Annotated in this window: 201 protein-coding genes and 10 pseudogenes (2 of these 211 cut by a window edge); 103 read left to right on the top strand and 108 right to left on the bottom strand. The window is 68.5% G+C overall.

Features of this window, described 5'->3' with window-relative positions; translation table 11 throughout:
- Positions 1-61, bottom strand: a pseudogene (locus tag ACGFZW_RS16355) (nitrilase-related carbon-nitrogen hydrolase); it reaches 690 nt to the left of the window's first position.
- An 804-nt stretch (positions 62-865) separates the two neighbouring features.
- On the opposite strand from ACGFZW_RS16355, the gene rph reads away from it, so the two are divergent.
- The 3 genes from rph (at position 866) to ACGFZW_RS16370 (ending at position 5362) form a co-directional block, all read left to right on the top strand.
- Entirely contained in the window at positions 866-3472 is a 2607-nt protein-coding gene (gene rph / locus ACGFZW_RS16360) for a rifamycin-inactivating phosphotransferase (RefSeq protein ID WP_393893788.1), read from the top strand.
- Positions 3473-3757: 285 nt separating this feature from the next.
- The gene (locus ACGFZW_RS16365; RefSeq protein WP_393893789.1) at positions 3758-3931 is read left to right on the top strand and encodes a CsbD family protein; all 174 of its coding nucleotides are present in this window, start codon (positions 3758-3760) and stop codon (positions 3929-3931) included.
- A gap of 222 nt (positions 3932-4153) precedes the next feature.
- Positions 4154-5362 carry an aromatic acid exporter family protein gene (locus ACGFZW_RS16370; RefSeq protein ID WP_393893790.1) on the top strand — a complete coding sequence of 403 codons (1209 nt, stop codon included), beginning with the start codon at positions 4154-4156 and terminating at the stop codon, positions 5360-5362.
- Between the two features lie 344 nt (positions 5363-5706).
- Here the strand turns inward: ACGFZW_RS16370 and ACGFZW_RS16375 are convergent.
- Together ACGFZW_RS16375 and ACGFZW_RS16380 are read right to left on the bottom strand one after the other, a co-directional pair.
- Positions 5707-5829: pseudogene (locus ACGFZW_RS16375) on the bottom strand (winged helix-turn-helix transcriptional regulator); the annotation flags it as partial.
- A 360-nt stretch (positions 5830-6189) separates the two neighbouring features.
- Positions 6190-6408: an EF-hand domain-containing protein gene (locus tag ACGFZW_RS16380; RefSeq protein WP_393893791.1), complete on the bottom strand. Its 219-nt coding sequence runs from the start codon at positions 6406-6408 to the stop codon at positions 6190-6192.
- Between the two features lie 468 nt (positions 6409-6876).
- On the opposite strand from ACGFZW_RS16380, the gene ACGFZW_RS16385 reads away from it, so the two are divergent.
- Positions 6877-7725 (top strand): MOSC domain-containing protein, encoded by an 849-nt coding sequence (locus ACGFZW_RS16385; protein ID WP_393893792.1) that lies wholly within the window; start codon positions 6877-6879, stop codon positions 7723-7725.
- 159 nt (positions 7726-7884) lie between these two features.
- Here ACGFZW_RS16385 and ACGFZW_RS16390 read toward each other — a convergent pair whose 3' ends face one another.
- Positions 7885-9411 (bottom strand): sugar porter family MFS transporter, encoded by a 1527-nt coding sequence (locus tag ACGFZW_RS16390; RefSeq protein ID WP_393893793.1) that lies wholly within the window; start codon positions 9409-9411, stop codon positions 7885-7887.
- A gap of 409 nt (positions 9412-9820) precedes the next feature.
- On the opposite strand from ACGFZW_RS16390, the gene ACGFZW_RS16395 reads away from it, so the two are divergent.
- Together ACGFZW_RS16395 and ACGFZW_RS16400 are read left to right on the top strand one after the other, a co-directional pair.
- Positions 9821-10840: a LacI family DNA-binding transcriptional regulator gene (locus ACGFZW_RS16395; protein ID WP_393893794.1), complete on the top strand. Its 1020-nt coding sequence runs from the start codon at positions 9821-9823 to the stop codon at positions 10838-10840.
- Positions 10841-11166: 326 nt separating this feature from the next.
- Positions 11167-12849, top strand: a complete 1683-nt coding sequence (locus ACGFZW_RS16400) for a glycoside hydrolase family 32 protein (protein ID WP_393893795.1) — start codon at positions 11167-11169, stop codon at positions 12847-12849.
- Positions 12850-13120: 271 nt separating this feature from the next.
- Here ACGFZW_RS16400 and ACGFZW_RS16405 read toward each other — a convergent pair whose 3' ends face one another.
- A complete protein-coding gene (locus ACGFZW_RS16405; RefSeq protein ID WP_393893796.1) occupies positions 13121-13930 on the bottom strand; it encodes an AraC family transcriptional regulator in 810 nt (269 codons plus the stop codon).
- 106 nt (positions 13931-14036) lie between these two features.
- Between ACGFZW_RS16405 and ACGFZW_RS16410 the strand changes: the two genes are divergently transcribed.
- On the top strand, positions 14037-14411 hold the full coding sequence (locus tag ACGFZW_RS16410; RefSeq protein ID WP_393893797.1) for a cupin domain-containing protein: 375 nt from the start codon (positions 14037-14039) through the stop codon (positions 14409-14411).
- 381 nt (positions 14412-14792) lie between these two features.
- Here the strand turns inward: ACGFZW_RS16410 and ACGFZW_RS16415 are convergent, their stop codons facing one another.
- Together ACGFZW_RS16415 and ACGFZW_RS16420 are read right to left on the bottom strand one after the other, a co-directional pair.
- On the bottom strand, positions 14793-14951 hold the full coding sequence (locus tag ACGFZW_RS16415; protein ID WP_393893798.1) for a hypothetical protein: 159 nt from the start codon (positions 14949-14951) through the stop codon (positions 14793-14795).
- Positions 14952-14981: 30 nt separating this feature from the next.
- Positions 14982-15260, bottom strand: a complete 279-nt coding sequence (locus ACGFZW_RS16420) for a hypothetical protein (protein ID WP_393893799.1) — start codon at positions 15258-15260, stop codon at positions 14982-14984.
- Between the two features lie 355 nt (positions 15261-15615).
- Here ACGFZW_RS16420 and ACGFZW_RS16425 point away from each other — a divergent pair, with 355 nt between their 5' ends.
- From ACGFZW_RS16425 to ACGFZW_RS16440, 4 genes are all read left to right on the top strand, one after another.
- Positions 15616-16173, top strand: coding sequence for a Uma2 family endonuclease (locus tag ACGFZW_RS16425; RefSeq protein ID WP_393893800.1), 558 nt, complete (start codon positions 15616-15618; stop codon positions 16171-16173).
- A gap of 97 nt (positions 16174-16270) precedes the next feature.
- Entirely contained in the window at positions 16271-16540 is a 270-nt protein-coding gene (locus ACGFZW_RS16430; protein WP_393893801.1) for a hypothetical protein, read from the top strand.
- Positions 16541-16859: 319 nt separating this feature from the next.
- Complete coding sequence (locus ACGFZW_RS16435) at positions 16860-17468, top strand: TetR/AcrR family transcriptional regulator (RefSeq protein WP_393893802.1); 609 nt, start codon at positions 16860-16862, stop codon at positions 17466-17468.
- A 50-nt stretch (positions 17469-17518) separates the two neighbouring features.
- Complete coding sequence (locus tag ACGFZW_RS16440; protein WP_393893803.1) at positions 17519-18523, top strand: DMT family transporter; 1005 nt, start codon at positions 17519-17521, stop codon at positions 18521-18523.
- 114 nt (positions 18524-18637) lie between these two features.
- Here the strand turns inward: ACGFZW_RS16440 and ACGFZW_RS16445 are convergent, their stop codons facing one another.
- Complete coding sequence (locus ACGFZW_RS16445; RefSeq protein WP_393894110.1) at positions 18638-19291, bottom strand: DNA alkylation repair protein; 654 nt, start codon at positions 19289-19291, stop codon at positions 18638-18640.
- Between the two features lie 181 nt (positions 19292-19472).
- Positions 19473-20309, bottom strand: coding sequence for an EamA family transporter (locus ACGFZW_RS16450; RefSeq protein WP_393893804.1), 837 nt, complete (start codon positions 20307-20309; stop codon positions 19473-19475).
- 122 nt (positions 20310-20431) lie between these two features.
- Here ACGFZW_RS16450 and ACGFZW_RS16455 point away from each other — a divergent pair, with 122 nt between their 5' ends.
- A complete protein-coding gene (locus ACGFZW_RS16455; RefSeq protein ID WP_393893805.1) occupies positions 20432-21010 on the top strand; it encodes a helix-turn-helix domain-containing protein in 579 nt (192 codons plus the stop codon).
- Here the strand turns inward: ACGFZW_RS16455 and ACGFZW_RS16460 are convergent.
- The 4 genes from ACGFZW_RS16460 to ACGFZW_RS16475 all read right to left on the bottom strand — a co-directional run bounded on the left by ACGFZW_RS16460 (position 21002) and on the right by ACGFZW_RS16475 (position 25841).
- The gene (locus ACGFZW_RS16460; protein WP_393893806.1) at positions 21002-22183 is read right to left on the bottom strand and encodes a PP2C family protein-serine/threonine phosphatase; all 1182 of its coding nucleotides are present in this window, start codon (positions 22181-22183) and stop codon (positions 21002-21004) included. The genes ACGFZW_RS16455 and ACGFZW_RS16460 overlap by 9 nt on opposite strands.
- Positions 22184-22467: 284 nt before the next feature.
- Positions 22468-23382 carry an RNA polymerase sigma factor SigF gene (locus ACGFZW_RS16465; protein WP_393893807.1) on the bottom strand — a complete coding sequence of 305 codons (915 nt, stop codon included), beginning with the start codon at positions 23380-23382 and terminating at the stop codon, positions 22468-22470.
- 140 nt (positions 23383-23522) lie between these two features.
- Positions 23523-24359 carry a hypothetical protein gene (locus ACGFZW_RS16470; protein WP_393893808.1) on the bottom strand — a complete coding sequence of 279 codons (837 nt, stop codon included), beginning with the start codon at positions 24357-24359 and terminating at the stop codon, positions 23523-23525.
- Positions 24360-24767: 408 nt separating this feature from the next.
- Complete coding sequence (locus tag ACGFZW_RS16475) at positions 24768-25841, bottom strand: 2-aminoethylphosphonate ABC transporter substrate-binding protein (protein ID WP_393893809.1); 1074 nt, start codon at positions 25839-25841, stop codon at positions 24768-24770.
- 379 nt (positions 25842-26220) lie between these two features.
- Here ACGFZW_RS16475 and ACGFZW_RS16480 point away from each other — a divergent pair, with 379 nt between their 5' ends.
- From ACGFZW_RS16480 to ACGFZW_RS16505, 6 genes are all read left to right on the top strand, one after another.
- On the top strand, positions 26221-28287 hold the full coding sequence (locus tag ACGFZW_RS16480; RefSeq protein WP_393893810.1) for a SpoIIE family protein phosphatase: 2067 nt from the start codon (positions 26221-26223) through the stop codon (positions 28285-28287).
- Between the two features lie 128 nt (positions 28288-28415).
- Positions 28416-28985: a glycerol-3-phosphate responsive antiterminator gene (locus tag ACGFZW_RS16485; protein WP_393893811.1), complete on the top strand. Its 570-nt coding sequence runs from the start codon at positions 28416-28418 to the stop codon at positions 28983-28985.
- Between the two features lie 289 nt (positions 28986-29274).
- Positions 29275-30582 (top strand): nitrate/nitrite transporter, encoded by a 1308-nt coding sequence (locus ACGFZW_RS16490; protein WP_393893812.1) that lies wholly within the window; start codon positions 29275-29277, stop codon positions 30580-30582.
- A gap of 74 nt (positions 30583-30656) precedes the next feature.
- The gene (locus ACGFZW_RS16495) at positions 30657-31433 is read left to right on the top strand and encodes an SDR family NAD(P)-dependent oxidoreductase (protein ID WP_393893813.1); all 777 of its coding nucleotides are present in this window, start codon (positions 30657-30659) and stop codon (positions 31431-31433) included.
- Positions 31434-31501: 68 nt separating this feature from the next.
- Entirely contained in the window at positions 31502-32965 is a 1464-nt protein-coding gene (locus ACGFZW_RS16500; protein WP_393893814.1) for an FAD-binding oxidoreductase, read from the top strand.
- Between the two features lie 141 nt (positions 32966-33106).
- Positions 33107-34540: an FGGY-family carbohydrate kinase gene (locus ACGFZW_RS16505; RefSeq protein WP_393893815.1), complete on the top strand. Its 1434-nt coding sequence runs from the start codon at positions 33107-33109 to the stop codon at positions 34538-34540.
- Positions 34541-34651: 111 nt separating this feature from the next.
- Here the strand turns inward: ACGFZW_RS16505 and ACGFZW_RS16510 are convergent, their stop codons facing one another.
- On the bottom strand, positions 34652-35386 hold the full coding sequence (locus ACGFZW_RS16510; protein ID WP_393894111.1) for an SDR family NAD(P)-dependent oxidoreductase: 735 nt from the start codon (positions 35384-35386) through the stop codon (positions 34652-34654).
- A 508-nt stretch (positions 35387-35894) separates the two neighbouring features.
- Positions 35895-36518, bottom strand: a complete 624-nt coding sequence (locus tag ACGFZW_RS16515; protein WP_393893816.1) for a TetR/AcrR family transcriptional regulator — start codon at positions 36516-36518, stop codon at positions 35895-35897.
- Between the two features lie 326 nt (positions 36519-36844).
- On the opposite strand from ACGFZW_RS16515, the gene ACGFZW_RS16520 reads away from it, so the two are divergent.
- The 3 genes from ACGFZW_RS16520 (at position 36845) to ACGFZW_RS16530 (ending at position 41281) form a co-directional block, all read left to right on the top strand.
- Entirely contained in the window at positions 36845-38158 is a 1314-nt protein-coding gene (locus ACGFZW_RS16520; RefSeq protein WP_393893817.1) for a UDP-glucose dehydrogenase family protein, read from the top strand.
- Positions 38159-38216: 58 nt separating this feature from the next.
- The gene (locus tag ACGFZW_RS16525; protein ID WP_393893818.1) at positions 38217-39434 is read left to right on the top strand and encodes a glycosyltransferase; all 1218 of its coding nucleotides are present in this window, start codon (positions 38217-38219) and stop codon (positions 39432-39434) included.
- A gap of 209 nt (positions 39435-39643) precedes the next feature.
- A complete protein-coding gene (locus ACGFZW_RS16530) occupies positions 39644-41281 on the top strand; it encodes an MDR family MFS transporter (protein ID WP_393893819.1) in 1638 nt (545 codons plus the stop codon).
- A 182-nt stretch (positions 41282-41463) separates the two neighbouring features.
- Here ACGFZW_RS16530 and ACGFZW_RS16535 read toward each other — a convergent pair whose 3' ends face one another.
- Both ACGFZW_RS16535 and ACGFZW_RS16540 read right to left on the bottom strand, forming a co-directional pair.
- Positions 41464-41730, bottom strand: a complete 267-nt coding sequence (locus ACGFZW_RS16535; RefSeq protein WP_393893820.1) for a hypothetical protein — start codon at positions 41728-41730, stop codon at positions 41464-41466.
- Between the two features lie 214 nt (positions 41731-41944).
- Positions 41945-42244 (bottom strand): hypothetical protein, encoded by a 300-nt coding sequence (locus ACGFZW_RS16540; RefSeq protein WP_393893821.1) that lies wholly within the window; start codon positions 42242-42244, stop codon positions 41945-41947.
- A gap of 218 nt (positions 42245-42462) precedes the next feature.
- Between ACGFZW_RS16540 and ACGFZW_RS16545 the strand changes: the two are divergent.
- A pseudogene (locus tag ACGFZW_RS16545) lies at positions 42463-43078 on the top strand (DUF1707 domain-containing protein).
- Between the two features lie 137 nt (positions 43079-43215).
- Here the strand turns inward: ACGFZW_RS16545 and ACGFZW_RS16550 are convergent.
- From ACGFZW_RS16550 to ACGFZW_RS16575, 6 genes are all read right to left on the bottom strand, one after another.
- Positions 43216-43449: a ferredoxin gene (locus ACGFZW_RS16550; protein ID WP_393893822.1), complete on the bottom strand. Its 234-nt coding sequence runs from the start codon at positions 43447-43449 to the stop codon at positions 43216-43218.
- Between the two features lie 4 nt (positions 43450-43453).
- A complete protein-coding gene (locus ACGFZW_RS16555) occupies positions 43454-44695 on the bottom strand; it encodes a cytochrome P450 (protein ID WP_393893823.1) in 1242 nt (413 codons plus the stop codon).
- A gap of 72 nt (positions 44696-44767) precedes the next feature.
- The gene (locus ACGFZW_RS16560; protein ID WP_393893824.1) at positions 44768-45559 is read right to left on the bottom strand and encodes an ABC transporter permease; all 792 of its coding nucleotides are present in this window, start codon (positions 45557-45559) and stop codon (positions 44768-44770) included.
- A complete protein-coding gene (locus tag ACGFZW_RS16565) occupies positions 45559-46563 on the bottom strand; it encodes an ATP-binding cassette domain-containing protein (protein WP_393893825.1) in 1005 nt (334 codons plus the stop codon). The genes ACGFZW_RS16560 and ACGFZW_RS16565 overlap by 1 nt, the downstream gene beginning before the upstream one ends.
- Before the next feature lie 41 nt (positions 46564-46604).
- Positions 46605-47495 carry a DUF4097 domain-containing protein gene (locus ACGFZW_RS16570; RefSeq protein ID WP_393893826.1) on the bottom strand — a complete coding sequence of 297 codons (891 nt, stop codon included), beginning with the start codon at positions 47493-47495 and terminating at the stop codon, positions 46605-46607.
- Positions 47496-47608: 113 nt separating this feature from the next.
- On the bottom strand, positions 47609-48139 hold the full coding sequence (locus tag ACGFZW_RS16575; RefSeq protein ID WP_393893827.1) for a hypothetical protein: 531 nt from the start codon (positions 48137-48139) through the stop codon (positions 47609-47611).
- 343 nt (positions 48140-48482) lie between these two features.
- On the opposite strand from ACGFZW_RS16575, the gene ACGFZW_RS16580 reads away from it, so the two are divergent.
- The gene (locus ACGFZW_RS16580; RefSeq protein ID WP_393894112.1) at positions 48483-49109 is read left to right on the top strand and encodes a GntR family transcriptional regulator; all 627 of its coding nucleotides are present in this window, start codon (positions 48483-48485) and stop codon (positions 49107-49109) included.
- 99 nt (positions 49110-49208) lie between these two features.
- On the opposite strand, the gene ACGFZW_RS16585 is transcribed toward ACGFZW_RS16580, so the two are convergent.
- The 3 genes from ACGFZW_RS16585 to ACGFZW_RS16595 all read right to left on the bottom strand — a co-directional run bounded on the left by ACGFZW_RS16585 (position 49209) and on the right by ACGFZW_RS16595 (position 51814).
- On the bottom strand, positions 49209-49562 hold the full coding sequence (locus tag ACGFZW_RS16585; protein ID WP_393893828.1) for a cupin domain-containing protein: 354 nt from the start codon (positions 49560-49562) through the stop codon (positions 49209-49211).
- Positions 49559-50362, bottom strand: a complete 804-nt coding sequence (locus tag ACGFZW_RS16590; protein ID WP_393893829.1) for a carbon-nitrogen hydrolase family protein — start codon at positions 50360-50362, stop codon at positions 49559-49561. The genes ACGFZW_RS16585 and ACGFZW_RS16590 overlap by 4 nt, the downstream gene beginning before the upstream one ends.
- 93 nt (positions 50363-50455) lie before the next feature.
- Complete coding sequence (locus ACGFZW_RS16595) at positions 50456-51814, bottom strand: MFS transporter (RefSeq protein ID WP_393893830.1); 1359 nt, start codon at positions 51812-51814, stop codon at positions 50456-50458.
- A gap of 119 nt (positions 51815-51933) precedes the next feature.
- On the opposite strand from ACGFZW_RS16595, the gene ACGFZW_RS16600 reads away from it, so the two are divergent.
- Positions 51934-52620, top strand: a complete 687-nt coding sequence (locus ACGFZW_RS16600) for a DUF2848 domain-containing protein (RefSeq protein WP_393893831.1) — start codon at positions 51934-51936, stop codon at positions 52618-52620.
- 442 nt (positions 52621-53062) lie between these two features.
- On the opposite strand, the gene ACGFZW_RS16605 is transcribed toward ACGFZW_RS16600, so the two are convergent.
- Entirely contained in the window at positions 53063-53341 is a 279-nt protein-coding gene (locus ACGFZW_RS16605; protein WP_393893832.1) for a hypothetical protein, read from the bottom strand.
- A 489-nt stretch (positions 53342-53830) separates the two neighbouring features.
- On the opposite strand from ACGFZW_RS16605, the gene ACGFZW_RS16610 reads away from it, so the two are divergent.
- From ACGFZW_RS16610 to ACGFZW_RS16620, 3 genes are all read left to right on the top strand, one after another.
- On the top strand, positions 53831-55234 hold the full coding sequence (locus ACGFZW_RS16610; RefSeq protein WP_393893833.1) for a DEAD/DEAH box helicase: 1404 nt from the start codon (positions 53831-53833) through the stop codon (positions 55232-55234).
- 78 nt (positions 55235-55312) lie between these two features.
- A complete protein-coding gene (locus tag ACGFZW_RS16615) occupies positions 55313-55906 on the top strand; it encodes a pyridoxamine 5'-phosphate oxidase family protein (protein WP_393893834.1) in 594 nt (197 codons plus the stop codon).
- A gap of 122 nt (positions 55907-56028) precedes the next feature.
- Complete coding sequence (locus ACGFZW_RS16620) at positions 56029-56412, top strand: VOC family protein (protein ID WP_393893835.1); 384 nt, start codon at positions 56029-56031, stop codon at positions 56410-56412.
- Between the two features lie 84 nt (positions 56413-56496).
- Here ACGFZW_RS16620 and ACGFZW_RS16625 read toward each other — a convergent pair whose 3' ends face one another.
- Both ACGFZW_RS16625 and ACGFZW_RS16630 read right to left on the bottom strand, forming a co-directional pair.
- Positions 56497-57633: a Rieske 2Fe-2S domain-containing protein gene (locus ACGFZW_RS16625; protein WP_393893836.1), complete on the bottom strand. Its 1137-nt coding sequence runs from the start codon at positions 57631-57633 to the stop codon at positions 56497-56499.
- A 662-nt stretch (positions 57634-58295) separates the two neighbouring features.
- On the bottom strand, positions 58296-58997 hold the full coding sequence (locus tag ACGFZW_RS16630; RefSeq protein WP_393893837.1) for a DUF2470 domain-containing protein: 702 nt from the start codon (positions 58995-58997) through the stop codon (positions 58296-58298).
- A 343-nt stretch (positions 58998-59340) separates the two neighbouring features.
- On the opposite strand from ACGFZW_RS16630, the gene ACGFZW_RS16635 reads away from it, so the two are divergent.
- Positions 59341-60054, top strand: coding sequence for a PepSY domain-containing protein (locus ACGFZW_RS16635; protein ID WP_393893838.1), 714 nt, complete (start codon positions 59341-59343; stop codon positions 60052-60054).
- A 332-nt stretch (positions 60055-60386) separates the two neighbouring features.
- On the opposite strand, the gene ACGFZW_RS16640 is transcribed toward ACGFZW_RS16635, so the two are convergent.
- Complete coding sequence (locus ACGFZW_RS16640) at positions 60387-61115, bottom strand: SDR family oxidoreductase (protein ID WP_393893839.1); 729 nt, start codon at positions 61113-61115, stop codon at positions 60387-60389.
- Positions 61116-61252: 137 nt separating this feature from the next.
- On the opposite strand from ACGFZW_RS16640, the pseudogene ACGFZW_RS16645 reads away from it, so the two are divergent.
- Positions 61253-61495 (top strand): annotated as a pseudogene (locus ACGFZW_RS16645) (NAD(P)H-dependent oxidoreductase); the annotation flags it as partial.
- 1199 nt (positions 61496-62694) lie between these two features.
- Here ACGFZW_RS16645 and ACGFZW_RS16650 read toward each other — a convergent pair.
- From ACGFZW_RS16650 to ACGFZW_RS16665, 4 genes are all read right to left on the bottom strand, one after another.
- A complete protein-coding gene (locus ACGFZW_RS16650) occupies positions 62695-63465 on the bottom strand; it encodes a hypothetical protein (protein WP_393893840.1) in 771 nt (256 codons plus the stop codon).
- A 480-nt stretch (positions 63466-63945) separates the two neighbouring features.
- The gene (locus tag ACGFZW_RS16655; protein WP_393893841.1) at positions 63946-64518 is read right to left on the bottom strand and encodes a GNAT family N-acetyltransferase; all 573 of its coding nucleotides are present in this window, start codon (positions 64516-64518) and stop codon (positions 63946-63948) included.
- Positions 64518-65588 carry a tRNA (adenosine(37)-N6)-threonylcarbamoyltransferase complex transferase subunit TsaD gene (gene tsaD / locus ACGFZW_RS16660; RefSeq protein WP_393893842.1) on the bottom strand — a complete coding sequence of 357 codons (1071 nt, stop codon included), beginning with the start codon at positions 65586-65588 and terminating at the stop codon, positions 64518-64520. Before tsaD ends, ACGFZW_RS16655 begins: the two co-directional genes overlap by 1 nt.
- Before the next feature lie 316 nt (positions 65589-65904).
- Positions 65905-66579 (bottom strand): adenosylcobinamide amidohydrolase, encoded by a 675-nt coding sequence (locus ACGFZW_RS16665; RefSeq protein ID WP_393893843.1) that lies wholly within the window; start codon positions 66577-66579, stop codon positions 65905-65907.
- A gap of 810 nt (positions 66580-67389) precedes the next feature.
- On the opposite strand from ACGFZW_RS16665, the gene ACGFZW_RS16670 reads away from it, so the two are divergent.
- Both ACGFZW_RS16670 and ACGFZW_RS16675 read left to right on the top strand, forming a co-directional pair.
- The gene (locus tag ACGFZW_RS16670) at positions 67390-67932 is read left to right on the top strand and encodes a dihydrofolate reductase family protein (RefSeq protein ID WP_393893844.1); all 543 of its coding nucleotides are present in this window, start codon (positions 67390-67392) and stop codon (positions 67930-67932) included.
- Positions 67933-68188: 256 nt separating this feature from the next.
- Complete coding sequence (locus ACGFZW_RS16675; RefSeq protein WP_393893845.1) at positions 68189-69094, top strand: SDR family oxidoreductase; 906 nt, start codon at positions 68189-68191, stop codon at positions 69092-69094.
- A gap of 146 nt (positions 69095-69240) precedes the next feature.
- Here ACGFZW_RS16675 and ACGFZW_RS16680 read toward each other — a convergent pair whose 3' ends face one another.
- The gene (locus tag ACGFZW_RS16680) at positions 69241-69666 is read right to left on the bottom strand and encodes a pyridoxamine 5'-phosphate oxidase family protein (RefSeq protein WP_393893846.1); all 426 of its coding nucleotides are present in this window, start codon (positions 69664-69666) and stop codon (positions 69241-69243) included.
- Between the two features lie 359 nt (positions 69667-70025).
- The gene (locus ACGFZW_RS16685; protein WP_393893847.1) at positions 70026-70496 is read right to left on the bottom strand and encodes an ArsI/CadI family heavy metal resistance metalloenzyme; all 471 of its coding nucleotides are present in this window, start codon (positions 70494-70496) and stop codon (positions 70026-70028) included.
- 80 nt (positions 70497-70576) lie between these two features.
- Between ACGFZW_RS16685 and ACGFZW_RS16690 the strand changes: the two genes are divergently transcribed.
- From ACGFZW_RS16690 to ACGFZW_RS16710, 5 genes are all read left to right on the top strand, one after another.
- Entirely contained in the window at positions 70577-70975 is a 399-nt protein-coding gene (locus ACGFZW_RS16690) for an ArsR/SmtB family transcription factor (RefSeq protein ID WP_393893848.1), read from the top strand.
- Entirely contained in the window at positions 70972-72099 is a 1128-nt protein-coding gene (arsB, locus tag ACGFZW_RS16695) for an ACR3 family arsenite efflux transporter (RefSeq protein ID WP_393893849.1), read from the top strand. The genes ACGFZW_RS16690 and arsB overlap by 4 nt, the downstream gene beginning before the upstream one ends.
- On the top strand, positions 72092-72508 hold the full coding sequence (locus ACGFZW_RS16700) for an arsenate reductase ArsC (RefSeq protein WP_393893850.1): 417 nt from the start codon (positions 72092-72094) through the stop codon (positions 72506-72508). The genes arsB and ACGFZW_RS16700 overlap by 8 nt, the downstream gene beginning before the upstream one ends.
- Before the next feature lie 522 nt (positions 72509-73030).
- The gene (locus tag ACGFZW_RS16705) at positions 73031-73399 is read left to right on the top strand and encodes a hypothetical protein (RefSeq protein ID WP_393893851.1); all 369 of its coding nucleotides are present in this window, start codon (positions 73031-73033) and stop codon (positions 73397-73399) included.
- Positions 73400-73563: 164 nt separating this feature from the next.
- Entirely contained in the window at positions 73564-74343 is a 780-nt protein-coding gene (locus tag ACGFZW_RS16710; RefSeq protein ID WP_393893852.1) for a class I SAM-dependent methyltransferase, read from the top strand.
- 112 nt (positions 74344-74455) lie between these two features.
- Here ACGFZW_RS16710 and ACGFZW_RS16715 read toward each other — a convergent pair whose 3' ends face one another.
- Positions 74456-74632 carry a hypothetical protein gene (locus ACGFZW_RS16715; RefSeq protein ID WP_393894122.1) on the bottom strand — a complete coding sequence of 59 codons (177 nt, stop codon included), beginning with the start codon at positions 74630-74632 and terminating at the stop codon, positions 74456-74458.
- A gap of 10 nt (positions 74633-74642) precedes the next feature.
- Positions 74643-75815: an epoxide hydrolase family protein gene (locus ACGFZW_RS16720; RefSeq protein WP_393893853.1), complete on the bottom strand. Its 1173-nt coding sequence runs from the start codon at positions 75813-75815 to the stop codon at positions 74643-74645.
- Positions 75816-75898: 83 nt separating this feature from the next.
- On the opposite strand from ACGFZW_RS16720, the gene ACGFZW_RS16725 reads away from it, so the two are divergent.
- Positions 75899-76474: a CGNR zinc finger domain-containing protein gene (locus ACGFZW_RS16725; protein WP_393893854.1), complete on the top strand. Its 576-nt coding sequence runs from the start codon at positions 75899-75901 to the stop codon at positions 76472-76474.
- A 115-nt stretch (positions 76475-76589) separates the two neighbouring features.
- Positions 76590-76964, top strand: coding sequence for a hypothetical protein (locus tag ACGFZW_RS16730; RefSeq protein ID WP_393893855.1), 375 nt, complete (start codon positions 76590-76592; stop codon positions 76962-76964).
- Between the two features lie 117 nt (positions 76965-77081).
- Here the strand turns inward: ACGFZW_RS16730 and ACGFZW_RS16735 are convergent, their stop codons facing one another.
- Positions 77082-77744, bottom strand: a complete 663-nt coding sequence (locus ACGFZW_RS16735; RefSeq protein ID WP_393893856.1) for an SGNH/GDSL hydrolase family protein — start codon at positions 77742-77744, stop codon at positions 77082-77084.
- 404 nt (positions 77745-78148) lie between these two features.
- Positions 78149-78508, bottom strand: coding sequence for a hypothetical protein (locus ACGFZW_RS16740; protein ID WP_393893857.1), 360 nt, complete (start codon positions 78506-78508; stop codon positions 78149-78151).
- Positions 78509-78826: 318 nt separating this feature from the next.
- Here ACGFZW_RS16740 and ACGFZW_RS16745 point away from each other — a divergent pair, with 318 nt between their 5' ends.
- Both ACGFZW_RS16745 and ACGFZW_RS16750 read left to right on the top strand, forming a co-directional pair.
- Positions 78827-79534 carry a PepSY domain-containing protein gene (locus tag ACGFZW_RS16745; protein WP_393893858.1) on the top strand — a complete coding sequence of 236 codons (708 nt, stop codon included), beginning with the start codon at positions 78827-78829 and terminating at the stop codon, positions 79532-79534.
- Between the two features lie 461 nt (positions 79535-79995).
- Positions 79996-81468 (top strand): APC family permease, encoded by a 1473-nt coding sequence (locus ACGFZW_RS16750; protein WP_393893859.1) that lies wholly within the window; start codon positions 79996-79998, stop codon positions 81466-81468.
- Between the two features lie 110 nt (positions 81469-81578).
- Here ACGFZW_RS16750 and ACGFZW_RS16755 read toward each other — a convergent pair whose 3' ends face one another.
- From ACGFZW_RS16755 to ACGFZW_RS16835, 17 genes are all read right to left on the bottom strand, one after another.
- The gene (locus tag ACGFZW_RS16755; protein WP_393893860.1) at positions 81579-83903 is read right to left on the bottom strand and encodes a collagenase; all 2325 of its coding nucleotides are present in this window, start codon (positions 83901-83903) and stop codon (positions 81579-81581) included.
- Positions 83904-84372: 469 nt separating this feature from the next.
- The gene (locus ACGFZW_RS16760; protein ID WP_393893861.1) at positions 84373-86868 is read right to left on the bottom strand and encodes an amino acid adenylation domain-containing protein; all 2496 of its coding nucleotides are present in this window, start codon (positions 86866-86868) and stop codon (positions 84373-84375) included.
- Entirely contained in the window at positions 86862-87602 is a 741-nt protein-coding gene (locus ACGFZW_RS16765; protein ID WP_393893862.1) for a hypothetical protein, read from the bottom strand. The genes ACGFZW_RS16760 and ACGFZW_RS16765 overlap by 7 nt, the downstream gene beginning before the upstream one ends.
- On the bottom strand, positions 87595-88332 hold the full coding sequence (locus ACGFZW_RS16770; protein ID WP_393893863.1) for a thioesterase II family protein: 738 nt from the start codon (positions 88330-88332) through the stop codon (positions 87595-87597). Before ACGFZW_RS16770 ends, ACGFZW_RS16765 begins: the two co-directional genes overlap by 8 nt.
- Positions 88329-89570, bottom strand: coding sequence for a cytochrome P450 (locus tag ACGFZW_RS16775; protein WP_393893864.1), 1242 nt, complete (start codon positions 89568-89570; stop codon positions 88329-88331). Before ACGFZW_RS16775 ends, ACGFZW_RS16770 begins: the two co-directional genes overlap by 4 nt.
- Positions 89567-91354 (bottom strand): amino acid adenylation domain-containing protein, encoded by a 1788-nt coding sequence (locus tag ACGFZW_RS16780; RefSeq protein WP_393893865.1) that lies wholly within the window; start codon positions 91352-91354, stop codon positions 89567-89569. Before ACGFZW_RS16780 ends, ACGFZW_RS16775 begins: the two co-directional genes overlap by 4 nt.
- Entirely contained in the window at positions 91326-91532 is a 207-nt protein-coding gene (locus ACGFZW_RS16785) for an MbtH family protein (RefSeq protein WP_393893866.1), read from the bottom strand. Before ACGFZW_RS16785 ends, ACGFZW_RS16780 begins: the two co-directional genes overlap by 29 nt.
- 85 nt (positions 91533-91617) lie before the next feature.
- Positions 91618-92826 carry an MFS transporter gene (locus ACGFZW_RS16790; protein WP_393893867.1) on the bottom strand — a complete coding sequence of 403 codons (1209 nt, stop codon included), beginning with the start codon at positions 92824-92826 and terminating at the stop codon, positions 91618-91620.
- Positions 92827-92842: 16 nt separating this feature from the next.
- Positions 92843-97666 carry an amino acid adenylation domain-containing protein gene (locus tag ACGFZW_RS16795; protein WP_393893868.1) on the bottom strand — a complete coding sequence of 1608 codons (4824 nt, stop codon included), beginning with the start codon at positions 97664-97666 and terminating at the stop codon, positions 92843-92845.
- A 150-nt stretch (positions 97667-97816) separates the two neighbouring features.
- Positions 97817-99013 carry a cytochrome P450 gene (locus ACGFZW_RS16800; protein WP_393893869.1) on the bottom strand — a complete coding sequence of 399 codons (1197 nt, stop codon included), beginning with the start codon at positions 99011-99013 and terminating at the stop codon, positions 97817-97819.
- Between the two features lie 307 nt (positions 99014-99320).
- Entirely contained in the window at positions 99321-100016 is a 696-nt protein-coding gene (locus tag ACGFZW_RS16805) for a TenA family transcriptional regulator (RefSeq protein ID WP_393893870.1), read from the bottom strand.
- A gap of 983 nt (positions 100017-100999) precedes the next feature.
- Positions 101000-101713, bottom strand: coding sequence for a GntR family transcriptional regulator (locus ACGFZW_RS16810; RefSeq protein WP_393893871.1), 714 nt, complete (start codon positions 101711-101713; stop codon positions 101000-101002).
- A gap of 94 nt (positions 101714-101807) precedes the next feature.
- The gene (locus ACGFZW_RS16815) at positions 101808-102809 is read right to left on the bottom strand and encodes a proline racemase family protein (RefSeq protein ID WP_393893872.1); all 1002 of its coding nucleotides are present in this window, start codon (positions 102807-102809) and stop codon (positions 101808-101810) included.
- Between the two features lie 11 nt (positions 102810-102820).
- Positions 102821-103726 (bottom strand): dihydrodipicolinate synthase family protein, encoded by a 906-nt coding sequence (locus ACGFZW_RS16820; RefSeq protein ID WP_393893873.1) that lies wholly within the window; start codon positions 103724-103726, stop codon positions 102821-102823.
- Between the two features lie 74 nt (positions 103727-103800).
- Complete coding sequence (locus ACGFZW_RS16825) at positions 103801-105195, bottom strand: NAD(P)/FAD-dependent oxidoreductase (protein ID WP_393893874.1); 1395 nt, start codon at positions 105193-105195, stop codon at positions 103801-103803.
- Positions 105176-105496, bottom strand: a complete 321-nt coding sequence (locus tag ACGFZW_RS16830) for a (2Fe-2S)-binding protein (protein WP_393893875.1) — start codon at positions 105494-105496, stop codon at positions 105176-105178. Before ACGFZW_RS16830 ends, ACGFZW_RS16825 begins: the two co-directional genes overlap by 20 nt.
- Positions 105497-105626: 130 nt before the next feature.
- Positions 105627-106799, bottom strand: coding sequence for an NAD(P)/FAD-dependent oxidoreductase (locus tag ACGFZW_RS16835; protein ID WP_393893876.1), 1173 nt, complete (start codon positions 106797-106799; stop codon positions 105627-105629).
- 224 nt (positions 106800-107023) lie between these two features.
- Between ACGFZW_RS16835 and ACGFZW_RS16840 the strand changes: the two genes are divergently transcribed.
- From ACGFZW_RS16840 to ACGFZW_RS16860, 5 genes are all read left to right on the top strand, one after another.
- Complete coding sequence (locus ACGFZW_RS16840; protein ID WP_393893877.1) at positions 107024-107737, top strand: DUF4232 domain-containing protein; 714 nt, start codon at positions 107024-107026, stop codon at positions 107735-107737.
- Between the two features lie 710 nt (positions 107738-108447).
- Entirely contained in the window at positions 108448-108651 is a 204-nt protein-coding gene (locus ACGFZW_RS16845) for a hypothetical protein (protein ID WP_393893878.1), read from the top strand.
- Positions 108648-109238, top strand: coding sequence for a sigma-70 family RNA polymerase sigma factor (locus tag ACGFZW_RS16850; RefSeq protein WP_393893879.1), 591 nt, complete (start codon positions 108648-108650; stop codon positions 109236-109238). The genes ACGFZW_RS16845 and ACGFZW_RS16850 overlap by 4 nt, the downstream gene beginning before the upstream one ends.
- 11 nt (positions 109239-109249) lie before the next feature.
- A complete protein-coding gene (locus ACGFZW_RS16855; protein WP_393893880.1) occupies positions 109250-110053 on the top strand; it encodes a hypothetical protein in 804 nt (267 codons plus the stop codon).
- 261 nt (positions 110054-110314) lie between these two features.
- Complete coding sequence (locus tag ACGFZW_RS16860; protein ID WP_393893881.1) at positions 110315-110977, top strand: hypothetical protein; 663 nt, start codon at positions 110315-110317, stop codon at positions 110975-110977.
- 269 nt (positions 110978-111246) lie between these two features.
- On the opposite strand, the gene ACGFZW_RS16865 is transcribed toward ACGFZW_RS16860, so the two are convergent.
- The 3 genes from ACGFZW_RS16865 to ACGFZW_RS16875 form a co-directional block, all read right to left on the bottom strand.
- On the bottom strand, positions 111247-111762 hold the full coding sequence (locus tag ACGFZW_RS16865) for a hypothetical protein (protein WP_393893882.1): 516 nt from the start codon (positions 111760-111762) through the stop codon (positions 111247-111249).
- A gap of 115 nt (positions 111763-111877) precedes the next feature.
- Positions 111878-112618, bottom strand: a complete 741-nt coding sequence (locus ACGFZW_RS16870; protein WP_393893883.1) for a MerR family transcriptional regulator — start codon at positions 112616-112618, stop codon at positions 111878-111880.
- Positions 112619-112658: 40 nt separating this feature from the next.
- On the bottom strand, positions 112659-113459 hold the full coding sequence (locus ACGFZW_RS16875) for an alpha/beta fold hydrolase (RefSeq protein ID WP_393893884.1): 801 nt from the start codon (positions 113457-113459) through the stop codon (positions 112659-112661).
- A 547-nt stretch (positions 113460-114006) separates the two neighbouring features.
- Between ACGFZW_RS16875 and ACGFZW_RS16880 the strand changes: the two genes are divergently transcribed.
- On the top strand, positions 114007-115944 hold the full coding sequence (locus ACGFZW_RS16880; RefSeq protein ID WP_393893885.1) for a protein kinase: 1938 nt from the start codon (positions 114007-114009) through the stop codon (positions 115942-115944).
- A gap of 462 nt (positions 115945-116406) precedes the next feature.
- Here ACGFZW_RS16880 and ACGFZW_RS16885 read toward each other — a convergent pair whose 3' ends face one another.
- The 11 genes from ACGFZW_RS16885 to ACGFZW_RS16935 form a co-directional block, all read right to left on the bottom strand.
- Positions 116407-116904 carry an N-acetyltransferase gene (locus tag ACGFZW_RS16885; RefSeq protein ID WP_393893886.1) on the bottom strand — a complete coding sequence of 166 codons (498 nt, stop codon included), beginning with the start codon at positions 116902-116904 and terminating at the stop codon, positions 116407-116409.
- Between the two features lie 210 nt (positions 116905-117114).
- The gene (locus ACGFZW_RS16890; RefSeq protein WP_393893887.1) at positions 117115-117945 is read right to left on the bottom strand and encodes a sugar phosphate isomerase/epimerase family protein; all 831 of its coding nucleotides are present in this window, start codon (positions 117943-117945) and stop codon (positions 117115-117117) included.
- The gene (locus tag ACGFZW_RS16895) at positions 117942-119114 is read right to left on the bottom strand and encodes a dihydrodipicolinate synthase family protein (RefSeq protein ID WP_393893888.1); all 1173 of its coding nucleotides are present in this window, start codon (positions 119112-119114) and stop codon (positions 117942-117944) included. The genes ACGFZW_RS16890 and ACGFZW_RS16895 overlap by 4 nt, the downstream gene beginning before the upstream one ends.
- A complete protein-coding gene (locus ACGFZW_RS16900; RefSeq protein WP_393893889.1) occupies positions 119111-120268 on the bottom strand; it encodes a Gfo/Idh/MocA family protein in 1158 nt (385 codons plus the stop codon). The genes ACGFZW_RS16895 and ACGFZW_RS16900 overlap by 4 nt, the downstream gene beginning before the upstream one ends.
- A gap of 233 nt (positions 120269-120501) precedes the next feature.
- Positions 120502-121140, bottom strand: a complete 639-nt coding sequence (locus ACGFZW_RS16905) for a hypothetical protein (protein WP_393893890.1) — start codon at positions 121138-121140, stop codon at positions 120502-120504.
- Complete coding sequence (locus ACGFZW_RS16910; protein ID WP_393893891.1) at positions 121137-122006, bottom strand: carbohydrate ABC transporter permease; 870 nt, start codon at positions 122004-122006, stop codon at positions 121137-121139. Before ACGFZW_RS16910 ends, ACGFZW_RS16905 begins: the two co-directional genes overlap by 4 nt.
- Positions 122003-122974 (bottom strand): carbohydrate ABC transporter permease, encoded by a 972-nt coding sequence (locus ACGFZW_RS16915; RefSeq protein ID WP_393893892.1) that lies wholly within the window; start codon positions 122972-122974, stop codon positions 122003-122005. Before ACGFZW_RS16915 ends, ACGFZW_RS16910 begins: the two co-directional genes overlap by 4 nt.
- Positions 122971-124251 carry an ABC transporter substrate-binding protein gene (locus ACGFZW_RS16920; RefSeq protein ID WP_393893893.1) on the bottom strand — a complete coding sequence of 427 codons (1281 nt, stop codon included), beginning with the start codon at positions 124249-124251 and terminating at the stop codon, positions 122971-122973. Before ACGFZW_RS16920 ends, ACGFZW_RS16915 begins: the two co-directional genes overlap by 4 nt.
- A gap of 47 nt (positions 124252-124298) precedes the next feature.
- Positions 124299-125054 (bottom strand): cupin, encoded by a 756-nt coding sequence (locus ACGFZW_RS16925; protein WP_393894113.1) that lies wholly within the window; start codon positions 125052-125054, stop codon positions 124299-124301.
- A complete protein-coding gene (locus ACGFZW_RS16930) occupies positions 125048-125983 on the bottom strand; it encodes a PmoA family protein (RefSeq protein ID WP_393893894.1) in 936 nt (311 codons plus the stop codon). The genes ACGFZW_RS16925 and ACGFZW_RS16930 overlap by 7 nt, the downstream gene beginning before the upstream one ends.
- The gene (locus ACGFZW_RS16935) at positions 125980-127119 is read right to left on the bottom strand and encodes a Gfo/Idh/MocA family protein (RefSeq protein WP_393893895.1); all 1140 of its coding nucleotides are present in this window, start codon (positions 127117-127119) and stop codon (positions 125980-125982) included. The genes ACGFZW_RS16930 and ACGFZW_RS16935 overlap by 4 nt, the downstream gene beginning before the upstream one ends.
- A gap of 882 nt (positions 127120-128001) precedes the next feature.
- On the opposite strand from ACGFZW_RS16935, the gene ACGFZW_RS16940 reads away from it, so the two are divergent.
- A complete protein-coding gene (locus tag ACGFZW_RS16940) occupies positions 128002-128289 on the top strand; it encodes a hypothetical protein (RefSeq protein WP_393893896.1) in 288 nt (95 codons plus the stop codon).
- A 308-nt stretch (positions 128290-128597) separates the two neighbouring features.
- Here ACGFZW_RS16940 and ACGFZW_RS16945 read toward each other — a convergent pair whose 3' ends face one another.
- On the bottom strand, positions 128598-129257 hold the full coding sequence (locus ACGFZW_RS16945) for a response regulator (protein ID WP_393893897.1): 660 nt from the start codon (positions 129255-129257) through the stop codon (positions 128598-128600).
- A 2-nt stretch (positions 129258-129259) separates the two neighbouring features.
- Positions 129260-130207, bottom strand: a complete 948-nt coding sequence (locus tag ACGFZW_RS16950) for a HAMP domain-containing sensor histidine kinase (RefSeq protein ID WP_393894114.1) — start codon at positions 130205-130207, stop codon at positions 129260-129262.
- A 279-nt stretch (positions 130208-130486) separates the two neighbouring features.
- On the opposite strand from ACGFZW_RS16950, the gene ACGFZW_RS16955 reads away from it, so the two are divergent.
- The 3 genes from ACGFZW_RS16955 to ACGFZW_RS16965 all read left to right on the top strand — a co-directional run bounded on the left by ACGFZW_RS16955 (position 130487) and on the right by ACGFZW_RS16965 (position 133043).
- Positions 130487-130771 carry a hypothetical protein gene (locus tag ACGFZW_RS16955; protein WP_393893898.1) on the top strand — a complete coding sequence of 95 codons (285 nt, stop codon included), beginning with the start codon at positions 130487-130489 and terminating at the stop codon, positions 130769-130771.
- A gap of 130 nt (positions 130772-130901) precedes the next feature.
- Positions 130902-132179, top strand: coding sequence for a cation:proton antiporter (locus ACGFZW_RS16960; protein WP_393893899.1), 1278 nt, complete (start codon positions 130902-130904; stop codon positions 132177-132179).
- A gap of 369 nt (positions 132180-132548) precedes the next feature.
- Positions 132549-133043: a lamin tail domain-containing protein gene (locus ACGFZW_RS16965; RefSeq protein ID WP_393893900.1), complete on the top strand. Its 495-nt coding sequence runs from the start codon at positions 132549-132551 to the stop codon at positions 133041-133043.
- A 185-nt stretch (positions 133044-133228) separates the two neighbouring features.
- Here the strand turns inward: ACGFZW_RS16965 and ACGFZW_RS16970 are convergent, their stop codons facing one another.
- The 5 genes from ACGFZW_RS16970 to ACGFZW_RS16990 all read right to left on the bottom strand — a co-directional run bounded on the left by ACGFZW_RS16970 (position 133229) and on the right by ACGFZW_RS16990 (position 138769).
- Positions 133229-134470, bottom strand: coding sequence for a hypothetical protein (locus ACGFZW_RS16970; protein WP_393893901.1), 1242 nt, complete (start codon positions 134468-134470; stop codon positions 133229-133231).
- Positions 134471-134717: 247 nt separating this feature from the next.
- Positions 134718-135197 carry a hypothetical protein gene (locus ACGFZW_RS16975; RefSeq protein WP_393893902.1) on the bottom strand — a complete coding sequence of 160 codons (480 nt, stop codon included), beginning with the start codon at positions 135195-135197 and terminating at the stop codon, positions 134718-134720.
- A 150-nt stretch (positions 135198-135347) separates the two neighbouring features.
- A complete protein-coding gene (locus ACGFZW_RS16980) occupies positions 135348-135608 on the bottom strand; it encodes a hypothetical protein (protein ID WP_393893903.1) in 261 nt (86 codons plus the stop codon).
- Positions 135609-136384: 776 nt separating this feature from the next.
- Positions 136385-137431, bottom strand: a complete 1047-nt coding sequence (locus ACGFZW_RS16985) for a TerC family protein (protein ID WP_393893904.1) — start codon at positions 137429-137431, stop codon at positions 136385-136387.
- Positions 137432-137650: 219 nt separating this feature from the next.
- The gene (locus ACGFZW_RS16990) at positions 137651-138769 is read right to left on the bottom strand and encodes an alpha/beta hydrolase family protein (protein ID WP_393893905.1); all 1119 of its coding nucleotides are present in this window, start codon (positions 138767-138769) and stop codon (positions 137651-137653) included.
- A 575-nt stretch (positions 138770-139344) separates the two neighbouring features.
- Here ACGFZW_RS16990 and ACGFZW_RS16995 point away from each other — a divergent pair.
- The gene (locus ACGFZW_RS16995) at positions 139345-140070 is read left to right on the top strand and encodes a dienelactone hydrolase family protein (protein WP_393893906.1); all 726 of its coding nucleotides are present in this window, start codon (positions 139345-139347) and stop codon (positions 140068-140070) included.
- 124 nt (positions 140071-140194) lie between these two features.
- Positions 140195-140755 carry a hypothetical protein gene (locus ACGFZW_RS17000; protein ID WP_393893907.1) on the top strand — a complete coding sequence of 187 codons (561 nt, stop codon included), beginning with the start codon at positions 140195-140197 and terminating at the stop codon, positions 140753-140755.
- A gap of 177 nt (positions 140756-140932) precedes the next feature.
- Here ACGFZW_RS17000 and ACGFZW_RS17005 read toward each other — a convergent pair whose 3' ends face one another.
- A complete protein-coding gene (locus ACGFZW_RS17005; RefSeq protein WP_393893908.1) occupies positions 140933-141964 on the bottom strand; it encodes an alpha/beta hydrolase family protein in 1032 nt (343 codons plus the stop codon).
- A gap of 646 nt (positions 141965-142610) precedes the next feature.
- Between ACGFZW_RS17005 and ACGFZW_RS17010 the strand changes: the two genes are divergently transcribed.
- The 4 genes from ACGFZW_RS17010 (at position 142611) to ACGFZW_RS17025 (ending at position 146583) form a co-directional block, all read left to right on the top strand.
- On the top strand, positions 142611-143279 hold the full coding sequence (locus ACGFZW_RS17010) for a DedA family protein (protein WP_393893909.1): 669 nt from the start codon (positions 142611-142613) through the stop codon (positions 143277-143279).
- A 99-nt stretch (positions 143280-143378) separates the two neighbouring features.
- Entirely contained in the window at positions 143379-144602 is a 1224-nt protein-coding gene (locus ACGFZW_RS17015; protein WP_393893910.1) for a sensor histidine kinase, read from the top strand.
- On the top strand, positions 144593-145237 hold the full coding sequence (locus ACGFZW_RS17020; RefSeq protein WP_393893911.1) for a response regulator: 645 nt from the start codon (positions 144593-144595) through the stop codon (positions 145235-145237). The genes ACGFZW_RS17015 and ACGFZW_RS17020 overlap by 10 nt, the downstream gene beginning before the upstream one ends.
- A gap of 998 nt (positions 145238-146235) precedes the next feature.
- Entirely contained in the window at positions 146236-146583 is a 348-nt protein-coding gene (locus ACGFZW_RS17025; protein ID WP_393893912.1) for a hypothetical protein, read from the top strand.
- A gap of 90 nt (positions 146584-146673) precedes the next feature.
- Here the strand turns inward: ACGFZW_RS17025 and ACGFZW_RS17030 are convergent, their stop codons facing one another.
- A complete protein-coding gene (locus ACGFZW_RS17030) occupies positions 146674-146967 on the bottom strand; it encodes a helix-turn-helix domain-containing protein (RefSeq protein ID WP_393893913.1) in 294 nt (97 codons plus the stop codon).
- On the bottom strand, positions 146967-147464 hold the full coding sequence (locus ACGFZW_RS17035; RefSeq protein WP_393893914.1) for a DUF2975 domain-containing protein: 498 nt from the start codon (positions 147462-147464) through the stop codon (positions 146967-146969). The genes ACGFZW_RS17030 and ACGFZW_RS17035 overlap by 1 nt, the downstream gene beginning before the upstream one ends.
- A 317-nt stretch (positions 147465-147781) precedes the next feature.
- Between ACGFZW_RS17035 and ACGFZW_RS17040 the strand changes: the two genes are divergently transcribed.
- Positions 147782-149794 (top strand): ABC transporter ATP-binding protein, encoded by a 2013-nt coding sequence (locus ACGFZW_RS17040; protein WP_393893915.1) that lies wholly within the window; start codon positions 147782-147784, stop codon positions 149792-149794.
- Positions 149795-150098: 304 nt separating this feature from the next.
- A complete protein-coding gene (locus ACGFZW_RS17045; RefSeq protein WP_393893916.1) occupies positions 150099-150269 on the top strand; it encodes a hydrophobic protein in 171 nt (56 codons plus the stop codon).
- Positions 150270-151324: 1055 nt separating this feature from the next.
- Here ACGFZW_RS17045 and ACGFZW_RS17050 read toward each other — a convergent pair.
- Together ACGFZW_RS17050 and ACGFZW_RS17055 are read right to left on the bottom strand one after the other, a co-directional pair.
- Complete coding sequence (locus ACGFZW_RS17050; RefSeq protein ID WP_393893917.1) at positions 151325-151831, bottom strand: hypothetical protein; 507 nt, start codon at positions 151829-151831, stop codon at positions 151325-151327.
- 53 nt (positions 151832-151884) lie between these two features.
- Positions 151885-152442 (bottom strand): hypothetical protein, encoded by a 558-nt coding sequence (locus ACGFZW_RS17055; protein WP_393893918.1) that lies wholly within the window; start codon positions 152440-152442, stop codon positions 151885-151887.
- Between the two features lie 1606 nt (positions 152443-154048).
- Between ACGFZW_RS17055 and ACGFZW_RS17060 the strand changes: the two genes are divergently transcribed.
- The 4 genes from ACGFZW_RS17060 (at position 154049) to ACGFZW_RS17075 (ending at position 158547) form a co-directional block, all read left to right on the top strand.
- On the top strand, positions 154049-154288 hold the full coding sequence (locus ACGFZW_RS17060; RefSeq protein WP_393893919.1) for a hypothetical protein: 240 nt from the start codon (positions 154049-154051) through the stop codon (positions 154286-154288).
- A 122-nt stretch (positions 154289-154410) separates the two neighbouring features.
- Positions 154411-156669 (top strand): catalase, encoded by a 2259-nt coding sequence (locus ACGFZW_RS17065; RefSeq protein ID WP_393893920.1) that lies wholly within the window; start codon positions 154411-154413, stop codon positions 156667-156669.
- A 224-nt stretch (positions 156670-156893) separates the two neighbouring features.
- Positions 156894-157121, top strand: a complete 228-nt coding sequence (locus ACGFZW_RS17070) for a DUF5133 domain-containing protein (RefSeq protein ID WP_393893921.1) — start codon at positions 156894-156896, stop codon at positions 157119-157121.
- Positions 157122-157386: 265 nt separating this feature from the next.
- The gene (locus ACGFZW_RS17075; RefSeq protein WP_393893922.1) at positions 157387-158547 is read left to right on the top strand and encodes an aromatic acid exporter family protein; all 1161 of its coding nucleotides are present in this window, start codon (positions 157387-157389) and stop codon (positions 158545-158547) included.
- 98 nt (positions 158548-158645) lie between these two features.
- Here ACGFZW_RS17075 and ACGFZW_RS17080 read toward each other — a convergent pair whose 3' ends face one another.
- From ACGFZW_RS17080 to ACGFZW_RS17115, 8 genes are all read right to left on the bottom strand, one after another.
- The gene (locus tag ACGFZW_RS17080; protein ID WP_393893923.1) at positions 158646-159275 is read right to left on the bottom strand and encodes an Rmf/CrpP fold protein; all 630 of its coding nucleotides are present in this window, start codon (positions 159273-159275) and stop codon (positions 158646-158648) included.
- A gap of 236 nt (positions 159276-159511) precedes the next feature.
- The gene (locus ACGFZW_RS17085) at positions 159512-160480 is read right to left on the bottom strand and encodes a phytanoyl-CoA dioxygenase family protein (protein WP_393893924.1); all 969 of its coding nucleotides are present in this window, start codon (positions 160478-160480) and stop codon (positions 159512-159514) included.
- On the bottom strand, positions 160474-161445 hold the full coding sequence (locus tag ACGFZW_RS17090) for an NAD-dependent epimerase/dehydratase family protein (RefSeq protein WP_393893925.1): 972 nt from the start codon (positions 161443-161445) through the stop codon (positions 160474-160476). Before ACGFZW_RS17090 ends, ACGFZW_RS17085 begins: the two co-directional genes overlap by 7 nt.
- Complete coding sequence (locus ACGFZW_RS17095) at positions 161445-162608, bottom strand: glycosyltransferase family 4 protein (RefSeq protein ID WP_393893926.1); 1164 nt, start codon at positions 162606-162608, stop codon at positions 161445-161447. Before ACGFZW_RS17095 ends, ACGFZW_RS17090 begins: the two co-directional genes overlap by 1 nt.
- A 68-nt stretch (positions 162609-162676) precedes the next feature.
- Positions 162677-163564 (bottom strand): class I SAM-dependent methyltransferase, encoded by an 888-nt coding sequence (locus tag ACGFZW_RS17100; protein ID WP_393893927.1) that lies wholly within the window; start codon positions 163562-163564, stop codon positions 162677-162679.
- Positions 163561-164340, bottom strand: a complete 780-nt coding sequence (locus tag ACGFZW_RS17105; RefSeq protein WP_393893928.1) for a class I SAM-dependent DNA methyltransferase — start codon at positions 164338-164340, stop codon at positions 163561-163563. The genes ACGFZW_RS17100 and ACGFZW_RS17105 overlap by 4 nt, the downstream gene beginning before the upstream one ends.
- A 67-nt stretch (positions 164341-164407) precedes the next feature.
- A complete protein-coding gene (locus ACGFZW_RS17110; RefSeq protein ID WP_393893929.1) occupies positions 164408-165667 on the bottom strand; it encodes a YcaO-like family protein in 1260 nt (419 codons plus the stop codon).
- On the bottom strand, positions 165664-166692 hold the full coding sequence (locus ACGFZW_RS17115) for an aKG-HExxH-type peptide beta-hydroxylase (RefSeq protein ID WP_393893930.1): 1029 nt from the start codon (positions 166690-166692) through the stop codon (positions 165664-165666). The genes ACGFZW_RS17110 and ACGFZW_RS17115 overlap by 4 nt, the downstream gene beginning before the upstream one ends.
- A 684-nt stretch (positions 166693-167376) precedes the next feature.
- Here ACGFZW_RS17115 and ACGFZW_RS17120 point away from each other — a divergent pair.
- A complete protein-coding gene (locus ACGFZW_RS17120; RefSeq protein ID WP_393893931.1) occupies positions 167377-168234 on the top strand; it encodes a sulfotransferase domain-containing protein in 858 nt (285 codons plus the stop codon).
- Here ACGFZW_RS17120 and ACGFZW_RS17125 read toward each other — a convergent pair.
- Positions 168218-169453: an MFS transporter gene (locus tag ACGFZW_RS17125; protein WP_393893932.1), complete on the bottom strand. Its 1236-nt coding sequence runs from the start codon at positions 169451-169453 to the stop codon at positions 168218-168220. The two genes, ACGFZW_RS17120 and ACGFZW_RS17125, sit on opposite strands and share 17 nt — an antisense overlap.
- A gap of 583 nt (positions 169454-170036) precedes the next feature.
- Between ACGFZW_RS17125 and ACGFZW_RS17130 the strand changes: the two genes are divergently transcribed.
- Positions 170037-170822 (top strand): gamma-glutamylcyclotransferase family protein, encoded by a 786-nt coding sequence (locus tag ACGFZW_RS17130; protein ID WP_393893933.1) that lies wholly within the window; start codon positions 170037-170039, stop codon positions 170820-170822.
- 259 nt (positions 170823-171081) lie between these two features.
- On the opposite strand, the gene ACGFZW_RS17135 is transcribed toward ACGFZW_RS17130, so the two are convergent.
- Together ACGFZW_RS17135 and ACGFZW_RS17140 are read right to left on the bottom strand one after the other, a co-directional pair.
- Positions 171082-171507 (bottom strand): hypothetical protein, encoded by a 426-nt coding sequence (locus ACGFZW_RS17135; protein ID WP_393893934.1) that lies wholly within the window; start codon positions 171505-171507, stop codon positions 171082-171084.
- Between the two features lie 249 nt (positions 171508-171756).
- Positions 171757-172317: a uridine kinase gene (locus ACGFZW_RS17140; RefSeq protein ID WP_393893935.1), complete on the bottom strand. Its 561-nt coding sequence runs from the start codon at positions 172315-172317 to the stop codon at positions 171757-171759.
- Positions 172318-172941: 624 nt separating this feature from the next.
- Between ACGFZW_RS17140 and ACGFZW_RS17145 the strand changes: the two genes are divergently transcribed.
- The 3 genes from ACGFZW_RS17145 (at position 172942) to ACGFZW_RS17155 (ending at position 177788) form a co-directional block, all read left to right on the top strand.
- The gene (locus ACGFZW_RS17145; protein ID WP_393893936.1) at positions 172942-173931 is read left to right on the top strand and encodes a D-alanyl-D-alanine carboxypeptidase family protein; all 990 of its coding nucleotides are present in this window, start codon (positions 172942-172944) and stop codon (positions 173929-173931) included.
- Positions 173932-176374: 2443 nt separating this feature from the next.
- Positions 176375-177181, top strand: coding sequence for an inositol monophosphatase family protein (locus ACGFZW_RS17150; RefSeq protein ID WP_393894115.1), 807 nt, complete (start codon positions 176375-176377; stop codon positions 177179-177181).
- 169 nt (positions 177182-177350) lie between these two features.
- A complete protein-coding gene (locus tag ACGFZW_RS17155) occupies positions 177351-177788 on the top strand; it encodes a MarR family winged helix-turn-helix transcriptional regulator (RefSeq protein ID WP_393893937.1) in 438 nt (145 codons plus the stop codon).
- A gap of 138 nt (positions 177789-177926) precedes the next feature.
- On the opposite strand, the gene ACGFZW_RS17160 is transcribed toward ACGFZW_RS17155, so the two are convergent.
- Entirely contained in the window at positions 177927-178574 is a 648-nt protein-coding gene (locus ACGFZW_RS17160) for a class I SAM-dependent DNA methyltransferase (RefSeq protein ID WP_393893938.1), read from the bottom strand.
- Positions 178575-179077: 503 nt separating this feature from the next.
- The gene (locus ACGFZW_RS17165; protein WP_393893939.1) at positions 179078-179464 is read right to left on the bottom strand and encodes a VOC family protein; all 387 of its coding nucleotides are present in this window, start codon (positions 179462-179464) and stop codon (positions 179078-179080) included.
- 659 nt (positions 179465-180123) lie between these two features.
- On the opposite strand from ACGFZW_RS17165, the gene ACGFZW_RS17170 reads away from it, so the two are divergent.
- Entirely contained in the window at positions 180124-182562 is a 2439-nt protein-coding gene (locus tag ACGFZW_RS17170; protein ID WP_393893940.1) for a PQQ-binding-like beta-propeller repeat protein, read from the top strand.
- Positions 182563-182992: 430 nt separating this feature from the next.
- On the opposite strand, the gene ACGFZW_RS17175 is transcribed toward ACGFZW_RS17170, so the two are convergent.
- Complete coding sequence (locus tag ACGFZW_RS17175; protein ID WP_393893941.1) at positions 182993-183709, bottom strand: TetR/AcrR family transcriptional regulator; 717 nt, start codon at positions 183707-183709, stop codon at positions 182993-182995.
- Positions 183710-183787: 78 nt separating this feature from the next.
- Between ACGFZW_RS17175 and ACGFZW_RS17180 the strand changes: the two genes are divergently transcribed.
- On the top strand, positions 183788-185431 hold the full coding sequence (locus tag ACGFZW_RS17180; RefSeq protein WP_393893942.1) for an FAD-dependent monooxygenase: 1644 nt from the start codon (positions 183788-183790) through the stop codon (positions 185429-185431).
- A gap of 157 nt (positions 185432-185588) precedes the next feature.
- Entirely contained in the window at positions 185589-185777 is a 189-nt protein-coding gene (locus ACGFZW_RS17185; RefSeq protein WP_393893943.1) for a hypothetical protein, read from the top strand.
- A 486-nt stretch (positions 185778-186263) separates the two neighbouring features.
- Here ACGFZW_RS17185 and ACGFZW_RS17190 read toward each other — a convergent pair whose 3' ends face one another.
- The gene (locus ACGFZW_RS17190; RefSeq protein ID WP_393893944.1) at positions 186264-186914 is read right to left on the bottom strand and encodes a TetR/AcrR family transcriptional regulator; all 651 of its coding nucleotides are present in this window, start codon (positions 186912-186914) and stop codon (positions 186264-186266) included.
- Between the two features lie 113 nt (positions 186915-187027).
- Here ACGFZW_RS17190 and ACGFZW_RS17195 point away from each other — a divergent pair, with 113 nt between their 5' ends.
- From ACGFZW_RS17195 to ACGFZW_RS17215, 5 genes and pseudogenes are all read left to right on the top strand, one after another.
- Positions 187028-187309: a hypothetical protein gene (locus tag ACGFZW_RS17195; protein WP_393893945.1), complete on the top strand. Its 282-nt coding sequence runs from the start codon at positions 187028-187030 to the stop codon at positions 187307-187309.
- Complete coding sequence (locus ACGFZW_RS17200; RefSeq protein WP_393893946.1) at positions 187310-187726, top strand: hypothetical protein; 417 nt, start codon at positions 187310-187312, stop codon at positions 187724-187726. It abuts the gene before it with no gap.
- A gap of 120 nt (positions 187727-187846) precedes the next feature.
- Positions 187847-188434 (top strand): annotated as a pseudogene (locus tag ACGFZW_RS17205) (transposase).
- Positions 188435-188733: 299 nt separating this feature from the next.
- Positions 188734-189639, top strand: coding sequence for an SAM-dependent methyltransferase (locus ACGFZW_RS17210; protein ID WP_393893947.1), 906 nt, complete (start codon positions 188734-188736; stop codon positions 189637-189639).
- A 3-nt stretch (positions 189640-189642) separates the two neighbouring features.
- Positions 189643-190743: a hypothetical protein gene (locus ACGFZW_RS17215; protein WP_393893948.1), complete on the top strand. Its 1101-nt coding sequence runs from the start codon at positions 189643-189645 to the stop codon at positions 190741-190743.
- A 94-nt stretch (positions 190744-190837) separates the two neighbouring features.
- Here the strand turns inward: ACGFZW_RS17215 and ACGFZW_RS17220 are convergent, their stop codons facing one another.
- Together ACGFZW_RS17220 and ACGFZW_RS17225 are read right to left on the bottom strand one after the other, a co-directional pair.
- Entirely contained in the window at positions 190838-192226 is a 1389-nt protein-coding gene (locus ACGFZW_RS17220) for a cytochrome P450 (RefSeq protein WP_393893949.1), read from the bottom strand.
- Between the two features lie 140 nt (positions 192227-192366).
- Positions 192367-192471: pseudogene (locus ACGFZW_RS17225) on the bottom strand (ATP-binding protein); the annotation flags it as partial.
- A gap of 702 nt (positions 192472-193173) precedes the next feature.
- Between ACGFZW_RS17225 and ACGFZW_RS17230 the strand changes: the two are divergent.
- From ACGFZW_RS17230 to ACGFZW_RS17295, 14 genes and pseudogenes are all read left to right on the top strand, one after another.
- Positions 193174-193455: a hypothetical protein gene (locus tag ACGFZW_RS17230; protein WP_393893950.1), complete on the top strand. Its 282-nt coding sequence runs from the start codon at positions 193174-193176 to the stop codon at positions 193453-193455.
- A gap of 472 nt (positions 193456-193927) precedes the next feature.
- Complete coding sequence (locus tag ACGFZW_RS17235; RefSeq protein ID WP_393893951.1) at positions 193928-194596, top strand: ScbR family autoregulator-binding transcription factor; 669 nt, start codon at positions 193928-193930, stop codon at positions 194594-194596.
- A 356-nt stretch (positions 194597-194952) separates the two neighbouring features.
- Positions 194953-195117, top strand: coding sequence for an SDR family NAD(P)-dependent oxidoreductase (locus ACGFZW_RS17240; RefSeq protein WP_393894116.1), 165 nt, complete (start codon positions 194953-194955; stop codon positions 195115-195117).
- Positions 195118-195271: 154 nt separating this feature from the next.
- Positions 195272-195547: pseudogene (locus tag ACGFZW_RS17245) on the top strand (SDR family oxidoreductase); the annotation flags it as partial.
- A gap of 179 nt (positions 195548-195726) precedes the next feature.
- Positions 195727-196320 (top strand): TetR family transcriptional regulator, encoded by a 594-nt coding sequence (locus tag ACGFZW_RS17250; protein WP_393893952.1) that lies wholly within the window; start codon positions 195727-195729, stop codon positions 196318-196320.
- A gap of 170 nt (positions 196321-196490) precedes the next feature.
- A complete protein-coding gene (locus tag ACGFZW_RS17255) occupies positions 196491-196883 on the top strand; it encodes a hypothetical protein (protein WP_393893953.1) in 393 nt (130 codons plus the stop codon).
- Position 196884: 1 nt separating this feature from the next.
- The gene (locus ACGFZW_RS17260; RefSeq protein WP_393893954.1) at positions 196885-197892 is read left to right on the top strand and encodes an NAD(P)/FAD-dependent oxidoreductase; all 1008 of its coding nucleotides are present in this window, start codon (positions 196885-196887) and stop codon (positions 197890-197892) included.
- Positions 197893-198031: 139 nt separating this feature from the next.
- Positions 198032-198331 (top strand): 2Fe-2S iron-sulfur cluster-binding protein, encoded by a 300-nt coding sequence (locus tag ACGFZW_RS17265; protein ID WP_393893955.1) that lies wholly within the window; start codon positions 198032-198034, stop codon positions 198329-198331.
- Positions 198332-198540: 209 nt separating this feature from the next.
- Positions 198541-199686, top strand: coding sequence for a fatty acid desaturase (locus tag ACGFZW_RS17270; protein ID WP_393893956.1), 1146 nt, complete (start codon positions 198541-198543; stop codon positions 199684-199686).
- 36 nt (positions 199687-199722) lie between these two features.
- Positions 199723-200181 (top strand): cobalamin-dependent protein, encoded by a 459-nt coding sequence (locus ACGFZW_RS17275; protein ID WP_393893957.1) that lies wholly within the window; start codon positions 199723-199725, stop codon positions 200179-200181.
- Positions 200178-201623 (top strand): methylaspartate mutase, encoded by a 1446-nt coding sequence (locus ACGFZW_RS17280; RefSeq protein ID WP_393893958.1) that lies wholly within the window; start codon positions 200178-200180, stop codon positions 201621-201623. The genes ACGFZW_RS17275 and ACGFZW_RS17280 overlap by 4 nt, the downstream gene beginning before the upstream one ends.
- Before the next feature lie 7 nt (positions 201624-201630).
- Positions 201631-202593: a quinone oxidoreductase family protein gene (locus ACGFZW_RS17285; protein WP_393893959.1), complete on the top strand. Its 963-nt coding sequence runs from the start codon at positions 201631-201633 to the stop codon at positions 202591-202593.
- A 37-nt stretch (positions 202594-202630) separates the two neighbouring features.
- Positions 202631-203545: a DMT family transporter gene (locus ACGFZW_RS17290; protein WP_393893960.1), complete on the top strand. Its 915-nt coding sequence runs from the start codon at positions 202631-202633 to the stop codon at positions 203543-203545.
- Between the two features lie 57 nt (positions 203546-203602).
- Positions 203603-205135, top strand: coding sequence for a pyridoxal phosphate-dependent decarboxylase family protein (locus ACGFZW_RS17295; protein ID WP_393893961.1), 1533 nt, complete (start codon positions 203603-203605; stop codon positions 205133-205135).
- Between the two features lie 542 nt (positions 205136-205677).
- Here ACGFZW_RS17295 and ACGFZW_RS17300 read toward each other — a convergent pair.
- Together ACGFZW_RS17300 and ACGFZW_RS17305 are read right to left on the bottom strand one after the other, a co-directional pair.
- Entirely contained in the window at positions 205678-206457 is a 780-nt protein-coding gene (locus tag ACGFZW_RS17300) for an alpha/beta fold hydrolase (RefSeq protein WP_393893962.1), read from the bottom strand.
- A gap of 446 nt (positions 206458-206903) precedes the next feature.
- Complete coding sequence (locus tag ACGFZW_RS17305; protein ID WP_393893963.1) at positions 206904-207944, bottom strand: vWA domain-containing protein; 1041 nt, start codon at positions 207942-207944, stop codon at positions 206904-206906.
- A 339-nt stretch (positions 207945-208283) separates the two neighbouring features.
- Here ACGFZW_RS17305 and ACGFZW_RS17310 point away from each other — a divergent pair, with 339 nt between their 5' ends.
- From ACGFZW_RS17310 to ACGFZW_RS17340, 7 genes are all read left to right on the top strand, one after another.
- Positions 208284-208526, top strand: a complete 243-nt coding sequence (locus ACGFZW_RS17310; protein WP_393893964.1) for a hypothetical protein — start codon at positions 208284-208286, stop codon at positions 208524-208526.
- Between the two features lie 1073 nt (positions 208527-209599).
- Positions 209600-209989 (top strand): hypothetical protein, encoded by a 390-nt coding sequence (locus tag ACGFZW_RS17315; protein WP_393893965.1) that lies wholly within the window; start codon positions 209600-209602, stop codon positions 209987-209989.
- Positions 209990-210041: 52 nt separating this feature from the next.
- A complete protein-coding gene (locus ACGFZW_RS17320) occupies positions 210042-211250 on the top strand; it encodes an acyl-CoA dehydrogenase family protein (RefSeq protein WP_393893966.1) in 1209 nt (402 codons plus the stop codon).
- A gap of 48 nt (positions 211251-211298) precedes the next feature.
- Positions 211299-212324, top strand: a complete 1026-nt coding sequence (locus ACGFZW_RS17325) for a hypothetical protein (RefSeq protein WP_393893967.1) — start codon at positions 211299-211301, stop codon at positions 212322-212324.
- Positions 212324-213238, top strand: coding sequence for a HesA/MoeB/ThiF family protein (locus tag ACGFZW_RS17330; RefSeq protein ID WP_393893968.1), 915 nt, complete (start codon positions 212324-212326; stop codon positions 213236-213238). The genes ACGFZW_RS17325 and ACGFZW_RS17330 overlap by 1 nt, the downstream gene beginning before the upstream one ends.
- Positions 213235-214146 carry a diiron oxygenase gene (locus ACGFZW_RS17335; protein WP_393893969.1) on the top strand — a complete coding sequence of 304 codons (912 nt, stop codon included), beginning with the start codon at positions 213235-213237 and terminating at the stop codon, positions 214144-214146. Before ACGFZW_RS17330 ends, ACGFZW_RS17335 begins: the two co-directional genes overlap by 4 nt.
- Entirely contained in the window at positions 214143-214484 is a 342-nt protein-coding gene (locus tag ACGFZW_RS17340) for a DUF4873 domain-containing protein (protein WP_393893970.1), read from the top strand. The genes ACGFZW_RS17335 and ACGFZW_RS17340 overlap by 4 nt, the downstream gene beginning before the upstream one ends.
- 93 nt (positions 214485-214577) lie before the next feature.
- Here the strand turns inward: ACGFZW_RS17340 and ACGFZW_RS17345 are convergent, their stop codons facing one another.
- The gene (locus ACGFZW_RS17345; RefSeq protein WP_393893971.1) at positions 214578-215195 is read right to left on the bottom strand and encodes a TetR/AcrR family transcriptional regulator; all 618 of its coding nucleotides are present in this window, start codon (positions 215193-215195) and stop codon (positions 214578-214580) included.
- A 119-nt stretch (positions 215196-215314) separates the two neighbouring features.
- On the opposite strand from ACGFZW_RS17345, the gene ACGFZW_RS17350 reads away from it, so the two are divergent.
- From ACGFZW_RS17350 to ACGFZW_RS17370, 5 genes and pseudogenes are all read left to right on the top strand, one after another.
- Entirely contained in the window at positions 215315-217663 is a 2349-nt protein-coding gene (locus ACGFZW_RS17350) for an MMPL family transporter (protein ID WP_393893972.1), read from the top strand.
- Positions 217664-217680: 17 nt separating this feature from the next.
- Positions 217681-217842, top strand: coding sequence for a hypothetical protein (locus ACGFZW_RS17355; protein WP_393893973.1), 162 nt, complete (start codon positions 217681-217683; stop codon positions 217840-217842).
- Positions 217839-218132, top strand: coding sequence for a DUF4190 domain-containing protein (locus tag ACGFZW_RS17360; RefSeq protein ID WP_393893974.1), 294 nt, complete (start codon positions 217839-217841; stop codon positions 218130-218132). The genes ACGFZW_RS17355 and ACGFZW_RS17360 overlap by 4 nt, the downstream gene beginning before the upstream one ends.
- A gap of 749 nt (positions 218133-218881) precedes the next feature.
- Positions 218882-221416 (top strand): SCO7613 C-terminal domain-containing membrane protein, encoded by a 2535-nt coding sequence (locus ACGFZW_RS17365; protein ID WP_393893975.1) that lies wholly within the window; start codon positions 218882-218884, stop codon positions 221414-221416.
- A 180-nt stretch (positions 221417-221596) separates the two neighbouring features.
- Positions 221597-222283, top strand: a pseudogene (locus ACGFZW_RS17370) (IS5 family transposase); the annotation flags it as partial.
- Between the two features lie 8 nt (positions 222284-222291).
- Here ACGFZW_RS17370 and ACGFZW_RS17375 read toward each other — a convergent pair.
- The 3 genes and pseudogenes from ACGFZW_RS17375 to ACGFZW_RS17385 form a co-directional block, all read right to left on the bottom strand.
- A complete protein-coding gene (locus ACGFZW_RS17375) occupies positions 222292-222885 on the bottom strand; it encodes a hypothetical protein (RefSeq protein ID WP_393893976.1) in 594 nt (197 codons plus the stop codon).
- Positions 222886-223272: 387 nt separating this feature from the next.
- Positions 223273-224039: pseudogene (locus tag ACGFZW_RS17380) on the bottom strand (transposase family protein).
- Between the two features lie 107 nt (positions 224040-224146).
- A complete protein-coding gene (locus tag ACGFZW_RS17385; protein WP_393893977.1) occupies positions 224147-224797 on the bottom strand; it encodes a TetR/AcrR family transcriptional regulator in 651 nt (216 codons plus the stop codon).
- Positions 224798-224860: 63 nt separating this feature from the next.
- On the opposite strand from ACGFZW_RS17385, the gene ACGFZW_RS17390 reads away from it, so the two are divergent.
- On the top strand, positions 224861-225343 hold the full coding sequence (locus tag ACGFZW_RS17390; RefSeq protein ID WP_393893978.1) for an SRPBCC family protein: 483 nt from the start codon (positions 224861-224863) through the stop codon (positions 225341-225343).
- A 382-nt stretch (positions 225344-225725) separates the two neighbouring features.
- Here the strand turns inward: ACGFZW_RS17390 and ACGFZW_RS17395 are convergent, their stop codons facing one another.
- Positions 225726-226280, bottom strand: a complete 555-nt coding sequence (locus ACGFZW_RS17395) for a DUF6328 family protein (RefSeq protein ID WP_393893979.1) — start codon at positions 226278-226280, stop codon at positions 225726-225728.
- 470 nt (positions 226281-226750) lie between these two features.
- Between ACGFZW_RS17395 and ACGFZW_RS17400 the strand changes: the two genes are divergently transcribed.
- On the top strand, positions 226751-227185 hold the full coding sequence (locus ACGFZW_RS17400; RefSeq protein WP_393893980.1) for a VOC family protein: 435 nt from the start codon (positions 226751-226753) through the stop codon (positions 227183-227185).
- Positions 227186-227254: 69 nt separating this feature from the next.
- Here the strand turns inward: ACGFZW_RS17400 and ACGFZW_RS17405 are convergent.
- Positions 227255-227446 (bottom strand): annotated as a pseudogene (locus ACGFZW_RS17405) (transposase family protein); its annotated part runs 252 nt beyond the window's last position; the annotation flags it as partial.

Genomic DNA, 227446 nt, shown 5'->3' on the forward strand with positions numbered 1-227446 from the left:
GGCCGCGGACCAGGGACGCTGCCCTGTGGCGGCGGTCCTCGGCGGAGTCCGACGAGTTCACCGACAGCTGTACAACGAGGCGCGCATGGCTGTCACCTCCGAGACCGTCGCAGCACGGTCCAAGGCACCTGTCACTACGAGCTTACGGAGGCGTGTGCGTGACCGCGCGCTCTGAGCTGGAGCCCTTCGTAGAGTCCCTCTCGACCCTCATTTTTGCTGGTCAGAGGCACTCTTAGGGTACCGGCTCATGGGCCGGAGACCAAGCCTGGCGAAAGCATGAGGCCACGAGGCGCAGGAGGAGGATCTGGTCGGTGCGGCGGGACAGCCGGGCCACGATCCGAGCTCAACACTCGCGTGGCGCGAAGGCCTAGGGGAGGTGGCTGCGCGCTCGACGTTCGGGCCTTGCCGACCGGGCGTACGCGGCGCGCCACCCGTTTCGCGAGAAGCTTGCCGGCTCCCTTGGATGCGGAAAAAAGCAAAGGCAAGGAGAGCCCTCTCCTTGCCACTATCAAGATATAGCGCACTGGGGGGCTTGCCGCAAGACCCGGGTCACGGCGCAGAATCATCGGCCGATGCCACAAGCAGCGGAAATGGGGGGGCACGACGTGCGTGTGTTGCTGTCGACGTATGAGGGACGCGGTGACGTCGAAGCAGTGGTGGGACCGGCAGTGCAGTTGCGGGTGCCAGGCGCGAAGGCGCGGGGGTGCGCGCGGCCCGACGGTGCGGAGCGACCGGCCGGCTCGTCAGAGGGAAGGCAACCAGGGATGGGGACGTGCTCGACAAGGGGTTCGAAAGAGTGGGAGGTGCCGGTGATTCGATCGGCCACCGCAGTACAACGGAGCACGGCTGCCTCGGAGGCATCGCGATGACTGAGCAGTACGTGTTGGATCTTCAAGAGGTCAACGAGACGCAGGTCGCGGTCGTCGGCGGCAAGGGTGCGCACCTGGGCGGGCTGTCGCGGATCGAAGGCGTCCGCGTGCCGGGTGGCTTTTGCGTCACGACGGACGCCTTCCGGCGGATCATGGCGGAAGCCCCGTCGATCGACGATCTGCTCGATCAGTTGTCGCGGGTGAATGCGGACGACCGGGAGGCGATCCGCACGCTCAGCGCGCAGATTCGCCAGACCATCGAGGGGATCACCATCCCGGGCGATCTCGCGGCGCCGATCACCCGCGCGCTCGTCCAGCTCGGTGAGCAAGCCGCCTACGCCGTCCGATCCAGCGCGACGGCGGAGGACCTGCCGACGGCCTCCTTCGCCGGCCAGCAGGACACGTACCTGAACGTCGTGGGGCCGGCGGCGGTCCTCCAGCACGTCAGCCGGTGCTGGGCTTCGCTGTTCACCGAGCGGGCGGTGACCTACCGCCGGCGGAACGGCATCGATCACCGTACGGTCCACATGGCCGTGGTCGTGCAGCAGATGGTGTTCCCGCATGCGGCCGGCATCCTGTTCACGGCCGACCCCGTCACGGGCAACCGGAAGGTCGCCACCGTGGACGCCGGCTTCGGCCTCGGCGAGGCCCTGGTCTCCGGCCTGGTGAACCCGGACGTCTTCAAGGTGCGCGACGGCGAAGTCGTCGCCAAGACGATCGCCGCCAAACAGCGTGCCCTGCACGCCCTGCCGGCCGGCGGTACGCAGGAAGTGGCGATCGACGCGCAGCGGCAGGAGCAGCCTGCGCTGACGGATGCGCAGGTCGTGCGGCTCGTACAGCTCGGGCGGCGGATCGAAGCGCACTTCGGCAGCCCGCAGGACATCGAATGGTGCCTGGTCGATGACGGCTTCCAGATCGTTCAGAGCCGGCCGATCACGACGCTGTTCCCCATCCCCGAGATCGGCGACCAGGAGAATCACGTCTACGTCTCCGTCGGTCATCAGCAGATGATGACCGACCCCATGAAGCCCCTGGGGTTTTCCATGTGGCAGCTGACGGCCATGGTGCCGATGCACGAGGCCGGCGGGAGGCTGTTCGTCGACGTCACCCGGCGCCTGGCCTCGCCCGCGAGCCGCGCCGGCCTCCTGGACATCATGGGGAAAGGCGATCCGCTGGTCAGGGACGCGCTGGAGACCGTCCTCGACCGCGAGGGCTTCGTCCCTTCGCTCCCGGATGCGGGTCCCGGCGGGCCGCCGGCCGGTGGTGCGTCCGCCCCGGTCGAGGCCGATCCCGCCATCGTCACCGAGCTGATCGAGCGCAGCCAGGCGTCCATCGCCGTCCTGCAGCGCGACATCCGGACGAAGACCGGAACGGCGCTGTTCGAGTTCCTGCTGGAGGCCTTCGAGGAGCACAAGCGAGTCCTCGGTGATCCGCTGAACCTTCAGGCGATCATGGCGGGGATGGAGGCCACGTGGTGGCTCAACGACAAGCTGCAGGAGTGGCTGGGCGAGAAGAACGCGGCTGACACGCTCACGCTGTCCGCCCCCGACAACATCACGTCGGAGATGGGACTGGCGCTGCTCGATGTCGCGGACGTGATCCGCCCGCGGTCGGAAGTGGTGGCGTTCCTTCAGGGCGTCGAGTCGGTCGAGGACGAAGCCCTTCTGGACGAGCTGGCGAAGCTCCCGGCCGGGGCCGAAGCGCGCGACGCGATCGAGGCCTACCTCGACCGGTACGGCATGCGCTGCGTCGGCGAGATCGACATCACGAGGCCGCGTTGGCGCGAGCGCCCCACCACGCTCGCGCCCGTGATCCTCGACAACGTCAGGAACTTCGAGCCCGGCGCCGCCGAGCGGCGCTTCGAGCAAGGGCGGCAGAGGGCGCAGAAGAAGGAACAGGACGTGCTGTCGCGCTTGCGGGCCCTGCCGGACGGTGACCGGAAAGCCGACGAGACCAAGCGGATGATCGACCAGGTCAGGAGCTTCATCGGGTACCGGGAGTACCCGAAGTACGGCATCGTCAGCCGCTATTTCGTCTACAAGCAGGCCCTGCTGGAGGAGGCCGAGCGGCTGGTGCGGGCCGACGTGCTTCCTGAGAAGGAGGACATCTTCTACCTCACGTTCCAGGAATTCCACGACGTCGTGCGCACGAGCCAGGTGGACGACCAGCTCATCCAGCGGCGCAAGGAGGCGTTCCGGGCGTACCACGCGCTCACACCGCCCCGGGTGCTCACCTCGGATGGTGAGGCCGTGACCGGGGCGTACCGGCGCGATGACGTACCGGACGGCGCTCTGATCGGCCTCCCGGTTTCCGCCGGGACGATCGAGGGAAGGGCCCGCGTCATCCTTGACATGGCGGACGCCGATCTCGAAGCGGGCGACATCCTGGTCACGACCTTCACGGACCCCAGCTGGTCGCCGCTGTTCGTCGGGATCGCGGGCCTGGTGACAGAGGTGGGCGGCCAGATGACCCATGGTGCGGTCATCGCTCGGGAGTACGGCTTGCCGGCCGTCGTGGGCGTGGAGCAGGCCACCCGGCTCATCCGGGACGGGCAGCGAATCCGCGTACACGGAACCGACGGGTACGTCGAGATCCTGCCTTGACCATCAGCTCGTGCCGCTGAGCACACCCGTGTAGCCGTCGACGACGAGGTGCTGGGTGTCCATCAGCCGCCTCACAGCCGACGAGGCGGGCGGCGCCGACCATGACACCGGCATTGCTTTTCTCATTGCGGGCACATGAACCCGTGCCCGGAGCTGCGCTGTCCCCCGGGGAAGCCACCAACCACAGCGCACTCCGGGCCACTTCCGCACCGTTCCGGATCGGGATCGGTTTTCCGGGAGGATCAGGGGGCACCTGCGGAATGTCACCTAAGAAGGGACCACATCATGAGTGCCAGTGAAAAGGCCAAGGCCAAGACCGAGCAGACCGCCGGTAAGGTCGAGAAGGAAGCAGGGCGCGCGGTCGGAAACGAAAGTGCCGCCGCTGAAGGCTCGGCGAAGGAATCCAAGGGAGACCTCCGCGAGGCCAAGGAAAAGGCCAAGGACGCCCTTAAGGATTGAGTTTCGTACACGTACCTCACAGGTGGGTCCCAGAAGAATCGCTGGGACCCACCCGTACGTAGGCACCCTGGCGACGGCCGGTGTTTCCCGTTCCGGGCTTTGCGTGCCTGTGTTCGTATGCCGTTACGTCGCTGTCTGCCGCCCGTGCTTTGTGTGCAGTGGCCGGCAAGCGTCGTACGAGGAACATTCGCGAGGTGCGGTTTCGACAGGTGGGAGAGCGATGTGAGCGGTGCAGCAGGTGAGCTGCGAGTGGATTCGGCTCAGCAGGGGCGGCTTGCCCGGGCTGCTCAGTGGTGGCGGCGGGCATGGGGCTCCGAGGGGCATGAGCGCCACACGGTGCTGCTGATCGGGAAAAGTACGGTCGCCGCCACGCTCGCCTGGGTGCTCTCCTACAACGTCCTCAATGCTCAGTCGCCGGCATTCGCACCCTTCTCCGCGGTGCTCATCATGCAGGTGACGGTTTATCAGTCGTTGCTGCAGTCCTCGCGCTATGTGGGGGCCGTTGCCGTGGGAGTGGCCGTGCAGGCCGCTCTCGGCTTTCTGGGTGGCCCTGACCTGCTGACCTTCGCTCTGGTGGCCTTGGTCGCGCTCACCATCGGACGGTGGCCGGCCCTCGGCTCGCAGGGCTCTCAGGTGGCCACTGCGGCGTTCTTCGCGTTCTCCACATATGTCTCCGCGACCTCCGACCTCGACAAGATCACCCAGCTCGGGCAGATCATCCTGCTGGTCCTCATCGGGTGCGGTGTCGGCGTTCTGGTGAACGTCACCGTCTTCCCACCGCTCAGGCTTCGCGGGGCCGAACACGGGATCCGCTCCCTCGCCCACGCGCTGTGCGACCTGGTCGGCGACATGTATCCGGCACTGCGCGAAGGCGAACTCGACGAGGACAGCACCGGGCGCTGGCGGGAGCGGGCGGACCAGACCGGAGAACTGATCACCCAGGCCCGGACCGGCCTGCGCACAGCCCAGGAAAGCATCCACTACAACCCGCGCCGCCTCCTGCGCCGACACCGCGGCCGCACCAGTTTCCAGGGGTACGGCGCCGTCCTGGAAGCATTGGAACGGACGCTGTATCAGGTGGCATCGCTCACGCGCAGTTTGGATCAATGCAGCAAGAACGAGCAGGAGGACCACCACAACTACCGCTCGTTCCTGAACTGCTATGCAGACTTCGTGGAGTCCATCTCCGAGATCACCCGGGTATTCGCCGCCCTCGACGAGGACAAGCTGAACGAGCAGGCTCCACAGCTGTGCCGGCTGGCGGACGAGGCACAGAAGTGCCGTCGCCGCGTGAGCGAACAGGCCGAGAAGGACGGCCTGCCACTTGCCGACCCGGCCCGCCCGTACGGAGTCCTCGTCATCGAGGCCACCCGCCTCATGGAGGAATTCCAGTACACCTGCGACGTACTCCAACACCACGTCGACAAGTGAGTCCCGCCCTGACCCCCGTTGTCCTTCTGGATACGGTCTCCTCTCCCTGTCCGGTGGTTGACGAATTCGGCTCCGGAACCGTTGCGAACCTGCGTGACCTGAAACGTCATAGGGGCCACTTCGAGAAGCGGCCCGGCTTCACGTTCACGGTTCTCGACGACGCCGGAGACATCATCTGCGTCTACCCATACCCGTCACATACCCATCGCGCTCGGCCAAGCGCTTGACGGATGTCGAGGGGTGACGGTGCCCGGATAGACACCGAGCGTCGTTGTGGGCCGGCCGAAGAACTGCCCGAATGAACCCTGGACGAATGATTGCTGGGAATACGAGCGAGCCTGCCGTCAGGCGTCGAAGCGGAGCCGGGCGGTCTCGAAATGGCCGAGGTACCGGTGGGTCCAGTCGCACATTCCGTCGACTGTCGCTCGCAGGGCTCGGCCCGGCTCCGTGAGGGTGTACTCGGTCCGTGCCACTTCACGCCCCAGACGTATCCGTCGAGGTCCGCACCGCTTTCGGGGTCGATGAGCCGGTCGTCCAAGGAGACCAGCCAGGTCTCCGTCGGTACTGACGTCTCACGCCTGGCGTCAACGCAGTACCGGAAGAGATACCGCAGGTAGGACGGCTTGATGCCGGTACGAGGATCAGCCGTCGCGTAGACGATGACCTCGTAGTCGCGCATGTTCTACCCACTCGGCCAGGGCTTCGGCAAGGAGATTCACGGGTGTCGGCCGCATGTCTCAGGGGTCGCCGGGACAGGTCCGCCACACCCTGGAGCCGATGTGATGACGGACCGGGTCCGGCAGGTTCATGTGCCGGACCCGGCTGTGTCAGCCATTCATGGCCGCCCAGAACTCCTCGAAGGACATCTGGCGATCGCCGTTGGTGTCGAGCGAGTCGATCAGCTCCTGGGCCTGCGCCTGGGTGATCTCCGAGCCCTCCAGCTCCGCCACGACCTTTCGGTATTCGTCCGCGGTGACCAGGCCGTCCCCGTCGACGTCGTAGCGCTCGAAGACCTTCCGCGCCGCCGTCTCCACGATGTCTGCCATGTGCTCCACCCTTCTGCGATCTTCGCTGACGGGCCCAGGCTATCCGTCCGCCCGGAGCAACGCGGACGCTGCCCCACCTGCCCAGATGCCGTGGGCCGAGCCCCTCGAAGGTCCATGGCTCCCTCTGGCCGCGACGGGGTAGCTTGCAGAGGGGGAAGGGGCGCTGAGTACCGCTCAGGGATCAATCGGCGACGAAGGGCGACACGTCGGAGGGCCCGAGGAATCCGAGCACGCCGGCAATGACAGCGCATGCCAGGACCAGGAAGCAGCCCAGACCGAATGCCAGAGTCAGCCATGTTCGCCCAACCGCGGCATGGTATTCGGCTCATCTTCTCAATCCCGCATTTGACGCCTCCTGGCGGCTTGTTGCGCGTGCCACGGTCTCCCTGCGCGAACTCCGTTTGGAGCATGGTTCGTCCAGTGGCCGAAGCGACCGTCTCTCACCGCTCGCGATCATAAGGTGTGGACATGCCCATAGTTTCCGAGCTGATGACGTACCCCGTCAAAGGGTGTGCCGGGGTCCCGCTGGCGGAGGCCGACCTCACCCCGGCCGGTCTCCCGCACGACCGAAGCTTCATGGTCGTTGACGAACGGGGGGTCTACCGCACCCAGCGCAAGGATCCGCTGCTGGCGGTGATCCGGCCCGAGGTCAGCTCCGACGGGGCCCAACTCATCCTGAGGAAGAGGGGAGTTGAGTCGGTGCACATCGAGGTGGACACCACCTCGCCCCGGAGGGACGTCGATCTGTTCGGCGCACCGTTCCTCGGCATCGACCAAGGGGACGCCGCAGCCGGCTGGCTGTCCGAGGCACTCGGGACGGACTGCCGGCTGGTGCGCGTACCACCGGAGCACAACCGAATGGTCGAGGGCCTCACTCCAGGCACCTCGGGTTACGCCGACAGCAGTCCGCTGCACGTCCTTTCCCTGGCCACCTTCAACGACCTCAACGAGCGGCTTGCGGCAGCGGGAAAGCCACCGATGCCGATGAGCCGTTTTCGGCCGAACATGGTGCTGGACGGGTGGCACGAGCCGCTCACCGAGGACCGGGTGCGTCGGGCCGAGGTGGCAGACACGGAGCTGGGGTTCGCCAAGCTCGCCATCCGCTGCGCCGTGACCATGGTCGATCAGGAGACCGGCGCCAAGGCCGGACCGGAGCCACTGCGGACATTCGCCTCCTACCGACGGGTGCCCGAGGGCGGTGTGGCCTTCGGCTCGAAATTCTCCGTCATCAGGACCGGGAAGCTGGCGGTGGGCGATGAATTCACCGTCACGGAATGGGCGGAGGACGGGGAATGGGCGGGGGACCGGGCCCGCTGACCAGACCCGGACGGGCCCGTCGCTTTGAGCGGCATGGTGGTGCACCTACCTTCGCCCGGGGGAGTGGCCCCGCCTCCCGCCCCGTGGGCGAGCGGGTGGCGGGGCGTCCCAGGTGAAACCGCGGCGCGGGTCCTTGAGTGCGCCAGGACTCGGTATCAGTCAGCGCACCGGCCCCGTCGGCGCTTCGGCCGACGCGTCAGCAGCAGCGGATGCGTCGGTTCCGGAAGTCGCCTGCTTACGGTTCCGCAGCTCGCCCGCGATGTCCTCCAGGCTGCGGCCCTTGGTCTCCGGCAGCTTGCGGTGCAGGTAGAGGAGGCCGAGGACGCCGAAGGCTGCGTAGATCCAGAAGAGCCCGGTGGGAGTGAGGGCGCTGATGGTGGTGAGGACGGTCAGGGAGATGACGAAGTCCAGGCCCCAGTGCGTGACGTTGCCGAACGAGGAGGCCTTTCCGCGCACCGCGGTCGGGAAGATCTCGCTGTTGATGAGCCAGATGGCCAGCCCCAGGCTGGGCGCGAACGCGCCGATGTAGAGGCACAGACCTGCCACCAGCATCGCGCCGGACGCGGGCCTCCCGCTGTTGCCGAGGTAGAGCGCGCCGAGCAGGACGAGGGCGAGGACGACGACGGCCGTCCCGCCGAGCAGCAGCGGACGGCGTCCGACGCGGTCGACGAGCAGCAGCGCGATCCCGGTGAGCACCATGTTCACCAGGCCGATGCCGATCGAGGAGAGGATCGCGGCCGAGCTGCCGAAGCCGGCCTGCTGGAGCATGGTCGGGGCGTAGTAGATGACGGCGTTGACGCCGACGAGCTGGTTGGTCGCCGCGACGACCACGCCGAGCAGGATCGCCGGGCGCATGGCCGGGCGCAGCAGGTCGCGGTAGCGGGTGCGGGATTCCTGCGCGGTGAGTGATTCGATCTCGCGCAGCTCTTCGTCGGCGTCCTCAGGGGTGCGGGTGCGCAGCAGAACGGCACGGGCCTCGTCGCGTCGCCCGCGGTTGAGGAGCCAGCGCGGGCTCTCGGAGAGGCGGTAGACCCCGGCGAGCATGGCGAGGGCGGGTACGCACCCCAGACCGAGCATCCAGCGCCAGCCCTGTGTGCCGTCGAAGGCGTAGCCGACGAGGTACGAGACGAAGATGCCGACCGTGATCATGAGCTGCTGGAGCGAGACGAGCCGTCCGCGACTGTGTTTCGGGGCGATCTCCGCGATGTAGGCGGGGACGGCGAGCGAGGAGGCGCCGATCGCCATACCGAGGACGAACCGGGCGCCGATGAGGGTGGCGACGTCGGGCGCGGCGGCCGATCCGGTGGCACCGAGGGTGAAGATGACGGCGGAGCCGAGCAGCGCCCCGCGGCGCCCGATCGCGTCGGTGACTGCGCCGCTGACCAGGACGCCGACGATCGCGCCGAGCAGCAACGAGGCCACCGTGACCTGCTGCATTCCGGAGGAGAGATCGAATTCCGGCGTGATGAAGAGCAGGGCGGAGGAGATGATCCCGCTGTCGTAGCCGAAGAGGAAGCCGCCGAGCGCGGCGACGGCCGAGGCGCCGAGGACGGCGCGACGGGCCGCGGCGGGGGACGGCTTCTCGGGTGGGGCGTGGCGTTCGGAGGCAGGGGGAATGTGCGGCATGGCGGCTCTTTCTGTGATGCGGCGGGAGAAGCCGGCCCGGTGCGGGGTCGATGCGCTCATCGGCGCCCTGGCTGCTGAGCGGCCCGACAGCCACCCGGCGGCCTGTGCCTGAGGGGCACCCGCCACCGCGATGCGTCGGCTCGCGCGGCGGCGGGCAGGCCCGACAGGCCCCAGAGCGCTTCTCCGGCGCTGGTCGGGTACGGGCGCCGTGCTGTACGTCGGCGTTCTTTTGCCGTGCGTGGATCGCGGCATTCACAGCCGGGCCGGGTGGCGGCGTGGCGGCGGTGCCTCAGCGGTCGCTGCGGGCTTCCGCGGCATGTGGCGCGTTGGGAGCCTGGTCGGGGAGCGACCTTCAGCCACGCATGGTGGCCCGTCGCGCGGATTTGCGCAAGCGGTTGCGCAAGCGCTTGTACGGATGGGCGGTCACGTACCATCCCGGGACGGGCGGCACAGTGAGGAGAGGCAGCGCATGGCAACCATGGCCGACGTCGCACTTCGGGCCGGGGTTTCCGTCTCGACGGTGTCCCACGTCATCAACGGCACGCGCTTCGTGAAGGAGGAGACCCGCGCCGAGGTCCTCGAAGCCATCCGCGCCACCAGCTACGCCGGCAATTCCATCGCCCGCTCCCTGGCGACCTCCAGCACCCAGACCCTGGGCCTGGCCGTCTCCACGGTCGCCAACCTCCACTTCGCCGAGCTGCTCTCCAGCATCGACGCCACCGCCCGCGCGGCCGGCTACACCCTGCTGATGGCCGACACCCACGACGACCCCGCCGAAGAACTCCGCATCGTCCAGAACCTGCACCAGCGCCGCGTCGACGGCCTGTTGCTCGCCACGGCCACGGGCGCGCGCGGTGCGGCCCTGCGCTACCTCAAGGACGCCCGACTGCCCACCGTCCTCCTCGACCGCTGCGCCAGCCCCGCCTTCGACCAGGTCGGCACCGCCAATGTCGAGGCCACGGCCCGTCTGGTCGACCACCTCGCGGACTGCGGGCACACCCGGATCGGCATGATCTCCGGGCGCAGGGGCGTGCGCACCACGTCCGAGCGCGTACGGGGATGGCGGCGCGGAATGGAGCGGCGCGGCCTGGAGGCATCGGACGAGCTGGTCGTCTCCGGGAACGCTCAGGCGCATGTCGCCCAGCAGGCCGTCGAGCAACTCCTCGCGATCGAGCGCCCCCCGACGGCCCTGGTGGTCGGCAACAACCACATGACCATCGGAGTCCTGCGCGGCCTGCGCCGGATGGGGCGAAAGGTGCCACGCGACCTGGCGCTCTGCGCGTTCGACCACTTCGCATGGGCCGACCTCATCGAGCCCGCCCTCACGGCCATCGCACAGCCTCTTGAACAGATCGGTGCGACGGCGGTGCGGCTGCTCGTCGAGCGCATAGCCGATCCGGACGGGGCGCGGCAGACCGTCCTGTTGGAGCCGACTCTCGTGCACGGGGAGTCGTGCGGCTGCGGATACGGGGCTCCGCTGCCGGGCTGACCAACCGCCGCCCTCCCGGCGGCCCCCCCATGAGTCATGCCTTCAACGACTCACGAAACCAAGCGACTTGGCTCGGGCATGACTTGTCTCTGGACACCCCGCTCACGGTCACTTACAGTCCCTCGGAGTCGTGCTCGCCCACCCCGCGGGCACCCTCCGTGTGATGCGACCGCGCTCGTCGGCAGCGGCCGCAGTTCAAGAGCGCCTTTGCCACCGTTGTCCGGTCTGTCGGGGACCGTTGATGCGGCAGGCGCTGTCACTGCCAGCACCCTGTCACCAGTGCGGTGCGCCTTGCGCGCGCCGCACCGCTCCGGAGGAGAGCCGCCTTGTCCGACGACAGCCCGCACATCGACCGCAACGCCCTCGCCCCGACCCCCGCCCCGGACCTGACGCAGGGCCGCTCGGCCCTCAGCCGCCGCCGCGTCCTCACCACCTCATGCGGCCTGATCGGCGCGGGCACACTGGGGACGTGGGGCACCGGCCCGGCACACGCGACCGCGAACGTCCCGACCGCATCCGCCACTTCGGCCGCCGCGACAGCCGCTGGGTACGACGAGCTCTACCGCCCTCAACTGCACTTCTCACCGGCACGCAACTGGATGAACGACCCCAACGGGCTGCTGTATCACGACGGCACCTACCACCTCTTCTTCCAGTACAACCCGGACGGCGACACCTGGGGCAACATGTCCTGGGGCCACGCCGTGAGCAAGGATCTGACGCACTGGCGTGAGCTGGATGTCGCCCTCCTGCACGACGACACAGAGATGATCTTCTCCGGCAGTGCCGTCTTCGACCACGACAACACCAGTGGCCTGGGCACCGCCGACAACCCTCCGCTCGTCGCCATTTACACCAGCCACCTGAAGGACGGCAGCGGCCAGCGGCAATCCCTGGCCTTCAGTACGGACGGTGGCAGAAGCTGGGCGAAGTACGACGGCAACCCCGTTCTGGACATCGCGTCGGCCAACTTCCGTGACCCGAAGGTCTTCTGGCACGCCCCCACAAGCCGCTGGGTGATGGTCCTCGCCCTTTCCACCGCGTACAAGGTCCAGCTCTACTCCTCTCCCGACCTCAAGGAATGGACCCACCTGAGCGACTTCGGCCCGACCGGCGCGACCGGTGGGATATGGGAGTGCCCCGACCTGTTCGAGCTCCCCGTCGACGGTGGCGGCAGTCGCTGGGTTCTGATCGTCAATCTCAACCCCGGGGGCCCCGCTGGGGGTTCAGCGGGCCAGTATTTCCTCGGCGACTTCGACGGCACCACCTTCACCGCCGACACCGGCGGCCCCGACGTCCGCTGGCTCGACCACGGCGCCGACTTCTACGCCGGAGTCACCTACAACGACGTCCCCGGTGGCCGCCGCGTCCTCGTCGCCTGGATGAACAACTGGCAGTACGGCGAGCGCATCCCCACCCAACCCTGGCGCAGCGCCATGAGCTTCCCGCGCGAACTCGCTCTGACCAGCGCCCCGGTCGAGGACGGGGGAGCCGTGCTCGTCCAGCGGCCGGTCGCCGAGCTGGCGGCCCTGCGGGGCCGTCCACTGGCGCGGCTGGACGGCAAGGACGTAGCGGCGGGCAGCACGCCGACCCTGGTGCGTGACACGGGACTCTGCTACGAAGTCGAGGCCGAGCTCAGCGCGGCAGGCGGCGCTCAGCGCTTCGGCCTGGAGGTCCGCGTCGGGAACGGCCACCGCACCCGCGTCGGCTACGACATGGACAGCGGCGAGCTGTACGTGGACCGCACAGCCTCCGGCGTCATCGCCTTCCACGATGACTTCCCCGGCGTCCACCGCGCACCGCTCAGCCTTCCTGAGGGCGGCAGGCTCCAACTGCACATCCTCGTGGACGCCTCGTCTGTCGAGGTCTTCGCCCAGGACGGCCGGGTCTGTCTCACCGACCAGATCTTCCCCGGCAGCGATGACACCGCCCTCCAGGCATTCGCGGACGGCGGCGCGGCTCGCATCGAGCATCTGGAGGTACGGGAGCTGCGGTCCGTATGGCGGTGACGCCAGGGACCGGCCACGTGCGGGCGGTCCCTGGACGATGAAGGGGAGGGCCACCTCCGCATCGCACCGGCGCCCTGGCCCGTCCTCGGTCAGCAGGTCCGCCGCATCCTGATGCGGCGGACCTGTCGGCGAACGGCGGGGCCGGCCGCAGGGGACGCACCAGTTCTGGATCAACTGTCTCGGCCTGCCGGCCCTTTCGGCAGTCGCACTCATAGTGTCCTACGGCCCTGGTTTGTGAGCGGGGGCGCGGTTCGCCCGACGGCTCACCTGCTCAGATGCGAGTGCGCTGGTACCGCGCGGGAGTGGTGCCCACGTGACGTGTGAAGTGCCGGTTCAGATGGGCTTGGTCGTGAAATCCCACGGCTGTGGCGACCTTGGCGGGCCGGTGGCCGTCGAGGAGAAGGCGACGTGCTCGGTCGATGCGCTTTCCGGTGAGATAGGTGTGTGGCGGAAGGCCATATGTCTGCTTGAAACAGCGGATCAAGTGGGTGGGGTGGGCATGCAGGGTGGCTGCGGCCTCCTGCAGGGAAAGGCCCGGGTGGATCCGTGAGTCCAGTAGTTCCCGCAGCTCAGTGGCGAGGCGGTTTGCCTCTCGCCCTGGTGCGCGGGGCTGGAGTGCCGCGAGGTGGAAGTGGAGCCTTTCCCGGATGAACGAGAGGCGGGACTCGGCTTCGAACTCGTCTCCGGCGTGGGCGAGCGCGGTGTGCAGCTGATCGATCCGGCAGCGCAAAAACCCATCGGTGAGGACCGGAGTGTCCACTGCGTGGCCGGCCAAATGCCGGGGGAGTACGGAGTCGTCGAGGTAGAGGTTGCGTTTGCGGAACCCGGACGCCGTGACCGTCCGACCGTCATGGGGGACGCCCGGAGGCAGCAGGAGTACTCCTGCGTTCCCCGTCGCCCCGTGACGTCGGCGATCGAGCGCGAAGTCCACCGAGCCGTCGTCGAGGATCATCAGGTCCCACGTGTCGTGGGTGTGGGCCGGGTACGTGTGGTCGGTGAAGTGCGCGTGGAAGACCTCGGCGATCCCGGGGACCGGTGGCCTCCAGGCGTTGACGGACGTTCGGGGGCGGTCAGCGGACATGCCAGGAACGTACAAGACTCACGGATCGCGAGTGCGGCAGGCTCAAAGCACCGGTTGGAGGGCCCGAGAGTCGCTCTCGGTGCCTGACCTTGAGGAAGGATTCCGTATGTCCAAGTCAGCGGCTGCTCCTGTCAACCTCGCTGAAAAGCTTTCGCAGTTCAATGAATTGTGGTCGCAGAAGAAGGTGGCTGTTCTCAACGACTACGAGGTCAAGCTGGCCAAATTGAAGGGAGAGTTCGTCTGGCACACTCACGAGGACACCGATGAATTGTTCCTGGTCATCAGTGGGCGTCTCACCCTTCAGCTCAGAGACGGCACTGTGGTGTTGGAGCCTGGCGAGCTGTTCGTGGTTCCCAGTGGAATTGAACACTGCCCCGTGGCGGACGAGGAGACCGCGATCCTGCTGTTCGAGCCGGCAGGAACGATCAACACCGGTGATGCAGGGGGGCCGATGACCAAACCGGCCGAGATCCTCAGCTGAAGGTGCGGCGCCAGGCTGTGGCATGGAGGTGGCGGCCTCCATCTCGGCGGACACCCTGCTGGCGGCGGACACCGTGCTGACGGCGGACGCGGGCACGTGTGCGACGCAGAGAAGCCAGAACGTCGGGCGTCGCGGTGTGTGGTGTGCAGGCGTCGAGTCGAGCCCGATCGGGAACACAATTGGGCCACTCGTGCTGGGGTGAGCCCGGCTTCGCCCAGCCGGCGCCTTCGTCGGTCGTCGGTCGTCGGTGCGTCAGGAGCCCATTGCACCGACGTAGCCGACAGCCCGCCGGGGCGATCGGGCACCGCGACCAGGCTGCCCGACCTCAGCCGGTGTCTTTGCCTGCTTTGACTACTGGAAAACAGGGACACGGCAGCCGGATCAGGCCGCTGCGACGAGGGCGACAGCGACAGCCAGTAGGCCGAGCCCGGCAAGCATGCAGTCAACCGCGGCCCGGATACGACGAAACTTCCGCATGGCGAGGTTGGCCATGAACTTCAGGTGCTCGACCTGGTAGCCGGAGGCGAGTTGATCGCGCAATTGGTCGGTGCTGAGCCGAGACCAGCTCGTCTATCCCTCGCCTCCGAGGTGCGGACGTATCGCGAATAACAGGATCAGCGTCGAGGTCAACAGCGCAGCGGCAGAGAGGGAGGCGGCCACGGCAGCTGGAACGGTCGGGTGGAGGTCCGATGCCGATGAGGCCAGCGCCACAAGTGCGGCTCCGGACAGAGCCAGCAGCAGGCTCGCCTTGGCATCGGTGCGAGCCAGGTCGGCTTGAAGGGATGTGACTGTCGCGACGATACGGTCCTGAGCCGCCCTTTGCTGGGGATCAGGTGCGGTGGCTGCCATCGGTGTGCCCTTCCTCGCCGGCCGACTTCAACGTGCCCAGGGGCTGCCAGCAGCCCGGAAAGGACTCTCGCAGCCATCGAGACGTAGAACGTCGTGATCGGGCACTCGGTTTCCGTGAGCTCGGGATTGGTCATCGGCGGGCGGGGCCCGCTGGTTCCCCTGACGCGGCCGCGCTGTCGTCATCTGTGCCGAAAGCGCCGCCACGGGCGAGGAGGGCTCCGGCGGCCCGGCCGTACTGGGCCGTTGTGTGTTGGTCGGGGTGACCCAACCGGTGTTCGCGCGGCTGCGCGGGCCGGACGTTGAATACTCTGTGAAGCCCCACAGCCGCGCAGCAGCGGCCCGAAGGACGGTGACGATGAGGATCGAGGCCGCCGACTACAGCGAAGGCGTCGATCCCGAACGCGCCCTCAAGTACGCGGTCCAGCACATCCGCGGCGACCGAGCCCAGATCGTCGAGGGAGTCATCGAGCCTGTGGCACCCGACTGGGGCCACGAAGCCACCGCCGAGACGATCCGGGACCAAATCCGCGCGAGGGCCCGGGAACTGGACTGCGTCACCGGCTCGGGCAATCTCGACCTGCCCGGATCGAGCAACTGGTACGTGCCGGATATCGCCGTGGTGCCGGCCTCGGCAGCGAAGGGCGCCGGGGCGCTGCTCCCGGCGGATACCCTCCTGGTCGTCGAGGTCACCTCGGAGTCCAACGGTGACACGGACCGCGTGGTGAAGCGGAAGCGGTACGCCGAGTACGGGGCGCCGCTGTATCTCCTCGTCGACCGTCAGGAGCGGTCCGTCACGCTGTACTCCGAGCCGGGTCGGCTGGGCTACACCCGTGCCGACGGCCCCCACCCCTACGGGACGTCCCTGCACTTGCCCGCGCCATTCGGGCTTGAGCTCGACACCAGCGCCCTGTAACGCCGGGGCGCAGACACAGGTTCGTTTCGCGCCCTTGCTGACCCACCCCGCGCCCCGTCACCGTCGACACACCAGTAGTCGACCAGGGGGAGTCCAGTTGGCCGGCAGCACCACACCCGCACCCCGAAACCGCCCGCTCGCCCACACCTTCAGGCACTGGCAGGGGCGGGCCCTTCTCGCCTGGGCCCTCCTCCTCCAACGCACCGTGGCCGGCCTCGACCGGAAGAAGGCCCTCACCGCCCGGCGCAACGCCGCCATGCGCGCCGCGCACCAGCGGGGGATCCCGCGCGACACCATCACCACCGCCATCGGTCTGAGCGGCGAACAGGTCCGTAAGGCGTTGCGGGGTGAGGCCACCAGGGAGTAGTCCCGCACGGCCGGAGAAGAGCAACAACAAGCCGTAGCTTGGCCAACGCTGGTGCCGTGCACCAGCGAGCATTCGTCGGCGCAAAGCGGTGCTGAGGCGGCTCATGCCGCTGAGCGACTGTCGTCGGCCGTCGTCGGTCAAACCGCACCGAGGGTCCCTCGGCCGGGCCTCGCCGCCGGAGACGGGGCGAGCGCCCTCCGGCTCTGTGTGCGGGAGGCACCTCCAGTGGCGCCGCGGGAGATGCAACGCCCCGTTCGGCGGTTGAGCGCCGCTTTCCTGCTAGGTAGACTGACCTACCTAATATGGAAGGGAGCGCGTGATGAGCGATACCAGCAAGGCGGTGGAGCAGCCCGCGAGGCGGCGGGGGAGCGCGCGCGAGCGGCTGCTCCTCGCCGCGTCGCGCCGCTTCTATGCGGACGGCGTGTCGGCGACGGGGATCGACACGATCACCGCCGAGGCCGGCGTCGCGAAGATGAGCCTGTACAACAACTTCTCCTCGAAGGCGGACCTCGTCAGGGCGTACCTCGATGCGCGCCATGAGGAGTGGATGGGCCTGTACCGGCGGCGGCTGGAAGAGGCCGATGGTGGGCGGGGTGGCGTGCTCGCCGTCTTCGACGCATACGTCGACCACGCGGCTTTCGCCTATGAGCACGGCTTTCGGGGGTGCGGTCTGCTGAATGCGGCTGCCGAGTTGCCCGCCGGGGACGAGGGCCGGGCCGTGGTGCGCCGGCACAAGGAGGAGGTCGAGTCGCTGCTCGCCGGACACCTTGAGGAACTGCTGCCCGGGCGGCCCGAGGAGACCCGTGCGGTGGCGGAGCAGCTGGCGTTCCTGTTGGAAGGCGCGATGGCGCGTGCCGGCCTGGAAGGCGCGGCTACGCGTCTGGAGCATGCGCGGACGATGGCGGCCAACCTGGTGGACGGGCTGTGACGCGGCCCGCCGGACGTGCGGCCCGATCGGTGCGCGTGGGGTCGCTTTGCGTGCTCCTGGCGTCGGTGCTGTGGGGGACCACCGGCACCGCCGCCACCTTCGCCCCATCGGTGGGCCCTCTCGCGATCGGGGCCGTCGCCATGGGCCTCGGCGGCCTGCTTCAGGCCCTGATGGCCGCGGTTCGTATCGCACGGGAAGTGTCCGGTCTGCGTGCGCAGCGTGGTGTGGTGCTGCTCGGCGCGATGGCAGTGGCGATCTACCCTCTGGCGTTCTACAGCTCCATGCACCTGGCCGGGGTCGCCGCCGGGACGGTGGTCTCGATCGGCTCGGCGCCGCTCGCCTCGGCCCTGATCGAGCGCGTCGTGGACGGGCGCCGACTGACGCGCCGCTGGATGCTCGGCGCCGCCCTCGGGCTCTCGGGGACGGTACTGCTGTGCGTGGCCGAAGCGACCAAGGCGCACGCCACTTCTGGGGCCGGGTCGGTGCGGATGACCGTGTCGGGTGTGGGGCTTGGCCTGGTGGCAGGGCTCACCTATGCCCTGTATTCCTGGGCGGCACACCGGCTGATCAACCGTGGTGTCTCCTCCGGCGCGGCGATGGGGAGCGTCTTCGGGCTGGGCGGTGTGCTGCTTCTGCCTGTGCTGCTGGCGACCGGCGCCCCGCTCGTCGCCTCCTGGCCGAACGCGGCCGTCGGCGCGTACATGGCCCTGGTGCCCATGTTCATCGGCTACGTCCTGTTCGGCTGGGGCCTGGCGCACGTCCCCGCGAGCACGGCGACCACCCTCTCCCTGCTGGAGCCCGCCGTCGCAGCCGTGCTGGCTGTGCTGGTTGTCGGGGAACGCCTACCCCTGCTGGGTTGGGGCGGCATCACCCTGGTCGTCGGCTGCCTGGCCGTCCTCACCACACCCCAGCGAAGGGCTCCGCGACCTCAGGCGGTCACCCCGCCGCTCAAGACCGGCTCCGAGGGACAAGGCGCATTTCAGCCCCCGGGCGTCGCGATCGGGGACTCCGCGCCGACTGCTCTCACCGAACCCGAACAGGTCTCCGCCAGTTGAGCGCGCCCGCCGTCGGAGACCGTTGTTGTCCAGTCGCTCGATATCTCCGCGCTCGGAGCGACGACTTGCGGCGACGGCCTGCGGCTGACGGTCCCCCTGGCGCCGGCGACCTGATCAAGCCACCGTCTTGTCGTGCTGTCGGCGCACCATCTCGGTGATCCAGGTGGGCGCGAACGGAGACGTGCAGCCCGGGGGAGTCGGGTAGTCCCTGAGGACCCCCAGGCGCTCACCGATGTCGATCGCGCGGGTGCGGTGCTCGGCGTGCTCGATCCCGATCTGAGCCAGGCAGTGGTTCATCGCCCACTGCAGGCGATCCGGGGCGTCTTTCATCTCCGCCTCGATGACGTCGAGCAGGCCCGCGAGGTCGAGGCCCTCGGGCTTCTTCGCCACGCGTTCGGTGGTCAGCGCCCAGCCCGCACTGGCGACCACCGGATCCACATCGGCGGACCAGGCCAGGCGAAGCTCTTCGGAGTGGGGGTTCTTCTTCACCACGTAGTTCACGAGCCAGTCGTGCACCTTGGGCGTGCGCGCCGCGCGCAACATGCTGTCCAGCTCGTCCCGCTCGAACGCCTTCGGGCGGCAGATCAGGATCGCCAGCAGCTTCGCCGCGGTGTCATCCGTCTCCCAGAGCCGGCACGCGAGTTCCTGCTGCGTCTTCAGCCGTTTCGCGAGCGCGCGCAGTTTGCTGAGGTTCACACCGTGATCGTCGCCGTGCTTCTCGTTCACCGCGCGTGCCTTCGGGTCCTCGAGCTCGGCCAGCTCGGCCATCACCTCGGCCACCGTCGTCCCGGCCACCTCAGCCTCCTTTCCGTCACGTGAGAGATCAGCCTACGAGGGAGGTCGACCGCCTGTCGTGCAGGAGGTCTGCCGGCCCAGGGGCTCGGGCTTGCGCGAATCCCGTCGCCCGGACCGTCGGCCGGCGCAGGGACGGGCAGGCCCGGGCGGCGGGTCAGGTGAGGGCGAGCAGGCTGACGGCGATGGCTGCGGTGCCCAGGCCGACGAGTTGGCCGCGGTGGATGCGTTCGGCCAGGACGGTGCGGGCGAGAAGGACGGTGCCGGCCGGGTAGAGCGCGGTGATCACGGCGACGACGGCGAGGTCGCCGTTGCGGGAGGCGAGCAGGAACAGCAGGTTCGCCACCGAGTCCAGGACACCGGCCGTGGCCGACATCCCGTAGGCGGGCCGCTCCGAGCCGAGCTTGCGGTACATGAGTCCGGCCGCGGCCAGGGTGACGGCAGACGAGACCGCGCGGCCGACGATCAGCGGACCCACGCCGCTGTCGGACGGCGCCTGGTGCAGGAAGACCAGCTGGAGGGCGATGGCGGCGCCGGCGCCGAAGGCCAGCAGCAGTGCGGTGCGCGAAGGGCGGGCCGCGCCGGCGCCGTGTCCGGCGCTGACGAGTACGACCGCCACCAGCGCGAGCGGCAGGCCGAGCAACCCGGCCAGGCCCAGGTGCTCGCCCTGCACCAGGCCCACACCGACCGGCAGCACGGCGGAGACCAGCGCGGTCACCGGGGAAAGCACGTTCATCGGGCCCATGGCCAGGGTCTTGTAGAGCATGGCGAAGGCGGCGGCAGACGCGACACCGGAGGCAGCGCCCCAGGCGATGGTCCGGTCGCTGAAGGAGGCGCCGAGGAACGGCCACAGCAGGAGCTCGACCGCCAGGGAGGCCGGTGCGGCGATCATCACGGTGCGCAGGACATGGGCCTTGCGGGAGCCGAGGCCGCCGAGGAAGTCGGCGCATCCGTAGGCGAGGGAGCTGCCCAGGGCCAACAGCAGAGCGATCACGGTACGTACATCCCTTACTATGCCAATGGAACGACTAGACCGTACAACCAACCGACTGAGGGGCGTCCATCGACGATCCGGCGGTGCGTTGGACGGGTTTACTCCACGAGGAGGGTTGACAGATGGCCGAGACCGAGGCAGCCCTGCGGACGCTCGCGCACAACGTCAGGGCGGCCCGCACCCGCGCCGGGCTGTCCCTGGACGAACTCGGCCGACGTGCCGGCGTCAGCAAGGGCGCCCTGGTCGCGCTGGAGAGGGCGACGGGCAACCCGAACTTCGCCACGCTGGTCCGGCTGGCCGACACCCTCGGCCTCTCGGTCTCCGCCCTGATGGAGGGGCGCCCCGAGGAGCGCGTACGCGTGGTGTCCGCCGACGCCATCACGCCCCTGTGGACCGGGCCGCACGGCAGTGAGGCCCGGCTCATGCTGACGACATCGGGTCCGGCCGCCACCGAGGTCTGGCGCTGGAAGCTGGAACCCGGTGAGGAATACCCCAGCCACCCCCATCAGGCCGGCGTCGTCGAAACCGTCAGCGTCACCGTCGGACGGATGACGCTGATCGTCGACCGCGACGAGCACTCCGTCGAAGCCGGACAGACCGCGACATTCGACGGCGACGCCCCCCATACCTACCGGGGCACCGGCACCGAGACATGCCACCTGATCATGACCGTCCACCTGCCTCCCGGCCCATCAACCTGACCCGTCGGGCGAGCTGACGCGGACCATCTTCCTGAGCTGCTGGCCGGGGGCGAGTTTGGGTGAGCGTTGAATGGCCACCGCGGCCGCGTCATCGTTCAGCTGCCCGCCGACATGGGCTATGAGGTCGGCGCGGATGTGGTGCAGCAGCGCTTCGGGACCGCTGTCGGTCCATTGGGCGACGCGCTCGGCGAGCGGGTAGAAGGCGCCGTCGGGGGAGCGGGCCTCGATGATGCCGTCGGTGTAGAGGAGCAGCGTGTCATCGTCCCCGAAAGGGAACGGATCGAGGGTGAGGCCGGTCCTCGGCAGGTCGTACATTCCCAGCGGAGGCTCGGCCTGGCTCGGGTGCAGGCCGGTCACGCGATGCTTGTGCAGTAGTAGGGGCGGGGGGTGCCCGCAATTGATCATTTGCGCCACGGGTTCTTCGTCGTGGATGTCGAGCACCAGAGCGGTGACGAATTGCTCGTACAGCTCGTCCGCCTCGGAGTGCGGGGCGTGCTCGGTCAGATGCCGGCGGATGCTTGCTTCGAGGGCGACGACCACTTCCGCGAGCGTGGCCGACCGGTGGGCGGCTTCCCGGAAAGAACCCATGATCACGGAGGCGTCGCTGATCGCGGTCATGCCTTTGCCGCGGACGTCACCGATGAGGAGCCGTGCGCCCCTCCTGGTCCGGGCCGCCGCGTACAGGTCCCCGCCGATCATCGCCTCGTCATCGGCGGCCCGGTACGCCGAGGCGATCCGCAGCGGGCCCATTCGATGGGGAAGCGGAGGGATGACCACGCGTTGCGTGGCTTCGGACACCGACCGCACGCGGTCCAGCTGACGATTGCGGCGCTCGCGCTGGCGGCTGAAGACCACGATGACGAGCGAGAGCAACGCGAGCGCCGCGATCTGCACCTGGTGGTTGGTCGAGAACAGTTCGTCCTGGTCACGCAGGACGGCGATGATCGCCTGGGCCGCCACCGCGAGCGCACCGACCAGTCCCGTCAGCCAGGGGCCGGCGAACCAGGGAGTGATTGCCGGGGCGACGATCAGCAGGGGCCCCAGGTGAATGTCCCCCGGAGCCAGAATGTCGACGACCGTGATCGCGGCGATCAGCCCGAGCGGTATCGCCAACAGTGCCTGACCCGAATGCCATGGCTGCCACAGATCCGTAAGGCGCCGTCGGAAGCCCATATCCCCACTTTGCACCGAGGGCCGTCAGGCCGCAGGACCTACCCATGACCCGCGCGTGCAGACGCGTCCGACGAGGGGGGAGTCGGCGCACGCATCCCCCTACGCTGTGGGGCCTCCACCCTCCTGGCAGCGGCCGGCGCGTGCTCCAGTTGGGGACCCCGCGCGAGCGCATGGGGGGCTGGTCAGCTTCGTGCGAGGGCCGTGGTCGCGGGCGAGGCAACTTGCCTGCCCCCGGGTCGGGGGCAGGCAAGGGCGATGCCAACTGGCGCGGGTCCTGCGGGTGGTCAGCCTTCGGCGAGGAGGCCTTCGCGCAGGGTGGCGCAAGCGCGGGTGAGGAGGCGGGAGACGTGCATCTGGGAGATGCCCATTTCCTTGCCGATCTCGGTCTGTGTCATCTCCGCGCCGAAGCGGAGCTCGATGAGGGTGCGCTCCCGCTCGTCGAGCTGGGCCAGGTGCGGCTTGAGGGCCTGGAGGTCTTCGGCCAGGGCGAGCGCGGGGTCCTCGTTGCCGACGAGATCGGCGACGAGCCCGGTCTGCTGCTTGCCACCGCCACCTGCTTCGATGGGCCGGTCGATGGAGTCGGCGTCATAGCCGTTGCAGGCCACCAGCCCTTCAATGACCTCCTCCTCCGAAAGCTCCAGATGCTCGGCGAGGTCGGCGACGGACGGTTCGGCAATGCCGCGCCCCTCCAGCTCCTCGCGGGCGCGCGCGAGGTCGACGCGCAGCTCCTGGAGCCGGCGCGGGACGTGTACCGACCAGGTCGTGTCGCGGAAGAACCGCTTGATCTCCCCGGTGATGTAGGGGATCGAGAAGGTGGTGAACTCGTTCTCCAGCGATACGTCGAAGCGGTCGATGGCCTTGATCAGACCGATCGTGCCGACCTGCACGATGTCTTCCATGTCCTGCCCGCGGCTGCGGAAGCGGCGCGCGACGTAGCGCACCAGCGACAGGTTCATCTCGATGAGCGTGTTGCGCGCGTACTGGTACTCCGCCGTGCCTTCTTCCAGGACCGACAACCGGTCGAAGAACAGCTTCGACAGGCGGCGCGCGTCCAGGGGGGCCACGCGTCGCGCATCCTCCACCAGGGGCAAGGAAGACTGAGCAGACTCAGGCGCTGTGTCCGTATCCGAGCGGGGCACCGCTATGTGGTCCTGCGTCGCTGCCGTCGCCATGGCTGCTCCTCTCTGGTTCCCCGTCATGCCGTCACACGGCCGCATACCCAAGGGTCACCCACAAAACCTCTTACACGGGAAACAATTTCCGCGAGGCAACTATGGCGACCCGAGTGACGGCGCGAGCTCCCCGGATTCTCCCGGCCGGGAGAAGCGTCCACCGACGGTCAGGGGCGCTCGAAGAACTGGAGCGCACCTCCGACGGAGAAGCACAGTGCTCCCGCGAGCGTCCCCCAGTTGGCGATGCCGACGTTCACCATGCTTCCGGTCGTGGGACGCGTGAAGGCGGCGAGGGCCGAAACCATGAAGAGGACGGATCCGAGTTGGTTGATCGCGACGATCCACCATCCCAGGTCTCGGGGACGGACGCGTGGTCGGCCGTGGCAGACCTCGACCAGCGCGAGGTGCCCCGAGATCAGGAACAGGATGCATCCGACCATGTCAGGGGCCCAGATCAGCCTGTTCACCTGCTGGACCGAAAGTCCCTGCAACAGGGAATCCAGCAGGTTGATGCCGAACACGAGCGTTCCCACGAACAGCACGCAGGTGCTGAGCCAGTCGATCCGCGCGGGCTCGTAGCTCCACCACCTCCAGCTCCCCGTCGCCAGCGCGGCGGTCCCGCTGTCCCGGCGGGGAGCGTTGACGGCCTGGAGCAGTGAGGCGTAGCCGCCGGCGTTGAAGAAGAGGCCGCCGACGAAGTAGACCCATGCGCTGGTCGCGTCGCCCGGGCCGAACTGAGCAGCCCCTGCCCCGAGAGCGAAAAGGGCACCGCCGACTGTGAACGCGGCCGAGGTAATGGCGTTCAGGCTGCGCAGTCGACTGACCGACACGCTGTCCGCTCTGCGGGAACGGGGCGCCAGCCCGCCAGGGACCCGCACGGTCAGCAGGCCACGCTTGCGTGCCGGGCGTGACTCCCAGACCGCGGTGCCCCCATCCAGAAGGCGCCAGGTCAGCCGGGTGGTGAACGGGCCCGCGCCCTCCGCGTGTTCCTCGGTTTGGCTCACCTGGCGACTTTAGCGTTCTGGTGCGATATTTCCGTTTTGCGGTTGCGGTCGATGGCGTCAGGCAGGTGTGTGGATGAGCAGGAGGCGCGGCGGTCCACTCTCGGACCGCAGTTCCTGACGGAGCGGCCAGGGGAGTGGGGTGGGCGCCATGGGATCCGTGACCATCGTGCTGCGCCCTCGGCGTGTCCGATTTCGGAGTGACCGGTGATCTGCGGTGCGGGGATGGTGGGACGGTTCGGCGGGACTGCGAGGAGTGCGGTGATCCGCTGCCGCAGACGAGGGCGGAGGCCGTTCGCGGCGACCGTGTCCGCGGTTGCCGAAGCCGCCGAGGGTCTATGGCCCCAAGGGCGGCCGACCGTCGCAGCGTGAGTTTCCTGTCACCGCACGCGGGGGCAGGAAACTCGCCCCTCAGCTCCCCGTGGCTGTCTTCCAGGCCGCTATGTAGGAGTCCAGGTTCTTCTCGATGTCGTTCCAGTTGGGCCGGAAGATCTCGACGCCTTTCATGAGGGCGGCGAGTTCGGTGGCGTGGGGGTCGGTGGCTTTGACGTCCTTGCGGGCGGGGAAGCCACCGCCGACCGAGGAGACCTCCTTCTGTACCTCTGTCGAGAGGAGGTGGTCGAGGAACTTTTCGCCGTTGGCGCGGTGCGGCGCGTTCTTGACCAGGCCGGCAGCGTAAGGCAGGGCGAAGGTGGAGGGCTTGCTGCCGGGGCTGGCGGCGGGGAAGAAGATGCCCTGGTTGGGCATCGACTTCATGTTGGCGTAGTTCATCTGGACGTCGCCGTTGGCGACCAGGAGTTCGCCCTTGTCGGTCTTGGGGGCGAGCTGGCCGGTGGAGGAGGACGGACCGACGTTGTTTGCCTGGAGCTTCTTGAGGAAGTCCATGGCGGGGCGCCGGCCGCCGAAATCATGCAGGGCCTTGATGATGACGGCCGTGCCGTCGCCGGCGACCCCAGGGGTGGAGTACTGGAGCTTGTTCTTGAACTTCGGGTCCAGCAGGTCCTGCCAGGTGGCGGGGGCCTTGCCCAGTTCCTTCTTGTTGTGGATGAAGCAGAAGTAGTTGTTGACGACCGACGTCCACTTGCCGCCCGGGTCCTTGTCGGCGGCGGCGACCCGGTCGGAGCCCTGGGGGCGGTAGGTGTCCAGCAGACCCTTGCCGTCGGCCTGCTGAATGAACGGTGGAAGGGTGACGACCACGTCCGCCTGGGCGTTGGCCCGCTCGCGGGCAAGGCGCTGGACCGCCGCGCCGGAGCCTGACTCGACGTAGTTGACCTTGATGCCGGTCTTCTTCTCGAAGTCCCGGAAGACCTTGTCGTAGAAGCCGTCGCCCTGCTCGCTCTTGAGGCCGTCGGCGCTGTAGACGGTGATCTCCTTGGCGTTCGGGTCGGCACCGGAGGTGCCCCCGCAGGCGGTGAGCGGGACGGCGAGGGCAAGGGCGCCGCAGGCGGCGGCGAGCGGCTTGGGGAAGAGGTGGGGACTGGGCATGGCGGGGAAACTCCTCAGAAGTGCACTGGCGTGGGGGGAGGGAGCGCCTCCGGCAGGGCAGCGCACCACCGTGGCCCGGCCGGTCCGGCGAGGATTCGCAGCGCTGCGGCTCATCGAGAGCTTCCAGTACATCCAGTGCATGCCCGCGCCCCGGGCCGACTGCGTGGGCAGTCGCGGCGGAGGGGAGAGACGGGGGCCACTACGGGCACGTGGGCCATTCGGGTGGCGGTGGCGGGGACCCGAGGTGCCGCCCCCACCCGGGCGCCTGGCCCGTGCGCCCGCCGAAGTGTCCCCGGATGCGGGAGGAGCGCAGAATGAAGAGAGCCGCTCTGCCGTCCGGAGGGCGGACCGGCCACGATGCGGTGCGTGCGGAGGATCGGTGCCAGCAGATCGACCGAGCGACGCGAATGCCGGTGCCTCGCTCCGGTCGGAGCCCGGCTCGCTGCTGGAACACGTGGCCGTAGCCGTATTCGGCATCGATGACGAGGACCGGATCTGCTACTGGGGGCCGGGCGCACACGACCTCTTCGGGCACCAGGCACCGGACGTGCTGGCAAAGCCCGGTGCCGTGCTCTTCGCCGAGCCCTCCGGGGACGAGCCCGGCACCTGCTCCCGCATGGCCGCGCGCGGACGGGCCCAGGGGTACTGGCGCGGCCGTCTGCTCGCCCGGCACCAGGACGGGACGGACTTCGACTGCGGATTCCGGGTCTTCCCGGTGACCGGGGTCGAAGGCCGTTCGGTGGTCATGGCGCTGGCGAGCCGCGGCGACGAGCTGGACAGGGTGAAGACCAACCTCGTCTTCCTCGACGCACTCTTCGAGCGCTGCCCCATCGGCCTGGTCATGCTCGACGAGAACCTGCGTTACCTGCACCTCAACCAGGCTCTCGCGGACATGAACGGACTCCCCATCGCGGAACACCTCGGCCGCCGCCTCACCGAGATCATGATCACCTCGGAGGGCGGCGAATACGAGCGCATGCTGCGCACCGTCGTCGCCGAGGGACGGACCGTTGTCGGGGCGCGGGTGGGGATGCGCACCCTCGGCCACCCGGACCGGGACCTGGTGCTGTCCGTGAGCTTCTTCCCGCTCACCCAGGCGGTCGGCACCCGCCAGGGAGTGGGTGGGCTGCTGGTGGACGTGACCGACCGGGAGCAGGCGATCGTGGAGGCGACCGCCACCCGTCAGCGGCTGGCGCTGCTGGACCGGGCTGCCGCCCGGATCGGCACCACCCTGGACGTCGTGACCACGGCCCAGGAGCTGGTCGATGCCACGGTTCCGGATTTCGCGGACGGAGCCGTCGTGGAACTCGTGGACTGGCTCGACGAGCGGGAGGCTTTCGACCCGGCGCTGCCGGTGATGACCCGCCGGATCGCCCACGGGACCGTCCTGCCCGCACCGGCGACGGAACTGGTGAGCGGCCTGGACGTCGTGCACTATCCACCGGGCTCGGCCGTGCACCAGATGCTGCGCACCGGCCGCCCTATCGCCGTCCCGGTGAACCAGGAATTCATCGCCCGCACCATGATGGACGAACACCGGGCCCGGCTGATGGCCGACAGCGGCCTGGCGTGTCTGCTGCTCGCCCCGCTCATCGCCCGGGGAACGGTCCAGGGAATCGCCATGTTCGGCCGGTCAGCGGCACGAGCGACCTTCACCGAGCCTGACCTCTCCCTGGCCGGCGAACTCGCCTCCCGCGCCGCGCTGTGCCTGGACAACGCGCGTCTCTACAGCCGCGAAAGAGATATCGCACTCACCCTCCAGCGGGCCCTGCTGCCCAGCTCGCTGGGGACCAGCCCGTATCTGCACATCGCGCACCGCTATCTGCCGGGCGGCCGGGTCACGGACGTCGGCGGTGACTGGTACGACGTGATCGCCCTGCCCGGCGACCAGGTCGGACTGATCGTCGGCGACGTCATGGGGCACGGCGTCTCGGCCGCCGCTTCGATGGGCAGACTGCGGATCACCGCCAAGGCCCTGGCCCGGCACCACCAGGCGCCGGACGAGCTGGTCGCCGAACTCGACCTGTGCGCCCAAGAGGCGGGCATCGAACTCGCCACCTGCCTCTACATCAGCTACGACCCCGCCAGCGGACGCGCCAGGATGGCCGGAGCAGGGCATCCGCCGCCTCTCGTCCTCCAGCCGGACGGCCGGACCGATGTCATCGACGAGGTGCTGGGGGTACCGCTCGGCGTCGGCGGCTCGCCGTTCCGGACAACCGAGGCTCAACTGCCCGACGGCGCCACCCTCGTGCTGTACACCGACGGCCTCATCGAGACACGCGACCGCGACATCGACGTGGGCCTTCAGGCACTCCGTACGGAACTGGCTCGTGTCCCGGAATCGTTGGAGGCTGCCGCAGACCAGATCCTCGAACGCCTCGTGCCGAGCTCCCCGGCCGACGACACCGTTCTGCTCCTTGCCCGGGTGCACCGAAGTCGGCAATGACTGCCGGTGGCCGGCAGTCCCGCTCCGCCCGGCCTCGTGCCGCAGGGCCCTCTGGGCAGGGGAGCGGCGCCCGGCCCACGACCGTAGGCTGGGGGCGTTCCGCTTCATCGCACTTCCCGGAGACCACCATGGACGCCACGTCACTGCCCTCGCTCCTGGAGGAGCACCCGGTCGTCGCCAGCGTGAAGGACGAGGAGGGCCTCGACGCCGTCCTGCGCTCGGAGTGCAAGATTGTCTTCCTGCTCCACGGGTCGGTGCTCGACCTTCCCTCGATCGTTCAGCGGCTGAAGGACGACGGCCGGATCGTCCTGGTGAACGTGGACCTCATCGAGGGCTTCGCGGGCAAAGAGGTCGTCGTGCGGTACGTCAAGGAGAAGACGGCCGCCGACGGCATCCTCAGCTCGAAGGCGTTCATGGTCCGTGCCGCCCGGGAGCTCGGCCTCTTCGCGGTGCACCGCTTCTTTCTCATCGACTCCCTCTCGTACCACAACCTCGCGGCGCAGGTACGGAAGTCGAACGCGGACTGCGTGGAGATCCTGCCCGGCTGTATGCCGCGGGTCATCTCCTGGGTCGTGGCCGACATCGACGTACCGCTCATCGCGGGTGGCCTCGTCTGCGACCGGGACGACGTGTTCGCGGCGCTGAAGGCAGGCGCCGCCGCCATCGCCTCGTCCAACAGGGAAGTCTGGAAGATGTGACGCGCGGCGCCGGGGGTTGACACCGGCGACACGGCCCATTTACTTTTGCGGGGCAGCCCTGGAGAAGGGCAGCGACAAACGAATATCGGCTTCCGGAGCAGCGGAGATTTTCCGTGCGCTTCGTGGCAGTTACTAGAGACCAGAGAACAGTAACTCCTCCCCTCGGAGGATTACTGTTCTTTTTTTGTGCCTTTTTTCGGGCACGTCCTCCTGCCCGGCTTTTCCACGACGAGGTGGTTAGCGTGACATCGAACCCCCAGGCCGCTCCTCCCGGTGAGCCGGTCGTCCGATGACCAGGTCACAGAGGTGGGTCAGCTTCCTGATCCTGTCGATGACCGGCGGCGTCATTTTTCAGGTCGCCTACATCCGGTTCGTTTTCCTCGGGCCGACCGCACGAGCTCTCGACCTTTCGGCGCAGGACTACGGAAACATCGTGTCGGTCTTCGGCATCGTCGCGATGGTGATGTATTTCTTCGGCGGTTGGTTCGCCGACAAATTCTCACCCAAGGCGCTGATTGTGGTCGCGCTGGCCGGTACGGGCGTCGCGGACCTGTACCTGGGTACCGTCCCCGGGTACTGGGGAACCCTGGCCGCGCATCTGCTGATGGCCGTCATGGGAATGGGCCTTTACTGGGCCGCTCTGGTGAAAGCCATCGGAATGCTGGGTGACTCCTCGGAACAGGGCCGCTTGTTCGGTTTCCTGGAGGGCGTGCGTGGTGTCACCTCAACGATCATCGGCTTCATCGGAACGGCCATCGTCGCCGCGTCCGTGGCCGAGGCGGCGGGTGTGCTGTGGCTGATCAGGATCTACGGCGTCCTCTGCTTCGTCTTCGCGGCGCTGGTGTGGCTGTTCGTGAAGGGCGACAAGGAGCGCCTGGCCGCCCTGGGATCGAGCACCGTCACCCTCAGGCAGCTGTGGCTCGCCGCGAAGAACAAGTACACGTGGCTGATCGGCGGCACGGTCATGCTGATGTACTGCTTCTACACGACCCTCGGCTACTTCTCCCCACTGCTGGAGAACCGGTACGGGATGGCGGCCGCGCTCATCGGCGTCATCGGCGTCGTACGCACCTACGTCTTCCAGTTCGTGGCCGGACCGGCCGGCGGAATGGTCGTCGACAAGGTCACCAAGTCCTCCCCCCGATTCCTGCGCTGGATGTTCGCCGGCAGCGCGGTCGTGGCCCTGGTCTTCCTCGTGCTGCCGCGCAGTTCAGCCTTCAAGTGGGTGGCGCTGGCGCTGATGTTCGCGCTGTGCCTGTGTGTGTTCGCCAGCCGCGGCGTGTATTGGGCACAGGTCGGCGAGGTCGAGGTGCCCGAGAACGAGCGGGGCGGCGTGATCGGGCTCGCCTCCGGGCTCGCGTACCTGCCCGACGCCTTCCTGCCGGCGCTGTGCGCCTGGTGGATCGGCGACCCGTCGGCCACACCCGTGGTGCCCGAGCACGGCGGCGGCTACAGCACCCTGTTCGCCTTCCTCCTCGCCATGGCGTTGCTCGGCCTGCTCCTCACCACCCTCACCGACCGAACACGGCGGCGCGAGCTGGCCGCACGCACTCACCACGCCACCCCGTCACCCGAGCCGGTGCCGTTGGGCTCCTGACGCACCTCACCCGTCCGCTCCGCAACGCCCCGTCCGGCCCACCTCGTAGCGCATCCAGAAAGAGCGAACTCCGCATGGACATCACCGAGTTCAACCTCGACTTCTTCTCCCTCGACGGCAAGAACGCCGTCGTCACCGGCGGCAACACCGGTCTCGGCCAGGCATTCTCGCTGGCCCTCGCCAAGGCGGGCGCGAACGTCTTCGTCCCGTCGGTCACCGCCGACGACGGCACCACACAGAAGCTGATCGAGGCCGAGGGGCGCCGCATGGAGTTCCTGGCGGCCGACCTGACCCGGCCGGGTGTGCCGCGGCAGATCGTCGAGGGCTGCGCCGAAGCCTTCGGCTCGGTCGACATCGTGGTGAACTCGGCCGGCATCTCGAAGCTGGCCGAGGTGGAGCAGTTCGGTCGCGCCGAGTGGGACCCGATGGTCAGCGTGAACCTCACGGCCCCCTTCGAGCTGAGCCACGAGGCGATCCGGTTCATGATTCCGCAGCGCTCCGGCAAGATCATCAACGTCGCGTCGATGTTCTCGTTCCTGGGCGGCCAGTGGTCGCCCGCGTACGCGGCCACCAAGCACGGCATCGCCGGCTTCACCAAGGCGTACTGCGATGAGCTCGCCCAGCACAACATCCAGGTCAACGCGATCGCCCCGGGCTACTTCGCCACGAAGATCACCGAGGCGACGCGGGCCGATCCGCAGACCAATCAGCGAGTGCTGGACCACATCCCGGCAGGCCGTTGGGGCGACGTGGCCGACCTGATGGGGGCCACCGTCTTTCTCGCCTCCCGCGCTTCGGACTACGTCAACGGCCACGTACTCCCCGTGGACGGGGGCTACCTGGTCCGCTGAGCCCGCCACCCGAACGCCAGCACATCCATCCAGTTACGCCCCCCCAGAACTCCACGAGGTAGATCCCGATGGCCCAGTCGCTCTCCAAGCTCACCCGCGAAGACATCGTCGCCCGTCTGACGGACGTGGTCCCCGCCGAGCGGGTGGTGACGGACGCGGAGCAGCTCAAGCATGCGAGCGTCGACCGGTTCAAGAAGTACCAGTCGGTGCACGACATCTTCGACGGCCCGCTCCCGGCCGCGATCGTCAACGCCCGTTCCACCGAGGAGATCGCGAAGGTCCTGGCCTTCGCCAACGAGCACCAGATCAACGTCGTCGCGCGCACCGGCCGGACCGGCACCGAGGGCGGCCTGGAGACGGCCGTCGAGGACACCCTCGTCCTGGACGGGTCCGGCCTCGACGAGATCATCAAGATCGACGCCGAGAACATGCAGGCCACCGTCCAGTGCGGTGTCCCGCTCCAGGTCCTTGAGGACGCACTGCGTGCACAGGGTCTGACCACCGGCCACTCGCCCCAGTCCAAGCCGCTTGCCCAGTACGGCGGTCTGGTCTCCACCCGTTCCATCGGCCAGTTCTCCACGCTCTACGGTGCGATCGAGGACATGGTCGTCGGCCTGGAGGCGGTCTTCCCCGACGGCACCGTCACACGCATCAAGAACGTGCCGCGCCGTGCGGCCGGCCCGGACATCCGGCACATCGTCATCGGCAACGAGGGCGCCCTGTGCTACATCACCGAGGTCACCGTCAAGATTTTCAAGTACCAGCCGGAGAATAACGAGTTCCACGGCTTTCTCGTGGACGACATCGCGACCGGCATCAAGGTCATCCGCGAGGTCGTCACCAACGGCTTCAAGCCTTCCGTCGTACGCGTCTACTCGCCCGAGGACGCCCGCCAGCACTTCGCGCACTTCTACGACGGCAAGGTCGTCGTGGTCTTCGTCGCCGAGGGCCCGCAGGGCATCGTGCGCGCCACCAGCGAGGAGATCGAGCGCGTCATCGGCCGGTACCCGCATGACAAGGTCGACCCGAAGCTCATCGAGAACTGGTTCGACAACCTCAACTGGGGCGTCGACAAGATCGAGGCCGAGAAGCAGGTCATGCTCGAGCAGGCCGAACTCGGCTACACCACCGAGGTCTCGGTCGACTGGTCGCGCACGGTCGAGCTGTACGAGAACGTCATCCGCCGCATCCGTACCGAGTTCCCCGCGGCCGACGACCTGGTGATGCTGGGCGCTCACTCCTCGCACAGCTACCAGACGGGAACCAACCTGTACTTCGTCTACGACTACAAGATCAACTGCGACCCGCGTGACGAGATCAACAAGTACCACATCCCGCTGAACGCGATCATCGTCGAGGAAGCGCTCAAGGCCGGCGGCTCGATGGTCCACCACCACGGCATCGGCAAGTACCGCGCGCCCTGGACGACGCAGGAGCACGGCAGCGCCTACCCGATTCTCGCCAAGCTCAAGGAGACCTTCGACCCCAACGGGATCATGAACAAGGGCACCATCTTCCCGACCGACGCCTGAACCCGGGCCCAAGCGCTCACCAACCCCCGTCGGCACGGCCCCGGTTGAGTTCTCGGCAACCGGGGCCCTGCCCGCGCCCCCTATCCTCCCTCCACCACCGTCCCGGACGCCGCCGTCCGGGCCCCGCACCCCGGAGTGGGCATGACCAGCACCCGTCCCCGCTACTTCATCGGCATCGACAACGGCTCCCAGTCCTCCAAGGTGACCGTTTTCGACGAACACGGCCATGCCGTCAGCGAGGGACGCGCCGATCTGCGCCCCTACGCCACCCCGCGCCCCGGCGTCGTGGAGCACCCGGACGACGACCTGTGGACGTCGATCGGCCGGGCGAGCCGGCAGGCGATGGAGGCGTTCACCGGGGACACGGCGGACATCATGGGCGTGGGCCTGTGCACCATCCGGTTCTGCCGAGCGGTGCTGAAGTCGGACGGCACCCTCGCCCAGCCCGTCATGAGCTGGATGGACGAGCGCGTGTCCATGCCGTACGCCCACACCGACCCCGACGCCGCGTATGTGACCACCTCATCCGGCTACATCAGCCACCGTCTGACCGGCAACTGCCGTGACACGGCGGCCAATTACGCGGGCTTGTGGCCCCTGGACCCCGACACCTGGCAATGGACGGACGACGACGCCGAACTGGCCAGGTCCGGAATTCCGCGGCGCATGCTCTTCGATCTCGTACTGCCCGGAGAGTCCCTGGGTCAGGTCACCGAAGCCGCCGCCGCCCACACCGGAATCCCGGCCGGCGTCCCCGTCATCGCCACCGCCAACGACAAGGCGGTCGAAGCACTCGGGTGTGGCCTGCGCACCCCCGAAACCCTCCTCGTTTCACTGGGCACCTACGTCGCGGGCATGGCCACCGGCCCGCGCAACATCCAGCACGCCGCCGACTTCTGGTCCAACTACGCCTCCACACCCCACGCGTACCTCTACGAGTCGCACGGCGTGCGCCGGGGCATGTGGACGGTCAGCTGGTACCGCGACCTGCTGGGCGAGGAGGCCATCGTCCACGCCCGGGAAGCGGGCCTCTCGGTCGAGGAGTACTTCAACACCGAGGCGGCGAAGGTCCCGCCGGGCTCCGACGGTCTCATGACAGTCCTCGACTGGCTCGCCCCCACGGAAGCCCCCTTCCGCAAAGGCACCATCCTTGGCTTCGACGGACGCCAGGGGCGCTTCCACATCTACCGCTCGATCCTCGAAGCGCTCGCCATGACCATCCACGACTCCGCCACCCGCATGGCAGGCGAGCTCGGCATCGAGTACCGCGAAGTGATCGTCTCGGGCGGGGGATCCCGCTCCGACCTCATGATGCAGATCCACGCCGACGTCTACGGCATCCCGACCCGTCGCGCGGAGGCCACCAGTGCGGCCGGCCTGGGCGCGGCGATCTGCGCCGCGGTAGGACTCGGCGTGTACCCCGACTTCGACCAGGCGCTGCAATCGATGGTCCGCCCCGGCAAGACCTTCCTGCCGGACCGGGCGAACCATTCCCTCTACCGGTGTATGGAGGAGGTATACCGGGACGTCCGCAGCCACACGGATGCGATCTACCGCCGTACGTACGATCGCTGACGGTGGCCGGCGGCCGGTCGTCGGTCGTCACGACTGCACCGCCGGGTGTAGGGGCGGGCCCGAGTCCACTCCTTCACCCGGCACCTCCGGTCGCCGGTTCCGAGGCAGCTGTCAGTTGGAGGTCAGTCCGCCGTCCACGGCCAGTGCCGTCCCTGTGGTGAACGAGGCGCGGTCGCTGCACAGCCACAGGGCGGCCTGGGCGATTTCGACTGGATCGGCCATGCGCTTTTGCATCTGGCGGCTGACGAAGACCTCCTCCAACTCAGGCCGCGCCTCGACAACGTGATTGATCATGTCGGTGCGCGTGGTGCCGACGACGAGTGTGTTGATGCGGATGTTGTGCGCGGCGTACTCGGCCGCGGCCGCCCTGGTCATGCCGAGCACCGCGTGCTTCGCTGCGACGTAGGGCACGGGTGCCCCGGTGGCCACCATGGCCGCGGTGCTGGACGTGTTGACGACCGCGCCGGCGCCCGCTTCGAGCATTACGGGGATCTGGGAGCGCAGACAGTTCCAGGTGCCGCGTACGTTGACGTCGATCATGCGGTCGAAGAGGGCCTGGTCGAGCTCGTGCATCGGAGACAAGTCCTCTCCGACGAAGCCCGCGTTGTTGAACGCCGCGTCCAGGGCGCCGAAATGCTCAAGTGTCGCGGCCACGGCGCGTTGCACGTCCTCAGCGACCGAGACGTCCCCCGAACTTATCGCCGCCCGGCCGCCCGAATCGTTGATTTCCTGGGCGAGTTGCTCCAGCACGTCCCCTCGGCGGGCCATCAGCAGGACCGCCGCTCCCTCGGCGGCGAACAGACGAGCAGCCGCCTCACCGATCCCGCTCGACGCACCCGTGATCATCACGGCCTTACCGGCCAGCATTCCATTCGTTTCGGTCATGCTGTGAGTAAAGCTCCAAAGTGCCCTGATCGCACCCTCAATGATCATGAGATTCTCCGCGGTGGAGGCGAACCCCTACGACACGAAAGCGGAACTCCGCGACCCGCATCGAGGAGCTCATGCCTGCGGCTGATGGCCCCGGGCCCGCAAGTCCGTGTGGTTGCCAAGAACCTGACGGCCAACCTGCTGCCACCTCGATGCTGCGTCGCGCACTGAGCGGCGCCACACAGGGAAGTGGCTACGCCGCGACGGCCACGCGCAGGCATCACCCTCCCCGCCGTAGGAGGAGGCGCCATACGCGACGCCCGGCGCGCGCGAAACCGGATCACGCGTTGGACCGGGGGCATCCATGGAGAGGTGTGCCACCCGGTCTGCGGCTGACCCACATGAGCGCCGTGCCCCCGCTCCGCGTACCCATCGTTTTTGAGTCAGTCCCCGGGGGCCGGGCCGTCCGGTAACGCCGCCGAGGTCAGTCGGTCCCGCAGGGCGGGGTGCCGCAGCAGTTCTCCCTTCCGCGGGGGGATGGGGCGACGCCGAGCAGCGGGGTGATGCCCGCGTGCAGATGCTCGCGCAGCGTGTCCTCGGAAGCGGCATCGAGGGCGGGAGTGCGGAACGCTTTGCACAGCAGGCTGGTCCCGAGCAGCCATGCGGCCAGCAACTCCGCCCGCACCTGCGCGTCGGGCCCCTTCAGCCGTGCCGCGAAGCGCTCTGTGAACACCTCGGTGACCTCGTCACGGAAGCGATCGACCGCCTCCCCACGACTCGACGAACGCAGGACGGACAGCACAGGGTGCGGAACGTCGTCGTCCTTGGGGGAGTGGGTGACAAAGTTGCAGATCCAGGCCGGAACGTCCTCCAGAGGAATCTCCAGCAGCGGGTCGAACAGCGCGATGTTGGTGGACACCAGCCGGAACAAGGCGTCCTTGGAGCCGAAGTAGCGGTAGACGAGCGCGGCGTCCACGCCGGCGTCCCGGGCGATGTCCCGAACACTGGCGCCGTCGTACCCGTACCTGCCGAACCGCACAGCCGCTGCCTCCAGGAGGGCGGATCGTGTGCCGGCCGCGCTGCTCTCGCGGGCTCGTGGGGGATGCATGACGGTCTCTTCCCGATCTGTTGACGCGTTCACCTGTCGTACCTCTGCTCGGTTGTGGTCCAACGGCTCATGGTCCTGCGTACGGACGCTGTCCGGAAGTCATCGTTCGTTGTCATCGATCGTTGACCGACTCTCGGACCGGTGCCTTATGTTCGGTGAAAGCGGGCGGCCATTCGAATGGTCACTCGTGTGATCCTCGGTCCGGACGACCGCGTCGGGCCGAAACCGTCGACGCCGGGGCAGCTCTTTCGCCACGACGCCACCAGCATCGGGGACCGACGCCCGCCGGCCCCGCAGGACCCCCACCGCAGGAATGGTGATCTCCAGTGCCCGCACGACGCATCGCCGTCATCGGAACCGGCTATGTCGGACTGACCACCGGCGCCTGTCTGGCGTCCCTCGGCCACCACGTCGTATGTGCGGACTCCGACCCGCACAAGGTCGGCCGGCTCCGGCTGGCCCAGGTCGACATTCTGGAACCCGGTCTGCCCGAACTCGTCGCGGAGGGACTGGACTCGGGAAGGCTGCGCTTCGTCCAGGACACCGCGAGAGCGGTCGCGGACGCGGACACCGTCTTCCTGTGCCTGCCGACCCCCATGGGAGCCGGAGGCGCGGCGGACCTTGCCGCCGTGGAGTCCGTCGCCGCCGAGATCCACGCGGTCCTGCCGCGCGGCTGCGCAGTGGTGAACAAGTCCACGGTGCCCGTCGGCACTGCCGAGCGCGTCGCGAAGCTGCTCGGCCGTCCGGACACGACCGTCGTCAGCAACCCCGAGTTCCTTCGTGAGGGCCGCGCCGTTCACGACTTCCTGCACCCCGACCGCATCGTGGTCGGTGCGGACGACCCGGACGCCGCCCAGCGTGTCGCGGCGCTCTACGCGGCGCTCGACTCACCGGTGGTCCTCACCGACACCGCGAGCGCGGAACTCACCAAGTACGCGGCAAACTTCTTCCTGGCCATGAAGCTGTCCTTCGCCAACAACCTGGCCACCTTGTGCGAGCGCTTCGATGCCGACATCGAAGCAGTCACTGTCGGCATCGGCCATGACCCCCGCATCGGCGGTGCGTTCCTCCAGCCAGGACCCGGCTGGGGTGGCTCCTGCCTGCCCAAGGACACCCACGCGCTGCTGACCGTCTGCGATCAGGCGGGCGTGGAATTCCCCCTGCTGCGGGCCACCATCGAGACCAACGTCGAGCACCAGCGGCACCTCGTCGAGCGGGTCGCTGCGGGCTGCGCCGGTCCGGACGGGTCGCTGCGCGGCGTGCGCCTCGCCCTGTTGGGGCTCGCGTTCAAGGCGGGCACCTCCGATCTGCGCGACTCCCCGGCTCTGGCCATTGCCCGTCAACTCCGCGCAAAAGGCGCCGAGTTGTACGCGTATGACCCGGCCCTCATCGAGACCCGGCCGGATCTCAGCGACCTGCTCACACTCGTCGACGACCCGGCCGATGCCGCTGCGGGGGCGGCCGGATGCGTCGTACTGACCGAGTGGCCCCAGTTCCACGACCTGGACTGGAACGCCATCGCCCGCCGACTGCACGGCCCCGTCGTCTACGACTTCCGAAACCTCCTCGACCCCGGCCGGCTCGCGGCCGCCGGTCTGGCCTGGCAGGGCATCGGCCGCACACTCACCATGGCCGGCTGACCCGTACCCAGCGCTGCGACACCTCTCCTGCTACGAGACTGAAGAGAAAGGCCCCTTCATGCGGGTTCTGTGCACCACCCTCGGCAGCCCTTCTCACGGGCGCGCGCAACTGCCCGTTCTCCGGGCGCTGGCCTCCGCCGGCCATGATGTCCTTGTCGCGACCACTCCGAGTCTTGCAGCGGTGTTCCAGCACGACGACGTCCGCGTCGTCCGCTGCTTGCCGGACTTCACTCCCAGCACCTTCGGGCCTGCCATGGCCGAGCTCACCGAGCGCACCGACCTCGACGACGAGCAGCGTCAGCAGCTGATGATGCGTCTGATGGCCGAGACTATATCCGGCCCGTTCGCGAGGAAGCTGCTGGAACTCCTCCTCCCCGTGGCCGAGGATTTCCGCCCCGACCTCGTACTGCGGGACGGAATGGACCTCGCCACCGTGCTGATGGCCGAGAAGCTCGGCATTCCCCAACTGCCGACCCCGTCCGGCGCCAGCAACACCGTCGACCCCGGTCACACCGTTGAGGGCCTGAACAGGCTGCGCGGGGAACTCTCCCTGCCCACCGTCGACGACCCCCTTGCCATCGCCGCGCACGGACGCATCGACTACGTACCCCCGGCCTACTCCTACGCCCACTACCTGCCCGGCTCGCTGGCTTACCGGCAGACGGTCAACGTGGACCGTACCTCCGTCCTGCCTCAGTGGGTGGCCGAGTTGCCCACCGACCGACCCCTGGTATTCGCCGCGATGGGCACCGCACTTCCCGAGATGCACAAGCGGATGGGGGACGCCGGCCAGGCGGCCAAGATGCCCGCCCACGCTCCCGATCCGACCGAGACGCTGAAGACGATCACCGAAGCCGCGGCCGTGCTCGACGAGTGCACCGTCCTCGTCGCGACCGCCGGAATGCCGGTCGACGACAGCGCCCTGCCCCCGCACGTCCACCTCACCGAAAGGCTCCCGCAGCCCATCCTGTTGGAAGCCGTCGACCTCTTCCTCACCCATGGGGGCTTCAACAGTGTGCGCGAGGCGCTGCGTACGGCCACCCCGACGGCCGTACTGCCACAGTTCGGCGATCAGTTCCTGAACGCGCGCCGCACCCAGGAGCTGGGCCTCGGCCGGGAGATCACCGACCGTTCCCCCGAGGGCATCGCCACCGTGTGCCGCGACGTGCTCGCCGACACCGCCGTTCACGCGCGGGTGCGCCGGGCGCGGCTGGCGATGCTTGCCCTTCCCGAGGTCGAGAGCGCCGTCACCGATCTGGAGAAGCTGGCGGGCTGACCGACGCCCTCCGACGAGCGGGCCGGACGTCACGTAACCGCGTCCGGCCCGCGGGAGGTCGCGGGTCCGGCCCTCCGTACTTCGACCGGGCCCTGCGCCGCCCATGACTCAACACCGCGATCAGGCGGCGGTGGTAAGCACTGCCGCCGCCCGTTGCACCGGCCCCGGACGATCCAGCGTTCCCGCCCCGGAAACCCCAAGGAACCCACGTGACATCATCCGACGCGCTCGCACGCGAGCCCGCGGACACCCCACCCGCCGAATCCGGCCACGCGGCCCGGCTCACGCACCGGCAGATCACCGTGGTGCTGTCCGGCCTGATGCTCGGCATGTTCCTCGGTGCGCTCGACCAGACCGTGGTCTCCTCGGCGCTCCGCACCATCGCCGACGACCTGCACGGTCTGACCGCGCAGGCCTGGGTGACCACCGCGTACCTGGTCACCGGCACGATCGCCACACCGCTGTACGGCAAGCTGTCCGACATCTTCGGGCGCCGCATCATCTACCTCGTCGCGATCCTCCTCTTCGCGGCGGGGTCGCTGCTGTGCGGCTTCGCCGGATCCATCCACCAGCTGGCCGCCTTCCGGGCGGTGCAGGGGCTGGGCGGCGGCGGTCTGATGTCACTGGCCATGACGATCATCGCCGACATCACCTCTCCTCGTGAACGCGGCCGCTATCAGGGCTGGTTCATGGCCGTATTCGCCGGATCCAGCATCGTGGGCCCTTTGATCGGCGGGGTGTTCGCCGGCCACGACACGCTCCTGGGCATCGACGGCTGGCGGTGGATCTTCCTGGTCAACGTGCCCATGGCGGCCGTCGCCCTCACCGTCATCATGCGGGTGCTGCGCCGCGTGCCGCACCAACCCGTGCGGCGCCGCCTCGACTACGGCGGTGCCGTCGCGCTCACCATCGGCGTCGTACCGCTGCTGACCGTCGCCGAACAGGGCCGCAGCTGGGGCTGGACCTCGCCGTCCGCGCTGACCATGTACGCCGTCGGCGCTGTCGGACTCATCGCGTTCCTCCTGGTCGAGCGCCGGATGGGGGAGGCCGCACTGCTGCCGCTGCGGTTGTTCCGCACCCGCTCGTTCCGGCTCGGCACAGTGCTTCACTTCATCGTCGGCATCGGCATGTTCGGCACCATGACGACGCTGCCGCTCTATCTCCAACTCGTGCAGGGGATGAGCCCCATGACCGCGGGGCTCGCCATGCTGCCCACCATGGCGGCGAACGTCGCGGTCACCCTGGTCGTGGGCCGCCTCATATCCCGTACCGGGAATTTCAAGGTCCATCTGGTGACCGGCGTCGTCTGCATCACGGTCGCCATGCTGGCGTATGCCACTCTGCGCGCCGACAGTCCCCTGTGGCATGTCTCGATCGGCATGCTCTTCATGGGCGCGGGGCTCGGCGCGTCGATGCAGACCATGACCACATTGGCCCAGTCGGAGATCCCCGGCCGCGACATGGGTGCCGCCACCGCCTCGGTCAACTTCTTCCGATCCAACGGCGGGACCGTCGGCGCCGCCGCCTTCCTCTCCATCCTCTTCTCCCTCGCCGGCTCACGCATCAGCGATCGCCTGGCCACCTTGTTCCAACAACCGCAGCTTCGCGCTCTCGCGGAACAGCCGCACAACGCCGCTGCGTTGAGGGGAGTGTTGGGCCCGAACGACACCGTGAACCTGGAGGACTCGGCGTTCCTCCACTCCCTCGACGCCCGTCTCGCGCAGCCCTTCCTGGAGGGCTATGTCAGCGCCATGCAGGTCGTCTTCCTCGCCGGCGCGGCCGTCACCCTGGTCGCCGTCGTGATCGCTGCCTGGCGCGTCCCGAACCTCAAGCTCTCGGACGACTGAACTCCAGCAGTCCGTCAGCGGCGGACACCAGCAGGGGCGGGTTCGGCTGCTGCACGGAGAATCTTCGACAAGCTCCGGGGCACCAGGTCGCCCCGCGTGGCGCCCGCCCCTTGCCGTCGGCGACCAGGTGCGTCTTGGACGTCAACCCGCCACGGGAGCGGCCGGTCGCGTGATCAGCGGGTTCATCTCCGAACCTCTTGTAGTTCGACCGTGCCCCCTGTGTCCCTGAGCAGGGTCGCGCCGTGCTGGTGGACAGGCACGATCGTGGAGCCGATCGACGCGATCCAGTCGACGTCGCCGCCCTGGTGAGCCATCACCTGGACCTGCTCGAGGACGCGCGCCCAGACCCCGACCTGCGACCAGCGGTCGAAGTTCTTGTAGATCGTGTTCCAGTCCCCGAACCGCTCGGGAACTGGAACACGCCACGCACCGCGGTGCGAAACCGCCACGCTGTCGCCTCGACCACCATGCGTCGGTCTACCGGCGGACGGCCCGTACCCTTCACAGCGGGAAACAGAGGCCCGAGCACGACCCACGTCTCATCAGAGATCACGTCACGCGACACAAGCACAAGACTGCGCCCGACGACTTCGAAGACCCTCCAGCAACAAGCTCCGAGCCTGACCGACTCGTTGCCCGCGCACACCACGAAGCGTCTACTGGTCAGACGGGATCGGTGAACGAGATCGGCTTGCCGGTGGCGTGGGCATACGCGATCTCCCTGTTCGTGGACTCGCCGATATACCCGCCGGGGTTGACGACCAGAATCCGGTCAGCCAGGTCGATCTTGCGCAGGTGGAGGGCGTCCAGCACGGTCTTCTGCTCGTTGGTGATCAAGTCGTCTGCTTCGCCTGGCGCGACGACGATGACACCTGCGAAGGTCAGATCGCGGTTCGCCGCACGCATCTCGTCCACGAACCGGGTAGAGCCGCAGATGCAGACAATCTCAGGTCGGTCGGGCACGGCTCACTCCTTCGGTCGAACGGGAAACCGTCAGTCTGCACGTTGACATCACGGACAGGCACACGAGCCAACAGTTTGCGCAGCGAGATGGACACCACGCGGCTGCACCGTCGCAGGCGGGAGGCGTGGCCCGTCTGGGAAGGGCGCTGCTCGACGGCGAAGTCCGGGGTGCACCCGGCTCACCAGCTTCCTTGAGCAACACGGCCGAGAGTGCATCGGTGACCTCTCTGCCGGAAGACCCGACGCGACTGGTCAGAGAAGACGACCGGGACACGGCCGTGCAGCGCCTGCAGGACGCGTACGCCGAAGGGCAGATCGCGCACGAGGAGTTGGACGAACGCCTCCACCAAGCGCTCACCGCCAGGACGCACAGCGAACTCGGGTCGACTCCGGTCTCGCTCCCGGGGGAGTGCGGGCACCACGTCCACGATTGCCGTCGCAGGCGGACGTTTCCGGCGGCGCGGCGTATGGCGGGTGCCTAGGATCCTCAAGGCCGAGTCCGCGTTCGGGAGGGTGCACTTGGACCTGTCCCGGGCGGTCATCGAGCATTCGGTGGTCGACATCGAGTTGCAACTGGGCACCGGCAGGGCCAAGATCACGGTGCCTCGTGACGCGATGGTCGACACTGAGGATCTGCGCACCGGGTGGAAGGACTCGCTCCACAAGACCCGGCGAGCCTCCCACCCCGGCGGTCCGAGGATCAGAATCACCGGAACCATGGGGTTTGGACGATTGAAGATCCGCCACGCTCGGCGTCGAGGTCCGTCCAGCACCGGCATCATCTGTCCGGCCCTTCATCGTCCTGCTCGACTGCGAGTGCACCGGCCCGCTTGAGTCGCCGGGTTGTCACGCCCGACGCGACTGCCTGCTGAGCCCGAGGGCTGCGGCGGCGTGACGGGCAGGTCCGCACGCGCGAGAGCCCCCACCGGTTGCGCGGTGTGGGGTTCTCGGCCCAGGAAGTGTCACGGTCGCTACGAGCTCGTGGAGTCCGGGGAGTTGAGGGCGATGGCTCTGGCGGGACAGAGGTCGGCGGCCATCCGGGCGGCGGTCCGGTGCTCGGGGGCCGGCGCGGGGTGCAGGAGCACCACCAGGCCTTCCTCGTCGTCCTGGTCGAAGACCGCGGGGGCCGTCAGGGCGCACATGCCGGCGCCGACGCAGACGTCACGGTCGACACCGATACGCAGCGGCTCTCGTGGGTCGCTCATGGTGCTACTCCTTGTCCCAGGTGACGGGCAGGCTCACCACACCGTAGATGTTGGTGCGGTCGCGCAGTGGCACTTCCCGCGGTGGCACCGCGAGTCGCAGGGTGGGGAAGCGGGCGAAGAGGGCCGGGAACGCGACGGCCATCTCGACGCGGGCGAGCTGCTGACCCAGGCACTGGTGGGCACCGTGGCCGAAGGCCATGTGACCGGTGGCCTTGCGGTGGATGTCGAGCCGGTCGGGGTCAGGGAACTTGTGCGGGTCGCGGTTGGCGGCCTGCACGGAAATGGTCACCGTCTCGCCCGCCCTGATGAGTTGGCCCTCCACCTCGATGTCCTCCAGGGCCGATCGCAGCAGCGGGTCGGCCACGCTGAGGTAGCGCAGCAGCTCTTCCACGGTCTGCCCGGCGAGCTCTGGGTCGGCGCGCAGGGCGTCCAGTTGGTCGGGGTTGCTGAGCAGGGCGAAGGTGCCGAGGGCAAGCATGTTCGCGGTGGTGTCGAGCCCGGCGGCGAGCAGCAGCCCGCCGATTCCGGCAAGCTCCTCGTCGGTGAGGTCGGAGGCGGTCAGATCGCTGAGCAGGTCGTCGGTGGGCTCGGCGCGCTTGGCGAGGACCAGGTCGCCCACGTACTGGAGTAGCGCCGCATAGGCCGCACCCTTCGCTTCCACATCCGCCGTCTGGTCGAAGAGGGTCGCCACCTGGCTCTGGAACCGCTCCCGGTCGGCGTACGGCACGCCCAGCAGCTCGCAGATCATGAGCGCGGGCACGGGCTGCGCGAACGCCTGCACCAGGTCGACCGTGGGCCCCGCCTGCTCCATGGCGTCCAGGCACTCGATGGTGAACTGCTCGACCCGAACGGCGAGTTGACGCATTCGGTGGACGGTGAACTTCCCCGTGAGCAGGCGCCGGTAGCGGGTGTGCTCGGGGGCGTCGAGGCCGATGATGTCGCCGATCGGCGCCGGCGCAATTTCCCCCGATACGCCCTCCATCGGAGTCGGCAGATGCAGGAGTTCGTAGCGTGAGCTGATGCGGGGGTCTGCCAGGACCGCGCGCGCCGCGGCATGCCCGGTGACAAGCCAGCCTATGTGCCCGTCGGCGTAGCGCATGCGACGCAGCGGCCTGTCGCTCAAGGCGGTGAGTTCGGCGGGCGGGTCGAAGGGGCAGCCGGTGCGACGCTCTGTGGGCAGGGTGGGTGGTTCATCGGCGGTGGTGTCGCCGGCGGTGGCGCCGACGGCCGTCGGGTCGTACGACATGGGTTCCTCCTGCGGTCTTGGGGCGAGGTGTAGCTGGTGTGCATCGGTGAAGTGGCTTGAGAGGAACGGCGATTAACGCTTGACGCCGGCCTTGAAGGTGCGGCGCGCCCATACGTAACCGACCAGGGAGAGCGCCACGCACCAGGTGAGGCCGATGACCGCGCTGGAGCCGATCTCGGTGCCGAGCCACAGCCCGCGCAGGGTTTCGATGATCGGGGTGAAGGGCTGGTACTCGGCGAACCAGCGCAGGCCGGTGGGCATGGACTCCGTCGGCACGATGGCGCTGCCGACGAACGGCAGGAACGTCAGCGGCATCGGGATGTTGCTGGCGGTCTCCACATTCTTGGCGATCAGGCCGATGCCCGCGGAGAGCCAGGTGAGCGCGAGCGTGAGCAGGGCGAGCAGGCCGATGGCGGCGATCCACTCGACGGGCGTCGCATTGGGGCGAAAGCCCATCAGAAGGGCGATGCCGATGACGAGGGTGATGCTGGTCATCGTCTGGATCACGCTTCCGACGACATGGCCGGTCAGGAACGAGGCCCGGGAGATCGGCATCGTACGGAAGCGGTTGACGATGCCCTCGGTCTTGTCGACGCACACGCTGATCGCGGTGGTCAGGGCGCCGGAGGTGGCGGCCATCAGGATGATGCCAGGTGCCAGGTAGTCGATGTAGTTGCCGCTGCCGGTGGGCGATCCGCTGATGCCGGTGCCCAGGGCGCTGCCGAAGACGTAGTTGAACAGCAGCAGCATCACCACGGGCATCGCGACGACGGTGACCGTCAGGGACGGATAGCGCAGCGCCTTCTTGAGGTTGCGCCGCAGCATCGTTCTGGAGTCTCTGGCGGCGTAGGACATGGTGGCCATCAGGCGCTCTCCTCGGTCGATGCGACGGTTTCGGCGGGGCGGGGCTGACCGGTGAGGGCCAGGAAGACGTCGTCGAGGTCGGGGGTGTGCACGGTGAGTGACTCGGCCTGGACGGCGGTGGACTCCAGGGTGTCGAGAACGGCCCGCAGGCTGGGGACGGAGCCGTCGCTGGGGATCTGCAGGGTGAGGGAGTCCTCGTCGCGCGTGGCGATGCCGAAGATTCCCGCAGCGGCGTCCAGGCGCCGGGCGTCTGCGAACCGCACTCGGATGTGGCCGCCGGGGATGCGCTGCTTCAGCTCGTCGGCGGTGCCCTCGGCGATCAGCCTGCCGTGGTCCAACACGGCGATGCGGTCGGCGAGTTGGTCGGCCTCTTCGAGGTATTGGGTGGTCAGGAAGATGGTCACGCCGTCATCGGCGACCAGACCGCGGATGATCTCCCACATGGTGCGCCGGCTGCGCGGGTCGAGCCCTGTGGTGGGCTCGTCGAGGAAGATGATCCGCGGGTCGCCGACCAGGGTCATCGCCAGGTCCAGCTTGCGCCGCATGCCACCGGAGAAGGTGACCGCGGTCTTGCCCGCCACCTCGGACAGGTCGAAGCGGCGCAGGAGGTCCTTGGCCCGGCGCTTGCCCTCGCGGCGGTCGAGGTGGTGCAGATCCGCCATGAGGAGCAGGTTCTCCTCTGCGGTCAGCAGATTGTCGACGGCCGAGAACTGGCCGGTGACGCCGATCGCGGAGCGCACCGCGTCGGCGTCCCGGGTCAGATGGCCGCCCGCGACCCATGCATCGCCCGCGTCGGCGTCGATGAGCGTGGAGAGGATCTCGACCGTGGTGGTCTTGCCGGCGCCGTTCGGCCCGAGCAGAGCGAAGACGGTGCCTTCTGCGATGCTGAGGTCGATGCCGTCGAGCACGAGCTTGTCGCCGTAGGACTTGCGCAGTCCGGTGGCAGTGATCGCCGATGCGGATCTGTTCGCGGCGGTTGGCGCGGATGCCTGGGTGAGCGTCATGTCGCTTCCTTTCGCGGGTGGGTGGTTGGGGGCACGAGCGGTCAGGCGCGGCGGATGATGATGTCGCCGACCGCGGTCCGCGCGTGCACCTCGACGGTCTCGTCGGAGTCCGCGGGCCCGGCGGAGGAGCCGAGGGCATTGCGTACCGTGCCGTACTTGGTGTTCACGTCGAGCCAGGCCGCGGTGCCCTCGTGGATGCCCACTTCGAGGTCGCCGACGGAGGTGCGCAGATCGATACGGCCGCGGGTCACGTCGCCGACGCGGATCCGGCCGTTGGAGGACATCGCGTCGACCCCGGCGTGGGCGACGGCGACCTCGATGCGGCCGTTGGCGGACTTGGCGCCGACGTTGCTGTGCGCGATGCCCACGGAGATGTCGCCGTTGGCAGCGTTGGTCTTCAGGCCGCCGGTGACCTCACCGATCTCGGTCGCGCCGTTGCCGTTCTTGACGGTGGCCGCGCCGGCGACCGTGCCGATCTCGATCCGGCCCGAGCCGATGACCTCGACGTCCCCGGTTGCACGGGCCAGGCGGATGTCGCCGTGGTCGGTCTTGAGGTCGGCGCCCGCCGCCTCGTCCACCTGGAGGTCGCCGAGCGAGGTCTTGAGCGTGACCTCCCCGAGGCGTCCCTCGCAGAAGAAGCCGCCCACGGCCGAGGTGCCCCGGACATCCGATCCGGCGGGCAGTTCGACGCTCACCTCGATGGCGCCGGGCTTGCCGAACAGGGACCGCTTCTTGGGCGTCTTGACGGTGAGCCGCCCGCCCGTGCAGGTGACCTGCGTCTGCTGCACGGCGCGTACGTCGTTGTCGTCGGACCCGCTGCGCGGCAGCACCTCCACGACGGTGTCGGTGCGCTTGCCCGCGGTGATGCGGGCGGTGCCGACCTCCAACTCGAAGGTGACGGAGATGGGTTCGGGGGTCTCGAAAGTAGGCATGGCTGTCCCGTCCTCTTGGCTTGATGGGTTGATCCCGCCGGTGAGGCGGGTGATGAGGTACGTCGGCCGGATCGGCGATCCGCCGGTGAAAGTGGTGGCCGGGGCCGGAGGCTCTAGCGAACCCAGCCGGTGAAGCCCCGACTGCTCGAGGTGCTACCGCGGCCCGGCGTGCTTGCGTGCTCTCCGCCGTCAAGGGCGGTGGACACGGCCCGCACCAGCCAGGCGTTGACCGAAAGGCCCTCCGCAGCCGCGGCGTTCTCGGCGCGGCCCTTGAGGTGGGCGGGGAGACGGAAGTTGATCCGCGCCATGGCGCCGTCGTCGGCGTCCGCGGGCGGCGGTGGCGGCGCGGGTGCGGCGGGGGCCGCGACCGGCGACTGCGTCTCCTGGAACGGCTCGGGTGCGGGCGGCGGCGTCACCACGAACTCGGGGTCGAGCCCGCGTAGCCGGACGTCGACCGAACCGGGCGCGAGTTCCCGGGTGACCTCGCCCATGGCTGCGGAGAGCGCGTTGAGCAAGGTGAGCCGGGTGGCGGACTCCAGGGGGGCGGTGAGCCGCTCGGCCAGGGCGCGGGCGTCTTCACCGCCGGCGTCCGCCGCGACCGCGAGTTCTTGCCTGAGGTTGTCGACGTAGGGCGTGAGGTCCATGACGCCATCATGGCACATCGATGGCGCCATGGCGAGCCAAGTTGGCGTTTTTTTGGCACACGGGCCTCCGGCCTGGGGTTTCTTGCCGTAATGGCGTGGCGTGGCGCCGTTCAGGTGGGAGATATGGCTTGCGATGACGCCATGGTGACGCCGTGGTGGTGCCACTTGGGTGCGGAGCCTGGCGCCACCTGGGCGCCCTGGCGCGGTTGGGGCCGCGACGCGCTGTGCTCGTTCTCGTCGCGCGCATCGGGCCAGGGCCATTCCCGAACCACCGTCAACCACTCCTGCGTTCGCTCGCCTCGTGGTAACTTCCGTATACAAGGTGTATGCGATGGGGGTAGTGGTGGCGTCCGGTCGGGAGAAGGCGTACGGGTACCTCAAGGAAACGGTGCTGACGGACCCGGCGATGCAGGGGGAGTTCCTCTCCGAGCAGGAGATCGCCGATCGGATCGGGGTCTCGCGCACCCCGATCCGGGAGGCGCTGCTGCTGCTGGCCGCGGAGGACCTGGTGGAGCTGGTGCCCAAGCGCGGGGCGCGGGTGGCGCCTCTGTCGGGCCGGGAGATCACGGAGCTCATGGAGCTGCGCGGGATCGTCGAACGGTTCGCGGCGGAACAGGTCCTGACCTCAGGACGGGCCCCGGTGCGAGAGCTCGCCGAGCTGCTGGACCGGCAGGTCGGACTGAGCGGCCCCGATCAGGCCAAAGAATTCATCGCGGTGGACCACCTCTTCCACTCGACGCTGGTGTCGGCCGTGGGCAACGCGCTGCTCGACCGGCACTACGAGGGTCTGCGCAGTCGGCAGGTCCGAGCCGGTGTGGTCGCGCTGTACAACCAGCAGGGCCGCCAGGAGGCGGTGCTCCACGAGCATCAGGCGATCCTGGACGCGCTGACAGCTGGTGACGCGGCAGCCGCGTGTCTGGCGATCGACAACCACCTGGGGTCCACGCTGAAGGTTCTGCTCACCGGTTAGCGGCTCGCCGGGTGACGAAGGTGGTAGCAGTGAAAAGGGGCGGGCCGGTGCGGCCCGCCCCTCATGGTTCACCCGGTCACTGTTGGTCCGGGGCGCCGTTCATCGCGGCGCGCTCTCCGGATAGGTGATCACCAGCATGGTGACGCCCTCCGCCGCGGTCCACGGGCCGTGCGGCATTCCCGGCGGGCGGCACGCATACGCACCCCGGACAAAGGTCTCGTCGAGGGTCAGGTCGTGCAGGGCCCCTTCGAGGATGTACACCTCCTCCCAGAACTCGTGCCGTGCGATGCCCTGTCCGGAGGTATCGGTGCCCGGCTCCCAGCGCTGGAGGACCGTGCGGCGCTCTCCGCTCGCGTCCTCGGCCAGTACGCGCTCGGCCACCCCGGGCGCGGCGCCCTCCGGCGCCGCCCACGGCCCGGTGGGAAGGTGGAACTCCAGCTCCGGCTTGCTCATCCCGGCAACTCCGAACGGCGGTTGGCGAGCACCGAGATCTTCTCCCGGACCGCCGCCACTTCGTCCACGTCCACGTCGGCCACGAGAAGCCCCGGCTCCGCGTCGAGACGATGCCGCACGGTCCCGTCCGGGCCCACCACTCTGCTGTGTCCGATCCCGGTGGGCGCGGCCCCACGGACCTCGGCTCCCGAGGCGGCGGGGTCTGCCTGGTCGACGGCCGCGACCCACACCGTCGCGTCCAGGGCCCGGGCCCGCACCAGCAGCTCCCACTGATCGAGCTTGCCCGGACCGGCGCCCCAGGAGGCCGCCAGCAGTGTGGCCACCGCCCCCGCGTCGGCATGGGCCCGGAACAGCTCGGGGAAGCGGACGTCGTAGCAGGTGGCGAGGCCGAGCCGTACGCCGTCAACGTCGATGGTGACGGTCCGCGATCCCGCGGCGACGGTCTCGGACTCGGCGTAGCCGAAGGCGTCGTAGAGGTGGATCTTGTCGTACGCGGCCTCGATGCCGTGACCCGTCGCCAGCAGGGTGTTGGTGACGCGGCGGCCGGGGGCGGGGGTGAACATGCCCGCCACCACGACGACGCCCGCCGAATCGGCGATGTTTCGCACCGCGTCTGCCCAGGGGCCGTCCAAGGGCTCGGCGACATCGGTCAAGGGGCTTCCGAAGCACGCCATGGACGCCTCGGGGAACACCACGACGCGGGCGCCGGCTTCCGCGGCACGCGACGTCCACTCCTCGATGAGGCGGAGGTTCTTCTCGGGGTCGGATCCGGTGGACAGCTGGCTCAGCGCGATACGCACGCGGTACGGCCTTTCTGTGTCGAAGTTCGTGTTCCGGAGAATCTGTCGGATTTTTGCGGCGGGCCTTCGGCGCCGCGGCTCATGTGGAAGGCGCTACAGAGTCTGAACGGCGGGTTCGTGTCGCTGAGCGGCGGCGAGCCGCGCGTCCTCCTTCTCCGCCTGGGCGGAGTCCCTGCCCAGACAGAGACCACCGATGGTCACCGCCGCTGTGACCGCGATGTAGAGCGCCAGCGGTACCCAGCTGTCATAGGAGCTCAGGAGGGCGGTGAACAGGAGCGGAGCGATCGCGCCGCCGAGCAGTCCGGCCAGTGTGTAGGCGAGGGACGAGCCCGTGTAGCGCAGCTGGGGCGAGAACTGCTCGGCGACGAAGGCCGCCTGCGGGCCGTACATGAAGGAGTGGATGGCCAGGCCCACGATCACGCCGAACACGAGCAGGAACCAGCTGCCGCCGTCGATCATCAGGAAGAACATGAAGGGCCACGCGCCTGCGGCCACGGCCGAACCGCCGTACAGCAGACGCCTGTTGACCCTGTCGGATACGGCGCCGGCCAGCGGGATGAGGAAGATCTGGAGCGTGGAGCCGACGAGGACGGCGGTCAGTGCGGAGCCGCGCGACATGCCCAGTTTGTCGGTGGCGTAGGTGAGCACGAAGACGGTGAACATCGCGTACAGCACGTCGGGGGCCACCCGGCACAGGATCGCGGCGACCAGGGCGCGTGGCTGGGTCGTGAAGACCTCGCGGATCGGCGCCTGGGGCCGGGACTGCTCGGCTTCCATGGCCTTGAAGACCGGCGTCTCCTCCAGCTTCACGCGGATCCACAGGCCGAATCCGACCAGCACCCCGGACAGCAGGAACGCCACCCGCCAGCCCCAGGACAGGAACTCGTCCTCGGTCAGCAGTACCCCGAGCGCGGCCAGCACGCCGTTCGCCAGGAGGTTGCCGGCAGGGGGGCCGACCTGGGCGGCGGAGGCGTAGAAGCCGCGGCGGCGCGGGTCGCCGAACTCGCTCGACAGCAGGACCGCCCCGCCCCACTCGCCGCCGACCCCGACGCCCTGGGCGAAGCGCAGCACGACCAGGGCGATCGAAGAGGCGATACCCACCGTGCCGTACGCCGGAAGGAGCCCGATGAGGAAGGTGGCCGCACCGATGAGGACCAGGGTGGCGATGAGGACCTTCTTGCGGCCCATCACATCGCCGAGTCGGCCGAAGACGAAGCCGCCGAGCGGGCGTGAGACGTAGCCGACGGCGTAGGTGGAGAAGGCCAGCAGGGTGCCGGTCAGAGGGTCCTGCGAGGGGAAGAAGAGATCACCGAAAACCAGCGCCGCGGCTGCGGAGTAGACGGCGAAGTCGTACCACTCCAGCGCGGTTCCGGTGAGGCTGGCGAAGAAGGCCCGACGCATGCCGGAGCGGCCGGGGAGAGCTCCGTTGTCGTCCTGCTGGGTGTGTCGCATACGTCCCAATCCTTGCATCGAGTGGACATCGACCTTTCGGCATACTTCTTGTATACAGGTCGTATGCGCAAGCCCTGCGCCGAAAATATTCGCTTCGAAACCGCCCCCAAGGAGCTCCCGTGGCTGTGCTGACCTTCGAACTGCCTGATGGCACCACCCGCGATGTCGATGTCCAGCGGGTGTTGAACGCCGGCTACGCCGGGCGCAGCCAGGGCGACGTCGCCGCGCACGTCGCTGAGCTCGCCGAGCTCGGTGTACCCGCGCCGTCCGTGACCCCGGCCCTCTACCCCGTCTCGCCCTATTTGGCCCAGCAGACGGACCGCGTTGCCGCGCAGCACGCCCGCACGTCGGGCGAGGCCGAGTGGGCCCTGGTCGTGGCCGCGGATGGCGAACTGCTCCTGACGGCGGCCTGCGACCACACCGACCGCGACCTGGAGGTCCACGGCGTGGCCTGGAGCAAGAACGCGGGCCCGGATGTGCTGGCCCGGCGCGCATGGCGCCTGGCCGACGTCGAGCATCGCCTCGACGAGCTCACCCTGCGGGCCTGGGTCAACCACGGCGGCAAGGAGAGTGAGATCCAGCACGGCACACTGGCCGAGCTGCTCACTCCCGGTTACTGGGCCGAGGTGCTTCGTTCCCGCGGCGACCTCGTCCCCGGCACGGTCCTCATCTCCGGGACCATCCCCATGGCCGGTCACGTGGACCAGTTCGCCGACGGCTGGCGCGTGGAGCTGGGCGATCCGGCCACCGGGGATGTCATCCGGCTCGGCTACGAGGTGGTGCCCATGCCCGAGCCGATCGGCTGACTCCTGCCGTGCCACCTGACTCCGCGGCGTGCGGCGCAGTCCGGCGAACGGCCTTTCTTGCGGCCCTCGGTCTGAGGCGAATGCTTGAGGGCCGCCCCATACGCATGGAGCGGCCCTCATCTCCTGTGTGCAACCACTGGTGCTTCCCCGGAGACGGAGCCCAGGAACAGGAGATCGGGGCCCCCGATCTCGGCCCGGAGGATTACCGGAATCAGGAGTCCTGAAAAATGAAACTACCGAATGGTTTTCATACAGGCGGTAACGACAGGCCGTAACGTCCAATGGTGTTCCTGGACGTCACCCATGGTCCGCAGTGTTCTGGCGGCGCCGCTGCTCGTGTCCGCGCCCGCAGTAGGTGCTCTTCCGGGGCGGCGCACCCTTCTACGTCCGCGGCGATGCCGCGAGCCACAGGTGCGACTCGCGGGCTGCGCCGGTCGGGTTCTCAGAACGGAGGCGCGCCGACTCCCGAGATGGGGAGGAAGCCCGTTCCGAGGTCGGCCGACGGCAAGAGGTCGAACTTGGCCTCGTTTCCGTTGGTCAGTCGGATGAGAAGCTCGCCCGCTTCATTGATGGGGAGCAGATCGTCCTGCGGGTCGGCGTGCAGAACGCCGCCCCAGTGCTGTTCTGCCGCTGTGCCCTGGACGCTCAGCACGGCGTCGGTGCCCGTGACCACCACACCGTCGACGAGAACCTCGGCCCTGGCTGTGTAGAACCCTGCCATGTCGCCAGTGTCCCCCCGACCTGCCGTTCGGCGCCTGTTGGGACTGTCGCGCCGCAAGCCCACACTCTCTTCCCGGGCCGGGAGTGGGGCGCCTTGGACCGCAGGCGGAGGCGGAAGACAGTGGTGGAACGGCGCCGGCTCGCCGCTCCGTCCCCGCATCGGCCTGAATGGGCCACTTGGGGGAGGCGGTCTTCGCCGGCCAGGTCGGAGGGCGAGAGTTGGATTGATGCGACGACCAGGCGCGATGGTCGGTTCTGGCTGCTCTTCCGTGACGACAACGCCCTGATGGTGAGCTCGGCCAGGCACCTCGAAAATGACTCTCCGTCTGCGCCGCGTCACCGGCTTCGGGGTGAGCTGTCACTTTGTGTTAGCATCACATGTTCGATAGCCGTGACGGCTGGCGCTTCTGCCCGTGCGGTTCGCCTTGTTCGTCGGCTGCTCGTTCCTGCCGGGCCTTCCTCGGTACGTTCCCCATGCGGAAGGCTCTTCATGAACCACCCGGACCCCTCGCACGGCGACCACGCCGAGCCGGTGACCCTCACTCCGACGGTGCCTCCGGTCGCCTCCTTCGCCGACCTGGAACTGCCGGCCGAGGTCCTGCGAACCCTCACCGAGCGCGGCGTGCGCGAGCCTTTCCCGATCCAGGCGGCCACCCTGCCCAATGCCCTCGCCGGACGCGACGTCCTGGGGCGAGGGCGCACCGGATCGGGCAAGACGCTCGCCTTCGGCCTGCCGCTGCTCGCACGGACGGCCGGGCGACGCGCGGAGCCCAAGCAGCCTCTCGCCCTGATCCTGGTGCCCACCAGGGAGCTGGCCCAGCAGGTCACCGAGGCACTCGCGCCGTACGCCGACGCACTCCGGCTGCGGATGGCCACGGTCGTCGGTGGCATGTCGATCGGCCGGCAGACCGCCGCGCTGCGTGATGGAGCCGAGGTCGTCGTCGCCACCCCCGGCCGCCTGCACGACCTCATCGAGCGCAAGGCCTGCCGCCTGGGACGGGTACGGATCACCGTCCTCGACGAGGCCGACCAGATGTGTGACATGGGCTTCCTGCCGCAAGTCACCGAGGTGCTCGACCAGGTGCACCACGACGGCCAGCGCATGCTGTTCTCCGCCACCTTGGACCGCGACGTCGACAACCTGGTCCACCGCTACCTCCACGACCCCGTCGTCCACTCGGTCGACCCGTCCGCGGGCGCGGTCACCACGATGGCTCACCATGTGCTGGTCGTCCACGGCGCCGACCGGTACGCCGTCACGACGGAGATCGCCGCCCGCGACAGCCGCGTACTGCTGTTCCTGGACACCAAGCACGCCGTCGACCAGCTCACCCGGCACCTGCGGGCCAGCGGTGTGCACGCCGCGGCCCTGCACAGCGGCAAGTCCCAGCCGCAGCGCACACGGACCCTGGCGCAGTTCAAGAACGGCCAGGTCACCGTCCTGGTGGCGACCAACGTCGCGGCTCGCGGCTTGCACGTCGACGACCTCGACCTCGTGGTCAACGTCGATCCGCCCACCGACCCCAAGGACTATTTGCACCGCGCGGGCCGCACCGCCCGGGCCGGTGAGTCCGGCAGCGTCGTCACGTTGGTCCTGTCGGGCCAGCGCCGCGACATGAGCCGGCTGATGGCCGGGGCGGGTATCGAGCCGACGGTCACCAAGGTGCGCTCCGGTGAGGCGGAGTTGAGCCGGATCACCGGGGCCAAGGCCCCCTCCGGCACCCCGCTCGACGGGCCCGCCACGCCCCGGGCCAAGAACACCAACGTCCCCTTCCGCGGCCTGGGCACCAGCAAGCAGGCCTCCCGCGAGACCGGCGGAAAGTCCCGCAAGGCCGGCGAGGCCCGCAAGCTCGCCGAGGCCCGCAAGGCGGCCCGGGTGCGCCGCGGCAACTGAGCGCCGTCGGCCTGCTGGGGCACTGCGGGTGGCCTCGTGCCCCGCGTTGACGGAGCAACGGCCCGTCATAATCGCCCTATGGGAAAGAGCTACGAGCGGATGGACGGCAGACTGCGTGCCTTCATCGAGGCGCAGCACATCTTTTTCACCGCGACGGCGCCACTGGACGGCGAGGGCACGGTCAACCTCTCGCCCAAAGGATTGAACGGCTCGTTCGCAGTGCTCGACGAACTCACCGTGGCCTACCTCGATTTCGCCGGCAGCAACGCCGAGACGATCGCCCATCTGCGCGAGAACGGCCGCATCACCCTGATGTGGTGCGCCTTCGACGGGCCGCCCAACATCGTGCGCGTGCACGGGCGCGGAGAGCCGGTCTTCCGCGACGATGCGCGATGGGGGGAGCTGATGGAGCACTTCCCGGACATCGACCCGGCCCTGCACGGTCTGCGCGCGATCATCGTCGTGGCCGCAGAGAGCATCCGCGACACCTGCGGGTACGCCGTCCCGTGGATGACCTACGAGGAGGATCGCCCGCTGCACGCGTCGCGCTTCGCGCGCGAGACCGATGAGTCGCTCGATGCGTACTTCCAGAAGAAGGAGTACATCGCGACCAGCATCGACGGCCTGCCGGGGCTGCCGCTGCCCCTGCCACCGCTTCCGTCCTCGGAGTAACCCACAACCTCTGGGGCGCGCACCAGGACGTTTATCGAAGTGTTGCCACGCACGTGAGCTGTGTGCGGTGAATGAGCGCAACTCGGTGGCGTCCGGAGTGGAAGTGAGGAAGGCTCGCGCGCATGGTTTCGGTGGTGCAGAACGTGGCGATTGACTGTGCGGATGCCTACGAGCTGGCCCGGTTCTGGGGCAAGGTGACCGGCCGTCCGCTGCATCCGGAGGACAAGCCGGGTTGCCGGGAGGCTCAGGTGCTGTTGGGGGAGGGCGCGGTGCTGTACTTCAACCAGGTGCCCGAGCCCAAGAGGATCAAGAACCGGATCCATCTGTGTTTGCGCCCTGAGACCTCGCGTGAGCAGGAGGTGGAACGGCTGCTGGGCATCGGTGCCACCTTTGTCACCGATCACCGGGATCCGGATGGCTCTGGTTGGGCAGTCCTTGCTGACCCGGAGGGCAACGAGTTCTGCGTTCTTCGCAGCGAGTCCGATCGAGCCGCGATGATTTCCTGACGCCCACGCGCTGTTCCGGCCGGTCGCGTATGACAGCTGGTCACAGCCACTCGTTGACGGCCGCGATGAGAGCGGTCACCTGGGTCAGCCCTTGCACACCACGCCGGGGCGGAGCGGGACGCCGTTGGCGCGCAGCACGTCGCGGACGTGGAGGATCAGCGGGAACACCTCGTGGTTGCGGTCCTCTCCCTGCTCGTCCCAGGCTCGCTGCTCGGCCTCGACGGCCATCCGGTCCTCGGCGAAGACCCGCTCGGTGAAGCGCCGGATGAACGGCCAAGCGAGATGCAGGGCCCCGGGGATCGGAGGTTTCGCAATCATGAGCAGACCGTAGGCATGGTTGGTGCGCTGCTCGGCGTCCTCGGGTACATAAGCCACCCAGAGGGAGAACGCGGGGAGCTCGGCATTCTCCGGGATCGCTTGCAGGGTTTGATAGGGGTACTGCGTGCGGACCGTGATGACGTCGGGCGATGAGCGGCCGCGCATCCCCTCGGCGGACAGCAGCCCGGCGCCGCGGTCCTTCTTCCCGCCGGCCGGGACGAACAGGTACCGGGCCTCCACGAAGTGCGGACCGGTGTCGTACCCGAGGAGTTTCGGCTGGATCCTGCCGAGGACCCCTCGATGCAGGAACTGATGATTCATGTCCAGCAGGTTTTCGTGCATGAACGAGTAGTGGCAGCGAACGGTACGCGAAAACGTCATCGTCTTGTGCCTTGCCGAATCGAACTCCGGCAGATCAGGCAGTGGTGTCAAGGCTGCCTTCTCCGGATCGCCCGGGAACACGAAGACAAGACCGTACGCTTCCCGGACCGGATAGGCGCGCACACCACGCGGCGGACGGTCCACGCCCTTGGGCAGATAGGGAATCTGCGAGATGCGACCGTTCCCTCGGTAGGCCCAGGCGTGATAGCAGCAGCGCAGCGCCTCACCGTCCACGACGCCTATGCTCAGCGGTACCTGACGATGGGCGCACCGATCCTCCAGCGCATAGACCGCGCCGCCCTCACCGCGATACAAAGCGATCCGCTCACCCGCGAACACAGCAGCGAAGGTCCCCTTCTTCGGCACGCTGCCTGACCGAGCTACCGGGTACCAGAAATCCGGGTTGATTCCGGTACGCCGGAGGTCAGCGCCCGCGCCGGAACGGTGGTCAGGCGACGAGTGCGGCCCTTTCGCCGCCCCCGTCGCGATCGCCGCCTCTCTTCCGGGTTGAGCATCAGTCATGTGCTGCTCCCTCGCACGCAGGTTCAGTGAGACGGGGCCCAAGGAAAGCCAGACGTCCGCCGATGTGGCAGGCGGTCACTGCCCTCTGACATCGCCGGAGGACGAGCCCGCAGCCTCACTCTCGCTCGCTCTGTGGATCTCCCCTGGATGCGCGTCAATCAGGCTCCGCCCGAAGAGTGACAAGGCGGTGCGGCGTGCGAAGGCACGATCGCGCCTGGCCAGGAGGACTGCGCCCGCATCTGTGACCGGGCCGCGACGGGCCCTCCATGGCAGGGGGCGACGCCACTGGACTGCGCCAGGCGATCGAGCAGTGCGCGGCGGCGTGAGTCCGCAGCGCGACCTCGTCACCCGAGTGCTCTCGCACGGCGAAGCTTGCTCATACGGCGCAGATACCGAAGCGCCCACCGGCGCGGCCTCCCGAACCCGCTGACGGCTCGACCGATCGGAGGCTGAGTCTGCGACTGCTCATAGCAGCGCGCGGCCCCAGGATCCCCCCGGATCCTGGGGCCGCGCGTCTGCGTGCCTCGGTTGCCACGCCTGCCGCATGCGCCGGCGGCCGGGTTCCGCTTCCGGCCGGACATGCACGAAGATGCGGCGGATCAATCTCCGTGTGCGAGAGAGCGGTTCACGCCCCGGACGTGCGTGCTGACTGGCGCATCAGGTCAGCAGATGCCCTGTGTGTGGGAGAGGTTGTGTGCCGTGGTCAGGAGGACATGGATCTGGGGGCCGGCCTGGTCGATGTCAGTCACGGGCGTCTGGAACGGAAGCCGGACGTCTTGGTGGGCACCCGGGTATTCGAGGCGCAGGGTCACGCCGTAGCGGTCGATCGCCACCGGGAGGGCCCGCAGAATGCCACTGTCCGGATGGGGGTGGACGAGGCGCAGCAGCAGGGGGATGAGTTCGCTGTGACCGTCGAGGAGGTGGGTCAGCATGCCCGCTTCGCTGGTGGCGATGGGGTCGAGTTCGGTCGCCTCCAGGTCGTGGAGGGTGACGTAGGCGGTTCCCTGGGCGTCTTCGAGGACTGCCTGCCCGAACTCCATGCAGGTGCTCTTTGTGGATTCCGTGCTGTAGGGGGCGGCCAGTAGTCCGGTCAGCGTGACGCGGGCACGAACACGGTCGCGGGCGGGTGCGGGTGTGATGTCGGTGAGCTCCAGCCGGACCGGCATGCGTGTTGCCGTCTGGGTATCGCCGTCCTCGAACGGCGCGTGCAGGTGGAAGTGGCCCGTCGCCCCCGTCCCTTCGAGGCGACGCACTTCGGTGTGGTGCCCGTCGCTCACCACTGTCACGGAATGGGCAGCGGCGAGGATCGACCGGACGCGCTCGGCGGCAGAAGGTGCGGGGGCACGGGTGGGGAAAGGAGGCATCCGGGTTCTCCAGGCGTGAGTAGGGAGACGCGAAACAAGGTTGCTTAGGTAAGGCTAATCTAATTAATGATCCTCTGTTGCTTGACGTCAGCTGGTGGCGACTGGCGAGCGGTTCACCCCCGCCGGCGTCGAGTTCGCCTCGCGCGGGGAGTCCTGCAAGGCATCCGGAGAGGGAGTCGCCGGCTGCACGGCGCCGGCTCGTTCGTTTCGGGGTGGGTTGCTGAAGGGGGTTTCAGGGTTTCAGGTTGTGTTCAGGTTGGGTTCGGCACTGTGGTGGTTGTCGGAAAGGGCGACAGGCCCGCCGGCGGAAGTGGACCGCATCACGATCTGGAGGGATGTCCTCATGAAGGCCACCGCCAAGCGCACGCTCGCCCCCCGCGCCGTTGTCCTCGCCACGGCCGCTGCCGTCGCACTTGTCGGCGGTGCCGGTGCCGCGACTGCTTTTGCGGACGATGATGGCCCGGCCCCGCAGTCCTCGGTTCAGCTGTCGAAGAGCGAGCGCACACTGGACGGCGCCGCCGAGGACGGCGCGCAGGTCAAGGGCGACAAGGTGGGTCAGTCCGAGGCGACTGCCAAGGCTTTGAAGGCTGTCGCCGGCACTGCGACGTCCGCGGAATTCGACAGCGTGGACCGTAGCGGCTCCCTCTTCTGGGAGGTCGATGTCCTGGGCAAGGATCACAAGAATCACGAGGTCACCGTCGATGCGGGCAATGGCAAGGTCCTGAGCCAGCACGCCGACCGTGACGGCGACGCCGCCTCGGACGCTGCTGAGACCCAGGCTCTGGTGAAGGCTGACAAGACCGGTCACGCCAAGGCCACCGCTACGGCCTTGAAGGCTGTGCCCGGCACTGTGGTCTCCTACAGCCTCGACGACAACGACCGCAGCGGTTCCGCCGTCTGGGAGGTCGATGTCCTGGGCAAGGACCACAAGAGCCATGACGTCACCGTCGACGCCGTCACCGGCAAGGTCCTCAACCAGCACATCGACCAGGACGACCACAACGACCAGGACAACCAGGGCGACAGCGACAGCGACAACGGCAGCGACGACGACTGACCAGGCTCCAGGCCCTACCGCCTGAAGCCCCCAGCCCGAAAGGGGCCGCACCCGCCACCCGGCGGACGCGGCCCCTTCGTCCGTTCCGGACCTGTGTCCGTCTCCCCACCTCGACGCTAGCCGCCGGCATGAGAGGGCCGCCCGCCGTGTCGCCGCTACCTCCGGTTGACGATCAGCAATCAGCGAAGTTTGGTGCTCACGCGGTCGTCCAAGTAGGTGCATGGGGGCGGGAGGAGCCGTGTCCAGCCCCGCTTCTTATCAGCCCTGGCCGCATCAAGCACGTCGGTCAGGGCTTGGCGCTCCGCGGTCCGGCGCCTGAGGGGCGTGAGGAGTCAGGCGAGCCAGTCGGTGTAGCGCGTAGGGGCGAGGTGGGCGTTCTTGTCGGTGAGGACGTCGCCCTTGATGGCCGCGAACATGCCGGCGGTGGGATCGATGACGACGGTGCGCTTGTCGCCCTTGCGGGACAGGGTGATCCGGCCCAGTTCGTCCAGACTGAAGATCTCGGGGCCGGCGATGTTGCGAATGCCTCCCAGCGGGGCGCCCGCGGCGACCTGTGTCACCTCGCTTGCCACGTCCTTGGCGGCGATCGGCTGGATCGGCGTGGCGGGCAACCGGACGGTGTCGCCGTCGGCCGTCCAGGACAGGACGGCGTCCATGAACTCCATGAACTGGGTCGCCCGGACGATGGAGTAAGGGAGCGGCCCGGCCGCGAGGAGCTCCTCCTGGAGCAGCTTGGCCCGGTAGTAGTCCAGCTCCGGCACCTGGTCGACGCCGACGATCGAGAGGATGACGAAGTGGCCGACGCCGCCCTTGTGGGCCGCGGCCAGAAGGTTGTCCATGGAGGTACGGAAGAAGGCCGGGGAGGCCTCGTCGAACGTCGGGGAGTTCGTCAGGTTGACGACGGCGTCGGCTCCCGCCACGGCTTCCTCCAGCCCCTGGCCGCTGATGACGTCGACTCCGGTGGACTGCGAGTGCGGTACCGCCTCGTGCCCGGCGGCGTTCAGATTCCTGACGACCTGCGATCCGATCAGCCCGGTCCCGCCGATGACTGCGAACTTCATGACATGCCTTTCGTTGGGGGCGTGTGCGCGACATGGCACATGAGCCACTGTGTGGGCGCGGCAGGAAACGACGCCCTGATCGGCTGAAGGTGGGCGGTGTCAGTAACCATCGACGTGACCGTGTGAGCTGGAGCCGGGACGCCATCCTGATCGGCGCCCCCATACACAACTAGATCCCGTCGACCCTCAAGGCGTGGCTCGACAGCGTGCTCATGCTCGGCCACACCGCGGGCGAGAGCCCCTCCGCCCAAGGCACCCCGGCCGTGGTCGTCGCCAGCCGCGGTGGTTCCTACGCACCGGGTACCCCGCGCGATGGATCCGACTTCGTACAGACCTACCTGAAAGCCGTCCTCAAGGACACTCTCGACCTGAAGATCGACTAGATGCTCCCGGAACGCCTCGCTCTGGGCGGCGTGGGGCGTCCTCGTCGCGCGCCTGCTGCAGGGGGCGATGCCGCCTCTCTGTCCAGGCGCAGGGGGAGGGGCGTTCGGCTCGGCGGAGGGCCGCGCATCGACACGGCGACGACCAGTACGAGGCTGACGAACGCGCCGTCAGTCCTGCATGCGGGACGCCAGCGGCGCGGGCAGCTCAGGCTCTGTCGGCGACGAAGCCCTGCCAGGCCAGTCACCGCACCCAGTGGCTATGGCCGCAGCCCGCACGGGGGAGTCCATCGCGCAAGCGAGGCGCGCCCACGTGGTAACCATCGCTGCGTGCACGGGCTTGAGCTTCGACTTCCGCGGGGGTGGGCGGCCGGCGGCAAGATCGGCCGCGCCAGGAGCCACCCCGGCCGTACGCGCGGCAAGGACGCCATCGCGGATGCGGCAAACGCGGTGCGGACAAGGTCAAATGAGCCACATGGTCTTCGAACTGGACCCACCGCACGGCATCACCGGTCTCCCCCTCGGCGCAGCTGCCGACACCGTAGGAGCGGCTGCCGCGGAACTGGGCGAGGTCAAGGTGCAGGACGATGGGTCAGCCGACCTTGTCCACTACATGAAGGTCCTTGCCCAGCTTCACACGTGTAGCCGGTCATGATGTCCCCCTCGACACCGACGGCGAGCCGCTCTATTTTCAGACCATCATGACCGGCCCCCTCGACTACTACGACTACAAGCTCGCGTAGCCCGCCGAGTGCGCAGTTGACGGGGGCAATGACCACCTTGTCCTTCAGCGGCCCGGGTGCGGGGGCCGATGTGGGACATGGCTGATGCCTCGTCAAACACGTGCCAATGTCCGGGACGCTGCAAGGTGCCAATGGCCGGGGCGCTCCTTCTCGTACCGCTTCCAGCGGGTGGAAGTCCCCACCGGTCGGTGACCAGGTGAATCTTCGACCCCAACGTGGCACGGTCGGGTCGGATCGGTCCGCGCACCTCACGATCCCCCGAGCCCGGCCACCACCCTGCGGACGTCGGGTGTTCTTCGGCGGGACCACCCGCCGAAGGAACATTCACCACTCATCCGGCACCAACCCCTCAACCGGACCCGTCATGCACCACCCAAGAACCAACACACCACAAGAAACGATGCCTTGGTGGAGCGGCCTGGTGGAGCTGGGCGTCTTCACGGCTGTGCAACCAGGTCAGTCGATCTCGCCGCTTTCGCGGAGAAGCTCAGAATCGACATGTGGCGCCCGTGAGGAGCCGGTCTTGCGCTCGACAGGGACGCAAGCCTCCCCATCGTCCTTCAAGAGCTTTTCGAGATCCTCGATCCGTAGGTAACAGTCACCATCGACGCCCCAGTCGCGTCCCCAGGAGTTGCGCAGCCGCACGACCGGCGTGGTGCCGCGGTTGCCGTTGAGCCGTGCCTTGAGCGAGACGCCACGCACGAGGATCGCATGGCCTCCGAAGTCGCCCGGGGACACCTCGAGCAACCCGTTGGGGGCCGGCTTGAACATTGAGTTGTACCACTTGATGCCGATCACGACGGGGCCGAAGTAGCCCAGTGTGCGCAGCACGTCGTCCACTCCGAAAGCCCAGCGGTACTCGTCCATGTATCCGCGTGCGGATACCGCCTTGGCTCCGGCGAGCACCGAGGTGCCGTCGTAGTCTTCACCAGGCCACTCGTCGACTTTCTGAGCTTCGCGATAGACACCGCGGGCGAAAGAGTCGTCTACTCCCTGCACCTCAACCGGGGTGGCGATCAGTTCGTGGGACCAGGCGAATCCGACGCAGGCTCCTTCGTTGCCCTGGTCCAGCCAGGAGGGACAGGCCCAGCCTGCGGAGCGTAGCGGAGCTCGCTCGGTGACCATCTCCCGGATGGGGTAATTCCTGCTGCGCTCGTCGAATTGCGGAACGCGATCGAGTCGCCGGTCGATGGTCGTGTGACCATTCTTCAAGCGGGTGCCGGCCATCGTTGCTCCTTAGTTCAGCCCCTGTCACCAGCTGACGCTGCCGCGGAGCAGGGCGCACCTCGGCAGCCGGGATTCCGGCGCAAACGGACTAACCCGTGGTGCCGCCACGTATGAGAGGGCGGAAGGGTGGGGTGGCGACCCTGAGATGTCCCACCTACCTTCCCCGTGCTCCATGGTGGCGGTCTTGTCGTAGCGGTGGCCGGCCGCGCCACCGTATGAGCTTGTCGGTCAGTGCCCGGACCGCGGGAGGCCATGGCTGACGAACAGCGGGGCGGTATCGGCCGGGGCGAGGAGGCGGGGCAACGCGTCGACGACTCGATGCCGGACAGCAAGTTGACCGGGAAGGTGGCCGACCGTCGAGCCGTACTCGCCCGGGACGGGGTGGTGCGCCCGACCAGCACCTGGGCGAACGTCGTCCTGCCCGAGGCCGGAGGGACCGAGCAGTGCGATCCTGCGGCCGGGGGCTCGGGAGGGGGCGGTTCAGTCGAGAAGGGCGGCAGGTACTTCGGCGGGGTGGTGGGGGCCGAGGAAGACGGCCGCTCCATTCCCTCCGGGGGCGGGGTGGGTGGCCTGCCGCCAGCCGAGCCGCCGGTAGAAGGCGACGGCGCTTTCGGCACGTACGGACGTGAACAGCCACGAGCGGCCGTGTGCCGCCTCGGCGGTGAGCGCACCTAGCAGGCCGGCACCCAGGCCACCGCCACGCGCCTGCGTATGCACGGCCAGTTCGTCGATCTCCTGGGCGCCGCACAGCCAGGCCATGGTGCGTTCGGCACCCAGGGCTGCGGTTGCCTGCGGGTAGCAGCGGGAAGTGGGGAAGAGGGCGGGGGTGGTCCAGGCAGTGGCGAACCCGAGCACGGTGCCCTCGTGGAGTGCGAGTGCGGCCCGGAACCCTGGGCGTCGCGCATCATCGACCAGCCGCGACAGGTACGCGTCGCCCGGCGTCGGGCCTTCCGCCCACGGAGGCCCGCCGAAGGCCTCGGTATACACAGCGCGGATGCCGTCGGCGTACGACTCCAGCTGTCGGCCGGATACAGCGCGAACTTCTCCGGCCATCAGGACACCTTCATGGCGACCTTGCGGGCGACCGGATGAAGTGCGGCGTACTCCAAGGGCGCCGACGGATCGATCGAGACATCCAGCGGTGCGGGCTCGGCGCCCGCCCGGACCAGGAGGTCCCCGATCGCGGCGATCATCGCGCCGTTGTCGGTGCACAGCTTCGACGGCGGCACGCGCAGGGTGATTCCGGCCGCCGTGCAGCGCTCCTCCGCCAGCGCCCGGACCCGGGAATTGGCTGCCACCCCGCCGACCACGACCAGGGTGCCGACGCCGTGTGCGGTGCAGGCGGCCAGTGCCTTGCGGGTCAGCACATCGGCGACCGCCTCCTGGAGCGAGGCGGCTCCGTCGGCCACCGGCAGGACCTGTCCTCGATGCCGCTCGGCCCACCGTGCGGCGGCGGTCTTCAGTCCCGAGAACGAGAAGCCGTACGGATCATCGCGCGGCCCGGTCAGCGGCCGGGGGAAAGCGACAGCGCGGGCGTCGCCCTCGCGCGCTGCCCGGTCGATGGCAGGCCCGCCGGGATAGGGCAGCCCCAAGACCCGGGCGACCTTGTCGAAGCATTCGCCCGCCGCGTCGTCGAGAGTGTCGCCGAGGTGCACGATCGGATCCCGGGCCAGGTCGCGAACGAGCAGCAGCGAGGTGTGCCCGCCGGAGACGATCAGCACCACGCAGGGGTCGGGCAGCGGACCGTGCTCCAGGGTGTCGGCGGCGACATGCCCCGCCAGATGGTGCACGCCGTACAGCGGGACGCTCAGCGCGTACGCCAACCCCTTCGCGCCGGCCAGTCCGACCTGAAGCGCGCCCGACAGACCCGGCCCGGTCGTCACCGCGACCGCCCCGATGTCGGACATCCGCAGTCCGGCCCGGTCCAGCACCTGCCGGACGACCGGATTGAGCGCGTGGAGATGGGCACGGGACGCAATCTCCGGCACCACCCCACCGAACCGGGCGTGCTCGTCCATGCTCGACGCCACCGCATGTCCCAGCAGCCGGCCGTTCTGCACGAGCCCGGCCCCCGTCTCGTCACAGGACGACTCAATGCCCAGCACCACGGGCGTTCCACGCATGCCGTTCTCCTCTCGCACAGCGCGCCAACAATAGTTGCATGATTTTAGTTATTGCGAAGCCTATGCAATAAGCGTTCGTTCCGGTGCGGCAGCCGGCTCGGACGGCTGCCGGACGGGAGCGTCGTCAGACGGACGCGGCGAGAGGCACGCCTACGAGACCGAAGATCGGGGGAGAGGCAGGACGAGTGCGTCGACCAAGGTCCGGTCGGTGCCAGCTGGTTGGTTGGCGGGGCCTCCGGAGAGACGTCAGAGTCGGCCCGCGGGAGCAGCAGCGGTCGCGGATCGTCAGCGATGCGCTGCCGGACCGCACACGTCCCTACTCGGGGAGCGCGCCGCGTACCGCGTGGTGAACAGAGCGAGCCAGGCGGGCACCCCACAGTGAGCGTGGCCCCGCGAAGGCATGGACCTCGTCTCCCGGCCCTGCGGTACGAGCGGCGATGCACACGGCATCGGTCGGCGTGCCCGAGCAGTCGTACCCCGCATCGAGCAGTGCCTGGACCTTGGCCTCGGTGGCGGTAGCGACAGCGTTGACCAGCGCCGAGTCGGAAAGCGGTACAGGCACTGCGGCGATGATGTTGATCGTGCCCGGCCCCGAAGGCGCGGGCATGCCCTGCGCCGGCGAGGCAGCCCAGCCGCGAATCCTGACTCCTGCAGTCGCAACGGCCTCGGTACCGCCGTCTTCCGCGTGGACGTACGCCTGAACGTCCGCGGCCGTCATCAGCCCGACACCGATGCCACGCGCTCCTGCCTCGCCTGCCAGCCGGGTCAGGTGCCGGCCGGGGTCGGTGCGCCGGTAGCCGTGCGTGACTTGGGCGTTGAGGACCCAGGTCCGCTCCCCGATGCCGCCGCCGAGCACCGCGCTGCTGATCATTCGCCAGCCAGGCCCCGCGGACCACATCAGCGCCTGTAGCCGTTCGCCGTGCTCGATCCGACTCAGCTGCTGCACAGGCATGAGGACGGCAGTACGCGGCGGCGGGATGGTGGCGGTCACCGGACTGAACTCCTCGGGTGCGAAGACTGCCTGATCGTACTGGGCGGACCTCACGGCACCCGCCGCCATCACCGTGCTCCGCTACGTCCCGGCCGATTGCGGGGCGACCTGAGATCGGGCGAAAGCCTGTTGGTGGGAGAGCCCAACTCCCTCCGATGCAGAACCTGGAACACCGCAGGGATCTTGGAACACCGGAGATGCGGAGCCGACAACGACCGGCCGCGCCTTGGTTGTGGCCCAGCCGTCATGTGCTGGTCAGCTCAGCGGCGGTTCCAGCCGCTGTGCTCCATGGCGTGGTGCTTGTCGTCCCACCTGTCGTCGTGGTTCTCGCCCCAGTGATGTGCGCCGAGACCTGCGTGAGGTTGCCTGGTCGACCAGGTGAGCCCGGGCCACGCGGTCGACGTGGAGGCCGGGGCCCTCGTTGGGTCCCACACCGCTGCATTGCTCGCACGGTCCGCCGCAGGCCAATCCCCACTCCGCCACCCTGCCGGCCTCCTACCTGGCCCGCCGTCACCCCCCTGGCCCGGGCGCACCACACGCATCCTCGCGGTGCGCAGCCACACGGGTAGGCGGGCCGTCGGCTGCTGGTGCGGTGACCACAAACGATCACCGGGTTGGTCACCCTCCGGGACTGAGGACGACCCCACCGGCGGTGCCGTTCACGCCGTACCCGGGCACGTTCCCGACGCTGCGCGGCCAGCACATCCGGGTTTCGGTTGTTGGCGTTTCGCCACCGCACATACCCTTGCAACTCCCCACCGGCCGAACTCCGATTCGGGCTCGGGCCTCCAAGATCCGTGGAGAAAACGCATGAGTGATGTGGGTATCGGCACCGGCAAAGTGGTCGTGAACAGGGCGATGTCGCTGGACGGTTTCATCGCCGGTCCTGGCCACGCGATGGACTGGATTGCCGAGTATGTGCCTGCGGACGCGTTCCCGGAGGTCATGGCGGCCACGGGCGCCATGCTCATTGGCCGGGGCACGTACGAGGTCGCCAAGCGTATGGCCGACCAGGACACCGCCTACGACGGGGGAGCACAGTTCGTCCTCACCCACAGGCCTCCCGACGAGCCGGACCCTACCGTCACATTCCTCACCTGTGGACTTGAGGAAGCCGTCGCCACGGCACGCAGCGCCGCGGGCGGCAAGAACCTGGAGGTCCTCGGTGCCGACGTGGCCGCCCAGTGCCTGCAGCGCGGGCTCGTCGACGAGATCCTGGTGTATGTCCTACCGGTGCTACTGGGCGACGGCGTCCGCTTCTCGCCCCCAAGCCTCGACAGGATCGACCTGGAACCTTTCAGCAACACCCAGGCGGGCGCCATCACGATGCTCCGCTTCCGTGTGCGGAAGTAGGCGCGGCCCTCCAACAGCTAGTGCGGTTGAGCAAGGAGTGCCGCTACCACCGACGCCACATGCCCGCCTCTCCTCGTCGGCCCGCGCTCGCAGGACGCGCCGCTTGTCGACGCTGCCCTGAACCTTGCTGCTCGGATCGGCGCCCAGGCCGTGGACCGGCAGGCAGCGGATCCGGTGCCTATGCTGAGAGAACGGCTCGCCGGACCATGCGGCGCGAACCGCCGCTCCGGCGCATCTTCCCATCCAGGAGGAGCACGTGACGGGCTCAGCAGGTCCCCTGCAAGGCCGCACCGTCGTCGTGACCGGCGCTGCCCGGGGTCTGGGGGCCGCGATGGCGCGGGAATTCGCCCGGCGGGGAGCTGCGGTCGCCCTCCTCGGTCGTGAGGAGTCGACCCTCGCGGAGGTCCGCAAGACGATCCCCGGAGAGGCCAGGTGCTGGGAGGTCGACGTCACCGACGACGACGCGATGCGACGGGTGGCCGCTCAGGTCCGGGACCTTCTGGGCCCCGTCTCCGTCGTCGTCGCGAACGCCGGCGTGGCTGAAGGCGGTCCCTTCGTGGAGTCCGACCCCGGACTCTGGCGCAGGGTGATCGAGGTGAACCTCGTCGGGAGCGCCGGCACCGCCCGCGTGTTCCTTCCCGACCTCCGCGCCTCCCGCGGCTACTACCTGCAGATCGCCTCGCTTGCTTCGATCGGAGCGGCGCCCATGATGAGCGCGTACTGCGCCTCCAAGGCCGGCGTGGAGTCGTTCGCCCACTCACTGCGTGCCGAGGTCGCGCACGAAGGCATCGACGTGGGCATCGCGTACCTGAACTGGACCGATACCGACATGATCCGCGATGCGGATGAGCACCCCGTGCTGCGGGAGCTGCGCGCTCACATGCCAAGGCCCGCGAGGAAGGTCTATCCGGTCGAGACGGTGGCCGGCTGCATGGTGCGGGCCGCCGAACGACGCAGCGCGGCCGTGTACGTGCCGGTCTGGCTCCGGGCCACGCAGCTCGTCCGGGGCGCGATGCCCCCGGTGGTCACCTTGCTGTCGAAGCGGGAACTCCCGCGGTTGCAGCGAAGGACCGCATTCGCGACGACGGGGCTGCTGGGAGCCGGCGGCCGGGCGGACGCCGCGGGGAGCCGGCCGAGGCCCGCGCCCTCTACCGACCGCTGACCGCCGAAGCGCGGTGTCGGGAGGTGCCTGAGATGGCGGAGGTGCGGCTTGCGGCCTTCCCGCACGGCACAGCCGGCGCTCGATCGCAGTTTTCCCAGGTGGCGGTCACATCATGGATGTACGCGCAGGACCGGCCGCCACTGTGATCAGGCGGGCCCCAGGTCGGCGGACACCCAGTGCTGCGGCTGCATGTAGATGGCGACGTGCTCACCGAGCTGGGCGTGGTCGAACTCCACGAAGTCGGCGACCTTGCCCTGTGGGAGGTACCGGGCGGCCATCTCCCAGGAGCGCTCGCGGCTGTCCGGTTCCGTCCTGGTGACCGGCCCCTCCACCGACACGTAGCGCACCGTCGGATCGGTCCGCTGCACCATGAGGCTGAAGCGTCCTGCCGTACGAATCGCTTGCGCTTTGCGTGAGTCGGGCCCGGTGCGAACCCACAGCTCGCCGCCCGGCGTGTACTGATACCAGATGGGCACTGTCAGCGGTGCGCGATCCGGCCGCTCAACCACCGACAGCGCACCGATGTGAGGCTCCGCCAGGAACCGCTCTCGTTCTCGCATCGATAGCGCCATGTGCCCGACCATAGACCGACCGACAGCTCACCGACGTGCGGAAAACACGGATTGTCGAGGCGGGACGGCCCGTCAACGAACTTGTCGTTGTACGACGCTCTTTGCGCAGGGGGCGTACTCGCCGGTGGAAGTGAACGACCCTTGCAGCAGACCCCGATCGCCTCGCCCGAGCCCCGCGAGGAAAGGGCATTGCCCCTGGTCACCAGCGGTCCGCTCAGGTGCAGTTCCAGTTCTCCGCGGTGGGTCACGGAATGCAGTCCGGCTCCTGCCGCAACAGCCCGGCTGTCACGCGCGCGTCGCCGCAGGCCTTCGGCGGCGTGCACGTTTCCCTCGTTGTGGTCGGCGGTGTGGTCGGCCCATCAGCCGCAGGCGCATCCGGTGGGAGCCTGGGCGGAATCGGCGGCTGCGGGTTGGCTGCTGCAGCAGGCGTCGCCGTCGATGGCGTCGCTCTTGCCCATTTGGTCGGCGTCGCCCTTGACGACGTACACCTCCCAGGGCTCCTTGCCGGGGCCGTGGACCCAGACCTTGTCCTGGAGGGCGTAGCAGCAGGAGGTGTCGTTCTCCTCGAAGGTCGCCAGCCCGGCGTCCCGGAGGCGGTTGGTGGCGGCGGCGACCTGGTCGCTGGAGTCGACCTCGACTCCGAGGTGGTCCAGGCGTGTCTCCTGGTCCGCCTCGCCCTCGATGAGGACGAGTTTCAGTGGCGGCTCGCTGATGGCGAAGTTGGCGTATCCGGGCCGACGCTTTGCCGGCTCGACGCCGAAGAGCTTGGAGTAGAACTCCACCGAGCCTTCGAGGTCGGCGACGTTGAGAGCGAGCTGGAGGCGAGGCATGACGGTCTCCCTGAACACATTGAATCGAAGACTTTCGATACAAGCTTGCGCCTTGAATCGAAATCCGTCAACATAGAAGGATGTCGAAACAAGAGCTTGAGGTGCTCGGTGGGGCCGAAGCCTGCTGCCCCGGCCTGCTGGCCTCCCCACTGGGCGAGGACCAGACCGCCGAGCTTGCGAAGGTGTTCAAGGCCCTGGGCGACCCGATCCGGCTGCGGCTGTTGTCGATGATCGCCTCCCGGCAGGGTGGGGAGGTCTGCGTCTGTGACCTGACCCCCGCCTTCGATCTGTCCCAGCCGACGATCTCCCACCACCTCAAGCTGCTGCGGCAGGCCGGTCTCATCGACTGCGAACGCCGCGGGACGTGGGTCTACTACTGGCTGCTGCCCGAGATGACGGACAAGCTCGCAGGGATCCTCACCCGCCCGGGGACCCCACCCGTTCAGTCCCTCGACGAGCCGGTCGGGGCCGTTTCGTGACGTCCGAAGCCACCACCGCGGCGCCCGCCGCGGGGCCGGTCGCCGCCCGGCTGTCGTTCCTGGACCGATTCCTCGCCGTCTGGATCCTGATCGCGATGGGCGCCGGCCTCGGCCTGGGACGACTCGTGCCCGGACTCGGCGACGCCCTCGCGGGAATCACCGTCACCGGTGTCTCGATGCCGATCGCGCTGGGCCTGCTCGTGATGATGTACCCGGTCCTCGCCAAGGTCCGCTATGACCGCTTGGACACCGTCACCCGCGATCAGCGTCTGCTGATCCCCTCACTGGTGGTGAACTGGATCCTCGGCCCGGCGATCATGTTCGCGCTGGCCTGGATCTTCCTGCCCGACCTGCCGGAGTACCGGACCGGCCTGATCATCGTCGGCCTCGCGCGGTGTATCGCCATGGTCATCATCTGGAACGACCTGGCCTGCGGCGATCGTGAGGCTGCTGCTGTCCTGGTCGCGCTGAACTCGGTCTTCCAGGTGATCGCGTTCAGCCTGCTGGGCTGGTTCTATCTCTCCGTCCTGCCCGGGTGGCTCGGCCTGCAGCAAACCGCCCTCAATGTCAGTGTGTGGGAGATCGCCCGCTCCGTGCTGATCTTCCTCGGCATCCCGCTGCTGGCCGGATTCCTGACCCGTCGCCTGGGCGAGAAGGCCAAGGGGCGGGCCTGGTACGAGGCCGAGCTGATCCCGCGCCTCGGGCCGTTCGCCTTGTACGGCCTGCTGTTCACGATCGTCGTGCTCTTCGCCCTCCAGGGCGACGCCATCACCTCCAAGCCCCTCGACGTCGCCAGGATCGCGCTGCCCCTGCTGGTGTATTTCGCCGTGATGTGGGCTGGCTCCATGGCCCTCGGCAAGGCAGTGGGACTCGACTATCCGAAGGCGACGACGTTGGCGTTCACCGCGGCGGGCAACAACTTCGAACTGGCCATCGCGGTGGCCATCGCGACGTTCGGCGCGACCTCCGGCCAGGCTCTGGCCGGTGTCGTCGGCCCGCTCATCGAGGTGCCGGTGCTGATCGGGCTGGTCTGTGTCGCCCTGGCTGCCCGCCGCTTCTTCCCCCCATCCACGCAGGCGGCCTCCGGTTCGGCCACCGCCGAGGAAGGTCCCGCCCGTGTCTGAGCCCAAACCGTCCGTACTCTTCGTCTGCGTGCACAACGCGGGCCGATCTCAGATGGCCGCCGCCTTCCTCGGCCACTTCGGCCGAGGCGCGGTCGAGGTCCGCTCGGCGGGATCGGCTCCGGCGGAAACGGTGAATCCCGCCGTGGTGGAGGCAATGGCCGAGGCGGGCATCAACATCGCCTCCGAGACGCCGAAGGTCCTGACCGCGGAGGTGGTGCAGGAATCCGACGTGGTGATCACCATGGGATGCGGTGACGCCTGCCCGGTCTTCCCCGGGAAGAAGTACCTGGACTGGAAGCTCGAAGACCCGGCCGGACAGGGAGTCGATGCGATCCGGCCGATCCGGGACGAGATCGAGCAGAGGGTCCGGGGTCTGCTGGCCGAACTCATGCCCAACGAAGCCTGCTAGTAGGGCATCTGACGGCCCGGCTCATTCGCGCCGCGACCCTGGTTTTGTATCTGGCGAGTGCGCGCCTGTCGACTGACCAGCGCAACGGCTTCGCTCATCCGATGGCTCGGGCCGAAACGGAGCCGATGCATTTCCCTCGGATCTCGTGGGCGAAGAATTCATGGAGCCGCGGAAATATGGCCGCTCGGCCATGGACAGCGGCCGGAACGCGGGGGCCGGACAGGACAACATTCTGAAATGCTGCTGCCCACACTTCGCGCCGGTGGCGGGGCCTGCCAGGCTCCGCCACCGGCAGTACACACACCCGGGGGCCACGTCCACATGCGTCTGCACCACATACTCCCGCTCGGCGCGGTCACCGTGCTGCTCCTTGCCGGCTGCGCCGCCGAGGCAAAGCAGGGGACGTCGGAGGGAGGCGCCACGGACCGGCCCTCCAAGACCCACAGGGAACAGACCACATCACCACCGGACACCGGCCGGCCATGGGAACCGGACGACGCAATGCAACGCGCTGATCGGGCCTTGGACGCCTACGACGGCGACGGCAGCCACCCCGAACTCGTCGACTCCGCAACCTCATACATCACAGGCAAACTACACAAGAATTTTCAGGCGCCGGGCAAGCGCTGGTACCGCCTCGACATCACCTGCGATACGCGGGGCGTCAAGGAACTGACGCTCACCCTGTCACGCGGCAGCGAGGAACAGGCATACGCAATCGGCTGCGGCGACACCGAAGCCGACCAGTTCAACATCCCACCGGGCGACACCTTCACCGCTCAGGTCGACGCGGTCAAAGATGGCACCGGCCTCGTCAAGTGGCGCCTGAACACCGTCGCACGGGAAAACGTGGACGGATGTGACGACGACATCGACGGATGCGACGGCTGAATCGCTTGCCTTCAATGTCCGGTCGGCGCAGGGACATCAGCGAAAAGAGACGTTCGACGGCCCGGCGCTGATCTTCGAATGGTCCTGACGACACGAGGCCGCAGCAACGAGGGGTGTGACGCGGACGGGTAGCAGGCCGGGTTGGTCACAGCTGCGTTGGCCGCGTGGAAAAGGACGAAAGGCTACTACACAGCTCGTCGTTCGGCGCGGCGGCGGCCGCATACGCCGAGCACCGTCCGGATTACGCGCAGGCCGCGGTGCGCTGGGCACTTGAGCCGGCGCCGGGCCCGCGGGTGCTCGACCTCGGTGCCGGAACCGGCAAGTTGACTGCCACGTTGGTCGCGCTGGGCGCCGAGGTCATCGCGGTCGAGCCCGATCCCGCGATGCTGACCGAGCTGCGACGCGCGCTGCCGACTGTCCGTGCCCTGACGGGTAGTGCCGAGGCGATACCGCTGCCGGATGGGTCCGTCGATGCCGTGCTGGCCGGCAATGCCATGCACTGGTTCGACATGGCCGCCGCGGGACCCGAGATCGCCAGGGTCCTGGCGCCCGGCGGTATCCTGGCCGGCCTGTGGAACGTCATGGACGACCGGGTCGAGTGGGTTGCCGGGCTCGCGCGGATCAGCGGGAGCGCGGCCATCGGACCGTGTGACACGCCCACCAGTTGGCGTGCCGAGACGGCAGACATGCATCTTTCGAAGACCGACGTGGCCGCCCGGTTCGGCTCGCCGAAGCAAGCCGAGTTCCCGCACGGGCAGGACCGCACCGCCGACTCCCTCCTTGCGACGATCGCGACGCGCGCGGGGATGCTGGTCATGCCGGAACAGGAACGTGAGACCGTACTCGGCCGGATCCGCGCATTCCTTGGTAGCAGACCGGAGACCGCCGACGGCGAGTTCACCCTCCCGATGCTGACCGCCGTACTGCGCGTGCGGCGGCTGTGAGAGCCATCGGCCGCCTGCTCTTCGGTCAGCGAGTCGCGGTTGGCCGCCAGCGTCCGCGCGACCGGTGCCGTCCTGATGGTCTCGGCCGGACCGGCCCTTCGCAGTTGAGGGCTTAGTCGGGGGTGTTGGCGCGGTAGCCATCGAGGCTCACCATCCGAAAGACCTCGACATGCTCCACGTCGACTTCGCTGCGCCATGTCCGACCACGTTCTGCCGTCTCGATGAAATCGGCCTGAAGGCCGTCGGGCGATGCCTTGAGCCGGATCAGGCGATGATCGAGTGCCGACACCCAGCCGCGTTCACCGATTAGCGGCCAGTACAGCCGCGATACCCTCTTGAAGGTCCTTGACGAAATACTCGGGAACCTCCAGCGCCGGAAAATGTCCCCCGTTTTCGGGCGTACTCCATCGGACGATCTGTCGGTACCGCTCTCGTGCCCAGGGGCGCGGACACTTCTCGACGTCGCGGGGATACATGGTGAGTGCTGAAGGGACGTCGACCCGAAGTTCGGGATCGAGCGAGTTGTGGCTCTCGTAGTAGATGCGGGCTGCCGATGCGCCGGTCCGCGTCAGCCAATACAGGGTGACGTCGTCAAGAATCCTGTCCATGGAAATCGTCTCGAACGGGCTGTCATCGGTGTCTGACCATTCGGCGAACTTGTCAAGGATCCAGGCAAGAAGTCCGACCGGTGAGTCGACGAGCGAGTAGCCGATGGTCTGCGGTCGGGTCGCCTGCTGCTTCGCGTACGCCGCGCGGTGGCGCCAGAAATCGCGGGTTTCCTCGGTCCACTCGCGCTCGACCGCCGTCAGCCCGTCCGTTGTCAAGCCGGGTGGTCCCTCCGCGAACGTTGTGTGGATGCCGAGAACGTGCGCCGGGAACCTGCCGCCGAGAACCGTGGTGATATTGCCTCCCCAATCGCCACCGTGGGCTGCGAACTTGCTGTAGCCGAGCCTTCCCATCAGCTCCACCCATGCGGCCGCGATCTTTTCGGTTCCCCACCCGGTGGTGACCGGCTTGTCGCTGTAACCAAAGCCTGGTAGCGACGGGATCACGACGTGGAACGCCGGGGCGTCTGCATTTTTCGGATCTGCCAGCTCGTCAATTACATCGATGAACCGAACAATGCTGTCCGGCCAACCGTGCGTCAAGATCAGAGGAGTGGCATCTGTGCGCGCGGATCGGCGGTGCAGGAAGTGAATTCCCAGATCATCAATGGTTGTTCGGAACTGGCCGATCCGGTCAAGGCGCTCTTCGAACGACCGCCATTTGTACCCGGTGCGCCAGTAGTTCACGACGTCGACGAGGTCGGCGAGAGGAACGCCTTGTTCCCATCGGCGAGGGTCGGGCGCCGCGCGGTGGACCGTCTCAGCCTCCGGCAGTCGTGCCGCGGCTAGTCGCGCGCGCAGATCGTCGAGGTCAGCGTCAGTTGCGTGGGCTTCAAATGCTTGCACGTTGCTGGTTGGACGGGGCATGAAAACCTCCTGACCATCACGGAACCGGCTAAGGCGGTTCTAGCATGTCTTCATGTCGGCCTGCAACCAGCTAAGGTGGTTCCATGCGTGCTGGATTCCCTGACTTCCGCCTCGGTAATGTGCTGGCGACCAGCTTCACGGCGACTCTGACGGAGCGTCACGGTGATGCTGTGGAGCGCATTCCCGCGCCGCACCGACTCGTCGACTGGCTGGCGGTGAACGGCCTCGCCGTGGACGCCTGCACCATCGCCCAGCTCGAACTCGCTCGGGAACTGAGGGAGTCGATTCACGCCGCCGCGACAGCGGCCGCGATCCGGGACGCTCTCCCTGCGTCTGCTGTCCAAGTCATCAATGACTGCAGCGCGCAGGGTCGGGCCGCGGCCATCCTGACGCCCGAGGGTAAGCGGCGATGGCTACTTGGCTCGGCTTCCCGCGTGGAAGATGCCCTCAGCGTGATCGCCGCCGACGCGATCAGCATCATCGCAGGCGAACGAGACGGAAAATTGGCCCTGTGTGCATCACCAACCTGCCAAGCCGCCTTCTTCGACGCCAGCCAAAGTCGAACCCGCAAATGGTGTGACATGAACACGTGTGGGAATCGTCAGAAGAAGGCGCGCTTCCATGCCAACCAGCGCAAAATCCCCAGATCAGCGGAGTGATCGTTACCTCGGTACTTCCACGTGGGCCCCACGCCAGCGACGCATCTGTGCCGTTGCTTGAGGCGCCCGTTGGCTCCAGGGGCTTCGTGTGCTTGGCTATCCGTCCGGCGTTGCCGTGTCCAGCTGTGCCCTGCGGTTCCTGTCCGGCCTGATGCGCGGCCGGCACGTGGAGCGCGAGACCCGCTGGCGGCGGCTGACCGCCGGGCGCCAGGCCCTGCCGGCTCTGGCTCACCTCCGCTACGGCGACACCTATTCCCGGCTCGCGGCCGGGCTCGGCGTCGGCACTACCGTCTACCGCTACGCCACGAAGGCCGTTGAGTTGCGGTCGTCCTCGCGTCGATCTTGGACGACGCCGTCCGGGACGCGGGCACGCACCAAGGCGTACGCAATCCTCGATGGCACTCTGCTGCCCATCGACCGGTTCGCCGCCGGCCGGTCCTTTCTGTTCCGTCCGCCGGCACGCCATCCTCGACGCCCTCGCCGAGGCTGACATCGCCTGTTGTGCGGACAAGGTCTTCCAGGGTGCCGGCGGCACAGTTCGGTGCCGTTTCACGGCAAGCACCGCGGCCGCCCGCGATTCAGCGTCGCGGGCGATCGCGAGGCTCGGTCATGCGACCAGGCGTAGCCAGGCCTCCGCGAGTGCGGCGTGACCGGCCGGCGTCGGGTGCACGCCGTCCGCGGCCCAGTACTCGGGCCCGGTCTTCGCTGCGAGCTCGGCGAACATGCCGTCGGCGTCCAGCAGATGCGCGCCGTACTTGCGGGCAAGCCTGCGCACGGCGTGGATCTTCGGGTCGAGGTCGGTGCGCCACTGCCTTCGCTCTTCCTCTCCGACGAGTGCGACTCCGGCCTCGACGACCGCGTGGATCGGTAGGAGGAACGGTTCGATGAGGATCAGCTCCGTGCCCGCTTCGGCGAGGGGAGCGAGCAGGCGGTCATAACCTGCTTCGAACTCCTCCACGGGGATGACGTACCCCTTCGGGTCCAGGGTGTGCCAGCCCATGTCGTTGACCCCGACGAGGATCGACACCACGTCCGGGCGCGCGTCGAGCACGTCTGCCTGCCAGCGGGCTTCGAGGTCCATCACCTTGTTGCCGGCAATCCCGGTGTTCAGCCAGGTCACGGGGCGGTCCGGGTGCCGGAGTCCCCACTCGCCCGCGACGCGCAGCGGATAGCCGAACCCGAGGCCGTCCTCGCTCGCCAGCCGTTGGCAGTCGGTGATCGAATCGCCGGTGAACATCACGGTGCTTCCCGGTCGGACAGTGATCGTCATGTGCGCTCCTTGAGCTCGGGTGAGGAGAGGGAACGGAAACTCACAGCCGGATGGGCACCCGGCAGGACCTCTCGAAAGGTGCCAGACCCCACCGACATCGGGCCGACAGTTCCCGATACGCCACGGACACCACGTCTCCGCCGCCCGATCACCGCTCCGGTTTGGAGTTTGGCCCGGTTACCTGACGTGCAGTCAGTGGGTGCGATTGAAGGCTGTGTTGCGGCGAGGTAGGAAGCCGGGTAGTAGCCGGCCGGTGTGGAACAGGTGGCAGATGGGGGCGACACCTGGACCGGCACGGATTGTCCTTCAGATTCACGTCAGGGCGGGTGCGAAGGGTCGTTCGCCTGGGAGGTGAGCGTCGACGCCACCGTGTGCCGAGCCCACCAGCACGCCGACGGGTGCATTCAGGAAGGGCCGGCCAAGACCTTCACGGCGAACGGTCGATGCGATTGATCGTTGCGCTCGGCTTCGTAGCCGAGCGCTCTGAGCATGCAGACGACGGCGTTCGCTGCCTGCTCGTGCACGTCGACCGAGACCTGAACAATGGACTCCTGCGGCCGGCCTCCCCGGACAGCTTCCCGTACGGTACTTCGCACGGCCGGGTGCAGCTCCCACGTGAGCCAGAGCCCGCCGAACACGTCGTCGGTGCCGTCCACCTCGACTTCGAGCCCTCCGGGCGCCGTACTCCGATCGGTCTCTTCACCGACATCGCGAACGACGAGCCCTGACCGGGCGAGGTCCCACTTCACCGCTGCGGCGAGCATTCGCAGACGACGGACCTCGTGGGCGTGGGCTGCCCTCGGATCGGACTCGCTTTCTTGATGCACGACATGCACGCTACCGGGGCGATGAAGCAAGCCCGCGTGCGCGTTGTCGAGTGGGGGAGGGCATGGGGCGAGCATCCGAGATGCCGACACCGTTCGCCGGGGCGGCTCGTTCGTTCGTTTCGGGGTGGGTTGCTGAAGGGGGTTTCAGGGTTTCAGGTTGTGTTCAGGTTGGGTTCGGCACTGTGGTGGTTGTCGGAAAGGGCGACAGGCCCGCCGGCGGAAGTGGACCGCATCACGATCTGGAGGGATGTCCTCATGAAGGCCACCGTCAAGCGCACGCTCGCCCCCCGCGCCGTTGTCCTCGCCACGGCCGCTGCCGTCGCACTTGTCGGCGGTGCCGGTGCCGCGACTGCTTTTGCGGACGATGATGGCCCGGCCCCGCAGTCCTCGGTTCAGCTGTCGAAGAGCGAGCGCACACTGGACGGCGCCGCCAAGGACGGCGCGCAGGTCAAGGGCGACAAGGTGGGTCAGTCCGAGGCGACTGCCAAGGCTTTGAAGGCTGTCGCCGGCACTGCGACGTCCGCGGAACTCGACAGCGTGGACCGTAGCGGCTCCCTCATCTGGGAGGTCGATGTCCTGGGCAAGGATCACAAGAATCACGAGGTCACCGTCGATGCGGGCAATGGCAAGGTCCTGAGCCAGCACGCCGACCGTGACGACGACGGCGCCTCGGACGCTGCTGAGACCCAGGCTCTGGTGAAGGCTGACAAGACCGGTCACGCCAAGGCCACCGCTACGGCTTTGAAGGCTGTGCCCGGCACTGTGGTCTCCTACAGCCTCGACGACAACGACCGCAGCGGTTCCGCCGTCTGGGAGGTCGATGTCCTGGGTAAGGACCACAAGAGCCATGACGTCACCGTCGACGCCGTCACCGGCAAGGTCCTCAACCAGCACATCGACCAGGACGACCACAACGACCAGGACAACCAGGGCGACAACGACAACGGCAGCGACGACGACTGACCAGGCTCCAGGCCCTACCGCCTGAAGCCCCAGCCCGAAAGGGGCCGCACCCGCCACCCGGCGGACGCGGCCCCTTCGCTGTTGCCGGGTGGGTGAGCAGCTTCCAGCCGGTCCTCCTTCGGGCCGCGAGATCTGCCGCTGGACTCACCTGACGGGCGGTGGCCGAGATGCTGTCCGACTGCGACCAGGCAGACCCGCAGCTGGTCACGGTTCTTAGCCCGCTCGGGTCATGTCCGCTCCAGGGATGGCCAGGATCCGGTGCGTACCAGGGGGAGGAGAGCCACGGAGCGTGACAATGGTGCTCGTTTCGAGGGCTGCCGGCCTGTGGGTGGATCCGTGATGGAGAGGGGATCGATGGCTGAGAGGTATGGAGGCGATGAGCCTTCCGCGCTTCAGGGCTGCGCCCGCGGGGCGAAGGCTGCGGAACACGACGCAGGCAACGGGCAGGGCAGGGGCTGCCGGTGACAGGGTCTCCCGCCCCCGCATCGGAGGGCGCCGCAGGCACCGGGCCGGAAGAGGAATCGGAGTTCCGCAAGGACATGGGACCGTGGGCCAATTTCGCCCTCGGCTTCACTTACCTCTCCCCGGTGGTCAGCACCTACACACTCTTCGCCACGGCACTGGCGACCGGCGGACCGCCGATGATCTGGGCGTTCGTCCTGGCCGGGGCCGGCCAGTTCCTGGTCGCGCTCGTCTTCGGTGAGATCGTCGCGCAATACCCCATCGCGGGCGGGGTCTACCCGTGGGCCCGCCGCCTGTGGGGCAAGCGCTGGGCGTGGATGACCGGCTGGGTCTACATGTGGGCGCTGCTGGTCACCATTACGAGCGTCGCTTACGGTGCCGGGCCGTACATCGCCATCCTCATCGGCTTCGAACCGACCGTACACACCACAGTGCTGTGCACGGTCGCGCTGATCATCGTGGCAGTCCTGATCAACTACGCAGGCACCAAAGCCCTTTCGTGGGCGGCCATGATCGGATTCAGCGCGGAGCTGATCGGCGCGCTCATCGTGGGCATCTACCTGCTGGCCACCCACCGTGCCCACGGCCTGAGCGTCATCTTCGATACCTACGGGACACAGGGGGATGGTTCGTACGCCCCGGTGTTCCTCGCCGCCGCCATCATCGGCTTCTACCAGTACTACGGCTTCGAGGCGTGTGGCGACACCGCCGAAGAGGTCGCGCACCCAGGACGGGTCATCCCCAAGGCCATGCGCCGCACCATCTACGTCGGGGGAGCGGCAGCCACCTTCACCTGCCTGTCTCTGCTCCTGTCTGTGACCGACTACCAAGCGGTGATCGCGGGGGAGGACACCGATCCTGTCGTGAACCTGCTCTACGACGCGATGGGCGAGCTGGGGGCACGACTCGTGATGGCCGTGGTGCTCATCTCGTTCCTGTCCTGCACCATCAGCCTCCAGGCAGCCGCCGGCCGACTGATCTACTCCTACGCCCGCGACAAAATGATCGTCGGTCACCAGCTGCTTCGTAAGTTCTCCCATGCCCGCGCCGTCCCCGGCTACGCGCTGCTGGCGGCAGCGGTGATCCCCGCGCTGATCGCGTTCGGCTCCCTCGTCTCGGAGGATGCCCTGACCAAGATCGTGTCTTTCGCCATCCTCGGCATCTACGGCTCGTTCCAGATGGTCGTTCTGGCCTCTCTCCGCGCACGTCTCAAGGGCTGGAAGCCCGCCGGAGAATTCGTCCTGGGCAGGTGGGGGCTAGTGGTCAACGTCGGTGCGCTGGCCTACGGCATCTTCGCCATCATCAATATCGCCTGGGCCCGCACTCCGGAGGATCCTTGGTACGACAACTACATCGTGTTGCTGTGCGGTGGGCTGGTCGTCGCGGTCGGGCTCCTCTACATGTTCACCACCCAGCACTACGGACGCAGCGACGCGCCGTCCGGTGTCGCTATTCCCGAGCGCCGGAACTGACAGACCGCAACCTGTTGGCGACCGGATGACCGGGCGGCCGGCCAACTCGCCCCGCCGGGCCGGAGCCGGGCGGGGCGAGTTGGCCAACGGAATCCTGGCGCGACGCCGTGTCACCGCCGCAGCGGGCCCTCGCAGCGGAAGTCCGCGCTGCCGGCCTTGCCCGAGGGCCAGATCTCGGTGGGTCCGAAGGAGCAGTTCATGTCGGTGAAGTTGTTCGCGGCGGGCTTGGTGCGGTCGAGGACGAAGTGGTCGACGGTTTCGGACATGTCCTTGATGACCTGGTCGGGGCTGCCGGAGTCCCCGAGATTGGCGGTGATGCGGCCGGTGCAGGTGAACCGCCCGGTGCCCGGGTCACCCTGGTCCTCGCATGCGGGCGTGTTGGCGGTGGCGGCGGCGAACGCGCTTTGCACTTCGGAGGGGGTGGCGAACTTCAGGGAACCCTGGGGCGTGAACGTGGTGTTCGGCACGAAGAGGTCGTCGACGATGGCGATCTGTGCGTCGAGGAAGGCGTCGTACCGCTGCTGCAGACCTGCGTCGGACCCCATGCGGTTGCGCCAGGAGTCGAAGGCGGCAGGGTCGTCGGCGCGCAGAAGTCGGTACATCTCCTGCAGCCGTGCCGGGTGCTCGCGCCACAGGAACTCGAAGAACGTCCCGGCGTACGAGTAGAAGCGGAAGCCGTCGTGGTCGTACGTCGCGTGCAGGAACTCGTTTACGGTCATACGAGGCTTGCCGCCCGCGGTGTCCGCGATGATGTCGCGTACGAGCGACCGGCGGACGGCGATGCCGTCGTCGCGGGTCGAGCCGTCGAAGAACTCGGCGCTTCCCTCGTCCATGGCGGTGGTGCGGTCGCCCTCGTACCAGGGGCCTTCGCCGAAGAAGCCGGGGACGGCGAAACGGCCGTTGAGGTAGTGGACGTACTCGTGCCGGAAGAGCTCTTCGAGGGTGAGACTGGAGTCCTGCGGGACGCGCCGCTGGTAGGTGTAGAAGGTCGCGCCCTGCTCGATGTAGACGCCGCCGTTGTTGGTGCCCATGCCGGTGAGCAGCGGGTGGTAGACCTCGTAGTCGGCGCGTGAGGCGTACAGGACGATGGTCAGCGTGGTGTTGGGGTCGTCGGCGAGCGGTTCTTCGGTGCCGAGCACCCGGTGGAACTGGGCCCTGACCTGCTTGGACGCGTAGTAGAGCTGGTCGACGACGGCGCGGTCGAGGGCGGTGCGGACCTTGATGGAGCCGTTGTCGTAGGAGTAGGTGCGCGGGAAGATCCGCTTTTCGATGTCCTCCTTGCACACCCCGTACGGCTTGCAGGCGTCGAAGAAGCCCAGCCAGGTGGCGACCTTGGCCCAGGGTTCGCTGCCCTCGCCGAAGTTCGCCACGGTGGTGGGAAGGAGCGCTCCGAGGTCGGCGACGATGGCGGTCTTGAGTGAGGGGATCTGCCCGAATCGGCCGTACTCCCCGAGGGCATCGCGTACGGCCCAGGCGTTGGGTGTGCCCTTGAGGTGGGTGTATCCGACGAAGGTCTTGAAGGCGGCGCGGTAGTCGGGGTCCGTGGCGACCGCGTACTGGAAGGCGGTGTCCTTGTTGCCGGGGTAGACGCCGAGGTAGTTGACGGAGAGCGCGGCGAGGGCGGCGTTGCCCCAGGCCTGGTCCTTGTGGGTGGCGGGGTGCGCCGCGTCCATGGTGGCCAGGACCCTTTGGATCAGGTCGAGTTGATGCTGCCGCAGGCCCGGTGCGCTGGCGGCGTACAGGGCTTCGCGCAGGGTGTCCGCGTTGGCCCGGGTGACGTCGAAGGTGCGGGGGGCGGAGCCGAAGGCGTCGACGGCGCGGCGAACGGAGTCGACGGTGGGGGAGTCGGTGGTGTCGATCTCGTCGTGCGAGAAGTCCTGGTAGGCCACCGAGTGGAGATATGTGAACATCTCGTACAGATGGCTGCCGTTCTTGCCGTCGTGGGCGGCGGCAAGGCTGGTGACGCGGCGGGCCACGGCCTGGACGTGGGCGTCGGACATGACGGGGATGAGCCGGGCGTCCCATGTCCAGACGAGGTTGCGCAGGCAGTCGTCGGCCGTGACGGCCGGGTCGGCGAGGAAATCCGCGAACTGCTCGGGGCTCAGGCCGGTGACTCCGTCGAGAGTGCAGGGGGCGACGCCGGGTCTCGGGCCGTGCGGCGCGGTGGAGGGCTTGGTCTGTGGGCCGGGTATGTGCCCTCTTTCCGTGAGAGTGCGCGGCGCCGGCGCCGGATCCGCATCGAACTTTGGTGTTCTGGCGAGGCGTTGGACCTGATCCAAGGGGTTGGCCGTGGGGCTCGCGGGACGGTGCCCGGCCCGTTGCGCCTGGTGCTGCACGGGGGCGGCCGACGTACGGGGCGTCGCCTTGGCCGTCTGTACGGCCGGCATGGCGAGTGTGGTGGCGAGAGTCGCGGCCAGCAGGATCCTGCGTGGCATGCGCGGGTGTAACACCTGAACCTCCGGGAGGGGGTGGGGGGTTGTGGGGTTGAGGCAGGGGCCTTTGTCCCACGAGGTGTGACCCGTAACATAGTAATGTGAAATTGCACTGACAAGACTTCAGGTGAATTTCCTTGCAGGAGGCGTCGACATGACCTTGCGGTCGCTCAACTCGGCACCGGCAGACCTGACTTGTCGGTGTCGGATTCCCTCGCCGACGTGACGGGCGGTGGGCCGCCCCCCGCTCCCCGCCGACGACTGTTCATCCCCCGCAGGTGAGTTGATAGTCCGCCCCCACGACTGCGATCACCGCTTCCGCCCGCACAGCCCCTCCGGGGTGCGTCCTGGTGCGGGAGGCGGTGCTTTACCTGGGTGGGCCGCCGTCCCGACCCGGCCGAGGCCGGGCGGCTCACCGGCCTCCGCTCGGCGCACCTGGACGGCGCGGCCCGCACCGGGCTCGGCATGACACCTACCGGTCCCCGCCGGCGAGCGCGGCTGTCAGGACAGGCCCGATCTGGGTCAACGCCGAGGGGCGCATCATCCGGAGATGTGTGGTGGCGATCTCGTGGGTCGTGATGCGGCCGCCGATGTGCGGGCGCCAGTCGTCGGCCAGCGCCTTCGGTCCAGCCGTGCACAGCAGCAGATCGCCGCCGAACCGGCCGGGGGTGAAGCGGTCACGCAGCCGGCTGGTGTGCCCAAGGGTGGCGGTGATCCGGGCGATCGTCTCCTCCGGCAGGCTGGCATCGCCGAGCTCCTCCACGAGTGCCTCGTCGCGCGTGTCGTCGACAAGGCCCTCCGCCTGCGTGCCATCAGTCTCTGCGGCCACCGGCGTCACGTCCAGAACGGCCAGCAACGCCACCTGCTGCCCCTCGCGTTCGAGTTGGACCGCGATCGCGTGGGCGACCAGACCACCGAAAGACCAGCCGAGCAACCGGTACGGTCCATTCGGTTGCACCGTGCGGATGCGGCACAGATAGTCCGCCGCCAACTGCTCGATGGTCTGCGGCAGGACGGATTCGCCGCTCAAGCTAGGTGCCTGCAGTCCGTACAGCGGCGTCTCCGGATCGAGGTGGTGCAGCAGACCTGCGTAGGACCAGCTCATGCCGCTGGACGGATGAATGCAGAACAGCGGTGGCTGACTGCCGGGCCCCCTCAGCTCGAGCAGAACGTCATGAGCTCCGCCCTCGCTGGTGTGACCCGCGATCAGCCGCGCGAGCGCGGCCGGTGTCGGTGCCTCGAACAAGGCGCTGACTCCCAGCTCCACCCCCAGCGCGGTCCGCACCCGGCTCACCAGGCTCGGCGCCATCAGAGAGTGCCCACCCAGGTCGAAGAACCCGTCGTCCGGGCCGGCTTCGTCGACGCCGAGCACGTCGGCGAACAACGTGCACAGCACCGCCTCCACCGGAGAGCGAGGGCGACTGGCCGACACGTCGAACGTCGGCGCGGGAAGCCTCTGCCGGTCGACCTTGCCGGTGGGCGACAACGGGAACTCCGCGGAGACCATGACCACCGCCGGCACCATGTGGGCGGGGAGGTACTGGGAGGCGAACTCCCGTGCGGCCACGCCCAACTGTGACGGGTTCACCGAACCGGCCGACCTGTCCGGCGTGACATGCCCGACCAGGCATCGCTCGCCCCGGCCGTTCGTGCCGGCGACGACCACCGCGTCCGCCACACCAGGGCACCGGGCCAGCGCCGACTCGACCTCGCCCAGCTCGATCCGGAACCCCCGGATCTTCACCTGGTCGTCCATCCGCCCCGAGTACTCCAAACCCCAGCGCCCCCAGCGCACGAGGTCGCCGGTCCGGTACAGCCGCTCGCCGGCACCACCGAACGGATCCGGTACGAACCGGTCGGCCGTCAACCCTCCACGACCCCAGTAACCCCATCCCACGCCCACGCCACCCACGTAAAGCTCGCCCACCACACCGGGCGGTACCAGGTTCAAACCGTCGTCCAGGACGTAGCATCGAACGCCGGGAAGCGGTCGGCCGACCAGGCCGGTCGCGGCCGTCCGGTCGCGGTCGAGAGCGGCGTGGGTGACATGCACGGTGGTCTCGGTGATCCCGTACATGTTCACCAGCTCGGGCTTGCCCGGATCGTGCCGCTCGTACCACTCCTCCAGCCTCGCCAGGTCGAGCGCCTCGCCGCCGAAGACCAGGTAGCGCAGAGCCAGCCGGCCCGAGGTGACCGGGTCCTCGGCATCGGCTCGCGCCAGCTCGTAGAACGCCGACGGGGTCTGGTTGAGGACGGTGACCTGCTGGTCGGCCAGCAGCCGCAGGAAGTCCGGCGCGGACCGGGCGGTGTCGACCGGGACCACCACCAGCGTGCCGCCGTGGAGGAGCGGGCCCCACAGCTCCCAGACCGAGAAGTCGAAAGCGTAGGAATGGAACAGCGTCCAGACGTCGTCCTGGCCGAAGTCGAACAGGTCGCGGGCGGCGGCGAACAACGCCATGACGTTGGCGTGCGCGACGACGACTCCCTTCGGCCGTCCCGTCGACCCGGAGGTGTAGATCATGTAGGCGGCGTCGCCGGGATCCCGCACGACCGGCGGAGCGCCGCCAGGGGCGTCCGCAAGCCGGGCCGCCACGGCCGGATCGTCCAGCAGGAGCGCGGGTTCCCCGGACCGGAGCACCTCCGACGTGCCGACGACCACGACCGGGTCCGTGTCCTGCACCATCCACGCGACACGTTCCTCGGGATAGCTCGGGTCCAACGGCAGATAGGCCGCGCCGGTCTTCAGCACGGCAAGCAGCGCCACCGGCAGATCCAAAGACCTCGGCAGGGACACCCCGACGAATTCGCCGGGGCGGGCGCCGGACTCGGCCAGCAGGCGGGCCAGCCGGTTCGCCCGGCTGTCGAGCTCCCGATAGGACAGGGACAGTTCACCGCACACCACCGCGACGGCGTCCGGTCGTCGGCTCGCCTGCTCCTCGAACAGGTCGACCAGGTTCGCAGTCACCATCGAAGACACTCCCTTTCCCTCGACTCCAGATCGGAAGAAGCACTGAGCCGGACCCAGGTGGCCTCCGCCCGGCCGAACTCGGTGCCGTCCGGACCGAACAGCGCGCTGGCCACCCGCGCGGTCCGTCCCACGGTCGCTATGTGCTGGGCCACAACGATCGTGGGCTCGCCGGGCGGTGGGACCGCGTGGACGCGCGCGGACATCCTGCCGAGCACGTAAGGCGAGCCGCTCTGGTCGAGGGTCCAGCCGCCGGGGCAGTCCAGCACGGCCCACATGGTGTCGAGGTCCGGATCACCAGGGGTCCAGGTGCACGCGACGACACCGGGAAGACCGTCCACACTCCCAGGAGTCAGGTGCAACGCAGCCGGGTCGGTCCTCGCGGTTCCACACACCAGGCACTCCGGGAACGGGTGTGACGCCAAACCTCCGAAGAACGCGCTCGCTCGTTCCGCGGCGGCGACGGTGACGAACGGCACCACCGCCGGCTGGTCGTGCACCGCGGCGGAAACCGTCGCGACGAGCTCGTCCTCGTGCCAGACGAGTGCTCGCCCGCGATGCGCCTGGACGGTCAGCTCGGTGTCGAGCGGTGGGGCCGCGTGCAACTGGACCACCGCGGCCGGCCCGACCATGTCGACGGCGATCCTGGCGAACATCCCGCACGCGTATCCACCGTTCGCGCTGCCGGGTGGGCCGTTGTGGGTTCGGGCGATCCGGCAGGTCCGCACCTCAGTCATCCGTGGCCATTCCGTCGACGAATTGCGTCAGCAGCGCGGCCGGGGCGTCGAGGAACGTGTGGTGCACGCCCGGCAGCACCACCCGGTGGACCCTCTTGGAGTACTGGTCCCACCCGCTCATGCGCTCGGGAGCGACCTCGTGGTCGGCCGACCAGCCGATCGTGGTGATCGGGGTGTCCAGCAGCACCGGCTCGGCCGGCTGGTAGGCCTTGTTGGCCTCGACGTCCGCCCTCAGCACCTCGGTGACGACGTCCAGGACGGTGTCGTCGAGCTCGCTGTCGCTCAGCGCGACCAGCTCCGCGCGAAGCTGTTCGTCGGTCATCGTCAAGTAGCTGCCATAGGGCCCTTCGTGGGGGGCGACCTGGGAGGAGCAGAACAACCGCCGTGGCATCGGCAACCCTTCGCGGTGCAGCACGGCGGCGATCTCGAACGCGATCAGCGCGGAACTGCAGTGCCCGAACAGTCCGAAGGGACGGTCCATGGCGGGCAGCAGCGCCTCGACCACGGCCTTCGCGAGCTGTTCGTAGGTCCCGAAGTGCGGCTCCCGCAGCCGGTTCTCCCGGCCCGGCAGCTGCACCGGGCAGAGTTCGGTATCGCCCGCGACGTCCGGCCACCGGCCGAACATGGAGGCACCGGCGCCCGAGTAGGGCAGGCAGAAGATCCGCGACGGAGCCTCCCGCAGCGGCCGGGGCAGCCACTTGCGCAGGGGAACAGTCGATCCGCTCGTCATGGCCGTACTCCTCGTGCCGTCACCGGCAGGCTGGTGTATCCCGCGATGAAGTTCGATCGCAGCCGCACGGGTTCGCCGACGACCTCGATGTCGGCGAAGCCGGTCAGCAGCTCCTGGAACAGGACCCGCAGCGCGACCCTGGCGACGGTGTGCCCGACGCAGTAGTGCGGGCCGACGCCGAAGGCGAGGTGCTTGTTGGGGCGCCTGCGGATGTCGAACGTGTCGGACCGCGAGAACACCGCCTCGTCCCGGTTGGCCGAACCCAGCCACGCGACGACCGCCTCGCCCGCGTGCACCGTGACGTCACGGATCTGCACGTCCCGCCTGGCGTAGCGCATGAAGTGCTGCGCGGGCGAGGACCAGCGCAACGCTTCTTCCACCCCGCTCACCAGCAGCTCCGGATGCGCCGCCCAGTCGGCAGGCACGTCGGTTCCGGCGAGCTCGAGCACCGCGGCGCTCGGTGGCTGGGCGGTGGTCACGTTGGCGCCGAGCAGCAGGCTGTAGCAGTTGGACACGATCTCACTCGGCGTGAGCCCGGCCCCGTCGACGCGCATGCCCAGCATGACGCCGATCAGGTCGTCGCCGGGGGCGGCGTGCCGCTCCGCGACCACGTCCTGGAAGTAGGCGAACAGCTCGCGGTGTGCCCTGACGAGTGTCTTCTCCGGACCGCCCGGGCCGGTGAAGGCCGGGTCCTCCGGCGCGATGGACGCGCCCGTCAGCCGGGTCAGCTCGGGCCAGTCCTCCCGGGGAAGCCGCATCCACGAACCGATGACCGCCATCGGCATGGCCGCCATGGCCGCGGCGAAGTCGAACACGCCGCCGTCCTTCATGGGCGCGAGCAGCTCCCGGACCAGGGACCGGATACGCGGCAGGTCGCGCTCCACCTCCTTGACCGACAGGGCGCGCTGCAACGGTTCCCGCAGCCTCGCGTGCCGGGGTGGGTCGGTGACCGCCATCTGCCGGCCGCCGGCCGGGTCGCCCTTGCCGAGGAGGGTGAGCAGCGATCCCTGCTCGGAGGTGAACGTGCCGTGGTCGCGCAGCACGTGCTGCACGTCGTCGTACCGCGTCACGGACCAGAACCCGCTGTCGCCGACCGGGTGCCAGCTGACCGGCGCCTCCCGTCGCAGGGTGCGCCAGACGGCGTGCATGTCCGTGGTGGCGAACGTGCCCGACTCGAACAGGTCGACTTTCGGGGCGGCGTGCATCGGGCATCGGCCGGCCTCTACGGTAACGGTCATCGCTGCGCTCCGCTCTGTAGGGCGGTCTCCAGTTGCTCGCCGAGCTCGCGAAGGGTCGGCTGCAGGTAGAGGACGCGCGCCGGAAACGCGACACCGAATTCCGCCCGCACCGAGCCGAGCAGGTCCGCGGCGTTCAGCGAATGGCCGCCGAGGTCGAAGAAGTCGTCGTCGGCGCCGATCGGCTCCACACCGAGCACGCGCTCCCACAGCTCGGCCAGGCGGTGCTCCACACCGGTCCGCGGGGCGACGAACTCGTTCGACACGTTGCGTGCCATCATGTCCGACACCGGCAGCGCGTCACGGTCGATCTTCCCGTTGCTGGTCAAGGGCAGGGTCTCCCGCACCAGGACGGCCCACGGGATCATCGGCGCCGGCAGGGTCGCGCGCAGCTGTTCGCGCAGTCGCTCGCCCCAGTGTGGCGGTGGCTCACCCTCCGCCACGACGTAGGCCACCAGCCGTTTCGTGCCGTCGGCTCCGGTCCGGACGACGACGGCGGTTCGGCTGACTCCTGGCAGGCGGTGCAACGCGGCTTCGACCGCACCCGGCTCGACCCGGTGGCCGAGGATCTTGACCTGGTCGTCGACCCGACCGACGAACTCGCAGGCTCCGTCGGGCCGTAGCCGGACGATGTCGCCTGTGCGGTACATCCTCGCCCCTGGTTCACGCGCGAACGGGTCGGGAACGAACCGGTCGGCCGTGGCGCCCGGCTGACCGAGATATCCGAGAGCAAGCCCGGCTCCCGACGCATACAGCTCGCCGCAGGCGCCTACCTCGACCGGCTGCAGTTCGGCGTCCAGCACCGCGATCCGAGTGCCGTTGACGGGCGTTCCGATCGGAATCGTGTCGAGTCCGTCCCCGGCGGCGGCGCTGGTCGTCCAGGTCGTGGTGAAGGTCGTGTTCTCGGTCGGGCCGTATCCGTTGGTGAACGTGATGCCCGGATGCGCCGCGAGCAGACGCGCGACCGGACCTGGCTGGATCACGTCGCCGCCCGCGACGAGGTGACGCACGCCGGCGAACGCGCCGATGTCGTGCGTGACCATCTCGTGGAACAGGCCGGCCGTCAGCCACAGCACTGTCACGCCGTGCTCACGAATGGTTTCCGCCACCACGTCCAAGGTCATCCGGCCGGACGGTGCCACCACGAGGTGGCAGCCGTGGGTCAGCGGTGCCCAGATCTCGAGGGTGGAAGCGTCGAACGCCAGTGGAGCCGCCTGCAGGAACACGTCGTCCGGGCGAACGGTCATCCAGTTCATGTCCGCGACCAGCCTGAGGACCGCCCGGTGCGGGACCATCACGCCCTTCCGCTGCCCGGTCGAGCCTGACGTGTAGCTGACGTAGGCGAGGTCATCGGCGGTGGTGCTCGCCGGAGCGTGGGAGGACCGGCTCACGGCCGACGGCGAGAGCGTGGTGAACTGGCTGGGAACACGCTCGCGCAGCTGGTCGTCCGCCACCACGAACTCCACGCCTGCGTTCGTCAGCAGGTCGTTCCGCCGCTGTGGCGGGTCGTCGGGGTCGACCCCGACGTAGGCGGCGCCTGAACGCAGAATCGCGAGCAGCGCCGAGATCATCTCGGTGGACCGCCTCATCAGGACACCGACGACGTCGCCCCGCCGGACGCCGGACGTCGTCAGCACGTCCGACAACTTCTCTGCTCGGTGGATGAGTTGGTCGTAGCTCAGGGTCTCGCCGCCGAACGTGACCGCGGGAGCCGAAGGGTTGCGAAGGGCCTGCCGGACGACGCTTTCGTAAAGCATTTTATTTACCGTCCATTCGCCTGCGGACACTCAGCGGCCGCATGTCGGTCCACACGAGATCGATGTGGTCCAGGCATTCCTGCCGAGGGCCGCGGAATCCTTCGACGACCCACCCTGCCGGAACCTCGCGGTCGGCCAGGAGGATTGAGTACTGTTCCTCGCCGTTGAGCACGACGATGTATTCGACCTTTTCGTCGACGTTCACCATGATCGACCTCCGTATTTCGTCGACAAGCAAGAACAACTGCTGCGAGACACCGTCCAATCGCACATTTCCTTGCGATCGAACCCCTTTATTTCCGCCCGGCGCGGGTGGTCATCACCACCACGACCGCGACCAGTGGTGCCAGCGCCGCCAGGAGCAGACCCGCCCCGGCGCCGAATCGCGTCACGAACCAACCGGCCACCGGGCTGGCGAGCGCTATACCCACGTAGCCGATGGCGGAGAAGTAGCCGAAGGCCTCCGCCAGCCGCGCCGCCGGAGCCTGTTCGGAGACCAGCAGAATGACCGCACTGTCGCCCGGCGCGAAGGCCAGTCCGGCGACCAGAAACAAGACAATGGCAATCCACAGCTCGGGTGCCGCGACCGCGCTTGCCATGACAATTCCGTACGCGGCGATCAGTACGCACGCCACCGTTCGGGTTTTCACCTTCCGCAACGGGTTCGTCGCCGGCAATGCGGCGTAGACCGAACCGCTGATCGCACTCGTGGCGAAGAGTCCGGCGAGCACCAGACCGCCGTTCGTCGCTGCCTTGCCGTGATCGACCATCAATGCCGGCAACGCCACGTCGAGCGCGCCGAGGTTGATCCCGATCCCCGCGTTGAGCACGAGCGGCACCCACAGCCACCCGAGCAACGCGCGCACCGAGGCGTGCTGCTGCGTCGGGTTGCCTGGTTCCCTCCTCGGCAGCGTCCAGCTGAGCAAGGCACCCCCAGCCGTCACGGCGGCCACGACGCCGACGCATGCCTGCGGTCCGACCGCGGCAGCCACCACGGCCGCCAGCGCGGGACCACCGATCCAGGCCACCTGGACCGCGACCGCGTCGACCGCATATGCCTGGGGGAGCTGTGTGGAGTGGAGGAAGTGGGGCAGGACCGACCGGTAGGCCCCGCCCACCCCGGAGCCGGCGGCCGCGGCCAGGACGACGAACACCAGCAACAGCCACAAGGGAGCACCCGCGGCCGCCGCGATCGACGTGGCGACGAGCCCGGCGGTCGCCACGAGCAGTGACCACCCGAGGGCGTTGGGCAACACGGCCCGGTCCATCTGCCGGCCTCGCCACGGGGCGCACAGCGCGTAGGTCATCGCGCTGGCGCCGCTGAGCAGTCCGCTGCCCACGAACGACCCGGTTGCCTCGTGCGCGGTGAGCACCAACGCGACCGGCAGCGAGGTCTGCGGCAGCCTTGCCAGAGACGCCGCGGCCAACCACCGCAACCAGATCGGATTGTGACGCAGCGACGTGGTCCGCACGTTCACCTGTGGACTGGCAGTGTCCTGCACGTGGTGACTCCTCATCTCAGATCGGCATCGCGCCGCTGAGCAGCGCTTCGCGCTCGCTGGGCAGCAACACGTCGGCCGTGTCGAGCCGGGCCGCCGGATCGGCCACCGCGGCACGCATCACCTGGACCAGACGCTGGGTCAGCGCGATGACCGTCTCCTGGTCGAAGATGTCGGTGGCGAACTCGACCAGGCCGGCCATACCTTCCGGGCTGCCGTCGGGGCCGCGCCGTTCGGTGAAGGAGAACGACAGGTCGAACTTGGCGGTCTGCACGTCGATCTGCCGCCTGGCCGCCGCAACGCCGGGGAGGTCGAGCGCGGCCTCGCCTGCGCTCTGCAGCGTGAGCGTCACCTGGAAGAGCGGGTTGTGGCTCAGCGAGCGTGTCGGCTTGAGCGCCTCGACCAGTCGCTCGAACGGCACGTCCTGGTTGGCGTACGCGGCCAGGTTGGTCTCGCGCACCCGCGCCAGCAGATCGGTGAACGTCGGATTGCCACTGGTGTCGGTGCGCAGTACCAGGGTGTTGACGAAGAAGCCCACCAGATCGTCGAGCGCGTCATCGTTGCGACCGGCGATCGGTGCGCCGATCGGGATGTCGGCACCCGCGCCGATCCGGGTGAGCAGACCGGCCAGGGCCGTCTGCAGGGCCATGAACAGGCTGGCGCGTCCGGCGCCGGCGAATCGCGCGAGACCGGCGTGCAGGTCGGCGTCCAGTTCGAAATGCACGGTCCCGCCCCGATGACCGCGCACGGCCGGGCGTGGCCGGTCCATCGGCAGCTCCAGTTGCTCGGGCAAGCCGGCCAGCTGCTCGGTCCAGTACTCCACCTCGTTCGTGGAGGCCCCGCCGTCGGCGCCGAGGATCTCCCGCTGCCACAGCGTGTAATCCGCGTACTGAACCGGCAACGGCGTCCACTCCGGTGCGGTGCCCGCCCGCCGGGCCGCGTATGCGGCGGACAGGTCCCGCAGCAGCGGCCGCATCGACCAGTGGTCGGTGGCGATGTGGTGCAGGCAGAACAGCAGCACATGCCGGTTCGGACCAAGGCGGAAGAGCACTGCCCGCATCGGCGGCGTGCCTGCGAGATCGAACCGACGGTCCACTTCGGACGTCATCGCGTCGGCGATCTCGGACTCCGAGGAGTCCACTGTGGTCAGCACAGGGCTTCCGGGGTCGAGGACGCGCTGCCACGGCTCGTCGCCTGACACCGGGAACGCGGTCCGCAGGCTTTCGTGTCTGGTCATCACGTCATCGATCGCCGCTCGCAGGGCGACCACATCCAGCTCACCGGTCAGCGAGAAGGCCGACGGGATGTGGTAGGCGGACCCATGCCCCGCCGACGTCTCCAGCTGTTCGACGAACCACAGCCGGCGCTGCGCGAAGGACAACGGCACCCGCTCCGGGCGGCGCATGACCCTGGCGGGCGGCCTGCTCGGCGCCAGGTCGTCGATGGCGTTGGCGATGCCTGCGACGGTCTGCCGTTCGAAGATCACTCGCACCGGCAGGGCCACGCCGAGCACCGAACGCACCCGGCTCGCCAGCCTGGCGACCTGCAATGAGTGACCACCGAGCTCGAAGAAGTCGTCGTCGACCCCGACCTCGGCGATCTTCAGCACATCGGCGACCAGTCGGCACAGCAGCTCTTCCTGTGGCGTGCGCGGGGCGCGGCCGCTGACCGTCCACTGTGGTGCCGGCAGTGCCGCGACATCCACTTTGCCGTTGGCGTTCACCGGCATCCGGTCCAGCACGACGAACGACGCCGGGACCATGAACGCGGGAAGGGTGTCGGAGAGGTACCGTCGCAACCGCGCCGGAACGAGCCGGGTGCCGTCGACCCCCACCGTGTACGCCACGAGCCGGACGTCCCCCGGCGCCGACTCGACAGCGGTCACGACCGCACGTGCCACGTCGGGGTGCTTGAGCAGTGTCGCCTCGACCTCTCCCGGTTCGACCCGGTAACCCCGGATCTTGACCTGGTGGTCGGCCCGGCCGACGAAGACCAGGGTGCCGTCGCTGGTCCACCTCGCCAGGTCGCCAGTGCGGTACATCCGCTCACCGGTGTCCACGAACGGATCGGGCAGGAATCGCTCCGCGGTGAGTCCCGGCTTGGCCAGATAGCCGCGGGCGACGCCCGCGCCGGCGACGAAGATTTCGCCAACCACTCCCGGCGGGACCGGTCGTGACTCCCCGTCCAGCAGGTAGATCCGCTGGTTCCACACCGGACGACCGATCGGAACGGCCGGGGACCGCCCCTCGGCGGCCACCTGACCGGACTGGACGAGCATGGTCGCGGCGTGCGTCTCGGTCGGACCGTAGTAGTTGAGCAGCCTGCGCTCTGCGGGGCCGCTCAGCAGCGAACGAATGTCATCGCTCAGCATCAGGGGCGATCCTGCCTGCGCGACGTCGGTGAACGCGGGCAGTTCGAGGCCCTCGGCGACCGCGGCCGAGCAGATGCTGTCGATCATCAGTGTCGGCGCGATGACCATGGTCACCCGGTGCCGGTCCATCCAGTGCACCAGCCGTACCGGATCGGTGCGCACGTCCGGTACGGGAATGGCGATCGTGCCGCCGCTGACCAGGGTGGGCAGGGTTTCCTGCAAGCACACGTCGAACCCCACGCTCGCCAGCTGCGCGGTGACGCCGCTGGAGCTCCCCGTAGCGCGGTCCGCCTGCCAGCACACCATGTTGAGCAGACCAGCGGCCGGCATGACCACACCCTTGGGCACGCCGGTCGAGCCGGAGGTGTAGATCAGGTAGGCCGCGGCGGCGGGGTCGCCGGTGCGGCATTCGTCCTCGGTGAGTGCCGTCGCCGGGTGCCGCTCGATCTGCGCCATGTCGTCAGGGGAGTCGATGACCAGCGCGCCGGGCACCCGGTCTGCGTGCTCGCGGTGGGTCACCACGACCACCGGCGCGGCGTCCCCGATCATGAAATCGAGCCGTTCGTCGGGGTAGTCGGGGTCCACCGGCAGGTAGACCGCACCGGCCTTGACCGTGGCCAGCAGCGCGACCAGGAGGTCCACGGACCGGTCCAGCAGCACCGCGACAACGCGCTCTTGGCCCGCGCCCCGGCTGATCAGCTCTCTGGCCACCTGGTTGGCCCTGGCGTGCAGCTCCGCATACGTGACGCTGGTCGTGTCCGTGACGGCGGCGATCGCTGACGGCGTTCGCGAGGCCTGGTCGTCGAGCAACGTCACCAGGTCGGCAGCCGGAAGCGACCGGCTGGAGTCGTTCCACTCGGTCAGCACCCGGTGCCTGCCGGCCGCGGACAGCAATTCGCCCTGTGACACCGGCCGGTCGGGATCGGCGACGGCCTGTGCCAGCACCAGGCAGAACTGCTCGGCCATGGCCTCGACGGTGCCCTGGTCGTACAGGTCGGCGGAATACTCGATCACGCCGTCGATTCCGCACGACGCGCCGTCGGCGGATCGCCGTTCCTGGACCGAGAAGAACAGTTCGAACCGGGACACCCCGATGTCGACGGGGTCGAACCGGGAACCGAGGCCGGGCGCGTCGAGCGCGGGATCGACGTGCGTCTGCACCGCGAGCATCACTTGGAAAAGTGGGTTCAGGCCGAGCGAACGAACCGGGTTGACCGCTTCGACCACGTGCTCGAACGGCACGTCCTGCGCGTCGAACGCGGCAAGATCGGTCGCCCGGACGCGCTCGACCAACTCACGGAAGGTCGGCTCGCCGGAGGTGTCGGTGCGCAGCACCAGCGTGTTGACGAAGAAGCCGACGAGGTCGTCGAGCGCCGCGTCCGTGCGCCCGGCGGCAGGTGCGCCGATCGGCAGGTCGGTGCCGGCGCCGAGCCGGGTCAGCAGAACACCGAGGCCCGCATGCAGGAGCATGAACAACGTCGCCTGGTGCTCCCGGCCGAGGTCGGTGAGCCGCTGGTGCAGTTCCGCGTCGATGTGGAAGGGCACTCGTCCACCGCGGTAGCTGGTGGTGGCGGAACGAGGGCGGTCGGCGGGCAAGGCGATCTGCGCAGGCAGGTCTTCGAGCGCCGTCAGCCAGTAGCCCAGCTGCTTGGCCAGCATCCCGTGGGTGTCGTTGTCGGCGAGCTCCCGCTGCCACTGGGCGTAGTCGGTGTACCGCACGGGCAGGTCCGGCCACGTCGGAGCTTCACCGGCCAGCCGGGAACGGTAGGCGGCGGACAGTTCGTGCCGCAACGGCTCGAACGACCAGCCATCGATAGCGATGTGGTGGAACGCGAGCAGGAGTACGTGTTCCTGCGGGCCGAGGACGAACAGGCACGCCCGCAGCGGCACGTCGACGGTCAGATCGAAGCCCTCGGCCGCACGCCGCTGGACCGCCTCCGGCGCCTCGCCGGGTTCGACGTGGACCACCGACATGACGGTTTCCAGGTCAGGAACCTCCAGGACCTGCTGACGCGGCGTGCCCGACTCGGCCGGGAAGACCGTCCGAAGCGCCTCCTGCCGGGAGATCACGTCGCGCACCGCGTGCCGGAGTGCGTCGCGGTCCAGCTCGCCCGACAGCCACAGCGCCACCGGGATGTTGTAGCCGGCCCCACCGCCGGCAACCTGGTTGAGGAACCACAGTCGTTGCTGCGAGTACGACAACGGGACCTGCGCGGGCCGTTGTTTCGCTACGACGGGCGGACGTGTCGTCCCGTACGAGTCGAGCTTGCCCGTCAGACCGATCGGAGTCGGCGAGGCGAAGAACTCTCGCGCGGTGACGTCAACCCCGAACGCGGCACGCAACCGGCCGAGAACGCGGGAGGCCAGCAGTGACTGACCGCCGAGTTCGAAGAAGTCGTCGTCCGGAGCCACCTCAGGGAGGCCGAGGAGCTCGGCGAAGATGGACCGGACGAGATCGGTTCTCGGGTCCATTCCCGATCGCTCCCTCTTGGACTCGTGATAAACGGACATTGACGCCCCCTTGCGCGGCAACATAGTGCTGGCTATATCCAGCAACTGTTCACGCTTCTGGCCGGTTGAACAGTGCTTGAAAAGAGACAGGTTGAGTTGGGAAATTCCGAATCACTCGGAATGGAACGCGACGGGCAGACAGTCGAGACTGTTGGTGACATAGGACGGCTTTCGTCGCGGCTCACCCACCTGCTCGATCCTCGCCACGCTGCGCATCATTTCTTCGAGGAAGACCCCGATCATGACCCTGGCCAGCGGCGCCCCGATGCAGAAATGGCGACCGCCGCCGAAGCTGACATGCCGGTTGGGGCTCCTGTCCAGCTGGAGCTCCATCGGCCGGTCGAACACGCTCTCGTCCCGGTTGAGCGACGACAACCACACGCTCACCGCCTGGCCCGCCTTGATCTCGGCGTCACCGAGAGGCGTGTCGGCGACAGCGGTGCGCATGAGGTGGTTCACCGGCGTCGTCCAGCGCACGAGCTCTTCGATGGCCGACCGGAGCGTGACAGCCCCGGAGCGCAGCGCGGCGAACTGCGCCGGGTTGGCGAGCAGCGCGAGCAGACCGACGCCCAGAACCTGGCGCGTCGTCTCCCCGGCCGCTACGGCCAGGTTGTCGCAGGTCAGGATGATCTCATCGTCGGTGATGTCCAGCCCGTCCGCCTGCGCGAGGACGAACGCCGACACCACGTCGTTCGTCGGTCGCGCCCTGCGCTCCTCGATCACCTCGGCGTAGTAGGCGAGGACCTCGAGGTGCGCCTGCTGCGCGACCGTCCCGTCCAAGTCCGCGATGTTGTCCACGGCTGCTCCGGCGTAGGCGGCGACCCGCTCCACATCCTCGCCCTCGACACCGAGCAGACCGGCGATGACCTGCAGCGGGTACGGCGCCGTGACGTCGTTGACGAAGTCGTGGGGATCGGCGTCGATGACACCACGCAACAGGGACCGCGACACCTCTGTCGCCCTGGCCCGAAACCCGGCGGCCGCCTTGGGGGTGAAGAGCGCGGCCGCCGCCTTTCGGAGCACGTCGTGCCGGGGCGGGTCGGAAAGCGTCATCATCACCCCCGCACCTGGGTACGGGTCGGAGAGGTTGGGTCGCAGGAACGTTCCCCTGGCCGAGCTGAACCGTTTCCAGTCGCTCAGTACTTCCAGGCCTTCCTCATAGGTCGTGACCGCCCAGAACGGGTCGTGATCCGGTTCGTCGTGCCAGGAGACCGGTGATTCTCTGCGTAGTCGTGCCCAGGTCGCATGCGGATCGCCGTGCGAATACAGATGGGGATCGGTCAACCTGGTCATGACGGGGGTAGCCACGTGCCAGCTCCTTCGCGTGGTGAGTGTCAGTCGCTTTCTTCGGTGGAGACCGCAGCGGTCACCGAGAACTCCCTTTGGCGGACCGGTCTGTCCGCACCAGCGCTCCACGACCATCGCCTTGGTCCGCCCGTCGCGTCGCCATCACTTGCGGGCCGAAGGTGCCGGCCGTGTCCTCGAGCGCACGCAGCATCGCGTTCATCAACCGGATGCCGGCACCGCCTGCGACGGCCGGGTGCGATCGCCCCGCACCGTGGGTTGAACCGGTCCCTGCCGGCCTGGAACCGCCGCTGCCAGGGCGATCACTTCCCTAGGATCGTCCGGAAGGCACGGCCATCCCGGTTTCGGTGACCAGCCGGTCGAAGAACGCGGTCCAGTGGCGCCACATCTCCTCGGCGGAGTCGAGGACCGCCCGCTCCTGCTCCGGGGTGAGCCCCGAGAACAGGGCGTTGGTCGCCTGGTCGACGTGGTCGGGTTCCTGTGTGACATGGATGTCGACCCACGCGTTGCGCTCCGTGCCGGACTCCCGCCTCACCGCCTCACCGATCGCAGAGACCATCAGCAGGTCCGTGACCTCGGTGGCGAAGATGCCGCCGAGCGCGGCACAGTGGTCCGCCGAGCACTTCTCGTACCAGTCCACCAGCGCGGCGGTCTCCGCGAACGGCGCGGAACCGGTCACCGTCCGGCGGTCGTAGCCCGCCTTCTCCATGCTGTCGGCATAGATCAACTCGTGGGCGGCCTTGGTCGAGCGGACACCGACCTCCTGCGAAAGAATTCGTGTGATCGCGCTCTTGGACTCGATGTCAGGCAAGACCGAGATGCAGCGCGCGAGGAAGGTCGGGAAGTAATGCAGCGGGTGCCACCACTGGCCCAGGAAGATCCCCACCTGCTCGTGCGAAAGTTCGCGAGCGTGTACCTGCGTGAAGAACTCGTGGTTGGCGAAGGCGCGGTGCGCCTCGGTTCCGACGAGCTGATCGGATATCGATTCAACGATTGCGACAGTCATGAAATTCGTCTCCTTCTCGAGGTCGGCCCGCACCGACCGAGATTCCCGGTAAAGTTCGGAACGGCTCACCCATGTGTTCTCTGACCACACAACCTCGCTGGCCGATGCATTCCATCGATGACGCGGCTGGTGGTCAGGTGCAGGGCTATCGACGGCGAGTCCGCCTCCGACAGAGCAGGGAGCTGTAGGTGCTTCACGCTCTCACCGGCCCGTTTCGGTGAGTTCGATGCAAGCAGGGAGTCGATCGGGACCCATTCCTCGGAATGGCGACGTCCCGCTTCTGCCGACTGATGGTTCGGCACCTCCGCGTCCTTCCCCTACGCTTTGACGGGGAGCTCCCCCGCACCGAGCACCAGTATTGGAGCGTCGGTTGAACCGGGGACAGAAGCATCAGGTTGATCAGATGCAATCACCTCGATTACCCGGTCCCGGGAACTGCGGCCGCGAGAGCCCTGGTCGGACCAGAGGCGCTACAGCCGCGGGAACTTGTCGCCGCCGGGCCGGCAGGACGGTGGCACCGTCACGGTCGCTCACATCGGCCGGGCTGACGCACACCGCCAGGACCGGGGCCGAGCGTGTCCACCAGGAGGTCGCGCTTGATACGCAGGACCGTCGTAGCTTGAGGTAGACGCCCTGCCGCGCGTCGAAGAGGTCTCCGAACAGCTGCTGCTCACCGATTTCGCCGATTGGCCGGGCTGCGCGAGGCCTCACGCGGATCGCACGGCGCCATGGCATCGACACGCGCTGGTGAACTGCGGACACGGCAGCACCGTCCAGCCGGTGGTCCAGGAAGGCTCTATCTCCAGCACGACAACCGGACTTGCCACCGGAACCGGGCGGGCATCGGTGTCCCTGTCGAGGACGATCCGGTGGTCACCGCGGACGGTGACCCGCTGATGTCGTCGACGCTGACGCGCACCGCCGACCAGGTGGAGGAGTGGAGGGAAGGACTCCGCGCCGGACGGCCCCGGCCGGCGGCGCGGTCAGCCCTGGCGGACGTCCAACGGGCGCTGTGGGTGCGGTACCAGCGGCTCTTCGGGGCGGGCCCACAGCGACCGGACGTGGCCGAGGTGGCGGGCCATGCAGGACTCTGCCGCCTCGGCGTCGCCCGTCAGCATCACATCGAGCAGTTCCCCGTGCTCCTCGGCGGAGGGCAGCAGTTGGTTGCGCTCGTCGAGGCGGGTGAGGCCGTAGAGCCGGGAGCGTTTGCGCAGATCGCCGACCGTCTCGACGAGGCGGTCGTTGCCGCTGAGGCCGAGCAGTTCGAGGTGGAAACGTCGGTCGGCCTCCAGATAGCCGATCAGGTCGTGCGCCCGGGCGGCCGCGACGATCTCCAGGGCGACCGGCCGGAGAGCCTCCAGCTGTGCACGATCGGCGGTGCGGGTGATCTGGCCGACCACCGGTACCTCGATCAGGGCACGGATCTCGGTGTACTGGTCCAGGTCGCGCTCACTCACCTCGGTGATCCGGAAGCCCTTGTTGCGGACCGGTTCGACCAGCCCCTCACGGGCGAGGTCGAGCATCGCCTCGCGCACCGGGGTCGCGGAGACACCGAAGTCCGCGGCGAGGCCCGGGGCCGAGTAGACCGACCCGGGGCGGAGCTCTCCCGCGATCAGCGCCGCGCGCAGCTGATGGGCGACCTGATCGCGGAGCCGCTCCTGAGCGGTGACCAGGCTGCGGTGCTTGAGTTCACCCATCGTGCTCCTCCGGGTTGACGCGGAGTGTCAGCGTACAATGTCACGTTGCGCAAACACCCTGGTGGCGGTCAACAGCCGTAGCCACGGCCGGTGTTCACAGCAGAAAACCCCCGGGAAACGGATCGGACGGGTCGAGGAAGTACTGCGCGGTCCCGGTCACCCAGGCTCGTCCGGTGACCGTGGGGACGACTGCCGGGCGCGCGGCGACCGTGGTTTCGCTGACGAGGCGGCCGGTGAACTCCGTGCCGATGAAGGACTCGTTGACGAAGTCCTGATGGAGGGGGAGCTCACCGCGTGCGTGCAGCTGCGCCATCCGCGCGGACGTACCCGTTCCGCACGGAGAGCGGTCGAACCATCCGGGATGGATGGCCATCGCATGCCGGGAGCGGGTGGCGTCCGAGCCCGGTGCGGCGAAGTAGACGTGTTTGAGGCCGCCGATGCGCTCGTCCTCGGGGTGGACCGGCCGGTCGGTGGTGTTCACGGCGTCCATGAGGGCGAGTCCGGCGGCGAGGATGTCGTTCTTACGGGCCCGTTCGAAGGGCAGTCCGACGCTGTCCAGCGGCAGGATCGCGTAAAAGTTCCCGCCGTAGGCGAGGTCGTAGCTGAGGGTGCCGAAGCCCGGGACGGTGACTTTGCGATCGAGTCCGGCGCAGAACGCGGGCACGTTGGTGAGGGTGACGGCCGTGGCCGCACCGTCCCGCACCTGTACCGCGGCGGTCACCAGCCCGGCGGGGGTGTCGAGCCGCACCGTGGTCACGGGCTCCTGGATCTCCACCATGCCGGTCTCGACCAGGACGGTGGCCACGCCGATGGTGCCGTGCCCGCACATCGGGAGGTAGCCGGAGACCTCGATGAACAGTACGCCGTAGTCGGCGTCGGGGCGGGTCGGCGGCTGGAGGATCGCACCGCTCATGGCGGCGTGGCCGCGCGGCTCGTACATCAGGAGCGTACGGATGTCGTCACGGTGGTCCGCGAAGTGCAGCCGGCGCTCGGCCATGGTGGCGCCGGGCAGGGTGCCCACGCCGCTGGTGATGACACGGGTGGGCATGCCCTCGGTGTGGGAGTCGACGGCGTGGAAGACATGACGGGTGCGCATGGGGAGCCCTCTCAGTGGTGGCCGTCGGCGAGGAGCTTTTCGGTGGCGGAGCGGAGTACGGCCGACTGCTCGGCGGTGAGTGGGGAGCGAGGTGGGCGGGTCGGGCCGCCGTGGTGTCCGGCGAGGTCCATGGAGAGCTTGATCGCCTGCACGAATTCGGGCTTGGAGTCCCAGCGCAGCAGCGGGTGCAGGGCGCGGTAGAGGGGCAGCGCGGTGTCGAAGTCGCCCGCGACCGCTGACCGGTAGAGGGTGCCGCAGGCCTCGGGCAGGGCGTTCGGGTAGCCCGCGACCCAGCCGACGGCGCCGGCCAGGGCGAGTTCGAGGAGGACGTCGTCGGCGCCGATCAACAGGTCCAAGTCCGGGGCGACTTCGGCGATCTCGTAGGCCCTGCGGACGTCGCCGCTGAACTCCTTGACGGCGACGATGCTGCCGTCTGCGTGCAGCTCGGCGAGAAGACCCGGGGTGAGGTCGACCTTGGTGTCGAAGGGGTTGTTGTAGGCGACGACGGGCAGTCCGGCCGCCGCCACCTCGGCGAAGTGGGCGCGGACCGAAGCGGGGTCGGCCCGGTAGCCGTTGGGCGGCAACAGCAGTACGGAACCGGCGCCCGCCTCGGCGGCCTGCTCGGCCCAGCGTCGCGACGCTGCGCTGCCGTAGGCGGAGACACCGGGCATCACTCGGTCGCCGTCACCTGTGGCGTCCACGGCGGTGCGGACGACCCGCGCCCGCTCGTCGTCCGTCAGCGTTTGGTACTCGCCGAGGGAGCCGTTGGGGACCACGCCGTCACAGCCGGCGGCGATGAGCCGGGCGACCTGGGTGGCGTAGGCGTCGTAGTCGACGGAGAGCTCTTTGCGGAAGGAGCGGAAGGGGAGGGTGGTGGCGACCATGATGCCGTGCCAGGGGCGGGTACGCGTGACCATGCGAAGTCTCCTTCTATGAGGTGTGACATTTTATTGAGTGCCCTGGCGGCTTGCCAAGGTTGTCGGAATCCGAACTACCCCTGTTCGCGGGCGAGTTCGGCCAGAGTGACGGGGCAGGCGAGCGGTCTGCGGTCGGCCGAGGGCCCGTCCTCGCCTGCCAGGCGAGCCACGGCGGGGGCGCACATCCGCCCCTGACACCAGCCCATTCCGGCCCGGGTGAGCAGTTTGACGGTGCGGGTGTCGCGGGCGCCGAGACCGGCGACGGCCTCCTGGATCCGCCCCGCCGTGACCTCCTCGCAGCGGCAGACGTCGGTGTCCTCACGCAGCCAGCCGGTCCAGCCGGGGCGCGGCGCATGGGCGGCGGCCATGGTCCGGGCGAATCTGCGCAGCCGGTCACGACGCCTCCGCAGCGTGCGGCCCGTGGTCTTGTGCGCAATGTCGTGGGCCGCCAACTCGCCCTCCAGGAAGGCGAGATCCGCACCTCCCACGCCGCCCGCCTCACCGGCGGCCCAGACTCCGTCGACCGTGGTCCGCTGCCGGTCGTCGAGGACCAGCGCACAGGTGCCGTCCGGGGTGCGGCGGGTGGCGCATCCCAGGCCGGTGGCCAGCTCCAGTTGCGGCACGAGACCGTGCCCGACGGCGAGCGCATCACAGGGGATGCGCAGTCCGGTTCCGGCCAGAGGGCTCCAGTTCCCGTCGAGCCGGGTCAGGGTGACGGCCTCCACCCGGTCGGTGCCGTGCACCGCGGTGATCGCACTACGGAAACGGATGCGCACACCGTGGCGGAGCAGGGTGGCCGTGTGACCGGCCCCTTCGGCGAGCTTGCGGGGGTTGGCGACCAGCGTGCGCGGGGCCCGGGCGTAGCAGGCGTAGCCGCTCGCCTCGGCGACGACCGGCACCGTGGCGCCGGCCGCCGCGAGCGATCCGGCAACGGCGAGCAGCAGCGGCCCGCTGCCCGCGACCACGATCCGCCGACCCGGCAGCACCAGTCCCGCCTTGAGCATGGCCTGCGCGCCGCCCGCTCCCACGACCCCTGGCAAGGTCCAGCCGGGGAAAGGAAGTTGACGCTCGTGGGCACCGGTGGCGAGAAGCACCGTCCGCGCGGTCACCTCGGTGCGTCCCTGCGCGCCGTCGGGCCCGGCGACCGCGTGCACGGTCCAGTGCGCATCGTCGCGGGTGACGGACCAGACATGGTGTTCGGGGAAGTGCTGGACCCGGCCTGCGGTGATCTGCTCGCCCAGCCGGGCGGCGCGCCGCGCGTACGCGCCCCAGGAGTGGTGCAGGGCTTCCGGGCGGGCCGCGCCGAGCCCGGGGGCAGGCTGCCGGTAGAACTGTCCGCCGGGCCGGGTCGCCGCGTCCACGAGCGCCACGCGCAACCCGAAGCCGGCCGCGGTGACGGCGGCGGCGAGCCCGGCCGGCCCGGCGCCGATGACGGCGAGGTCGTGGGTGTCAGACGGCGAGATCGGCACGCCCGTGTCCCTCCTGGGTGGTGATCTCATCCCCGGGCCGTGCCGGCACCAGGCAGGCCCGTTGGTTGGGTTGGCCGTTGACGGTGGCCAGACAGTCGAAGCAGGAGCCGATGCCGCAGAAGGCCCCGCGCGGCCGGCCGTCGCGCCGCGTGGTCCGCCAGGACAGCACACCGGCCGCCCAGAGCGCGGCGGCGATGCTCTGACCGGGCAGTGCGGTCAGTGACCGCCCGTCGAGACGTACCTCGAACGCCGGTCCCGGTGCGGACCGTACGAGGTCGGCGGGGGTGCGGCGAACGGTCATTGTGGGCTCCTCACTGTCGTGGCTTGGCAGTTGTGAGTGCGGTAACGGGGCTGTCACCAGGGGGGATGGCCAGGTGTCCTGGCGCTGGCCGGCTCGGTGCTGCCGCTCCCTGCCCCCGGTCCGACCCCGCTCACCCCTTCTCAGCCCCGTCGACGAAACGATCCGGACGGAACGGCCGCGCATCCAGCGGGCTGGGTGCCCCCGTCAGCGCGGCAGCGATCAGCCGGCCCGTGCCCGGGGCGAGACCGATGCCCGCGCCCTCGTGGCCGCAGGCGTGCAGCAGGCCCGGGAGGCGCGGGTCGGGGCCGATTGCCGGGAGGTGGTCCGGAAGGTAGGGGCGGAATCCTTGGTAGGTACGCATGACCCGGACTCGCGCCAGTACGGGGAACAGGGCCGCGGCCTGGGCGGCGAGCCGGCGGAGCACCTCGACCGAGAGCGTACGGTCGAAGCCGACGCGTTCACGGCTGGCACCGATCAGTACCGGCCCCGCCGCAGTGCCCTCGACGACCGCGGAGGTCTGCAGCGCGGCCGATCCGCTGGCCACATCGGCGACATAGTCCGCGGCATAGACCTTGTGGCGTACGACACGCGGCAGCGGCTCGGTGACCAGCACATATCCCCGGCGGGGCAGGACGGGGACGGTCACCCCCGCGAGTGAGGCCAGCCGACCGGCCCAGGTGCCGGTGGCGTTCACGACCGCGGGGGCCAGGAGATCGCCCCGCGGGGTGCGGACGCCCCGTACGGCTCCGTCCGGCCCTCGCAGTACGGCCGTGACCTCGGCGCCCAGGTGCAGTCGGGCTCCGGAGGCGCGCAGCAAATGGGCGGCGGCCAGAGCCGGTTGGACCTGTGCATCCTGCGGGTAGAGGACGCCTCCGGCGAGGTCCGGGGCCAGATGGGGCTCGACGTCCCGCAGCCGGTCGGCGGAGAGACAGGTGCTCCGCACGCCCACCCTGCCCTGCGCAGCGCGGAACGCGCGCAGGGACGTCATACCGGCCTCATCGGAGGCGACGACCAGGCCGCCCTTCGTCTCGTACTCGATCTCAGGCGGGAGTAAGGCGGCGAGTTCGCGCCACAGCCGGGTGGAGTACAGCGCGAGATCGAGTTCGGGGCCCGGTTCCTTGTCGGAGACGAGCAGATTCCCCTCACCGGCGCCGGTGGTGCCGCCCGCGACGGATCCGCGGTCGACGACGGCGACGGAGAGGCCGGACCGGCCGGCATAGTAGGCGCAGGCGGCTCCGACCACTCCGGCCCCGACGATGACGACATCCGGAGCATCCAGGGGCTGTCCGTGTCTCGTGGGCACGCGCAGTAATATGTCACACAACACAGGCTCTGAAAAGGGCACTTGGCGGGTCTCCATGAACGGCATAGGCACCGGAGCGCTGGGCGCTTGCACGCGCGCAGATGCAGCGCGTTAGTGATCCGTTAGCAGAACGCCAAACCGTTCTTCGAAACTTACTGCCGACAGAGCGGGTGCCTGGCGCCCTGTCCGGTTGACGCAGTCCGATCTACGGGGGAGCCCCACCAATGCGCAAGAGCCTCATCCGCACGACCACCCTGGCCGCCATGGCGGTTGCCACCGTTCTGTCGCTCAGCGCCTGCGAGGGAGGGTCCGACTCGGCCGATGCTTCGTCCTCGCCCGGCGCGGCGCAGTCCGCAGACAAGGGACAGAAGACCGACGGAGGCGCGGACAACGCCGGGGGCTCCGGCTCCAACGGCACCTCGGCAGGGGCGAAGACCGGCGGCTCGGGCGGCAGTGCGTCAGGCAAGGGCGGTAGCGGGTCCGACGCCGGTGGCGGCGGGGGCAATGACAAGGGCGGGTACGGGCAGGTCTGCGGCACCGACGACCTGACGTGGAGCACCAAGTCCGAGACTCAGGCCGGGGGCTACATCCTCATCTCGGTGAAGGCCAAGCCGGGTATCACCTGCACGCTCCCTGCTGCGCTTCCGGGCGTGGCGTTCGGGTCCGACGGCACCGAAGCGGGGCCTGCCGAGCAGGCCGTCGGTGAGCAGGTGAAGCTGAGTGGTGCCGCCACCGCCTATGCCGGGGTGAACCCCAAGACCACCAACACCGACAACGGCAAGGAGCTGACCGAGATCATCGCCTTCGTGAGCAAGGACGACCAGAGCGACCCGGTCAGTCTGAACACCGGCAGCATCACCGTCGACAAGCCGATCGTCACCAACTGGCACACCGCGCCCCAGGACGCCGTCCCCGGGGACGGCGTGGACAGCCACTGACCAACGCGGCGCCCGGAGCAGGGAAACACATGCGGGCCCTTCGCCCGCCAGGCGTGGATACCTCCGTCCCGGGCGTACGCCAACCGTACGGCCAGGTCGACGTCGACCTGGCCGTACGCCGTTACGGATCGGCGTCGGTAGGGCTGGGTCGGGCCCGGAGGCAGTGCGGCCCCGGTCGGTTGTCGAGGCGCACGATGCCTCCCGCGTCGCCGCACCACCTTCCAACGCGCCGCTGTGCCACGCCCCGATCCGGACCGCATGATGCCGCCAGGACCCGCCGGGTGAGACTGCGTTTCGGCCGGATGCGTGCTGCAGCCGGATCGCCATAACCAAGTGAGTGGCCGGGTCCCTGATGAACTCGAAGTCGGTCGACGGCTACCTCGGAGTAGCCGACAAGTTGTGATCCAGGTCACGATCCGCCCTGGCGTGGCCTGGCCCTCGATGTCCACGGAGCGTCCCGCCCCGCAAAGTCGCTGCTCACGGCCCGTATTTGACCCATCGCTTTCTGTCTACTGGCCGGTAGGGGATGCAAGGTGAGCGGACGCGCGTCGTTTCCGGTTGCGTTGGGTCGAAATTTCTCCGAGGTGACTTCCACGTTTGCCTACCCCTGACCGCTTAGCTGTTCTTCGAGGACAACGAAGTCCTCCGGCACACAACCCAGTTGGGGCCCAGGGGGTGGGGCGGTGCCGACGACGGGAAGGAATCGTCTCTTGTTCGATCTGCTGACCGGCGCGCTGGTGACAGCCACCGCTGTGCGCGTTTTCGCCCCCGACGCCGTGCGTCTGGCCAGACGAGGACTTGCTGTGGGCGTCCGAGTGGGAGCCGCCTCGCTGGCTGAACGACGTCGCACGGGTGGTCTGCCCAGCCGGCGCCTTGAGGTGGCGCCCCCGCTGACCGGCGAGGAGGAGGTATGACCGAGAACGAGGAAAGGACAGGCTGGATGGCGCCGGCGCCAGGCGTGCGCGAATCACAGCGGATCCCGGTGGCTTTCTGGGGTTTCCACGACCGCTTCAAGCGGGCCTACCGCAAATACGCAGAGCTGCATCTGGGTGACGAAAGGCTCGCCGGCCGAGTCGTTCACACCGTCTTCCTCAACCTCCTGCGGGGCTGGCCCCGCCTGATGGAAGAGGCCAGCCCCGCCGCCAGCGCCTGGGCACACCTGAAGGAGGCGGTCGACGACGTCCTCATCGCCCAGGGCCGGGACTCCGCCATGGCGGAGACGGCCGTCTTCCACCGCGTCGCCCGCGCGGTACTGGAAGACGCCAGGGACGAGTTCGCCGCCATGGAGAGCAGCGTCGGGCTGTATCCCGCGATCGCCCGCCTGCCCGGACGGCAGTTCGACGTGATGGTGCTGCACTACGTCCTCGGCTGCACCACGGCCAAAACCGCCGCCATCATGGGAATCACCGAGGCCACGGTGCGCTCCCACCGCCTCCACGCCCGCAATCGGATCGGCCGCGAACTGGGTCTTGCCCCCGAACCCGAACACCCCGAGGACTGAGGAGTATCGCCATGCAGCCGCCGCGCACTTTGGATGACCTCCTGCACGATGCCCGAATCTTCCCCGATGACGACCTCGACGACGGGGAAGAGGAAAGGGCCTCCCGTCGCCGCCTGGAGGAAGACTTCACCCACGCCGTCCGGATCGGCGCTGCCCGGGGCGGCTACCCGCAGCCCGCGGTCCTCCCGCCGACGCCTTTCGCCGCCCACGGGCACCCCGCCCCGGCATCCCGCAGGGAACGGGCGGCCCGCCAGCTGCGGGCGCTGTCGACCTGGACCATCCGCGGCCCCCACGCCGCACAGCACATCGCCGGCCTCGCCACCACGCATCAGATCGACCCCGATGGAGCCATGGCCTTCGCCTGCCTGCTGCACCTGGCCGACCGTGACGAACTGGCCGAGTTCCTCTGGCAGTTCGCCGCGGGCGCCGGCAAGCCGGCCTCCGCGGAATGCCTGTACCTGCTGCACCTCACCCGCGGTGAGCTGCGCCACGCCCGGCACTGGGAGCGCCAGGCGGCAGACCTGGAGTCGGCCGCTGCCGATCCGCACCGCCCCAGCCCCCCTCCGCCGTCAACCAGGGAGCCCGAGCCCCTGACCTCCCTCATGCTCCTGCGCGCCCTGCAGATCCTCAGACGTCAGGAACCCGCCACCGAACGCTGGACCACGGCCACCTTCCACACCCGCGCCGGGACTCTCTCCCGGTCCCTGGCCGCCGCCGTCCAGGGCCTCACCACCGAACCGAGCGCCGAGGTCGAGGCCTTGCCCTGGCCCGACCTCGCTCTCGCCGACCGGCTCCACGAGTGCCGCACCGTGTGAGTCCACTCCCGTGTCAACGGGGCACCAAGGGCCTCAGGGTGGAGGGAGTGGCCCTTGCGGAGCCTTCTGGAACTGGACCGTGGTGCCCTAGCACCGACGGCCTCAGGCGGGTGACGCTCCGGGCCGGCGGATCGTCAACTACCGGTATCCCAGAGGAGATTCGGCCATGGGAGGAGCAGGCGCATTCCGGCCGAACAAGGTATGGCGTGCACATGGCACGTATACGATCTGATGCCCCCCTAGGGAGAAGGGCACCCCCCCATGAACGCGAAATTCGCCAGAAAATCCCCCCGCCGCATCCTCCTCGTCCTCGGCAGTGTGGCGGCGATGACCGTACCCGCCGCGACCGCCGGCGCAGCCGCCGGGAAGGCACCCCACGTCGCCGGTCACGCGAGCCCGCGCGGCGGGTGCGTGGTGGCGTACTTCGACCTCGGCGAGACGTTGGTGCACACCGCTGAGGACAACAGCGTGCGCTACATGCCGCAAGCCGCAGCGCACTTGCGCGCGCTGCGTGCCCGTCACATCCCCGTCGGCCTCATCACGAACGTGCCGTCCTCCTGGGGGGCCACCGATGCCGAGCGTGCGGCGAAGCTGAAGGAGGCGGTCGATCAGGACTGGAAGGACGCGACGCCGTTCGCGTGGGCCGACTTCGGCGACCGCATCTTCACTCCCCGGACCGAGGCGGAACGCAAGCCCGCGCCCGCTCTGTGGGAGCGCGCGAAGAAGGCCGCCGGCGGCTGCCAGGTGGTGTACGAAGCGGAGACGGCTGAAGAGGTAACTGCGGGCGGCTCGCTCGGATACGTGGCCTACCGGACGGGTCGGGAGGGCTGGCCCGCCTACCTTCCCGCCCCGTTCATCGCCGCGCTCGCCCAGCTGCCCGGTACGACCGCGCCGGCCCGGCCGTCCGAGCCTCAACGACGGTAGCCAGGGCAGGTAAGGCCCTCGGGCTCAGCGATCGCAGGTCTCGCGTCATCGGGCATGTGGGGCGACGCCCGTACGGTGGGTGGGGCCGGGCGGCGAGAAGTCGTGGCCGTCCTGCCTCACCGGGCAGCGAGCTGCGGGGGTACTGAGAGTGTTCTCACCGGTCTGCCGGCGGCTGTCCGACTCGTAACCGCATCTGCCGACGGCGCCCCCCCATTCACACACGCCGGCCCCTCGTCTGCGCCGACTCGGGACCTGCGCCCTGGTGTCCTTCAGGTGACCAGGGCGCAGATGCCCCCGGTGAGCAGGCCCACGACGACGATCAGTGGGCTGCCCTTGAGGGCGGCGCTGAGGTGGAATCGCAGGTCGCGGTACTCCGCCATGCCCTCGGTGCCGGGAAGGACCAGCAGACGGGGCCGCAGCCCGGCGAAGATGATCCAGTCGAGGACGACCAGGTCCCAGACGGTCAGCGTGGCGAAGATGAGGGCCGCGCAGACGGCCGCGGGAAGGAATTCCAGGCCGTCGTGCAGTGCGCCGTCGAGGTCGATCATCGCCGCGAACATGAGGGGAATGCCGCAGACGGCCCAGATGAACACACCGAAGAGCACCGCCACCCGGCGGCCACGTGCGCTCTTGGGCCGCCCGTACCGGCGCTGGATCGCGGGCGGATAGTCGTTCAGCAAGAAGTCCCGGCTCATGGCTGCTCCGGCGAACACCGCCGCGGTGAACAGCACGCTGAACGCCAGCCCGTAGCCCACGCCGTACCCGAGGACCGCCGACCACTGCATGCCTACCTCCGAAGTCTTCCCGATTCCTGCCTGCGACTGACTGCTGAGCGGGTGTTGTGAACGCCGGCGCCGATGCGCGCGCAACGACTGTTCGGACGTGATCAGGGTGCCGGCTTCAGGTGTCGTGCCCGGCGCCGGTTCGGCGCAGCTTGGCGCGGTGGGCGAGCGCTTCGACGATGCGTTGCCATGCCGGTGATGCCTCGGAGATCCGGGAAGAGACCAGCTGCAGATACCCGGCCCGGTTGCTGTCCCGTTCGTGTTCGACCTCCCACGCGTCCAGGTCGTCGATGAGCCGGTCCAGGCGTGGATCGCGCGGATCCCAGTCAACTGATTGATCACAGGCGAGATAAAGGCGCGTCGTCTCGGGGTCGTCGAAGCCGGCGTTCTTGTCCCGTATCCGCTGCGGCATGACGTGTGGATCCAGTGCCTGCATCAGGATCCACGAGTCGCGCTCCAGCAGAACTCTCCGTTCGCTGACCCCGAGAGCGCGCATCCGGTCCAGGATGGCGACCACCTCGGGGGGCAGAACGAGCCTTTCTCCGCCGGCCAGTTCAGTGATCCGGCGGCGGTATTCGGTGAGCTCGTCGATCTTGCGCTGCAATTCGGCGTCGATGTCGGTGATGGCCGAGGCGAACTCCGCCGGCTGTGCGTGCAGCAGCGCGTCGATACGGGCCAGTGGCACTCCGGCATCGGCGAGGGTCCTGATCCGGATGAGATCCACCGCCGCTTGCGCGCTGTAGCGGCGGTAGCCGGAGGCATCGCGCTCGGGCTCGGGCAACAGGCCGACGTGGTGGTAGTGGCGAACGGTGCGCACGGTCACGCCGGCGGTCGCCGCGAGCCGGCTGATCGTGAGCACCGTCCTCCTCGGGTCTCTGTGCAAGGTGGTGGTGCCGAGTCTATGGGCGAGCCGCCCGGCCGGCGACGTCGCGGATCGCCCGGACCACGGCATCGGGGCGGTCGAAGCAGAGCCGGTGGTGGCTGGTGTCGGAGATGATGCGTTGCTCCCCGTGCGAGACCGCGCTCACCAGGGCCGCGTCCAGTCGCGTCCTGCCGTCATTCATCTCTTGCAGCGTCCGCTCAGACGTCAACGACTGCTGGGCGGGGTCGATGCCCACCACGCTGAGAGCGACCACCGGGACGTCGGGAATGTTCGGCCCGGCCCGCAGTTCGGCGGCGAGTTCGGCCAACCTGGTGCGCTCGGCCATGCCGACGTGTGTCCATTCGTCACTCGCCTTGGCGTCGACCAGCGCCCGCCGCATGTGCTCCGGGTAGTCCGCGAACAGCTCGGTGCTCATCTCGCGCAGGGCCGGGCGCATTCGTTCGAGCTGCTCCAGGTCAGGCATCATCTGCTCGAGCGCGGCCAGACTCGCCGCGGGCGGCATGAAGTCGTCCCAGTCGCGGTGGAAGGCGTCCAACCAGACGAGCCCGGCCACGTCTTGCGGGTACAGCTGTGCGAACCGGTGTGCGTAGAAGCCGCCGAGGGAGTGTGGCACGAGCACGTAGGGGGCGGCGATGTCCTGGGCGCGCAGCAGTTCGCGCAATTCCGTGGCGACCGCTGCGGCGGTGCGCGGCAGCGGGAGGGGATCGCTGTAGCCCGTTCCTCCGCGGTCGTACAGCACAGCGGTGGTGAACTGCGAAACCTGTTGCTGGACACCGAAGTAGTCCAGGCCAACCGCGCCGGCGCCCGGTAGGAACACGACGGCCGGTCCGCCGCTGCCCGACCGATGAATGAATATGCGGCGACCGTCGATTTCCTGGAGCCCTCCGATCGGCGGAGCGAGCCGAGTTGGGGAAGTGCTGTTGTCCGTCATGCGGTAAGGCTCCAACCTTGACGTAGGGTCAGGGTCAAGCCCTTCCGTTCACCACTCCGGAGAGATCGCCGGCGGGGGAGTGGAGGCGTGACGCACCCCGCCTGAGCCGGGCGGTGGTCCCGGGCGGTGGTGTCCATATGGCGACTGCGTGTAGGTGCGGCGCCGGAGTCCGGTGTGGAGGGGCGTCTGATCGTCAATCGTTTGAGCGGTCTCCCCGGTGGGGCGAAACCAGCGCGGTCGATCACTGAACACTTCGCTACTTGGTCCTTCAACACCTGTCGGTCTACGCGGTGTTGGAGTCCGTGGCGGCGGACCGCCTGGCGCGCTGTGAGGATTCCGGGGCGGTCCTCCCGAAGGCCTGTGGGGCGGATCACGGGTCGGTACACTCTGTCACTGTTCGCAACTATGTGTGAGTCGAGGGCTGGGAGTGACGGTGCTGGTGACGCCGGAGGCCGGGGACAAGATCGCTGACCGGTACCTCTTGGAGGAGCCCATCGGCAAGGGCGGGATGGGGGTCGTCTGGCGGGCCTGGGACGAGACGCTGAAGCGGCGCGTCGCGGTCAAGTGCGCGCGCCCCGACGACGGCGAGGCGGCGAAGCGGCTCAAGAAGGAGGCGCAGTACGCCGCGCGGCTGCACCATCCGAACATCGTGCCCGTCTTCGACTTCGTCGAGGAGGAGACCGCCTGCTGGATCGTCATGGAGTACGTGGCCTCGCGAAGCCTCGCGCAACTGATCGCCGAAAGCGGCCCGTTGACGCCCGAGGAAGCCGGGTCGATCGGTTGCCAGATCGCGGCGGCGCTTGCGAGGTCCCACGCCGAGGGTGTGGTGCACGGCGATGTCACCCCGGAGAACGTCCTCGTCACCAAGGAGGGCGTCGCGCGACTGATGGACTTCGGGATCGCTCGCGCCCTGTGGAGTGACACCACCCACACGCACACCCTGACGGGAGCTGTGCGGGGGAAGCCGAAGTACCTGGCGCCCGAGGTGGCCAAGGGCGGGCCCGGTGACGAGAAGGCCGACGTGTTCTCGCTGGGCGCGTCCCTGTTCGCGGCGGTCCAGGGACGGTCTCCGTACGGAGAGGCCGCGCACCCCATGGCCTACCTGGTGCGGGCGATCGAGGGGCATATCGAGACCCCGGAGGGCGCGGGCCGGCTCGACGCCCCGCTGACCGCGCTCCTCGCGGCGGAACCCCGGCATCGGCCCAACGCCGCCGAGGCGCACAAGCTGCTGACGCACGCCGCGCCGCCGCCCCCGCGCGTCCAGGAGATGCTGCACGACGGCCGCACCCTGTCGCTGTCGCTCGACCCCCTGACGTTACGACTACCGCGGCCCCTGCGTCGCCGGCGCCGCTCCCTGACCCTCGCGGCGGTGGCGCTCATCGCGGTGGCGGCGCTCACGACGGGTCTCCTCGTCCTCCTACCCGGCGGCGACGACGGCGGCATGAAGGGGCAGGGCATCACGGACGCCAAGCCCTCGACGTCGGCGCCGGTTTCGGGTCCGGGGGAGGCGGGCGCCATCGGCGCCGCCCGCACGGCCGATCCCTGCGCACTGCTCGACGCGCCATCCCTGAGCCGTTTCGGAGACACCGAACGGGATCCGGACTACGGGCGGTTCGACCGCTGTGACGTGCTGGTGAAGAACCAGAGCGGGGACGAGGTGGCCGGTGTCCAGGTGAATCTCGACAAGGACCCGGCCGAGTTCGGGGATGACGTGGCCACCAGGCGGGTCGGCAATGTCACGGTCGGGAGGATGCAGCGCGACGGGGACGACTGCGTGCGGATCATCGCGACCGCCGACAGCAAGCAGATCGTGGTGGTCGGGGAGCGGTACGAGTCGCCGTCGCCCGACCCGTGCCGGCTGGCCGACGCTGCCACCGATCACGCCGTGGGCGTACTGGACCGGGGCGCGGTCCCCCGGCGCGCCGCGGAGCCCGCCGCGAACTCCCTGGCCCGGCTGGACGCCTGTGACCTGCTGGACGCCACCGCACTCAAGCGGCTGCCGGGCGTCGATCCGCGCGATCCCGACCCGGACTTCGGTGGCTGGGGTTGTGGCTGGAGCAGCCCCGACGGCGAAGCGGGGGCGGAGCTGGTGTTCAGCCGGGACAACACCCTGGAGGATGACGGAGACCCGACCGTCCTCGCGGGGCACAGGAGTTATGTGTCGTCGCGGGAGTCCGGCGACGACGACTGCGTCGTCCGGACGCCGCACCGCTTCTACACGAACTCCGTCGGGGACGAGACCGTCGAGCACCTGATGGTGACCGTGCACGGCCCGCAGTCGGCCGGCTGGCTGTGCGACGAGGCCAAGGCGCTCGCGACCACGGCCACGAAGAACATCACGAACGAACTGAAGGACATGAAGGGGAAGTGACCGCACTGGGAATCTCAGCAGGATCGACGGGCCAGGCTGGGTCTTCCGGGCGGGCCGGACGGCCCGCGGCTGATGGGCGGGTGCTGCTTGCCAGTCACGGCAGCCTCGCCCGGGGCGCCTCCGCGCCGGTGCCGGGCACGGTCTTCGCGCTCGCGCTACCGGGGGCATGACACTTGGGCCCGGGGACGGCCGAGAGATCCTGTTCGGCCGTAACAGGCCCCGGACGCACGTATGTCTGGGCGAGGACGACCCCCAGGTCAGCCGCCACCAGGGCACCCTCACCCACCGCGGCGGCCAGTGGTGCGTGAGCAACGCAGGTCGGCTGCCGATCCGGTGCTCCGAGGGGCGGCTGTTGTTCCGGGGCGAGGAGCCGCTGTCGCTCGACACCGGGTACACACCGTTGTTCGTACGCGGTTCGCGCGGACGCGAGTACCTGATGGAGGTGTTCCGCCTCGGAGACTGTCACGGGGTGCGCGGCAGCGCGAGCCATTCCTGCCAGGTGATGTCGCGGCCCAGATAGCGGGGCTGCTCGAAGGGCCAGTCGGCGGCGATCCACTGCGGCACCAACGCGTCGAGCGCGCCCTCCGCCTCGCTGCCGACGAGGTCGTCCACCACCCACCAGGAGACCTCTCCGTCGGAGCCGGTGCGCTCGGGCGGGTCGATGTAGACGCAGCCGAGAATCGCCGTCTCCTCCTCGTCCAGCAGCGCGTAGTTGAACGACTGGTGCGCGGCTATCTCCTTCTCGTGCCGCAGCAAGTCGATGCGGTCCTCTTCATAGGTCATCGTCTCCTTGGGCCAAGCCCAGGCGGAGCCGAAGATCTCCCACAAACGCTCCCGGGAGCCCATCACGGCGGGGTGGTCGAGCGCGGTGTCCGCCTCCCGGATCGGCCGCAGATGAAGCGCGGTGTCGGGCACAGGCACACGGACGGGGTGGACGAAGTCGTTCGGCAGCCAGCTCATGGGGCCGAGGCTACAGCCCGGTCAGCTCGGGATGATCCGTCAGCTCTTCCGGTTCCGGGCGCCTGCCGGCAGGCTGGGCATCTGGTGGGGCTCAGTGATGGGTTCGGGCGTGTGTCGCGGGCCCCGTCGCCCGGTGCGACAGGGCCCGCCGGTGTTCCGCCCCCGGCTCCTCGTCGAGCTGAGGGAGGCGGACCACCCGGCTCCGGGGGGCTACAGCACGTGCGTCCGGTAGCGGTCGGCGATCTCGGTGAGGACCTCCGCACCGTCGCGCGCCCACAGCTCCGGGTTGAAGATCTCGACCTCGATCGGCCCGTCGTAGCCGGCTGCCTCGACACGTTCGCGGAACCAACGCAGGTCGACGGAGCCTTCACCCAGCTGGCCGCGGCCCAGGAGCACACCCTCGGGGAGCGGTGTGATCCAGTCGGCGAGCTGGAAGGAGGCGATCCTCCCCGCCGCGCCGGCACGTGTGATCTGGTCGCCGACCGTGTCGTCCCACCACAGGTGGTACGTGTCGACGACAACTCCCACCTCGCCCGCCGGGAAGCGCTCGGCGAGGTCGAGCGCCTGGGCGAGGGTGGAGACGACGCAGCGGTCGGAGGCGTACATCGGATGCAGCGGCTCGATCGCGAGCCGAACCCCCCGCTCGGCAGCGTAGGGGGCCAGGAGGGCCAGTGCGTCGGCCACCCGCTCCCTGGCGCCGTACAGGTCACGGCTGCCGGCCGGCAGGCCACCGGAGACCAGCACCAGTGTGTCGGTGCCGAGCGCGGCGGCCTCGTCGATGGCGGCACGGTTGTCGTTCAGCGCCCTGCGCTGCTCGGCCGGGTCGATCGCCGTGAAGAAACCGCCCCGGCAGAGGGTGGTGACCGTCAGACCGGCGTCGCGGACCAGGTGGGCCGCCGCCTCGACACCGTACGCCTGGACCGGTTCGCGCCACAGGCCCACACCCGGAACGCCGGCCTTGACGCAGCCCTCGACCAGCTCGGGCAGGGACCACTGCTTGATGGTCTCCTGATTGAGGCTCAGCCTCGCGAGATCGTTCACTGGCTTACTCCGTGAACGGTGAGCAGATGGGCCATACGTGCCTCGGCGAGTGCCGGGTCCGGGAACAGGCCGAGCCCGTCGGCGAGCTCGTACGCCCGTACCAGGTGCGGGAGCGAGCGGGCGGACTGCAGGCCGCCGACCATGGTGAAGTGGTTCTGATGCCCGGCGAGCCAGGCGAGGAACACCACACCGGTCTTGTAGAAGCGCGTGGGCGCCCGGAACAGGTGCCGGGACAGCTCGACGGTCGGGTCGAGGAGGGAGCGGAACCCCTTCGTGTCGCCGGTGTCGAGGATCCGTACGGCCTCGGCGGCCAGTGGACCCAGCGGGTCGAAGATGCCGAGCAGGGCGTGGCTGAAGCCGAACTCGTCGCCTTCGATCAGCTCCGGATAGTTGAAGTCGTCGCCGGTGTAGCAGCGCACGCCGTCCGGAAGGCGGCGGCGCAGCGCGATCTCGCGCTTGGCGTCGAGGAGGGAGACCTTCACTCCGTCGACCTTGTCGGGGTGTTCGCCGATGACCGCGAGGAAGGTTTCGGTGGCCGCGTCGAGGTCGTCGCTGCCCCAGTAGCCGGTCAGCGCCGGGTCGAACATGGGGCCCAGCCAGTGCAGGATGACGGGTTCGGACGCCTGCCGGAGCAGCCGGCCGTAGATCTCCAGATAGTCCTCGGGGCCTTTTGCGCAGGCGGCGAGCGCGCGCGAGGCCATGAGGATGGCCTGTGCCCCAGCCTCCTCCACGACCGCGAGCTGCTCCTCGTACGCGGCCCTTACGGCGGCACGGGTGACGGGGGCCTCGTCGGCCGCGAGCTGGTCGGTGCCGACGCCGCAGGCGATGCGGCCGCCGACCGCCTTCGCCTCGGCGGACGAGCGGCGGATCAGCTCGCCGGCCCCGGCCCAGTCCAGCCCCATCCCGCGCTGCGCGGTGTCCATTGCCTCGGCGACCCCGAGGCCGTGCGACCAGAGGTGGCGCCGGAAGGCGAGCGTGGCGTCCCAGTCCACGGCCGCGGGGCCGTCGGGGGTGGAGTCGGCGAAGGGGTCGGCGACGACGTGCGCGGCGGAGAAGACCGTACGGGAAGCCGGCGGGGCGCCTTCGGTGGGACGCGCGGCGAACGCGACCGGCTCCCGCCGGGGCTCGTAGGCGCGCAACGTGCCGTCCGCGCAGGGAAGCAGGATCACAGCGTCAGCTCCGGGACGTCCAGGCGGCGGCCTTCCGCCGAGGACTTCAGGCCCAGCTCTGCGAGCTGGACGCCGCGGGCCCCCGTGAGGAGGTCCCAGTGGTAGGGCGCGTCGGCGAAGACGTGCTTGAGGAACAGCTCCCACTGCGCCTTGAAGCCGTTGTCGAACTCGGTGTTGTCAGGCACCTCCTGCCACTGGTCACGGAAGGACTCGGTGGCGGGCAGGTCCGGGTTCCAGACCGGCTTCGGAGTCGCGGAGCGGTGCTGGACGCGGCAGTTGCGCAGACCGGCCACCGCGGAGCCCTCCGTGCCGTCCACCTGGAACTCGACCAGTTCGTCGCGGTTGACGCGGACCGACCAGGAGGAGTTGATCTGGGCGATCACCCCGCTTTCGAGCTCGAAGATGCCGTACGCGGCGTCGTCGGCGGTTGCGTCGTAGGGCTTGCTCTTCTCGTCCCAGCGCTGCGGGATGTGCGTAGCGGTCAGCGCCTGGACGGAGGTGACGCGGCCGAACAGTTCGTGCAGCACGTAATCCCAGTGCGGGAACATGTCCACGACGATGCCGCCGCCGTCCTCCGCACGGTAGTTCCACGACGGGCGCTGGGCCTCCTGCCAGTTGCCCTCGAAGACCCAGTAGCCGAACTCGCCGCGCACGGAGAGGATGCGGCCGAAGAAGCCACCGTCGATGAGGCGCTTCAGCTTGAGCAGGCCCGGAAGGAACAGCTTGTCCTGCACGACGCCGTGCTTGATGCCGGCGGCGTGGGCGAGCCTGGCCAGTTCGAGGGCGCCGTCCAGGCCGGCGGCGGTGGGCTTCTCGGTGTAGACGTGCTTGCCCGCGGCGATCGCCTTCTTGATGGCCTCTTCGCGGGCCGAGGTCACCTGGGCGTCGAAGTAGATGTCGATCGTCGGGTCGGCGAGGACGGCGTCCAGGTCGGTGGAGATGTTCTCGGGGTCCAGGGCGTGCTTGTCGGCGAGAGCCTTCAGGGCGTGCTCGCGTCGGCCGACGAGGACCGGCTCCGGCCACAGCGTGTCGCCGTCGCCGAGGTCGACGCCGCCCTGCTCGCGGATGGCGAGCAGGGAGCGTACGAGGTGCTGGCGGTAGCCCATGCGGCCGGTCACACCGTTCATGGCGATCCGCACCGTCTTGCGTGTCATCGGGGTGTTCCTCTCATCCGGTCCGCAGGACGGACCCGACAGTCGGCGTCGCCGTACGGCGAGCGCTTTCTCCGTTGTATGTGAATCCCCGCTGGTTCATCCCTGTTCAAGAAGCGGGGAAGAGAGTGAAGCGGTTGTCCTCAGTGCAGCCGAGGGGAGCGGAAGGGGGCTGCCGGTCCTCAGGGCGGAGCTTTGAGACGCCCCGGCCGGGACAGGAGGAGTCCTCTGCATCGTCATTGATCCTCCGTCAGGTCCCGGGCGGCGGCTCGGAGCTCGATCCCGACCAGGGCCAGGGCCAGTGGGCCGGGCACCAGGAAGAGGAGCGGCGGCAGCATCCAGGCACACACGCCCGCAGTGGAGAGGGCGAGCAGGACCAAGCCGCTGCCGGGCAGGTCGCGTACGGTCCGCGCGGCGGCCGCCCGTACGGAGACGGACCAGCCACCCCGTTGCCCGGCGGCTCCTGCTCCCGCCGGCAGGCCGTACCGGGCACATGCCCGGAGCCCGATCACCGCGCCGAGAGCAGCAGTCACGCCCAGCACGGCGGCGAAGGGCCGCGCCCCCGGCAGCCCCGCACCCGCCAGCGCCGCGTCCGCGGCCAGGACCGGAACCGTGGCGGCGAGCACGCAGCCCGCCACCCACTCGGAGCGGCGGCGCAGCCGCGACCGCAGGGCCGCGACATACCGTCCCGCGGTGGCCGGTTCGCCGTGACCCTGCCGCCGGCGCAGCAGGTCGCAGGCAGTGGACAGGGCGGCTGGGGCCGTGACCACCGGGATCGCGGCGACGGCCGTCGCCAGGCCGATACCGAGCACGTCGGCGAAGAGTTCGAAACGCGGACCGAACAGGTCCCCGCGCTCCCGCACCCCGGCGCTCATCCCTTGACTCCGGAGTGGGCCATGCCCTCGACAAGGAAGCGCTGGAAGGCGAGGAAGAACAGCACGATCGGCAGCAGCGCGAACACCGACATCGCGAACATCGGCCCGAACGCGGACTGGCTGGACGCGTCCACGAAGGACCGCAGGGCCAGGGTCAGCGTGAACTTCTCCGGCGAGAAGAGATAGATCAGCTGGGTGAAGAAGTCGTTCCAGGTCCAGATGAAGGTGAAGATCGCGGTGGTGATCAGGGCGGGCCGGGTGAGCGGCAGAATCACGCTGAAGAACGTGCGGAACGGCCCGCAGCCATCGATCCGCGCCGCCTCCTCCAGCTCCCGCGGCAGCCCGCGCATGAACTGAACGATGAGGAAGACGAAGAAGGCGTCGGTGGCCAGGAACTTAGGCAGGATCATCGGCCAGTAGGTATTCACCATGCCGAGCTCGTTGAACACGATGTACTGCGGGATCAGCACGGCGTGGTGCGGCAGCATGATCGTGGCGATCAGGAAGGCGAACAGCGGGCCGCGCATCCGGAACCGCAGCCGGGCGAAGGCGTACGCGGCGAGCGAGCAGCTGAGTACGTTGCCGAGCACCGCGCCGCCCGCGATGAGCAGCGAGTTGCCCAGCAGTCGCCAGATGCTGACGTCGTTGACCCCGGCGAGCGCCGTGGAGAAGTTGGACCACTCCAGGTGGCTCGGGAGCAGTTTGAGTCCGGCGACGACCTCGGCGGCCGGTTTGAAGGAGGTGGCCACCAGCCAGGCCAGCGGGTACAGCATCACCAGCAGGGCGGCGATCAGCCCGGTGTGCAGGGCGATCCGGCCCCAGGGGAGCGGCGTGCGGGCGGTGGACGTGGACATGGTGGAGGTCATCGGCCCTCCTCGTTGGCGTAGAAGACCCAGGTCCGTGACGTACGGAAGAGCACGGCGGTCACCAGGGCGATGGCGAGCAGCAGCACCCAGGCCATGGCCGAGGCGTAGCCCATGTGGGACGCGACAAAGCCGCGGTCGTAGAGGTAGAGCGTGTAGAAGAGCGTGGAGTCGGCCGGTCCGCCCTTGCCGCCGCTGACCGCGAAGGCGGGGGTGAAGACCTGGAACGCCTGGATGGTCTGAAGCACCAGGTTGAAGAAGAGGACCGGGGACAGCATCGGCAGCGTGATGGAGCGGAACTGCCGCCACTTCCCGGCCCCGTCGACCGACGCGGCCTCGTACAGTTCGGCGGGGATCTGTTGCAGCCCGGCCAGGAAAATCACCATGGGTGCGCCGAACTGCCATACGGTCAGCAGGGCCACGGTCAGCAGCGCCCAGCCGGGCCGGTTGACCCAGCCGCCCGTGTGGATGCCGACGGCCGACAGCAGGTTGTCGACGGTGCCGCCGTCATTGAATATCGCGCGCCACACCAGGGCGATCGACATGGACGCACCGAGCAGCGAGGGCGCGTAGAACGCCGAACGGTAGAAGCCCTTACCGGCCTTGACCGACTTCAGGGCGATTGCCACGGTGAGGGCGAGAGCCAGCTGCAGCGGCACGGCGATCACGACGTACAGCAGGGTGCTGCCGACCGATCGCCAGAAGCGCGGGTCCTCGGTGAACATCTGCGTGTAGTTGCGCAGGCCCACCCAGTGCGGTGAGTTGAACAAGTCGTAGTCCGTGAAGGACAGATAGAGCGAGATCGCCATCGGCAGCAGGGTCAGTACGGCCGCACCGATCGCCCAGGGGGACAGGAACACCCAGGCGGCGCCCTGCTGTTCACGACGGGAGCGGGCGGGCTTGTGCACCGCGGCGGTCCGAGGGTGCGCCCGGGGCGCCGTGCCGGGCGGGGTTTGTGTCGGGGTGGTCATGGCCGCAGCTCCGCCTCCGCCTCGGTGATGTAGTTCTCGGCCGCCTCGCGCGGCGTCATCCGCCCGAACGAGACCTGGTCGTAGTCGCGCTGGAAGGTGGTCTGCAGCGCGTTGTCGCCCTGGGGCGGGGCCTGTGGCGGGTCCTTGAGAGTGCCTTCGAGCGTGCTCTGGTAGCCGCCGACGGTCTTGTCGAAGTCCTCGAGCACCGGCAGCTGCTGCTTGCGAATGGCCTCGTTGACGGGGATGCCGCGGGTGGCACCGAGGATCTTGGCTGCGGCCGGGTCGTTGACCAGGAAGTCGATCAGCTGGGCTGCCCCTTCGGGGTGGGCGGTCTTCGCCGAGGCCCCGAGGAACACGGACGGCTTGAAATACTGGCCAGGGGTGCCATCGGCACCGGACGGCATCGGCGCCAGCGTCAGCCCGTCCCCGACGATCGCCGTCAAACCGCTGGACGGAGCGTCCCAGTTGATGTCGGCGATCGCCTCCCCGCGTGCCAGCGGGGTGTTCTCCACCGATCCATCGAGCTGGGTGGTCTGTACCGCGCTGCTCACCGCGCCGTCCTTCCGCAGCGCGTCGGTGAACGACCACCAGCGGGTGAGGTCCGCGGCGGTGAAGGCGAGCCGGCCATCGGTGGTGTAGAGCTTCTTGCCCTGGCCGCGCAGCCACACCTCGAAGGCGTCCTCGCTCTGGCCTGGGTCTGTGGCGCCCGCCTTGCCGGTGGCCCTGGCGAGGGCACGCATGGCATCTGCCCAGTCCTCCCAGGTCCAGCCCTTCCGGGGTGTCTTGACCCCGGCGGCCTTCCACTGCTCGGCGTCGTAGACGACGGTCTCGGTGCCGCGGCCCTGTGGGATCGCGTACTGGCGGCCGTCGACGACGCCCGTGGCGAGCAGGCCCTGGTCGATGCCGCCGGTCCGCAAGGCGTTGTGCTTGCCCAGGTCGAGCAGGACCCCGGCGCTCGCGTACTGATCGATCTGACGGTAGTCGAGCTGCATGACGTCAGGGGCGTCGCCGCCCGCGGCCTGCGTGGCGAGCTTCTGCTTGTACGCGTCGTATCCGGCGAAGGAGGTCTGTACCTCGATGTCCGGGTGCCGCTTCTCGAAGAGCGCGACTGCGTTTTCGGTGCGGACGGCCCGGTCGGGGTTGCCCCACCAGGCGTAGCGCAGCACGGTCTTGCCGCCCTTCGTGTCCGACGACCCGCTGCCGCACCCGGCCAGGGCGGCACACAGCATGAGCACTGCGGCGAGGCAGCAGGACCTCGTTGTCCTGTTTCGGGTCATGCCTCGGTCACTTCTCCTTACGTGGTGCTGTGTGAGGGCGGACGTGGTTACTCGCCGTAGTACGGGAGGGTGGTGCCCGACAGCTCGTACTCCTGGCGACGGCCGCACATTCCGTAGCCGTCGTGGCGAGTGGGTTCGGCCGTGTGGACCGCGGCCTCCGCGAGGTGGGAGGGATCTCCCGCGGCGAGGGCGGCCAGCTGCCGGCCGGTGCGCCGGGCCGTGGCGAGGGCACCGGCCTGCCAGAGCTCCTGCCACTGCGGGACGCGGCTGCGTACGAGGCGCGCGGCAGCCCGCTGGAAGTCGAGGAACGGCCCGTTGTCGCCTGCTTCGAGGGCCTCGCGCAGGGCGAGGTAGCCCTCGATGGCGAGGTCGCGACGCTCGCGGGTGGCCGCTTCGACCGCTGGGCCCTCCTTCCCTGGCAGTGCTGCGGCGGCCGCGTACCGCTCGGGGTCGGCGAGGATCTCGGTCGGGAAGGTGAAGATGGCGTCGCCGGCCTCCGGCAGTCCGCTGTTCTGCATCAGCACGGTGACCTTCAGAGCGTCGCGCTGCACCATGCGGTGCACCGTGCCGGGTGTGAACCAGGCGACCGAGCCGGCCTGGAGGTCCGTCTGCCGGTAGCCGTCGGAAGTGAGGGTCTGTACGGCTCCACGCCCGCCGGTGACGACGTAGGCCTCGGTGCAGACCGTGTGCAGGTGCGGGCTGCCGCCGCACATCCCGTCCGCGGCCTCCCAGTCGTACGCGCTCAGGTGCGACAGACCGACCGCACCGGGCAGCGGGTGCGGGAGTTGGGCCTTGCTCACCAGTCCAGTCCCTTCAGGTGGGTCGCGACGCGTTCGCTGTCCCAGGAGCCGTCGGCGACCACGACCCGGTAGCGGTAGGCGAAGCTCTGCCCCGGGGGCAGCTCGAACTCCTCGAAGAACGCCCAGGAGAAGGCGACGGTCGGGATCGGCTCGGAGCGGGCGAACCAGTGGGAGGCGTGGATCGCGTCGCCGTTCTCCGGAGCGTGGGCGAAGACGAGGGTCGAGTGGGCGTCCCTGCCGTCGTGCTCGCCGGTGAAGGCGAGCCACGGGCTCTGGGTTCCCATCAGGTGCGCGGCGCCCTCTTCGCCAGGGCCCAGCCGGCCGTCGGGACCGAGGACGTCGCCGCCGGTGAAGTCGCGCGGACCTCGCCAGTGCAGCCCCGTGTATCCGGCCGCCTCCCGGCCCGCGGTGGTCGGCGACCCGAAGTGCAGGGGCTCATCCCGCGTATTGGTGAGCTGGATCGACCAGTCCAGCGCCCAGGCGCCCGCCTCGGCGTCGACCGAGTGGACGGTGATCCCACGCACCTCGCGGGCCCACTCCTGACCGCCGTTCTCGATCCAGGTGAGCCGCTCGGTGAAGCTGAAGCGGTCCTCGTCCACCTCGAAGGTCTCGAATCCGTCGTGGCGCATCGAGCCGACCCGCTCCGGGATGGGCCGGTAACCCTCGCCGTGAATGTAGGAGTGGCCGCCCCAGAAGTTCTGGCCGGACAGATGGCTGGCCGTCATCTGCAGGCCCTTGTGCCAGCGGTGGTCGTTGGGGCGGTAGCCGGAGACCGGGCTGCCGGACAGGGTGCGCAGCGGGTGGACGTAAGGCTTGCGCGCCTCGAACGCCTCCGGGTCCGGCCGATACACATACGCCATCAGCTCGACGTCGCCGTGGGCGACCGTGATCCGCTCGCCGTGGGTGTGGGTGACGGTGATCGGCGCGCTCATCGGCTCTGCTCCTTCGTGGCGGGCCGCGGGGCCCAGTCGGGGTGATTGCCGTGCATGGCCGCGTAGTACGGGTCGCCGGGCACGATCTCGCCCGCCCGCACCGGCAGACCGGTAAAGGCCGCCTTGTAGAGCGCGGCGAGGAACTCCAGGGTCCGGCGGGCGTCGTGGCCTCCGCCGGGCGGGCGCGTCCCGGCGCGCATCGCCGCGAGGAGACCTCCGAGCTGGGCCGCGTGTGAACTGGGCAGGTCGGTGGCGGGGGACTGCCAGACCTGCGTACGGGCCGTGTCAGCGGCGGTGTGCGGTGCCGGGGTGTAGACCCAGTCGTCGTTGGAGTGCCCGTAGAGGTGGGTGAGTTCGACGGTCGCGTCCGCGCAGTCGATCCGGATGCGGCTCACCTCGTCGGGCGAGAGCACGCTGTTGACGACGGTGGCCATGGCCCCGTTCGCGAAGCGCACCAGCGCGGTGGACACGTCTTCGCTCTCGATGTCGTGCACCAGACGGCCGGCCATGGCCCGTATCTCGGTCCAGTCGCCGAGCAGGTGCAGCAGCAGATCCATCTGGTGGATGCCGTGACCCATGGCCGGGCCGCCGCCCTCGGTGGACCAGCGACCCCGCCAGGGAACGGCATAGTAAGCGCTATCTCGATACCAGGTCGTCTGACAGTGCGCCACGTGCGGGGCGCCGAGTTCGCCGGATGCGAGAAGTTCGCGGGCGTGGACGGCGCCCGAGCCGTAGCGGTGCTGGAAGACCACCGCCGCGTACGGGCCGCCGGCCGCGCCCTCCGCCTCGGCGACGGCGTCGTGCTCGGCGAGCGAGAGGCACAGCGGCTTCTCGCACAGCACCCACGCGCCGGCGCGCAGCGCGGCCACCGTCTGCTCGCGGTGGAAGGCCGGTGGTGTGCCGATCAATAGCAGGTCGGGGCGCTGTTCGGCGAGCATCTGGGCAAGGTCGGTGTAGCCGGCGACGTTCTCCCCTGCGGCCTTGCGGAAGTCGTCGAGACGCTCGGGGTCGACGTCGACGGCGGCGACCAGTTCGACATCTTCGGCGTGGGCCGCGAGGGCGGGCAGATGGCTGCCGCGGGCGATGGCGCCGGTTCCGGCGACGGCGGCCCGGAAGCGCGCGGTGGTTGGGGGCATACAGGTATGCTCCTTCAGCATCTATAGAAAGCGCTTGCTGCATGGGAACCCTAGGCAGCGGTCGCTCGCCGGGACAAGGGGCTGTGCACAACCAATCTCCGCCGCTCCCGCCGCTGGTGTCGGAGGGTCATGCGCCCGGCGGGCGACCCTGGGCGCGATCACTCATGACGCGGAGGTAGCGGTGGCGGTAACCTCGGCGCGGCCGGCGTGCTCGCCGCCGCGGTCCCGGGGCGCGGGATCCCGGCCCGCCGCGGTCCCGAGTGCGGGCCGGATGGAACCTGCCGATAGCTGCAACAGGACGACGGACCATGCCGCACCAATCCGGGCCGCTAGCGCCACGCGTCTTCCGCTCTCCCGCCGATCACCCAATGACACGTCGGCCTGATCAAGGCCCGACCGGCCATCGGCCACGCCAACATCGGCGATGGGCCCATCGGAACGGTGTCTCGGCGCTCTTGCCGAACCGGAGGAGTCCGGGGTGTGGCCTGGGCGAGCTCGCGCAGCCTTTGAGTCTCGGTCTCCTCCGTTGGGCGCCGGTCAGCCTCTACGGGACCTTCGCTCGTTGCGCTGCTGCCGTCCGCTTGCGCTCGCCGTGCTCCCCTCCGCTGCTGTCTGCAGTCGGGGGAGGGGCCTGGCGTGGAACACCGGCCGGGCGGCCTCGTGGCTCGCTCAGTTCAGACGACCGAGGCCGGGCCGGGAAGCCTGCCGGGATCACCGGGATCACCGGGACCACAGCGACTGCGCTCACCGCGCCCGCGTGTCGTTCGGATCAGCCGAGACCGCCCTTCAGGTGATTGCGGGACTCCTCACGGGCCGGACAGTCGCCGCAGGGGTACGGCGTTCCAGCAGACCACGATCCGGACCCCTGTGAGGAGATCGGCCATGTACGCAGCAGTGCGACGGTACGAAGGAGTGAGCGATCCTTCCGAGGCAGGCCGCGTCGTGGACGAGGGGTTCGTACCGCTCATGCGTCAGGTCCCTGGGTTCGTGGCCTACTACTGGGTCGACGCAGGGAACGGCGTCATGGTCTCGACCAGCGTCTTCCAAGACCAAGCCGGCGCCGACGAATCGGTCTCCAGAGCGGCGGACTTCGTGCGGGACAACCTCGCGACGCTACTCCCGAACCCACCGCAGATCATGGCCGGCGAGGTCATGGCCTCCGCACCTTGACCGAGGGCATGGGTGCTGCGGTGGCATTCGTGGATGTCGACGGTCGGCCCTAGGCACTCCTCGGTCCAGCACCAAGTGACGGCGCAAGCCACCGGTTCGGGCGCTTTCCCGTCAGGTGTGGAGCGCCGGCATCCTGCCAAGGCGCCGCTGATTTCCGCCTCTCCCGCCGCGTCGCAGTCCCCTCCCCGCAGCGGTGCGCCCCGACGGGTGCGGACGCGGTCTCCGCACACGTCTCCACTGCGGCCCGCCCGCCGACGCGTCTGATCCCGTTCCGGGGCGCCGGGCAACGCAGATATGACACCTGAGGGTTACGGCTCGATCAGTCCGACCCGGATTGCGTACCGGGTGAGCTCCAGCCGGTCCTTCATGCCGAGTTTCTCCAGCAGGTTGGCCCGGTGCCGCTCCACGGTCTTGACGCTGATGACGAGCAGGTCGGCGATGTCCTGCGAAGTGTTGCCTTCGGCCACGAGCTTGAGGATTTCCTCTTCCCGGTCGGTGATGGCCTTGGAGGGGATGGTGCCGCCTTCGCGGGCACGGTCGAGGTAGTTGCGGATGAGGGCGTTGACGGCGCCGGGGTAGAGGAAGGGCTCGCCCCGCATGGTGGCGCGGCAGGCCTCGACGAGGTCGCGGTCGGCGACGGATTTCAGGACGTAGCCGGAGGCCCCGGCGGCCAGGGCTTCGAAGAAGTACTGCTCGTTGTCGTACATGGTCAGCATCAGGATGCGGGTCCCGGGCTGTGAGCGGGAGAGTTCGCGGGCGGCCTGCAGTCCGGTCAGGCGGGGCATGGCGATGTCGAGGATGGCCAGGTCTGGGTGGTGGGTGCGGGCCGCTTCGACGGCTTCGGCTCCATCGCCGGCCTCGGCGACGACCGTGAGGTCGGCCTCGCCCTCGAGGATGAGGCGGACCCCACGGCGGACCAGGCGGTGGTCGTCGGCGAGGAGAATGCGGGTTCTTGTCGCCTGGGACATGGTCAGCGGCTCCGATGGTGGACGGGCACGATCAGGCGTACTTCGGTGCCCCTGTCGGCGCCGGGGCCAAGGGCGAGGTCGGCACCGATGAGCAGGGCGCGTTCGCGCATTCCGCTGATGCCGGCCCCTTCGGCAGCGCCGTCGATGCCGCGGCCGTCGTCGCGGACGCGCAGCTCCACCCCGCTGGGGGCGTGCCGGAGGGTGAGGTCGACGCGGTGGGCGCCGGCGTGGCGGGCGACGTTGGTCAGGCTCTCCTGGGCGACGCGATAGAGGACCAGTTCGATGTCCCTGCTCAGCGGTGGCAGGTCGGCGTCGATGTGGTGACGCACGGCCGGAGTGGGCCAGGTGAACTCGGTGGTCAGAGCCTTCAGGGCGCTGGTCAGTCCGAGTTCTTCCAGCACACCGGGGCGCAGGCGGCGGGCGATCCGGCGAATCTCGTCGAGGCTGGCGCGGGTGGTCTCCTGCACCTGATGGAGTTCCTCCCGCACGGCAGGCGTGGCGTGGTCGGCGACGCGTTTGAGTTCCAGGAGCACGGCGGTGAGGGTCTGGCCGATCTCGTCGTGGAGTTCTTGGGCGATGCGGTGGCGTTCGGCTTCCTGCGCGGACAGGGCGCGGGCCGCGCTGGTGGCGCGTTCGGCCTCCAGGCGGTCGAGCATGGTGTTGAAGGTCGTGATCAGTTCGGCGACCTCGCCGTGCCCCCCGACAGCCGGACGCCTTCCCGGTCGCAGCAGATCGGTGGTGGTCATGGCGCGGGTGAGACGTTGCAGTGGGGCGAGACCGAGCCGCAGCAGCACGCCGTTGGCGACGAGCATCGCGGCCAGTCCGGCGGTGAGGACCGCGGCCTCGGTGAGCAGCACCGGGGTGGAGACGGTGACCGGGCCCAGCAGCAGGGCAGCGGCAGCGATCAGCACCACGGCGTTGAGCAGGAAGATCCGCCAGAACAAGGGCACCGACACCGCCTCCGTCCCATCACCGTCCCTGCCGCTGTGACCTGCCTCGGCGCCACCGCCGGCGCTTGTGCCCCGGCTGCCGTCGAGTCGGTCTGTGGCCGTCATTGTCAGCCTGCGGGGCGGGTGCCCTCGTGTCCATCGGTACCGGCACCCAACTGCTCCAGGCGTTGGGTGCCGGACACCTGCGGAAATGGGTGCTGGACCCGATGGTGACACCTCCAGGCTGCGTGTGACGGTGGCATCGCACCCCTCACCTGCCGTTCCTTGGGAGGAGGAGAGATGACACAGCAGGGTGGCAATCCCCTACACGATCTTGAGGAGCAGCCACATCACAGCGACCCGCGTGGCTACCGCGGCCGGGAAACGGGGCGCCCGCGCCGGCCTCGGGGAAACCGCCGCGGCCCGGCCTGGGCGTTGCTGGTCCTCTCCGTGGCGACGCTGGTCATGGGCCTGGTGCTCCCGCACGGCCCGCTCCTCGCCGCGGGCCTGGTCATGGCCGGTGTGGCGGCGTATTTGTTCGCGCCTCCACAGGACCCGGCCGGGCAGCGCCCCCGCCTGCTCTGACGACCGCCGGCGCTTACCACCGCGGCACCGACGCTCAGATGATCATCGGTGCCCGACGGACCCGTGAACGGAGGACATTCCCGTCGCTCGCAACACGTTGAACGTTCCACGCCGCGGAGGGTGGTGACCCGTGGGACACACCGACACTCTGCTCGCCATGGGCGGCGCCTTCCTGGCCGCCGCCATTCTCGCCCGCCTCGGCAGGCGGATCGGCCTGCCGACCATCCCGCTCTTCATACTCGCCGGCATCCTGCTCGGCCCTCATACTCCAGGCCTGGTCCTGGTCCAGGACGCACACGACTTCGAAATGCTCTCCGCGCTCGGCCTGGTGCTCCTGCTGTTCTATCTCGGTCTGGAGTTCCACCTCGACGACCTCAGGAGCGGCGGCAGGCGCCTGCTCGCCGCAGGCGGAATCTACTTGCTGCTGAACGTCGGCGCTGGCCTGGGATTCGGGTTCGCCCTGGGCTGGGGTGCTCGGGAGGCCCTGGTGCTCGCCGGCGTCCTCGGCATCTCCTCCTCCGCGATCGTCACCAAGGTCCTCGTCGACCTCGGCCGCATCGCTCGCCCCGAGACCCGCCTGATCCTGGGTGTCACCGTCGTGGAGGACATCTTCCTCGCCCTGTACCTCGCCGCGCTCCAGCCCGTCATCAGCGGCGCCCAGGGTGTCGGGGAGACGATCGCCCAAGCGGGCAAGGCGTTCGGTTTCCTCATGGTGCTGGCTGTAGCCGCCCGCTACGGCACCCGTCTGATCGGGCGCCTTATCGCGGTGCGCGACAACGAGCTGCTGGTCATCAGCTTCCTCGGCGCCGCGATCCTCGTCGCCGGCGTCTCCGAGGTCCTTGGGGTCGTCGACGCCATCGGCGCGTTCATGGTCGGCATGATCCTCGCCGGAACCCCCTCCGGGCCGCGAATCCGCAAACTGGTGCATCCGCTGCGCGATGCCTTCGCCGCGATCTTCTTCTTCGCCTTCGGCCTGGCCATCAACCCTGCGGACATCGCCTCCGTCGCCGTGCCGGTCGCCGTCGCAGCAGCACTGACCATTGCCATGAACGTGGCCGCGGGACTGTTCGCCGCCCGCCTGTATCGCTACGGCCCCCAGCCCGCCGCGAACATTGCCACCACTCTCGTGGGGCGTGGCGAGTTCGCACTGATTCTGGCGGCCATGGCCACAAGCGCCGGCCTGGACAGGCGCCTCGCCCCGTTCATCGCCAGCTACGTCCTGGTCCTGGCCGTCCTCGGTCCCATCGCCGCCGGGCGCGCCCACCTGCTCGCCCGCCTCCTCCAGGCCGCGACCGGCCGCCTCCGCGGTCACCGTGCCCGCATGCCTACGGGCGTCACCCCGCAAACCGACGGCCTCACCCCTGCCCGCCACATCAAAGGCTCGGGCGCCGCACTCGACGGAGAGTAGGAACATTCATGGGTATCCGTGGAAAGCCTTTACGGCTCTGCGCATTGCCCTCTCGCGCCGCTCATCGACCGGGGTGAAGCCCTGGGCAAGTCGCTGACCATGTCGAGTGGGGCGGCCACCGCTGGTACCCATCCGCGCTCGTCGTCACCGCGGCGTCGATGCCGTCGCGCGTCACCGGGGCGTCGCGTGCGCGGGGCGGGTCGGTGACGACCTGGGGTGCACAACCTCGCCGCTGCCTCCCGTTCGGGTTCGTGCAGCAGATCCGCTGCCCGTGATGTCCGGGATCAGAAAACTTGAAACCGTAACAAGCTACTTGTGAAGTCTGTAGGGTCCTGTCTCTCATCAGCACTCTTGAGGGGGGACCTCATCATGCGTACCCGTATCGCCTTCGGTGCCACCGCTCTTGCGGCCGGAACGCTTGCCGCACTGATAGCAAGCCCTGCCCAGGCCGCCGAGTACTCCTCGGCCCTGAAGGTCCGCGGAGTTCAGTACGACGCACCGGGCCCCGACTCCAACAGCTGCTCCACCGGGAACACCCGGGACGAGTACCTGACGATCAAGAACTACTCGCGTACGGCGACGGTCAACCTCCGCGGCTACGTCGTCAAGGACGCCACGGGCAACCGTTTCACGTTCACCGCGAACCACTACTTGCAGCCCGGTGACTACATCAGGCTCCGAGGCGGCAACGGCACCGACTCCGATGGCGGCAACGTCGTCTACCGCGACAACTGCAACTTCCTCTGGAACAACGACCGCGACACCATCTACCTCTACAAGCCCGGCGGCAGCCGCGCCGACGTCCACTCCTACACAAAGAGCGCGAACGACCGCGACGGCAACGGCTACGTCACCTTCCACTGAGCGATGAGCCGGCCCCGTCGCCCGGTGCGAGACGGGGCCGGCTCGTGTTCCACCCCGGGGCTCCTGGCAGTTCTGCCGGGCCCCGTTCATGGACGTACTGACCTCATGGCGCAGTTCACCGGCATCGACTACGCGGAGCTCGGCTTCTGTTCTGAACCCTGCTCGATGCTTCCCTGGGCCGAAGGTCAGCCGCCGCGCTTCAGGCGTACGACCACGGGGGCACCGAAGGGATCGCCGGACTGGTTGACCTGGACGTGTCCGGCGCCAAGCCACTCGTCGGTGCCGGGGACCCGGTGGATCTCATCGAGCCACAGTGATTGGTTCGACCCCTTGCGCGCACCGGTCGACAGGGGCAGACGGTGCCGCTTGATCTTCACGCACCGGCCGCCGTCGGTCAGGAACCAGTTGCCGTCGAGGAACAGTCCCTTGTCGTCCTGACCCACCGGGGTCCGCAGTGCGCAGCCGCCGGACGCCTGCTCCTGCTCGACCCACTTCGAGCCGTCCCAGCGCAGCCGGATGTACTCGTCCGCCGGTTCGTTCTCGACCTCGCCGTGGTTGAAGGTGTTGCCGCCGTACGCGCGCACGTCACCGCCGTCGAGCGCGAAGACCTGGGTGAGGCCGGCGCTGGGCTCCGGCGGGATCGGCTTCTCGAAGCGGGCCTGTGGAGTCGCCACGGGCTTCCAGGACGTGCCGTCCCAGTGCATCGAGGCGGGCTGGCTGTACCGCTCGCCGTAGCCCAGCTCGGTGCCCGGCCCGGTGGAGCGGCTGCCGACCGCCCAGACGTCGTCCGGTCCCACCACCGCGAGGTCGGAGGCACCGTACGGCAGCCGGGTCGTGGTCCAGCGGGTGCCGTCCCAGTGCACGGCGGTCTGCTCGCCGCCGAGGGCCCAGATGTCGTCCGGACTCGCCGCTTCGAGGTCGCCGACACTGCTCGGCGGAGGGTTCGGCACCGTGGACCACCGGGTGCCGTCCCACATTGCCCAGGCGGCCACGCCGGCCCCCTCTTGATGGGTCTGCGGCCGCAACCACAGGGATTTGTCCCCGACTTCTTCCAGTTCGGGCGGGTAGTCGGTGGAGTCGAGAGCTTCGGGAAGGGGCTCGCGCCTCCACTGCTTACCGTCATAGTGGAGCAGGTGGGCGTTGGACTCGCCGTTGTTCTCGGTCCCGACCGCCCAGATGTCGTCCTCGGCCAGGACGGCGATATCGGTGAGCTCTCCGCTGAAGTCCGCGATGTGTTCGAACTCCCAAGTGAGGGAATCCGTCCCCGGCGAGGTGTCCTTGCCACCGTGGTCTGCCCTGTCGGCGGAGTCCGTGGCCCGGGAGCCGGTCGACTCGGAGTGCGTACCGCACCCAGCAGCAGTGAGGACAGTGGCCAGCACGGCAGCGGCCAGTATGCCCCTGCGCCTGATTCCCGCAGCTCTGTGCATGATCGCCCCCTCTTCGCTCCCCGTCGGAGCGGTTCCCGGAGAGCGGGCAGCGTACCCGGTGAGCGTATGCCGCGTGCTGCGGCGGGGTCAGGATCCGCTGCGGTCTCAGCGCTGGTGCGTGCACTGCTGCGCAGGGCGCGCACGCCTGATGGCGTCCTGCGTGACGCGCTGACGACCCGAGCTCGAATGGCAGGGAGCGCGCCCAGGGCGCTGCCCGCGCACCATTTCCTGGTGGCGTGGGGGAGCGTCAGGCCGGAGGGGGAGTGGCCCATTCTTCGGTGTGACGGTGCCGGTGCAGGCCGGCGGCTTCGAACTCGTCGTGCGCGTGGCCCGCGGAGACCCCGAGGTACCGAAGGACCTGGGAGATCGGTCCGCCGTCGGCAGGGAGCGGTTCCCCCTCGGGGAGGTGCAGTGGCCCAAGGGTGCGGGCGCCGCCTTCCCAGACCGCGGCGTGCTGCTCGCCGACTCCACCGAAGTACTCGGCCTCGACGTATGCGACGGGACCTGTTGCCGACCAGTGGGAGATGTGTGACGCAAAGCCTCCGGGCATGCCCCAGAACCCGAGTGCCCTGTCGTCAGGTCCCTCGCTGACGGCGTCGAAGTAGGCATTGGTGATCGGCAACAGCGACAGGCTTCCGTGGAGAGGAAAGAAGCGAGCCTCCGCGACTTCCTGTGCGGCCTCCAGCAGTCTGCTCTCGGCGATGACTGCCCGCAATTCGTAGGACACGTCCCTCCCCAACTCGTGACGGGACTGCGCATTTTGGCATTGCTCAGTGTGCAGCTACCCCTAGCTGCAGCCCGCGGCAGTGGAGGAGGACTCGTTGACGGCCTGGGGGAGGTCCTCCGCCTTCACGAGCCCAACTGGGTGGGCAAGGACTCAGGCGAACGGGTCGCCCGCAGTCCCGCTGAGGCGGACAAGCCCGGGGCTGCCCTCGTCGGTGACGCACACGTACAGCGTGTAGGTCGAGTCAGTCTCCTCGGCCATTGCGCGGGCCCAGGCCAGGACCTCCTCGACATCGGCGCCGGTCACCTCGTACTCGTCCGATGCCAGCGCAGGCTTGTCCCAGAAGTACGCCCGATAGGTGGCGTCATCCTGCTCCCAGGTGGTGTCTCGGGGATCCACTCCTCGTACCTGCATCAAGCAACCGTAACGGCCCAGCTCGCCGGCTGTTCGTGGGGTCAGCGGCCGGAGAGCGGCCCGTCACTACCTCGGTATGTGGTTGCGACCGTCGGCTCGGCAGCTGTTCGGGCGAGTTCAGAGGTCGGCCGCCAGGATGTCCAGGGTGTCGCCAGGCGCGGCAGCGCAGCATCTCCAGCGAGGGGTTGGCGTCGAGGTCCGCCCAGAAGCCCGCACCACCGAACTCGCGTATGTCGGCCTCCGGCACCGTAAGCGGGACCCAGGTGACTCCGTTGAATCCGGCTGCCCGCAGGCGCTTCTCGTCGACGTCGCGGCACGGGCGGTTGGCGACGAGCGAGTGACCGACATGGCGGCCGCGAGCGGGAAGCTCGCCATGAGGCCAGCGGGAGGCGGCCTGCCGGCTGTCTCGTTCCGCGGCTCAAGTGGCCGGGTTGAACAGGTTGAAGCGGTCCAGGCGGTTACGCGTGCGCCTCGCTCTTGTGGCTCAGGTTGTGTTCCTCTTGCCTGTACTTGGGGCAGCTCGGGTTCTGGCAGGGGCCCGGCCTCCACAAGGGGACGAAGATTCCCATCGCCTTGTATCGCCTGAGCGTCGCGGTCACGGGGCCGTGGCAGGCGCGGCAGACGTACCCGGCCTGCGGTGCTGTCGCATTCTCGTTTCTGCTCATACGTCCAGATTAGGATAGTTTGCACGAAAATGGGAGAGATTTTACCTTACCGGGTGCGGGAAATGCCGTGCCGGCCCGGGCGCAGCCGTGCTGGGGTTGGGACGTAGCAGGTCATCCATCCTGCGGTGGGTCACCCGTCTCCCGCGTCCTGTGCGACGGGGCTTGTTCAGCCGGACCCGAGGAGGTGTCGTCCTCCCCCGAAGCAGCAGACTCTTCCTGGGCCGTCGGGAGGGGGCGGCGAATGCTCAAGATGACGGCCGTGGCCAGGACCGCGACGATGACCGCCAGGCTGATCGGCGAGGGGATCTCCGGGATGCTGCTGCTGAACAGCTTGTGGGACGCCTGAAGGATCAGCTTCAGGCCGATGAAGGAGAGGATCAGGGCGAGGCCCTTGCTGAGGTAGTGGAATCGGTCCAGCAGTCCGGCCAGCAGAAAGTACAGGGCACGCAGGCCGAGGATGGCGAACGCGTTGCTGGTGTAGACGATGAATGCGTCGTCGCTGACCGCGAGGACGGCGGGCACGCTGTCCACGGCGAAGATCAGGTCGGCTGCCTCGATTGCGGCGACGACGGCGAGCAGCGGGGTGGCGACCCGTTTGCCGGCTTCCTTGACGAAGAACTTCATCCCGGCGTACTCGTCCCGAACGGGCATCACCCTGCGCAGCAGCCGCACGGCGATGCTCGTGCCCGGGTCGAAGCTGTCTTCTTCCTCCTTGAGGATCTTGTAGGTGCTGTAGAAGAGGACGGCCGCGAAGGCGAAGAGCACCGCGGTGAACCGGCTGACCACGGCCACCCCGGCGGCCAGGAAGACGCCTCGGAAGACCAGCGCGCCCATGACGCCGAAGAACAGCACGCGGTGCTGGTAGGCACGCGGCACCTTGAAGTAGGCGAAGATCAGCGCGAAGACGAACAGATTGTCGACCGACAGGCTCTTTTCCAGCAGCCACGCGGTGGTGTACTCCACGCCTGGCGTCGTGCCCAGTACCAGGAAGACGACCGCACCGAAGACGAGAGCGAGACCGACCCATACCCCGCTCCAGGCCGCAGCTTCCCTGAAGCCGATGACGTGGGCCTCCCGGTGCGCCAGGAGGTCCACCGCAAGCGCCACGATCACGGTGACGGCGAACGCCACCCACAGCCAGACCGGCACGTCGAGCACGAAGATCCCTCACACAGGTGGTAGAGAAAGCCTGCCCCTGGTGAAAGTCTGACTCAGCGATGCACGCTTGTCGCTCGCAGCCGCGCGACGACGATCCGGACGGGTCGGCCGTCCATCGGCGTAGGTCTCGGCACCGACAAAGGTGGCTTCCGCGGCGGGTGCCCGGCTCAGCGAGTCGAGCGCCCGGCGGCAATGCAGGACAGTCCCGGGTCGCCCCACCTACTCGACGAATCGCACGTCAGGGTAGGCCGGGGACGGACCGTCCAGCAGGTGCCGCGGCCGGTCCAGGAGATGCTGGTCGAAGAACGCGGTGATGTAGGCGCGCTGGGTGGCGGTGCTGCGCTCGGGGTCCACGGTGCCGATGTACGCCTCGCGGGTCTGTGCCGGGATGTCCAGGTGCTCGTCCAGAGCGGGCACGATGGTCTGAGCGTCGGTGTAGCTGAAATGGCCGCCCCGTTCCAGACTCAGGTCGCGCTTCCAACCGGTCGAACGGTTCCAGAAGGACTGCCAGGACGGCTTGTTCAGGTGAGTCTGGCTCGCCTTGCCCATGAGCATGAAGGGGCGATCCAGCCCCTCCAGAGCGACGGGGAGGAATTCGGTGCTGCTGTATTGGAGCGTGCCGTCCATGTCGATGCCGGCGTCGATACGGCGATCCGTGCGCATGGTCTCGGCCGCGGTGATGCCTCCGGCCGAGTGGCCGTACATTCCGATCCGGTTCAGGTCGAGCGCCTTGCTCAGTCCTTTGGGCAGACGACGCCCCTCGGCATCGGGGTTGTGGCCGGCCCGCAGCACAGCAAGCTGGTCGAGGACGAAGCGGGTGTCGCGTACCCGGGTGTCGACCGCTTTCCTGACCCCCTCGACTCCGGGCGTCAACTCCTTGCGCAGCTCGACGCGGCCGTCGGGGAATTCCACTGCTGAGGTCTCATGAGTGTGGTCAATGGTGACGACGATGTAGCCGTGGCTCGCCAGCTCCACGGCTGTCGAAGTGCCGAGGGCGCGCGGTATCTCCAGGCCCGGCGAGTACAGCACGATCGGTCGCCTGCCGTGGTTGTCGGCCGGGGCCGTGGGGGCCGCGGCCGCCCGGGTGGCCGCCCAGTCCACCTCGCCGGGCCGGGCGAGCCCGAACGAGCCCGACTCGTTCAGGAACCGCGCGACACCGGGCCGCATGTATGGCTGGCGGGGATACGAGCTCGTCGAGCGTGCCGGGTACCAGACGCTGACCATCAGCTCGCGGTCTCTGCCGGCGACCCATGGGTCCGGCCGGTCGCGGTCGACGAGATGGAGTTCGGTGCTCCCGACCGGCTGCCGCCCCGTCGGCTCGGGCAGCTGGAAACGCACCGCAGCACGCGAGGCTGAGGGTAAGGAATCGGATGGGGTGGCGGCAGAGGCAGCCGTACCCGTCCCGACGGTCAGGCAGAGGCCAAGGGCCAGTGCAGTGGTGATGGCTGTATGGATTCGCATGTCGGCCACTCTGGCCGCGGATCCCGCTTCGGCGCATCCGCCGCGAGGACGAGCGGACCCTGGCATCCCACCGACAACGCTCACCAGCGCTTTCAGGGTCCCGTCAGCGAGTGCCTGATAGCCACCGTCAAGATGTCGCGCCACGATCGATGACGCCGTGCTGCGGACGGCGGCCGGCTGGTACTCACGAACCGATCGCAGTTCTCGAAGCCGGGTAGCTGCCGCGCGCCGGGGAGACGGTCGCGGTGCGGGTACGCCCGCTGGGCGTCGACTCCCACCGCCCCCACAGACGGCGGACCTACCGTCTCGACTCCATCGTGGTGGGTGTGCGCAGGTCGGTCGCGAACAACCAGCCGGTCATCGCCGACGTGCGCCTACGGAGGCACACCCGCGCTGTTCTGCCGGGGGTGAACACGGCCCGACCGGGTTCGGCGATCCTTACAGTCGAGTCCATGACGACGGTTACCACGCGCACGGTCGAGTACCCGGCCGACGGCCTGACGATGATCGGGCATCTCGCGCTCCCGGACGGTGTCGACCGCCGGCCCGCGGTGCTGCTCGGACCAGAGGGCACGGGGCTCAGCGACGTCGAGCGCCGCAGGGCCGATGCTCTCGCCGAGCTGGGATATGTAGCGCTGGCCTTCGACCTTCACGGTGGGCGCTATTTGGGGGACCCCGAGGAGATGCTGGCCCGTTGCATGCCGCTGCTCGCCGACCCCGACCGGATGCGAGGCATCGGCCACGCGGCGCTCGACGTGTTGCGCACCGAACCGCGGACCGACCCCGACCGGATAGCCGCCGTCGGCTACGGCACCGGGGGCGCCATCGCGCTGGAACTCGGGCGCGATGGCGTCAACCTGCGCGCGATCGGGACAGTCAACGCAACTACCACGGGCCGACCGGGCGAGGCGGCGCGCATTCGCTGCCCGGTATGGGCCGGGGTCGGGTCGGAAGACCCGATCATGGCGCCCGCCCAACGGGACGCGTTCACCGCAGAGATGGAGGCTGCGGGTGTCGACTGGCGCCTCGTGGTTTACGGGGGAGCCCTTCACGCCTTCCACCATCCAACGGTCGACCACACCGTGCGTCCCGGCGTCGGCTACCACCCACGGCACGCACAGCGAGCCTGGCGTGACGTCGTCGCTCTGCTCGCCGAGTGCCTGCCCGTAAAGGAGTGAGCTGGTAGGCAGCCGCGATTCCGGGCTGAACCGGCCGGTTCACCACCTGGACCGGCTCGGGAACCGTTCCCCCGGATCCTGCGTGACCTCTTGACGACTTGTCGGCTGGTGGTGAGGGGACCTGATGAGAGCGCGGACGATGATGAGCGTGGCGGTATCGGCCTGTGTGGCGCTGGTGGCGTGCGCGTGCGGTCCGGACAAAGCGAAGGAGGACACGGACGCGAAGCCTTCGCAGCCGTCCGCTTCCCCGCGTGCCGAAGAGCCGTCGGCCACGCCGTCCGTGGGCGCTCATACCGAGAAGCCGTCGGCCGAGCCGACCGGCGACCAGCCCGCGCCCAAGACGAAGGAGGGCGCGATCCAGCGGTACGAGCAGTACCTCCACGCCCTGGGGCGTGAGGACATCGACACCGTCTGCGAAGTGGCCGGGCCCGCCGCGAAGAAGGCACAGGACCAGGGACTCGGCCCGTGCACGTCGACGTACGCCACGGTGTTCCAGATGATCTCGCCCGCGCAGAAGAAGGCGTTGAGAACCGCGACGGTCGACCCACAGCGCGTCGCCGTGCGCACGCCCGACAAGATCGAGATGCCGGTCGCAGCGGTCAGGGCCTCCGCCACCTTCTCCGAGAGCGACCTCGGCAGCTACACCCTGGAGTACCTCAAGAATGATTGGTACATCACCGACTGACCCCGACGCGCCGTAGGCGGAGCCGCCCGACGGCTGGCTCCGCGCGCACGCCACCGGCGGCCGATCGACCGGCGCACACCGACGACCTAAAGGCCCGCACCGCGCTGTCGGCTGCTCCGCCCCCGGCGGGGGCGTGCCGGGCGCTGCCGGCCACCTTCGTCGGTCGCGGGGTCGGGCTCATGGAGAGGTGGGGAAGGAGCGTGCTATCTCCGGAAGTGACCGCTGGAACGCTGCGTAATGGCTGACGGCGCCCTGGTCGACGACCCGGGCGCTGCCTCCGTGCGCCGACAACCGCTGCGCACATTGGTGGCTGTTGGCCATGGGCACGTCGTGATCGCCGGTGGCACTGTAGAGCGTGACCGGCACGTTCGGTTTCCAGTCGCAGGTGAAGTCATTGCTGCGCAACACTGCCAGAAGTCTGCCGTTGGGCCGCCGCAGCTTCGCGTACCACTGGTCGGTGAGCAGTTCCGGCAACGTTTCCGGCAGCTTTCCCGCGATCTGGTCCGCCGGGTGGTTGCTGTCGAAGAGCTCTTCCACATGATTTGCGTACGGGGCGCGAAAGACCTCGCGCGGGTCGGAGTAGAGGTGGTGCAGACGGTTCTGTGCGGTGAGGAAGTAGGCGGTGTAGAAGACGGCCGATCCTGGGCCGACCCGTCCGTCGAAAAGACCGGGTAGCTGGCTGGTCTCGAGGTCGTACGCGCCACCGACCGCCGCCACACCGCGCAGTTGGAAGCGCGGGTCGGCCCCGGAGTTCAGCGTACGGCCCAGCGCCATGGCCACCTGCCCACCCTGTGAGAAGCCCGTGGTGTGGACACGCCCGTCGAGCGACCGACCGAGTCTCGGTGCTGCCGCGCGAGCTGCGCGGAGCATGTCGAGGGAGGCATCGGCGGCGGAACGGTTGTCGAGGTAGGGGTGCGTGCCCGGGCCCGTACCGAGGCCGAGGTAGTCGGGGGAGACGGCCGCACGTCCGGCCGAGGCGTAGAGGAGGGAGACAGCACGGTCCGGCCCGTCCGCGACGGATGCCGCGTAGCCCCGGTAGGCCAACGTGCCGTGACCGTGGACGACGGTGGGGAGCAGGTGCCCTCCTCCGCGTGGCAGCGCGAGGAGACCTGACGCGGTGGTGGGTCTCCCGTCCGGGGTGACGGTGCGGTAGGTGAGACGGTACGCGGCGACGCCGTGGCGGGCGGTATCGGTTGGATAGCCCGACATCTGCGCTTCCTTGACGACGCGTCGATAGCTCCGCTCGCCGAGCGGTGTCACAGACAACAGCTCACCACGAGCATGTCCCCGCCCGGCTTCCTCCCCGGCGGCGGGTAGGGACGGGAACGTGAGAAGCGTCGCGAACGCGGCCGACGCAACCACGACCACTCTGCGGCGGCCGACATGCTGGCGCCAACGGGCCCTGCCGGTACGTGTTCTGGCTCGCCTGCTGCGCGTACTGCTGGGAAGTGATCTCATACCCCGAACGCTAGAGACCGGCACTCAAGCCCAGAATGCGGAAACCCGCACACTCCACCTGCGGAAAACCACATCTTCGGTGGCCTTCCGGTCCGAGCAGAAGGGGCGACGGGCGGAAAGCAACTCCCAGGCCAGGAGCATCGATCCCGCCCTTCTCCCGCCGCGGCTGACTCAAAGTGCGTCAGATGCCCTGAGGATGGCCCTCACCCACACCGCGCGGGGCCCAAGGACGCTGCCGACGAGACCGCGAGAGCAACGCCCCTCCCCGGGAGTATGCGGAAAACCCCACCCTGCGCGACGGTTATCCGCATACTGCCGCTGACCCGTGCTTTCTAGCGTTGCTGGTGAATCGCGGCGCTGTTACCTCAGCAGCCGCCTCAGCAGCTTGGAGAACGGCATGGATTTCGTGACTCTCGCACTGCCCCAGGAGCCCGCGAGTGGTTTCGCGGGCTGGGCGGCCGGCCTCGTGGACGCGATGGGCGCTCCGGGAGCCGGCCTCGCCATCGCTCTGGAGAACCTCTTTCCGCCCTTGCCCAGTGAGGTGATCCTGCCCCTGACCGGCTTTGCCGCAGGGCAAGGTGTGATCAGCCTGGCGTCCGCGCTGTTCTGGACGACACTCGGTTCGGTGGCCGGCGCCGCCGTCCTGTACTGGATCGGGGGGCTCTTCGGCCGCGAGCGCGTGCATGCGATCTGGGCCAAGCTACCGCTGGTCAAGAGCTCCGACCTGGAGCGCACCGAGCAGTGGTTCGTCAAGCACGGCACGAAGGCGGTGTTTCTGGGCCGCATGGTGCCGATCTTCCGCAGCCTCATATCGGTCCCGGCCGGCGTGGAACGTATGCCACTGCCGACGTTCCTGGCCCTGACCACCCTCGGCAGCCTGATCTGGAACACGGTCCTCGTGATGGCGGGCTATTGGCTGGGCGACCGGTGGGATGTGGTGGAGGGCTACGTCGGCTTCCTGTCCAAGGCCGTCCTTGTCCTGCTCGTCATGGCCATCGCCGCCTGTGTACTCGTGCGCCTCCGGTCCAGGAACCAGCCCCGGTCCCAGCACCGTCGCACCTCCTGACCCATGTCGATGAGCGGAAACGCGCACCCCGCCCACCCTCGGCCCGCCCCAGCTGAACGATCTTGCCGCAGAGGTGTCGCACCCTTAATGTCAACAGGCGTGAGGGGAGACCGGGCAGGCACAGAGACCCACCGTCCTCCGTCGACGCCCGGGTCACGGCCGGAGGGCCGCCATGCCTCGGCATCCGCGGCCAACTCGGCGCCCCGTCTCCTCAAGGTCATCGGTGTTCTGCTCGGGTGCTTCACCGCACTGCTCGGCCTGCTGTACTTCATCCTGGCCGGGGCCGTCCTCGGCGCCTTCCTTCTGTGGCCGCACACCCGCGGCCGGGCCCACACCGTGCTCGCCGCGGGGGCGCGCAGGATCACCATGGTGGATCGCTCCCGCCGCTCGGCCTTCTTCCACGACACGTTCCCCGACCACCACAGCTCCGACCGTGCGGTCCTTGGCTACCTCGCGGCCCGTACGTACAGCGGAGTGCTGTGCGGCATCGTGGTCGCACTGCTCGTCATCGGCGTCATGCTGGCCGGCCTTCTCACCGCGGGAATCGCCCGGGCCACGCTGACTTGGCAGGAGCTGCTGATCCAACTGGTGCTCGGTGGCGTCCTGCTGTTCCTGGACGTACAGGGTCTCCGCTCCCTGGCGGCTCTCGACTCCCGCCTCGCCCGGGAGTGCTTCGGGCCCTCCGAGCACGAGGTTCTCGTACGGCGCATCAACGAACTGGCCGCCAGCCGGGCCGCGGTGGTGCAGGCCGTGGATGTCGAGCGGCGCCGCATCGAGCGCGATCTGCACGACGGTGTCCAGCAGCGTCTCGTGGCACTCGCCATGCTGCTCGGCCGGGCCCGCCGCAGCAAGGTGCCGGAACAGGCGGATGACCTCCTGGAGCAGGCGCACAAGGAGTCCCGGGAAGTTCTCACCGAACTGCGTGAAGTGGCCTGGAGCATCTATCCGTCGGCTCTGGACGACCTCGGTCTGCAGGAGGCGCTCGGCGGGGTCTCCGAGCGGTGCAGCATCCCGACAAGGATCGAGTACGACGTTCCTGGGGCGCTGCCGACGCCCATCGAGACCGCCGCCTACTTCGTGGTGTCGGAGGCCGTGACCAACGCTGCCAAGCATTCGGCGGCCGAGGACGTCTTCATCAGAGTCAAGCGGTACGACGGGTTCCTCGCGGTGCTGGTGCGCGACAGCGGGACCGGCGGCGCCGACCCGGCGGGCAGCGGTCTGACCGGACTGCGCAGCCGGGTGGCCGCGCTGGACGGCAGACTGGACGTCCACAGCCCCCCGGGGGGTCCCACCACCATCACAGCGGAGCTGCCGTGCGCGTAATTCTCGCCGAGGACTCGACCCTGCTGCGAGAAGGGCTTGTCCGGCTCCTCGTCGAGGAGGGGCACGACGTCCTCGCCGCGGTGGGGGAAGCGGTCTCCTTGCTACGGGAGGTGGAGACGCAGACACCGGACATCGTGGTCACCGACATCCGGATGCCGCCGACCCACACCGATGAGGGGCTGCGTGCCGCGGTGGAGATCCGCGACCGCTGGCCGGAAGTCGGCGTACTCGTGCTCTCCCAGCACGTGGAGCGCAACTACGCGGCACAGCTCCTCACGTCGAACGCCGAGCGGGTCGGCTACCTTCTCAAGGACCGGGTCGCGCAGGTCGAGGAGTTCCTCGACTCGATGGAGCGCGTCCACGCAGGCGGCGCCGCCATCGACCCGGAAATCGTAAGGCAGTTGGTCATTCGCTCCCCACACAGCGACCCCCTCGGGCGGCTCACCCCACGCGAGCGCAGCGTCCTGGAGGTGCTGGCCCAGGGCCATACCAACGCAGCCATCGCGCAGAAACTGCATATATCGCTGAGTGCGGTGGAAAAGAACCTCAATATGATCTTCGACAAACTGGAGCTGTCACACACCACCGGCTACAGCCGCCGGGTGCTCGCGGTGCTGCGCTATCTGGAGTCCTGACACCTGAGGCAGCGAGGGGCCCGGGCCCCGTGCCGGGGGCCCGGTGCTTCGACGGCATACGGTACGGCGACCTGTCCCGTGCTCGCGAGGGGACGGGACGCCGTGCCGGAGCGGCTGTTGGAGGGGTGACCGTGGTCGACTACGAAGATCGCGCTCACGGGGTGGTGACCATGGACGCGAGCGGCGGGGGAGGCCGGATAACCGAGGTCATGCTCCGTCCCGAGGTGACCGTCGCCGATGCCTCGACGATGATCAAGATAAGTGCGGTCTGGTCGAGGCCACCCTCCCCGACCCACAGCTGGCCGTGTGCCTACGAATCTCTGCTGCGCACCGTTCGTGGCCGCGATCGGGCTGTGCGCGGACCGCGTGGTCACTCTGTGGCGAGGGTCGGCCCTCCGACCCTGGCCTCGGAGGTCGCCAGGGTCAGGAGGGCCCGCTCGGAGAACCTATCGAATGCTTTCCATATAAGTCGGTATCGACAGGCTGCGGTCCAATGGATCCGCCCTTTGGCTCAGCGAGCCAAGCAAGACGAAGCCGCCGCAGCGCGATGGGCGTGCGACTCGGCCGGGCGAGCCGGCTGGACCGGCTCTGATGGCTGGGGAACGGCGTAGGGGAAGCTGCGGGAGCATGGTCATCGGTGGAGGACCGAGGCGATATACGGGGCCCGCGCGTTCCGTGGGGGAGTGGGGCTGTGTCGGAGCGGAAGGCTGCTTACCTGGACGGCGGCGAGTCGGGTGAGGCCGGCGACCTCGCGGAGTATGTCGCGGTGTGCCCGCTCGCTCCCCGACCAGCCGGACAAATCATCAGCCTCGCGGACCTTCGCTGGGACGGGGAGGGCTGGTGGGAGGCCACGGATGAGGCGATGCGCGCGCTGGGATGGCGGGACGACGCCGAGACGGAGCCGGCGTTCATGGCCCGTTTCGTCACCGATCAAGGGCAGCACGTCCACGAAGGGGACGCCCGGTTCTTGATGCCGTTCTGCGAGCAGTACCACGTGGGTGAAGACCTGGCGTTCACGGAGGACGAGTGGGGCCCGCCTGCCGGGCTGGACCAGCTTCCGGGGCGCCGGCAGGGAAGACTTCAACGCTCACCTCGGGGCCGCTGTCGACCAGTTCACCCAGCTGCTCGGGCCTCCCGAGCTGGATGTCCTGGTGGACGCGCCTGACGTGCCAGGCAAGCGGCGTTACGCAGGCTGGCGCCGTGCGGGCAACGCTCTCGTCGTCGGGCAGGGGCCGGAGCCTCTCTCCTTCTTCTCGGGCGAGGAAGCGCGGGTATGTATCGGCCCGCTCGGCGTGGACGAAGGGTTCCCGCCCGCGGCTGAGCTGGGTGCCTTCCTACAGTTTTGAAGTGGCGCCGAAATTGATCGATGGACCCGCAAGGCGCTCGGCCATCGGCGCCGAGAGGCACAATGTGAGAACCACGACGGTGATGAGACGTCAGATCGGCTTGCTTGAGCAACCCTTCGAAATGCCGTGTGCCGCAGGGCTGGGGAGCTGCTCCGAAACTCCCTGGCCCTCCTCGACGTCGTCGGGCATCCAGCGCAGTACGTCACCAGGCTGGCAGCCGAGGGCGTCGCAGATGGCGTCGAGCGTGGTGAAACGCACCGCCTTCGCCCGGCCGTTCTTGAGTACGGCGATGTTGGCGGGCGTGATGCCGACGGTGGCGGCGAACTCGCCGACCGACAGATTGCGTTCGGCGAGCAGGCGATCGAGGTCGACAACGATCGCCATCAGATGACCCCGGCCATCTCCGTCCGGAGCGCCGTCGCCCTGCGCACGAGACTTCGCATGATCAGGGTGAGCATGGCGAACGAGGCTCCCACGCCGGCAGCCGCGATCGCGGCTGCCAGGCCGCTCAGGGCGTCCATACCGTCGTCCGGAGAGGGGATCTCGGCCAGCGTCAGGTGCGCGGCGGCCCCGACCGCCAGGGTCGTCGCCACCACCGAGGAACCGATGATGATGTCGACCCACCGGAAGGCCCGCGGGGAGAAGATCGCCCCTTGTCGGACCATGCCGAGCAGTCTCCACAGGGCCGCGAGGGCGACCTGGACGCAGGCGACGCCGAGGATCGCCGTCGCTGAGTAAGGCGCCGCGAAGGGGGCGTAGGCGGGGAAGAGGTCGACCTCGTCGGCCGCCGTGGTCGGGATGACCACGATCTGACCGAAGAGGCCGAGCGCGATTGCCACGGCGATACCGGCCCGGAGCACGCCTGTGATGAGGTGATGCATCTATCGATTGTCGATCGAGGCCTATCGAAAATCAATGGACCTAGTCAGGTTTCGGTCATTCGCGTACGTCGCGCGCGACAGGTTGGCAAGGGCTCATGCGGCACACAGGCTGAGGGTCCGTCATTTGCCGAGGCCGAAGAGCGACCGAAACACGTGTGTTCGAACCGTCGGCCCTCTCGTTAAGCCGGACGTCCAGCCGGGACGACCGCCAGGGAGACCACGTTGACCTTGACCGAATCGCCACCACGGCAAGACGCCGAGCCGCCTCCGCCTCCCATGGCGTCAGACCCTCACAGGGCCGACCCTGAGAAGGGAGGATGCTCGTGAAACCGCGGAAGAAGCGTGCGCTTGCCCCGAGCGGTATCTCGGACGCGGAGCGGGAGCTGTACGGGGGACGGTTGCGCTGGGACCAGTCCTTCGTCCGCCACGAGGGTGCGCTGACCCGGTTGGGGTTCGGGCAAATGGCCGCAGCCCTGCCACGCATGGCGGGAACCGTGCTGCGCACCGCCTGGGAAGTGGACAGACGAGCGCTGGCCGGGGTTGTGACGGCACAGCTCGGGCAGGGAGTGACGGCTGCGTGTGGTCTGGTGGCCGTCAATCGCGTACTCACGCAACTGTTCGCTGACGGTCCGACCGCGGACAAGCTCCGAGACGCTCTGCCCTCGCTGCTGATGCTTGCCGTGGTGTCGGTGGGCTCGGGGATCTTGGCGGCGTGGTCGACAGCCATGTCCGGCCGACTGGAACCACAGGTGGAGCGAGCGGTCTCCGTCCGCTATTACGAGGCCATCACCCGGGTCGAGGTGGAGGCGACCGAACGCCCGGAAATCCAACGTGTTCTGGAGGCAGGCAGATTCGGCACCGACTCGGCACGCAGCATGCTCCGGCTGTCGGTCGGCGTGGGCAACGTGTTGATCGGCATGGTCGCAGCCGCCGTCGTGCTGGTCTCGCTGCACTGGATCTTGCTGCCGATGCTGCTGACCATCGCCCTTCCCAAGGGGTGGGGCGCGGTGCGCTCGGCTCGCCGCGAATACACCTCGCGCCTGAACTGGGTCGATCACAGGCGCGCGATCGCCTCCCTGCTTGCTTACCTGACCCGGCCCCACGCCGCCGGCGAGATCCGCGCCCACGCTGCCGGGGAGAGGCTGCTCGCCGGCTATGAGGAGATGTCTCAGCAGTCGGAGTCGGAGCAACGACGTCTGGCACGGGCGCAGGCGAGCACCGATCTGGTCGCCGGCGGGTTCTCGGGCCTGGCGTCGCTTGCCTGTTACGGGGTGTTGTGGTGGCTGCTCACAAACGGCGGCCTGCCGCTGGCGGTCGGTGGGACAGCGGTCATCGCCATCCGCAACTGCACCGGGCAGCTCACATCCCTGGTCCAGCAGGTCAACCGCCTGTACGAGCAGATGCTGTTCCTCACCGACACCAAGAACGCCACCGAACTGGCTGCCGAGCACGCCATCCCGCGCACCGGCACCCCCCTGCCCCTCTCAGTGCTCGCCGTGCATGTGGAGGACGTGTCGTTCAGCTATCCCGGTGCAAGCTCTCCGGCGCTGAAGGGTGTGAGCCTGTCGGTCCGCAGGGGGGAGGTGACGGCGCTGGTGGGCGCGAACGGCTCGGGCAAGACCACGTTGACCAGGCTCCTTGCCGGGCTTTTGCTGCCCACTGGTGGGGATGTGTGGTGGGAAGGGGAGTCCGGCGAGCGGGTCGGGCTCCGTGAGGCCGACCGCGCGCAGGTTTTCTCCCACGTGGGACTGCTCGCGCAGGACTTCCCGCATTGGGAGATGACGGCCGCGACGAACGTGGCCATCGGCGCCGGCGACCGCCCTCGTGACATGGACCGGGTCAAGGAGGCCACACAGGCCGCCGGCGTGTACGACCTCATCGAGGGACTACCGCACGGCATGGACTCGATTGTCTTCAAGGGGTATGAGCGCGGCGTCCAGCTCTCGGGAGGGCAGTGGCAGAAGTTGGGCACCGCCCGCAGCCGGTACCGGAACGCGCCCTTCTTCCTGGTCGACGAGCCCACATCGGCGCTCGATCCCCACGCGGAGATTGCCGCGTTCGAGGGATTGTGGTCGCTGGCCGACCGCGACCACGCGGTCGTGCTGGTAACCCACCGGCTCGCCGCGACCGCGAAGGCCGACCGCATCTACGTTCTCGACCAGGGGCGCATCGCCGAAGAAGGCACCCATGACCAGCTCATGGCACGCCAGGACGGCCTCTACCGAGAGATGTACGTGGCCCAGGCCGCCCAGTACGGGCTCGGACTGCCGGCGGGCCACGCGCTTCCAGCTCCCCGCGGCGACGCTGACCGGCACGAGGAGATTTTGTGACGCTGCGGAAGCTCACGCCCGCAGCGACCGAACCGTTCCGAGGCCTCGTATCGATGTCGTCCCGTTGACCATGAACGACGCCCCGACCACATCCCCCACATGAAGTGGGCGACCTCCCGTACGGCGGAAGCATTTCCCGGGCTTCCCCGGACCCGGGGGAGCGGCCGTGATCCATTTCTGTGTTTCTCGGAGGTAATCCCAGGAGGAGCCGGCGTTATGCCCTGCATTTGAATGGAGAAACCTTGCCGACCCGCTGTGTAGGAGGTCGTTGCCGGGGCACATGATGGCTCGGAGGTTGATAGATATGGTTCCCCTGCTTCTCGTTCTTCTTCTCGCGCTGCTTCTTTTCGGTGCGGGATTCGCTCTCAAGGCTCTTTGGATCGTCGCAGTCGTCGTGCTGGCATTTTGGCTGCTGGGATTCGTCATGCGTTCTGCCGGTGCCGGTGGTAAGCGCGGTAGGTGGTATCGCTGGTAGCCACCCGAGCCTGACCACGTGCCTCTGGGTGGGGCGGACAACGCCATGTTGTCCGCCCCACCCAGAGGCTTTGTCGGCTGATGCATCATCAGCGCAGGAGCGGGCAAAAGGGACATGTGGTCCGGTGCGGGCGCTGGTTCCGCAGGGAACATCACCTCCAAAACAGCGCCCCGCCGGGCCACTTGCTCCCACCCTCCCTCCTATGGGCCAGCGGGTGCACCGTCTGCGTGTGTCCACATCGTCCGCCTAACGGCGAAGGCCGGCGGCCGCCCGTCAAAGGCGCCCGCAGCGGAGACCCGCACCGCCGGACGTCCTGGTGCCTACCCCGGCCAGCCATTGTGGTGCAGCCACCGCCACCGGGAGACCGGCGCCGGCCGAAGGCAACGAGCCCTCTATTCAGAGCCGGCTACCTCGCCGACAGCCACCGCTACATCGCTCGGGCCCGTGGGGGTGCTGACCAGATGGCGCCAACTGTCCGCGCCGTTCGGGAGATCGCCGACGTGATCGCTCTGTCCGCCGCGACGTTCGACTGCTACCAAGGGGGCACTGGGCACGAACGTTCAGCTGCTGCCCCTGCCTGGCGGGGCGTACGACTGATCGCCTTTCCGCAGGTCAGGCCAGTGTGGGGTGACCTGCGCGATGGTTATCGCGCCACGCGATCTGCTGGGCCGCGGTCAGCCTGCTCCGCTCCTTGGCGCCGGGGCCTACTTCCTGCCGGTCGCCGGGCCGGTCACCGCAACCCGGCCCGGGGCTGGATGAGTTGGTGGTGGGCCGCCTTCGTGGCCGGGCGAGGGCAGCTGGCGCTCGCATTGCTGTATGCGCCTCTCGGGCTCGTGCTCGCCGCGCGGGTCACGCTGCTGCTGCGTACCCTGCCTCTCCCGGGCCCGAAGGCGACCGGGCTGCTGCGTGGTTGTGCGGGTTGCCTGTCGCGCATACCCGCGACCGCGAAAGCCTCGCCCCCCACTTGAGCCAGGAGGTGGAGGACGAGGCCCGTGTGTTCCACAGGACCGACGGCCTGGTGCCGCGCACTGCGACGCCGGCGCCGTCGGCGGGCGTCAGGTGTTGAGCAGGCGGTTGAAGAACGAGCGGTATTGCTGGAGGGCGACTCGGAGTTCCTCTGTCGCCACTTCCTCGCCACGGTGCCACTGACCTTCGAGTCCTTGTTTGTGCTGGGAGAAGGTTGCCGCAAGCGCCTGCATTACCTCGGCGACCAGGGTGTCCGCCGCACCGACCGCCTCACGCGGATCATCGACGAACTCGCTCTGGATCCGCTGCCATCGGCTGTGGAACTCCTCCTGCTCCGGTCCGAGCAGCGGCGCCTCCGTCTCCCGGGTCTCCGGCTCTTGGGCCTTCGGGTGGCGGTTTCTTTCCGGCGCGGGGGCCCGGACTTCGTCTCCGGGCGTAGCGACTCCCCGGTCCGCCGCCGTGGCTTCCCCAGGAAACACCGGCGGTGTCTCGGCGTGGGCGCCGTGAGCCCCGCTCCCTACGTCCTGCGGGGTGCCTGCCAGATCTTCGGTGGACAGGCCGTTCGCTCCGGGCTTTGGTACATCTCGCCGTTCCATTCCGCCTCCTTCTTCGTCGGGGCCGCGCCTTGTCTTACGGGTGCCGTGCAGGCTCATACCCGGTCCTCCGACGGGCGGTGGCCGTCGCGCAGCAGTTCCGTGAACAGGGCGCGGTAGTGCACCATCGCCCCCCGCAGTTCCTCCGTCGTTGCTTCGCGCCGAGCGCTGCGGCCGTTCACCTCGTGGGCGGCGCGGTAGTGCTCCAAGGTGCGCCCGTGCTCCACCGACAGGTCGCTCAGCTGCTGTTCAAGTCCCTCGGTGGGGTAGCCGCGCTCTCTCATGAGCGAGGTCACCAGTCGGTCGGCCTCACGGACCGCGCCGTCGGGCTGGTCCACGAAGCGTTCCTGCACCCGGTCCCATTCGTGGGCGTATCGGTCCCGGGCCGAGGCCGGCAGCTGCTTGATGTGCAGCGCGTCGTGGCGCTCCTCGCGCTCACGCAGATCGCGCTCGGCCGCCCTGCGGCTGCCCTTGGCCTCCACGGCCCGCTCGTACTCCGGTCCGAACCGTGCTTGCAGCCGGCGGCGACGCATGATCATCCATGCGGCCAGCGCACACACCAGGATCACGACCACGACAAGCACAATGATCGTTATGAGCGTTCCAGGGGACATTCGGTCCTCCGCATTCATTTGCTGACACGAAAAGTGAGATGACTTCAGATCGGAACGTGAATTCCAGGCGCGCGGCCCGTACGCTCCGGCTGATTTTTTTTACAGGGCCCGCCACGACGGCCACCGCAAGCGGCAAGACGCTGCCGCTACCAGTGGTGCTTTCGTCTCGCGACGGCGCGCCCATCGTGCCGAGGAGCCACCGAGTGTTCTCTTGGGTACTCCTCCTCGATACCGTGGAATGGAGAGCGAGTGCCCGGTGCAGGGGCGTCGAAACAGCCCGCCCAACTCCTGATTGGCCAATCTCCTGGAGGGATGTCGTACGGTGCCGCGCCCATTTCTGTTGCGGCCGCGCTGATGCGGGTGAGTGCCTGTGTTGGTGGTGCGACGTATGGCCGGAGCCCGCCCTCCTGTGGCTCTGGGTAGCTTCTGTACGGGCGGGGCGTGCATGCGATTCGTTGGCGCGACGCGGATGTGGTTCCCGTCGCGCCGTCGCCCGAGAGGCTCACAGTTGTGATCACCAGCGGCTCACGAGGGGTCGGCTGCTCGCTCACCAGCTCAAGACCCGGGGTATGAAGTGATGCCGGGGGAGAGGACGAACGGCGCCGGTGCCGCGGCCAAGTTCGTTGTTCGGCCGGCGGGTCGATGCCCTGTGTGAGTGCGATGTGCGGGACAGCACCAGGCAAGCGCCTTCGCCGCGTGACTCTCGGAGATCGGCGCCCCGCAGCCGTCGTCGACGGTCTCACCTTCAGCGGCGAAATCATCGGGACGGGCGCAGGCTCTTACGGCCTGGCCGGCACCGGAGCCCGGGCAGAAGCACCAGGAAGCCAGCTGACCAGGCTGGTTGCTCATCCGCCGCAGATAGCCCGATCAGAAGTCGTCAGGTTCCTCCTCGGGCGCCGACCGGAGCCGGCCCCGGCGTTTCTTCAGTGACAAGGCATTGCTCCTTCCTCGGCTGCCAATTGGGCCAGGTGGTCACCGAAGCCGCCGACAGCCCGGGGCCGCAGTCGGCTTGAGGTCTCCACCGGACAGTCCGGGGTGCGCAGTACCCGATGCCGCCAGCCCGTCTTGGTGCGGGTCGCTGCGACACCTTCGCCAGGGGGTTCCGCCGCCCATACGCCCCATCGCTCGGTCGGGCCAGGAGTGGGCCCCTGGAGTTCCGCGAGGATTGCGGTGGCGTCGACATGGCCCTCGACGAGCCGCGCCAAGCAGAGGTCACGCTGAGCGATGGCCCGGAGGGCGGCGAATCGTTGCGCAGTGCGCCCGGAGCCGGGCGGCGGCCTCCAGGGCACCGGAGGCAATGTCCGAGACAACGGAGGCGAACCGTTGTGCTACCTCCTGTCGTGCCGGCCCGGGTCTGAGGCCTGTATCCCCGTCCAGGCCACCGGGCCCTGTGAGGTCGGCGGACAGCCGAGTCGTTCGGGCCAGGGCGTGGCAGTGTCGGGGTACGAGCACGCTCATCATGCCCAGGTGTACCGACGCTGCCCGGCGGGCCCCCGCCCACATGGGCTCGCCGATCGCCCGGCCGTCGGTGCAGCCTGCTCTGAAGTACGCATATTTCCGACTCAGGGAGGTCGCAGCAGCCGTCAGCGCCCAGGGGAGAGGGCCGGTGAGCAGGGAGACGGTTCGTCGTATGCTGCTGGGTCTTTCCCTGCCGAAGTGGTCAGCCGTGCAATGGGTGCTGGAAGTTCTCTACGCCGTGGAAACCGGCGGTCACTCGTTCGGGGCGGAGTTTGAGTCTTCGCGAGATGCGCTGCACAGAGCGTGGGATGAAGCCCAACGGGCTGCCCGGATCGATAAGCGGCAGCAAGCCAATGCTGATACGCCGAGGGCTGACGAGTCGCCGTAGCCCGTCGAGGGAGCCGCACCGCTTTCGACGGGCACACGATGAGAGGAGCCGGTCGGCACGATCAGTTGGGCTGCCCAAGTGGTTACTCATGCGTGAGCTGCACATGGACGAGGTGGAGAGTCATGGCTGGTAAGGGCAGAGAGCACGCTGCGGCCCAGCGGGCTGCCGATCCCGGAAACGAAATCCCGGGCAAGCCGACACCGCAGGCGCCGTCGGTGGAGGAGCCCACCGAAGCGCACGGGCCGCTGCCGCCCAAGCCGGACCAGGACGCGCCGGAGACCGTGAGCCCCACCGGCCAGGGCACCGGCGCGGACCGGAACACGATGGCCCAGGCCGGCCCCTTCCTGACCACCGCTCAGGGCAACCGCCTCCACGACACCAACCACTCCCTCAAGGCGGGGCCCCGAGGCCCCGTACTGCTGCAGGACCACCATCTGCGGGAGAAGATCACCCATTTTGACCACGAACGGATCCCCGAGCGGGTCGTGCATGCCCGCGGGGCGGCCGCGCACGGCGTCTTCCGCGGCTACGGCACCGCGGCGAAGATCACCAAGGCGACGTTCCTGGGGGCGGACGTCGAGACACCGGTGTTCGTACGGTTCTCCACGGTTCTGGGGTCGAGGGGCTCCGCTGACACGGTCCGCGACACCCGCGGCTTCGCCACGAAGTTCTACACGACCGAGGGCACCTTCGACCTGGTCGGCAACAACATCCCGGTGTTCTTCATCCAGGACGCCATCAAGTTCCCCGACGTCATCCACGCCGGCAAGCCCCACCCTGATCGGGAGATCCCGCAGGCCCAGAGTGCCCACGACACCTTCTGGGACTTCGTCACCCTGCACACCGAGGCCACCCACCACACGCTGTGGAACATGTCCGACCGCGGTATCCCGCGCTCCTTCCGGATGATGGAGGGATTCGGCGTCCACACCTTCCGGCTGGTCAACGCCCAGGGCGAAACCACTCTGGTGAAGTTCCACTGGAAGCCGCGGCTGGGAGTCCACTCCCTGGTCTGGGAGGAAGCTCAGCTCACCAACGGCATGGACCCCGACTTCCACCGTCGCGACCTGGCCGACGCCATCGAAGCAGGCGCGCTCCCGCAGTGGGAGCTGGCCGTCCAGACCTTCCCGGACACCCCTGAGCAGACCTTCGAGGGCATCGACCTGCTCGACCCGACCAATATCGTTCCCGAGGAGCTGGCACCCGTTCAGCCGATCGGCCTGCTCACCCTCAACGCGAACCCGACGAACTTCTTCGCGGAAACGGAACAGGTCGCCTTCCACCCCGGCCATCTCGTGCCCGGCATCGACATCACCGATGACCCGCTGCTGGCCGGCCGGCTGTTCTCCTACCTCGACACCCAGATCACCCGGCTCGCCGGCCCCAACTTCGCCCAGATCCCGATCAACCGCACCCACGCCCCCGTCAACGACATGCTGCGCGACGGATTCCACCAAGACGCGGTCCACAGCGGCGTGGCGCCCTACCGGCCGAACTCCCTCGACGGCGGCTGCCCCTTCCTTGCCGGAGCGGACACCGGCGCCTACATCGAGGTACCCCTCGAACTGCCCGCCGCGAAGAAGGTCCGGGAAGCACCAGCGAGCTTCGATGACCACTTCAGCCAGCCCCGCCGCTTCTGGCTCAGCATGACCCCGGTCGAACGCGAGCACATCATCGCCGCGTACACCTTCGAGCTCAACAAGTGCTACGAGCAAGCGATCAAGGAGAGGGCCCTGCGGGTCCTCGCCAACATCGACCCCGAACTCTGCCAAGGCGTCGCCGCGGGACTCGGACTGCCGGCCCCCGAAGCCGACCGGCCCCTCGCCTCCGTCGACCCGAGCCCCGCCCTGTCCCAGATCGGCCAGAGCTGGCCCCTGGACGGACGCATCATCGGCATCGTCGCCGACCACAACGGTGACCTCGCCGCGGTCCGCACCCTGCGCCAAGCCGTACTCGACGCCGACATGGTCCCCCTGGTCATCGCCCCCGCCGGCGGAAAGCTGGACCCCAACGGCGAACCAGTCACCGTCCAGCGCACCTTCGCCACAGCCCGTTCCACCGAATTCGACGCCATCCTGCTCGCCGGAACCCCCGGCCCCGGCAAGGACGCCTACGGCGCGCGCGATGCCAAGGCCGGCGCCCCCGACCCGGCCGAGCAGGCCGAGACCGACCCCCGTGTCCTATTGATGCTCTCCGAGGCATACCGCCACGGCAAGGCACTCGGCGGCTGGGCCAACGCCGAGAACGCCTTCCGGGCCGCAGGAGTGCCCACAGACGCCCCCGGAGTGGTGATCGCAAGCAACGGCACCGAAACCCTGGACGAGATCACCCAGTTGCTCGGCAAGCACCGAGTCTGGGAGCGATTCGCCGCGAACGCCTAGATGTGCTGTCCCGGCACGTTGGTGACACATCAGGTGCGGATCGATCCCTTACTCCGGGCGGGACGCCGCTGACAGGTCGCAGCCGTTGCCGGAGAGCGGCCCTGCCCGGGCGACGCCCCTCTCGACGGCTGACACTTCCGCTGAGGGCCGGGACAGCTCGCATGCAGAACTGCAGGTCGGGCACACGCTGCACAGACCTCGTTGGCGACAGAAGGAGCCGGACAATGCTCATCGCCCACCCCGCGGTGTTGCGTGATCTCGTTGAGCAGTACGAGACTCTCCGGCTGCTCCACGCCCAGGAAGGCAGCAGCACCGTACGCCGGCAATTGGAAGACGTCACCTACACCCTGTGCGTCTCGACCGGAACGCGCGACGGAGACGCAGCCCTGGCCGCCGCACGCCGCCAGCTACCGGGCCCTGCTGCGGAGGACGATGCCGTCCTCGCACGCTGACAGGCTCTCCTCCTTCAGGATGCCGCTGCGGACGAACGCAGCGTGCTCGGCCCGAGAGGTACTGCCTGCCGGGCGAGCAGCGATCCACCCATGTAAGAGGTGACCGGTGGCGGCAGGACGGGGCCAGCTGGCCCTCAGACGATGCCCTTTCGGCGCCCTCTGTTGTCCGGCACGCATGAGCAGGTGTACCGGTTCCAGTACGGGCCCGGCCGGAAATCGGAGGACGTGTATGGCCCCTGGTGGACGTCGGGCTGAACCGGCTGAGATGGGCAGGCTTGCCCGTATCGGGCAGTGGTGTGGGCGAGCGCTGGGATCGGACGGTCCCGAGCGTCATACGGCGCTCCTCGTCAGCAAGAGTGCGCTGGCCGCGACGATTTCCTGGGTCGTCGCCGACAACCTCCTGAATGCGCAGTCCCCGGCCTTCGCACCGTTCTCCGCGGTGCTGATCATGCAGGTCACCGTCTATCAGTCGGTGGTGCAATCGCTGCGTTACGTCGGCGCGGTGGCCGCCGGGGTGGCTGTGCAGGCTGCCCTGGGTTTCCTGGCGGGTCCGGAAGTGGTGACATTCGCGCTGGTGACCGTGGCTGCCCTCGTCATCGGCCGCTGGCCGGCCCTGGGGGCGCAACGCGGTCAGGTGGCCACGGCGGCGTTCTTCGCGTTCTCCACCTACGCCTCCGCGGCGGGGAATTTCGAAAAGCTCGCCCAGCTCGGTCAGATCGTCCTTCTCGTCGTCATCGGCTCGGTCGTCGCCTTGGCCGTGAACCTGGCCGTCTTTCCGCCCATGCGTTTTCGTAGCGCGGAGTTCAGCATCCGCACCCTCGCCCACGCCTTGGGCGACCTGCTCAACGACATCCACCCCGCTCTGGCCGCAGGAGAAGTCGAGGAGGAGCGCACCGAGCAGTGGCGCACCCGCGCCGCGCAGACCGGCGAGCTGATCACCCAGGCCCGGGCCGGTATGCGCACGGCGGAGGAGAGCCTGTACTACAACCCGCGCCGCCTCTTGCGCCGTCACCGTGAACGCACCGGCTTCGAGAACTACGGCGCGGTGCTGGACGCGCTGGAACGCACGCTGTACCAGATGGCCTCTCTCACCCGCAGCCTCGACCAGTGGCGCGACACCGAGACCACCTACCGCTACGTCGCTTTCCTGCAGTCCTACGCCACGTTCCTGGAAGCCATCGCCGACATCGCCCGGCTTCTGACCACCTTGGATGAGGACCATCTGGTGGACCAAACGGCCGAACTGTGCCGACTGGCAGACCAAGCGCAGCAATACCGGGACCAGGTGGCCACGCAAGCCAAGGACGACGGCCTGCCCCTCGCCGACCCGACCCGCCCCTATGGGGTGCTGGTGGTGGAGGCCACCCGCCTGATGGAGGAGTTCCAGCACACCAGCGACGTACTCCGGCGCTACACCTCCACATGAGCCATCGCCATGTGTGCCCTGGCCAGGCGGGCAGCCCATCCGAGCACGCACGCGCGAGCCGGCCGAAGTCCGAGTCGCCGGCGGCGCGGCCCTCCAGCTCACGGAGGCCCGTGGGCCGCGCCCCAGCTGTGGTGGCGGAAGAGATGGTCACCTGCCAGCGAGACACGGCGAATCTTTGAAATCGCCCTGATCAGTGGTTTTCTGACGGTACAGATATCAAACACTTGCGCGATCTCTTTTGGGCACCCTTCAGCCTGCTTCGACCCGAAAGGCTTGAGGGGATGACGTACTGGTCCGCGAGCCCCCTCGCGAGGCCGTGACGCCGGAAACGAACGCGTCGGGACTTCACGAGGCCGAGTAGATCGCAACGCTCGGACCCTGAAACCGGCCGCCGTGCCGCCCTTGACCGGAAGGCCGCCCTTGCGGCTGCATGACCGTCGCGGCTTTGAACATGCCTTGGTCGGTCGACTCCGGCTGAGCGGACACGGGGCGCCTCTCTCGGCGTAGCCGCGAATCCACGCGGTGCGCAGCGTCCATGCGTACGGATTTGGGAAGACGGTCGGCTCCTCGCCGCGCTCGCCAGCCTCTCGGCCTGCTGTGGCTGCCTTGATGATGTCTCGCGCGTGCCCAAGCTGCGCCCCCTTCCTTACCTCTGATCGAACTGCTCGCGTACCGGTCGATGTGCCAGTCAGGGTCGTCGTGGAGCGCGGAGGAGGAGATCCAGTCACCGAGACCCTCCTCGTAGGTCCGCAGGGCGAACAAGGCGTAGTCGTCGAGCGTGAAGTCGCCGTCCGCCATGGCCTGGTCGAGATGGTCCAGATTGGCCTACAGGGTCGCGACGTCGGCGTCCGGAGCGGCGGTCCGGACGGCGGAGGCCAGGATGCCAAGGGCCGGCGAGGGCACCTCGACCAGTGCCCATGGCATGTTGACCAGCAGGACGCGCATGGCCTCTCCCTTCGGGGAATCAGCGATGACCGGTCACGGTGCGCAGGGCGTGCCGCAGTCCCGCGGCGGTGAGTCGGGAGCGCCAGGACGCGAGGGGTTCCCAGGGCGTGCCGGAGAGTCGGGGATCGTCGTACGGCACCCATCCGGTGCCGTGCCGCGGGTAGCGCGGAGGCCCCAGGCACAGCCGCTTGGTGAGCACGATGCGGGTCGCATCGGTGTCGTTCGGCTGTGAGGCGTGCAGATGGTCACCGGCGAACAGCAGGACGTCCTGGGCGTCCATCGCCACGTCCACGGGGTCGCCGACGTCCTGACCGGGCAACAGGTCCCAGCCGTCGTGGCGCAGCGTGCTCCGGTATGCGTCCGGGTGGAACAGCAGTCCGTTGCCCCGTTCCACACGGGTCAGGGCGATCCACAGGTTGATGGAGTTGACGGGTGTGTTGAACCACGAGTCGACATGCGCGTCGCGCGGGGTGAGGAATCCGGCCAGGCCGTCCGGTGCGGAGCCGGGGGCGATGGAGGAGCGCGGCGGCATGATGCGCACCCCGAAGTGGTCGCTCAGATACATCCGCCCGGGCTGCGGCGTCAGCGCGGCCGTGAAGTCCCGCAGCATGGCGCGGGCGAGGGGGCGGATCCGGGTCTCCAGGTCGGTGCGGAGGCGGACGGTCAGCGCGGTGTCCGCGTGGCGGTGCAGCTCTTCGAGAGGGCGGCCCGCCGCCGGGCCGTGCGGCAGATGCTCGTCGAGGGCCGCGCGAACCTGTCGTTGCAGCGGCTCCCATGCGCCGAGGTGCGCCATCCCCCCTTTGAGCAGCACCAGACGGCCGTCGAGTACAGCGCGCAGCGGGACTGGGAGCGTGCCCGCCCGCGCCGGGACGCGGTGCTCCCGCGGATCGTCGGCCGTGCGCCCGGAAGGCTCGACGACATGCAGGTCGGCGGCGCGCGGCGAGGGTGTGGCCGGGTGCTGCTCTGTCGACTCGGACCGGTTCACCACGGCTCGCCTCCGGTGGGCGCCATCCGGTGACGGTGGTCGGACGACGCGTGCTCCATGGCCATCTCCGCCAGACCCTCGTGCAGGCCGACCGAGGGCCTGAAGCCGAACGCCGCCTGTGCCCGCCGGATGTCGGCGCCGGTGTGCCGGGCGTCCCCTGCCGAGGCGGGATGACGGTTCAGCAGCACCGGGCCGACGAGGCGCTCGACGACGGCGACTGCCTGTTGCATGGACACCGGGCCGGCACCGCCCAGGTTCGCGACCCCGGTGAAGGAACTGCGTGCGGCGGCACGCATCGCGGACACCACGTCGGTGACGTAGGTGAAGTCGCGGGTCTGCCCGCCGTCGCCGTACAGGGGGAACGCCGGCCCTCCGCTCGCGGCGGCGAGCAGCCGGGCGAAGGCCATGTCGGGCCGCTGCCGGGGACCGTAGACGGTGAACAGCCGCAGCGCGACGGTGGGCAGCCCGTGAGCCGCGCGATAGAGCTCGCACAGTTGCTCGCCGGCGAGCTTGGTGACGCCGTACGGCGAGACCGGCCGCGGGTGCGCGGATTCCGGCGTGGGTCGACAGAGTGCTTCGCCGTAGACGGAGGAGCTGGAGGCGTAGACGAACTTGGCGGGCGGATGGGCGCGGGCCGCCTCCAGCAGCCGCTGCGTGGCCAGCACGTTGCGGTCGGTGTAGAGCGCGAAGTCCTCGCCCCAGGAGAGCCGGACCCCGGGCTGGCCGGCCAGGTGGTAGACGGCGTCGGCACCGGCGAGGAGCGCGCTCGCATCGGTGCGCAGCAGGTCGGCGTGACGGAAGGTGAAGCGTGGACTGCCCAGCGCGGTTCGCAGGTTGCGGCGTTTGACGGCCGGGTCGTAGGTGTCGGTCAGGCAGTCGACGCCGACGACCTCGTCCCCGGCGGCCAGCAGGTGTTCGCACAGGTGGGACCCGATGAAGCCGGCCGCGCCGGTGACCACGGCGCGCATCAGCGGTCCGCCCGGTCGGTCGCAGCCGGTCCGGCCGGGCGGGTCGGCTCGGTGACCGGGGTCAGGACCCGGTCGGCGCGTCTGCGCCAGGTGTACTCGGTGAGCAACTGGTCGCGGGCCTCGCCGCCCAGGCGGGCTCGCAGGGCGGGCTCGGCGGCCAGACGGCGGACGGCGCGTTCCCAGGCGTCGAGGTCGGCCGGCGGCACCAGCAGGCAGTTGACGTCGTCGGCCATGACCTCCCTGAGGACGGGAAGATCCGAGGCGACCACCGCGAGCCCGTGCGACATGTACTCGAACAGTTTCATCGGCGAGACCCAGCGGCTGATGTCGCCGACACCCCCCGCGCAGGCCACCTGCTGCTGGTACGGGGCGAGGACGATGTCGAACGCCCGGTAGTAGGGGTGGAGGGAGCCGGGCGGTCGATGGCCGTGGAAGTGCAGATGGGGGTGGTCAGCTCGCATCCTCCAGTGCGCCAGATCGGATGCGGTCCCTCCGACGACGTGGAAGTCGGCCTCCGGAACGCGGTCGGCGAGGCCGAGGATGACCTCGATCCCGCGACCCGGGTAGAGATGCCCGACGTAGCCCACCTTGAGCGCGCCCGGTCGCCCGGGCAACTGGGCGGCCGGGCCCGGCGGGGGAGGATTGGCGCAGTCGTGGGCGGTGACCAGTGCCGGCCCGTCGGCACCGTCGAGTCCGTGGAAGGCACCCGCGTAGTCGTCGGCGAGCGCCTGCGAGACGAACACCACGCCGCGCACCGACCGGCTGCCCAGCAGCACCCTTTCGATCGCCCGCATCATCCGGCTGTCCCACAGCAGATGGGTCTCGTAGATGCGGGGCGCCAGGCCGCGGGCGGCCACCAGCGCGTGCGGATCGCGCCCGTAGAGGAGGTCGGGGACGCCGTCGCGGCGTATCGCGCGGCGTACCCCCCAGGCACGCAGCCAGCTGCCGAGCAGTACGGGTGCGCGCATCGGGAAGGTCCGCACGGGGAAGCGGTTGCGCGTCCCGTAGTAGGCGTGCACGTCCTCTGAGGTCATCTCGCCGCGCAGGGCGTAGAGGCGGACGTCGTGGCCGGCGTCGGTCAGCGCGTCGCACATGCGCATGACGTGGACTCCGTTGGCGTAGACCGAGGGAATGCTGCCGGAGTGCAGATAGGCGATGCGCATGCGGCTCCTCCGTACGACGGGGTGACGGCAGGGGTGACGGCGGAAGGCGGGTGGGGGCGTCGAGAGGATCAAGGCCCCGCGGGCTCTGCGGATGCTGCGGGCTTTGCGGGCTCCCAAGGCTCTGCCGGCTTCGCGGCGCGCAGTGAGAACGACAGCGGAAGTGCCGGCAGCGTGTCCGGCAGCCGCCACCAGCCGTCCCGGCCCTCCTCCATGAATGGCAGCATCCGCCAGCCCACGAACGGCCATTCATGCAGGAATTCCACCCGCAGACCGGCCTCGGCCAGCGCGGTGACCAGGTCGCCCAGGGTGTGCCCCCACACGTACTCGACGTCCGGGATGCGCGCCTCCGGCACCGAGGTCGGGCTGTGGTATTCGAAGGAGAGCGGTTCCGGCTCGCCGAAGTAGGAGTAGCGCAGCCGCAGTTCCGGCTCCAGCAGGGTGTTGTCGAGCATCCAGGCGGCGGGGTGGCCCTCGAAGAGGTAGAGGAAGCCGCCGGGCGCCAGGAAGTGCGCCACCACCCGTGCCCACCCGCGCAGGTCGGGCAGCCAGCCGAGGACTCCGTTGGAGGTGTAGACGATGTCCCAGGTCCCGGTCAGCACCTCCGGCAGCCGCAGGACGTCGGACTCGACGAAGCGCGCGTCCGGCGCGACGTCGGCGGCCAGCGAGGTGGCGATCTCCACCGCCCTTGAGGAGAAATCGACCCCGGTCACGCGCGCGCCCAACCGGGCCCACGAGAGGGTGTCGAGTCCGACATGGCTCTGCAGATGCAGCAGGGTCCGGCCTTCGACGGGGCCGACCTCGTCCTGTTCCAGCTGCCGCATCCGGTTGCCACCGGCCCGGAACCCGTCAAGGTCGTAGTGGGCCGAGGCGGCCTTGAGCGGCGTCCACTGCTGCCAGAGGCGGTGGTTGTCGGTGAGGTAGCGCTCCGGATCGCGCGGCGCGCTCGCGGCGCTCACGCGGGCAGCTCGTAAACGGAGACGTGATGGGTACTCGTGTCGGTCAGGGGACGGCCCGACCAGCCGCCGGTACGCCGCACCAGGCGCAGGCCCGCGAACTCGGCCAGCAGGTCGAGTTCACCCGGTGAGGAGTAGCGGAAGGAGACCCGCACGTGCCGCATCCTGCCGTCGTCGAGCACCAGGTAGTCGGAGGTGTAGCGCTGGTGGGCGGGGTGGAGGATCCGGGTGCGCAGCACGAAGCCGTCACCGGGTGTCGGGACCGGCTGGGTACCCTTGCCGACGGTGGCGAGCGCTTCGGGAAGATGTGAGTCGAGCACGAACGTCCCGCCGGGCCGCAGCCGTTGGGCGACCGAGGCGAAGCAGCGGCGCTGGGCGGCCTGGGTGTCCAGCTCGGCGAACGTGCCGCCGGCCGCATAGACGAGAGCGTGGCGGCCGACATCGGGCGGCTGTGGCGGGGCGGAGAAGTCGCCCAGAGTGACGCGGACGTTGTCGCCGCCGGGCTTGGCGCGCAGCCGGGCGGTCATCTCCGGCGAGGCGTCGAGGCCCTCCACGGTCAGTCCGCGCGCGGCCAGTGGCAACACCACTCGGCCGGTGCCGCTGCCCAGCTCCAGCAGCGGCCCCGGCGGCCCCTGCTCGGCGATCGAGGCCAGGAACTCCACGGTCGCGTCGCTGTTCGGCGCCGCCAACCAGTCGTCGTAGCGGGCGGCGAACAGAGCGGCGTAGGCCGGCTCGGCGCACGCGGGCTCGCTAGGTGCGTCGTCGGGGAGCGCGGACATCGGTCCTCCTGGGAGCCGGGGCGAGGTGTGTGGTGGACGCGGAGTAACGACGAGGTCTTCGCGCCGGTCAGCCGAACGGGTGCGGAGGCGCGCCGGGGCGGGGCCCGGCCGGCAGGGGCTGCGATCCGGGGGCGACCAGCCGGACGACCGCCAGCCCCTCCTCCGCCGGTGGCCCCACCGCACGTTCCACCGCGATGACGTCCTCGCCGGTGTGGTCGGCCAACAGCGCGGTCGGCGGTGGCACGGCAGTGGCTTCGACGCGGGCGAGCTGGTCGGGTCCGGGCGGCGGGACGGCCGGACCCGGAGAGTGCCCCGGTGCGCAGGAGCCGGTCCAGTACGCGAGCGCATCCTGAGCGTGGTACGCCCACAGCGCGTGATCCAGTCCGCTACGCGGGACCCGGGTGCGGGCCAGTCGATCCCAGCCGCGGCGGGCCACCGGTGTCGCCATGCTCCAACGGACCATCAGCGCTTCCCAGCAGGCACGCACGACGGCGTTCTGCCCCTCGCCGGCCGGTGCGCAGCGTGCGCCGAAGGTCTGATGGGCGCCGTCCGACTCGTGCAGGCAGACGGCGACCGCCACGACACCCGCCGGCGCCGGCAGCGCCAGTACGACGGCCGTCAGCGCCTCGCGGTCGAGCAGCCCGCGCACCACGTCGGCTTCCTTGTCCGCGGGCAGTGCGGCCCGTGCATCGAAGGACACCGGCGGCCGGCGGTGCGGAGCGCACCAGCTGCGGCGGACCAGGTCGCGCTCCAGGATCTCCCACGCCGCGTGCGCAGCCGCCGAGGCCGGATCCGGATGCGCGGCCACGCCGGTCGAGCCCGCGCGATGCGTGACCGTACAGCCCGGCGGCGGGCGGTGCTGGAGGAACGCCGTACCGGCCGGCACCCACACCTCCTCACCGGTGCCCGTCGAGCGGCCCCGACACCACAGCTGTCGCACGTCACGGGAGTCGCCGCGACCGCTCCAGGCGGCGGGGTCGACGGCGGGAACGCCGTGCCTGCGCAGCGCACCCCAGTCGCCGATGTGGACGAACGAGCCGATGCCGGGCCTGCCGCCCGGCCGGGCCCGGGCCGCCTCGGCCTCCGCCGACCGGCCGGCGAGCACGCTGCCCATCCGCTCCATCAACTCGCCCCGGGCGCGCCGCCGTACGTCGCCGGGGTCGGCGCCTGCCGCACTGCCGATCAGGACGGGGGCACCGCCCGCCGCGCCGGCACCGGCGAAGGCTGCGGACCGCGCGGCGACGCGGGCCAGCAGCGCGCCGGGAGAGTGCGGCCAGGGACCGAAGACCTCGGGAGTCCAGCGGGCCGCCGATACGGAGACCGTCACCCGCGACCCCCGGGCGTGCCGGCGTGTGTCCCCGTCGGCGCGCTCTCCCGCGCCAGCAGCTCGTCCACCTCGGCGCGTACCGCCTCACCGGCCGGGGTGAGGGACGTGCTGTAGCGGCTCAGCGTCCCGGCGCCCTGCCGGGCCCGGTTCAGCACCTGCATCCGGCGGGTGGCCACGGCCTGCTGCGGCAGGTCCGAAGCCGATGTCTCCTCGTGCAGCAGGCGGTAGAGGATCACCTGACGCGCCAGGACGACGGTCTGCTGGAAGAGACCGGTCAGCGGACGGGGGTCCGCGCGCAGCGGGGTCGGCATGGTCGGGGCGGGGCCGGTGCCGGGTATGAGGAAGGGGGCGCTGAGCGCCGCCGCGTTGCAGCGGGTGTGGGTCCCCTCGTGCACCAGGGCGTCGGCCAGCCGGACCCAGCCGGGCAGCCCGGTACGGCTTGTGGTCAGCCGGGACGCGTTGACGAACACCGCGCCGTGCGTGGTGAAGTCGGTGAAGCCGTCGATGGACGGGCCGTGCAGCAGGGCGATCTGCCGCACTCCTTCTTGCAGTTCGGCGAGCATCGACGGCCATGCCCGGTGCAGCCACTCCGCCGACTCCGCCAAGACCGCGCCCTGCCCGGCATCCCAGCCCCGCACCACCGAGATTCGGCCCGCCGCATCGGCCGTCGAGCCGTGGCCGGGTGGGAGGGAGGCGAGGGCCCGGCCGACGGCCTGCTCCAGATGCGGTGCCGGGTCGGCGAGATCGACGGGCCAGCGGCCGGCGGCCCGCCGCGGGGGCGGTACGACACCCTCGGCATCGGCGCCCGACTCCGGGCCGGCGCCCGGCGCGGTACCGTCTGCCGACTCCATCCGCACTCCGTGCGCCGCTGCCTTGCGGGCGGGATGGCGAGGTGGCCCCGGCGCGGTGGCCCCGGCCGTCCGCAGCACGGCATCGGTGGTGCTCCAGAGGGCATCTTCGTCGCGGCGGGCCGCCACCGCGTCAGGGCTGACAAGCAACAGTCCGGTCTCCAGCGTCGTGAGCACTTCGGTGTCGTCGGTCTCCGGCCTCGTCGTTCTGTGCCCTCCGCTCCGTACGGCGTCGTTCGATGCGGGTACGGGCACGGCGGGCCGGCGTGGCCGAGGTGGACGCCCGGGTGCGTGGCGGGTGGACCCACCACGCACCCGGGGTGCTGCCCTTGGACGGACCGGCGGTCTCAGTCCTCGCTCGGGATGTCGATCATCAGGGCGAACTCGGGAAGTTCCTCGGTGACCTCTTCGATCTCCTGCTGCTCCATGAGTGCTCTCTTTCTGACGGGGGCATCCGTTGCCGGCCGACGGCTCCCGCCATCGGCCGGTCAGCAGCTACCCCGCCCGGAAGGGTCCAAAGAATCGTGCGCCGGCCACCCGGCGAAATGACGCCTTGATCAACGGAGCGGGAATCGCTCGGCAGGTTTCCGGAAAGAGCGGGAATCCGTCCGGAAATCGTCTTCGCGTGTTGTCTGCGTGGCGACAGTGCATACCTGGGACGCGTCATGCGAGGTGCGCATGACCTGACAGGCAACGTTCTGCGAGGGAAAGCAGGCCTGATCGCCCCACTCGCTGTCTCAAGGGCCGAGAAAGCGAGTCCGGGAGCGTCGGAAGGGCCTCAAACACCCAGGAGGTTTCCGCTCCCGGCCCGCTGCGAGGCGCTGTTGTCATCCCCCGGAGAGCCGGAGACAATGACCGGCTGTGGCTCATGACAACTCAAAAATTACGGCATCGAATCCCCTTCAGACGGTTGACGCCGAAGGCGACGTCTACATCCTCTCGTTCCCCAAGTGCGGCCGGACCTGGCTTCGACTGCTGCTGGCCCGCGCGATCTCGACGGCCCACGGCATTCCGATGGAAGTGTGCAGAGACCTTGACCTCACACATTTCAGCGCGACCGATTCGACCGTTCCCCGGATCGTTTTCTGGCACGACGACCGGGTGGCCTTGCGCGCCCCCGAACAGTTGTCGGCGGACAAGGATTTCTACCGAGACCGCAAAGTAGTCCTGCTGCTGCGGGACATCCGCGACGTAGCCGTATCCCACTATTTCCAGCGCACCCGGCGGGAAGACGACTACAGCGGAACGCTCGGCGACTTCCTGACCGAGGGTGTGGGCAGCGTGCGCACCTGCCTGGAGTTCTGGAACATCTGGCACGCCCAGCAGCATGTGCCGGCCGCTTTCCTGCTCTCCTCCTACGAACGGCTGACCGCCGACACCTCCGGTGAACTCGCCCGCATCCTGCGCTTCTGCGGTCTGACGCAGGCCGTGGACCCGTCCGCGGTGGAAGAAGCGGTGGCCTTCGCCCGATTCGGCGCCATGCGGGCGATGGAACGGGACGACGTATTCCGCTCGGAGAAACTGCGCGCCTCCGACCCCGGCGACGCGGAATCGTACAAGACCCGCCGCGGTGTGGTCGGCGGGTTTCGCGACTACCTCAGCGACGAACAGGCCGACCAGGTCGGCGCACTCGTCCGCGGCCACTTGGTCCCGGCCTGGCAGCAGGCCGCCCTCGCGGCCGACAACCCGCCAGGGCCGCTGTTCAGCACCGCGAAGTGACCCCTCCGCGCAGCCCGCGCACCTCGGGGATCGCCAGCGGAAGCACGGACAGCACAGCGATGATCGCGGCCCCGGCACCCAACGCGCATTCCAAACCGAGCAGTTGTGCCGCAGGTGCGGCGGCGAGATAACCGAGTGGAACGGTGACCGACTGGCCGAGGGTCGCGTAGGAGACCGCACGACTGAGCCGGGCACCGGGCACCCGCTCCTGCAATACGCCCGTCCAAACCGTCATCGACACCGCGCTCGCCGCCCCCGCGACGGCGGCGGCCACGGTGAGCCCGGCCGTCCCGCCGTCGACGGCTATCACTGCCAGCGGCGCCGCTATCGGAACCGTGGCCGCGCACACCGTGACCCCGGACCTGACCGGCCGCCACCACAGCGCGACCCCGGACCCGGTGACCAGCCCCACCGCGAACCCGGAGGTCACCACCCCCCACGCGGCAGGCCCGCCGAGCACCTGGTGTCCGTACACCGGCCCGAGCAGCTGGTAGCCGGCCATCCAGACCGGGACGATCAGCGCGCCCTGCGTCGTGATCGCGACCAGCCAGCGCCTGGAGCGGAAGTCCTGCCAGCCTTCCCGCAGATCGTGATGGAACCGACCGGATGACGTCGCCGTGTGAGCCGGGTGCGGCAGGCTCGCGAACAACGCGGCGGCACAAGCGAACGACAGCGCATCCCAGGCGATGACCCAGGCCGACCCCACCAGTGCGACCAGTACGGCACCGGCCGCCGGGCCACCGACCTTCACGATGTTCTGTCCCAGCCGCAGCAGGGCGTTGGCCGCCGGCCGGACGTGCTCCGGCACGAGGTCGGTGAGCACCGCCGAGCACGCCGGGGTGAAGAACGCGGCCGCCGCACCGCACGCTGCGGACAGCGCCGCCAGTTGCCAGACCTGTGCCGTATGTGTCCACAACAAAATCGCCGCCGTGGCCTGGGCGACCGAGGACACGGTGTTGGCCACCGCCATCACCCGCAACCGGGGCCATCGGTCGGCGCTCGCGCCCCCGATCAATAGAAGCACCAGCTGCGGGGCCATCCCACAGGCGAGAACCCAACCGAGTCCCGCGCCGCTCCCACCGGGAAGTCGCAGCACCGCGAAGGCGAGAGCAATCGGCGCGATCGCCGTCCCCGACCAGCTCAGCAGCCGGGCGGCGAAGTGCCGCCGGAAGACCGGTACCGCGAGTGGCGTCCAAACCCCACCCACTCCCGTCGACACCAGCCCACTCCTCTCGCGGTCGCCTCGGCCGGGCACGCCGTCCAGGGATCGTCACACGGCGCACGTGTCGCGCGGCGGAACCAGGCCGCTCGCGATCGGGGGGCCACCCGCCCGAGCGGGCTGCTCGGGCCCGAAGCCACCGTGCGGGGGCTATTGGGGCTACTGGTTTGGCTGCCGGGGTTGCCGGGGTTGCTGGGGGCCTGTCGGGGTCTGATGAAGGCGAGGGGCGAGTCCACGGTCTCGGGCCTGCTGAGATCCGTTCACATGCTCAGCAACGCCTGATTTCGCGCCTGCATGAAGAGCGGATGGGCCACCCGGACTGTCGTCAACTGCCCCTGGCCTTCCGGCTCCGGGCGTTGGTCTGCTGCGAACGCGGCATCAATTCGGCGACGTCTCTGGCTCGCAGGGCGGGGCTCTCGCCGCCGTGGCGCTTCCTGCGGCAGGTCGACGCGCCGTCGGTACGCACAACTCAGGCCCGAGCTCTTGGGGCGGCACGTGTTTGATTCCCGACCGGCCCAGCCGAATGGACAGCAACCCGAAGGCACTGCGCGTCGTCTCGACACCCCGCCGCCGGAGCGGAACCATGATGCTCATGGAGTGCTCGGCCGAAGTGGGAAGGCGTAAGGCGCTGGGGGGAATCGGGGGCCTTGCAATCCTGGGTCTCGGTGTGACGGCCATGGGTTGCACCAGTCGGCAGCGCTCGGCAGAAGCCGAAGCGCGGGAATCCGATTCCAGCAGTCAGTATGTTTTCGGATACGGATCCTTGATCCAAAGGGAATCCCGAGAGGAAACCTGGCCGAAAGCCGGAAGGGCTTTTCCGGTCTCCGTGAATGGCATCACGCGTGGCTGGTACGACCGGGTTGACACCGTCAGCTGGGGGCCCACTTATCTGGGAGCTGTTCCGGACCGGAGCTCCACCTGCAACGGCGTAATCTTCCAGGTATCGCACGGTGAATTGAAGGCATTTACCGATAGAGAGCAGGGGTACAAGCTGACCCGAATCCCTGCTGGCGACATCACCATGCTGGATGGCAGATCGGCTCCACCACCAGGAACGTTCTGGTACTTCGGAAGCACATCGCGTAGATACGTCAGTCGGGAATTCCCCATCGTTCAGTCGTATGTAGATGTTTGCGTGAGCGGATGCTTGGCGGTTGAGGATGAATTTACGGCATCCCGCACAGCGAAGTTTGCTCAGAAATTCTTCACCTCTACGACTGACTGGAGAACTCCATGGATCAATGACCGAATTTATCCATGGCGACCCTTTGTTCATGTTCCGCAAGCCGAAAAGATCGACACTCTGATCCGAAATCAGCTCGGCGACAAAATGTTCCGCTCCATCTCGCTTCCTGGTGTCAGGACCTAAGTGCTGACCCGTGGATTATCCAGGACATTCCGGTTGATCGGTCGGCAGACTTGTTTCGTCATCCGATCGGGGTGAGCGAAAATATCGGACGGGGAGACGACGCTTATCGCCCTACAGCGGTCGGTAAATCGTGACCGGTGCCGTCAGGCCAACGTTGGTGTCGCACATGGCCAGCCGCACGCCGGAGATCTGTGCCTTGTCCTCCGACACTGTGCATGGGGCTTGATCGCTATCACCGGCTCCGTCGGAGTCGTGTAGGTCACTCGTTCCAGTCGAACGTGAACTGGCCCGTGGAGGTGTCGCGTCGGACGTTGCAGCGTATGGGCGCCAGAGAGAACTCTGCTGCCGCCCATCCGGCGACTGCCGGAGCAAGGGCCGCCTCCGCGTAGTCGACTTCGATGATCTGTAGTGTCCGGACTGAAATCAGGATGTACGGGCTGGCGTCGACGCATTGGATGCCGCCGGCTACCTTGCTCAGGCCGAGCCGCAACCATGCAAGTTCGCGTTCGTTGAGTGCCAGTCGGCTCCCGTAGTACGCGTGGTTGACTTCGGAGGCGTCCAGCCAGACCCGGTCGCTGATGGGGACACCGATGGCCGGTGGGATCGTCAGGCGGGCGGTCTCGGCTGCGAGCCCGAGAAACAGCCCGAATCCGCCCGTCTGCACCATGTAGCGATAGGTCTGCATGGCCCCTCGGTCGTTTCGTAGTTCTGGTCGCAGTTGGTGGACTCGAAGCTGGTTGACGGCGAGTTGAGAGGCGTCGCCGCGAGCCACTTGAAACTGGAGCGACAGTGGTCCGGCCAGGCGGTCTTCAGCCCCTATCGTGTCGTGCTCGCCGAGTAACAGTCATCTCGGATACGGTCTTGTCGACGTCGTAGTTGTCCACGCAGCGCGTTCCTGAGCTGCTGGTTCCGTCCCCGCCGGTCGGAGCGATTGTCATGAGTTGTCGAAGAGCTTGTTGCCGGCGATCATGGACCAAATCTGATCAGCCAAGGTGGCGGGGGCCTGTGCGCCATCGACGGCAATGTCGCAGTGGTGTCGCGCTGGCTCGATGTGACGCTCGTGTGCATCGCGTCGGTGATTGAGGTAGTTCTGTAGGAGGACTTCGAGGGGGAAGCCGTCGCGAAGGCATTTGCGCTGGATTTTTCGTACCAGCCGTAGATCAGCGGGTAGGTCGACGAAGACGTCCAATCGGACGTGTGGCTCCCGCAGGCAGACGTGTCGGGCGAACAGGCCGTCGACGATGACGATTGCTGCCCTTTCCAGCGCATGATCCGTGTCGTGGTTGAGGCGTTCGATGTCCATCGACCGGGGGTCGCCGACGTCCAGGCGCGGGATTCCCGCGCCGTCGCGTGCCCACACCCCTTGGCCCTGGCCGGTGAAGTAGTAGTCGTCACCATGGAGTACGCGGACGGGAACTCTTGGCGCGGTGACGGCCAATGCGGCGGCCAGCGTTGTCTTTCCCGCGCCCGCCCCTCCGGTCAGCGTCAGCAGCACACGCCCTCCTGCACCTTCCCGGTCACGGAGCGAGGATCGCATACGGTGCCGCTGGTTCACCGGGAGGACCCTGTGCTTTCCGTCCGGTCGGGCTGGCCACGGTTGTGCTGAGCTGGCGCGGGCGGTGACTGACGTGGATCCACGCTCCCCGAGTGCTTCCGCTCCCGGAGTGCTTCCGCACCCGCGCGCATCGCCACTCTTGGTGACGTTTGGTCTCATGTCGGTGTCAGAACGGCGATTCAGCTTGTCCCAGTCACGCCAGACTGTCTCCAAGCTTCCCCCCAGAAAACAGGGCTACTGTGGTCCCCGAAATCGGTGACGGTGCCCATCGGATCACCGAATCGACAAAGTAGGTCGACTACCTCGGAGTTGGCACCCGGAGCGCCGGTGGCGGGGTCGGGTGGACGGGCAGCGAACCAGTGACCCAGGGACACCGGCCGGGCGCTGCACGCGATCGGCCTCACAGGTCCCACCAGTCACCTGCACAACGCCACCACAGAGGTGGACCCCGTTACCGGGCTATGACACAGCCTGCTTGACGGTCGCTGTCAGCGCACAAGTAAGTTCACCGTGAACCGAGTTTCTACTATGCACCGGCGTCCCTTCGCCGGAGGAGGACGCACCATGGGTTCCCACGCCCGCCCCAACCGGATACACCGCACCGGAGTCCGGATCGCGATGGTCGCACTTGTCGGTGCCGCCCTGCCGATCACCGCCGGCGGCCTCGCCGAGGCGGCCACTCCCGGTGGCACGCACTCCGCGGACGACCACGGCCGGCAGAGCAGCGAGGCCACCACGACAGCCAGGGCCGCGGACGGACAGGACCAGGCCGCTCCCCAGATCAATGCCGACCACGCCTTCCTGCTGGACGCCCGCGACGGCACCCAGGAGCGGGAGCTGTGGGGTGGGGCCAAGGCGGACGAGAGCGTGTCGATGGCCAGCACCACCAAGATCATGACCGCCCTGGTGGTGCTCAAGCACCCGGAGTGGCTCAACCGGCAGATCACGGTGAAGCAGGAGTACCGGGACTACGTCCAGAAGGTCGGCGGCAGCACCGCCGACCTCCAGACCGGCGACAAGCTGACCGTCGAGCAAATGCTGCACGCCATGCTGATCCCGTCCGGCGACGATGCCGCCATGGCCCTGGCCGACAACTTCGGCTCCGGGGACACCGTGGACGCGCGGATCGCCGACTTCGTGAACCAGATGAACGCCGAGGCGCAGCAGCTGGGCCTGGCCGGTACACACTTCGACAGCTTCGACGGCATCTCGAACGGCAACAACCACAGCACCGCCCGCGACCTGGCCAAGCTCGGTCAGCGCGCCATGCTGCAGCCGGTGTTCGCCGACGTCGTGAAGAAGAAGCAGTTCAAGGCCGAGGCTCCGGCGGCCAACGGCCACATCCGGTACTACACCTGGGACAACACCAACAAGCTGCTGAGCAGCTACGACGGTGCCCTGGGCATCAAGACGGGCAGCGGCCCGGAGGCGGGCTACGCCCTCGTCTTCGCCGCTGAGCGGGACAACCGGACCCTGGTCGGCGCGATCCTCAAGGACGACCAGGGACGCTTCGACGACGCAACCAAGATGCTCGACTGGGGCTTCGCCCACTGAACAGGCGGGCCCCCGGCCGGAACTGAGTGGGCACCGAACACACCGCGTGCGGCGTCGCCAGTCCCTGAACCGTCCCCCCGGCAGCGCTAGCAGCGCAGCCACGCTGCCGGGGAAGGTTGGGAGTGGATGGTCTGTCGGCAGCGTGACCGGGGGCCAGCACTGCGACTTCAAAGGGCACGACGGTCTACTCAGCGCTGGATCACAGCGGCGCCCGGAGCATGCGGCCTGAACGCGAGGCAGATTCCCTGGCCCTGGCCCTCCGGGCGGCGCGGGCGCGGCTCCGGCGGGTTCGTAGGAACGAACGTGCGCCGAGTGCAGGGAACGCGATCACTCCAACGAGGCTCGGGAGCAGAGTCGGTTCGTCGGCACCCGGGTGCAGCACGAGTGCCAGCAGCTGGGCAGCGGCCAGTGCTGCCAGGCCGAGGTAGATCCAGCCTGCCCAGGTGGGGCCCTCGGGTTCTGTGCGGGCCGGGATCGGCGCACTGGCACTGTGGTGGACCATTGCCCTCGTGTACCCCACGACGTCCAGTTCATGACGATCGGCGCCAGGGATGATGGCGCGCTTGGCGCAAAACCGGCCCAGTGCTGAGCGTGGCCGGCGCCGAATTGGCGAGCTGGAGAAGTACGAGAACAGCCATCGGCTCTGTGGCGTCCGGGACCCAAGGGCATCATCGCTTCACGCCCGTACGGACAACTTGGGCGGACGGCCCTTCGGCAGCCGGCTCAGGAGCACACGGCCCGGTCATCGCCCAGCCCGGTGGTCCTCCGAGTTGCCAGTCGAGCGGCGCCTCCGAGACGTCCAAGGACGCGTGGGACGCGTTCACAAGCTGCCGCTGACCTGCGGTGATCTCCTCCTGGACCGCCCGCAGGTCCTCGCACGTGGGGGGCCTTCGGGGAGCGGGCGACCAGTTCCGCGAGGGGCCCCACCGCGCCGAAGGTCTGCGTGAGGATGTCGCCGCGCTGCTCCACCAGGAGCTCCTGGTCTCGCAGTGACCTGCCCTGCGCACTCACGCTGGTCAGCAGTGCAGCAGTGCAGCAGTGCAGCAACGCGACGGGCCGCCGTCCGCACATGACGGCGGCCCGTCGGTCCTCTCCTGCCCCAGCCTGGTTCAGGAGGCTGCCGCGGCCTTCCTGATGCGGGGAACGAAGATCTGGGCAAGGGTGTGTGCGGTTGCCGGGTCCATGGGGGCTGCCCTCCCCTTCCAGCCAGACCTGCGCGATCACCGTGCCCAGGCGCATGGTGAGGTCGAGGCCGTCGAGACCGCCGGCGTTGCGGTGGTACGCGTGGCTGGTGACGCCGGTGACGGGACGCACGTTTGCCTTCGTGTACCTGGCTGACCAGGGCTTCCTTGCTGCACGCAGCTTGGGCCGCCTTCTGGTCAGCGAAGGTATCAATGTTGAAGACCGCGGTCTCGCCGGCTGACTCGAAGTGCGCTGACCCGTCGCGATGGCAGTGCAGTCCCAGTGTGCATCCGGACCGCACTCCGACGGGGAGTCGAGCTGTTCCTCGACATACGCACGGGCGTTCTCCAGCGTCCACCCGTCCATCGAGGCAGGGTCGGGGAACGCCGACTGAATCTTCCCGCGTCGCTGTGCGCACCGTTTCCACAAGCGGTGGCGAAGACCGCCTTAGGCTCAGCGGACAGCCACGCAATGGGCTGTCGGATCGTCAACTTACGCTGCGAAACGCCTAGTTGGCGATCAAAGGATTCCCCCAGCGGACGTGATCTCCGCTGCCGGCCCGCCCGATGTCCATCCCTGTCGACGTGTCGACCGGGATCGCAGTTCATCAAGACCTCAACCGCCTCGCTGAGCGATGAGGAGCCGAGCGTAGCCTGCCTACCTCCGAGATTGTGCGCCCCCGGATGCGCAGGGCCACTCAGGGGAACTCGCCACCCACCGGCGCCAGATACCTGAACCGATGGGCAGGTGCGGCCACCATGCCTTCATGACGCCTGCCCGGACCCCCACGTCGCCCTGCGGCCCCCGGCGAGACGCCGCGCACGCCCCGCCGCCGGAAGAACTGCGCCGAGAGGCCAGGTGCGTCGCGACCATGCCCGGCGGCTGGTTCGAGGTGACTCGTCGCTGTTGCTGGTGCAGCTCATGGGCGAACATTTCGGCACTGCGCACGGACTGGGAATGCACCGGATGCCGCACTTGGCACGGGGCGACGGAATGCCTCACTGCGGAGGGCCTTCCGGTCGAGGGGCTGACCTCCCAGGGTTGGGGTGACCTCGGCGGGGTCCCGGACGCTCGGTCGTAGAACGCCTCCAGCTTCTTCGCCCCCCTGGACGTGGTCAGCGACGACGCGGGGTAAGACCTTGTCCGCGGCAGCCTCCGAGCGCGGAAGCGTGCCAGCTGTCTGCGGGCTCGGCGTACGGCGTACGGCGTACGGCGAGGATGGCCCGATACTCTGCAAACCGTGATCAACCCAAATGCGAGCATGGAAGATGCCGATGTCGCGATAGCTGCGGCGTATGCCGGCGCAGAGGCCGTGCGTTCAAAGTACGGGCAGCGGGTCACCCGCATCGAAAAGGCTGCCGGGGACTTCGCTACTGATGCGGATGTGGCGGCTGAGGCGGCGATTCTCCGCGTCATCCGTGCTGTGCGGCCTGATGATGCGGTGCACGGCGAGGAGGGTGGGCAGCAGGGGGCCGCTGACGCGACGCGCCAGTGGTTGGTGGACCCGATGTGCGGCACGCTCAACTACGCCGTCGGCAACATGCTGGTTGCCGTCAATGTGGCACTGCGCAACGGACCGGCCGCGGTGGCCGATCCGTTCAGCGGCGAGGTCTTCTTCACCGACGGTGCGACCGCCACGGTGCGGCGCAACGGGTGCGACACGCAGCTGGTGCCGACAGCTGCCACCCAGTTGGTGGATGTGAACCTGGACCCGCCCTTTCCGAGCGCTCCTGGATTCCGCGCGGTGGACCTGCTCGCTCACCCCGAGTTCGCCCAACGGTTTCGCCCGCGGGTTGTCTCCACGACGCTGGCGCTGGCATGGGTCGCGGCCGGCAAGCGTGCTGCCTATGTCACCGACGGCGGTGACCTGGCCGAGAGCGTGCATTTCGCCGCCGGCATCGCTCTGTGCAAGGCGGCCGGCTGTGTCGTCACCGGTGTTGACGGCGCCCCGATCGGGCAAGCAGGCCGTGGACTCCTAGTGGCTGCGGACGCCGAGACCCACGGTCTGCTGCTGTCGATGACTCGCGGTCGAGGCCAGGGCCGGCACCTCGTAGGTCCCATCCCGTAGCGCAGGACATTGGTGAGATGTCGAGGTCGATCAGAATCGGGAGCACTCGTCACACGCTCTCAGGGTGGCTCACATCAGGGCCGAGGGATCCACTGGACGATCGTCCAGCCCTTCAGCCGCTCCCTCCCGCAGTTCCTCGTCGCGAACCCGGCTGTACGAGGAATTGTCGATGGAGTCCCGCCGCTACCTGGCGGCGTATGTGCTGTTCAATCAGGCCGTCGCCGATCACCTCGGGCTGCACCCCACGGACGTCCAGTGCCTGAGCCTGCTGACGGCCCGGCCCGAGCCGCTCACCGTCAAGCAGGTCGCCGACATGACCGGCCTGACCACAGGCTCGGCGACACGGTTGGTGGACCGGCTCGAAAAGGGCGGCTACGTGGCCCGCACACCCGACCAGCAGGACCGCCGCCGAGTGCTGGTCACGCCGGTCCCGGAACGCATCGCCCGTGTCAACGCAGTGTGGGCCGACCTCGGTCCGGCCTGGCAGGAGCTTCTCGACGACCACACCGAGGAGGAGCTCGAAGTGATCGCCCGTCACATGCGACGGGCACACGACCTGAGCCACGCGCAGATGCGGCACCTGCGATCCCGGCCGAAGCCGGACTGAGTACGACTTCAGCAGCTAGGAGCTGTCCGGACGATCATGCGGCCGGCGAGGCTGCTCCTCCTCGCCCAGCCGGTCCCAGCGGACCCCGCCCGATCCGCAGCTCATCGATTCGAGCTGATGCCGTCACGTGACCGAGGTCTACGCCTTGCAGGCGAGCAGCTGGACCTCTTGGAACTGCCGCCGGTCGGTGGGCTTCGGCTCGATCACCGTGCGGGATGCCTCGGCCAATCCGTGGTCGCGCAGGAGCGCGGCGAGGCGGTCGGGGGACCAGCGGTAGGCCGTTGTCACCGCATGGTCGTAGGCCTGCGTCTCGTGGTGGGGGCCGTCGGTGGCGGGGAAGTCGATCAAAAGGTGCCCGCAGGGAGCCAGGATCCGGGCGATCTCGGCCAAGATGGCGGGCACGTCCTGCGGCGGGGTATGGATGACGGACCACCGCGAGAGGACCCCGCCCAGCGCGCCGTCCGCGATGTCCAGCGCGGCCATCGAGCCGACCTCGAAGCGAAGTTCGGGGTTCGCCTCGCGAGCGAGCTCGACCATCGCGGGGGAGGCGTCGACCCCGAAGGCATTCAGGCCCAACCCGTGCAAGTGAGCTGTGACATACCCCGGCCCACAGCCGAGGTCTGCGACCTCGCCGTCACCGTTGGCCCGCACAAGCTCAGCGAAGGCGCTCAGGAGGGCGCGCTCCAGGGGACGGTCGCGCAGGGAGTCGTTGAACAGTTCCGCGTAGGTGGGTGCGATGGCGTCGTAGGACTCACGGGTGGCACGCAAAGTCTGAAGTTCGGTCACCCCGAAGACCGTAGTCGGTGGAGGATGCATGCGCTTCAAGAACGTCTGACGGAGGCCCTTGCGGCCGACTACAGGCGGAGCCGGCGGAGCCAAATGACGAGGGGAGTTGCGGTGACGGTACCGAGGGCCATGTAGCCGCATTTGTTGTAGCGGCTGGCCACGGCCCGGTGGGTTTGAGCCTGATGGTGGCCTGTTCGGCGAGGTTGCGCCCTTGCGGCGGCCCTCGTGGCCCTCATCGAAGCCCGTTGGCCGCCCTCCTTGTGTTCCCTTGCGCAGGCGGGCGGTCCGAGCGGCCGGCCTTCTCCGGGACCGTGTGCCGAATGCCTCGATGTCGCAGGTACGCGCAGCAAGGGGGCTACTGGAGACCCTGTCCGTGGCCGGGCTGTCTGGCTGGCTTGCGGACCCCCCGGGGCCCAGTCGGACAGACCCGCCCTGCCGGGTGGAGTCCGCCCGCTGCCCAGGACTGACGATCATGGATAGCGGGCGGCGCTTCCCGCCGGCGCTCAGACCAGGGTGGAGATGCAGAACGGGTGGCCTGCAGGGTCCAGCAGGACGCGCCACCGGCTGGGGTCCGGCTGGAATTCGGGTTTGACGGCGCCCAGGGCGATGAGTCGGGCCTGGGCGGCGTCCAAGTCATCGACTCCCAAGTCGATATGGGCCTGCTTTTCCTGGGATGGTGCAGGCCAGGTGGGGCGGCGGTAGTCGGTGAGGCGGTTGAACCCCAGTCCGGCCGTGCCCTCTTGGCCGAGCAGGACGAAGTGGTCAGTGGAGTAGACGATGGGCAGGCCGAGAGCCTCGCCGTAGAAGCGGGCCAGTTCGGCGGGGTCCGGGCAGTCGAAGGTGACGGCCGCGTAGCGGAACGTGGGCGCGGAAGTGTTTGCCGTACTCATGGAGCAGACGCTATGGCGGAACGAGGACAGGTTCGGTCCTGATTACCTGGAGCCCTCAGAATGTGATCAGTGCATCCGCCAGCCTGCTGCGATTGGTCTCCTTGCCGGCCGTTCGACCTTGGTGGACCTGCGGTGAACTGTTCGACCGGACAGCAGCGATGCGACCGAGCGCACAGTTCGGCGGGACATCAGCGCCTGCCGGTACCCCGGCTAGGCCGTCGAGTTCGACCACGGCCTGCGGGGCGGCCATCGCCTACTCGCCGGAGCCCGGGCCGATGGCGCAGAAGCACTCCCGGTGGCTGGCGGGCTGAGCGAAGCCGTACTCGGCGGCGCCTTTGGCGATGACCAGGCCGCGCTGTCGGCATTGAAACTGCGGCAGGTTCTACTGAGACGGATCGGGGACCGGCCGGGCGACGGGGCGGGCGGTACCGCGCGGAGCAGGCTGAGCTGAGAGTGCGGGGGGACCCAGTTGTGAGCGCAGCCGTTTGCAGCCCCGGCTCGCCCCCTTTCTCCGGGCCGCAGCCAACTGCCTCCGTCCTTGTGCGGCAGCGGTGTTGGAGGAAACGGGCGACGTTACGATGCACTGCCCCGGCGCGCCGACCGCGTTGTGGTCCAGTGCGGCGTGCAGACGCGCGCCCGATCGATGTGGAAGGCCCGTGATGGACCCCTTGCTTCCCGACGACCCGCAATCCCTCGGGGCGTATCGCCTGTTGGGCCGGATCGGTGCCGGCGGCATGGGCAGGGTGTATCTGGCCCGGTCCACGGGAGGACGCACGGTCGCGGTCAAGGTGGTCAGGCCGGATCTGGCGCAGGACGTGGCGTTCCGCGGCCGGTTCCGGCAGGAGGTCGAGATAGCGAGGGCGGTATCCGGCCGTTACACGGCTCCGGTGGTCGATGCCGACACCGAGGCCGCCCTTCCCTGGCTGGCCACCGCCTTCGTCCTCGGGCCGTCACTGACCGAAGTGGTCGACGGGCACGGCGCGTTGCCGGAACACAGCGTGCGCGCGCTGGGCGCGGGGCTGGCGGCGGCGCTGACCGAGATCCATGCCGTGGGTCTGGTGCACCGCGATCTCAAGCCGTCCAATGTGCTGCTGGCGGCCGACGGCCCCCGGGTGATCGACTTCGGTATCGCACGTGCCGTCGACGGCGACCGGATGACGCAGACCGGCGTCGTCGTCGGGTCACCCGGCTACATCCCGCCGGAGCAGGCGCTCGGCCAACCGGTCGGCACCGCGGGGGACATCTTCGCGCTCGGCGCGGTGCTCGCCTATGCCGCCACCGGGCATACGGCGTACGGCGACACCACACCGGCCGCCGTGCTCTACCAGGTGGTACACGGCGAGCCGGATCTCAGTGGTGTGCCGGCTCATCTGCTCGACCTCGTCCGGTCCTGCCTCGACCGGGACCCCTCCCAACGACCCACTCCCGCCCGGGTGCTGGAAGCGCTGGCCCCGGAGGGGACGGGCGTCGTCTTCGCCAACTGGCTCCCGGGCGCCGTCGCTTCGACCATCGCCACCCACGCCGCGCGCATCCTGGACCTGGAAACACCGGAGCACGGCACACCGGCCCCCAGCGCATCGGCCCCCGGCACACCGGCGCCGGGCACACCGGCTTCGGGTGTCGGCGCACCGGCCCAGGGCTCCGGTGAGCAGAACGGGACTGCTTCGGCCGAGTTCGGGCCCGCACCGACCTATGTGCTGCACGGGACGCCGGCACCGACTACCGGCCGGCCGGGCCAACCAGGCCACCCGACCCCGCAGTCCGGCCAGTACGGTCAGCAGGGGCAGGGGCAGGGGCAGGGGCAGACCGGCCACGGTGCGTGGGCACCCACTGCCGTGGACACTCCCGCGACAGCCTCGACGGGGGTGAGTGGCGCTCCCGCCTCCCCCTCCCGCCGGAAGTTCCTCGGGCTGATGGCGGGCGGCGCGGTAGGGGTCGTGGCCGTCGGCGGCGCCGGGGTCTGGGCGCTCGGCGGCAACGACAAGGGCAAGGGGGCGGGCGGCGCGAACGGCGCGGGTAAGGCGCCGGGCGGGGGAGCTGGGGAGCGGTTCACCACCCCACCCCCGGGCACCGCCCCGCAGGTGCTGTGGCATCGCACCGCGCAGACGGACAGCCTCAACACCGGCCAGCCGCTGCTCGCCCACAACGGACTGCTGATCATCAGCGGCGACCCGTTGGTCGCCCGGCACGCCGCCACGGGAAGGGCGAAGTGGACCCGTAAGGGTGTCGCACCGGCCGGCGCCCCGCTGATTTTCGCAGCCGGCAAGCTCTTCCTCGTCAGCACGGAATACGACGGTGATGTCATCGGCCTCGACCCGAATACCGGCAAGGAGGCATGGCGCAGCAGGCTCGCCGGCAAGCTGAACGCCGAGCGCATCCTCGCCGCGGACGAGGACCGGATCTATGTCGTCGCCTCGGTGCGCACCGAGGACACCACCGTCCATCTCACGGCCATCGCCGCCATCAACATCCGCACCCGCAAGGTCGAATGGCAGAAGCCGCGGGACAAGGGCACCCACGACTACGACCTCGAAGGCGTCGTGGCGGCCGGCCGGCTCGTCTACACCGACGGCCGCAAGAACGTCACGGTGCGCGACGCCGCGGACGGCCGTCAGCTGTGGACGCAGAAGATCGGCGACGACATCGCCTGGCGTCCCGCCGTGCACGCCAAGCGGGTTTTCCTCGGCGGTGAGCGGCTGCGGTCGGTGCATATCGACACCGGTAAGCCCGACTGGTCGCTGTCCACCGGTGGGCGGCGCGATTTCACTCAGCCCATGGTCGTCGACGGGGTGCTGTACGTCTCGGACCACAGCGCCGGGGTGTGGGCCGTGGACCCGGTGCGCGGCAAGAAGATCTGGCTCTGCGAGGAAGTCGGCGCGCGCCGGGCCCCCACGGAGTTCGTCAAGGTCGGCGACAGCCTCTACGGAGCGTCCTACGACGACATCGGCGGGATCTTCGCACTGGACCCGAAGACCGGCAAGGCCCGTTGGAACTACAACGACAACACCGGGAGCATGGAGGAGTGGCACGTCGTCGCCTCCGGCCGACGTCTGCTGGCCACCCACGGCGACGAGATCTACGGCCTACCGGCGGTGTAGGCACCGGGGCCGGGCCGTACGTCCCTCGACAGTGCGTTTCCGGGGCGTACGGCCCTCGTGTGTCCCGTCGCGCACCAACGCAGCACCGTTTCCCCAGACCGCCCCGTGCCCGGCCCCCCTGGAGCGTCCTGGCGACGCACGTCCCTGGGCAACTGTTCAGCGAAAAAGGTAGTCATGAAAGGGAACGCTGCAGAGCCCAACTCCAGTCCATCGCCGAGACGGTAAGGACGGCGTTGCCCGTGCCGAGATGCATCGCCGCATCATCGGGATCGTCCTCTGATACCTGCTTCGTCCTCAGCGCGGCGCACCGCACCGGGTCCGGGCGCGGCGCAGCTCTGCTCACCTGGCGGGTGTTACATGCGGCTCTGGAACCAGCCCACGGCCAGGGAGCTGAGGCCGCTGCCATTCCTTGCGACTGGCCATGCGCGCCTCAGCCGCCGCTCCCCTGGGGCGTGGCGTCGGGCCCGGTTGCGCGCAGTCCCTCGATGAGCAGCGTCAGTCCGAATTCGAAGTGGGCCGTGAAATCCATGCTGGTGAACACCGGCAACGCGGCTGCGAGATGGGGGTGCCCCTCCGGTGTCACCGCGGCGCGCAACCGGTCGGGGTCTGCCGGCCCGTCGCCCACGACCTGACCGGCGGCCTGCTCCTCCAGGGTGTGGCCGATGGTGAAGTGGACGAGCGTGAGGGCGGCACGGGCCGCGTCGCCGGAGGTGAAGCCGGCCTCCCGCAGCACGCCGATGAGGGTGTCGGCGAAGCTGAGCGTGTGGCTTCCGATGGAGTGCGTACCAGCGTAGACGCGGGCACCGTCACGGCGGCCCAGGAGCGCCGTACGCATCCGGCGGGCCAGTTCGGCCAGGCGCTCGCTCCAGTCCGGGGACGAGAGCGGCCGGTCGAGGCAGTCGGCCAGCAGGGCCTCGGCCATCGCGGTGAGCAACTCGTGCTTGGTCGCGAAGTAGCGGTACAGGGCACCGGCCCGCACGTCCATGGCCTCGGCCAGTCGCCGCATGGTGAGCGCATCGAGCCCGACCTCGTCCAGCAGCGCCAAAGCGGCCTCGACGGTGCGCGCCTGGTCGAGCTTCGGGGGGCGGCCCCGTGTCGTTGCGGCGGCACGGGGGCCGGGGGAGTGGGGGGTTGACGCGGGACTCATGGACCTCATTATAGTGAACAGCGTTCACGTGAACATCGTTCATTAAATCGTGAGCGGTAACACGACCGGAGGCCACTCATGAATGCCGTCAGGGATGTCGTCGCCGATGCCGGTGCCCGGCCGGACAACGAGGCCGAAGTGATCGTGGTGGGCGCGGGCCCGACCGGACTGCTGCTCGGTGCCGAACTGGCGCTGGGTGGCGTGCGGGTACAGATCATCGAACGGCGCGCCGCCGCGCAGCGGGATTCACGAGCGCTGACACTGCACCCGCGCAGTACCGAGTTGATGGACCAACGGGGCCTGGTGGAACGGTTCCTGGCCCGCGGACGCCCCGTACCGGGGTGGCACTTCGCGGGACTGGACACCCCCCTGGACTTCAGCGTGCTGGACACCCGGCACGGCTACACGCTGTTCCTCGCTCAGGCACGCACCGAGCAGCTGCTGGAGGAGCGCGCGAGGGAACTCGGTGTCGCGATCCGGCGCGGACACGAGGTCGTCGGGCTGCGCCAGGACGCCGGGGGCGACGGGGCGGGCGATGGGAGCTCCGGCGCGGACCGTGTCGAGGTGGACGTCCGCGGGCCCGACGGCGTCGTGGAGACCGTACGCGCACGGTTTGTCGTCGGGTGCGACGGCGGGCGGAGCGTGGTGCGGCGGGCCGCCGGGATCGGCTTTCCCGGAACCGACGAGACGCTGAGCGGTGCGCTGGGCGATTTCACGACCGTCGACCCGGCGGCCCTCGACCGCGCGCGGGCCCACGGCGTACTGGCCGTACCACTGGAGCCGGACGGTGCGGGCTCGGATGATCCGGCAGCGGGCGGGACGGGCGGCCTCACCCGGATCGTCCTCCTCGATCCACAGCGGATGCGGACACCGGCCACCGAGCCGTTGACGCTCGACGAGTTCCGGGCCTCCTTGCTGCGGATTTGCGGAACCGACTGCGGGGTGGCGGGGGCGCGCTGGCTCTCGCGGTTCGGCAATGCCACCCGTCTCGCGGCCCGTTACCGCTCCGGGCGCGTCCTGTTGGCGGGAGACGCCGCCCATATCCATTTCCCGGCGGCAGGTCAGGGCCTGAACACCGGACTCCAGGACGCGATGAACCTGGGTTGGAAGCTCGCCGCCGAGATCAACGGCTGGGCGCCACCGGGCTTGCTCGACAGCTATCACGCCGAGCGGCATCCGGCCGGACAGGCGGTCACGGAGAACACCGAGGTCCAGACGCTGCTGATGGAGCTGACCCTGCTGCCCTCCTATCAGCGGCCGGCCGCCGCGCTGCGCAAGCTGATAGCCGGGCTGTTGGGCATCGAGGAGGTCAACCGCCGGCTGGCCGGGCTGGTTTCCGCACTCGACATCGAGTATCCGCCCGCCGACGACGGGGCACACCCGTTGGTGGGGCGGCGGATGCCCGATATCGGGCTCACGGCGGCCGGATCGGCGGCGGTCCGAGTCCACGAACTCCTGTCGCATGGCCGGTTCGTCCTGCTGGACCTCGCTGGGGACGACGACGAGTTGAAGCGGGTCGTCGACCAGGGTTGGGGGCGCCGGGTGGCCGCCTTCACCGTCACCGGGCACGACTCCCGCACCGACCTCGACGGGGTGCGGGAAATCCTCGTCCGCCCCGACGGTCATGTCGCCTGGGCCACCCGCACCACGGCCGTGCAGACCCGCCGCGCCGAACGGGCCCATGCACTCGCCGGCTGGGCAGGACTCCCACAGGGGGAGTGAGCCGCGAGGCAAACGTGTCCTCCGAAGACGTCACCCTCCCAGCGGCGTTTAGCTAGGCGGGCCGCCGAAGAGCCGTGCAGCGTGGTGAGCGTTCGTGAACGCCAGAAAAGGCGTCGCCCGAAAGGCGTACGTACGCCCCACACCGAAGGGACTGAGCATGAAGCGCATAGCCCACGCCCTGATCATCGTCGGCGTCACCACGGCACTGGCCGTCCCGGCCGCCGGCGTCGCCGCCGCGACGCCCGCCGCTCCGGCCGCGCAGCAGGCTGCGAGCAGGGATCACCATCACCACCATCACCACGACCACGGTCTCCTGGACCTGGATCTGGGCTTGGGGCTCCTCTGACGGTTCGGCTTGTGCGGTGGCCGCTGCGTATCCGCCCGCGGCCACCGCGCTGGACGACCCGCTGGTTGTCGAGCCTGAGCTGAGCTGGTGCGGAGCTGTCACGGGAGAGCGCTGGATCCGCCGGGCCGCCTCATTCGACGCCGCTCCTGCCCCCTGACGAGCCAGCTCGACGCCGAAGCTCTGGTCCAACGCCGACCGGCGATTCAGAGAACCGGCTGCTTCCGGCGGCCTGGTCAGACTTCGCCGGTGACGACCCCTGGAAGACCACTCTTACGCTTCGCCGGACTGCGCTGCGACTGCAGAAGGCCCGGCGAAGCATGGCGCCCTCGTCCTGGACGAAGCGTGATCGCCGGAGCCGCGGGCGATGGGCAGCCGGAGAGGGCGCAGCCGGTAAAAGGCCGAGGCTAGCGGCGGAATGGGTGCGGTGGCCTCGTTCTCGGAGTGGCACCAGCTCGGCCGCGAAGATCGCCCGGCAGCGCGGGCGGTTCAGGCGTGGGCGGTGCGGCGGCGGTCGGGGGTGAGGAGATAGGCGATGGCCATGTCGCTGAGTTCGTCCGCGTACCGACTTTGGGCCTCCGCACCTACGGCGGGATCGGGGCGCACGGAGTTGTGGAAGCAGGCGCCCAGGACGGCGCGGGCCACGGTGTCCAGTGCCGTCTGCGGGTTGGAGCGCCGGATCTGATCGGCGTAGGGGGCTGCCGCTTCAAGCAGGAGTCGGTGGATTTCGGTGATGGTGCGGGCCCCGCGGTCCAGGGACCTGGCTCCCCGCGCGCGCAGCAGCTCGGGAAAGAGGTTGCTGCTGTCGGCGAAGGACTGCAGCAGGGCGTGCGCGTAGGCGTCCATGACGCCGGAGAGCGACGGCTCGGCCGAGCGCAGTTGCTCGGCCACGTACTCCTCGCGCCGTTCCAGCATCCGCTCGGTCAGGGCGGTGATCAGCTGTTCTTTGTCGTCGAAGCGGCGGTAGATCGTGCCGACCGAGACGCCGGCGCGTCCGGCGACGCCGGTGATCGTCATCTCCTCCAGACCTGACGAGGAGGCGATTTCCTCGGCCGCCCGCAGTACGCGAGCCAGTGTCGCGGCGCTGCGCGCCTGCCGGGGCTCCCGGTAGGGCGCTGGACGGTCTGGCTCCTCGGTCATGCCCCGCATGGTATCGGCGGCGGTCTGATCAGGTTCTTTTGACAAGTGGCGCCCTCTGCGTAACCTCGTAACGCGAATGTAAATTCACATTCACATTCTACGGAGGTACGACCATGACCGACAACCAGACCTCCCCGCCCGTGACCGTGACCCTCGAATCAGGGCCCACCGGAGCTGGGAGCATCGACGACTTCGAGCTGTTCCACGCCCGCCGAGCCCTGGACCGCTTCAGGGCTCGGCTGGGACGCCAGGGCCTGCTCGACCTCCTCGCCCCGGACATCGAGAAGGGCAACGCCTTCCTGCGTGAGAGCGCGCTCGCCTCCGACGGCAGCTTCAAGGCAGGGACGACAGTGCTCGCGACGCGCGGTCTCACGTCAGGCGCCTTCCTGGCCTAGATGGACAAAGCCTTCGCCGGCGACGAGAGCGCACTCCTCGCGGCACACCCTGAGCACTACGTGATGGCCCCCGGGGTCGACGGTTCGTTCAACGTGGTGGAGAACATCGGCCCCCACGTCTGCTCCTTCTACATGGGCGGCTGGGGAACGGATGCGATGGACTGGGCCGCGGACGCGGACGAACTCCTCCCGGAGCCCGCGTTTCCGCACAAGATGTCCTCCAACCTCTTCCTGGTCGACGGCACCGTCGTCGGGCGTGCGCTGACCCAGTTCGGTGACACCGCGGACGGTTTCACCGCACACCTGACGGTCTACGTGCCCACCACGTGCTCGCAGGACGTCCAGGAGCACCATCTGCGGCACTACGCCGTCGAGTTCAGGAACTGGATCACCGCCGCCGCGGCAGCCCGAGCTTGAGGTCTTCGGCCGGATGCCGGAACAGCGCAGTGGAGGCACGGGGAACGCCGAGCCTGCATGCCCGCCGTCAGGCAGTCCTTGGGCCGCGTCCTGCATGGCCAGTTGGCTGTTGTGCTGGGCATGGGGAGCGGGCGTTGGGAATGGATCGTTCCGGATGGGCTGTGGGACCTTGCCAGGCCGTTGTTGCCGCCGGCTCGGGTGCGGCCGCAGGGCGGTGGAGTCGCGAACAGCGATGAGTGAGGCGGTGTTCCCCGCAATCATCTATGTACTCGTCAGCGGCCGCGCCTGGCGAGCGCTGCCACCGTGTTTCGGGGCGTCGAAGTCGACCGTGCATCGCCGTTTTGTTATCCGGTCCCGTGCGAGGCTCTGGGGCCGGCGGCATCAGAAGGTTTACCAACTGCTGGACGAACGCGACCTCGTCGGCCTCTCCCGGGCGGTCCTCGTCTCCGCCCACGTCCGCGCCAAGAAAAGGGGTGAACTTGCAGGTCCGAGCCCCGCGCATCGCCCGCAAAGGCACCTACTCCAGCGAACGACTCGGCCGTCGAAGGTGGGGCATCGGGCGACCATGTCCTCGCTGAGCCGGCCATCGCCGACTCGACCACCGCTAATGAGCGGGAACCAGGCAACTACCTGGCCTGTCTCGGACTGGCAGCCGCACTCTGCTGCTACAAGCGACTCCTCGAACTGACCGTGCAGGAAACGGTCTAACACATACAAGTGTGGCCACTTTGCCTCTCGACAGGGTTCCAAGTGATCAAATATGGGCATGGCCTGTTCGTTGACGTCCGGTTTCGACTCAGGAGGTATGCAGTGCCACAGGCCGTGCTGCGAATTGCCACGTCTCGTCCCCGAGTTGAAGGGGGCAGGCGCCGCAGTTCCGTGCCGGTGTGGGTCCGGTTATGTGCCATCCGCGCATCCCGGCACTAGCCGCCCTGTGCACGAACCGCCTTCAGGCCGACAGCCACAGACCACGGCGTGTCGGCTGCTTTCACGACCGGAGAAGATCAATGGAGCATGACCTTGTCATTGAGGCTGCCGTCGGCTCAGCGTTCGAGCCGGCTCAGGTGCCGCTGTACTACACGAGGAAGACCTCCGACATCCTCCACAAGTACGGGCCGGGGCCCAGAGTTCACTTCCACATGGGGCTTTTCGGCGCCGGCGCCGCTCCTAACACCACCGTAGGCCAGCGCGTTATCCGACAGCGCATTGTCGACTCCCAGGAGGCCGTGCTCGACCATGCGGCCGCACTGTGGAGGGTGCCCGAAAATCCGCCCGCGTCCATGCTCGACATCGGGTGTGGCCTGGGTGGTGGTTCCATCTACTGGGCCCAGGAGTACGGTGCCGCGGTCACCGGACTGACGGTGACCGCCGACCACATACCCGTCATGACTGAATTCGTACGGCAGGCGGGAGTAGCCGATTTGGTGACCCCAGCCCTCGGGGACCTGCACGACCTCCAGGACGAGCGGCTGTACGACGCCGCCGTCGCGATCGAGAGCTCCGGATACATGGACCGTGAGCGGCTCTTCGCCGTGGTCGCCAAGGCCCTCAAGCCCGGTGGCTGGTTCGGCATCCAAGAGCACTTCGTGTGCCGCCCGGAGTGGACCGAGTTCATCGACGGCTATTACAAGACCCGACTGGGGACGCTGAGCGAGTACATCGCCGCCGCCCGTGCGGCGGGCTTCGAGCTCGAAGAGGACGAGGACATCACCGATGGCGTCGCCGAGTTCTGGGTACAGAGCATGGCCTGGAGCACGGCGGAGCTGGAGCAGGCGGAGCGCAGCGGCTCGCCGTCCCCGATAGCGCGCGACCGGCTGACGGAATCGGCGCTCACCCATGGGAAGCTGTTCCGCATCTGGCGCGATCACGCGATCGAGACGCGGCTGCTCCTCTTCCGCCTCGGGGGCCGCTGAGCCATGGCTGATACGACTACCCGGCCCTCACGCATCGGGTGGCGGCTGCCGCCTTTCTACTGCCCGTTCAACGCGGGCCTCCTCCATCCGAAGGCGGACGAGCTTGAGAAGCGCGCCATCAACTGGATCGACGCCTTCGGCCTCTACCCGGACGAGACCGAGCGCGCCTGGGGCCTGGCCACCCACAGCGCCGACTTCAGCTGCCGCATCATTCCCGACGGCGCCGTGGAACCGCTGCTGCTGTTCATCGAGTGGAACTACTGGGCGAACGCCGTCGACGACTGGCACGATTCAGGGTCCGTCGGCACCCGGACCTCGGGCATCGTCGATCACGCGGCCCGACTGATCCGCTCACTCGAAGCGCCCGGCTCCACGCTCCTGGGGCCCGACCCGCTCACCACCGCGCTCGACGATCTCGTGGCCCGCACACGCGCCATGCTGACCCCGTTCCAGCTGCGGCGCTTCACCGAGGGGACACGGGACTGGCTGTTCGGCGCCACCTGGCAGACCGCCAATGCCGAACGCGGCACGATGCCGACCCTCAACGACTTCGCCGCGATGCGGATGTCCGTCAACGGCACCCGGTTCACCCTCACCTGGTGCGACGCCGCCAACGGCATCGACGTCCCGGCCGACGTGCTGTACTCGGCACCGGTGCAGGCCCTCACCGATGCCGCCGGCTTCATCGTGAGCTGCGACAACGACCTCTTTTCGTACAACAAGGAGGACCACCAGGACCCGTGGGAGCAGAACCTCATCAATGTCGTGGCTCAGACTCACGACTGCTCCCCGGGGGAGGCGATCCAGGCTTCGGTGGCCATACGGGACCGTGTGATGACGCTGTTCGTCCGGCTGCGCGCACAGCTCGCGCGCAAGGCGGATGAGCCGTTGCGACGCTATCTCGATTCGCTGGAGCGCTACATCGCCGGCAGCATCGCCTGGCAGAACCTGGCCCCCCGCTACGCAAGTCCTCGAAACCGCAATGAACTCCCGGTAAAGGGGGCGACGTACGGCATCACGTGGCGGGACACCCCATCAGATCCCACCACAGAGCCCCTGCCCATCAGCTCCATCGCCTGGTGGTGGGAGCAACTCGAAGGCTGACCGCGGCACACCGGCCAGTCGCCCCCGCGCACCCGCCCCCTGACAGGGCGGGTGCGCGGCAAAGCGAGCCTGCCGACAGTGGTGGCACGCGCCGTCAGCCGCGCAACAGGCGGGAGAAGAAGGACGTGGGCTTGCCCTCCCTCGCCCCCTCGACTCCCGTCGGCACGGCCTCCGAGTCCGGCTCGGCGCGGCGCTGGGGTGGCAGCGACGCGCCCTTCCTCGGGCTGCTCTTGGCGGTCGACCGTGCCGTGAATTCCACCGGCAGCGCCGTCAAATGACGTGACATCAGCGAGGACGTCCAGCGCAGATCCCCTTCAGAACAGGACAACGTGAGGTCGGGAAGGCGTGCCAGCAGAATCTCGATTCCAGTGTCCGCGATGGCGCGACCGATATCCTGACCTGGGCAGTCATGAGGCCCTCCGCCGAAGGCGAGGTGCGAGCGGTTGCCATGGAGGGGGATGGCAAGATCGGGCCGGATTGCCGGGTCGACATTGCCGGCCGCCAGGCCGAGCAGCAGCATGTCACCGGCCTTGATGCGATACCCCGCCAGGTCGGTGTCGCTGGTTGCCCAGCGGCCGAGGATGGTGGTGAGCGGCGGCTCGTCCCAGAGAATCTGGTCCAGGGCGTCAGGCAGCGTCATGTGACCGCCGGAGAGGCTGTTACGGAAGCGGTTGTCGGTCAGCACCAGACGCAGTGTGTTGGCGATCAGGTTTGCGGTCTTCTCGAACGCGCCGATCAAGACCAGCCGCAAGTGCTCGATGATCTCGGCATCGGTGAGTCTCGCGGGGTCCTCGATCAGGAACGTCGCCAGATCATGGCCGGGGGTGGTCCGTTTGCGCTCCACGAGCTGCTCCAGCGCCACGGTGATGTAGCTGTTGCTGGCGACTGCCGTGTCCGTGCCCTGAAGCATGTCGCGGGCGGCCTCAACCAGCTTGGGCCCGTATGACTCCGGCATCCCAACAAGACGCGTCATGACGAGCATCGGCAGATACGTAGCGAAGTCACTCACAAGGTCGGCCTGGCCGACCCCTTCAAACCGATCGATGAGCGCATGGGCCTGGCGGCTCACATGGTGGCGGATCCCCCGGCGGTCGAAGCGGCCGGTGGCGGTGGTCACCGCTCCGCGCAGCCGCTTGTGGTCACCCCCGTCGACGAAATTGCACACGGGCTGCCAGGCGGCGACCGGCGTGAGCGGGTGGTCCGGCGGGACGTTGCCCTCCTTCATGTCGCCCCAGAGGCGGGAGTCACGGGAGAACAGCGAGGGATTATGGGCGACGTGGAGGTTCTCCGCGTGCCCCAGCACCAGCCAAGCCGGGAGGTCCCCGTGGACGAGGACGGGGGCCACCGGGCCGTGTTCGGCGCGCAGCTTCTCATACAGGCCCATCGGGTCGGCTTCGGCCTCGAGACCGTAAAGCCTGCGCAGGCCGCCGGGACTGGAACCGTGCGCCGGGCATCCCGGAGGCGGGGTAGGGGTTGTGCTCACGAAAGCTCCTAATTCACTCAGAACGGTCCCGGCTGCACCGGACATGTCAGTCGAACTGTTCGATGGGGAACGCGACACCTTGAGGACTCCGATCGAATGACGCCTTACCTAAGAGCAGCGTGCGGTCCTGCCCAGGGCTGTTAAGTCACGGCACAGACGTGCAGATGCCGCATCAGGGTCATCAGCACGTCACGGCTGGAGGAGCGCAGAAGTGCATCGCAGTCGATGAAACGCACCAGGGCAGGCCAAGAGCTCCCCGCAGCGGCGAAAATCAGCACTACAGCAGCGACAGCCGGCGCGGCCGTCACAGCGGCGGGCAGTATCCATACCAAAGCCGAGGCAGAAGGCGAGCCCCAGCTGACGATCCGTTTCGAACCACCAGCACCCTCAAAACGTCGAAACTCCTAGGACGACACCGGACATGCAGTGCTGACGGAAGTCCCTGCCGCAGAAGTCACCTGCGGTAACCGTCGCAACACACTGCACCGTAAGTAGCATAATCAGTTCGACTCGCGTGCAGGCGCCAAGCCCGGGTGCTCAATGCCGCCGCACCGGTCGCCTCGTACCTGACCGTGGGGCACTCCGCGCCGGCCACCACCCCTCGATGCGGTCACCACCGAGTAGGCGAGATCGTGGTGGTCACCGACCCTCTCCCTTCCCACGGCAGCCGCTGAACCTGAGTCTCAACCTCCGCTGCCCGAGGGCCAGGTGTGCGCTCGGGGATGCGTGAGACTGGCGTGGGGTGAAGAGGTCGGCATCCGGTCGGCGTTGGGCCTTTCCTCTTCGTCGAGTGACGGCGAGGGGCATGGGGGAGGGGAAGTGCGCTCCGGGCGAGCGCGGAGAGTGGCCGCCGACGGGGGTGACAGATGCCTTTCGGAGGGTCAATTCCTGGGCCACGGACGACCGGGTGTGGGGCTGTCGTCGTCGCGGCCTTCGGCCCGCCCTCGGTGCTGATCGGCAATGCCGACCTCTCCTGGGGAAAGACACTTGGCTACCTCACCGATGCCCCTGCCTGTGTGCTGGTGTTCTTCCATCTCTGGAGCGACACCGACCCCGGCGCGGAACCTTCCTGGCCACCGCTTCATGAGCAGACACTGCTCCTGGCGGTCCGCCACGGTGACAGACGTTTTGCCGCAAGCTTCACCTTCATCCCCGAGGGCGGCGCCGCCGGCCAAGACCGAGAGTTGCTCCTCCTGGAGATCGTTGATCGTGGGGGCCCGGGCTGGTGACAGCTCATGTGGAGTTCGCGATGTCCTGGACCATGCAGGACGGGTCTTGGTGACGTCCTCGTAGCTCGGGTGGATCTCGAACAGGCCCGGGGCAAGGTGGGTTGCCGGGTGCTTGCTCGGCGTCTCGGGAGGCAGCCGGATCAGCCCGGGGCCGCCGCCCCGGGTGTCGGGCCGACCCGGCATCGGCTGGATCCTGGACGTAGTAGCGGTGGCCGCTTTGATTGACGTCAGTTTGCCGAGTGCAGGCGACTCACCGCGTTGATGGGCTGCAACTTAAAGAACGATCATTTTGTTTTTGGGGAGGTTGGGTGCCGGCGCGGTCGGCGTCTACCCAGGAGTAGAGGCTGGAAGCGGGTAACTCGTGGCTGTAATGGATCATTTGCCCCAAATCTTCCTGAGCGGTACGGGCTGTAAGCTCTCACTTCGCGCAGTAACATAAAGAACGTTTCATTAATGCGAAGGAGGGTGCGCGATGGGGCGTCCCAGGCAAGAACGGGCAATTCAGACGCGCGAAGCCATCATCCGCGCTGCGGCGGAGGTGTTCGATGAGTACGGCTTCGCCGGAGCCAGCATCAGTCGGATCCTGAAGCGTGCCGAGGTCACGACGGGAGCTCTGTACTTTCACTTCGGCTCCAAGGAGGGCCTGGCGCAAGCCGTGATGAACGCCCAGCCCAACGCGATTGTCCCGTTGCTCGAATCGGATGGGATCCAACGGCTGGTCGACATCACGCTGACCTGGGCATACCAGCTGCAGACGGACCCGCTGCTTCGGGCGGGCGTCCGGCTCACGAGCGAGCAGGACACCTTCGGGGTACGTGACTCCACCCCCTACCAGGAGTGGAGTCAGGTCATGGAGGAATGCCTGCGGGTCGCCCAGCAAAAAGGCGAGTTGCAGGCCGGCGTCGAGCCGGGGGAGCTCGCCGAGTTGGTCGTCGAATCCTGTACGGGCATGCAGATGTACGCGGCGGCGGAAAGCGGCCGGACGGACCTTCCGGACCGCGTGGTGCGCATGTGGCGACTCTTGCTTCCGGGTGTTGCCGTGCCGACTGTGGTTGCCCGCACCGCGGTGAACCCTTCACGTGTTGGACCGATCGCGGAAGCCACCGCTCGCACGAACGACCCGCATGGCGCCGTTGGCTGACAGCCAGTCGGCTGCGCCTGACGGCGGTCAACGTCGATGTCGTCCTGCTCGACGACACATTCAGTGCCCTCTTTTACCAGTCCCTGGTCAGCAGGGGGCACGCGTACACCGTCGCAGCCGGACAGCCCCGGCCGCGCGCTGGACCTGCACTTCGAGGGCAGCGCGCAATGCCCGGAAAACCCACCCGGTGAAGCTCAACGATGAAGCTGTCGAACTTCTTGAGCGACTGCGTGCGTCAGGGCTGCGGACAGTCTGCTCCGGCGGCACACCATCGGCGAGAAGTTGCTGCGCGTGATGGATCGGGAAGCGGCTGTCGGCGACGTCCCGGGGACTGAATCGTCGAGCTGCAAGTGGCCATGATCATCGGTGCATCCAGCGACATCGGCGCGGCCGTGGCCCGGTTGTTCGCTGAGGAGGGGCCTGCGGTGGTCCTGAGGGTGCGGCGTGAGGAGCGCCTCGTGCATGTCGTGGCGGAGGTCCGTGCGGCAGGCCGCCAGGCGGTCGCGGTAGAGAGGGCGTGACGTCGTCCGAGGGCGTGAAGCGAGCTGTCGGGCTGTCTGAAGCTGCCTTCACCGCCAGGTTCCGGCGATGCCGGCGGCGGGTCGTGGTGAACACCTCCAGCGTTGCCGGCGTGTGGGCCTCCAGCGCCCCGCCGCGTAACTCACCGCCAAACATGCAGTGTTCGGTTCGAGCCGGACCGCCACCGAGGAGTGCAGCCCCCACGGGATCCGGGCCAATGCGCTGGCTGTGGGCAGCACGCGGACCCAGATGCTGGACAACGTGCCGAGTGAGTCCCCTCGACGGGAGGAGCGCTCTGTGGCGCACACACTGCGTCGGCGTATGTCCTCACCGGATGGGATGGCCCAGGCTGCGGCCTGGCTTTGTACTGACCGGTCCCGCTTCGCGACCGACGCCACGATGCCGGTCGACGGCGGTAAGGCTGCTGCCTGAGGCCACCGAAGGGAACTCTGGCCGAACGGCCGGAGATGTGATGGCGCCATGAGGGGCGGTCTCTGCGTCGCTCTCGTCGCATCCGGTGGGCCCGGTCATCTGAGGAACATGGGACAGCCCCCTGAAAAAAAGCGAACGATTGCTTCTATTCTGATACCTCCACCTGTTGGAGGTGACCCATGGTCATTCAGGAGAGGTCCGTCCGGACCCGTCGTCGACTGGTGCTGGCCGCCGCCGCCGAGATGTACGAGAACGGTTACGAAGGGGCCACGCTGGCCAAGATCTGCAAGTCCGCCCAGATGTCCATGGGGGCTCTGACCTTTCATTTCAGCTCCAAGCGCGAACTGGCCGACGCGGTGCGGGCCGATGCCCGCACGATCACGCTCCACCGGCTCGAGCAGGTAGGGCTCGCCCCCAGCTCCGCGCTGCCCGCCTTGATCCGCCTCACCGTCGGGCTGGCTCACTTGCTGGAGACGGAGGTGGTCGTACGGTCCGCGGCCCGCCTTGCCCGGGACTGTCCGAGCGAGGACGGCTGGTGGGGGGCGTGGCTGCCCCAGGTGCGGCACCTGCTGGTCGAGGCGCAACGGCGCGATGAGCTGAGATCGGGTGTCGACCTTCAGGTCATGGGCGCGCTGGTGATGCACCTTGTGATCGGCGCGGAGGTTTTCGTGCGCGCCGGGTCGGGGGCGTGCGAGGTGCCGTCCCTCGGGGCGGCGGCGCAGGTCGAGCGCATGTGGGAGGTGGTGCTGCGCGGGGTCGCGATGCCGCAGTGAGAGCGTTTGCCGCTGCTGGGTGCCACGTCGTTCGAAAACCCTAGAAAAAAGAGCGAACGTTCTCTACTCTTTGAGGAGGTCGCGGTTGATCACGGCACGTGGCTTCTGCGTGGCCGGAGGTGCACGGACGCGCGGCACCGGCTCAGTTGAACGGAAACGGGGGAAGGGCCATGAGAGTCGCAGTCGGGAGTGCGGGCGTCATCGGCAGCCGTCTCAGCCGCCGCCTGGCACCCGCAGGCGGAGACGTGCACTTCAGGCCAGGGGGCGCCCACCTCGAAGCCGTCCGCAGGGCCGGGCCGGCCACCGAGAGTCGGGCAGGGGGCGTCCGCGTCACCGCATTGCGGGCGATGGGCGACAGCGCACAGTTCGGCAGCGTCGACGACAGGCTGACCGACCTGAAGGCCTGGCACATCGCACGGGCACTCCAGGCCCCCACCCGCTCGATGGCGCTGCTCGGCGTCGAGAGCAACGTGCCGGCTCCGGTCAACTCCTTCCGTCATGAGGTGCTGAGCGTGCGCGAGGCACGCGGGGGCACCAACGCCCATCAGTGCAAAGGAAACTGACATGCCATCACCAGACGAGGTCGACCTCGCCATCGTGGGTGCCGGACCCAGTGGGCTCTACGCCGCCTATTACGCCGGCTTCCGGGGCCTGAGCACTGCCGTCCTGGACACGCTGCCACACGCCGGCGGGCAGGTCGCCGCGATGTATCCGGAGAAGCTGCTCTACGACGTTGCCGCGCACCCGGCGATCAAGGGGCGTGACCTTGTCGACAACCTGATACGCCAGGCGGCGCCGTTCGAACCGCGGTACCTACTCGGGCAGACGGCGAACACCCTGACCCGCACCAGTGCGGGGTGGATGGTGGAGACGGATCGTGGCACTCGCGTGCAGGCCGGTGCCGTGCTCATCGCGGCGGGCCTGGGCAGGTTCGTGCCACGCAAGCTGCCTGCTGCCGTCGATCACGAGAGCCGCGGGGTCATCTACCACGTGCCACGCCTCGAAGACCACCGAGACCGGGACGTGGTGATCGCCGGCGGCGGCGACAGCGCGGTGGACTGGGCGCTTGCCCTGGCCCCCATCGCCCGCTCCGTCACCCTCGTGCACCGGCGAGCCACGTTCCGCGCGCACGCGCACAGCGTGCGACAGCTGTACGCCTCGCCGGTGCGCGTGATCACAGACGCCCAGATCAAGCGCTGCCTTGGGGAACCGTGGCTCGAAGCGGTCGAGATCGGGACCGGTGGCGAGCTGCTGACGCTGCCTGCCGGCTGCCTGATCACCGCGCTCGGCTTCTCGTCGAACCTCGGCCCCATTGCCGACTGGGGCGTCGAACTGAACTACCGACAGGTCAAGGTCGACGCGACCATGCAGACCAGTCTGCCCCGGGTCTATGCGGCAGGCGACGGGTGCACCTACCCCGGCCGGGTGCCCCTGATCTCTGTCGGTTTCGGTGAAGCCGCCACCGCCGTCAACCACGCCGCCGTCGCACTGAGGCCCGGCGAGCGTCTGGCGCCCGGCCACTCATCCGACGCCGTTGCGACATCCGAACAGCCGCTGACGGCCGCCGCCTAGACCACCTCACACCTTCCCGTACGACCGCCTTGTACGGAGCTTCCCTGCGCCCCACTGCGAAGCCCGACACCTCCGGAGATACGAACCCGTCCCCGGCACAGATGGGAAATCCAACATGCCCCCAGGGAGTCACGCAGCAATGGACCTCAAGAAACTGACCCTGATGCCGCACGGCCTGGAAGTCCTCCTGCCGGAGGGCTCGCCTCTGACCGATCTCGAAAACCAGACCTCGCAGCGCGTCATTCCGTTCGGCTGCCAGTCAGGGGCGTGCGGGGCCTGTGTGATCGAAGTGCTCGACGGCTTCGACTCGCTGGGCGACATGGATGGCGACGAAGTCGACTTTCTTGAGGACCTCGGCCGGACGGACAAACAGTATCGCCTGGCCTGCCAGTCCCGCTTGATGAGCGCTGCCACCATCCGCATCGCGGAGGAAGAGTAAACAAAGTCCAACTTCCGGCCCCCGGCCGCGGATTCGTCGCGTGATGGCGCCGGATCGTCATGAACCGGGGCTCGTCACCCCCCTCTCCTGCTGAACCGAACGAAGAACAGAGATCCTCAGAACTGATAGGAGTTCTTGTGTCGGTGACCACCTCCGAAATCCGGAGTTCCGCTGCACTCACGGTGCCCCCACCCGACCCCCGTGAGTCCATGGCTTTCCTGCCGAAGCCGCTGCAGTACCCATTGACGCTCTTCACAGGTAAGGCCCTGCCCGGCCAGGCAGCCTTGAGCTGGACCCCCACCCTGCACCTGACGACGGCGCTCTCCTCCATGGTCGCGGGGGTCCTGGTCAGCACCCTCGGTTACATACTGGGCGGCGGCTTTCTGCTGCTGCTGATACCGGGGTGGGCGATCACTCTGCACGGCATGCGCAACATGCGGATGATGGTCTATCACCAGTGCTCGCACCGGAATATGTATCGACAGCGAAAGCTCGACCGCATCATCGGGCACGGCATCTCCAGCCTGCTCGTCATCCAGAACTTCCAGCGCTACAGCCGTGAGCATGTAAAGGACCACCACGCAGCCGGGCACATGACGCTCAAGGACCCCACGGTTCAGGCGTTCCTGGTCAGTTTGGAACTGCGGCCGGGTATGACGCGCCGCCAGATGTGGCGCAGGGTGCTCGGCAAACTCGTTTCCCCGCGCTTCCACTTCGCCTTCGCGGTCTCCCGCTCGCGGTCCTTCTGGAGCGAGTCGGCTCGCAGTGAGAAGGTCTCCGCACTCGCCCTGTACGGCCTTGCCATCACCGCCACCGTGCTCTCCGGCACCTGGCCGGCCCTGTTGGTGATCTGGTTCGTGCCGCTGGTCCCGCTGTTCCAGATGAGCAACACACTGAGGCTGTGCGTGAAGCACACGTTCCCGGAGCCGGGTGTGGAAGTCCGCCACGGCCGCGAATACTTCTCCAGCCTGACCAACGCCATCTTCATCGGCGATCCGGCCCCCTCCGCCGGCCTTCCGTTCGGGCGCCGCGTGGCAGCCTGGGCGCGCTGGACGCTGCGACTTGCGTTCCTGCACGCGCCGTCGCGCTACCTCGTCCTCACCGGCGACACCGTGGTGCACGACTACCACCACCGCTACCCGGCGGCCCAGAACTGGGCGAATTACATTTTCGCACGCCAGCAGGACATCGACGCCGGCCACAGCGGCTGGCCCCCCTACCACGAGGTCTGGGGACTCGTCCCCGCCATCAGCCACGTTTTCGACTCGCTCTCCCGCGCTGACGCCCAGGAGTACGACATCGACCGTCTGAAGACGGTCAGCAAGCGCGAACTGTTCGCGGCCTTCGACGACTGACGACTGACGACCCACGCGGGACAAGGAAACAGGTCAATGCAAAGCCAGCAAGCAACAGCATCCCCATCCCGAACCGTGATCCTCGGTGTCGCCGCCAGCGACAGCCACGCCGTGGCCAACCACTTGATCGCTTACTCACTGCGCGCCACCGGCTTCGACGTGGTCAACCTCGGCACCTGCACCCCCGTCGAGGAGTTCGCCGTCGCGTGCGGCGAACACCCGGACGCCGAAGCCGTCATCATCGGAAGCCTCAACGGCCACATTCATGAGGACCTGCGCGGTCTCGCCGACGCCAAGAGTTCCGGACGGATCGCCTGCCCGGTCGTCGTCGGTGGCAACCTCTCCGTGGGCAGTCGCAAGGACGCATCCGCGCACGAGCGCCTCTATGCCCTCGGCGTCGATCACATCCTGGCCGACCCGGCCGATCTCCCGGCTCTCCTCGATGAACTGCGCGTCGCCCGGGACCACACAGCACCCCTGCGTACGGCGTCATGACCAGGACACACAAGCCCCTGGCTCTTCTCGGTACTCCGGCCGGGAAGAGCCCTCCGGGGCACACCGCAACCAGCCTGCCCACCCTTGCGGAGTCCGCTGCCTACATCACCGGGCTCGGCAAGTCCACCGCCGCCGAAGTCCTCCAGGCCTGCCGGGACTCGGGCCGGGTAGCCATCCAACCTCGATGCGGCGTCGGCGGACACCTCGAGATGATGAACCTGCTGACCACCCTCGAGGCCGACGCCCACCCCGACATCCTCACCCTCACCATCGACTCACACACCCGGCTCAAGCGGTTCGAGGAAGCGCTGCGCACCCTCAACCGCCACCCCGCCGATCTCAATGGCTACCCCCTCGTCGCCCACGGCTGGCAGCGCGGCCGGGAGTTGAACGAGTCGGTCACCGCACCGCTGGAGATCAGGCACGGGTCACCGGATGCCAGAAGGCTCTTCGACGTCTCCGTCGCCTCCGGAATCACCTCGTTCGAGGGCGGCGGGATCTCGTACAACCTGCCGTACTCCAAGGCTGTGCCGCTCGCCGAGTCACTCGGCGCCTGGCAGGACGTCGACCGCCGCTGCGGTGAGCTCGCCGACCACGGTGTCATCGTCGACCGGGAGCTGTTCGGTACCCTCACCGCCGTCCTCGTTCCGCCATCCATCAGTCTGGCCATCAGCGTCATCGAGGCGGTACTGGCCGCACGCGCGGGGGTGCGCTGCATCTCCATCGCCTATCCGCAGGGCGGACACCTCGCCCAGGACGTCGCGGCACTGCGTTGCATCCCCGCCCTCGCGGAGCGCTACTTGCCCACCGGCACCCAAGTGCACGCCGTCCTCCACGAGTTCATGGGCGTCTTCCCCCGACAGCGCGGCAACGCCGAGGACCTCATCTTCTACGGCGCGCTGGTGGCCCGCCTCGGTGGTGCGTCCAAGCTCATCACCAAGACCTACCAAGAGGCGTACGGAATTCCCGACACCCGGGCCAACGTGGAGGGCCTCAGGCTGGCGGATCGCGCGAACTCCCCCCTGCTGGGCTTCCTCACCGCCGAAGAGACGCGCATAGCCACTGAGATGGAGCTGATCCTCTCGGAGGTCGGCGACCTCGTCGATACGCTTCTCGAGCGGACGAATTTGATCGAGGCGGCAGTCGACGCCTTCGACCAGGGCACGCTGGACATCCCGTTCAGCGCGAGCCGCTACGCACGCTCGGACATCATCCCGCGGCGTGACGCGGAGGGAGCTATCCGCTACCTCTCCACGGGTTCCCTGCCGTTCTCCACGGCCAACCGCAACCGCAACGACAAGCTCCTCAAGGCCAGACCTGACGTCGAGGCGGGCCTCGGATCCCTGCTGGCCGGACTCACCGGCGACATCAACTACTTCCGCACCGTTTTCCAGGAATCGGACGAAACAGCCGTCACCTCCGACGGTCCCGCTACCAAGTGAGGTACCCATGCGCGCAATCCAGGTGAGTCAGCCGGGCGGCTCCGCGAGCCTTTCACCGACCGAACTCTCCGTGCCCACGCCCGCGGCCGGTGAGGTCGTGGTGCGCAACGCTGCGATCGGCCTCAACTTCATCGACGTCTACTTCCGGGACGGCACCTATCCCACGACGTACCCGTTCACCCCGGGCCAGGAAGCGGCGGGCACCGTCGAAGCAGTGGGCGAGGGCGTTGGGGGCTTCGCCGTGGGCGACCAGGTGGCCTACGCCACCCAGCTCGGCGCCTATGCCGAGTTCACCGCTGTACCTGCCGGCAAGCTCGTACCCGTCCCCGACGGCATCCACCTCAATGACGCCGCCGCGGTGTTGCTGCAGGGTCTCGCGGCCCACTACCTCACCCACACCACGCACCCGATCGCTACCGGCGAGACCGTAGTGGTCCTGGCCGCCGCCGGCGGCCTCGGCCAGTTGCTGGTGCAGCTGGCCGCGCATCGCAAGGCGACCGTGATCGCTGTGGCGTCCACCGAGGAAAAGCAGCAGATCGCGCGGGAAGCCGGCGCCCACCACGTCCTGCCGTACGACCGATTCGACGAACGGGTCCGGGAGATCACCGGGGCCGAAGGAGCCCACGTCGTCTACGACTCCGTGGGCGCCGACACCTTCGACCGGAGCCTGAGCTCACTGCGTCGCCGGGGCCACCTGGTGGTCTGCGGACTCTCCAGCGGTCCGGTGGGCGCGATCGACGTCGAACGGCTGCGCACCGCGGGCTCCGTGACCCTGACCCGGCCTTCCCTTGCCGACCACGTGCCCGACCCGATGTCCCTGCGCGCCGCCGCGGCGGAACTGTTCGGACATGTCGCCGAAGGCGTTCTACGGCCGAAGGTGCAGGCGGAACTGCCGCTGGTCGAGGCCGCGCGGGCGCATGACCTGCTGGAGGGCCGGGGCACCGCAGGCAAAGTGCTGCTGACGCCGTGACACCCCGGCCCAACAGGACGGAAGAGGAAGGCTGAATATGAGCGTGCAAGCGGGAATCGACATCGAATCCGCCGAGGTTGTCAGCACCAAGAGCATCGCTGGGGCGGGCTCCAGAGGACTTCCCGTCATTCCCGCCCCCGTCCTCATGCTGATCGGGATGGTCAGCACCCAACTGGGTGCGGCCTTCGCCAAGCAGATGTTCGGCACGGTGGGCCCCGCCGTCATGACGGTGCTCCGCCTCGGCTTCGCCGCCGCTGTGCTGCTGGTGTGGTGGCGGCCGTCGTTCCGTTTGGAACGGCGGACCGCCTTCACGGTCGCGGGACTCGGGATCACCATCGCAGGCATGAACATCTGCTTCTACATGTCCATGGCCCGCATGCCGGTCGGTGTGGCGCTCACCATCGGCATGGCAGGACCGCTCATGGCCGCTGCCCTGTCCAGCCGGCGGACACGCGACCGGCTGTGGACCCTGCTCGCCGGCGGGGGCATCGCCCTCCTCGGCTGGCAGGGCGGCGCCTCGGGCCTGACGGGATTGCTGATCGCTGTGGTCTGCGCCGTGTTCTGGGGAGCGTATGTCCCCATGTCCGCACGGGTCGGAGCGCTGATTCCGGGCGGCAGCGGGCTGGCCCTGGCCATGCTCTTCGGCACGATATGCGCCCTCCCGTTCGGACTTGCCGAGGGCGGCGCGGCCCTGACCCACCCGTGGGTGCTGCTCTTCGGCTTCGGCGTCGCGATGCTGTCCTCCCTCGTTCCGTACACCTGCGAGATGGAGACGCTGCGCCGGGTGTCGGCGCTGGTCTTCGGCGTGCTGCTGAGCCTGGAGCCGGCGATCGGCGCGCTCGTCGCTCTCACCGTGCTGGGCGAAACGCTGTCCCTCGGCCAGGTACTGGGACTCGCGTCCGTGGTTGTCGCGTCGATCGGGGTCATACGCAGCACCCGCGCCGCCTCCTGAACCACCACCTGTGCTCCCGCGCCCGCTCCTCCCCGAACCGACAGAAAGCTGTGATCAATGAACGACACGAACCGCATCCAGGCCGACGCAGGTCAGCACATCGCCCTGGCCGGCACCCCCGAAGGCCTCAAGCAACTGCGCACACTGGTGGACGCCGCCTTGGAAGCGGTCTCCGGGGCAGCGGTCAAGCGCGGCGGCCCGGTTGCGGCCGGCGGCCCCGACGCGGCGATCGCCGCAGTGCGGGACATCGTCCGCAGCGACGGTTTCATGACACGTGAACCAGGCCCGGAGCGGGTGACGGAGCTGTTCGAGGCGTACGCAGCCTGGGCAGCCGATCTCACGCACCCCGCCGCTCTCGCACGTATGCAGTGCGCGCCCACACCCGCTGCCGCAGCCGCCGAACTCCTTGCCGCAGTTCTCAACCAGTCACTCCATGCATGGGAGAGCGGCCCCTTCGCCCTCGAACTGGAACGCCGGCTCATCAGGGAGATGGCCGGCTGGGTCGGCTACGGCGAAGGGGCCTCAGGAACCCTGACCCCCGGCGGCAGCATCTCCAACCTCATGGGACTGCTGCTCAGCCGTGACCACGCCCTTGGCCGGACCGGGGGTGACGTCTCACAGTCAGGACTCGCCGGCCGGGCGCTGAAGCCACGGATCCTCTGCTCGGCTGCGGCGCACTTCTCCATCGCGCGCGCCGCGGGCTTCCTCGGACTGGGACGCGACGCGGTGGTGACGGTGCCGGTGGACAACCGGGGCCGGATGATCCCGGACGAGGCCCGTCGACTGCTCGACGGGCTCGCCCCGGACGAAGTCCCGATCGCCCTGGTGGCAACCGCAGGTACCACCGACCACGGGTCCTTCGACCCGCTACCGGAACTCGCCGCCCTCACCACGGAACGGGCGATCTGGCTCCACGTCGACGCGGCGTACGGGATCGGTGCCCTGTTCTCACCCCGTCTCGCCCCCCTCTTCGACGGTCTGGCCGAGGCGGACTCCGTCGCCTTCGACCTGCACAAGTTCGGTTGGACCCCGGCCTCCTCCAGCATTCTCCTGGTACGCGACCAAGACCGGATGGGCCCGCTCGCCCAGGAAGCCGTCTACCTCAACCCGCAGGACGACGAAGCCGAGGGATACACCGCACTCCTGGGGACCTCGCTGCAGACCACCCGCCGCTCCGACGCGTTCAAGATCGCTGCCTCCCTGCTGGCCCTCGGCCGGAAGGGGATGGGTGACTGGGTCGACGCCTGCCATGACCAGGCCCGGTACGCAGCCTCCCGCATCGCTCACGCCCCCGACCTCGAACTGCTCGCCGAACCGGTGCTCAGCACGGTGATCTTCCGTTGCCGGACGGATGAGGCCATCGAGGACGAGAGCGCCTGGAACGCCCAGGTTCGCAGGCGTCTGATGGCCGACGGACGGGCGCTCCTGGCCCGCACGAAGGTACGACGCCCGAACGGGGAGCCTCAGGTGTACCTGAAGCTCGTCTTCCTCAACCCGGCAACCACGACCGGCGACATCGACACCTTGCTGGACGACGTCGTGGCCACGGCCGAGGAGGTGAAGGAGGGCATGAGGACGGAGGCGCGTTGACCAACGCCTTCGCCGCGGGCTCACCGACACCCGATGGGCGGCGGCACGTACGTTGTCCAGGGCCGAGCGCTGACTGACCCCGACCCGGGCTCAAATGCCCATTCCGGACTACGAGACCGTGGTCGAGGTCCCTAGGGGCCGCGATCACCGCGATGTCCTTACTGCTTGTGTTGTGTCCGGGGTCCAGGACCCGGGGCTGCTGGGTGGGGGGCTGGTCGGCCGCCACCGCTGTGGCCCGTGTCCTGTCGTCGCCGGCTGGAGGCCCGTCGTGCGTGTGTCGGCGCGCTGCGGGTGCTTTCCCTCTCCCCGCCCTGGGCATCGAGGGGGTCGCGTCAGCCATCAAGGCCGGACTGCCCGTGCATGTCCTGGCGTTCACGGTGCTCGCGGCCGCTGTAGTTGCTGCCTTCGCCGCGGCGGCGTGGTACTGACTACGGTGCGTGTCTCGGGTGGGCTGTGGGTTGTGACGTGCGTGAGCTGCCGCGTGGTTGGCTGTGCGTGGATTCCGCTGCATCCTCGGCAGGTCAACTCCCTTAGCAGCTTGGTCAGTTCTGCCCGTTTGTGGTCAAGGCCGCTGCGGTGGCACGGGCGAAGCCATCCGGGTTGTCGAGCATGATGTTGTGCCCGCAGTTCGGGATGGGGATCACGGCTGTCCCCGCCTGGACAAGCGCGTCGGTGCCGGGGAGCGGGCCGTCGTCCTCGGGCAGCAGGAAGGTACGGGGGATGGTCAGGTTCAGCAGGAGTTCGCGCATGGTGGGGACGGTGCCACGGGTGAGGTTGACGGCGCTGCGGTGGAGGGCCTCGCGGCCGGCCAGCCGCATGGTGGACCACCAGTGGGGGCCGACCCGGTCGCGGACCTCTTCCCATCCGTCGGTCAGGAAGTCCTGCTCGGAGTATGCGGCGATGCCGCTGCTGCCACTCGAACCGGGCGTGCGCGGGATCGGGTCGAGGTTGGCATCGACCAGCACCAGACGGGAAACCAGGTGCGGGTGCCGGACGGCCAGGACGATGGCGACCGAGCCGCCCATGCTGTGCGCGATCAGCTCTGCACCGGTGACCTCTGCGGTGGTCAGCGCCTCAGCCAGTGCATCGGCGTGGGCTTCCAGGGTGTAGTCGAAGTCCGTTGGGCGGTCGCTGATGCCGTGGCCCAGCAGGTCGATCAGCAGCGACCGGTGGCCGGCCAGCAGCGGGTGGACCGCTATCTCGGCGAAGTAGGCAGGCGACGAGGCGCCCAGACCGTGGACGTAGACGCGGGACGGTTCCTGCCCCGGCAGCTCGACCCAGCGGATCTGGTCACCCTCGGTCGTCACGACGGCGTTACGCACAGCACGGCCCCCTGCAATCGGATCGATAGAGGGACGAGAGTAGCTGCCGGCACCTGGCTCCACTTCAGATCCTCGCGTGAACCTGGCAACCGGTATGGGGGAGGGGACACGAGCTTCGCTCCCCACCTCGTCAGAGCCGTCCCCCCCGGCAAGGCGGTGAGCGAGGGCGCGGTCTAGTTCTCCAGGAGCCTCATGGGCCCTGGCATGTTCCTGGTCAATTGCCCCTGGTGGAACTGGTGGCCTGAGGCTGCCCCGCCCGCAACATCCCGCTGCACGAGCTGACCGCGGATACGCAGCAGACCGTTCTCGGTGGGTGGTTACGGTCTGCGTGAGTGCGAGGCACTGCCCGCAGCACGCTCGTCCCACCTTGGCATCGCCGTCGGCGCAGGCCGCGGCGTCAGCTCGAAGGCAGCCCCGCCGGCTCGGCCGGCGGGGCTGCTCAGGTGTCAGATCATCAGCAGCAGCCGCGTGTGCGGAACGAGCTTCCGGTTCACGCTGGTGCTTTGGACAAAGATGGTGAAGTCGTCGTTGTGGTCGGGCTTGACGCGCGTCTCGGTATCGGGCAGGCCGAGCAGGGCTCGCGCCTCGGGACCGGAATACACCCGGTCCGTTTTCTTCTCCAGGACCGCGATCTGCTTCTTCGCCTGGATCTTTTCCGACTTGCTCAGCTGATAGAACGCGCAGCCGGTGCGGTAGGTGTGCCCGCATTCGGTGACCCAGTCCCGGATTGCCGCATCGCGGGCCACGGGAATCAGCTGGTACTGGGACGGTTTCACCGGGGTGAGGCCGGCTGCCTTTATGGTGTCCTTGTTGACGGCGTCAGCGCCCGTGGAGAATACCGTCCGTGATCCGCGGATACCTTGGGCGCGACCCATCATGAAGTTTTCGGTCGCCTGCCGGATGACCTGCCCGGCCTCTTCCAGTCCCTGTGTGCTGGTGGCGTCCCAGATGGCGATGTTGTCCTTCGGGAAGCCGCACTGCATGGCCTCGCGCTTGCCCATCTGGTCCGGCACAAGAACCGCCAGTGTCCAGTTGTCCTCCTGCGTCGCGATCAACTTGGCCACGGCCTGCACCAGTTCACGCGGGTCGCCGGCAGGGGCGTCCGGGCAACGGTGGCTTGCGTTTTCCTGTCCGTCGGTCAGTACGAACGTCAGGAAGCTGTGGTCGCCGTAGAGTTGAGCGGTCTGTGCCAGCTCCCGCTGTGACTTGAGAGTCGCCGCCAGCAGAGCGGTCATTCCACCGGTGCGGTACATCTGCTTCAAGGACGGCATTCGCAGCACGTCCTTGTCATAGATGACGCACTGAACCTTGTCCGCGAAGACGTAGACGGTCACGCGGGTTTCCTGGTCCAGTTCCTTGGATCGGCGGGCCAGATAGGCGATCTGCTGATCGGCGACGTCGACGACCTTACGGCTCAGGTGTGACATGGACGAACTGGCATCCAGCACAAGAGCAACGTGATTGATGTAGTTCTGACTTCCGGACATAACTGCTCCCCCTTGTTCGTTCCGACGTGATGCACTCATCCTTCCACCCACCACTGACAATCGACTTTGAAGCCCGGGACGGGCGCAGGACCGTGAGCCGGCGTCGCCCCCGCCACCACCCAGGCCGTCCGCCCCCGCGCCACCCACGACTTCATCACCGCAGCCTCTGAACCACCCGCAAGCAAGAGGCGCCACACCCGCGCTACCCGGCGTCGTCGGGCCGAACGGTGGGACGTCGCCGGACTGCGATCGGCGCCCCCGGCCTACAGAGCCGACGTGGACCGCAAGCGGGGGTACCCCAAGCCTCGGTCCGTCGTTGTTCAGCGCGGGATCAAGAAGATGACGACTCTCGTCCTGACCGCCGGCGCAGCCGCCCTCTCCCTCACCTCTCCCGCCCTCGCAAACAGCCTGGACAACCGGGACAAGCCGCTCGTGGACTCCAGAACCGTCACCAAGAGCGTGGTGCGCAAGCCCACCGTGACGCTGGACGCGGTCGTGGGCGCGGTGTCCAAGGCGACGGACAAGGTGCAGCGCGCCGACACCCCCGCAAAGCCCCGCATCGGCGGCACCCGCAAGGGCTGACCTCTCCACCGGCAACGCCCAGCGCACCATCTGGGCGCCACGCCTGCAAGGGCGACCGCCCGAGCTCATCGCATCCCGGACACCTGAGCGTTGTCGTCGGCCAGAGCGGCCAACGTGGAACTGCCGCACGGCGGCGAGGTGGAGTGTGCCCCTTGGCCCACCGTGTACGGCGCGGTAGTGACAACGAACTGGCCCTGGCGCGTCCCCACTCGGTGAGGGAGGGACACGAAGCCTGCGCGCTCGTGCCGCACCCACCGACCCGGGCAACGGGTCCGTCGCCACACCTCGACGTCCAGGAGCAACGACCAACCGACATACGTCTTCTGGTCGTTGCCCGCAATCCCATGGCTTTGCCGCGCCGCACGCCAACGTTGCGTGCGCCGGCTCCGCTTCGTCCCCGGCAGCTCGCTGCGATGGGTCCTCGGCGTCTCCCGTCGATCCGGCGGCGGTCCTGCGGCGCTCGCTGCCGCGAAACCCCGGAAGTAGTCGTTCCTGGCGCGGTATCGAGTCGACGGGACCGTTACAGAGCGGCTTGCACTTGACGCGGGCTGTGAGCAGCGGGCAAGATCGAAACGCACCGACCCGGAGTCGGGGAACAAACTCGGGTATGCGTAGGGCATAGTGAAAGAGCCCCGGGGTCGGTGTGATGTAAACGGGGAGCACGGGGATGACACGCACCAAGCCAGTCGCATGCGTCAAGACGCGCCACGCCAGACGCATGCACTGAGGCGCACCACGCCGGACGTATGCGCCAAGACGGACCTGGCCGGACGCATGCACTGAGGCGCACCACGCCAGTTGCATGCGTCGCGACGCACCAATGCCAACTCATGTGCTGAGGCGCACCTTTGCCTGCGCATGTTGCTGGGCTCTGCCGCGCTTCACGGGCGCTTGAGCCATGGAGCCCGGGTCGCTGATGCGCACGCAAGACCCCTGGGTTCTCACTTTGCAGAGATTTGACGCATGCATGTCATCGTCCTGACTCTGTCCCTGCTCTTCATCGGGCGTCGGTGCCCCGTACCGCGGTGAAATCGGGCCCGCTCCACGCACGATCAACCTCAAGGAGTGCACTCATGGCTGTTTTCGAGTCCGTTGAAAAAGCGAACAGGGTCTTCACCAACCTGTTCGAGATCCTCTTGAAAGACGAAACGTTCACTCGACGCATGCGTGACGCTGAGATCACTGTGCATCTGATCCAGACGAAGCCGGACGTGGAGCTCTACATCACCCCCGACGGTGTGCAGAACGGTGCCCCGGCCCGGCCGGCGGCCATCCGCATCAAGATGAGCAGCGACAGCGCTCACAGCCTGTGGCTCGGGAATCTTCTGATGCCCGTGGCCATCGCCACCGGCAAGGTTCGCATCAAGGGAAACGTCGCGAAGGTTCTGGAGTTCGTTCCCCTCCTGCGCCCGGCGTTCGACCGCTATCCGGAGATCGCCAAGAGCGAGGGCCTCCCCGCTTGAGGTATGGGCCAGCACCCCAACCATCAAGGTCTACCAAGCGAAAGAGAATGCCATGAGCATTGTTGTTGAGCCTGCCGACTTCATGACCGAGCCCGAGGAGATCCAGGAGTTTCGCCTGCAGGTACGCGATTTCGTCGACAAGGAGGTCCGGCCGCGGGTTGCCGCGAACGACCGGGCTGACGCAGCCGAATTCGACTGGGAACTGATTCGGAAGGGCCACCAGGCGGGCCTGATGCGGCTGATCGTGCCGAAGGAGTACGGGGGTCTGGGTCTCGGCGTCCTCGGTGTCGCTGTCGCGTTGGAGGAGATCGCCGCCGTGTGCGCGGGGACGGCCCTGGTATTCGGCGCCACTCTCCTGGGACAGGCCCCCGTTCTTCTGTCGGCGGACCAGCACCTTCAGTCGCGTTTCCTGCCGCTTTTCGCGGGTGACGACCCAGTCCTTGCGTGCAACGGCATCACGGAGGACGAGGCCGGCTGCGGCCTGCTGATCCCCGACAACGCCGTCCACGCCCGGGACGTCATGACCGCCCGTCGCGATGGCGACAGCTACATCCTCAACGGCCGGAAGAGGTTCATCACCAACGCGAAGGTGGCCGAGTTCGGATCGATCTACGCGAACATCGAGGGCCACGACGGCGCCACCGGGATGACTGCGTTCATCGTCCTGCTGGATGCGCCCGGTGTGACCCGCGGTCCGGTGGCGGACAAGATGGGCTACCGAGCTTGCCTCGGAAGCGAGCTCGTCTTCGAGAATGTGCGTGTGCCCGCGGAGAATATGGTCGGCGGCGAGGGCAACGGCGTTTACATCAACATTCAGCAGATGAACATGGCTCGCGCCACCGTCGCGGCCCTGTCCACCGGCGTGGCGCGAGGCGCGTTCGATATCGCCAAGCAGTGGTGCGCCGACCGAATCCAGGGCGGAGTTCCGCTGTACAAGCACCAGTTCACCGCTCGGAAGCTCGCCGAGATGAAGTCGAAGATCGAAGCATCGCGGTTGATGTACCTGCAGGCGGCACAGGCTGCGGACACGGCGATCCCCGCGCCTGTGATGCAGCCGGCCACCGCGAAGCTGTTCGCCGACCAGATTTCCATAGAGGTCACGCAGGAAGCCATGTCCTTGATGGGTGCCCGCGGCTACCTGCGCGAGTACGGCATGGAGAAGTACGTCCGTGAATCGTTCGGAGCCCGCATCTACGAAGGAACCCCTGAGGTCCTCGCTCTTGCCATCACCGAAGCGCTTTATGAGGAAGACGATTTCTGATCTTCCTTGGGGCGGGACGTGCACGAACCGAAATTGGGGGAAAAGGTTATGCAGAAGCAGCCGGGATTATCCGGGGTCGCGTCGGTGCTCCACCCGTGGAGTGTCCCGTCCGGGCTTCCTGACGAGCACGATGCTCGCGAATCGCTGATTCGTGACGCGCGTAGGCGCTACATCCAAGACATTCTCCGCATGCACAGCAGGCTGAGCTTCCACGGCATGGCAGGCGCGCTGCGGAAGAAGGATGCGGTGCTGTACCACGCCAACCACGGGAGAGGGTTGGTGACACTCGTGGCTCACACCGACCAGATCCCCGAGCGGTACCTGATCGGCCTGGCCGGATTCCGCCTGGCGGAGTATCTGCAGGCTGGCTTCGCCAGCGAAGAGCTTGTCTTCGGCCGTTCCCTGTTCTGCGAGCCGATCCGCGAGTTCCATCAGGACGACACCCACGTCATCACCATCGACGAGGAGTCCGGAAGAATCCTCGGCTATGTCGCGCTGGCCCACAGCAAGGACCCCGAACCGAGGCCGCTGGCCGACCCGGGACGGTTGCTGTTCCCCTGCGAAGAGGTTCACTCCATCCGTCTGCAGAGTGCGCTTCCCGATCTTTCCGATGCGCAGGCCCTGGAGACGCACCACATACGGGAGGTGAAACGCCTCGCCCACACCCACACCGTCACTGCCCGGGATCTACGCCTGCGGATCACGCTGGAGCTGCTGGCCGGCCTCACCATGGCAGTCCATGTGGAACGGGACTCCATCCGGCTGCTGATCGGTGATGTGGAGGAACACATTGCCCTGAAGCACCTTGTCCTCCTTGGTCTCGATGTGTACCTGCTGACCGGAACCACACCGAAACTCAGCCGGCAGGATCTCATGCATCCCCGGTACTTCAACGCGGAGAAGGTCCTTCCTTTCTACTCGTGGATGCCACCGGTCGAGGACGTCGCACAGGTGGCAAAGCAGCTGGAACAAGCTGCCGCTGCGTGCTCTCCGATTCGGGCTCTGCGAGGTCTCATGGCAGAACTGTCCGGGAGCGTGGAGCACCTTGCGCTTACCGAAGAGGTGGCGGCCTGATGACAGCCACCCTCGACGCCTTCTACGAGGAGTTCACCGAACGAAACCGCGGCTTCATCAGCGAACGGGCCCAATCGGCGTTACGGGAGGCACGCGTGCTGATCGCCGGCTGCGGGTCCACCGGAGGAGCCGCAGCCGAACCGCTCGCGCGTATCGGTGTGGAGGATTTCGTCCTGGTGGATGTGGGGGAGTTCGAGCTGAACAACCTCAACCGGCAGCACGCTACCTTCGGTGACATCGGGCGTCACAAAGCTGAGGTCGCCGAGGAACGAGTGAGGGCGATCAACCCTCATGCCCGGACCGAGGTGATCACCGGCGGGATTACCAGCGTCAACGCGCGGGATCTCACGGAGACGTGCACGCTGGTCATCGACGGTGTGGATGTCACCGAGCATGCCGGCTGGCGGGCGAAGTACCACCTTCACGAGGCTGCAGCACGCGCCATGAGGCCGGTGTTGTCCGGCTACGACATGGCCGGCACCCAGTACATCCGCTTCTACGACTACCGGCGGCCGGGTTCACGCCCGTTCGACGGGAAGATCACCGCCGGCATGGTGGAAGAGTCCGCGGTGTGGTCCCTGTTGCTGAAGGCCCTCCCTTTGCGGTTCGTGCCGCTGGAGATGATCCGTAACGCCCGCGAGCACCTCGGGGAAGAGGAGTACAGCGTCCCCCAACTTGTTTATGCGTCATTGCTGTTCGGCGCTCTCGCCACCCGCATGACCGTCGAGATTCTCGCCGGGCAGCCCGTACGCCGCCATGTGGTGGTTGACGCGCACAGCGAGGCACGGCGCACCACGCGCAGGTGGGCAACCCGCGTCCAACGAGCACTCATCCTCGCAGGTGGCCTGCGAGCACTGGCAACCGTCATGCGAAACCGTCAAACACACACGAAGAAGCAGGGGGCACACTGTTGAGTACGAAGTCCGCTGACCCGATCGCGAAGCAGACGAGGAAAGCCCAGCAGCTTCTCGTCTCCTCCAGCCGGCACTCCTACGACCCTGGTCTGGACATCGACTGGGAGGCTCCGCTGGAAGAGGGCAAGTGGTTCCTGCCGGAGAAGCGCTGCACCTTGTATGGCACGAAGACTTGGAGCACGCTCACACAGGAGCAGAAGCTCGTCCTCACCCGTGAGGAGATGGCCTCTTCCATCGGTTTGGGTGTTTGGACCGAGCACGTCCTGCTGCAGTTGGTCTCCCGTTACGTCTACGACAAGTCCGTGGCTTCCCCGCAGGTCCAGTTCGCTCTGACCGAGATGGCGGACGAGGTCCGCCACATGATCATGTTCGCGAAGGTCGTCGAACGTATGGGTTCCGAGGTCTACCCCACGCCGTGGAAGATCCGTGAGTCCGGGCGGATGTTGAAGACGGCGGCTCCTGTCGCCGCGTTGTGGGCGCTCCTCCTGCTGACGGAGGAGATTTTCGACAAGGTGCAGCGGGAAGTTGCCGCGGACGAGACGGTTCAGCCGCTGATCCGCACCATGTCCCGTATCCACGTGGTGGAAGAGGCCCGGCACATCAGCTTCGCCCGCACCGAGCTCGAGCGGTTCGTGCCGAGGCTGAACAAGGTTCAGCTGTCCTCGTTGCGGATGATGCTGGCGCTGTCCATCCAGACGTTCGCCGGCGAGTTCTTCAACCCGCTGATGTACCGGCGCGCCGGTCTGCCGGACAGCGTCCGCAAGGAGGCCATGGCCAACCCGCACTCGCGGGAGACGTTCGGCTGGGCGGCGAAGCGGATCACCGACTACTACAAGCGGATCGGCATCATTGGCGGGGCGAGCGAGCGGATCTGGCGCAAGGCCGGCTTCATCCAGGACGCTGCATGACCCACGCACGCGAGCAGCTCCACGAGCACGACGATGACGGATACGAAGGGTGCGCAACGCTCACCGTCGAGGGGGAGGAATTCCCGGTAGAGGTGAAGCTTGCCGGATGCTTCCAGCCCATCGACGGCCACTACCACTGGTACGGACGCATCGCCGCCAACCCTCCGGTGACCGAGGCAGTCGGCAATCGGGGTAAGGCCCCGTGCACTTTGGCCACACCGCAGGCGGAGGTCGAAGGCACGCTGTCGGAGCCGGACCTGTGGAACCGGTACCGCGTCAGCGGGGTCGGCAGGCCGCCCTTCCACGTGGTCAGCACGATCGAAGAGGTCGCAGTCTGACCCTTGCTCAGGCGTCGGTCCCGTGCCCTTCCTTCCCCGGCGAACCCTCTTCGCGAGGGGCACGGGACCGACGTTGTCTCCAGGTGGTTCCTGCTAGGCGGCGACCTTGACCAGCCCGGAGAGCATGTAGCTCACCACCTGTGATGCTTCGCGGCCGGCTTGCTTGCAGTCATCGGCCAGGGCCAGCGATGTGGCTGCCTCGCACAGAGTCCCGAAGATGACTGTCGCGGCCATCTTGATCGATACGTTCTCCCGAAGCTGCCCGGAGCCTTGAAGCTCTTCCAGGATCCCCACCACGAGAGGCAGTGCGAGATCGGCGTCGATCTGCCGGCAACGATGCACGCCCAGGACGCCGGCTGACTGGCGCAGCAGGCTCCGCTTCCGGTCGTCCGTCACGTACGCGTCGATGAATCCCTGAACTGCGGCAACGGTTACCTGCCAGAGGTGCTCTTCTCCCTGCAGGTCGGGCGGGATCGCTGCTGCCACCTGCACCACGACTTCCTGCTGGTTGATCCGGAAGACCTCGTCGAAGATGGCGCTCTTGTCAGGGAAGTGGTGGTAGACGGCGCCCTTGCTCACACGGGCGGCCTTCGCGATGTCGTCGACTGATGTGGCGTCAAAACCGTTCTCCGCGAACAGGTCTCCTGCCGCGTCCAGCAGAGCCGCGCGTGTGATGGCCGCGTACTCCTCACGCCGTGACTTGACTGCCATGTGTCCTCCCAAGAATACTTACCGACCGTCAGTCAATCACAGACTCGAAGTCGGTCTACGACTCGGTGTCAGTCATTATCCAGGCTTCCAACCGACATATCCACCGCAGGAGGCGGCACTTGTCAACCCACACAGAGGCCCCACCGCCCGGCGGCCTCGCCGCACGCGCATCCCGAACCATCCGCAAGCTGCGCTGGCCCCTGCTCGCCCTGTGGGTTGCCGCGTTAGCACTCGCCGGTACCGGCGCATCCCAGATCGCGAAAAACCTCAGCGGAGGCGGCTGGTACGTCCCAGGCACCGCCTCCACCATCGCCGCCCAACAGCTCGAAGACGGCTTCAAGGGACGCGGGAAGGCCACCGCCACCCTCGTCATCCACGACACCCGCTACAAGATCAGCGACGCCAGGTTCGAGCAGCGCGCCAAGGCCGTCGCCTCCCGAGTGGAGGACGACGAGGGCTTGAAGGTCACGGACATGCTCGGCTGGACCACGGCGCAGCCAGGCGACCGCGGCCCCTACGCAGGCGATGACAATCGAACCGTCATCAACTCCGTAGCCATCGGCCTCGAAGACGGCGCCGCGCGCCGGGAACTTCCCGCCATTCAAAAGGACTTGGCCGAGACGTTCGAGAAAGACGGCATCGACGTCTCCCTCGTCAGCGCCGCATCCTTCTGGGGGGACATCAATGTCCTCGGGCAGGACGGCCTGGCGAAGGCAGAGATGATCACCGCCCCGCTGATCATCCTGATCCTGCTTCTTCTCTTCCGCAGCGTGGTGTCCGTACTGGTCTCACTCACGGTGGGCGTCTCGGCGATCGTGTTCACGCTCGGCCTGCTGGCCCCCATTGCGCAGAACTACGAGCTGTCCATCTTCGTGCAGAACGCCGCCACCATGCTCGGTCTCGGCGTCGGGGTCGACTACTCCCTATTCATGATCACCAGGTTCAAGGAGCAACTCTCCAAGGGCCAAACCGTCGAGCACGCTGTGGCATCCACCCTGCGCACATCCGGCCACACGGTGATCGCCTCGGGCCTGACCATCGTCCTCGCGATGTGCGCCCTGTTCATCATCGACCTGAACGTGATCTTCTCCCTCGCGCTCGGTATCACCCTCGTCGTCGCGTTCTCCGTGCTGACCAGCGTGCTGTTCCTCCCGGTCCTGCTGCACCTCCTCGGGCACCGCATCAATGCCGGCCGCCTTCCCCGGTGGCGGAGGAACACCGCCGCCCCGGGCGAGGAATCCAGCCGCTGGTATCGCATCTCCATGAAGGTGATGAAGCGCCCGCTGCTGTTCCTCGCCTCGATATCCGCCGTACTGATCGCCGTGGCCTGGCCGGCACAGGAGATGCGCACCTTCTCCCCGGACGCACGCATCCTCCCCTCCACCTCCGACATCCGCACCGGTTACGACCACGTCCAGGACACCTTCGGCACCGGCTTCACCAGCCCGATTCAGATCGTCGTCACCGCCGACAAGCCCTTCGACAAGCTCTCCCAGCACGACAAGGACGAACTCACCGACCTCGAGAACCGGCTGGGCGCCCTTCCGAACGAAGACAACGTCGCTTCCGCCACGCAAGCTCTGAAGCATCTGTCTCCCAAGGACCCCTTCGCCGCTCTGGATCCCGCTTCGATGGACCGGATCCCGGCTGACGCCCGGGACTCGATCAGGCACTACATCGCCGGCAACAACCAGAAGCTCGTCATCGAGGTCGTCCCCACCGAGGACTCATCCAGCGACCTCACCCGGGACCTCCTGGCCGATGTCCAGCACGAGACCACCAAGCTCCCGAACTCCCTACACCCTCTGGTCGGAGGGCAGACCGCCGAGGACACCGACGCCAACGACGTCATCCAGGACGGACTTCCCTACGTCGTCGCGATCATCCTGGCCGCCGGCTACATCATCCTCCTGCTGACCTTCCGGTCACTGCTGCTGCCGCTCAAGGCCATCGTCATGAACCTGGTCTCGATCGCCGCCACCTACGGTGTGCTCACCCTCACCTTCCAAAAGGGCCTGGGGGCCGACGTGTTCGGATTCCAGCAGACCAGCGACATCCAAAACTTCGTCCCCATCCTGTTGCTGGCACTCCTGTTCAGCCTCAGCACCGACTACGAAGTGTTCCTCCTGGACCGCGTCCGCGAGGAGTACGAAGCGACAGGGGACAACACCGCCTCCGTCGCTCGCGCCCTCACCCGAACCGCCCCCCTCATCTCCGGCGCCGCGATCTTGATGGTCGCCGTCTTCGGAGCCTTCTCCTTCACCGGGATCGTCCCCATCCAGCAGCTCGGATTCGGACTCGCCGTCGCCATCCTCATCGACGCAACCCTCGTCCGGCTCTTCCTCGTCCCCGCGACCATGCGCCTCATGGGCCGCTGGAACTGGTGGCTTCCCGGCCGCCGCACCACCGCTCCGGAGAAGAAGCCCGAGGACGTCACCCGTAAGGAACCGGAAACGATCACCAGCTGAAGGGAGGAGACGACACCATGCTGATCGTCTTCGCGCTACTTGCCCTGGGAATCATGGTGGGAGCCGTAGCCCACATTCCCGTCACCGCCAGTGCGATTGCCGGCACTTCCATCGCCGCCTGGCTGATCACCTTCTGGGTACGAGAGCGCACCTCCGGACGCCGCGAAGGAGACGCATGACGCAGGTATCAGCACCTACGAAAAGCACAGCAAGCATCACGACCAGCACCAAACACAGCACCCGGGAGGCCGACAACCTCGCCGTCGCATCCTTCATCCTCGGCCTGCCCGGGCTCCTGGTCGGGAACATCTTCCTCGGCCCCACAGCCATCGTGATGGCCGCACTTGCCCTGCTGCGCGGAACAGCGAGACAGGGACGGGCGTGGTTCGGCATGATCCTCGGTCTGGCTGACCTGGTCGTCCTGGCAACGCTGGTCTCCCTGGACCAAACCATCTCCTGGAGCCACTGAGGACATCGGCAGGATCACCGCGCCCCGCGCCCACACGCTGCATCCACTGCCAACCGCGCCCGACGGCCGCGCTCGGCTGGTCAGTGAACGCGGCGCCGGCTCTGACAGACTTTCTGGAGTCTGACGCCGGGGGCGGAGCACCCCCCTGAGCGGCACCAGGGCCGGGCGACAAGAGCTGCCCAGGTATCCGCGCGTCGTGCCCAGCCTCGCGCAGATATCTGGGGCACGGTCCTTCGTCCCGTCGGTAGCGCGTGACCCCAGGCCTGGCAACACCCAGTGTCTGACGCTCGGGGCGTAGTCACAGCCCTTCCGTTCCCAGGGACTGCCGAGCTCCTGGACCAGCGAACAGGCGCACGCCGCCCTGGACCATCGCGAGCGATCAGGCCAGCGCTGAGCGCAGGCCTACGGGCCGGCGCAGGGTCGGGCCGGCCTTCGGTGACTCATCAATGCGACCAAGTCCACAACATCCCAACCTCAGAACAACTGCTCCACCCGCTCCGGCGCCGGCGTCGCGGCCCGGCACGTTCTCGGGTCTCGGGGGGTCGGAAGAGTAGGCGTACTCATCCAGCATTGGGTTTCTGGGTGGGATGAGTATGCGTACTCATGTTGTGGTCGGCGTGGCTGCGCATACTCGCGGCATGCCTATGCAATCGCTGGTTTGTCCGGACTGCGCTGTGCCTGTGCCCTCGCCTGTGCCTGCGTGGTGCACCGGTTGTGGGTTGCCGCTGGTAGGGCCGGATGCGGCAGCGTTGTGGCAGGTCACGGGGGAGTTGCGTGCTCTGGATGCTCGCCGGCAGTGGCTGGTGCAGCGTCATTACGAGTTGCTGACGGCGTTGCGGGTGCGCCGCCAGGTGCCTGTGGGGATGCAGGCGAGCGCTCCCGTGGGGGAGGGGGACGGGGCGGCCGGTGGTCCGCGGCGGGAGGTCTCGGTGCGGTCGGTCCGGGCCGGGCTGCTGATCCTCGGCGGTGTGCTGGTGGTGGTGGCCGCGTTGGTGTTCTGCGTGGTGAGCTGGGGGCGGCTGGGCATCGGCGGTCGGGCCGCGGTGCTGCTTGCGCTGACCGCGTGTGCGCTTGCGCTGCCTCGTGTGCTGCGGCGGCGGCAGCTCACGGCCACCGCCGAGGCGTCGGCCGGCGTGGGGCTCGCCCTGGTCGCTTTGGATGCCTATGCCGCCCGTCAGGCCGGGCTCGGTGGTCTGGACGGGGTCGGGACGGATGCCTACTGGGCGGTGGTCACCACGCTGATGGCGGTGGGAGCGGCGGCCTATGGCTGGTGGCAACGGCTTCGCCTCCCGCTGCCGGTGGGATTGGTGTTGGCGCAGTTGCCGGGGGTCTTGGGCACTGCGGCCTTGGGCGGGACGGCCGTGGACTATGCGACAGCGATGGTCGGCACGGCTGTAGTGGATTTCGCGGCCGTGTATGCGCTCACTGCTCATGTCGCCACCGGGCCTGCCGCGTTCCGTGACCGGCTGGGTGGCCTGCGGGCTGCCGCCATTCTGGACGCGGGGGGCCGTGTGATGGGCGGTGGTTGGGCGCTGCTGGGCGGGGCGCTCGCGGTGGGGCAGGCGGTGGATGCCGCCGCGGCGGCGGAGGTGGTGCGGGCCTGGGTGCCGTTGGGTCTGTTGATGCTGGGAGGGGTGGCGCTGTGCCGCGGCTTGCGCGCGCTTCCGTTCGCGCTGCGTTCGGGCGGCGAGGGTGTGGCCGTGGTGGCGTTGATCGTGGCGGTGGGATCCGGTGTGCGGTGGGTGCTGCCCTCGGGGTGGGCGGTGGCCGGGTACGCGGCACCGGCTGCGCTGATGGTGGTGGGCGCTGCGCTGTCCTGTGCGCGAAGCGGCCGGTGGGCGAAGCCTGCTGCGGGTGGCCCGTTGGCACCGCCGTCCGAGGCTGCGGCTTCGGTGGGAGAGCTGACCGCCGCTTCAGCCGTGCTGCTGTTGACGGGTCTTGTGGTGCTGCCGGACCTCGTGTACGCCCTTTTCCGTCCTGTCGTTGCCGGCATGGCGCTGTGGTTCTTCGGTGACCTGCCGGGGTGGGGCTGGCAGCTTGCGGCTGCGCCCCTGGCCGTGTTGTGGCTGGTCGCGTCTGTTGTGGCTGCGGTGGCGGTGGTGCGGGCCCGTGCCGTCGGTGGCCGGAGCGGGGATCGTCCGGCGGTCGTTTTGTCAGGCGCCGCAGCTCTGGTGGCTGTGCCTGCGCTGTTTTTGCTGCCGGTCGCAGGGGGGCTGCCGTACGGGTGGGTGCTCGCGGCCGCCGCTCTGGCGTCTCTGGCCGTGGCGGTGGACGTGGTGCGGCGACCGGGGGCCGCGCTCGTTGCCAGGCTTGTCGCGCTGGCCGCGGGCGGGGCACTTGTGCTGCTGTGGTCGTCGGCCGACCGGGCCGCGGTGCTCGCGGTGTGGGGGGCCTTCGCCGTGTCGGCCGCTGCTATGGCCCATGTCCTGTCGGCGCCGGCCGCCCGGCCTGCCGCACGTGTGACAGCGCGCGTTGCCGGTGCATTCGCCGTCCTCGCCCTGGGTGTCGAAGGGGCCGCGTCGGCCATCACCGCCGGCCTGCCCGTCCATGTCATGGCCTTCGCGGTGCTGGCGGCCGCTGTCGTCGCGGCCTGTGCCGCGGCGGCGTGGCACCGGATGCCGGGGCGTGGCCAGGTTTCAGGGGCTGTCGAAGGCACGGGGTACGCACTTGCAGCAGTGGCCCTCGCCCTGACTGCCGCTCATCCGGGGGCTCTGAGCCTGGCCCTTGCCGTGAGTGGGGTCGTGAGTCTGGCGATCGCGCTGCGCCCGGACCGCCGCCGCGCCGCCCTCGCCGGAACCGTCCTGCTCCTTGCCTCCTCCTGGGTGCGTCTTGCCATGGCGGGTGTCACCATCCCCGAGCCGTACACGCTCCCGGTCACGGCCGCTGCACTGGTCATCGGCCACCGCCGCCGAGCGAGCATCCCGGGGACGAGCTCGTGGCCTGCCTACGGGGCGCCGCTGGTCGCGACGATGCTGCCCAGTCTCACCGCCATGTGGGGCGAAGGGGGCTGGATGCGCCCGCTGCTCCTGGGCACGGCGGCCCTGCTCGCCACTGTTGTCGGGGTGCGCGCGCGTCTGCAGGCGCCGTCGGTGGTCGGTGGCGGTGTTCTGGTGCTGGTCGGGCTGCATGAGCTCGCTCCGGCTGTGGTCCAGGTGCTCGGTCTCCTGCCCCGCTGGGTGCCGCTGGCCGCTGCCGGCCTGCTTCTGCTGCTGCTCGGAGCGACGTACGACAGGCGGATCGGCGAGGCGAGGCGCTTGCGTGAGAAGGTGCGCGGCTTGGGGTGAGGGTGCGACACGGAACTCGCTGACGTTGCGGGCCCTGCTGACGGCGCGGGATTCGGCGGGTGCTTGGGCAGGCCTTTCATGGTGCGAAGTTCTCCAGACGGACTGTCCGTGTGTCTGGACTGTGGCCGTGGGTTTGGCTGGTGTCTGGGGTTGCGGGGCCAGGGTTGCCAGTGTCCTGGGGTGCTCGCTGCGATCATCTTCGTGGCCACGTCAGGCTGCACGTCGCAGCAGCTGTCATCGGCGTCGTGTGGGCCGTCGGGAGCGACGGCCCATCGGCGCTTCTCCGAGCGGACGAAGGTCAGGGTGTGGGCCAAACTCCACCGCCTGGTCCTCGATGAACTCGGCTCCCGCGGCGAACTGGACTGGTCCTGCTGCGCGATCGACTCCGTGAACATGCGGGCCCTCGAAAGGGGAGCTGACAGGTCCGAATCCTGTGGATCGGGGCAAGTGCGGCGCAAAAATTCACTTGATCACGGAGCGGACCGGCGTACCGCTCTCCATCGGCATCTCCGGAGCGAACCTGCATGACAGTCAGGCTCTGATCTCCCTGGTCAAGGGCATACCGCCGATCCGCTCCGCCGCGGACCCCGTCGGCGTAAACCGGGCATGCTGCACGCCGACAAGGGCTTTGACTAGTCGTACCTGCGGCGTTGGTTACGGCAATGCGGCATCACCCACCGCATCGCCCGCGGGGGCATCGAGACTTCGCAGCGATCGGGCCGCCACCGGTGGATCATCGAACGGACCATGTCCTGGCTCGCCGGATGCCGCCGTCTTCACCGCCGCTACGAGCGCAAAGCCGAGCACTTCCTCGCCTTCACGAGCATCGCCTGCACCTTCATCTGCTATCGCAGACTCACCAAATGAGATGGCGTCTAACTGTTGGGGTGGTAGCGGCAGGACGAATCGTCGCAGGAGGTAGGTACCTCCCACCGGCTACTGATGCGGTGCAGGAGGCCCTGATCCGCAGGCCGGGCGGGGAGGTTGCACAAGATTTCGGTGGGGGAGTAGATCGGGCGCGCGTCGTCCTCGATGTGCTCGGGGTCGGTGTAGTGGAATTCCTCCCGGCGTTCCCAGGGCAGGGTGACGTGCGGCCGGTGGTCGAGGGGGTTGTCGTCGGCGAAGGAGGGGTGGAGCTGCCACTGGGTGCCGAAGGCGCGGTTGTGGACCTCACCGAGGTACCAGGCCGCAACCGCGACCAGGGGAGTGTCCATCACCGTGCGGGCCTGAGCGGGGCTGTCGAACGCGTCCCGGATGAGCGCTTCGAGCTGGGGGAGAGAATCCACGGTGAAGTCCCACGGTCCGTGGCCGGTGCGTTCTTTCGCCCAGGCGGTGAATCCGGTGCGCTGCTGTTCCAGCCACTTCTCCAGCACCGGGTTGTGGGCGCTGACGTGGTCTTCAGTCTTCTCTTCGCGCAGGTACTCGGCGTACTCGTCGTCGTCCATGTCGCGCGGGTCGGTCCACTCCATGCCCCGAGGCTAAGCGAACCATGTATACGCGGAGGTAAAGGCCCTGCGTGGCAGGGGAGTTGTCGGTGCGCCGTCAATAATTGTGGTGCTAGCAAACAGAGTTGAGGCCCGAGGGTGAACGGTACTCCCGCACAGGCGCCGAACTGACCACTGCGACGCCTGATTGACTGACTCACTCACCGCCGACCAGCCTCGATCGATCACGTCCTGTACTGGTCCAACTGGCACCGGCAACGACAGCACCATGCCCGCATCAGCCTCTACCAACGACGCGGCCACACACCACCCGAACCTGCCAAACCATCAGGATAGGCGCTGTTGCAGTACTAAAGGTTGTTGCAGCAGGGCGGGTGTGGGCAGGTGGGAGTGCTGTCTGACCTGCTTGGTTCATCCCGTGTGGGCGAGGTTGTGCAGGGTGGCGACGGCTTGGACGGCGTGGTCGAGACCGGGTCCCTTCTGTCGGCAGTCGCGGAGGATCCAGTTCTTCATGCGGGCGAAGGTGTGCTCAACGCGAGCGCGGACGCGTCGGTGTTCGGCGTTGTCTTCCTCCTGGGCCTGCAGTAGGGGGCGTTTGGCTCTCTTGCGGTGCGGGACGATGAGGCCGCATCCCAGGTAGGCGCCGTCGGCGAGAACGGGGGTGCCTTCGCAGTGGGCGGGCAGGCCGGACGCCCGCCAGATGTGGGCGTCGGCTTTGTTCCCGGATACCGGACGGGCGGTGGCAACGACCAGGCGGGTGTCGGCACCGATGATGACCTGCACGTTTGCCGAGAAGCGGTAGTTGCGCGAGGAGGCGCCCACTGTTCGGTCGCGAACGGGGGATGAGGGTGCCCTCCACGATCCACAGCTGTTCGACGTCGGCGACCGGCGCGGGGCCGGCGCCAGTGCGAGCAGAGGCCCGAGCCGTTGGATGATGCGGCAGGCGGTGGCCGGTGAGATGCCAAAGAGCGGGGGGAGCTGCCGCATCGTGAGGTTGGTGCGGTAGTAGACGGCCACCAGCAGCACGCGGTCGGCTAGGGGCAGGCACCACGGACGACCGCCTCCGAGCCCGTGGCCGCCCCGCTCCCGCACCACCTTCAACAGGCCCTCGAAGCCTCTCATCCGCAAGTCCGTGAACGTCTCCACCCACAAGACTCAGCCCGCAACACCCCACCCATACACAAAAAAATGCCCAGCCGACCACGTTCTGCAACAACCTTAAGGCCGCCTGCACAAGTAGACAGCTCCACAGATCAACCCGCTGATCAGAGAAACGGAGTGCCCGTCATTGATGGGGTGCTCGGGTTCTTGAGCCGGGATCTGGGGCTGGTGAGGAAGCCGCGTCGGCAGGAAGCGAGTTGAGCAGCGCGGCGGTGCACTCCTCGGCGAGGTCTTCGGCGTGGGCAGGTAGGGGAGTGCCGGCCCGCAGGTGGCGGCGGACCAGAGAGAGGGGCAGATCGACCAGGGCGAGGGCGACACGTTCGGTGGCCTGGGGACCCTTCGCGCCCAAGGCGGCTGCGAGGGACGCGGCGGCGTTGCGTACACGCTGATTGCCGCGGTCCGCGCGGTGGCGGTGTTCCTCGGACCAGTCGGCACGCCCGAAATCCTGCGCACCGTAGAGGAGGAGGGCGGCTTGCTGAGGGTGGGCGCGGCTCCAGGCGACGACATGGCGTGCCGCCGCGCATCCTGCGCGCCGCGGGTCGGGGTTCGCTTCCAGTGCTTTGAAGTAGCCCTCCTGGAAGTTCTCGACCGTTCGCAGCCACATCTCGGCCAGCAGCGCGGTCCGTCCTGCGAAGCGGTGGTACACCGAACCGCTGGGGGCTCCCACCTCTTTGGCGACCGCGGACATGGTCACCCCGGCCGGGCCGGACGCCGCGGCCTGTCGCACGGCTGCGTCGAGGAGCTGGTGTGTATCGAACCGGGGTGGTCTGGCCATGTTGTAGAGAGTACTCTCCACAATATTAGAGAGAAGTCTCTGTAATAGGTCCGGGGAGGACACATGGGTGTCTACAACGTGCATGAGCGCCTGCTGGCCGCGAAGGAGAGCGAGGTGGGGGCGCTGCTCGACACGCTGTCGAGCAGCGGCGATGCGCTGTGGCCCGGTCGAGAATGGTCGCCGATGGAGTTTGACCGTCCGTTGGCGGCTGGGGCGGTCGGCGGGCATGGCCCGGTCCGTTACACCGTCGCGGCGCACGTCCCCTCCACATGGGTGCGATTCACCTTCAGCGGGCCACGCGGTTTTCACGGATTCCACGAGTACGCCGTCCTGCCCGTTGACGAAGAGCACACACTGCTGCGCCACACTCTCGCCATGAACGCCCGGGGGGCGGCCCGCTTCACGTGGCCACTCCTGTGGCGACCGCTGCACGACGCCTGTCTGGAGGACAGCCTGGACCACGCGGAACTGGCCTGTACGGGCACGGTGGCGCGCCCGGCGCGCTGGAGCCTGTACGTACGACTGCTGCGCGGACTCGTGTCCTGATCACCGGGGGACGCGCGCTCGCGTCGTCCCGGTCGAGGGCGAAGTGGTTGCGGGTGCCGGCCGAAAACACCGCGAAGGGCACGTGGTGGCGGGGCAGCGACGTAGGCAACCAGGGATGGGGTGCCGCCGCCCGCGACCGCCAGCAGAGCGGCTCCGTCGGCGACGGCCTGCCGGGCCGGTGCGGCGATGTCCTGGCCCGCGTCGAGCAGGGCCACCCGGCAGCCCGCCGTCCGGGCCCGGTCCACCAGGTGGAAACGGTCCATCTTGCTGCCGCCGGAGCGAGGGGTTCATCAGGACCCAGGGGGAGCGGGGCGCCTCCGCGACGGCCTGCCCGGAACGTTCGCGGGACGTGTGCCGGCGCGGATTTCAAAGCAGCGCCGACTTACGCCTCGGTTCGGCGGGCAGAGCGCCGACGAAGCACAACAGGTAGGACGTACCAGCAGGCAGCGAACCACAACATGACACCACCGACGAGCAGTTCCGCGAGGAGGCTCGGTACGACGACATGAAGGAGCAGCAGGAGGGTTCCGCCGATCGTCAATGCGAGGAGGACCATGCCACACACCATCAGTCGGCCCGCGATCGCGATGATGTCGTCCTTCATACGCTGCCCGGAGAGAAAACGATGGATCGACACCGGCGCGATCAGGGCTCCGGTGCCGGAAGCCCCGAGTATCACGGTGATCACGTAGACGACGTGGTCGAAGGTCCCCAGTTCATGGAAATACGGAGTGAACGCAACGCTGAGCAGGAAACCGAAGAGGATCTGTACTCCGGTCTGCGCGACTCTCGTCTCCTGCAGGATCTCGTTCCATCTTCGGTTCACACGCTCCCGCGCAGACTCCTGCTGTTCCTCAAGAGGCGGGCGATCCGACCCGTGGCAGGAGGGACAGTGGTGCTGCGCTATGTATGGCTTCGACGCACCCGTCACGGTCATGGCGTCCTCCCCAGGTGAGGCAACTGCTGAGGAAACACGTGTTCCCACTCTGAGCGGATTCACGTCCGTGGTTCCCTGAGGTCGCGCGTAGGCACCTGGAGGCGCTTCAACGTTGCTGCGCGCAAGGCAGGAACACCCGATGTGTCTGCCCCTGTGCCGCCAGCTCTGCCGGTTCACCTCCGCCCGAGCGGAGGTGAACTCAGCCCCGACGGCTATGCCGCCACCGATCGACGAGGGAAGCACTTCGAGTCGCGTCCAAGGGATGGTCCCGCAAATGATCTTGGCATGCAGGTTGATTGTCTGGACTGGATCCTGGGGACCGCTGGGGCGCTCCGCCGCCACGGTCGCATCGTTCTCGCGGACTGTCCGGTTTGGTCACTCGGTGTCGAAGGTGACCCAGGGCGCGACGGGTGGCGGGCGGGTCCGTCTGGGGAAAAGAGCGGAAGATTCCGCTTTGCTATGGTGCGCCGATGTCAGCGATCAAGAAGTTCCAGGTCACCTTTGACTGTGCAGAACCTGAGCGCGTCGCTCGTTTCTGGTGCGAGGTGTTGGGGTATGACATTCCGCCGCCACCGGAGGGGTTCGCCACCTGGGACGATTTCAACCGTACCCTGCCTCCTGAGGAGCAGGGTTCATGGTTCGCCTGCAGTGATCCCTCAGGCGTGGGCCCGCGCCTGTACTTCCAGCGCGTCCCCGAAGGCAAGATCGTCAAGAATCGGGTGCATCTCGACGTCCGGGTCGGCACCGGGCTCGTGGGGGGCGAGCGTCTCGCCACGCTCGAAGCCGAGTGCACACGACTGGTCGCGTTGGGCGCCACCCACGTGCAAACGCTGTATGCCGATGAGGAAAATGAGTCGTGCATCCCCATGCTGGACATCGAGGGCAACGAATTCTGTATCGACTGAGCATTCTCCGAGCCGGGGAGGCGGGGAGCTGCCTCTCCTGGAGCTCTCTGGTCCCGTGTGGGGCGGGAGTTACCCCGTGAGGGCGAGGTTGTGCAGCCGAGCGATGCCGGGCGAGGGCGGTGTGAACGCCGTCGCCTTTCAGGCGGCAGTCACGAAGGATCTTCCATGCCTTCATCCGGGCGAAGGCGTGCTCGACGCGGGCCCGGACCTTGCTATGGGAGGTGTGTGCTCCTCTTTCCACGCTGGCAGTTCGGTCTGGTC

This window comes from Streptomyces sp. NPDC048248 (genome assembly GCF_043201875.1).
Taxonomy (GTDB): domain Bacteria; phylum Actinomycetota; class Actinomycetes; order Streptomycetales; family Streptomycetaceae; genus Streptomyces.

Bases quoted from the DNA above. Each gene is read 5' to 3' on its own strand.
- rph (WP_393893788.1), top strand. From the start codon at position 866: ATGACTGAGCAGTACGTGTTGGATCTTCAAGAGGTCAACGAGACGCAG.
- ACGFZW_RS16365 (WP_393893789.1), top strand. From the start codon at position 3,758: ATGAGTGCCAGTGAAAAGGCCAAGGCCAAGACCGAGCAGACCGCCGGT.
- ACGFZW_RS16380 (WP_393893791.1), bottom strand. From the start codon at position 6,408: ATGGCAGACATCGTGGAGACGGCGGCGCGGAAGGTCTTCGAGCGCTAC.
- ACGFZW_RS16385 (WP_393893792.1), top strand. From the start codon at position 6,877: ATGCCCATAGTTTCCGAGCTGATGACGTACCCCGTCAAAGGGTGTGCC.
- ACGFZW_RS16390 (WP_393893793.1), bottom strand. From the start codon at position 9,411: ATGAGCGCATCGACCCCGCACCGGGCCGGCTTCTCCCGCCGCATCACA.
- ACGFZW_RS16395 (WP_393893794.1), top strand. From the start codon at position 9,821: ATGGCAACCATGGCCGACGTCGCACTTCGGGCCGGGGTTTCCGTCTCG.
- ACGFZW_RS16405 (WP_393893796.1), bottom strand. From the start codon at position 13,930: ATGTCCGCTGACCGCCCCCGAACGTCCGTCAACGCCTGGAGGCCACCG.
- ACGFZW_RS16410 (WP_393893797.1), top strand. From the start codon at position 14,037: ATGTCCAAGTCAGCGGCTGCTCCTGTCAACCTCGCTGAAAAGCTTTCG.
- ACGFZW_RS16420 (WP_393893799.1), bottom strand. From the start codon at position 15,260: ATGGCAGCCACCGCACCTGATCCCCAGCAAAGGGCGGCTCAGGACCGT.
- ACGFZW_RS16425 (WP_393893800.1), top strand. From the start codon at position 15,616: ATGAGGATCGAGGCCGCCGACTACAGCGAAGGCGTCGATCCCGAACGC.
- ACGFZW_RS16435 (WP_393893802.1), top strand. From the start codon at position 16,860: ATGAGCGATACCAGCAAGGCGGTGGAGCAGCCCGCGAGGCGGCGGGGG.
- ACGFZW_RS16445 (WP_393894110.1), bottom strand. From the start codon at position 19,291: ATGGCCGAGCTGGCCGAGCTCGAGGACCCGAAGGCACGCGCGGTGAAC.
- ACGFZW_RS16455 (WP_393893805.1), top strand. From the start codon at position 20,432: ATGGCCGAGACCGAGGCAGCCCTGCGGACGCTCGCGCACAACGTCAGG.
- ACGFZW_RS16460 (WP_393893806.1), bottom strand. From the start codon at position 22,183: ATGGGCTTCCGACGGCGCCTTACGGATCTGTGGCAGCCATGGCATTCG.
- ACGFZW_RS16465 (WP_393893807.1), bottom strand. From the start codon at position 23,382: ATGACGGGGAACCAGAGAGGAGCAGCCATGGCGACGGCAGCGACGCAG.
- ACGFZW_RS16475 (WP_393893809.1), bottom strand. From the start codon at position 25,841: ATGCCCAGTCCCCACCTCTTCCCCAAGCCGCTCGCCGCCGCCTGCGGC.
- ACGFZW_RS16485 (WP_393893811.1), top strand. From the start codon at position 28,416: ATGGACGCCACGTCACTGCCCTCGCTCCTGGAGGAGCACCCGGTCGTC.
- ACGFZW_RS16490 (WP_393893812.1), top strand. From the start codon at position 29,275: ATGACCAGGTCACAGAGGTGGGTCAGCTTCCTGATCCTGTCGATGACC.
- ACGFZW_RS16495 (WP_393893813.1), top strand. From the start codon at position 30,657: ATGGACATCACCGAGTTCAACCTCGACTTCTTCTCCCTCGACGGCAAG.
- ACGFZW_RS16500 (WP_393893814.1), top strand. From the start codon at position 31,502: ATGGCCCAGTCGCTCTCCAAGCTCACCCGCGAAGACATCGTCGCCCGT.
- ACGFZW_RS16505 (WP_393893815.1), top strand. From the start codon at position 33,107: ATGACCAGCACCCGTCCCCGCTACTTCATCGGCATCGACAACGGCTCC.
- ACGFZW_RS16510 (WP_393894111.1), bottom strand. From the start codon at position 35,386: ATGATCACGGGTGCGTCGAGCGGGATCGGTGAGGCGGCTGCTCGTCTG.
- ACGFZW_RS16515 (WP_393893816.1), bottom strand. From the start codon at position 36,518: ATGCATCCCCCACGAGCCCGCGAGAGCAGCGCGGCCGGCACACGATCC.
- ACGFZW_RS16525 (WP_393893818.1), top strand. From the start codon at position 38,217: ATGCGGGTTCTGTGCACCACCCTCGGCAGCCCTTCTCACGGGCGCGCG.
- ACGFZW_RS16550 (WP_393893822.1), bottom strand. From the start codon at position 43,449: ATGAGCGACCCACGAGAGCCGCTGCGTATCGGTGTCGACCGTGACGTC.
- ACGFZW_RS16555 (WP_393893823.1), bottom strand. From the start codon at position 44,695: ATGTCGTACGACCCGACGGCCGTCGGCGCCACCGCCGGCGACACCACC.
- ACGFZW_RS16560 (WP_393893824.1), bottom strand. From the start codon at position 45,559: ATGGCCACCATGTCCTACGCCGCCAGAGACTCCAGAACGATGCTGCGG.
- ACGFZW_RS16565 (WP_393893825.1), bottom strand. From the start codon at position 46,563: ATGACGCTCACCCAGGCATCCGCGCCAACCGCCGCGAACAGATCCGCA.
- ACGFZW_RS16570 (WP_393893826.1), bottom strand. From the start codon at position 47,495: ATGCCTACTTTCGAGACCCCCGAACCCATCTCCGTCACCTTCGAGTTG.
- ACGFZW_RS16575 (WP_393893827.1), bottom strand. From the start codon at position 48,139: ATGGACCTCACGCCCTACGTCGACAACCTCAGGCAAGAACTCGCGGTC.
- ACGFZW_RS16585 (WP_393893828.1), bottom strand. From the start codon at position 49,562: ATGAGCAAGCCGGAGCTGGAGTTCCACCTTCCCACCGGGCCGTGGGCG.
- ACGFZW_RS16595 (WP_393893830.1), bottom strand. From the start codon at position 51,814: ATGCGACACACCCAGCAGGACGACAACGGAGCTCTCCCCGGCCGCTCC.
- ACGFZW_RS16605 (WP_393893832.1), bottom strand. From the start codon at position 53,341: ATGGCAGGGTTCTACACAGCCAGGGCCGAGGTTCTCGTCGACGGTGTG.
- ACGFZW_RS16610 (WP_393893833.1), top strand. From the start codon at position 53,831: ATGAACCACCCGGACCCCTCGCACGGCGACCACGCCGAGCCGGTGACC.
- ACGFZW_RS16615 (WP_393893834.1), top strand. From the start codon at position 55,313: ATGGGAAAGAGCTACGAGCGGATGGACGGCAGACTGCGTGCCTTCATC.
- ACGFZW_RS16620 (WP_393893835.1), top strand. From the start codon at position 56,029: ATGGTTTCGGTGGTGCAGAACGTGGCGATTGACTGTGCGGATGCCTAC.
- ACGFZW_RS16625 (WP_393893836.1), bottom strand. From the start codon at position 57,633: ATGACTGATGCTCAACCCGGAAGAGAGGCGGCGATCGCGACGGGGGCG.
- ACGFZW_RS16630 (WP_393893837.1), bottom strand. From the start codon at position 58,997: ATGCCTCCTTTCCCCACCCGTGCCCCCGCACCTTCTGCCGCCGAGCGC.
- ACGFZW_RS16635 (WP_393893838.1), top strand. From the start codon at position 59,341: ATGAAGGCCACCGCCAAGCGCACGCTCGCCCCCCGCGCCGTTGTCCTC.
- ACGFZW_RS16640 (WP_393893839.1), bottom strand. From the start codon at position 61,115: ATGAAGTTCGCAGTCATCGGCGGGACCGGGCTGATCGGATCGCAGGTC.
- ACGFZW_RS16650 (WP_393893840.1), bottom strand. From the start codon at position 63,465: ATGGCCGGCACCCGCTTGAAGAATGGTCACACGACCATCGACCGGCGA.
- ACGFZW_RS16655 (WP_393893841.1), bottom strand. From the start codon at position 64,518: ATGGCCGGAGAAGTTCGCGCTGTATCCGGCCGACAGCTGGAGTCGTAC.
- tsaD (WP_393893842.1), bottom strand. From the start codon at position 65,588: ATGCGTGGAACGCCCGTGGTGCTGGGCATTGAGTCGTCCTGTGACGAG.
- ACGFZW_RS16670 (WP_393893844.1), top strand. From the start codon at position 67,390: ATGAGTGATGTGGGTATCGGCACCGGCAAAGTGGTCGTGAACAGGGCG.
- ACGFZW_RS16680 (WP_393893846.1), bottom strand. From the start codon at position 69,666: ATGGCGCTATCGATGCGAGAACGAGAGCGGTTCCTGGCGGAGCCTCAC.
- ACGFZW_RS16685 (WP_393893847.1), bottom strand. From the start codon at position 70,496: ATGCCTCGCCTCCAGCTCGCTCTCAACGTCGCCGACCTCGAAGGCTCG.
- ACGFZW_RS16690 (WP_393893848.1), top strand. From the start codon at position 70,577: ATGTCGAAACAAGAGCTTGAGGTGCTCGGTGGGGCCGAAGCCTGCTGC.
- ACGFZW_RS16720 (WP_393893853.1), bottom strand. From the start codon at position 75,815: ATGCCCCGTCCAACCAGCAACGTGCAAGCATTTGAAGCCCACGCAACT.
- ACGFZW_RS16725 (WP_393893854.1), top strand. From the start codon at position 75,899: ATGCGTGCTGGATTCCCTGACTTCCGCCTCGGTAATGTGCTGGCGACC.
- ACGFZW_RS16735 (WP_393893856.1), bottom strand. From the start codon at position 77,744: ATGACGATCACTGTCCGACCGGGAAGCACCGTGATGTTCACCGGCGAT.
- ACGFZW_RS16740 (WP_393893857.1), bottom strand. From the start codon at position 78,508: ATGCTCGCCGCAGCGGTGAAGTGGGACCTCGCCCGGTCAGGGCTCGTC.
- ACGFZW_RS16745 (WP_393893858.1), top strand. From the start codon at position 78,827: ATGAAGGCCACCGTCAAGCGCACGCTCGCCCCCCGCGCCGTTGTCCTC.
- ACGFZW_RS16755 (WP_393893860.1), bottom strand. From the start codon at position 83,903: ATGCCACGCAGGATCCTGCTGGCCGCGACTCTCGCCACCACACTCGCC.
- ACGFZW_RS16760 (WP_393893861.1), bottom strand. From the start codon at position 86,868: ATGGTGACTGCGAACCTGGTCGACCTGTTCGAGGAGCAGGCGAGCCGA.
- ACGFZW_RS16765 (WP_393893862.1), bottom strand. From the start codon at position 87,602: ATGACTGAGGTGCGGACCTGCCGGATCGCCCGAACCCACAACGGCCCA.
- ACGFZW_RS16770 (WP_393893863.1), bottom strand. From the start codon at position 88,332: ATGACGAGCGGATCGACTGTTCCCCTGCGCAAGTGGCTGCCCCGGCCG.
- ACGFZW_RS16775 (WP_393893864.1), bottom strand. From the start codon at position 89,570: ATGACCGTTACCGTAGAGGCCGGCCGATGCCCGATGCACGCCGCCCCG.
- ACGFZW_RS16785 (WP_393893866.1), bottom strand. From the start codon at position 91,532: ATGGTGAACGTCGACGAAAAGGTCGAATACATCGTCGTGCTCAACGGC.
- ACGFZW_RS16795 (WP_393893868.1), bottom strand. From the start codon at position 97,666: ATGGACCCGAGAACCGATCTCGTCCGGTCCATCTTCGCCGAGCTCCTC.
- ACGFZW_RS16805 (WP_393893870.1), bottom strand. From the start codon at position 100,016: ATGACTGTCGCAATCGTTGAATCGATATCCGATCAGCTCGTCGGAACC.
- ACGFZW_RS16810 (WP_393893871.1), bottom strand. From the start codon at position 101,713: ATGGGTGAACTCAAGCACCGCAGCCTGGTCACCGCTCAGGAGCGGCTC.
- ACGFZW_RS16815 (WP_393893872.1), bottom strand. From the start codon at position 102,809: ATGCGCACCCGTCATGTCTTCCACGCCGTCGACTCCCACACCGAGGGC.
- ACGFZW_RS16820 (WP_393893873.1), bottom strand. From the start codon at position 103,726: ATGGTCACGCGTACCCGCCCCTGGCACGGCATCATGGTCGCCACCACC.
- ACGFZW_RS16830 (WP_393893875.1), bottom strand. From the start codon at position 105,496: ATGACCGTTCGCCGCACCCCCGCCGACCTCGTACGGTCCGCACCGGGA.
- ACGFZW_RS16840 (WP_393893877.1), top strand. From the start codon at position 107,024: ATGCGCAAGAGCCTCATCCGCACGACCACCCTGGCCGCCATGGCGGTT.
- ACGFZW_RS16850 (WP_393893879.1), top strand. From the start codon at position 108,648: ATGACCGAGAACGAGGAAAGGACAGGCTGGATGGCGCCGGCGCCAGGC.
- ACGFZW_RS16855 (WP_393893880.1), top strand. From the start codon at position 109,250: ATGCAGCCGCCGCGCACTTTGGATGACCTCCTGCACGATGCCCGAATC.
- ACGFZW_RS16860 (WP_393893881.1), top strand. From the start codon at position 110,315: ATGAACGCGAAATTCGCCAGAAAATCCCCCCGCCGCATCCTCCTCGTC.
- ACGFZW_RS16865 (WP_393893882.1), bottom strand. From the start codon at position 111,762: ATGCAGTGGTCGGCGGTCCTCGGGTACGGCGTGGGCTACGGGCTGGCG.
- ACGFZW_RS16885 (WP_393893886.1), bottom strand. From the start codon at position 116,904: ATGAGCTGGCTGCCGAACGACTTCGTCCACCCCGTCCGTGTGCCTGTG.
- ACGFZW_RS16900 (WP_393893889.1), bottom strand. From the start codon at position 120,268: ATGACACGCAAGACGGTGCGGATCGCCATGAACGGTGTGACCGGCCGC.
- ACGFZW_RS16905 (WP_393893890.1), bottom strand. From the start codon at position 121,140: ATGAGCGCCGGGGTGCGGGAGCGCGGGGACCTGTTCGGTCCGCGTTTC.
- ACGFZW_RS16910 (WP_393893891.1), bottom strand. From the start codon at position 122,006: ATGACCTCCACCATGTCCACGTCCACCGCCCGCACGCCGCTCCCCTGG.
- ACGFZW_RS16915 (WP_393893892.1), bottom strand. From the start codon at position 122,974: ATGACCACCCCGACACAAACCCCGCCCGGCACGGCGCCCCGGGCGCAC.
- ACGFZW_RS16920 (WP_393893893.1), bottom strand. From the start codon at position 124,251: ATGACCCGAAACAGGACAACGAGGTCCTGCTGCCTCGCCGCAGTGCTC.
- ACGFZW_RS16930 (WP_393893894.1), bottom strand. From the start codon at position 125,983: ATGAGCGCGCCGATCACCGTCACCCACACCCACGGCGAGCGGATCACG.
- ACGFZW_RS16935 (WP_393893895.1), bottom strand. From the start codon at position 127,119: ATGCCCCCAACCACCGCGCGCTTCCGGGCCGCCGTCGCCGGAACCGGC.
- ACGFZW_RS16940 (WP_393893896.1), top strand. From the start codon at position 128,002: ATGTACGCAGCAGTGCGACGGTACGAAGGAGTGAGCGATCCTTCCGAG.
- ACGFZW_RS16945 (WP_393893897.1), bottom strand. From the start codon at position 129,257: ATGTCCCAGGCGACAAGAACCCGCATTCTCCTCGCCGACGACCACCGC.
- ACGFZW_RS16955 (WP_393893898.1), top strand. From the start codon at position 130,487: ATGACACAGCAGGGTGGCAATCCCCTACACGATCTTGAGGAGCAGCCA.
- ACGFZW_RS16965 (WP_393893900.1), top strand. From the start codon at position 132,549: ATGCGTACCCGTATCGCCTTCGGTGCCACCGCTCTTGCGGCCGGAACG.
- ACGFZW_RS16970 (WP_393893901.1), bottom strand. From the start codon at position 134,470: ATGCACAGAGCTGCGGGAATCAGGCGCAGGGGCATACTGGCCGCTGCC.
- ACGFZW_RS16980 (WP_393893903.1), bottom strand. From the start codon at position 135,608: ATGCAGGTACGAGGAGTGGATCCCCGAGACACCACCTGGGAGCAGGAT.
- ACGFZW_RS16995 (WP_393893906.1), top strand. From the start codon at position 139,345: ATGACGACGGTTACCACGCGCACGGTCGAGTACCCGGCCGACGGCCTG.
- ACGFZW_RS17000 (WP_393893907.1), top strand. From the start codon at position 140,195: ATGAGAGCGCGGACGATGATGAGCGTGGCGGTATCGGCCTGTGTGGCG.
- ACGFZW_RS17005 (WP_393893908.1), bottom strand. From the start codon at position 141,964: ATGTCGGGCTATCCAACCGATACCGCCCGCCACGGCGTCGCCGCGTAC.
- ACGFZW_RS17010 (WP_393893909.1), top strand. From the start codon at position 142,611: ATGGATTTCGTGACTCTCGCACTGCCCCAGGAGCCCGCGAGTGGTTTC.
- ACGFZW_RS17030 (WP_393893913.1), bottom strand. From the start codon at position 146,967: ATGGCGATCGTTGTCGACCTCGATCGCCTGCTCGCCGAACGCAATCTG.
- ACGFZW_RS17035 (WP_393893914.1), bottom strand. From the start codon at position 147,464: ATGCATCACCTCATCACAGGCGTGCTCCGGGCCGGTATCGCCGTGGCA.
- ACGFZW_RS17040 (WP_393893915.1), top strand. From the start codon at position 147,782: ATGCTCGTGAAACCGCGGAAGAAGCGTGCGCTTGCCCCGAGCGGTATC.
- ACGFZW_RS17045 (WP_393893916.1), top strand. From the start codon at position 150,099: ATGGTTCCCCTGCTTCTCGTTCTTCTTCTCGCGCTGCTTCTTTTCGGT.
- ACGFZW_RS17050 (WP_393893917.1), bottom strand. From the start codon at position 151,831: ATGGAACGGCGAGATGTACCAAAGCCCGGAGCGAACGGCCTGTCCACC.
- ACGFZW_RS17055 (WP_393893918.1), bottom strand. From the start codon at position 152,442: ATGTCCCCTGGAACGCTCATAACGATCATTGTGCTTGTCGTGGTCGTG.
- ACGFZW_RS17065 (WP_393893920.1), top strand. From the start codon at position 154,411: ATGGCTGGTAAGGGCAGAGAGCACGCTGCGGCCCAGCGGGCTGCCGAT.
- ACGFZW_RS17070 (WP_393893921.1), top strand. From the start codon at position 156,894: ATGCTCATCGCCCACCCCGCGGTGTTGCGTGATCTCGTTGAGCAGTAC.
- ACGFZW_RS17075 (WP_393893922.1), top strand. From the start codon at position 157,387: ATGGGCAGGCTTGCCCGTATCGGGCAGTGGTGTGGGCGAGCGCTGGGA.
- ACGFZW_RS17090 (WP_393893925.1), bottom strand. From the start codon at position 161,445: ATGCGCGCCGTGGTCACCGGCGCGGCCGGCTTCATCGGGTCCCACCTG.
- ACGFZW_RS17095 (WP_393893926.1), bottom strand. From the start codon at position 162,608: ATGCGCATCGCCTATCTGCACTCCGGCAGCATTCCCTCGGTCTACGCC.
- ACGFZW_RS17105 (WP_393893928.1), bottom strand. From the start codon at position 164,340: ATGTCCGCGCTCCCCGACGACGCACCTAGCGAGCCCGCGTGCGCCGAG.
- ACGFZW_RS17130 (WP_393893933.1), top strand. From the start codon at position 170,037: ATGATGCTCATGGAGTGCTCGGCCGAAGTGGGAAGGCGTAAGGCGCTG.
- ACGFZW_RS17135 (WP_393893934.1), bottom strand. From the start codon at position 171,507: ATGCAGACCTATCGCTACATGGTGCAGACGGGCGGATTCGGGCTGTTT.
- ACGFZW_RS17145 (WP_393893936.1), top strand. From the start codon at position 172,942: ATGGGTTCCCACGCCCGCCCCAACCGGATACACCGCACCGGAGTCCGG.
- ACGFZW_RS17150 (WP_393894115.1), top strand. From the start codon at position 176,375: ATGGAAGATGCCGATGTCGCGATAGCTGCGGCGTATGCCGGCGCAGAG.
- ACGFZW_RS17155 (WP_393893937.1), top strand. From the start codon at position 177,351: ATGGAGTCCCGCCGCTACCTGGCGGCGTATGTGCTGTTCAATCAGGCC.
- ACGFZW_RS17165 (WP_393893939.1), bottom strand. From the start codon at position 179,464: ATGAGTACGGCAAACACTTCCGCGCCCACGTTCCGCTACGCGGCCGTC.
- ACGFZW_RS17170 (WP_393893940.1), top strand. From the start codon at position 180,124: ATGGACCCCTTGCTTCCCGACGACCCGCAATCCCTCGGGGCGTATCGC.
- ACGFZW_RS17175 (WP_393893941.1), bottom strand. From the start codon at position 183,709: ATGAGTCCCGCGTCAACCCCCCACTCCCCCGGCCCCCGTGCCGCCGCA.
- ACGFZW_RS17180 (WP_393893942.1), top strand. From the start codon at position 183,788: ATGAATGCCGTCAGGGATGTCGTCGCCGATGCCGGTGCCCGGCCGGAC.
- ACGFZW_RS17185 (WP_393893943.1), top strand. From the start codon at position 185,589: ATGAAGCGCATAGCCCACGCCCTGATCATCGTCGGCGTCACCACGGCA.
- ACGFZW_RS17190 (WP_393893944.1), bottom strand. From the start codon at position 186,914: ATGACCGAGGAGCCAGACCGTCCAGCGCCCTACCGGGAGCCCCGGCAG.
- ACGFZW_RS17195 (WP_393893945.1), top strand. From the start codon at position 187,028: ATGACCGACAACCAGACCTCCCCGCCCGTGACCGTGACCCTCGAATCA.
- ACGFZW_RS17200 (WP_393893946.1), top strand. From the start codon at position 187,310: ATGGACAAAGCCTTCGCCGGCGACGAGAGCGCACTCCTCGCGGCACAC.
- ACGFZW_RS17210 (WP_393893947.1), top strand. From the start codon at position 188,734: ATGGAGCATGACCTTGTCATTGAGGCTGCCGTCGGCTCAGCGTTCGAG.
- ACGFZW_RS17215 (WP_393893948.1), top strand. From the start codon at position 189,643: ATGGCTGATACGACTACCCGGCCCTCACGCATCGGGTGGCGGCTGCCG.
- ACGFZW_RS17235 (WP_393893951.1), top strand. From the start codon at position 193,928: ATGGGGCGTCCCAGGCAAGAACGGGCAATTCAGACGCGCGAAGCCATC.
- ACGFZW_RS17240 (WP_393894116.1), top strand. From the start codon at position 194,953: ATGATCATCGGTGCATCCAGCGACATCGGCGCGGCCGTGGCCCGGTTG.
- ACGFZW_RS17250 (WP_393893952.1), top strand. From the start codon at position 195,727: ATGGTCATTCAGGAGAGGTCCGTCCGGACCCGTCGTCGACTGGTGCTG.
- ACGFZW_RS17255 (WP_393893953.1), top strand. From the start codon at position 196,491: ATGAGAGTCGCAGTCGGGAGTGCGGGCGTCATCGGCAGCCGTCTCAGC.
- ACGFZW_RS17260 (WP_393893954.1), top strand. From the start codon at position 196,885: ATGCCATCACCAGACGAGGTCGACCTCGCCATCGTGGGTGCCGGACCC.
- ACGFZW_RS17265 (WP_393893955.1), top strand. From the start codon at position 198,032: ATGGACCTCAAGAAACTGACCCTGATGCCGCACGGCCTGGAAGTCCTC.
- ACGFZW_RS17270 (WP_393893956.1), top strand. From the start codon at position 198,541: ATGGCTTTCCTGCCGAAGCCGCTGCAGTACCCATTGACGCTCTTCACA.
- ACGFZW_RS17275 (WP_393893957.1), top strand. From the start codon at position 199,723: ATGCAAAGCCAGCAAGCAACAGCATCCCCATCCCGAACCGTGATCCTC.
- ACGFZW_RS17280 (WP_393893958.1), top strand. From the start codon at position 200,178: ATGACCAGGACACACAAGCCCCTGGCTCTTCTCGGTACTCCGGCCGGG.
- ACGFZW_RS17285 (WP_393893959.1), top strand. From the start codon at position 201,631: ATGCGCGCAATCCAGGTGAGTCAGCCGGGCGGCTCCGCGAGCCTTTCA.
- ACGFZW_RS17290 (WP_393893960.1), top strand. From the start codon at position 202,631: ATGAGCGTGCAAGCGGGAATCGACATCGAATCCGCCGAGGTTGTCAGC.
- ACGFZW_RS17295 (WP_393893961.1), top strand. From the start codon at position 203,603: ATGAACGACACGAACCGCATCCAGGCCGACGCAGGTCAGCACATCGCC.
- ACGFZW_RS17305 (WP_393893963.1), bottom strand. From the start codon at position 207,944: ATGTCCGGAAGTCAGAACTACATCAATCACGTTGCTCTTGTGCTGGAT.
- ACGFZW_RS17310 (WP_393893964.1), top strand. From the start codon at position 208,284: ATGACGACTCTCGTCCTGACCGCCGGCGCAGCCGCCCTCTCCCTCACC.
- ACGFZW_RS17315 (WP_393893965.1), top strand. From the start codon at position 209,600: ATGGCTGTTTTCGAGTCCGTTGAAAAAGCGAACAGGGTCTTCACCAAC.
- ACGFZW_RS17320 (WP_393893966.1), top strand. From the start codon at position 210,042: ATGAGCATTGTTGTTGAGCCTGCCGACTTCATGACCGAGCCCGAGGAG.
- ACGFZW_RS17325 (WP_393893967.1), top strand. From the start codon at position 211,299: ATGCAGAAGCAGCCGGGATTATCCGGGGTCGCGTCGGTGCTCCACCCG.
- ACGFZW_RS17330 (WP_393893968.1), top strand. From the start codon at position 212,324: ATGACAGCCACCCTCGACGCCTTCTACGAGGAGTTCACCGAACGAAAC.
- ACGFZW_RS17340 (WP_393893970.1), top strand. From the start codon at position 214,143: ATGACCCACGCACGCGAGCAGCTCCACGAGCACGACGATGACGGATAC.
- ACGFZW_RS17345 (WP_393893971.1), bottom strand. From the start codon at position 215,195: ATGGCAGTCAAGTCACGGCGTGAGGAGTACGCGGCCATCACACGCGCG.
- ACGFZW_RS17355 (WP_393893973.1), top strand. From the start codon at position 217,681: ATGCTGATCGTCTTCGCGCTACTTGCCCTGGGAATCATGGTGGGAGCC.
- ACGFZW_RS17360 (WP_393893974.1), top strand. From the start codon at position 217,839: ATGACGCAGGTATCAGCACCTACGAAAAGCACAGCAAGCATCACGACC.
- ACGFZW_RS17375 (WP_393893976.1), bottom strand. From the start codon at position 222,885: ATGGAGTGGACCGACCCGCGCGACATGGACGACGACGAGTACGCCGAG.
- ACGFZW_RS17385 (WP_393893977.1), bottom strand. From the start codon at position 224,797: ATGGCCAGACCACCCCGGTTCGATACACACCAGCTCCTCGACGCAGCC.
- ACGFZW_RS17390 (WP_393893978.1), top strand. From the start codon at position 224,861: ATGGGTGTCTACAACGTGCATGAGCGCCTGCTGGCCGCGAAGGAGAGC.
- ACGFZW_RS17395 (WP_393893979.1), bottom strand. From the start codon at position 226,280: ATGACCGTGACGGGTGCGTCGAAGCCATACATAGCGCAGCACCACTGT.
- ACGFZW_RS17400 (WP_393893980.1), top strand. From the start codon at position 226,751: ATGTCAGCGATCAAGAAGTTCCAGGTCACCTTTGACTGTGCAGAACCT.